Source organism: Glaesserella australis (genome assembly GCF_003260095.1).
GTDB lineage: Bacteria > Pseudomonadota > Gammaproteobacteria > Enterobacterales > Pasteurellaceae > Glaesserella > Glaesserella australis.
This window is the reverse complement of the sequence record NZ_PTPX01000013.1, coordinates 1-199,169: the sequence shown is the minus strand read 5'-3', so window position 1 is coordinate 199,169 and position 199,169 is coordinate 1. Positions and strand designations below refer to the sequence as shown.

Sequence of the window (199,169 nt, the reverse complement as noted above, 5' to 3'; positions counted from 1 at the left end):
GCAAGTGTTGTAGATAACCAAGACGGCACACATACGATCACAGTCACAGATGGTAATGGTCAAACATCAACAACGACGGTACGTAATGGTGTGGATGGAAAAGATGGCGTAGCAGGTAAAGATGGTAAAGACGGTACATCAGCTACGGCGACGGTAACCAACAACAATGATGGTACCCATACAATCAGCGTAACAGATGCGACAGGCACAACGACCACAACAGTTCGTGACGGAGCGAAAGGTGAAAAAGGTGACATGGGTGCAAACGGTCGTGATGGTGTAGACGGTAAAGACGGTACATCAGCTACGGCGACAGTAACCAACAACAATGATGGTACCCATACAATCAGTGTAACGGATGCAACAGGCACAACCACTACAATCGTCCGTGATGGTAAAGATGGGGTAAATGGAAAAGATGGTGCTCCTGGTACACCAGGTGGTTCTCAGGATATTAAGATTATCCCAGGTACTTATGTAAATGATGTTGCAAGAGTAGAGTCAGCCGATGAAATCACGTTTACAGTTAATGTAAATGGTACTACCGTTGAAGCAGGTAAAAACATGGTAGTTAACTCTAAACAAGGTGAAGGTAATACTACGGTTTATACTGTTGAAACAGGAGATAGCATTGTTGTAGGCGAGCCTGGAAAAGATGGTAAAGATGGCAAAGACGGCTTTATTGGTGTAAATGGTAAAGATGGAGCGAGTGTTGCGATCAATGGAAAAGATGGTTCTATCGGTTTAACTGGTCCTAAAGGTGCTGATGGAAAAGATGGAGCAAGTGCAACCATTAACGTTAAAGACGGTCAACCTGGCGTTAACGGAAAAGATGGAGAAACATTAACTCGTATCGTTTATACACCTGTAGATCCTGATGGAAATCCAAAAACTCCAGAGGAAGTTGCAACTCTTAGCGATGGCTTGAAATTCGTAGGTAATGATACGGATAAAGTTATTGAGAAGAAACTTAACGAAACACTTCGTATTTTAGGTGGATTAGCACAGAGTGAAGGTGCATCAGAGAAAAATATCCGAGTTGATGTTGTTAACGGCGAATTGGTGATTAAGATCTCTGAAAAACCAAACTTTGAGCAAGTCACAACAGGAGATACATCGATTAGTAATGATGGACTTGTGATCAATAATGGTCCAAAAGTAACTAAAGATGGTGTTGATGCAGGTGACAAGCAGATTACTAATGTGAAAGATGGTGATATTACGGTAGATAGTAAAGATGCCGTTAATGGTAGCCAGCTCTATGAAACTAACCAAGGTTGGACTGTGACAACATCTGGAAACACAGATACCAAAGTGACAAGTAGAGTGAAACTAGGTAAATCTGCTACACAAGCTGAAAATACAGTGACGTTCGAAGGTGGTAAAAATATTAAGATCAACCAAGTTGGTAATAATATTTCTGTTGCAACCGTTGAGAATCCGACATTCACATCTGTGACTGTTGGCGGTGATAATGGTGTGAAAGTATCATCTAGCACAGCTAAAGATGGTGTGAAAGAGTTAAGCGTTGGTTCTAAAGGTGCTGAAACTCGTATTACTAATGTTGCCCCAGGTATAAAAGATACTGATGCAGTGAATGTAAGCCAATTAAAACAAGTACAAGGAGATATCAATAATGTTAACAATAAAGTTGATAAATTAGATAAACGTGTACGTGGCATTGGTGCAAGCTCAGCAGCTGCATCTTCACTCCCACAAGTAATGTCGGCAGGTAAATCTATGGTATCTGCTGCTGCAGGTGGATATGCTGGTGCTTCAGCTGTTGCTGTTGGTTATTCTAGAGCAAGTGATAATGGTAAAGTTGTCTTGAAACTTCAGGGTACAGCAAATAGCCAAGGTCACATCTCTGGTGGCGTTGGTGTTGGTTACCAATGGTAATATAAAAATCTATCTTTAAATCAAAGCCCCTTTTATGAAGGGGCTTTTTATTTGGTAAAGAAAGTCTTAGAAGTAAGACATGATCTTCTGTAAAAGATCAAAAAACTTAGTCGACTATCACTTATTTAGAAGTTTTTTCAATTGATATAGTGTTTCTAAGGCTTGTTTTGGGGTGAGTTCATCAGGATCAATGTTAGATACCATTTTCTCTAATTCTGAAGGCTCGGCAAGCGGTGGGGTTGTTTCAACCTTTTGCAAAGGTGCGGAAAAGAGCAGATCTTGCTGCGGATTTGCGTCTAACTGTGCCGTTTGTTGAGAAAGTTGCTCCAGTTGGGTCAATTTCTGTTTTGCCAACTGAATAACCTGTTTCGGCACGCCAGCCAACGCTGCCACTGCTAAACCATAACTTTTGCTCGCCGCCCCTTCCTGTACGCTGTGCATAAAGGCGATAGTATCGTTATGTTCCAACGCATCTAAATGCACATTCGCCATGCCTTTGAGCTGGTTTGGTAGGCTAGTGAGTTCAAAATAGTGGGTGGCAAACAGGGTGAGCGATTGCGTTTTTTTGGCAAGCCATTCGGCACACGCCCACGCTAGCGACAAGCCGTCATAAGTCGATGTGCCACGCCCGATTTCGTCCACCAACACTAAGCTGTTTTCGGTCGATTGATGCAAAATGTTCGCCATTTCGGTCATTTCTACCATAAAGGTCGAACGCCCCGAAGCCAAATCATCTGACGCACCGATACGGGTAAAAATACGGTCAATCGGTCCGATTTCCGCCGTTTGAGCTGGCACAGCACTTCCGATATACGCCATTAGCGTAATCAGAGCAATTTGTCGCATATAGGTACTTTTACCGCCCATATTCGGCCCCGTGACAATCAGCAAATGGCGTTGTGGGTTGAGCAACACAGGGTTGGCGATAAACGGTGTTTTCAGCACTTGTTCAACCACAGGGTGCCGACCGCCTTTGATATTGACACCACGTTGGTGGCTAAAGGTTGGCATTACATAGTTGAGACTTTCGGCTCGTTCGGCAAGGTTGGTCAGCACATCAAGCTCCGCCAACACCAAACTTGCCAACTGCAACTCACACAAACGTGGCATTAGTAAGTCAAACAGCTCGTCATACAGTTGTTTTTCAAGGGCAAGGGACGCACCTTTGGCTTTCAGCACCTTATCTTCGTAAGTTTTCAGCTCGGGAATGATGTAACGTTCCGCATTCTTCAAAGTTTGGCGGCGAACATAATGGATCGGGGCTTTGTGCGATTGCCCCTGACTGATTTGAATGTAGTAGCCGTGTACCGCATTAAAGCCGATTTTCAAGGTATCAATGCCCGTGTTGGCTTTCTCTCTCGCTTCCAGGTCATCAAGGAACTTAGTCGCCCCGTCCGCAAGGCTTCGCCACTCGTCTAGCTCCGCATTGTAGCCTTCGGCAATCACGCCGCCATCACGGATAAGCTGTGGCGGATTATCGATGATCGCTCGGCTTAATAGCTCGAAAATGTCGCTAAAATCGGCGATCTGTTGCAATGTTGCATCTAAACAAGCGGTAAGTTGTTGGGCGTTTTTTACAATCTCAGGGATCTGCTCTAACGCCGTGCGTAAACGGGTGAGATCACGTGGACGTGCGGTTCGCAATGCCACTCGAGCCAAAATTCGCTCCATATCACCGACTTGTTGCAACAACGGTTGAAGCGGTGCGATCCGCTCATTTTTTTGCAAAGCTAAAATAGTCTGCTGACGAGTGCCGAGCTTGGCGAGATCACGAATAGGCTGGTGGATCCAACGTTTCAGCAAACGACTGCCCATCGGCGTAACACATTTATCCAACACAGCAGCAAGGGTGTTTTCCGTACCGCCTGCAAGGTTGGTGGTCAGTTCTAAATTACGGCGAGTGGCGGCATCAAGCAAGATGGTGTCGCTATTTTGTGCCAAATGAATACTGTTGATATGGGGCAGAGCGGTGCGTTGGGTCTCTTGAGCATAGTGCAACACACAGCCTGCGGCACACAAGGCAACCACCGCTTTTTCAACCCCAAAGCCCGTCAGATTTTGCGTGCCAAATTGACGATTGAGCAACTGCACGGCGGTGACTAGCTCAAACTCCCACACAGGACGGCGGCGTAAACCTTTGTAGCCCTGCAGAATACCAGCGTCAGAAAAATCTTCAGGATAGAGAATTTCGGCAGGTTGCGTACGTTGCAACTCCGCTGCTAAGGCTTCTCGGCTTGGTAATTCGCTAATCAAAAAACGCCCCGAACTCATATCAAGGGTCGCAAGGGCAAAAGTGCCTTTTTCTTGATAAACTGCAGCGACCAAATTGTCTTGGCGCTCGGGCAACAAGGCTTCATCGCTCACTGTTCCAGGCGTCACAATCCGCACCACTTTCCGCTCAACAGGTCCTTTGGACGTGGCAGGATCGCCAATTTGCTCACAAATCGCCACACTTTCCCCCAACGCCACCAACTTCGCTAAATAGCCTTCAACAGCGTGATACGGCACGCCTGCCATCGGTATCGGCTCCCCTGCGGAATGCCCCCGTTTGGTCAGCGAAATATCCAACAACGCCGCCGCTTTTTTAGCGTCTTCATAAAACAGCTCGTAAAAATCCCCCATTCGATAGAACAGCAAAATGTCAGGATTTTGGGCTTTGAGTTGCAGATATTGTGCCATCATCGGCGTGTGGTTTGAGAAATCTTGAGTCATAGCATTGTTTGATTTAGAAAATTTGGGCTATTTTAACAGAAAAGCAAGCGGTGGGTTTAGCCTAAAAATTTGCAAATTTTTATACCAAACCCACCGCTTGTCACTTGATTAAAGAATAAACCGACTCAAATCTTCATTCTCAACCACGTCATTTAACGCATCAGAGACGTATTTTTCGTCAATCACAATCTTCTCGCCTGAGCGTTCGCTTGCATCAAAGGAAATGCCGTCCATTAAGCGTTCCAACACAGTGTGCAAACGTCTTGCTCCGATGTTTTCGGTTTTTTCGTTTACACGGAATGCCGACTCAGCGATACGGCTGATGCCATCTTTGGTGAACTCAATTTCTACCCCTTCGGTTTTCATTAACTCACGATATTGTAGCGTGAGAGATGCGTTCGGTTCGGTTAAGATACGCTCAAAATCTTCTTTATTGAGCGATTTGAGTTCTACACGAATTGGCAAACGACCTTGTAATTCAGGCAGTAAATCTGACGGACGAGCCACTTGGAATGCCCCAGAACAGATGAACAAAATGTGATCGGTTTTTACCATGCCGTGTTTGGTATTGACCGTTGAGCCTTCGATGATCGGCAGTAAATCACGTTGTACCCCTTCACGAGAGACATCGCCGCCACTGTATTCGCCTTTTTTACAGATTTTGTCGATCTCATCAATAAAGACGATACCATGTTGCTCCACCGCTTCAATCGCTTGCTGTTTCAGCTCTTCGGGATTGACTAGCTTCGCCGCTTCTTCATCAACCATTACTTTTAACGCATCTTTGATCTTCATTTTGCGTTTTTTGGTTTTGTTCGGCGACATTCCTTCAAACAGCGATTGCAGCTGTGAGGTCATCTCTTCCATACCCGGTGGGGTCATAATTTCAACGCTCACTTGCGTTGCCACATCAATCTCAATCTCTTTGTCATCGAGCTGACCTTCACGCAATTTTTTGCGGAAAATTTGGCGAGTCGAAGCATTATCACTCTCTTGCACATTGCCCCACTGGTCTTTCGCCGGTGGCAACAGCACATCTAAAATGCGATCTTCCGCTGCATCTTGTGCACGCATACGGTTTTTTTCGACCGCTTGCTGACGGACTAATTTCATCGACACATCGGCAAGATCACGAATAATCGAGTCCACTTCCTTACCCACATAGCCCACTTCAGTAAATTTTGTGGCTTCCACTTTGATAAACGGGGCATTGGCTAATTTAGCCAAACGGCGAGCAATTTCGGTTTTCCCTACGCCCGTTGGACCGATCATCAGGATATTTTTAGGGGTTACTTCTTGGCGGAGATCTTCAGGCAGTTGCATACGTCTCCAGCGGTTACGCAAAGCGATTGCCACCGCACGTTTAGCTTCATTTTGTCCGATAATATGTGCGTCTAATTCAGAGACGATTTCACGAGGGGTCATTGACATAGTAAGTCCTTATGTTGCCTAGGGCTACACGCCCTAGGTTATGTATAAATCAGCTCCTACGGAGCTGGTTATAAATTAAAGTATTCAGGTGAATATTCGATTTCTTGTTCAATCAGAAGTTGTTTAATCTCATCTTCAAAGCTGAAGATTTTATGATGTTCTTTCTGATTTTTTATGTAATTGATAATTTTCTGTTTTTCGCTGTTACTGTAAGTTAATGCACAGTAGCCAACCGACCACGCATAAAAAGTGGGAAATAAATGTTTATGATCATCAATAAACTTGTGAGAAGCATTTTTTAGCTCTCGAACAAAAGTCGCGACAGGATAAACCGCTGGTAATTCAACCAATAAATGTAGATGATCAGGCATTCCATTTATACGATGAAGTACACATTTTTTATCATTCGCAAAACGCCAAATATAACGATATAAATCCGCTTCGTTTTCCACGCAGATACTTGGCTCACTATATTTTGTGCGAAAAATAATATGATAGAGAAGTTTAGTGTAACTCATTTTGTCTTTTCCCAGCTCCGTAGGAGCTGATTTATGCGTAACCTAGGGAGAAAGCCCTAGGCTCTAGCTAAACTTCTTCAATCACGTGATTATGATTGCTGTAAATATCAATATCCCCAGCAATTTTCAGTGCTTCAGCAACGATTTCTTTTGCCGATAAATTATTTTCTGTGCGTAACAACGCTAGTGCGGCAGCTTTGGCATAATTTCCGCCAGAACCGATTGCTAACACGTCTTGTTCAGGCTCGATCACATCGCCACTGCCTGACACTAACAAAAACTCGCTTTCATTTGCCACGATCATCATCGCTTCCAAACGGCGTAAAGATCGCTCGGTTCGCCACTCTTTCGCCAATTCAACGGCGGATTTGACTAAATGCCCTTGATGTAATTCCAGTTTTTTCTCAAACAGATCACGCAAAATAAACGCATCAGCGGTGGAACCTGCAAAACCTGTTACCACTTTATCTTTATATAAACGGCGAACCTTACGCACTGTGCCTTTTTCAATGCAGTTGCCGAGAGTTGCCTGTCCGTCGCCGCCGATAGCGACTTTGCCATTTTTGCGGACACATACAATTGTTGTCATTTCAATTCCTATTTTTATCAAAAACTGTGTCGTTATTTGTGGGCAATCTTGATTGTTTCAAGTGCAAGCGGTGAGATTACGAAAAAATTTTGTAAAGTGAATAGAAAATAGCGTAATAAGGATTAAAATACGCACATCAATTTATCTTAAATTAAGGAGTGGAAATATGGTACAAATTTTAAAAAATCTTTTTGGTTGTGGAAAAACAGCGAAAGATAGCTCTCTTTCACCAGAAGAAATTGCGCCTAAAATTATTGATGCTTTAGGCAAAGCAGAAAATATTGAACATTTAGATTTTTGTTTGACTCGTTTAAGAGTTCAGCTGAAATCTAAAGAAAATATTAATCGTAATGAACTAAAAGCATTAGGTGCAGCGGAAGTCGTGACTATTCATGACAATCATGTTCATGTCATTTTTGGCAAAGTATCTGAAAGTTATGCGAATGCAATTAATGCTATTTTAGGAAAATAGATAACGTATTGTGTTAGTTGAAGATAAAAATCTCACTTGGATAACCAAGTGAGATTTTTATTTCATGATGGCTTATTTCCCTAACCCAATAATCTCCCAACGGTTGTGAGACAAGCCTTCAATCTTGCCTTGTTTCACGTTGGTGATGTAGTCGATAAGCATATTTTGGATCGTACCAGCTTCTTGCCCCATTGCGACTTTAGACTCCCAAATCACAGGAATTTGTTGCCCTGCAAAAATACCGCCTTTTTTGCTTAATTGTCCGAAACGGTAAGAGTTCATACCGACTTTGAGCTTCATCTCATCGGTTACTTTGCGTCCATCTGCAAGGGTTAAGTCCACAATTTTACTGCCGCTTGGGTTGCGTAAATCAATTTTATAGCTCACGCCACCGAACAGATCAAAGGTCACATATTTTGATTTTCCACGCACATCATTGTAGCGGTAGTTGGTATCGCCCGGTTGAATGGTATCGAAGTAGTCCGCTGACCATTCCATATATTGTTTGAGCTGTTTGCCAGTTAATTCATATACAGACACATCACCGCCTGCGTAGCGATAGTTATAGATGATGTCTTTTTTCTTGATGTCGCCTTTGTCTAAACGCACGGTTTCATAGTCGAAAGCAAAAGAGACCACATCAGCTTTACTGTAATGTTGTTGCACATCGTGAATGAGTGACGACATACCCGTGTCTTTTGAGAACGCAATGGAAACACCGTGATTTTTACCTTGCGGGATCATATCGTTTGCCACCTGACCGATCACCACGTTATTCAAACGGCGAAGTTCATCGTGATAAGGTTGATAGATTTCCACGATTTTCGGATCAGACGCTAGTTTGTTCACTGGTACGGTTTTTGCAGATTTTGAGAGCAATTTGACCGCTTGTTTGTCGTCCACATCAAAGGTTAAATCTACTTCCGACACGACTGTACCGTAACGGTGTGGCTCGGTAATCAGCGTATTTTTAATGGTTTCGCTCGGGATATTTTTGTGCATATGCCCTGCGATAATCACATCAATACCGTCCACCGCATTCACCAAATCCGCCACGCCTGTATCGGCAATGTTGTTTTCGTTCTCAATCCCCATATGAGCGATCACGATAATCGCATCAACCCCTTTCGCTTTTAAGTCCGCAATTTGTGCTTTGGTTTCTTCAATCGGTGATGTGAATTTCATCTGATCGAGATAGCCCGTGTCTTTCTCGAAAATCGCCGACATTGGCGTAGTTAAGCCGATAATCCCTAATTTCACGCCTTCTTTTTCGATGATCGTTGTTGGGTCAAGATAACGCTTGCCATCTTTGTGGTAGAAGTTAGCAGTGATTTTTTTCGCTTGAATATCTTCCAAAATCGCATCTAACGCTGGCATACCAAAGTTAAATTCGTGATTACCTAACACAAAAATATCGTAATTCATTGCGTTTAACACTTTCGGAACAGGGTTGTCTTTGGCATATTCAGGGGTTTTTGCAAATACTTCCACTTGATTGTCCTGAATAGCATCGCCCACTTCCACCAACAGTGTATTCGGGTGATTTTTACGCACTTCATTCACATAAGTCGCAATTTGAGCGTACGAACCCGAACGATCTTCCACGTCCGCTCCGTAGCTCCAAGGCACCACACGCCCGTGAACGTCTGATGTCCCTAAAATTTTAATGTTCACTTCTTTGGCAACGGCAACGCTGACCGCAGATAACATAAAGAGAGTACCTAGTAGTTTTTTCATCGTTTTATCCTTATAGGTTGGAAGTAAAATTTGGAAGCCAGTTTTCTGCTGTGCTGTCGTGGTCAAAATTATTCACCACGTCAATGCGTAGCGACTCACAGACCAATGTTGCCCCTTTCGCCGTCAATCCTTGCTCAACAAGGTTTACTGCATTACAAAAGGTATCATAATCCGAACTGCCTAAGCCAATCACACCAAATTTCATTTGGCTTAAATCCAAATCGCTGTCGGCAAGTTGTTGAAATAGGGGTTGAATGTTTTCAGGTAATTCCCCTGCGCCGTGCGTGGAAGTCACGACTAAAAGGGTAGATTGATGTTGAATATCGGCTAATTCCGCTTGGTTAAATAGCTCGACTTGATAGCCTTGTGAACCTAAAACATCGTTGATGTGATCGGCAACATATTCCGCACCGCCTAAGGTGCTACCTGTGATAATGCAAATAGATTGAGACATAAGTATTCTCGGGTTGTGAAAGATAGGCTAATTTTAGAAGATTTGATATAAAGAATAAATCAGTTTTACATCGGGAGGAAAGATGAGTAGGATTACCTTGATATTACCCAATAAATCACATCAGGTAGAAGTAATGGTATATCGCCAAGCCTGTTTAACCAAGGGCGACAAAATCCCCGGCTCTGCGATGTTGGATAAATTTGATGATTTTTAACAATGGTTGGAATATGTTGCCCTACCTGAAGGCTCGCCAACCTTATGGGGCTTTAACAAAGTGCAAGATACCACCTACCTTGCTTGGCACAACGAGTTAGACAGACTGATCGGCACTATCAACCTTCGCCACAATCTCAACGGCGACTTTATCCGCAAATATGGCGGACATATCGGCTATGCCATTCACCCTGACTTTTGGGGACAAGGCTACGGCTCAGAAATGCTCAAATTAGGCTTAGTCAAAGCAAAAGACATCGGCTTAGACCGTGTGCTGATTACCTGCGAAGAGAGCAATATTGCCTCTGAAAAAGTGATTTTAAATAACGGCGGAGTGTTTGAGACGTTGGTTGATGGGAAGATAAAGAGATTTTGGGTTGGGGGTGTAGGGGAGAATACAGTCTTAGAGCCTAGGGTTTCACCCTAGGTTATGCATAAAACTGCCCCGTTAGGGCAAGTTTTTTTATAGCTCAACTTTTCTATAGCCCAAAGCATCCCTGCGGGATGCTACTATGCTTAACCGTGGGTGAAACCCACGGCACACCCAACAAAAATAAACCGCCCTTTTGGGTGGTTTTTTTGTATAATGCCCCCATTTTACTGCTTACAAGCGGTCAGATTGAGCCAAAATTTTGCAAAAGAGAAAAGATTATGTTTGAGAACCTATCCGACAGACTATCCAAAACCCTGAAAAATATCACGGGTAAAGGGCGTTTAACTGAAGATAACATTAAAGATACCCTGCGTGAAGTGCGTATGGCGTTGCTTGAGGCAGACGTGGCGTTGCCTGTGGTGCGTGAGTTTATCAACAAGGTGAAAGAACGTGCGATTGGTGAGGAAGTCAATAAGAGCTTAACGCCGGGGCAAGAGTTCCTAAAAATCGTGCAAGCCGAGTTAGAAAAAGCGATGGGCGAGGCGAACGAGGGCTTGAACCTTGCGACACAACCACCTGCGGTAATTCTAATGGCAGGTTTGCAAGGGGCAGGTAAAACCACGTCTGTAGGCAAATTGGCGAAGTTTTTGAAAGAACGCCATAAGAAAAAAGTGCTTGTTGTGTCGGCGGACGTTTATCGTCCTGCGGCGATCAAACAGCTTCAAACCTTAGCGGAAGCGTTGAAAGTCGATTTCTTCCCAACGGAAACATCGCAAAAACCGGTTGAGATTGCCGAAGCAGCACTCAAACACGCTAAACTTAATTTCTTTGATGTGTTGATTGTCGATACCGCCGGTCGTTTACACGTGGACGGCGAGATGATGGAGGAGATCCAACAAATTCATTCGGTGTTGAACCCGATTGAAACGCTCTTCACCGTGGACGCAATGACGGGTCAAGATGCGGCAAATACTGCCAAAGCCTTTAACGAAGCTCTACCATTGACGGGGGTGATTTTAACCAAAGTCGATGGTGATGCCCGTGGCGGTGCGGCGTTGTCTATTCGCCAAATCACAGGCAAGCCGATTAAATTCTTAGGGGTTGGAGAGAAAACTGATGCGTTAGAGCCATTCCACCCAGACCGTATTGCTTCACGCATTTTGGGTATGGGCGATGTGCTGTCGTTGATCGAAGATTTACAGCGTTCGGTCGATCAGGAAAAAGCCGAGAAAATGGCGGCAAAATTCAAGAAAGGCGATGATTTCACCCTTGATGACTTCCGTGAGCAGTTGGTTGAAATGAAAAAAATGGGCGGAATGATGTCGATGCTTGAGAAATTGCCAGGGGCGAAAAACTTGCCTGATCACGTCAAAAACCAAGTAGATGACAAGATGTTCGTGAAAATGGAAGCGATCATCAACTCAATGACACTCAAAGAACGTGCGAACCCTGATATTATCAAAGGCTCACGCCGCCGCCGTATTGCACTTGGCTCTGGCACGCAGGTGCAAGATGTGAATAAATTGCTGAAACAGTTTGACGAAATGCAACGTATGATGAAAAAAATGCGTAAAGGCGGTATGGCGAAAATGATGCGTGGCATGAAAGGCATGATGGGCGGTCTAGGCGGTGGCTTAGGCGGACTTGGCGGAATGTTTGGGCGCAAATAATTTTTCATATTAGGTGGAGAAATCCACCTTTTCTCTTTTGACAAGCGGTAAGATATTCATCATTTTTTGCAATTTATGAAGACGACATCCTTAATCTTTTCTCGTGGTATTTTGAAATTACCTGCGCTACAAGCGTTTTTGCCCGAGCATAATCCTAAACTTGCCTCCTTTTTTCAGGCATCATCCGGTATTGATGCCGTAATTGGTTGGGGGATGCGTCCTACGACAAAAAAAGCACGTCAGTATGCCGCTCAGCATAAGTTACCTTATATTGCCTTGGAAGATGGATTTTTACGTTCGCTTGGATTGGGTGTTCAAGGATATGCGCCTTTTTCTTTAGTCTATGATGATATTGGGATCTATTATGATACCACCCGTCCTTCTCGGTTAGAGCAACTCATTTTAGCGAATCAGGTTGATGCAAACTTACTCGCAGATGCTGAAAAAGCCATTCAATTCATTAAGCAATATAAATTATCTAAATATAATCATGCACGCGATTTTCAGGAGACAGAACGTGAAAGAAAAGCACGAGTTTTAGTTGTCGATCAGACTTTCGGTGATATGGCGGTTAAATATGGTCAAGCAGATGAACAACATTTTAAACAAATGCTCAATGCTGCTATCGCTGAGAATCCCGATGCTGAAATTTGGGTAAAAACGCATCCTGATGTGTTAAGTGGTAAGAAAAAAGGTTATTTAACCGAGTTGAGTGCATATGGTGAACGTATTAAGCTCTTCACGCAAGATGTGAATCCCCCTTCTTTATTGGATGTTGTCGATAAAGTCTATTGTGTGACATCGCAATTAGGTTTTGAAGCATTACTCTTTAATAAAAAAGTCGTGACCTTTGGTGTACCTTGGTTTGCGGGATGGGGGGTGACTGATGATCGCCATCCGAATATCCAGTTACTTGGTGAGCGTCGTCAAACACGGAGTATATTGCAACTTTTTATCGCAAGTTATTTACAATATAGTCGTTATATTGATCCTAATACGCAAGAAGCAGGCTCTATTTTCGATGTCATTGATTATCTCCAACGTGCTAAATTACTTAATCAACGTTTAGCTGGTAATCTCTATTGTGTTGGTATGTCGTTATGGAAACAGGCTGTCATTAAACCCTTTTTTAAATTGCCTTTGTGTCATTTACATTTTGTCTCTTCGCAAAAAAAATTAGAAAACCAACCGCTTGCAGAGAATGCAAAATTACTTATTTGGGGTGCGGGGAAACCTGCATTACATGAATTTGCTCAGCAACATCATCTCCCTGTATTACGTATGGAAGATGGCTTTATTCGCTCTGTTGGGCTAGGGTCAAATTTGGTTGCGCCGCTCTCATTAGTGGTGGATGATTTGGGGATTTACTTTAATGTAGAGATACCTTCACGTTTAGAGTGGATTTTGCAAAATCAGCACTTTTCAAATTGGGATCTTACGCAAGCAGATATCATTAAGCAGCGTTTAGTGTCTGAAAATATTGGAAAATATAATGTCGGTAGTCAAGGCTTTAAGCTGGTGCAAACAGAAAAACGTACTATTCTGGTTCCAGGGCAAGTAGAAGATGATGCGTCTATCCGTTTAGGCTCCCCAAAAATTAAGAGAAATCTTGATTTATTACGTAAAGTTAGAGAATTGAATCCCGATGCCTATATTATCTATAAACCCCATCCAGATGTTGTAAGTGGTAATCGAATTGGTCATATTCCAATGGAAGAAGCGTTAAAATACGCTGATGAAATTGTAGAGACAGCAAATATTTTAGACTGTATTATGCAAGTAGATGAAGTACATACGATGACATCTCTTGCAGGGTTTGAAGCTCTGTTACGAGAAAAAGTAGTACACTGTTATGGGCTTCCGTTCTATGCAAATTGGGGTTTGACGCAAGATCAGCTACAATTAGAGAGAAGAACTCGCCGATTAAGTTTAAATGAACTAATCTCTGCGGTATTGGTCTATTATCCGTTTTATGTTGATCCGCAAAGAAAACAATTTATTAATGCACAAGGAGCAATCCATATTTTGCAGCAACAAAAATTACATCAAGGTAATGATGGTATTCGTCGCCCTTGGATTGCAAAACAGATCGGTAAGTTAAGACAACTTTATCAAACATTACAATAATAAGCGGGTGAAGTATGGTTCGCCATTATTTAGATGAGTTAGTGGATTCATCAAAGAATATTTTATTGCTACAAGGACCAATAGGTTCATTTTTTTATGAGTTTTCTCAGTGGTTACAATCTCAACATAAAACCGTATTTAAGATAAATTTAAATGCGGGGGATCAGCTTTTTTATCCACAAAGTGAGCCAAATACCTTTGCTTATCGAGAAAGTCTTAAGGATTTCTCGGGGTATTTGCATAAATTTTGTCAGGAACATCAAATAGATAGTATTGTTTGTTTTGGTGACAATCGAAAATATCATCGTATTACGAAAAAAGTGGCTGATCATCTTCATATTGATTTTTGGGCATTTGAAGAAGGTTACTTTCGACCACATTACATTACTCTTGAAAAAGGGGGCGTTAATGCGTTTTCCCCAATTCCAAGGGATGCTCATTTTTTTAAGCAATTTGAAGGTAAATTTCCTTCCATTTCTGCACCGAAAACCGTCGCAAAAGGGTTTATCCCAATGGCAAAATTGGCTATTCAGTACTACTTTAGTAGTTATTATTGTCGCCATAAATATCCAAAATATGAACACCATCGTATTTTAAACACCTTATATTACATCAAACTTTGGATCACATCGGGCATTAAAAGATTACATTATTATATTTATGACCACTCTTTTGCGAGAAATGTTGAGAAAGGGAAGTTTGGTGAGTTCTTTATTGTTCCATTACAAGTATATGATGATAGCCAAATTCTTGTGCATAGCGATTACAATAGTGTCGAAGACTTTTTAAGAGATGTGCTTGACTCTTTTGTTCAGGATGCGCCAACCCATTTAAACCTTATTGTGAAGCATCACCCTATGGATCGCGGTTTTATTGATTATGGCGTGGTCATTGATGAGTACTGCAAGAAATATCCACAATTATCAGGTCGTATTTTTTACATTCACGATGTTCCAATGCCCGTATTTTTACGCTATGGAAAAGGCATGGTGACATTAAATAGTACGAGTGGCTTATCTGCGCTATTACATAATATGCCTGTCAAAACCCTAGGTCGTGCCAATTATGATATAGAAGGGCTCACTTATCAGGGGGAACTCAAAACGTTTTGGTCTAACCCAATTCCGCCGAATGCAGAATTATTTGATGCCTATCATAAATTTCATTTAAGTAAGACGCATATTAATGGAAGTTTTTATAATAAAGTTATTCTTCGTTATCCATATAATTAATAGCTTATTTTATGAAACTTAAATGCTCTAATACCTGTTTCGGTAAAATCTTCTCCATGCCATTATTCGTCAAATAGATTTGCGCTTTGCCATAAGCGCCGATCAATTTAGGATTGGTGGCACCATATAAAATCACATTTGGCTTATCTAATGCAGCGGTTAAATGGCTTAATCCTGTATCGACGGAAACCACCGCTTTTGCCCCTGAAATATGTTGGGCAAGTTCTGCAAGAGTGAGTTTGGGTAAGACTTTTACCATCGGTGAAACTTGGGCTAAACGTTCTGCCCTTGCCCTTTCTTTATCATTCCCCCAAGGTAGATGGATTTCAATACCTTGTTCGGTAAGCTGTTGGAAGAGCGTTTTCCAATGTTCTTCCAACCAATGTTTATCTTCACGGGTTGTGGAATGAATCGCAACAAGATAAGGCTTACAAGCGGTCAGATTTGACGAATTTTTTGCAAAAGTTTGCGTAAGACCATAATCCCCCGTCTCTACAGGCAGTGAGTAGCCGAGCGATAATGCAAAAAGTTTACGGATACGTTCTACGGCGTGTTGCTGGTAGGCTATATCGAAAGTCTTATCGTAAAAACAGCTACTCAGTCCTTCTCTCGCACTCTGTTTATCGTAGCCATATTTATTGCCATGCGCTAATCGAGTGACTAAAAAAGCACTTTTGAGCAAGCCCTGCGCATCAATTATTGCATCATATTTTGTGGCTTGTAATTGATGTTTAAACGCTTTCCATTCACTCCATGTTTGTGCGGAAAGCAAGTTTTTCCGCCAACGGCGAATAGCAACAGGAATAACTTGATTTACCGCATGATGCCAACGGGGAATCTCCGCAAAGGTTTCTTCCACTACCCAGTCAAACTGAATATCAGGAATCGCTTTTTGTGCATCGGTTAAGGCGGGCAATGTGTGAATTACATCACCCATTGAGCTGGTTTTAACGATCAGAACTTTCATGCAGTAATTCGTCTAGTTTATCTAACACCATTTCAGGCTGAATATCGATCAAGCTTTGATGATAGCCATCTTGTCCTTCGCCTTTGCGGATCTTAATTAAACCGCCTTCAATCAAGCGGATAATCACCGCATTTTTTGACAGTGGTGGCGTATATTGCGGGCTTGTCGGTCCATAAAGTGCAACAAGCGGTCGGTTTAGGGCTGCGGCGATGTGCATTAAGCCCGAGTCATTGCTCACAATCGCTTTGCAGTCGGCGATTAAATCAACTGCTTGGTTTAAATTGGTTTGCCCAGCAAGGTTAATGCAGTAGCGTTGTAGTTGTTCTGGTAGGCTGTTGCGGATTTGTTCGCCAACTTCTTCATCTTTTTTTGAACCAAATAGGCGAATCGAATAGCCTTGCTCAATCAGTTTGTGTGCGAGCGTAGCGTAGTGGTAATGCGGATAACGTTTCGCAGGTCCAAATTCTGCACCCGGACAAAAGCCAATCGCTTGACGGTTTTCTGCATACTCAAACTGTTTAGCAAAATGCTGTTTAGTTTGAACGATTTGTTCAGTATCGACCTGCAAATAAGGATAAGCGATAGGTAAATGTTCTGCATTTGGAATTTTGCCTTGCTCAAAAGCTAACGCCACATAACGTTGCACCATCATCGGATAGTCATTTTTATTGTTGCGTAAATCATTGAGAAAGCCGTAACGCATTTCACCTTTCCAGCCACGACGTTGTGGGATTTTCGCAAACAAAGGGATAAACGCAGATTTGAGTGAGTTAGGCAGAACGATTGCCATATCGTACTGATTTCGCAAACTTTTACCTAAATCATACCGTTTGCAAAGGGCGAAGGAGCCATGTCCAATCGGCATTGAAATCGCTTTACGCACTTCAGGCATGCGAGAAAGTAACGGGCGACACCAATCAGGCGCCATCACATCAATGTGGCAATTTGGATAGTTCGCTTTGAGCTGTTGATAAAGGGCGTGGGACATCATCATATCCCCCACCCAAGAAGGTGAAATAACTAAAATATTCATTGAGAACTCTCTTTTTTCACACAATTTTCTGCCAGTACTTTATTGCGATTATCACGCAGTTTCCACTTTCCACTAAAGTCTTCCGACCATACCCAACGAATGTTGCTGTATTTTTGACTTTTTTTCGTGACGACCGAAGATAACGTATGGGTTGTTTGTGCAAAGGTTAGGTGAATCGCTTTTTTAGTATTATCTGGTTGAATAGTCACCGTTTTATTATTCTTGCATTGATATTCAGTAATGGAACACTCTTTTACTTTTACTACTGTATTACTTTGAGCCGATTCAGACAAAAATTGTTTTTTATCAACTTGGGCTACGGGAGACATACCTGGTAGAGTACAAGCAGAAAGGAGTATTCCACCGAGTGATATAAAAAGAATAGCTGTAGATTTCCCTATAATGTTCATTTTATTCTCCTTTTATCCTATTGAGAAAAAAGGCAACGTGCGTTGCGTTGCCTTCATTTTTATTTATCTAAAGATATAACTACCATCCGCTTGGCGAATATATTTTCCTGCGCCAATACTCATTTCTGCGACACGATTATTTTTATCTAATCTCACAGTGACTTTTTCGCCCACTTTTAGATTGCTCACCGCACTATTAACTTTGCTCATCGCATTAACATCTGAAATATTTAAATTGTTATCGCGGAACACTTGCATTAATGAGATGCCTTTAGGGACGGTTAATGTTTTTGTTGCAACAATACCATTTGCAACAGGTGTAGCTGTTTTTTGTGTTGTTGCGACTGCTTTTGTTTTTTCAGCAACTTGTGTGGTTACTTTTTCTGTTTTTACTTCCGCTTTTGGTTGCGGTGCTGGTTTGAGTTTTTCCACTTTTTTCTCAACGGCTGGTGCTTTTTCTGTTTCAGCTTGATAAATCACACTGCCAGTGGATGCTGGTTTTTTCGCTTCTTCAATCACAACCGGTTTGTTTACAACAGGTTTTACTGGCTCTGTTACAGCTGGCATCGCAGGTTTAACTGCAACTGCAGGCGTAGTTTCTGTTGTTTGCGCTACAGGTTGTTGTGTTGTTACGCTATCTGTTGCAACAGGCGCTGTCGGTGCTGTGGTTTCTGTTGCTGGTGTTGTTGATTGTTGTGTAGCCGTCGTTTCAGCCTGTTGGCTGTTCGCTGCTGCTTGAGCTTCTTGCATTGCTTTTGCTTCTTCTTCGGCACGTTTGGCTTCTGCTTCATCAACAGGGCGGAACTCAATCGGTAAACTATTACCTTGCTCTTGGAGCTGTTCTACCGTCTCAGGTGTACTCGGTTTGAGTAAAAAGAATACCAACAGAAGTGCTAAGGCTAATAAACCAACTAAAATAAGGCGACGATATTTTGATGGTACTTTATTCATCGCTGATGTTTTAGTTTCAGGCTGAGTTTGTGTTGGTATAACGCGTTCAATATTGTTTGTATTCATACTTGGTGGTACCACTGTTGTTGGTTTTTGTGTTTCGATGGCAGATTTTGTTTCTGCTTGCACGGCTTCTTTTGCTGTTTCCTGAGCCACTTTTTCTTCTGCAACTGGTGCGAAAGCAAACCCTGCATTTTTTGTTACTTGGGGTGCTACTGGTTTTGGTTGTTCAACAGCTTGTGCTTTTTGTTCTGCCTGTTCTTCCATTGAGGATAAGTTTTGAGATGTTTCAACAGGTCTTTTCATCACAGGTGTAAATGTATGTCCAGGTGATTTACTCGAATGAAGAGAAAATGCTAATTTTTGAGCATTTACTTTTTCTTTGTTAACTGTTTCTTGATGTTCGATATTTTCGGCTTCTACATTATTTTGTGTGGTAGAAGGTTGACCAAAAGTTGGCTCTTTACGCATATTTTGTTGGCTCATAATGATTCCAAGTAAGTATAATTAAGGACGAAAAAATATCTTTATTCTAAAGGATTTCTCTCTTATCAGCATTAAAAATTCTGCAACAAGCGGTGACTTTTATGCAAAAATTTGTAAAGAATATGCAAAATAAAAGATCTCGTTTTGTCCAATCCTTTTTTTATTTTTTCGATCTCTGTCGAGAAAATTATTTTTGTGCGTTGAATTAAAAAGCGCCACTTTGTAAGGTTAAGGCTCGTTTTAACCTAACAAGGAGCAATCTATGAAAAAACTTTCTCAATATACATTTAGTTTGTTATTTGGGCTTTTTACCGTGACGTCATTTGCGGAGCAAAAAGTACAAACCCCAACGGAGTCAACGCCTGTGGTTACAGAACAAGTTGCGACAACCAAAGCCGTCAATGTGAATGTGGTAAATATCAACACTGCAACCTCGGCGGAAATTCAGGATAAGCTAGTTGGTATTGGGGCTAAAAAAGCGCAAGCGATTGTGGAATATCGTGAAAAACATGGAAAATTTGTCACTGTGGAGCAGATTACTGAAGTATCAGGTATAGGTAAAGCGACACTGGAGAAAAATCGTGATCGCATTGTGATTGAGTAATTTGGGGGGCGAATGATTATTCGCCCCTTCTCCTATTTAGTTGTGTTATAATTTGCGCCCTTTAAGTGATTTATTATCGGATATCCAATGGAACTAAAATCTTATCCATCACCAAGTTATGCACAACGTGCCAAAATTGCTTTTCAATATATGATGCCACAGCTGTATTTAACACAAGCAGCCGGTTGGTTAGCAGAGCGTAAATGGGGCGTAGTCACTCATTTAATCATCAAATTATTTGCGAAAAAATATCAAGTTAATCTTTCTGAAGCAGAGAAAACAGCGGCTTCAGATTATGCTTCTTTTAATGAATTTTTTATTCGTCCATTAAAAGAGAATGCGCGTCCAATTAATCAAGATCCTCAAGCTCTTTGTTTGCCTGCAGACGGACGTGTAAGCGAATTAGGTTCTATTGAAGAGAACCAATTATTACAAGCAAAAGGCCATCAATTTAGCTTAGAAACTTTATTAGCAAATGATATGCCATTGGCTGAAAAATTCAAAAACGGGACTTTTATTACTACGTATTTATCGCCAAGAGATTATCACCGTGTCCATATGCCGTGTGATGCCACATTACGCAAAATGATTTATGTGCCAGGCGAACTCTTTTCGGTAAATCCTTTCTTAGCGGAACATGTACCAAATCTTTTTGCCCGTAACGAGCGTGTAATTTGTGAGTTTGAAACGGCATTTGGTCCTATGGTACAAATTTTAGTGGGGGCAACTATTACGGCAAGTATGAGTACCGTTTGGGCTGGTGTGGTCAATCCGCCGAGAGCGAAGGAAGTCACTGTTTACGAATATCTCACTACAGGTGAAACAGCCGTTCATTTGAAAAAAGGCGAAGAAATGGGGGCGTTCCGTTTAGGATCTACTGTGATTAACTTATTCCCGAAAGGCGCTGTTGAGTTGGAAGCTCATTTAAAAGCAGGTGAACCGACAAGAATGGGAGAGCGTTTGGGGAAAATTAATTTCTCATAGCCATTACATCGTAAGGAAACAACAAAATGAAAGCAAAACTACTGATTCCCCTGATTGTTTTTTTAGGCTTGATTATTACCTTCATGGTTCAATTACAACGCAATGCAAGCGGGGAAGATCCCAAAGCATTAGAGTCTGTTCTTGTGGGAAAAACGATTCCTGATTTTAAGCTCGAATCGTTACACGATGAAAAGCAGATTCTTGATAATGCTGTTGTAAAAACGGGTTCGCCACGTCTATTGAATATGTGGGCAACTTGGTGTCCAACTTGTTTTGCAGAGCATCAATTTTTAACCATCTTGGCTAAACAAGGGGTTGAAATTGTTGGGGTAGATTATAAAGATGAGCGAGTGAAAGCATTAAAGTTTTTACAAGACTATGGCGATCCTTATAAGGCAGTTATTTATGATCCTAAAGGCTCTTTAGGCTTAGATCTCGGTGTATATGGCGCGCCTGAAACCTTTATTATTGATGGAAGTGGTAAAATTCATTATCGCCATACTGGTGATGTAAATGCGAAAGTTTGGCATGAAGTATTAAAACCTATTTACGAAAAATTGAAATAATCGCTATGAAAAAATTTTTTGCACTTTTATGGCTGATTCCTACGCTCAGTATGGCTTCAGTTGAAATCCAACAATTTGATAATGCCAAGCAAGAAGCTGACTATCGTGCTTTAATTCAGGAACTACGTTGCCCACAATGTCAAAATAATAATATTGCGGATTCTAATGCAACGATTGCTACCGATATGCGCAATAAAACCCTTGAGCTATTAAAGCAAGGAAAAAATAAAGACGAAGTGGTCACTTACATGGTAGAGCGTTATGGGAATTTTGTGACCTATGATCCACCAATCACACCTGCTACGGTTTTATTATGGTTAATGCCATTGCTATTAATTGGTATTGGTTTAGGGATTTTATGGCGACGTAAAAAAGCACAACAAGCGGTGAGTTTTGAGCAAAAAAATGCAAATACGATCGATCACGCTCGTTTAAACCAAATTTTAAATGAAAAGGATAAAGAATGAATTTTTGGATTATCGTCACCTTAATTACATTAGCCATTGGTGTTGTGGCTTTTTATCCGTTATTGAAAAAACGTCCTAGTTTCAGCACTCAAAAACGAGATAATCTTAATAAAGCTTTCTATTTTGATCGTTTGAAAGAAGTTGAACGTGAAGAGAGTGTGGGTGTAATTGAAGATGCAGAGCAGACAAAATTGGAGTTACAGCAGAGTTTGCTTGATGATATTCCCGTTTCTCAGACACAAGTAGAAAGTACAAAACAATCCTTTGGAAAAGCATGGTTTGTCGCATTAATTCTTTTAGTTGGCAGTATAAGTGCAGGGATTTATTGGAATGTGGGTTCATGGTTTAGCGGAACAATGCTTGAGATGAGTCATAAAAAATTGAGCTATTTCTATGAACGGATTAAAACAGAAGAGACAGATCCACTTTCTGAGCAAGAACTTAATCAATTTGCGATGGCATTGCGAGTCGAACTTCAAAATAATCCGCAAGACGATAAAACATGGTTTATGTTAGGTCAGGTTGGAATGGCGTTAAATAATGGGCAGCTAGCGCTTGATAGTTTTATGAAAGCAAGCCAGTTAAAGCCAGAAAATACAGACTATAAATTGCGCCACGCTGAAATTCTCTTGTTTTCTGAAGATCCTAAAGATAAATCTCAAGGTGAAGCGTTATTAAATGATGTTATTAAGAAAGATCATACCAATACGAATGCACTAAGCTTATTAGCTTTCCGTGCGTTTGAAAGAGAAGATTATCAAATGGCAGCAGCAACATGGGGAATGATGTTGAAATTGATGCCTGAAAATGATCCCCGTCGTTCCATTGTAGAGCGTAGTATGCAGTCTGCGTTATCTATGATAAAAATAGAGAAAAAATAGACTCAAAAATAGATAGTAAAAGGGAGCATATTTAATTATGCTCCCTTTATTTTTATATAGATGTTGTTTCAGTAGTGGATGATAATCTTTTCGATGCGATATCAAAATAGGTTTCTGATAGCTCAACACCAATAAATTTTCTACCTAACATAACTGCAGCAACTCCCGTTGTACCACTTCCCATAAAAGGATCTAAAATAAGCTCGTTCTTATTCGTATGAATTTTTAGTATCTCCATAAATAATTTTAGGCTTTTTTGTGTTGGGTGTTCCGTGCGCTCTATCCCAGCAACTGTTGGTGTAGTAAAGGTTGAGCGTAGGTAAGGAACATCTTCGGGCTTATTAAAGGTCCATTTTGCACCTTTATTCACTGCCCAAACGGCAAATTCTGTGTCTTGAACATAACGTCTATGGATATTCCTAGGCATAGGATTTGTCTTTTTCCATTCAATAAAGTCTTTTACTTGTAATCCATTTTTTTCTAATTCGTCAACGATATAACTAATATTCCGATAAGAACAGAAGATGATCATTGATCCATTTTTAGCGAGTAATTTAGCGTATTTAGCAATCCACTGTGTTGGGTCAAAATCCTTATCCCAATTTCCGAAATCAATGCCTTTTCGTTTACTGGAAGACATGGTAGAAAAGTTATTTTCTTGGGAAATGACATAAGGTGGATCTGTGATGATATGATCAAAAACCACATTGTTTTCGACAAAATAGTTATAAACATAGTCCATATTACCATTAAAAATTTGGTAATTTGATGTCTCTATTTTACTATTGAAATAACTCATTTGGCGCTTAATTGATTTACCTAATGCCTTAGCTAATAAAGGTGGAACAGCATTACCAATTTGTTTACAAATTTCGGTTTTACTACCTAAAAATTGGTAATTATCAGGAAAACTTTGTAAACGAGCAGCTTCTCTTGGTGTGATAGCTCGATGTAAGTATGGGTGCGAGTTTTTACCATTAGATGGTGTATCAAATCTAGTATCGATTGTTGGGCTTGGTTTATCCCATTCAAGACGCGCCCAAGTTGTATTGAATTTTTGTTTACCATGGAGTGTTTCAGGTAAATATTCTTTTCCACATTCAGGTGGGATCATTTTTAATTTATCTAAAGCAATTTGGGCATGGTTAGTTGCTTTATGATTAAATAGCTGACCTGTTTTGTTACGCAGTTGCTCTTGGTATGCTGATTGTGGATCATTTAAATAGAGCGAGACATCGCTTCCTTCAGATGAATTTAAATAAGCCAAGTCAGAAATGGCATCTCTAACATTCACTTTAGCATATTCTTCTCGTTGTAAATCCTGAAAATCAAAAGCAAAATTCAAAGCGCCTATAATAATAGCTCTTTCTCGATTTTGTGGTACACCAAACTCTCGGGCATTTAAAACTCGATATTCGACTTGGTAACCTAGTTGAGTAAAAGTGTCTACAATTTCGTTAATGAAATAGCCATCAGCGCAAGAAATTAAATTTTTAACATTTTCAATAATAAAAATAGCTGGTTTGAGTCTTTGAACAACATCAATATATTCTAAAAAAAGAAAATTGCGTTGGTCTGCTAACCCTAGCTTTTTCCCTTTATTTGAAAATCCCTGACAGGGTGGGCCTCCTACAATCATATTAACACCCAGTAATTCAGCTTGATGGATGATTGCTTCTTTTGTGGTAGGATCAGAAATATCCCCCAAAATAGTGATAGCATTAGGATGGTTATGTTTAAATGTGTTTAAAGCATCATGATTAAAATCATTGGCAATGACAGTTTGGAATCCGTCAATTTGTTCTAGTCCGCAAGAGATTCCGCCAGCGCCAGCAAAAAGGTCTAATATTTTAAAATTCATCATTTTTTGAGGGTGATAAAAAATTACCCTCAATTCTAACATAGGTCTAGAATTTAGGATATGTTTGTGAATGGCAAACGCTCAAAAAGTAAGGAGTGATATGATGTTAAATGTCGATCAATTTATAGAGAATGCAACATTAGAAGGCTTAATCTCAGCTTTTTTCAATTTTTCTATTGATAGGGATGGTAATTTTGAAATTGTGTCGTCCTATCGATCTTCTAAATTTACTTCAATAGAACTAACCCAGGAAATATACCAAAGTAATAACAAATTATTGAGCGATTGGTCTGGTATTCCTTTTATTATTCAAGGTAGCCGACATATTTGTAAACTACAACGAAGTAAGCGTATCTATACACCATCTCAATTTATTACAACGTTATATAAAAAGATTCAGAGAAAAGGGACAGAACATTATACAGATTCAGAGTTTGAAAGAGTCTTGTTACTTGGACTGATGGGATTACGAGGTAGTGCTGATCCTAAAACAAATTTTTATGCGGTTGATGTGAACAGGGATATTCAAACGGATGAGTATCTAGATTATATTTTCAAATTATTAACAAATATCTCAGATGTTCGCCAATTAAATCTAAACTTTAGAGAGCTTCAACAGCAGTATAAGGAAAATATACATCGTAGAAATACTCAAATCAGAGTAAATTTAAAATGGTTTTCAGAATTAATTGATTATGATTTATCGAATGTTAATATTTATAAGCATGAAATTCTGCAGTGTTTAAAAGCTGAAATCTCTTTAAAAAGAGAAAAAGATGATACTGAAAATGGTTTTATGGAACGTTTGGTTATTTATCGGAATAAAATTCTTAACCAAATAGAAGAGAATGATCAAAACCAACTTAATCTTCAGGTTCAAGCGTTGCGTACCCAGCTAGGATTTGTCAATGCTTCAGATGATAATATGATACAAAATCGTTCATCAAGCATTGTTAATATTGCAAAGGGCTTGTATGAAGATGAATGTGTTTGCTGCAAAGATATTTATCCATTAGAAAGTAGAACTTTTAAATTACGCAATAGTGATAGATTTTATTTAGAAATTCACCATGTTATCTCATTTTCAAGTGATAGAAATGGCGATCAAATTGATAATCTTGTTAAAATTTGTCCATCTTGTCATAGAGCTCTAACAAAAAATAGAGCGGATGAAGAATATCAAAAGAGCCTTATTCGAAATATTTTGAAAAATTCACCAAGTGCAAAGGGATATGTTTCTAACTTTTTTGATGATCCGACAGATGAAAAATTAGTGAATTATATTTATGATAAATTGCGCTAAAAAATCGGTAGAGTAAATGGAAGATAGCTTAAAACCTTTTATAATAAGGCTTTAAGCTAATATTTAAACTATTTGGTCCTAGATGTTTTTTTTATCTAGAAATTAATTCTGATACCGGCAGTAACTACGTTATTACGTCCTTTATTACCAGAAAGTTTCAGGTCATAGTTAGAATATAAGGCAACATTTTTATTTACCTGTGTTAATACACCTACACCAACCCAAGTTTTGTTTCTCGCTAAAGAGATACCTTTTACATCAAATTTAGCATCTGATAAACCTGTATAGTTTGCTTTAAAGCTAAGATCTTGTTCTTTAAAGGCTCTCTGGTGATTCACGTAGCCTTGGATAGTTGTTTTCATTCCTTTCCAATCTACATCAAGTGATGTACGTAAACCAATTAAACCACTTGTTTGTTTATAAGTAGCTTTATCTGCTGTAAGACCAAATTGGCTATTTTGCTCACTAAATGCGCCTCGTCTAACAACATCATGATTTAAACCTACAAATGGAGTTAATGACACGTTATTCATTCTAAAATCATAGCCAGACTCTATATAAGCAGATAAAACTCGGTCTTTGTGATTGATTTTTGCAGTACTCACATTCGAATCATCTAAGATAATATTACGTTCGACATCTGAATCTACACGACCAAAACCTAAACGCCCTTGTAAATACCAAGGTGTTTTATGTTTATTGCCTAAACGAGCATATAAAGATGCACCGATACCATCAGCTTTTGAACTTCCACCATAACGATCGAATTCAACTTTTGCTTTCGAATAATTGAAAGCAGCTCCCAGAATAAAATCATCAAAGATTTTTTTATCAATACCTAGTTGTCCAGCATACGTATTAGTTTTTCCTTCACCAAAACCATTCTCTTTTAGTACACCATTACCATAAATTCCTGTTACCCATACGCCAGCATTATCTCCTAGATGATCTAATGCGCCGAGCATCACAAGACGGTTTGATAAATCTTTATTGACAGTTTCCGAATTCTCAAATGTTAAAGCTTGAGCTGAAGCATAGATTTGTCCTGATAAACTATCTAATACTGCACTTCTTGCATTCACATCGGTAATACTATTTTGTAAAACAGCTGCACTTTCTACAAAAGAATCATTAAGTCCGTTGCTATCATTTTCAAGTTTATTGTCTAAGACAGTGAAACTGTTTTCTAAAGCTGTAGCTACGTTTTCCCACATTTTCTCATTCGAAGATGTTTCATTTACGTAATCAACAACATTAGCACGACTTACTGTTGTACTAATTTCATTAGGATTACTTTGTACTGCTTTTACATTCAATAAGCCTACAGATTCAATCTTAGAAAAATTACCTGTTATGATACCATCAGCAATTAATGTTCTATTAGTTACACCTTTCGCAGTAACATATTCCGCTCTATCGCCCTTATTCGATGTTAAGGTTAATGTGGAATCATTTAGATCAACGTTTCCTTTTACATTAAGAGTAGAACCTAATGTTGATACTAATCTACTTGATTTTGCTGCTTCATAATCACTTTGAATAGTTGAGCTACCTTGATTTATCAAAGTACCTTGGTTACTCACTTTATTCTCTAAGGTTGTATTGTTAGTAACTAACGTACCATTTTCACCTACATTAATTTTAGAAGCATAGCTCTTGCCATTAATAGTGATTGCCCCTGCATGTAAAGTAGTATCACCAGTAAAGCTACTATCTCCAGCTAAGACTAGTTCTCCAGCACCATTTTTTATTAGTCCCGCATCACCATCAATATCATTTTCGAAAATATAGCTTCCACTTGGAATATTTACTGAAACATTATCTGCTTTTGTTAGGCGAGTATCAAAGCGAGCAGGTCCTTTGACTGCTTTTTCGACGTTAAGTAAGCCCCAACCATAAACATCATCAACACCTTGTTCACCGATATCAGTAGCAGTTGTTAAGATGGATTGTTTAATCAGATTACCATCCATCCAAGGGTATTTCTGTTTTACTAGAGCTGCTGTACCAGTTACCGCAGGAGAAGCAAATGATGAACCACTTGCAACCACATCTCGTTTATTTAGGTTAAAGGCATAATCACCCACAGCAGAAATAGTCCAGTTTTTTGCAACCCCGGCTTGTGAGTATGGTAATAAATTATTCCATTCGACATTACCTAGATCTGCATTTGTTTTTGTCGCTAAAGCAGCAACGGCAATCCATCCTTTTTCTAATTCAGGCTCATAATATGGTAATCCTGCTTGTAGAGTAGGATTTTTGTCTCCTCTCGTATTACCAGCTGCCCAAACAAATAAACCGCCCTGATCTACCTTTTCTTTATACCAATCTAGAAGAGAAGAATCCATCTGGTGAGCATAATAATAAATAGAATTCTTTCTATCATTAAAGTAAGTCAAAGGCTTAGGTATTCCATATGACTGATTATAAATTCGTGCACCACGATTCCATAAATCATTATATATAGATTTAGTAGCTAATAAGCCGGTACCACTTAAAGTAATTTTTGTAATATCCGATAATAATAGTGTTGCGCCAGGAGCTACGCCGTTAGTTGTATTACCGCCAACCATTTCAGCAACCATTACACCATGTGTAGCGCTAGATGGAGCTGTACGACCTGTTTCAAGAACAATGCCTCTATCGCCAAATTTTTTAGTGATATCATCAGCCATAGAGTTATTCTTAAAGCCACTATCCAAAATACCAACAATAACACCTTTACCGTCTAAATTAACGTTCTGTTTATTATTTGGATCTCTTAGATTGTACCCTCTTGTCACATCATTCCATTGAACACCTCTTACTGGTACATTCTCAGCAACAACTATTGGACGATTTATAATTGGGGTGCTAGGTTTAATAATGATTGGAGTTTCCACGACAGGTTTCGTTGGAGTCTCAACAACAGGTTTTGTATCTACCACTGGTTTCGTTGGAGTTTCAACGACAGGTTTTGTATCTACTACTGGTTTCGTTGGAGTTTCAACGACAGGTTTTGTATCTACGACTGGTTTCGTTGGAGTTTCAACGACAGGTTTTGTATCTACAATTGGTTTCGTTGGGGTTTCAACGACAGGTTTTGTATCTACGACTGGTTTCGTTGGGGTTTCAACGACAGGTTTTCTTGGATTGGTAACAATAGGCGTTCTAACTGTAGATGTAATTACTCTCACAGTTGTTCTGCCATTCACTGTTGTATAAATCTTAGTGGTTGTTACCCCATTTACTGTTGTTGTAACCGTTCTTGTTATTGGCTTAGAATAATATGAGTTATACCAGGAAGTATAGTTATTCCTATATATAGATGAATATTTGTAATAACTATTTGTGGCAGCAGGATAATATCTTGCTGTAGTTGATAGACTACTAGATGCTTGGTTAGCATTAGCATCTATAAAGAAAAGTGGCGCCATTGCTAATGCAATAACTAAATTTTTTTTCTTCATGATTTAAATTTCCTTCTAAAAAAACATAAAATATTCCTCACTACTCTTCTAATAAATGTTTATTAAAAAAATAATGAGGGCGAAGATTAGAGCAAAAAATTTTAGTGAATGCAATAAACTCTGGTTAAGAATAAAACAGTTGAATTTATTTAATTAAATAAAATTAATTATAATTGTTAAATTTCCTTGTGATTTTATTTCTATATTATAGTTGCACAAAACTTAAAAAATGCCCTATGTTATGCTGTATTTGTATGAGTACTACATAAACCGTTTTTTACAAAATAAACTCTTCTTTCAAGTCAATATATTCTTAATTTATCTAACGTCATAAAATATATGAAGCAATATATGCTATATAACAGCGCTAATATGTCAGTTGATGCAGGAGAATGTTTAGATATTAAATGGTGATTAATGAGAAAGATATTTCTAATACGTTGGAGTAATATAGTTGAATAAAAAGTCTAAAATTAGTTCGTTTCTTGATCAAATTACAAGCGGTAGGTTTAGTATAAAAATTTTAATCTTATGTGGTAGTTACACAAAAAATGCAATTATTCGGAGAGTCAGGTTAATTTTCAGTATATTACAGGTAATTGATAGAACTATATGACCTTTTATCCTGAATATATAGCAGAGAGAGCAAAATAATTGGCAACGCTAATTTAGAGCCTTGTAGTATAAGGCTCTAAGCTATGTTTTATCTAATCTTTTGTACTATTGTCTTATTTTAATGCATTCAACGCAGCGACATAGTTTGGCTCTTGTTTGATTTCAGGGACTAATTCGCTGTGTAGGACGTTGTTGTTTTCATCTAACACAATTACCGCACGGGCGGTTAAGCCTGCAAGTGGACCTGTAGCAATATCAACGCCAACAGCTTGGTGGAACGCTTTATTACGGAAAGTTGAAAGCGTTTGGGCGTTTTCAATGCCTTCTGCTCCACAGAAACGGGCCTGTGCGAATGGTAAGTCTGCAGAAATGCAAAGTACCACTGTGTTTGCCAATTCTGCTGCTTCTTTGTTGAAAACGCGCACAGAAGTGGCACAAATGCCGGTGTCAATGCTTGGGAAAATGTTTAAGACTTTGCGTTTGCCAGCAAAATCAGCAAGAGAAACGTCCGCTAAGCCGTTGCTCACAAGGGTAAAATTTGCCACAGAACTACCCACTTGTGGGAATTGTCCGGCGACTTCTATTGGATTTCCAGCTAAAGTAACTTGACTCATAATTGCTCCTAAATAGGTTGAAAAAGACCTACGCAATATAATGATTTCTGAGTTAAATGGAAATGAATTTTAGCAATAGTTTATGCTTATCTTTTTGGCAAATGAGCATATCTCGGCTATACTTTCTGTTGCTAGTAGGGTGGGCATCCTTGCCCACCATTCATAAATGATATTTAAACGGTGGGCAAGGATGCCCACCCTACATTAAGGTTTTGATTATGTTGAAAATTTTTCGTATTGTGAGTGTTGCAACCTTGGCAATGCTGATTAGTTTGGTCGGTACGATTTATGCGTTGTTCCGTTTACGCCATCCAAGCAGTGTTGGTGTGGTTGCTCGTATGTTCGGTTCCCTACATAAACTTCTGGGTGTTCAATTAATTACACGAAATTATGCGGGATTTGATAAACCAGCCATCTATATTGGAAACCATCAAAATAACTATGACATGGTAACGATTGCCGCGATGGTTCCACCAAAAACGGTGAGTATTGGAAAGCGTAGTTTGATTTGGATTCCTTTTTTTGGCTTAGTTTATTGGGCAACGGGGAATATTTTTATTCATCGTGAAAAACGTAGCAGTGCAATCAGTACAATGAATAAAGTGAGTGAAATTATTCGAGATAAACAGATTTCGATTTGGATGTTCCCTGAAGGTACTCGTAGCCGTGGGCGTGGGTTGTTGCCGTTTAAGACAGGGGCATTTCATACTGCCATTTCTGCAGGTATCCCGATTGTGCCTATCGTATGTTCTACCACTCACGATAAAATTGATTTAAATCGTTGGAATAATGGTGTTGTTATTTGTGAACAATTAGAACCTATTGATACATCAGGTTATGATCGTGATAATCTCAAAGAGCTCATCGAGAAATGTCATCAGGTGATGAAAGATAGAATTGAACAATTAGATCAAGAAGTCGCACAGTTAGAACGTAAATAGTATGAAACTTTCTCGTAGGCAATTTCTAAAACGTTCCGTTGTTACCGGGGCTTTAACAGTTGCTCCAACTCCTTTATTGGCTAAAGATCGCCCTTCTCTTGTCATTCCACCTATTATGGATGTGGGAAGGGGAAGACCCATTCGACTTGATTTTCGACCTGCTCAAACACAATTTGATTCAAAGAAATTAGTCGATGTTTGGGGGGCGAATGGACGCTATTTAGCACCAACGGTGAGAGTCAAATCAGGCGATTTTGTTAAACTGACTTATCTCAATAGTTTGCCTCAAGATCTTTCTATTAATATCCAAGGCTTACTTGCACCTACAGAGATGATTGGCTCCATTCACCGAAAAATAACCAAAAATAGCAGCTGGTCTCCAATTTTATCGGTCAATCAACCCGCTTGTACTGCGTGGTATTATGCCGATACGATGTTAAATTCCGCTTTTCAAGTCTATCGTGGTATCGTCGGTTTATGGTTTATCGAAGATAGCGAAAGCAAAAAAGCGGCGTTACCGAATAAATATGGCGTGAATGATATTCCACTCATCTTGCAAGATCAGCTGATTAATCATGAAGGTGTTCAGGTCTTAGATACCCAATCACCGCAATTTTTTGGTAAGCGTTTGTTTGTTAATGGTGTTGAATCGCCTTATGTGAATGTACCACGTGGCTGGGTTCGTTTACGCATCGTTAATGCTTCATTATCAAGACGTTATGAATTACGTTTAGATAACGATAAACCCCTTTATTTAATTGCAACGGGTGTCGGATTTTTATCTGAAATGGTAGAAATGACGCAGATTTCACTTGCACCATCAGAACGAATTGAAGTTTTGGTTGACCTAAATGAAGGTGAAACAGTTTCTTTGATCCACGGTGAAAAACGGAATTTCTTCTATGAAGTCAGCCAATTTTTTAAAGATAATGATGAATTAAAAGATAATGTTGTCGTCGAGTTACGCCCTGAAGGATTGCCTTCAGCATTAAATGTTTCTCCGACGTTACCTCATTTTAATCTCGATGACTTTAAATTAAGTATTGTGCAAGAGCGGAAATTGAGTTTACGTCCGTTAGATCGTTTGATTAATCAACAACGGTTTGATCCAAAACGAATAGACTTTGATGTGAAAAAAGGCACAGTGGAGCGTTGGTATTTAACCACGACTGATGCCGTCGGCTTTACCTTACAGGGTGCGAAATTTATTGTCGAAACACGAAATAAACAAGCTGAACCGTATAAACAATTAGCTTGGCGAGATACCGTATGGCTTAATCCTTCAGAAGAAGTCACGCTTTTAGTCCGTTTTGAGCATAGTGCGTCGCCACAGCTTCCACTTACCTTCGGGGCATCAGATCTCATGCTCAGAGATAGAGGCTGTATGGGGCAGTTTACTGTCAGTGAATAGCCACAAGCGGTCGGATCAGCGAGAAAATTTGCAAAAAAACGTGGAAATCTTACCGCTTATGTCACATTCACTGATAGAATACGGGCGTTTTTATTTCTGCCAAAACAGATAGGAAAAATTATGACCACAGAATACTTAGATTTTGAACTGCCGATTGCGGAGCTAGAAGCGAAAATTGAAGCCTTGCGTTCGGCGGTGGGTAACGATAACAAAATCAACCTTGATGATGAAATCGCTCGTTTACAGAAAAAGAGCGAAGAACTCACTAAAAAAACCTTTTCTGACTTAGATGCGTGGCAAATTTCACGAATGGCTCGCCACCCAAGTCGCCCTTATACGCTAGATTATATTGAGCGTATTTTCACCGAATTTGATGAACTGGCAGGCGACCGTGCTTTTGCTGACGATAAAGCGATTGTCGGCGGTATTGCTCGTTTAGACGGTCGTCCTGTGATGGTCATTGGTCATCAAAAAGGACGTACCGTGAAAGAGAAAGTCAAACGCAACTTTGGTATGCCAGCCCCTGAAGGCTATCGCAAAGCGTTGCGTTTAATGCAAATGGCTGAACGTTTTAATATGCCGATCATTACCTTTATTGACACACCGGGAGCTTATCCAGGCATTGGGGCAGAAGAGCGTGGTCAATCTGAAGCGATTGCTCGCAACTTGCGTGAAATGTCCACCTTAAAAGTGCCAGTGATTTGTACCGTAATCGGCGAAGGCGGTTCGGGCGGTGCGTTAGCGATTGGTGTGGGCGATAAAGTGAATATGTTGCAATACAGCACCTATTCCGTTATTTCCCCTGAAGGCTGTGCCTCTATTTTATGGAAAAGTGCCGAAAAAGCCTCAACCGCAGCGGAAGTAATGGGTTTAACCGCCCCACGTTTAAAAGAGCTTGAGCTGATCGACAACATCGTGCCAGAGCCGTTAGGCGGTGCACATCGTAACTTTGATGAAATGGCTGCGAACTTGAAAAAACGCTTGCTGGAAGATTTAGCGGATTTATCGCCGTTAGATGCGGAATCGTTGTTAGATCGTCGTTATCAACGTCTGATGAATTACGGTTACGTTTAATCATTTATCATGATCAAGCGGTAAGATGAAAGCAATATTTTGCAAATCTCTTACCGCTTTCTTTTTGCTGAAAATTGGAAATAGAGATAGCCAAAAGACTTTTCGAAAATGAATAAATTAAGAAATAGTAGAAAATGGTGCCGACTACCGGAATCGAACTGGTGACCTACTGATTACAAGTCAGTTGCTCTACCTACTGAGCTAAGTCGGCATTTGACGAGATGTCTTGAAAAGAGTGCGCATTTTAACGATTTTGAGTGTGATTGCAACTGTTTTTAATAAAAAAGCGTAATTATTATCGAAAGGAGTTTAATTTTATGAAAAATGTACTTTCTATTCAATCTCATGTAGTTTATGGCTATGCGGGTAATAAAGCAGCAACTTTTCCAATGCAACTTTTGGGGATTGATGTTTGGGCGTTAAATACAGTGCAATTTTCTAACCATACGCAATATGGTAAATGGAAAGGCATGGTGGTGCCGAAAGAGCAAATCGGTGAAATTACCCAGGGCATTGCGGAAATTGATGCATTACATGAATGTGATGCGGTGCTGTCAGGTTATATTGGTGCGGCAGAGCAAGGTGCTGAAATCTTAGCTTGTGTAGAGCGAGTAAAATCGGCTAATCCAGAAGCGATTTATTTTTGCGATCCAGTGATGGGGCATCCTGATAAAGGTTGTATTGTTGCACCTGGAGTAGCGGAATTTTTGCGCGATGAAGCGATGGTAAAAGCAGATATCATTGCACCTAATTTAGTCGAATTGAGAGAACTGACAGGCTTACCTGTAGAAAACTTTGCTCAGGCCTTAGAAGCGATTAAATTTATTCGTCAAAAAGGGGCAAAGCGTGTTTTAGTTAAACATTTAAGCAAAGTAGGACAAGATCCTGCTCAATTTGAAATGGTGTTAGCTAATGAAGAAGGTATTTGGCATATTAGCCGCCCGTTGCACCAATTTGTAGCAAAAGATCCTGTTGGTGTGGGTGATTTAACAAGCGGTCTGTTCTTGGCTAATTTACTCAATGGCAAGTCCGATTTAGAAGCGTTTGAACACACAGCAAATGCCGTAAATGATGTGATGAGTGTGACTCAACAAAGTGGTAAATATGAACTTCAAATTATTAAAGCTCGTGCATTCATTGTTGAGCCACAGAGTCAGTATAAAGCGGTGAAAATTGGCTAGGATCTGTTAATAATTCGTGAAGTGTCATATTTTAATGAAATAAAGTAGGGGCGCCACGCTTGGCGTCTACTGAATATCGCCTTTGCGTAAAGATTGGATTAAACGGACGCCAAGCGTGGCGTCCCTACAAGTAACTTTATCCGAATTATTAACAACTAATCCCTAACGAACCATTTGTAAAATCAGCATATAACTTGCAATACAGAGCAAGATAGCGCCTAACAATTTCTGCATCGTTTGTGGTTTAAGAATGCCTCGTAACTTCATTGAGAAAAAACTGGTGATGAAAGAGCAGGTCACGACAATTGCCACTACAGTAAAATTTACATAACCCACTTGCCATGAGTTTTCTAAATAGACAGGTGGGGTTTTACTTAGATAACCGTAGAGATTGCCTAGTCCACCAATGATCATCATGTAGTTGCTGTATGCGGCTATTTGATGTGGTTTAACGCTTGGTAATAGGCTGATAAGAGGTGCCATAATTGAACCGCCACCAATACCTGTAATTCCCGCCACACTGCCACCAAAAGCACACACTGAAATACCTTTGATATTCTCATTTAACTTGCTACAAGCGGTCGTATTTTCTGATTTTTTTACGAAGAAAATGCGTAGAGCTAGCACTAGTAGGGTTACTACGAATACCGTTACAATCAGCCAGTTAGGAATAAAGAAACTGAGTTCAAAACCTAGTTGTACCCCGATAATCATCCCTACCGACCAAAGTAGTAGTGATTTGATATTCACTGGAACACGTTGTTTATAAAAATAAATGAGATTGATAGTTGCTGTTCCCATCACGGTCATCAATGAAGTCGCTGCAACCATTTGTAAAGAAAATTCAGGAAAAAGGGTGTGTAAAATGGGTACCATCAGTACGCCACCACCAATACCAAAGAGTGCTGACATTAAGTTTGTTAGTATGCCGCAAACAACTAAAATTAAAATTGTGGTGATTGTCATTGTTGTCTCCCAAGGATAGGAAGTTTTTATGGCAACTATTATGAGAGAGATAGTTCGGAAAGTTTTATGATCATTCTCATATTTTTGGAGTGAAATTTCACTATTTTCAGAATTTGTGAGCTAGATCACTTTACATTTATGACAATTATCATACTTCGTTGACAGCTAACAGGATTATGCTAAAGCTGTTCTAAATTTCTAGAATGACATTTTTGTATCTCAATCGTAAAACTTAAGGAGGACTATATGTTGCTTACAATAGTCAGTTTTTTAGTCGTAACCGCCGCAGTTGGTTGGATCTCTTGGTATAAAACCAAAGATGATGATTTAAGCACATCAAAAGGCTATTTTTTGGCTGGGCGAGGATTGAGTGGCGTAGTTATCGGCTGCTCAATGGTATTAACATCCCTTTCGACAGAGCAATTAATCGGGATTAATGCAAACTCTTATGCGGGTAACTTCTCAATTATGGCATGGACAGTGCAATCGGTGATTCCTCTCTGTTTCCTTGCGTTATATCTATTACCAAAATATATCCGCAACGGTTACACCACCATTCCAGAGTTCTTTGAAGCACGTTTTGACCGTCAAACGCGTTTGATTATGTCAACACTCTTCTTGTTCTTCTATCTTTTCATCGCGATTCCAACTGCACTTTATACCGGTGCGATTGCGTTTAACAAAATCTTCAATCTTGAAGTCGTTTTCGGTATCAGCTATGGCGAAGCAATTACTTATACCGTTATTGCAACAGGGGTTGTTGGAGCGATTTATGCGATCTTCGGTGGTTTGAAAGCGGTTGCGGTATCCGATACGTGGAATGCGGTAATCTTAGTGATTGGTGCATTGCTTGTACCTTTCTTTGCATTGGCTTATTTAGGTAACGGCAGTATTTCAGAAGGTTTCCGTATCATTGGTACAACTCACGTAGAGAAATTCAATGCGATTGGTAGCGCAACAGATGCTGTACCGTGGCCTGCGATCTTCACCGGTATTTTGATCGTAAACTTCTTCTACTGGACCACTAACCAAGCGATCGTACAACGTGCATTAGGTGCAAGAGATTTAAAAGCGGGTCAAAAAGGGATTTTAATTGCAGCCTTGTTTTTATTACTTCTCCCGTTAATTCTTAACTTACCGGGCTTATTAAGTTTCCATATTCTTGGTGAAGGTTTAAAACCAATTGATGCATCATACCCAAGTTTAGTCAATAAAGTATTACCAACTTGGTTACAAGGTTTCTTTGTAGCAGCATTATTTGGTGCGATTTTAAGTACATTCAACTCGTTCTTAAACTCAGCAGCAACCATCTACTGTAACGACTTATTGCCAGCGATTACTAAAGTTAAACGTACTGATGAAGAACTCATTGCTTATGCGAAAAAAATTGGTACAGTAATGGCAGTAATCACTATGATTGTGGCACCATTATTGATGTTTGGCACAGACGGTATCTTCTTATTCACACGTCGTTTTGCAGGGTTCTTTAACATTCCTATTGTGGCACTCTTTGCTGTCGGTTTATTCAACCGTAACGTTTCAGGTTTAGCAGCTCGCATTACCTTATTAGTTCACGTTGTACTTTATTTCACATTGGTTTGGATTATCAATGTCAAAGTAAACTTTGTTTATGTTATGGGTGCATTATTCGTCTTTGACGTGGCGTTAATGTTGTTCTTAGGTCAATTCTTAAAACGTGCAACACCGTATGTGGATAACCATATCAACCATGCAAATGTGGATTTAACCCATTGGGAATATGCAAGAACGGCGGTGGCTTCATTAGTTTTAGGTTTAATTACCTTACACTTAGTCTTATCTCCGCTTGGTTTAGCTTCCCCAGAAGGTAATGCAACCATGATTATGGGAGTATGGGCAGTGCTACAAGTGCTAATTCTCATCTTCTTTGGTAAAAAGAAAGTCGTAGATAAAGCCTAATATCATCATTCGGGTTAGGGGGCAACAAGCGATTAGATTTCGATAGAAATTTGCATTCCCCCTTCCGCCTTCGGCACCTTCCCCCGTTTACGGGGGAAGGGAACCCCAAAGAGCAACAATGGAAAATACTATGAACAACATCGTTTATATTCTCTTAGACCAAGTCCGCAAAGATATGCTCGGTCCTTACGGACACCAAATCGTCAAAACCCCAAATTTAGACCGACTTGCCAAAGATGGTATTCGTTTTAATAATGCCTTTACCCCTGCTTCCGTTTGCGGTCCTGCTCGTACATCGCTGTTCACGGGCTTAATGCCGTCAAGTCACGGTATTATCAAAAACGGCGAAAAAGGCGGTACAGGCGAAATTAGCAAACAAGCTCCGAATATCTGTAACCTTGAAGGCTACAACTCTTATGTCGTGGGTAAATGGCACGTTGGTACTAAATCTGTACCGGAAGATTACGGCATCAAAGGACACAACTTTGACGGCTATGGCTATCCGGGCAGCCAAGTGTATAAAAACTTGGTCTTCAACCAACCGCCAACACATTCCAACCGCTACCGTGAATGGTTAGAAGAAAAAGGCTATGAAATCCCTGAAGTGAGCCGTGCTTACTTTGGCGACAACCCACACTTGCGTGTGCAAGAACTGTGCGGTTTACTCTCCGGCACCAAGGAAGAAACCATCGAATACTTCATCATTGACGAAGCGAAAAAATACATTCGCGAATCACTAGCTGAAGGCAAACCGTTCTTCACCTGGATCAACTTCTGGGGTCCGCACACTCCTTGTATCGTACCAGAGCCTTACTACTCCATGTACGATCCAAAAGATGTGGTGTTAGATGAAAGCTTCTTCAAACCGCTTGAAGGAAAACCGGGGCATTTCCGCACCATTTCAAAAATGTGGGGAATGTGGGAAGCCAGCGAAGAACGTTGGAAAGAAGTGATCACCAAATTCTGGGGCTACATCACCTTAATTGATGACGCTATCGGCGAATTATTCCAATTCCTTGAAGAAAACGGTTTATACGAAAACACCTTCTTAGTGGCAACCGCCGACCACGGCGACGCAATGGGTGCACACCGTATGATTGAAAAAGGTGAGTTTATGTTTGAAACCACCTACAACGTACCGCTTATCATCAAAGACCCGCAATCTAACCGAGTCAATGAAGTGGACGACAATCTCGTCTATCTCCACGACTTAACGTCCACCGTCTATGATGTAGCAGGGCAAGAAGTACCGTCCGCATTCCAAGGGGAAACCATTTTACCGATCACAAGGGAAAACAAAGAAAACGACCGCAAAGGCTTACTCTGCCAACTTGCCGGACACTTCGTTTACTTTGAACAACGAATGTGGCGACGCAAAGATTACAAACTGGTCTTCAACGCCACAGACTTGTGCGAACTCTACGATGTCCGCAAAGATCCTGAAGAAATGCACAATCTCTTCTATGATGACGCTTATAAAGAAATTAAAAAAGAGATGCTTGAGGAAATGCGAGCAGAGATGAAACGCCTAGGCGACCCGTTGGAAAACTGGGTGTATCGGATTATTGATGAGATCTAGCTTTCAATTTGTAAAAAACGTGAAAGATCAACCCGCTTGTCGCGGGTTGATTTGCTTTTTGAACCATTGTATACAATCTGATCCCCATCATAGAGCGAAGCGCATTTCTATGTTAGGATAAAGCCGAACCACAAATATGCTATGCAGGAAGCCGTTATGTCAGTAAATTCTTTTTACCCCACCGATTTAAAACAGTGCCAGCTTACCCATTTACATTCATTCGCTAAAGGTATGACGGTTTACAAGCAGGGCGAGACGGCGAAAGAGTTTTATTATGTCAATAATGGCTTGATCGGCTTGTATCATACGCTGGATAACGGCAAAGAGAGCCTTGTTCGGCTGTATCAAAAAGGCGACTATTTTGGCTATCGCACCCTGTTTGGCGATGACGGCTACCATTGCAACGCTAAAGTGTTGGTGGAAGCGGAGATCACCCGAATTAAACCAAAAGATATAGACACCTTTTTTGTGGAAAATCCGCAGATGAGCCAATTTTTGTTGCAGTCGCTTGCCAATGAACTGCGTGAAGCGGAGCAACGCTTGGCGAAAAGTGCCTATTTGCGAACCCTTGACCGTGTGATCGACAGCATCTATTTCTTGACGGAGAACTTCCCTTACTACAACTGGACGCACCGTGAAATTGCCGAATATGCAGGCTGTGAAACGGAAACGGCGATCCGCATTACCAAAGAGCTAAAACGCAACGGCTTGTTGCAAGATTGGCATAAGCAAAAATAGGGGAAACGATGTTTGAACATAGCCCGAAAGCCCATTTTCACTTAATGGCAAAGCCGAGTAGCTTTCAATGCAACATCAAATGCGAATACTGCTTTTACCTTGAAAAAGAGCATACTATTGAGCAAGCGGTGCGTTTTATGGACGAAAATACCCTGCGAAATTATGTGCGAAACTACATTCAATCGAGTGCAGGGCAACGGGTGGAGTTTGCGTGGCAAGGGGGCGAGCCGACCTTATTGGGCTTGGATTTTTTCAAACAAGCGGTCAGATTTCAGCAAGAATTTGCAAATGGCAAAACGATCACCAACGCCTTTCAAACCAACGGCATTGCCTTAAATCGACAATGGGCGGAATTTTTCAAAGAAAATCAATTCCTTATCGGTATTTCCATTGACGGCTTGAGCGATGTGCATAACAAATATCGCATTTCGGTAAACGGTCAGCCGACATTTGAACGGGTAAAACGGGCGGTGGAATTACTGAAAGAGTACGGTGTGCAGTTCAATACGCTTACCGTAATTAACGATCAAAACTGGCAAAAAGGCAGGGAAACCTATCTCGCTTTAAAAGAGCTAGGTTCAACCTTTATGCAGTTTATCCCGATTGTCGAAACAGGCTGTGGTACAGAACCTTTTGCAAAAAATAGCGCAAAACCGACCGCTTTCTCCGTTGCGCCACAAGGCTTTGGGCATTTTTTGTTGGAAGTGTTTAAAGAGTGGGTGCAACACGATGTCGGCAAAATTTATGTGTTGGAATTTGATAACCTGCTCGGGCAATGGCTCGGCTATCCGTCCAGTAGCTGTGTTCATCAAGAAACCTGTGGCGAATCGCTGATTGTGGAAGCGAACGGCGATGTCTATTCCTGCGACCATTTCGTTTACCCAAGCTACAAAGTCGGCAATTTAAACCAACAACCGTTGGGTGAAATCGCCCTTTCTGAACCACAACAAAACTTTGGGCAGAGCAAGAAAACCGCTCTCACTTCCCACTGTTTAGCCTGTGATGTACGATCTTTCTGTCACGGCGGTTGCCCGAAACATCGGATTGTTAGCTTGCCGAATGAAGTACATCAACATAACTATCTCTGCCAATCCTACCAACTCTTTTTCCGCAAAACTGCCCCATTTATGCGGAAAATGCGAGATATTATTCGCAGTGGCGGATCAGCTCAGGATATTGTGCAGTTTGTGAGACCTTAAATAACGATATGGGCGAACATATTTGTTCGCCCGCACAGAAAAATAAAAGAGAATCAGTATTCCAACTTAGATTGGATCAATTTGACCATCGCTTGCAACGCTTCTGTCGGTGCTGTTTCCTGATTCATAAACCAACGAAATAGTTCAGGATCGGTATAACCAAGCATTTCCACAAAGGTTTGTTGTTCCGTTTCAGTGAGATTATCAAAATGAGCCTGATAAAACGGCATAATCATTTTATCTAACTCACGCATACCACGGCGGCATTCCCATTCAATTTTAAAGCGGTTCATTATTGCACCTCCGTAATTCGTAATTCTCTTGGTACTTCAAATACCGTATTTTCTTCGCAGCCCTCAAGTTCTTCTACTTTGGTTACGCCTAATGTTTTCAGATGTTCAACAACGGATTGAACCAATACTTCAGGTGCAGAAGCGCCTGCAGTGATACCAATGGTTTGAACACCGTCTAACCATGTTGGGTCGATATCTTGCGGACCATCAATCAACTGCGATGGTGTTCCCATTCTTGTAGCTAATTCTGCAAGACGATTTGAGTTTGATGAATTTTTAGAACCAACAACCAAGACTAATTGCGCTAATTTTGCTAACTCTCTGACCGCTTGCTGACGGTTAGTTGTCGCATAGCAAATATCGTTTTTGCGTGGACCTTGAATTGCAGGGTACTTCTGCTTCAACGCCTCGATCACATCGCTCGTATCATCAATAGATAACGTGGTTTGTGTCATAAAAGTCAGATCTTCGTCATCTTTTAAGCCCAATTTCGCAATATCTTCCACATCTTCGACCAAGAAAATACCGCCTTTTTCGTTATCATATTGCCCCATAGTACCTACAACTTCAGGATGCCCTTCGTGACCGATCAAGATCGCTTTTGTACCTTTTTTACTCGCACGAGCTACTTGCATATGCACTTTAGTAACAAGCGGGCAGGTTGCGTCAAAAACTTTCAATTCACGGCGTTTTGCCTCGTGACGAACCGCTTGAGATACCCCATGAGCCGAGAAAATCACAATAGCACCATCTGGTACTTCATCCAACTCTTCGACAAAAATTGCCCCTTTCGCTTTTAAACCATCTACGACAAAACGGTTATGCACCACTTCGTGACGCACATAAATCGGTGCACCGTGAATTTCTAAAGCAAGTTCCACGATAGAAATTGCACGATCAACACCGGCACAAAAGCCTCTAGGATTGGCTAAAATAATGTTCATTTAATCACTCTTTTTACTTTTACGATGATCTAAAATGGATTCCAAAATTAACAATCCTGCTCCCATCACAATACTCACATCAGCGATGTTAAATACAGGATAGTGATAGATATCCCAATAAAAATCTAAAAAATCAATTACATAGCCGTTGTAAGCACGGTCTATTGCATTGCCTATTGCCCCACCGATGATTAAAGCATAACTGGCATTTTGTAGTTTAAGTTCAGTTTTATTTTTAGATAGCATGATGACCAAAGCAATAGAAATCACAATCGCTAGCCCTAAAAAGAAATACTTTTGCCAGCCTGAATGGTCAGCTAAAAAGCTAAACGCCGCCCCATAGTTTCTGACATAGGTTAAGTTGAAAATTGGTAATACATTGACACTTTCATATAGTTCAAAGCGTTGTACTACAATGTATTTAGTTAATAAATCAATGATTAATACTACCGCACTTAGCCATAACCAAGATAAACTTGTTTTTTTCATATTGTTCCTTATATCCCGAAGGTTATCACCCACGGTTATGAATAAAGTCATTTTGTAGGGGATTTACTATTTATCGTAACATATTGATTTTAATGTAAAATTAAACCTTAACCCTACAATGTTCAGTCCTATTAAATTATAGTTTTTCCTCAGTTTGAAGCGCCGTAGGAGCTTATTTATACCTAACCTAGGGCGTAAGCTCTAGATTAGCAATCAAATAGCCTCTTCGTTCTCTTCCCCTGTACGAATACGGATTACTCGTTCCACGTCGTACACGAAGATTTTACCATCGCCAATTTTGCCCGTTTGAGCGGTATCGATAATGGCTTCAATACATTCATCCACTTGCTCATCGGTGACAATAATTTCTAACTTTACTTTTGGTAAGAAATCAATCGCATATTCCGCCCCACGATACAGCTCTGTATGTCCTTTTTGGCGGCCAAAGCCTTTGACTTCCGTTACGGTCATTCCTTGAATACCAACATCCGTCAATGCTTCACGGACATCATCTAGTTTAAAAGGTTTAATAATAGCTTCGATCTTTTTCATCACATCATCCTATCTTCTCGCCGATTTCGGTCTAAAGCTCTCACAAATCTCTGGGTGAGTATCAATATAAATATCACTTAATAACTGCAAACAATAGGGAACTGCACTAAAAATACCACGAACGAGAACCTTTCCATCCAGATCTTTCACACCTTCTAGGGTTTCTTTAATGGCTTTTGGTTGTCCTGGTAAGTTTAAAATAAGTGAGCTGTGACGAATCACGCCAACTTGACGAGAAAGAATAGCAGTCGGGACAAAATGCAGACTTACCTGACGCATCTGTTCGCCAAAGCCAGGCATTTCGCGGTGGGCGATGGCAAGAGTTGCATCGGGAGTGACATCTCGTTTGGCAGGACCTGTTCCGCCTGTGGTGAGAACTAAATGGCAAGCATGTGTATCCACTAGTTCAATTAAGGTTTGCTCAATTACCGCTTGTTCATCGGGGATCAAGCGGGTTTCGATTTCAAAGGAAGTAGTTAAGGCAGATTGCAACCAAGCCTGTAATTCAGGAATACCTTGATCGGCATAAACGCCTGCGGAAGCTCGGTCTGATACGGAAACCAAGCCGATTTTGAGAGTTTCTTTGCTTAAACAAGCGGTCATTTTCTTTCTCTTTTTTGCAAATAGTGACAGCTTGCTATTTTACAGTGAGAGTTTAGTTTTCTCAAGTCTTTATCTTAAAGATAAAGTAATAATATTGAAATATAATGACAGTAATTAAAAAAAGTTTTCCTGCAATATGTGGAAGAGTGAAAAAAGCAAAAAGACAGAATGGGGCAGAAAAAGCTAAAATACTAACTTTTTGTTTTAAGGGCATAGCTCGTTTTTCATCATAATTTTTTAAATATTTTTGATAAAGTTTGGTTGTTATAAACCATCTTTGTAAGCGTACAGAACCCTTGCTAAAGCAATAAAGTGCAAGCAATAAGAAAGGTGTAGTTGGTAAACCTGGTATGATAATTCCAATAATGCCTAAGACGACACAGAGTAGTCCTAAAACGACATAAAAAGGTTTCATATTAAGTCCGTTCTAAAATTAATGGGTAGATACCAATATTATTCTTATTGAGATTTATTTTCAACAAATTAATCTGGTTACATATATTTTCTGTTACTGCATTTGCTTGAGCTATCTTTTCTTCTGTAATTTCTTCGTGTTTTTTATTAAATAAAATAGCATCAAGTAACCGCTCAGCATGCATCCCTTCGTGGCAATAATTTAATACTCCAGCTTCATTAAATGCGGTTGCCACATAGCTTATTTGAGTAGTAGCGATACCTAAAGCGCCATCTTCCCCGCCGAGTTCTCTAAAAAGTTGATGCTGTGGGAAACCACCACAAGCAAGAAAAAAGGCACGTCTAAAGACGACGTTACCACCACCAGTCATTTGCATATGTTGCCACGCATAGTCAAAATTGGGGTGTGAATGATAACGCTCGGCAATACCGACAGGTTTTAACGCAAGGCGAACTACCATTGCTTCAGGGCGAAAGTGGAAGATCGCTTCTGCCACTTGTAACGCCCCATTTTCATAGGCATCATCGGCATCAAGAAAAGCGACAAATTCTGCGTCACTTTGCAGGGCTCCCCAGTTACGAGCCTTTGCCACACCGCCGTTTTTGGGCATTTGTTCTACTTTGATTTTGGTCGGCACTTGGGCTTCAAACTGTTTCGCTAGTGCGAAACTGTTGTCCGTTGAACCGTCATCAACAATCCACAATGTACCGAGTTCTGCTTGATTTAAAGCACTTTGTACTGCTCTCTGTAAGGTACTTTCGGCGTTGTAGCAAGGGATAATCACATCAATCATTTAGCGTTCCTCATTAAATGCAAAACCTTGTGGCGAGACCGCTAAAATGGATGCGGTTTTGCCCCAATCGCCGAGAACAATACGGGTGAAGTTTTCCCCCCTTCCGCCTTCGGCACCTTCCCCCGCACGCGGGGGAAGAGACATTGTATGCACCGCTTGCCTGTGGGTATGTCCGTGAATAAGCCACTCTGCGTGGTAGTTATCCACAATTTGAGCAGTAAATTCAGGGTTTACGTCCATAATTTCTGCGGGTTTGCTTCGCTTATCGGCACGGCTTTTCGCTCGAATTTTTTGAGCAATATGAATACGTAACGCAAGGGGCAAGCGGAGAAAGAGCCATTGTCGCCAGCGTTGATGTACTTTTTTGCGGAATTGCTGATATTTCACATCATCAATACAGAGAGTATCGCCGTGACAGATTAAGGTTTTTTTGCCATATAAATCAATCAGTTGGTAATCAGGTAACAGTTGCATTCCTGTTTCATTAGCAAAGCGTTTGCCGATCAAAAAATCTCGATTACCGTGAATAAAATAACACGGCACACCTTGAGCGGTCACTTGGCAGATCGCCTGTTTGACACTGTAGATAAGTGCCGACTGTTCATCATCACCAATCCAAAAATCAAACAGATCGCCTAAGATATACACAGCGTCCGCAAGCGGTGCTTTTTCTGCCATAAATTGCAAAAACAGCTCGGTGAGTTCGGGTTGGTTGTCGTTAAGATGAAGATCGGCGATGAAGTAGGTGGTCATTACATTTTTATATTATCAGGGAACACATTCCCCTCCCCCGTTTACGGGGGAGGGTTAGGGTGGGGGGGATTTGTCCGAAGGACAAACAACAGGCAATTTGTGATAAAAAGGTTGCAAACTGCGTTTGCAATCCCCCCTTCCGCCTTCGGCACATTATTCGCTTCGCTCACCCTACGGGTCGTTGGCAAAGCCAACGCTCAAATGCTGTCGCATTTGTCCTCCCGTAAACGGGGGAAGGGAATAATTTGGGAGATTTATCTACTACTATCAAACCACCCACGAATAAACTGCACAGACAAGAAGAATGTCAAGGCGAAGAAAGCGTATAGAATATAGCTCACCCACGGTTTTGATACTGTTTCGCCTTCGGCAAGCGGTGTGATTGAGACGATATTTCTAAATTCGTTTAACCAGTTGATCCGCCAGCCGTAGTATTTGATCTGCACCATCTGTTTTTCATTCGCATAGGCTTGGGCTTTGGCTTGAATGTCCGCAGAGCCAAATTTGAAGTAGAGCGGTAAACCCCAGCCTGTGTCTTCATTGCGGTAAACCATTACCGCTTTTGTGTCAGGGTGTTCGGTGAATAGGAAGTAAACATCTCGCACTTCGCCGTCCGCAGGGTTGGATTTGCTAATCACGCCGTCTTTGTCCATACGGCGTACTTCCATTCCTGTCACCATTGTTTGTTCATAGCTTGGGAAAGCATAATTCACTCCGCCAACTAACACGATGTGTAGCGAGAGTGAGACCAAAATCAAAAAGTATTTAAACATTGCTCTCATAAAAATCCTTATCCGAACATTCGGAATATTGCCCTTAAATTTTAAACAATTTTCGCACGTTTTGCGTAGTAATGTTAGCAAATTCTTCAACAGAAACGCCTTTTAGGGTTGCCACATATTCGCACACTTCTCGCACATAGGCTGGCTGATTTGGCTTGCCACGATAAGGGATCGGGGCAAGGTATGGCGAATCGGTCTCAACGAGCAGGCGATCAAGCGGTACTTTTCGCACCACATCTCGCAATTCTTCGGCATTGCGGAACGTAATAATTCCTGAAATTGAGATATAAAAACCAATATCCAACGCCCGTTGTGCCATCGCCCAATCTTCCGTAAAACAGTGTAACACACCGCCACACTGTTCGGCGTTGCCTTTTTCTAAAAAATGCATCGTATCTTCACGAGCCGAGCGAGTATGAATAACCAACGGCTTATTGACCTGCTTCGCCACATCAATATGTTGTTCAAACAGCGACTGTTGCAACGCTTTTGTTTCAGGCGTGTAGTGATAATCCAACCCCGTTTCCCCCACAGCCACGACACGTGGATCTTGAACTAAGCGACAAAGTTTGTCGTAGTCAAATGGTTCATCTTCCACGTTCAAAGGGTGAACACCACAGGACAGCGCCACTTCGCTACGGTGAGCGGTGAGCTGTTTCATTGCGTCAAAACGTCCGAGTGTGGTGCAGATAGAAATCATCTGTTGCACCCCACGGGCTTTAGCGTTATCTATCACTTCGTCCACATTTTTGTGGCGAGTTTCATAGTCTAGCGAGTCTAGGTGACAGTGAGAGTCGATGATAAATAGGTTGTTCAAAGTTGATCCTTTTGTTATTAAAAAATGTAGGGACACACTGCGTGTGTCCGTTTTATCTTATTAAAAATTAATATCCCAATGGACACACGCAGTGTGTCCCTACAATTAGATACTACGTTTAGCTACGCCCTTTCCACCCCAAACGCCATCACTTGATCGATACGTTCGGCGTTCATTGCGATCATCATCAGGCGATCTACCCCTAAAGCGACCCCAGAGCAGTTCGGCATACCGGCTTTTAGAGCATCAAGGAAACGGTGGTCTAACGGCTGTGGCGGTAAGCCCATTGCTTCACGTTGAACGTTATCTTGCTCAAAACGGCGGATTTGCTCTTTGGCATCGCTTAATTCGTGAAAACCATTGGCAAGCTCTAAGCCTTTGTAATAGAACTCAAAACGTTCGGCGACACGGTGATCTTCGGTACTGATTTGAGCCAATGCCGCTTGTGTAGCAGGGAAGTGATAAACCGCTGTCGGACGCACTTTGCCGATATTTGCTTCGACCACTTCGCTAAATAAAAATTGCAACAAGGTATCACGTTGCTCATCTTCATCACATTGCAAGCCGTGTTCACGGGCTTTGGCGACAAGTTGAGCTTTAGTCGCAGAAAGGGGATCCAAGCCTACATAGGTTTGAAATACAAATTGATAGCTAAAACTTTCGGCAGGTTCACAATCCAAAATCTGTTGTAGTAAATCGTCCACTTCGTTAATCAAACGGTACATATCAAAATGGGGGCGATACCACTCCAACATCGTAAATTCAGGGTTGTGGCGTTTGCCTGCTTCTTCGTTGCGAAACACACGGCAGAGCTGAAAAATCGCTCCGCTACCGTTGGCAAGCAAGCGTTTCATATGATATTCAGGGCTGGTAATCAGGTGCAAGGTTTTCGCTTGATTTTCAAAAGGCGAAAGAAACTGCGTACTGAACGTAGAAAGATGAACGTCCGTCACCGAAAACTCGCTCATCGCTGGCGTTTCCACTTCCAACACGCCACGTTCGGTAAAAAATTGACGGATCTCCGCCATTATTTTGGCTCGTTTCAATAAGTTTTGAATGGTTGCTGATGGCTTCCAGTCAGGCTGTTCTTGCAAATTTTCCATTGAATTGTACCGCTTGTAATAAAAAACGGGACATTATAGCAAATGATTTGACTCGTGCGAAAAGCAGAGTACCATTTCGCTATCAGATGATTACAAGGATTTCCTGTGCAATTTTTTTCCATTATGCGTATTGTTGGCATCTTGGTGATGTGTTTTTCATTCACGATGTTGGTGCCAGCCTTTGTGGCGTTGATTTATGATGACGGCGGCGGTCGGGCGTTTTTAGAAGCTTTTGTGCTGAACTTAAGCGTTGGTACGGCGTTGTGGTGGTTTTGTCGAAAATATAAGCAAGAGCTACGTTCCCGTGAAGGTTTTTTGATTGTGGTACTGTTTTGGGTGGTGTTAGGTTCACTCGGGGCAGTGCCGTTTATTCTGTTGGAAAATCCCGATCTGAATTTCTCCGAATCCATTTTTGAGTCGTTTTCAGGACTAACGACCACAGGGGCAACGGTGATCACGGGCTTAGACAGCTTGCCGAAAGCAATTTTGTTCTATCGTCAGTTTTTGCAATGGCTCGGCGGAATGGGGATCATCGTGTTGGCGGTGGCGATTATTCCGTTGTTGGGTATTGGCGGAATGCAGCTGTACCGTGCGGAAATGCCTGGACCTCTGAAAGAGCAAAAAATGCGTCCACGCATTGCGGAAACGGCAAAGGCGTTGTGGCTGATTTATCTCTCTTTGACGGTGTTGTGTGCCTTTGCTTATTGGTTTGCAGGAATGAGCGGTTTTGATGCAATTTCTCACAGTTTTGCGACAGTGGCGATTGGCGGTTTTTCCACTCACGATGCCAGTATCGGCTACTTTAACAGCCCGATGATTGACTTGATTACGGTGCTGTTTTTGCTAATTTCGTCTTGTAATTTCGCCTTGCATTTTGCCGTGTTCGACCAGTTTAACGACCGCTACAAAGGCAACAACAAGTCGAATTTTCTCGGTTTGTATTGGAAAGATTACGAATTTCGCTTTTTTATTACAGTGCAGTTGGCGTTATTTGTGATCTGTTTTGTTGTGCTTTGGGCATATAACTACTTTGGTGATCATTCCTCCACCTTTATTCAAGCGCTGTTTCAGTCCGTCTCAATTTCGACCACCGCAGGTTTTACTACTAACGATTTCAGTCAATGGCCTTCATTTTTACCGTTGTTGTTAGTGTTGGCTTCGTTTATCGGCGGCTGTGCGGGTTCAACGGGGGGCGGGTTGAAGATGTTCCGTGTGTTGTTGCTTTATTTGCAAGGAAAACGGGAAATTCACCGCTTTATTCACCCGAATGTAATCCAGCCGATTAAACTTGGCAGACACGTTTTATCGGAACGAATTGTTGAAGGTGTGTGGGCGTTTTTCTCTGCTTATTTCTTTGTGTTTGTGGTCTGTTGGCTGGCAACCATTGCGTGCGGAATGGAAACCTTTGATGCGTTAAATGCGGTGATCGCCAGCCTGAATAATCTCGGTCCAGCCTTAGGTACAGTGAGCAGTAACTTTACTCAAATTCCCGATAGTGCTAAATGGGTTTTAACCTTTGCTATGGTGTGTGGACGTTTGGAAGTCTTTACCTTATTGGTGATTTTAAGCCCAAGTTTTTGGCGGGATTAACAAGCGGTTACATTCTTTAAGAATTCTGCAAATCACTATTAACAAGTTGTTAATTTTTTTGATCTAAATAAAATTTTTTCTTTTTTCAGCTATTTTCTCTTTGGAAATGTGAATCAGATCACAGCCAGAGAGAAAATAGCGTCATTATAATAAATACAGAAATTTCACTCATAATATTTGGTGAAGCCCAAAATGATGTTGAAGTTCACTGAATATTATCCGTGCTTTTTCAAATTTATCTTGATTATAAATTGAATAAATAAGGAGAAGATCATGATTATCGGTTGCCCAAAAGAAGTTAAAGTCCAAGAGTATCGTGTTGGTTTAACCCCTGCAAATGTACAATCTTATGTTGAAGCAGGTCATACCGTTTATATCGAACATGGAGCAGGTGCGGAAATCGGGTTCCCTGACGAAGCTTATCAAGCTGCAGGTGCAACACTCACCGACAAAGCAACCTTATTTGCGAAAAGTGATATGATCATTAAAGTGAAAGAGCCTATCGAATGTGAATATCACTACTTCCGCGAAAACCAAATTCTCTATACCTACCTTCACCTTGCCGCAGACAAACCACTTACCGAAATGTTACTTGAACGCAAAATTCAATCTGTGGCGTATGAAACCATTAAAACCCCAGCAGGCTTACCTTGCTTAGCACCGATGAGTGCGATTGCAGGTCGTTTAGCGACATTAGAGGGTGCGAAATATATCCAAAAAACCTTTGGCGGTGCAGGCGTATTATTAAGTGGTACGGCTGGTACACCAAAAGCGAAAGTGGTGATTTTAGGTGGTGGCGTCGTTGGCTTAAATGCAGCACAAATTGCAATGGGTATCGGGGCAGATGTGACTATCTTGGACATTAACGCCGCTCGTCTTGCTTATATCGACCAAATCTTCGATATGAAGATCAAAACGCTCACCAGCTCTCGTGGCAACATTTTAAGCTTATTACCAGATGCTGATGTAGTTATTGGTGCTGTCTTAATTCCGGGAGCGAAAGCACCGCATCTTCTTCGTCGTGAAGATCTCAAATTGATGAAAAAAGGTGCTGTGTTAGTAGACGTAGCGATTGACCAAGGCGGTTGCTTCGAAACTTCTCATCCAACTACACACAATGAGCCAATTTATGAAGTGGACGGCGTAATTCACTACTGTGTTGCTAATATGCCTGGCTGTGTGGCTCGTACTTCAACCTTAGGCTTAACCGACTCAACCTTAGAATTTGGCTTAAAACTTGCTGCTCTAGGCGTGAAAGAAGCGTGCTTGGCAGATCCAGCCTTATTACAAGGTCTCAACACTTACAACGGTAAATGTACATTCAAAGGCGTAAGTGATGCCTTTGGTATTGCGTATACCGATCCAAAAGACGCATTAAATTAATCAAGCTAAGCTGTATTGATCAAGAACACCCCCTGAGTAATCAGGGGGACACCATTTATCCATTTCAAATTAGCGGTTGTGTTCGCTTGACTAGCCTACTTTCTGCTATTTTTAAAAGAGGTATACTATGAGTGACAATAACAAACCTGAACGGCAGTCTTGGTCTAGTCAATTAACTTATATTTTAACAGTTGCAGGGGCAACTGTCGGCTTTGGTGCAACGTGGCGTTTCCCTTATCTTGTTGGGGAAAACGGTGGCGGTGCTTATGTATTTCTTTTCTGTTTAGCGATGATCGTGATCGGTATCCCGATGATCTTAGTTGAGAATGTGATCGGTCGTCGTATGCAAGTCAATTCCATTGATGCTTTTAGTGGCGAAGCGAATGGCAAAAAAATCCATGCTGCATGGAAATTTTTAGGTTATATGGGACTACTGGGTTCTTTTGGTATTTTAGCTTATTACATGGTACTGGGTGGTTGGGTACTGACTTACATTGGTAGCCTTGCGACAGGTGGCTTAGATCTTTCATCTCCAGTGACTATTGAAACAACATCCGCTTATTTTAAAGACCATATCCAAAATAGTCCTTCCACCGTTATTCTCTATACAGGGCTGTTTGTTGCGGTGAACTACTTTATTTTGATTCGGGGAATTAAAGAAGGGATTGAAAAGTCTGTTAAATTATTGATGCCGTTACTTTTTGTCTTCCTGATCATTATGATTATTCGTAATGTGACCTTGCCTGGTGCATCAGAGGGTATTGCATTCTACCTTATCCCTGATTTCTCAAAAATCACACCAAAACTCTTTGTGTTCGTGTTAGGGCAAGTGTTCTTCGCATTAAGTCTCGGTTTCGGGGTGCTTATCACTTTGTCCAGTTACTTGTCTAAACAAGAAAACTTGGTGAAAACCGCCACAATCACAGGGGTGATTAACACCTTAATTGCAGTAGCCGCAGGTTTTATGATCTTCCCATCGCTCTTTACCTTTAATGTTGCGCCAAATTCAGGTCCAACCTTGGTATTCCAAAGTTTACCGATCGTCTTCTCACATATGTGGGCGGGTACTATCTTTGCGATTATCTTCTTTGGATTATTGATTACTGCCGCACTGACAACGTCTATTACTATTTATGAAGTATTGATTACTGCTTTACAAGAAAAAACGAGCTTAAGTCGTAAACAAGCGATTACCTTGACTCTCGCAGGAATCTTTATTGTAGGAAATATCCCTTCAGTCTTAGGCGATAATGTTTGGAGCAGTGTGAAAATCGCAGGTATGAGTATCTTTGATGCCTTTGACTATATCAGTGGTAACATTCTCTTCGTATTAACGGCATTAGGTAGTGCTATTTTTGTGGGATATGTATTAAAAGATGAAGCGAAGAAAGAGTTAGGTGCAGGTGAAAAATTTACAAAGGTTTGGTTTAACTATGTACGTTTTGTTATCCCTGTTTTAATTATCGTCATTTTCGTGAATTCTCTCTAACTAAAAGAATGCAAGCGGTGAGTTTCGTCTGAAATTTTACAAAATTTCACGCGTATCTCACCGCTTGTCTTTTATGCTTTTAGTTTACCCGCACAGCTTTCAAGCTGTTCTGCTAACTTCATTTTTGCTTTTTGGATTTTATCCCCAAAACGTGCTTGAAGTTGAGCATTGAGTTGTTGCCATAACTTAGGTGTTCTAGACAAGGTATTTTGGCTTGTGCTCAATGTTTCTACCAATGCCTGTTGTGTAGAGAGTAATTGAGCTTTTCGCTCGTTCATCTGTTGATTCATACTCTCTTGTAAACGATGTTGAATCGTTTGGTTTAGCTCGTTTAAATCAACATTATCTTGAGTAAGTGATTGCTCGAATTCTTCAAGGATATCGTGAAATACTAAAGGCTGTTCAAGCATTGTCATTGTATCGTTAATTTGTGCAAGCTGATTTTGCAGACGCTCTTGCTCATTTTTAAGTAAAGTAAGGAAGCTCTCACTTTTTTCGATATCTTGTGCTAGCAGCCCCTTTAACTCTTGCTTTTTTTGCTCTGCGGTTGTATTTAATTCAGCAATACGCTGTTCAATCATTTGTTGAATATCTTGAGTTGTCATCATAGTTTCCTCTTGGTTTGTTTTTTATCATAAATGCGAAAGTCTGAGCTTTCGTCTTGGGGCATTACAACAAATAAAACTGAAGAAAAGCTTAAGAAGATCAAAAAAATGAATCTTTCATAAGAAAATGTTGAAAAGATCGTGGCAACGGGGGCAGAAAATGCTAGAATTGCACGCTTTAAAAATTGAACGTTCTCTTTTTTAATAAATTTTAGGTTGTCTATGGCTAAAGAAATTCAAACTACAAGCCCTGAGAAAGTAGAAAATAAGGGTGTAAAAAGTAAAGGCGTAAATAACGTATTATGGGTGCTTTCAATTGCACTACTCGCAGTTGCTGCTGTAGGTAATACGTATTTTGCAACACATTTTTCATTAATCGTGCGAGTTCTGCTCTTAGTTGTATTATGTGCAGGGGCATTAGGTTTAGCGGCGATTACTAACCAAGGTCAAAAAGCGATTGGTTTTATAAAAGACTCTCGTCAAGAGTTACGTAAAATTATTTGGCCAACACGCTCAGAAACTACACAAACTACATTAATCGTTGTCGCAATGTGTGTGGTTGTTGCCTTAGCATTATGGGGTATTGACTCTATTATCGTATTAATTATTGATTTCCTAACTAACTTGAGATTCTAAAATGAGCGAAATTGAAGTAATTGAACAAGAAAAAGATACCAGCAAAATGCGTTGGTATGTTTTACAAGCATTTTCTGGCTTTGAAGCTCGTGTTGCAATGACCTTACGCGAGTACATCAAATTGCATAAAATGGAAGATCAATTTGGTGAAGTTTTAGTTCCAACAGAAGAAGTCGTTGAAAATGTTGGCGGTCGTCGTCGTAAAACTGAACGTAAATTCTTCCCAGGCTACGTACTTGTACAGATGGAAATGAATGACGACACATGGCATTTAGTAAAAAGCGTACCACGTGTAATGGGCTTTATTGGTGGAACCGCAGATAAACCTGCGCCAATTTCAAGAGCAGAAGCGGATCGCATTCTTAATCGTGTACAAGAAACCGCAGATAAACCACGTCATAGAACCGAATTCCACCCAGGTGAAGAAGTGCGTGTTAAAGAAGGTCCATTTGCTGACTTTACCGGAACCGTTGAAGAAGTGGATTACGAAAAAGGACGTGTTAAAGTCTCTGTTTCAATCTTCGGTCGTGCAACGCCTGTTGAGCTTGAGTTTGGTCAAGTTGAAAAACAAAACGGTTAATTTGTAAAATTTTGCTTAAATCTAACCGCTTGTAATGTGATGTTACAAGCGGTTTTTTTACGACGACATAAGCTGTCGCAGTGGTTTTGTATAATGGTTTTCCCATTAGTTCGTACACAAAAGGAAAATTTATGTTAAATAACATTATCAAAATCGCAGCTGTTGGCTTAGTAGGTGTGGGCCTAAAGAAAATTTACGACAATTTTATTGAAGCCGAACAAGATAAAGACAATGAAAAAAACGATGAAAAACGCAATGAACAAAGCGTGGAACAATCTAAGGAGACTAAGATAACGTTAGAAACAGTTGTCCAAGCTCTCCATTTGGATAAATCAATTCCATTGTCGGCATATCATTTCCAAAAAGATGGTTATTCGCTAAGTGAGGCAGCAAAAGAAAAAGACCCAATGATGAAGTTGATGGCACTTGCTGGACGAGAATCTTTAGATCAAGAGCCGTTCTACCAATATCTCAAAATGCATTTGCCTGAGGCGTCTAAAAAATGGAGTGATGAGCAGAAAAATGAATTTGTTGGAAAGGTCTTGTCCACCTTTGAAGGGGCTTTTCGTTGGGATTATTATCACGCAGAACATCCAGCTAACATTCTTGATATGTGTAATGCTAAAGGCAAAATGAGAGATTGTTTGCGTTTTGTTGCCGAGCTTTTTCCTGATGTAGAGCAAGGAAAGCGATTGTCACTGATTCTTAAAGAAGTTGAGCGAATTCAGAACCGCTTGAAAAATCCAATTTACAATAAAAACCAAACACCAAGTGTGAAGTTCCAAGATATTCGACTGAAATTTGCCATAATTCAACAGTTAATGGCAACTGGAGAACTCAAACCCGCTTTTGACCATAAGCTGTTTGCCGAAGAATTTACCTATTTCTTGGAGCCTGCTTTTCCGAGTAGCGAAGCGGGAGACTATATGCTTAATTTGGATATTTCCCAATACCAACTTAATCAGATAAGTGAACTCTATTTGAATCATTATTCGGGTGATTTCTCGTTTTTGCATTTGCCAAGTAGTGTAACTGGGGATATGAGTATTCACTACTTCGACTACCGTAATCGTCCTGCGGATATTATGCCAATGACAACTAACGTTATCAAAGATTTGGCGTTGTTGCCGAATCTAAAATACCTTTATCTACCAAAAGATAAACCTTTTGAGATCATCGATATTGGCAAGTTTGGTCTTTGCAAATTATCTGACGGCACATACTCAACATCAGCACAAGGCATTAAAATAGACAATCTCACATTGCCAAAAGCTTTTATTAAAGCGCTCCATGAGAAAGGGATTACTGTCTATCACGGAGGAACGGAGCTTGATTTCGCAACCATTTTAAATAACAAAAATGCTTGAAATTCGATCTAAATTTCAAGTATAATCCGCACCTTATTGACGAGTTGGCTTGGCTGACTCGTCTTTTTATGTGGCACTTGTGTGCTTTGTACATCGGGGAGCTAGTTATCTAGCGTTATCACCCAATTTAGAGGAAACTTAAAAATGGCAAAAAAAGTCCAAGCCTACGTTAAACTGCAAGTTGCAGCGGGTATGGCTAACCCATCACCACCAGTTGGTCCAGCATTAGGTCAACAAGGTGTGAACATCATGGAATTCTGTAAAGCATTCAACGCTCGTACTGAGAGCTTAGAAAAAGGTTTACCAATTCCAGTGGTTATCACTGTTTATGCAGACCGTTCATTTACATTCGTAACCAAAACTCCACCAGCAGCAGTATTATTGAAAAAAGCTGTAGGTATCAAATCTGGTTCAGGTAAACCGAACAAAGATAAAGTGGGTACAGTGACTCAAGCACAATTACGTCAAATCGCTGAAACTAAAGCAGCGGATATGACTGGTGCAACTATCGAAACCAAAATGAAATCAATCGCTGGTACAGCTCGTTCAATGGGCTTAATCGTAGAGGAATAATACAATGGCTAAATTGACTAAAAAAATGAAAGCAATTAAAGCTGGCGTAGATTCTACTAAAGCTTATGAAATCAACGAAGCAATCGCAGTATTAAAACAATTCGCGACAGCTAAATTCGTTGAGAGCGTGGACGTTGCAGTAAACTTAGGTATCGACCCGCGTAAATCAGACCAAAACGTACGTGGTGCAACAGTATTACCACACGGTACAGGTCGTACAGCTCGCGTAGCAGTATTCACACAAGGTGCAAACGCAGAAGCAGCGAAAGCAGCTGGTGCAGACTTAGTGGGTATGGAAGATCTTGCAGAGCAAATCAAGAAAGGCGAAATGAACTTTGACGTTGTTATCGCTTCTCCAGATGCAATGCGTGTTGTAGGTCAATTAGGTCAAGTATTAGGTCCACGTGGCTTAATGCCAAACCCGAAAGTTGGTACTGTAACTCCAAACGTTGCTGAAGCAGTTAAAAATGCAAAATCAGGTCAGATCCGTTACCGTAACGACAAAAATGGTATTATCCATACCACAATCGGTAAAGCAGACTTCGCACCTGAGCAATTAAAAGAGAACCTTCAAGCGTTATTAGCGGCATTAGTTAAAGCGAAACCGACAACAGCAAAAGGTATCTTTATCAAGAAAGTAAGCATCTCTACCACAATGGGTGCTGGTGTAGCAGTTGATCAAGCTTCACTATAATTTGTTGATAAATTAAACTTTACAAGACCGTAGGTTATCTCTATAATCTACGGCTCTTTTTGGCTGAAAAGCCATGATGGTGCTTGCCTTATCTCAAGCCCCATCCAAGACCGTAGGTGAACCTGTGTGAACAGTTTCTTAATGAAAACAACCTACGTAGATGGTGAACAGACAGAATTATCTGCTTCTGTACACCTTGAGGCTCAAAAACGTCGCTCAAGCGGTTACTTTTTGAGATTTTTTGTAAATTCCACGTTTTATGTGGAGTGTATCAGGAGCTAAAACCAATGGCATTAAATCTTCAAGACAAACAAGCAATTGTTGCTGAAGTAAACGAAGCTGCCAAAGGTGCCCTTTCAGCTGTAGTTGCGGATTCTCGTGGCGTAACAGTTGATAAAATGACCGAGTTACGTAAATCTGCACGTGAAGCAGGTGTAACTATGCGCGTTGTACGTAATACTTTATTACGTCGTGCGGTAGAAGGCACTGAATTCGAGTGCTTAAAAGATACGTTTACTGGTCCAACTCTTATTGCATTCTCTAACGAACACCCAGGTGCAGCAGCACGTTTGTTCAAAGACTTTGCAAAAGCAAACAAAGAGTTTGAAGTTAAAGGTGCAGCCTTTGAAGGTAAAATCCAAGATGTTGAATTCTTGGCAACATTACCAACTTACGAAGAAGCAATTGCACGTTTAATGGGCACAATGAAAGAAGCTGCGGCAGGCAAACTTGTTCGCACTCTTGCGGCATTACGCGACAAATTACAAGAAGCGGCATAATTTTTATTCGCCGTATTCTCAACTCGTTTAACTTATTTACTTTAGGAATTGATTGTTATGTCATTAACTAACGAACAAATCATTGAAGCGATTGCTTCTAAATCAGTATCAGAAATCGTTGAATTAATCACTGCGATGGAAGAAAAATTCGGTGTATCAGCAGCGGCAGCAGCAGTTGCAGTAGCAGCAGGTCCAGCAGAAGCAGCAGAAGAGAAAACTGAATTCGATGTTATCCTTGCAGACGCAGGTGCTAACAAAGTAGCAGTAATCAAAGCAGTACGTGGTGCAACTGGTTTAGGCTTAAAAGAAGCTAAAGACTTAGTTGAATCTGCTCCAGCAGCATTAAAAGAAGGCATCTCTAAAGGTGAAGCTGAAGCACTTAAGAAAGAATTAGAAGAAGCTGGCGCGAAAGTAGAAATCAAATAATTTTGATTTTAGCTCAACTTTTCGAAGTTCAGAAAACCCCGATGGAAACATCGGGGTTTTTGTTTTTTATACTTCTTACGAATTAATATAATAGAGTGATTTATCCCACCTAGTACTAATAGAAATTCTATTTTTGGGAAAGTTAGTAGGAATCTTTATGTAAGAATTTTATTTTCCAATCATTGCTTTTACGGAGAAAAGTGATGAGTATATATTTCAATGTTATTGCGAAAATGTACTTTAAATTGAGTTGATAAAAATCCACCAATCTGCTAAAATTCCCAATCCGAATTTCGCATATATGGCTAGATGAATTTTCGTCTAGCCTTTTGTGCTTGAATAAAGTTGGCTTGATTTGCGTCGTTTTAATTAAGCTAACATATTCATTTATAAGATGTTGTGTAAATTTATAGATCGACATTACAAGCGGTTTGTTTTAAGCAAAAATTTGCAAAACCGTTCCTCCCCAAGCGAGCCTCTGCGGTAGTGATTTTTGACCCTTTGTGTGAACTTGGAAAACGACACCTCGTATCATTTTTATAATGCCACTTCCTGCCAGTCTTTAGGCGGATTGTGAAAACTCAACCAACAAAACTCAGAGGCTATATTTAAATGGCATACTCATATTCCGAGAAAAAGCGTATCCGTAAGAGCTTTGGTAAACGTCCACAAGTTCTGAACGTACCTTATCTATTAACCATTCAGCTTGACTCTTTCGATAAATTTATCCAAAGAGATCCTGAAGGACTTCAAGGTTTAGAAGCGGCATTCCGTTCAGTGTTCCCGATTGTGAGCAGCAACGGTGCTACTGAATTACAATACGTTTCTTACGAATTAGGCGAGCCAGTATTTGATGTGCGTGAATGCCAAATTCGTGGTACAACCTACGCCGCTCCATTGCGTGTAAAACTTCGTCTTGTGACCTTTGACCGTGAAGCTGCAGCAGGCACAGTCAAAGACATTAAAGAGCAAAACGTTTATATGGGCGAAATCCCGTTGATGACCGACAACGGTACATTCGTGATCAACGGTACTGAGCGTGTTATCGTGTCTCAGTTACATCGTAGCCCGGGCGTGTTCTTCGATTCTGACAAAGGTAAAACCCACGCTTCAGGTAAAGTGCTTTATAACGCACGTATCATTCCTTACCGTGGTTCTTGGTTAGACTTCGAGTTCGACCCGAAAGATAACTTATATGCACGTATCGACCGCCGCCGTAAATTACCGGCAACCATTATTTTGCGTGCTTTAGGTTACACCACCGAAGAAATTCTGAATATGTTCTTTGAAACGGTTACTTTCCGTGTTCAAGACAACAAATTATTAATGACCCTTGTGCCAGAGCGTCTGCGTGGTGAAACCGCTGCGTTTGATATTGAAGCAAACGGCAAAGTGTATGTAGAAAGCGGCCGCCGTATCACTGCACGCCACATTCGTGCGTTAGAAAAAGATGATGTTACGCACATTGAAGTGCCAACAGAATATATTGTTGGACGTGTAACCGCTAAAGATTATGTTGATCTTTCTACAGGTGAAATTGTTTGCCCTGCGAACAGCGAAATTAGCTTAGAAACCCTTGCAGCCCTTGCTCAAGCAGGTTACAGCGAAATCGAAGTGTTATTCACCAACGATTTAGACTACGGCCCTTATATTTCTGAAACTTTACGTATTGACCCAACTTACGACCGTTTATCTGCGTTAGTCGAAATCTACCGTATGATGCGTCCAGGTGAGCCACCGACAAAAGAAGCGGCAGAAGCGTTATTTGACAATATGTTCTTCTCAACCGACCGCTATGATTTATCGGCAGTAGGTCGTATGAAGTTCAACCGTTCATTAGAAATTCCTGAAGGCGTTGGCACGGGCATTTTAAGCAACGATGACATCATCGGCGTAATGAAAAAATTGATCGAAATCCGTAATGGTCGTGGCGAAGTGGACGATATTGACCACTTAGGCAACCGCCGTATTCGTTCAGTGGGTGAAATGGCGGAAAACCAATTCCGTATCGGCTTAGTGCGTGTTGAGCGTGCGGTACGTGAGCGTCTCTCTTTAGGCGACTTAGACAACGTTGCTCCACAAGATTTAATCAATGCGAAACCGATTTCTGCGGCAGTAAAAGAGTTCTTCGGCTCATCACAACTTTCGCAATTTATGGATCAAAACAACCCGCTTTCAGAAGTGACCCACAAACGCCGTATTTCTGCGTTAGGTCCGGGCGGTTTAACCCGTGAGCGTGCTGGCTTTGAAGTGCGTGACGTACACACCACACACTACGGTCGTTTATGTCCGATTGAAACCCCTGAGGGTCCAAACATCGGTTTGATCAACTCACTTTCTGTGTATGCTCGTACCAATAACTACGGCTTCTTAGAAACGCCATTCCGTAAAGTTGTGAATGGTCAAGTAACCGAAGAAATCGAGTACTTATCAGCGATTGAAGAGGGCGGTTTTGTTATCGCTCAGGCGAACTCAAACTTAGATGATAACTTCCACTTTACCGACACTTATGTAACCTGTCGTAAACACGGCGAGTCAGGCTTATACAAACCTGAAGAGATTGACTATATGGACATCTCTACACAACAAGTAGTTTCGGTTGCGGCGGCGTTAATTCCGTTCCTTGAGCACGACGATGCGAACCGTGCGTTAATGGGTGCAAACATGCAACGTCAAGCAGTACCAACCTTGCGTGCAGACAAGCCGTTAGTCGGTACAGGTATGGAAAAACCGATTGCTCTTGACTCTGGTGTAGCGGTTGTGGCGAAACGTGGTGGTACAATCCAGTACGTTGATGCGTCTCGTATCGTGGTGAAAGTCAATGAAGATGAAACCGTTGCAGGTGAAGCTGGTATTGATATTTATAACTTAATCAAATATACCCGTTCAAACCAAAACACCTGTATCAACCAAATTCCTTGTGTGAAATTAGGTGAGCCAGTTGGTCGTGGTGAAATCTTAGCAGACGGCCCTTCAACAGACTTAGGTGAGTTGGCGTTGGGTCAAAATATCCGTGTGGCATTTATGCCTTGGAACGGCTATAACTTCGAAGACTCAATGTTAGTCTCTGAGCGTGTGGTACAAGAAGATCGCTTCACCACAATCCACATTCAAGAGTTATCTTGTGTGGCTCGTGATACCAAATTAGGTGCAGAAGAGATCACCGCAGATATTCCAAATGTGGGTGAGTCGGCATTAAGCAAACTTGACGAGTCAGGTATCGTGTATATCGGTGCGGAAGTGAAAGGCGGCGATATTCTCGTGGGTAAAGTGACACCAAAAGGTGAAACCCAATTAACTCCAGAAGAGAAATTATTGCGTGCGATCTTTGGTGAAAAAGCGTCTGATGTAAAAGATAGCTCACTGCGTGTACCAAACGGCACATCAGGTACGGTTATTGATGTTCAAGTCTTTACCCGTGATGGCGTAGAGAAAGACAAACGAGCGAAAGACATCGAAGAAATTCAGTTGCGTGAAGCGAAAAAAGACTTAACCGAAGAGTTAGAGATCTTAGAAGCAGGCCTATTCACTCGTGTTCGCAACTTGTTGATCGAAGGCGGTGTTGCTGAAGCAACCTTAGACAACCTTGCTCGTGAAAAATGGTTAGAACAAACCTTAGATGACGAAGCGAAACAAAATCAGCTTGAGCAACTTGCAGAACAGCACGAAGAGTTACGCAAAGAGTTTGAACGTAAACTTGAGATCAAACGCAACAAGATCATTCAAGGGGACGATTTAGCACCAGGCGTGTTGAAAGTGGTGAAAGTTTACCTTGCGGTGAAACGCCAAATTCAACCAGGCGATAAAATGGCAGGTCGTCACGGTAACAAAGGGGTTATCTCGAAAATCAACCCTGTGGAAGATATGCCGTATGACGAAAACGGTCAGCCAGTGGAAATCGTGTTGAACCCGTTGGGTGTTCCGTCTCGTATGAACATCGGTCAGATTTTGGAAACCCACTTAGGCTTAGCGGCTCGTGGTATCGGTGATCAAATCGACAAGATGATCAAACAACAGCAAGAAATTGCGAAATTGCGTGAATATATCCAAAAAGCCTACGATTTAGGTCACGGTGCACAAAGCGTAGATTTAAGCACCTTCTCTGATGAAGAAGTCATGCGTTTAGCACAAAACTTACGCAAAGGCTTACCGCTTGCGACACCAGTATTTGACGGTGCGCACGAAAGCGAAATCAAAGGCTTGTTAGAGTTAGGTGGCTTGCCGACATCAGGTCAAATTACCTTATATGATGGTCGTACTGGTGAGAAATTCGAGCGTCCTGTAACCGTAGGTTATATGTATATGCTCAAATTGAACCACTTAGTTGATGACAAAATGCACGCACGTTCAACAGGTTCTTATAGTCTTGTTACTCAACAACCACTGGGCGGTAAAGCACAATTCGGTGGTCAGCGTTTCGGTGAGATGGAGGTTTGGGCATTAGAAGCATACGGTGCCGCTTACACCTTACAAGAGATGCTCACGGTGAAATCGGACGACGTAAACGGTCGTACGAAGATGTACAAAAACATCGTGGACGGTACACACTATATGGAACCGGGAATGCCAGAGTCCTTTAACGTTATTACCAAAGAGATCCGTGCATTAGCGATTGATATGGAGTTGGACGAAGCGTAATACACTTCCTCTCCCCCGCAGGCGGGGGAGAGACAGCTCAAAATTGCGTAAGGCAATTTTGAGCAGAGAGAGGGGAATAGCGAACTTCGCAAAGCCCTCTCCCTGAAAAATTGCTGAACGCAATTTTTCTGTCCCTCTCCCGCAAGCGGGAGAGGGGAAATGTAAAACAAGCGGTCAAATCTCGCAAAAATTTTGCAAAAACCAACCGCTTGCAACCAAAGATTTTCATTTGAAGTGGTTATTTATCGGTAGCCATTTCAAGAACAAAAACCTCAAATCAGGGGCAAAAAAGTGAAAGACTTAGTGAAGTTTTTAAAAGCACAATCAAAATCAAACGATGATTTCGATGTGATTAAAATCGGTTTAGCTTCGCCAGATAAGATCCGTTCGTGGTCTTTCGGTGAAGTAAAAAAACCAGAAACCATCAACTACCGTACATTCAAACCTGAGCGTGACGGTCTTTTCTGTGCGCGTATTTTCGGGCCTGTGAAAGATTACGAATGTCTTTGTGGTAAATATAAACGCTTAAAACACCGTGGTGTGATTTGTGAAAAATGTGGCGTTGAAGTCACGCAAACCAAAGTTCGCCGTGACCGTATGGGTCATATCGAATTGGCTTGCCCTGTGGCACACATTTGGTTCTTAAAATCGCTTCCGTCCCGTATCGGCTTAATTCTTGATATGCCGTTGCGTGATATTGAACGTGTGCTTTATTTTGAAAGCTATGTGGTGATCGAGCCGGGTATGACTGATTTAGAGAAGAATCAGTTATTAACCGAAGAGCAGTTCTTAGACGCAGAAGAGCGTTGGGGCGATGAGTTTGAAGCGAAAATGGGTGCAGAAGGTATCCAAGCGTTACTCAAAGACTTAGATTTAGAACATCAATGTGAAATGTTGCGTGAAGAGTTACAAGAGACCAACTCTGAAACCAAACGCAAAAAAATCACTAAACGCTTGAAATTACTTGAAGCATTCATTCAATCAGGCAACAAACCTGAATGGATGGTGATGACCGTATTACCAGTGCTTCCGCCAGATCTTCGTCCGTTAGTACCGCTTGATGGTGGTCGTTTTGCGACTTCAGATCTGAACGATTTATATCGCCGTGTGATCAACCGTAACAACCGTTTAAAACGTCTTTTAGACTTAATCGCACCAGATATTATCGTGCGTAACGAAAAACGTATGTTACAAGAGTCGGTCGATGCGTTATTAGATAACGGTCGCCGTGGTCGTGCAATTACGGGTTCTAACAAACGTCCATTAAAATCTTTGGCAGATATGATCAAAGGTAAACAAGGTCGTTTTCGTCAGAACTTGTTAGGTAAACGTGTTGATTATTCAGGTCGTTCGGTAATCACCGTAGGTCCATACTTACGCCTACATCAATGTGGTTTGCCGAAGAAAATGGCGTTGGAATTATTCCGTCCGTTTATCTACTCAAAATTAGAGAGCCGTGGCATTGCTTCAACCATTAAAGCAGCGAAGAAAATGGTTGAGCGTGAAGATCCGATTGTATGGGATATTCTTGCAGAAGTTATCCGTGAACACCCGATCCTGCTTAACCGTGCGCCAACACTTCACCGTTTGGGTATCCAAGCGTTTGAACCGTTGTTGATTGAAGGTAAAGCGATCCAGTTACACCCACTTGTGTGTGCGGCGTTCAACGCGGACTTCGATGGTGACCAAATGGCGGTGCACGTTCCATTAACGTTAGAAGCGCAATTAGAAGCCCGTGCGTTAATGATGTCCACCAACAACGTACTTTCACCAGCGAACGGCGATCCGATTATCGTACCAAGCCAAGACGTTGTTCTCGGTCTTTACTATATGACCCGTGAGAAAGTAAACGGCAAAGGCGAAGGCATGTACTTCCTTGACCCACGTGAAGCGGAAAAAGCATACCGCACAGGTCAAGCGGAATTACACTCTCGTGTCAAAGTGCGTATTACCGAATATGAGAAAAACGCAAGCGGTGAGTTTGAAGCGACAACCAGCTTAGTGGATACCACGATTGGTCGTGCGATCTTATGGATGATTTCACCAAAAGGTATGCCGTTCAAACTGTTCAACCAAACCTTAGGCAAAAAAGCGATTTCAAAATTAATCAACGAAAGCTATCGCCGTTTAGGGTTGAAAGAATCGGTTGTGTTTGCTGACCAAATTATGTACACCGGTTTTGCTTATGCGGCACGTTCTGGTTCATCGGTTGGTATTGACGATATGGTGATCCCAGCTCAGAAATATGACATTATTTCAGCGGCGGAAGAAGAAGTTGCAGAGATCCAAGAGCAGTTTAACTCAGGTCTTGTTACCGCTGGTGAGCGTTATAACAAAGTGATCGATATTTGGGCGGCAGCGAATGAGCGTGTTGCCAAAGCGATGATGGAAAACTTATCGACAGAAGAAGTGTTAAACCGTGAAGGTCAGCCAGAGAAACAAGCATCATTCAACAGCATCTTTATGATGGCGGACTCAGGGGCTCGTGGTTCTGCAGCACAGATTCGTCAGTTAGCGGGTATGCGTGGTTTGATGGCTCGTCCAGACGGCTCGATCATCGAAACGCCAATCACGGCAAACTTCCGTGAGGGCTTGAACGTTCTTCAGTACTTTATTTCAACCCACGGTGCGCGTAAAGGTCTTGCGGATACGGCGTTGAAAACAGCGAACTCTGGTTACTTGACCCGCCGTTTAGTTGATGTGGCACAAGACTTAGTGATCATCGAAGACGACTGTGGCACTCACGAAGGTATCGTGATGACTCCACTTATCGAAGGTGGCGATGTGAAAGAAGCCTTGCGTGATCGTGTGTTAGGTCGTGTGGTAGCGGAAGATGTGTTAAAACCAGGTTCAGAAGAAGTGTTAATCCCACGCAACACCTTAATCGATGAGAAATGGTGTGATGTGATCGACCGTGAATCTGTTGATGTGATTAAAGTGCGTTCAGTGGTAACCTGTAACACAGACTTTGGTGTCTGTGCGAAATGTTACGGACGTGATTTGGCGCGTGGTCACTTAATCAACCAAGGTGAAGCTATCGGTGTTATTGCGGCACAGTCAATCGGTGAGCCGGGTACACAGCTAACGATGCGTACGTTCCATATCGGTGGTGCGGCATCTGCGGCAGCCAAAGAGTCTAGCATTCAAGTGAAAAATGCGGGTACGATTAAATTAACCAACGCTAAAGCGGTGACGAATAAAGACGGCAAATTAGTACTCACGTCTCGTAACACCGAATTAACGGTGGTGGACGCATTCGGTCGTACCAAAGAAAACTATAAAGTGCCTTACGGCGCAGTACTTTCAAAAGTCGATGGTGCTGATGTAAACGCAGGTGAAGTGGTTGCGAACTGGGATCCGCATACAATGCCGATCATCTCGGAAGTAAGCGGTTTCATCAAGTTTAGCGACATCGTGGACGGCTTAACCGTTACTCGTCAAACGGACGAACTCACAGGTTTATCATCTGTGGTAGTTCAAGACGTGGGTGAACGTGCGACAGCAGGTAAAGATTTACGTCCAGCATTAAAATTAGTTGATGCACAAGGTAACGACATCTTAATTGCAGGCACAGACGTAGCGGCACAATACTTCCTACCAGGTAAAGCGATTGTGACCTTAAATGACGGTGCAGAAATCTCTGTGGGTGAAGCGTTAGCACGTATTCCACAAGAATCAACGGCAACCAAAGATATTACCGGTGGTCTTCCACGCGTAGCAGACTTATTTGAAGCTCGTAAACCGAAAGAGCCAGCGATCCTTGCGGAAATTTCAGGTATCGTTTCATTTGGTAAAGAAACCAAAGGAAAACGCCGCTTGTTAATTACCCCAGCGGAAGGCGAGACACACGAAGAGATGATTCCAAAATGGCGTCAGCTCAACGTATTTGAAGGCGAAATGGTACAACGTGGTGATGTGATTTCCGATGGTGCAGAAACACCACACGACATCTTACGCTTACGTGGCGTTCACGCCGTAACTGACTACATCGTAAACGAAGTGCAAGAAGTTTACCGCTTACAAGGGGTAAAAATTAATGACAAGCACATCGAAGTTATCGTACGTCAAATGTTGCGTAAAGCGGTTATCACCAACGCTTACGACTCAGAGTTCTTAGAAGGCGAACAAGTTGAAGTGGCACGTGTGAAAATTGCCAACCGCAAACGTGTTGCCGAAGGTAAACCAGAAGTGGAATTTGAACGTGAATTGCTCGGTATCACCAAAGCATCACTTGCAACAGAGTCATTTATCTCTGCCGCATCGTTCCAAGAAACCACCCGTGTGCTTACCGAAGCTGCCGTTGCAGGTAAACGTGACGAATTACGTGGCTTAAAAGAGAACGTCATCGTGGGTCGCTTAATCCCAGCAGGTACTGGTTTTGCTTACCACAAAGAGCGTGCAAAACGCCGTATCTCTGACGAAGAGATCAACATCGCACAAGCGGCAGTTTCCGCTTCTTCTTTTGCAACCGCAGAAGAGATCGAAGCCGAAACCCAAAGCTTCGTAAACGATGAAGCTACTCAAAATCTTGCGGCATTATTAAACGCAGGTTTTGACGCTGAAGACGAAGAGTAAATCGTAGGGTGGGCCCCCTTGCCCACCGTTGAATGAAAAAGCCCCAAGCTATGAGAAGTTTGGGGCTTTTTGTATTTTTAAAACGCGTAAGTTTATTTTATTTTTGAAACATAAGTTTTACGCTTAATCTAGCGATTGCGCATAAATCTTGATGCTCATTTCTTATCTCAACTTGCCACACTTGGCTCTCTTTGCCTAAATGTAATGGCGTGGCTTTGCCTGTTGCTTTGCCACTTTTAACAGCTTTCAAATGGCTGATATTCAGCTCTGTTCCTACGGGGATTTGATTTTCTTCGCAACAGAGTAATGCTGCTGCCGATCCGAGTGTTTCAGCCAACGTTGCTGAAATGCCGCCGTGCAATAAGCCAAAAGGTTGGGTTGTGCGGTGATCAACAGGTACCGTAGCTTCTAGGCTGTCGCTATGTTTAACGGTAAATTCAATGCCTAAATGAGAGATCGCTGAGTGCTGGCAAAGTTGGTTGAGCTGTTCAATGGTGGTTGATTTTTTCCAAATCATAATGCAAATTCCTGTATAATAGTAAAACAAAAGCCTGTTCAAACAAACAGGCTTTGTGTATAATTTTGCTCAATGTTTGACTGTGTAATACAGCTAAACAGAGGCGGATCTGCTAGACAGTCCGCCAGTTCGCACCTGATGGGCTGTTAAAGTAGATCCTAAGTTTATTCAACATAGGATAAAAACTATGAAGAAGTTATATTTATTTTTCATCGTTATTCTGCTTTGCTTGTTGCTCAAAGGTGACACAGCTGGAATGATGTAGCAGAAAACGCTGGCAAAGGGCGAAGGCAATCGCCCTTTGTTTTTTATTTTATGCCTATTTTTTAGCTAGGTCAATAAATCACTTCCAACAACGCTTGCACAGGGTGTTTAAGGATTTTGTGTTCCATTCGTTTTACTTGGCTGCGGCAGGAGTAGCCTGTGGCGAGGCAACGGTTGAGATCTTTGCCTTGCAGTTTGACTTGCCACGACTGAGCGTAAATACCTTTCGACATCGCAATGTGCTTGGTTTCGTGTCCGAATGTGCCAGCCATTCCGCAGCAGCCGATATTTTCTGCCACCAATTTCTCGCCAAAATGGGCAAAAATCTGTTGCCACTCTTTCAGGCTGTTTGGCAATGCGGTGCTTTCGGTGCAGTGGGCGAACAAGTGCCACGGCAAGCGGTCGGTTTCGAGCGTTTTTTTGCAATGTTCGAGTGAGCCGTTTTTCAGTTGAGCCAATAGCCATTCGTGAGCCAACAACACCTTAAATTCGCCACGTTCGCCTTTTAAAATTTGGCGATATTCATCACGATAAATCAAGGTTAAAGCAGGATCGACCCCAACCATTGTAATGCCAAGTTTCGCCACACGGTTTAGCAATTCCGCTTGATTGCGAGCGGTTTTGGCGAATTTGTGCAAAAAGCCTTTGATATGTTGAGCCTTACCCGTTGGGTTGAACGGTAGCACTATCGGCTTAAAGCCAAGTTGTTGAGCAAGTTGCACGAAGTCGGCAACCACTTTGGCATCGTAATAAGACGTAAACGGATCTTGCACCACAATCACATAGTTGCAAATTTCCGCCCCAATTTGACCGCTTGCAACAAGCTGTTCTAACTCTTCTAGGGTTTTGCCTTGATAGCCGATTTCGACCAACTGCTGTTGTAAATTCGGCACGGATAACGCAGGCAGATCAACCATTCCAATGGTTCGGCTTGAGACACTTTCCGCCAACTTGTTGGCGCTGAAAAAGTTAAACAGTTTCGGTTGTTTTGCCATTAGCGGTGCGACAAATTCGAGATTTGCCACCACATAATCTTTCAGCGGACGCAAATAGCGGCGGTGATACAGTTCGTTAAATTGTGAGCGGAAAGTCGGCACATCAATTTTAATCGGACACTGGCTGGCACAGGCTTTACAGGCAAGGCAGGTATCCATTGCCGCTTTCACTTCGTGAGAAAAATCATATTCTTGATCTTTTCGCCACTGATAGCGGATTTTCTTGGCAAAATCGACCAATTTCGCCGATCTTTGCTGTTTTTCAAAAATCAGTTCATCAGGGGAAACATTTTGCTCTGCCAACAGTCGCAACCATTCACGGATCAACGCCGCACGCCCTTTCGGTGAGAACAGGCGATTACCCGAAATTTTCATTGACGGACACATTGTACTGTGTACATCAAAATTGAAGCACAAACCGTTGCCGTTGCAGTTCATCGCCCCTTTGAATGCTTCACGCACTTGGATCGGAATTTGGCGGTCGAGATCGGCTCGCATTTGCGAGTCAATCGGGTAGAGCGTCCCTTGACTGTTGAGCGGTGTACAGATTTTGCCCGGATTTAAGCGATTTTGCGGATCGAACAGCTGTTTGATGTAGCGAAGCTCTTGCCACAAGGTTTCGCCGAAGAAGCGTTCGCCGTAGGCAGAACGCATTCCCTTGCCGTGTTCGCCCCAAATCAAGCCGCCGTATTTGGCGGTGAGTTCCACCACTTGATCGGAAATCGCTTTGAATTTGGCGACTTGCTCTCGGTCGCACAAATCAAGGGTGGGGCGGACGTGCAACACGCCTGCATCAACGTGTCCGAACATTCCATAGGCTAAGCCGTGTTGGTCAAGCAGTTGGCGAAATTCGGCGATATAGTCGGCGAGATGCTCGGGCGGCACGCAGGTATCTTCCACGAAAGCGATCGGTTTTGCCCAACCTTTTGCGTTGCCGAGCAAGCCGACTGCCTTTTTCCGCATTGCATAAATTTTTTCGATAGAAGCAAGATCGTGGCAAATTTGATAGCCGATGATACCGCTTGTGCTGTCCTGAATTTTTTCATCTAACGCTTGGCACAAGGCGGCAATTCGCTCATCATTTTGAGCCTTATCGTTAGAGGCATATTCCACAATGTTAATCCCTAAAATCGGATTATCTTCGTCTTCCGTCAGCAAATCCGACACCGAATGCCACACAATATCTTGTTTGGCAAGGTTCAGTACTTTGGAGTCCACCGTTTCCACCGATAAAGCGTTGGCTTGCAACATAAAAGGAGCGGAACGCAAGGCAGCATCAAACGAGTTGTATTTGATGTTAATCAGGGTACGAAATTCGGGAATCGGCAATAGATTGAGCTTGGCTTCACAAATAAAGGCGAGAGAGCCTTCGGAACCCGTTAAAATTCGAGTGAGATTAAATTCCGACAGATCGTCATTGAACACGTTTTTTAGATCGTAACCCGTCAAAAAGCGGTTGAGCTGCGGCAGTTCTTTTAACACCGTTGGGCGTAACGCTTGGCAACGTTGGAAAATCTCTTTGTGAAGATGTTTGCCGTTGGCAGACAGATTGAGTTGGTCTAAATTTGCAGAAAAATCGTTTGTTTTGACCGCTTGTGTGTCCAAAATTTCGCCGTTCATCAACACCGCTTTAATCGCCAAAATATGATCGGAGGTTTTGCCATACTGCAACGAGCCTTGCCCCGATGCGTCTGTGTTGATCATACCGCCTAAAGTCGCACGGTTGCTGGTCGAAAGTTCAGGCGAAAAAAACAAGCCGTGCGGTTTGAGAAATTGATTGAGCTGATCCTTAACCACGCCAGCCTGCACTCGCACCCAACGTTCTTGCACATTCAGCTCAAGAATTTGAGTTAAATGACGAGAGAGATCGACAATGATATTGTTATTCAGCGACTGCCCGTTAGTACCCGTCCCTGCACCACGCGGGGTAAAAGTCAAAGCGTGGAACGCTGGCTTTTGGGCAAGTCTGGTTAAAATCACCACATCGGCAACGGATTTCGGAAATAAAATCGCTTGCGGAAGTTGCTGATAAACACTGTTATCGGTGGCAAGCGAGAGACGGTCGGCATAATTTGAGGCAATATCACCGCTAAAATGTTGCTGTTTCAGTTCCGCTAAGTATTGTTGAACAAGCGGATTCAGCTGGGGTATGTTGGCAAGACGTGGGATCATATTCATGTTATTCGATTATTAAAAGCGTTAACTAAATATTAGCAAGATTTTCAATGAATGAAATATATTCAACTTTATTTGACAAAAAACTTAAAAAACATGATTTTTGTAGTAAATATTTACAAATAATTACGATTTTAGTTGAACTTATGATTGATTTTAGCAAATTTTATAAGGATAATTCAGAAATTCTTGGCTTTAGGGGGTATGTAGCTTAAAGACTAGAATATAGCATTTATGCTATGACAGAATTTTTAGATAAAAGTTCTCTTGTTTTTAGGATTTTTCCTAGTAGAATATATCCCGAAATTCGCACCTATTTTTAGGTAGAACATTAAGGCCTAATTATCTAATTTTTTAGATATTAGGATGTTTATTTTAATCTCGATGACGATTATATAGAGGATCATCAAATGAAAAAATCAGTAATCGCTTTAGCTGTTTCAGGCTTAGCATTAGCATCAGTTGCAAACGCAGCTCCACAAGCTAACACTTTCTACGTGGGTGCTAAAGCAGGTTGGGCAACTTTCCACAATGATATCAATCAAATTGACTCTAAATACGCTAACGATGCACGTTATGATGCTACTAACACCAAATACGGTATCAATCGTAACTCTGTAACTTACGGTGTATTCGGTGGTTATCAAATCATTGATAACTTAGCTGTTGAGTTAGGTTATGACTACTTCGGTCGCGTTCGTGGTAACGAAGGTGATTTCCGTGCAATGAAACACTCTGCGCATGGTACACACTTAAGCTTAAAACCAAGCTATGAAGTAGCTAACGGTTTAGATGTGTACGGTAAAGTTGGTGCAGCATTAATTCGTAATGACTATAAAGTATATAGTCAAACAGCAGCAACTGAAAAAGCTCACAACTTAAAAACTTCTTTATTATTAGGTGCTGGTGTTGAGTATGCAATTCTTCCAGAATTAGCATTCCGCGTAGAATATCAATGGTTAAGCCGTGTTGGTAACTACACAAAAGCTGCTGCAAAAGCTAATTGGAATGACAACGGTACTTATAGCCCAGATGCACACTCAGTATCTGCAGGTTTAACTTACCGCTTCGGTCAAGGTGCAGCACCAGTAGCAGCACCAGAAGTTGTAACTAAAAACTTCGCATTCAGCTCAGATGTATTATTTGACTTCGGTAAAGCAAGCTTAAAACCAGCAGCAGCACAAGCATTAGATGCAGCGCACACTGAAATCAATGGTTTAGGTTTAGCGAACCCAGCGGTACAAGTAAATGGTTACACAGACCGCATTGGTAAAGAAGCTTCAAACTTAAAACTTTCACAACGTCGTGCAGAAACAGTAGCTAACTACATCGTATCTAAAGGTGTAAACCCAGCGAACGTAACAGCAGTAGGTTACGGTGAAGCAAACCCAGTAACTGGCAACACATGTGACGCAGTTAAAGGTCGTAAAGCATTAATTGCTTGCTTAGCACCAGACCGTCGTGTTGAAATCCAAGTTCAAGGTTCAAAAGAAGTTTCTATGTAATAACTTCTTAAGCTGAAAAGCTCAAAAATTGCTCGCTTTTGCGAGCAATTTTCTTTTATAGAACAAATAATTATTTTTTTTAAATAATTTTATTGGTATAATTTATATACTTATTGTGAGATTCTTTCTCTTCAAAAGAGAGTAAGTATGTATGCGTAACGTTAATATGTTTACGTAACTTTTTATTTTAGACGTTTAGATGAGGATCATCAAAATGAAAAAATCTGTAATTGCATTAGCCGTATCTGGTTTAGCATTGGCTTCTGTAGCTAATGCAGCACCGCAACAAAACACTTTTTATGCAGGTGCTAACGTGGGTTGGTCATCATTCCATGATGGTATTAAACAATTAGACGCTAAAGATGGCGGGAAATATGGTATTAACCGTAATGGCGTAACTTATGGCGTATTCGCAGGCTATCAAATTCTTAATCAAGCGAATGTTGGTTTAGCTGCAGAAGTTGGTTATGAGCGTTTTGGTCGTGTTCGTGGTCACCAAGATACAGCTACAGGTAACGAAAAACAAACTTTTAAACATTCAGCTCATGGTACAGTGATTAGCTTAAAACCAAGCTATGAAGTCGCGCCTAATTTAGATGTTTTTGGTCGTGTTGGTATTGCGTTAGTAAATAACCGTTACAAAACTGTAGATATTAACACTTATATTCCTACTAAAACAACACGTTTCCAAAGCTCATTATTATTAGGTGCTGGTATTGAGTATGCAATTCTTCCAGAGTTAGCTGTAAATGTTGAATACCAATGGTTAAATAACGTAGGTAAAGCAAGTCAAGCGACCCTTAATCGTATGGGCGCAACAGACTATCGTCCAGATTTAAGTTCTGTTAAAGCAGGTATTGTATACCGCTTTGGTCAAGGTGCAGCACCAGTTGCTCCAGAAGTTGTAACTAAAAACTTTGCATTCAGCTCAGATGTATTATTTGACTTCGGTAAAGCAAACTTAAAACCAGCAGCAGCGCAAGCATTAGATGCAGCTCACACTGAAATCAGTGGTTTAGGTTTAGCGAACCCAGCGGTACAAGTAAATGGTTACACAGACCGTATCGGTAAAGAAGCTTCAAACTTAAAACTTTCACAACGTCGTGCAGAAACAGTAGCTAACTACATCGTATCTAAAGGTGTAAACCCAGCGAACGTAACAGCAGTAGGTTACGGTGAAGCAAACCCAGTAACTGGCAACACATGTGATGCAGTTAAAGGTCGTAAAGCATTAATTGCTTGCTTAGCACCAGACCGTCGTGTTGAAATCCAAGTTCAAGGTTCAAAAGAAGTTTCTATGTAATAACTTCTTAAGCCGAAAAGCTTAAAAGAATGCCCACTGATGTGGGCATTTTTATTTGCAAAAAATCAATAAGAAAAGACCGCTTGTAAGATAAACAAGCGGTCTCTTTTTATTTAAGAAGTGCTTTTAGATTTTCTTTCATCTTATCGACTTGCTCTGTATAGATTTGTTTTTTTTCTAACTCATCAAGTAAATAGTGAATGGTTTCGGAAAGTGTAAGTTCTAGTTGATTAGCTTGCTTTGAAAGCCTTTGCCAACTCGCATATTCTAAATCAATAGATTTTTTACGGGTTGATTGCTTTTCGGCGTTGAAAAAACGCTTGCGTCTTGCCCGAATGGATTGACGCATTTTTTTGCGTTGCTCTGCGGTCATCTCCGCTTTTATCCATTGCTCAATCTCCTCAGGCGAGTTTTGCAAGGTAGTCAGTAGTTGCACTTTCAGCTCAATCAGGCTCTGCTCATCGTATTTAGTAATATTTTCGCCTTCACGATATTTTTTCAGCAAGTATTTCCATTTCCAGCTCGCTTCTTGAATTTCAAGTTTTTGGTATCGCATTTTGCCTCCGAATTATTTGTGAAGTATAGCGTAATTATGGGTATAATGAAGCAAATTTCTATTATTTGACAACGAGACAACTAGTGCAACAATCTCAGCTACCCAAATTAGCCCCATTGCCTTTGCAATCTTTGACGATCCGCTATCCGTTTAAACAGACGGATCAAGCGGTCAGATTTTTAGATTTTCAACCCGATACTCAACAAGCAATGCAACAATTTGCCTTGAGTGAATTTGGTTCGGCGTTAATTTTAAAAACGGAACTATTTCCTGAATTTTTAACGGAAATTAGCGATTATTTTGCAACAAAACAGTGTAAAACCTTATTAAAAACCGAATTTAATCGCCAAAGTTTATTTGGTTATAGCCTTTATTTAGATAAAGAAAATCAAATTAAAACAGTTTTAGGAGCAATAGAACAAGCCGATCAACATATTCTTATTTTAAATATCAGTGCATTATTATTAGATATCGTACAATGGGATAAATTAAAACAAGCGTTATTATTTGGTCAATTTGAGCCGATTGTGACAGGTAAATTACCCGAACCGATAAAGCCTATTCAATCTCAATTCAAACTATTATTAGTCGGCAGTCGAGATGATATTGCAACACTACAAAATTATGATGAAGATCTCTATCAATTCTGTCAATATGCGGAAATTTCATCTTATTTTAATCTTGATGAAGAAAATAGCGATCAATGGGGAAGCTATATTCAATCATCGGCAAAAAAATATCTAAATAGAACTTTTACCCAAACAGGTTTAAATCAATTATTACAATATTACGTGCGTGAAAGTGAAAACCAATATTTAATTTCGATTTCACCAACTTTATTAAAAAAACATTTATTAGGTTTACACCATTTTTATCCTGAACAGACGCAGTTTAATTATATTCAAGATTATTTTGATTATATTGAAAAACAGTCGGGCGTGTTAAATAAATTTGTCTTAAATGATATTTTAAATCAGCAACTTTATATTGAAACGGACGATGAAACTATTGGGCAAATTAACGGTTTATCTGTCGTTGAATTTGACGGTGTTCCCCACAGCTTTGGCGAACCGTTACGCATTAGCTGTAACGTGCAATATGGTGACGGCGAAATTCACGACATTGAACGCAAGGTCGAACTGGGCGGAAACATTCATTCCAAAGGGATTATCATTGCTCAATCTTGTTTGGCAAACTTGCTCGAACTGCCGACACAGCTGCCATTTTCAGCGTCCGTTGCCTTTGAACAATCCTATGGCGAAATTGATGGCGACAGCTCATCGCTGGCGATTTTCTGCGTCTTAATCAGCGCCTTAACCAAACTGCCGTTGCCACAATCCATTGCGGTAACAGGGGCTATCGACCAGTTCGGTAATGTGTTGAGCGTTGGTGGTGTAAACCAAAAAATCGAAGGCTTCTTCAATGTTTGCGAAGCAAGGGAATTAACGGGCAAGCAAGGGGTGATTATCCCTGCGGTTTGCGTCTCCCATTTGAGCTTAAAACCAGCGGTATTAGAAGCGGTTAAAGCAGGCAAATTTCATATTTGGGCGGTGGAAGATCTCTTTGACGCAATCCAAATTTTGTTACAACACCCATTTTATGATGAAGATCTGCCTGAAAACAGCGAGAAAAAATCGATCTTTGCCCTTGTTCATCAAGGCATTGAGCAGAATGAAAATGATGAAGCAAGCGGTTCGTTGTTGCAAAAACTTCGCAAATGGTTAAAGGCACACTGATCCGACAAGTCAGCTTACAACTGTTCGCTATTTTAAAAGTCTGTTAAGATCTGTTTATCCATTAAACAGCATTCACACAGACTTTTTTAATTTTCTTACAGGAAAAAAGAATGAACACTTGTACACCCAACATCAAACCAAGCTACGACTACAACGATCTTCTTGCATCAGGACGAGGTGAACTCTTTGGCAGCGAAGGGCCGCAACTACCTGCTCCGTCAATGTTAATGATGGACAGAATTACCAAAATCACCGACAAAGATGGCTTGTTCGAGAAAGGCTATATCGAAGCAGAGCTAGACATCAACCAAAATTTACCTTTCTTTGGCTGCCATTTTATCGGCGACCCTGTGATGCCGGGCTGTTTGGGCTTAGATGCAATGTGGCAGTTAGTCGGCTTCTATTTAGGCTGGGTTGGCGGCAAAGGCAAAGGCAGAGCCTTAGGCGTGGGTGAAGTGAAATTCACGGGGCAAATTCTGCCAACGGCAAAAAAAGTGATTTATCGCATCAATATGAAGCGTGTGATTAATCGTAAACTCGTTATGGGGCTTGCGGACGGCGAAGTCGAAGTCGATGGCAGAATTATCTATACTGCCACAGATTTAAAAGTAGGGCTATTCCAAGACACCACTTCTTTCTAATTTTTCGATCTATGTCGAAAAAATAAAATTTGCTGGTTTACAGCGTTTTTCTGACGGTTAATATCTCTTTTATTTTTTGCATAATAAAAGAGATATGATTTTCCGTGCCATTACCTTTATTGAAACCCTATTTGCTATTACTATTCTTGCCATAGCACTCTATTTTATTTCCCCAACCATTTTCCGCCTACAAGATCATATTTTATTAAATAACGAAATAGATCAAATCAAAGCCTTTATTTATCAAATTCAAACCAAAGCCCGTTATCAAAAACAGAATTATTCTATTTCTATTAGTCAAAATATCACTGAAAAGAAATGGTGTATGATTGCCGTTGAAAAAATTAGCGATAAACAGATCCCTTGTAATTGCCTAAATATCCAAAGTTGCCCTATTCAAAAAAGTTATTATTTATATGAAACGAAAAATAGCGTTGTTAAAAATAACAGTTTATATCCTAAAGTCTTTGTGAATGTTGATGGAAAATCAGGCAGACTAGAAGCAAAATGTTTAAGGGTAACGGTAAATAAAATCTACGATATTCTACAAATTGAACAAAATGGAGTGATTAATGTTATTCAAAAGGGAAAACGGACAACCTGTTAAAATATATAAAGCCTTTAGTTTTATTGAAATTTTACTAGCATTAACCTTAGGCTCGATTATTTTATTTGCTTTTGCCACTTTTTATAGTGATATTTATCGCAATCAAATCAAACAACGGGAGTTATTAAATCTACAAAAACATACACATCAACTGTTAGATTATTTTCAACAACATATTCAGCATATTAATTATCAAGGGGAAAACCGAAAAGAGAGCAATTATTCTATTTTTGCGGATAATCATCATAATTATGCGTTAAATAATCCACATTGCTTAATGTTCTTTTATGATTTAAGCGGTGATGGCTGTGTGGGAAATCGCAATAAAACACAAGCCTGTGAAAATAATGGGGTAAATAAAACAAAAGATGTTAGCCAAGAATTTTTCGGCTTTAAATTTGAGAAAAAAGCGATTTTTATTTATGAAGATAGCCAAATTCAGTATTGTGCCGAACCTTTATGCAAACAACTTTTAACAAATTGCCAAGCAGGAAATTGGCGAAAAATGTCAGATATGTCTGATTATAATGTAGAAAATTTACAGTTTGAATGGCTTGAACAAGATAAGTTATTGAAAATAGCATTAGCTTTATCATCAACAAAAAATAATAAAATTCAATATCAAGCTACCGCTTACAGTTATATTTTAAATAGTAGGGACAAATGAGAAAAATCGTTTCCGCAAGTGTATTACTCACCACATTAATTTTAGCAAGCGGTCTGTTTGCCATTATTTTTCTCAATAAAGATTTTTTATTGAAGCAGGAAACAATCAGTTTAGGCTATTATCAACAATACCTTAATGATAAATATAAGCTGATTGATCAGATCAGCATAGATACTGAAAGTGAATGTGCCAAACAAAAAAGCTCATCGGTAACAATAGAATTTAAAGTAATAAAATACCGCTTCCATTGCCGATTTTCATCACTCTTTGATCCCTTTAAACCAACCAAAGAAAAATATATTCAGATCGATCAAATTGAAAATTGGCTAAATTTAGCACCTTATCAAAAGGATATTTACTATATTCATCATCTTGCTGAATTACCCGACAGTAGCATTGATAACCCGAAAATTATCATTGCCTTACAAGATATTAATGAAAAATTAGAAAAAGATTTTTACGGTATCGTGATTACCAATCATTTATTTGATTTAACAGGCAGTAAACGAATGTACGGTACTTTATATTCCCGTTACGATAATTTAAGAGAAGAACGAAATTTAAGTTATAAAAAAGAAGTTATTCAACATTTAGAACAAAAATACTCACAATGGCACTATTTACCTTATTCAAGGAATATCTTAGCAAATGAATAGAATAATCAAAGCCGAAAGTTTTATTTCAATAATGGTCGTCATGTTACTTTTTGCCATTATTTATTTAAGTTACAGCCGCTGGCAAGGCGACCAAAATAAACAAACCGCCTTTATTTTCCAACAGCAACAATCATTACAACTTGCCGAAAATCAAATTGCATTAATAATGGCAAATAAACCTTGTGAGAACGAAATTCGCCAAAATAATCTCACCTTTAAAATCGAATGTCGCTCCAATGAGCTTAAAGTCCGCTTTGCAAGCGGTGAGATTGTACTTAAAAAAGACTTGTAGGGTGAGTCTTGACCAACCAATAAAATCAAGATGTCACTTCCGCTCCCCCTGCTTGCGGGGGGGAGCTGCCGAAGGCTGAGAGGGGGATTTGCCCGAAGGGCAAAGTCCAAGCGGTTAAATATTACTAACATTCTGCAAACTTCGTTTGCAATCCCCCTTCCGCCCTTCGGGCACCTTCCCCCGTAAACGGGGGAAGGGAGTGTACCCACTACGAAGTTTGTTTATCATTCCCCCCAAACTCGCTAAAATAGCTCTCTTACAAAGGGAAGCAAGGGGAAATCACTATGTTCAACGTCTATTATTCAAACCAAATCACCGAGCAGAAAAACTTACTCACTGCTATTTTAGCAAGGGATCCGAACCCCGATCCGTTTAGTAAAGAGACGGTGCTGGTGCAGAGTTTGGGTATGGCACAGTGGTTGCAAATGCAGATCGCAAGCGAAATTGGCGTGTCGGGCAATGTTGAATTTCCTTATCCGACAAGCTTTTTGTGGCAGCAATATCGGGTGCTTTTCCCCGATTTGCCGAAAGAAAATCCCTTTGCTCGTTCCGCAATGCAGTGGCGTTTGATGCGACTTATTCCGCAGTTTCTTGACCAGCCGAATTTTGATGCCCTTGCTCACTATTTGCACACTAACGACCAACTCAGGTTATATCAACTAGCGGAAAAAATTGCCGATCTGTTTGACCAATATCTCGTTTATCGTCCGCAGTGGTTGGTGCAATGGGAACAGGGCAGAACACAGGCGGTGGTTGATGAGATTGTGCAAGCGGTTTCATTTAAGCAAAAAAATGCAGATGACATTGCGGTGAATGTGGCGTGGCAAAGCCGCCTTTGGAATGAGTTGGTTGCTGACATCAAGCAAGACAGCGATGAGATGATTTTCAACACGTCTCACCGTGCTTATTTGCAACAACGTTATTTTGACAAGCTCGACAATCTCACCAACGCCGAAAAAGCCCGTTTGCCGAAGCGGATTTTTGTGTTTGGCATTTCATCTCTTCCCCATTCTCAACTTGCGGTGTTGAAAAAATTCAGTGAGCACTGCGATATTCATCTCTTTTTTACCAATCCAAGTCTGGCATTTTGGGCAAATGATCGGGAAGATAAAATTCTCGAAAAATTAGCCTTAAAACAACAATTATCTGAAGCGGAATTAGCCGATTTATTTGCCGAACAAGGCAATCCATTATTAACAACGTGGGGAAAACAGGCAAAAGAGTTTTTAAATTTATTAATTGAAGAAGGTATTCAAGATATTTCGCTTTATGATGAATTTGAAGATGAAAATTTGCCATTATTAACCCAAATCAAAAAAGCAATTTTATATTCAGAACATCAATCCGATTTTAATTTTATTGAGCAAGATAACTCTATTCAAATTCACGCTTGCCATAGCAAAATGCGAGAAGTGGAAGTATTGCATAATCAACTGTTATGGTTATTTGAAAATAATCCTGATTTATCGCCAAAAGATATTATTGTAATGTCAGCAGATATTGACAGTTACGCCCCTTATATTAATGCGGTGTTTTCTCGTTATGAACGAAATGATCCGAGATCAATTCCCTTTACCTTATCCGATCAAAAAATCAGTTATATTGATCCGATTATTGCGAGTTTTTTACAACTATTAACCATTAAAGAAAATAAATTTTCAGCGGAAGAAATTTTAGATTTATTTGATATTTCAGCTATTCGGGAAAATTATCAATTTAGCGAGCAAGATATTCAAACGTTACGAGAATGGATTAAATCATCGGGTATTCGAGTAGGTTTGAATATCGAAAACCCTGAATGGAAAAATTATAATTCGTGGGAAAACGGATTAAACCGTTTATTATTAGGCACGAGTTTAAAAGCGGAAAATAATGTTTGGCAAAATGTGTTGGCGTTTGATGAATGTTATGGTTTAGCGTCAGAGTTGGCAGGAAATTTAGCAAAATTTATCGATCATCTTACCGCTTGGCATCGCTTTATTTGCCAACCGCAAACGCTTTCCCACTGGAAAGAGAAACTAGACGAACTTATCACTCAACTTTACCACGAAGATGAGCAGAGCATTGATGCCATTTTCACGTTAAAACAAGCGGTTAGCACCCTTGTGGAGCAAATTGAACAGAGCCATTTTGAGCAGGCGATTAACATTGATGTGATTGCCGAATGTCTTGCCGCACAACTTAGTGAACAGCGGAGCAACTTAAATTTCCTTGTGGGCAAGGTTAATTTCTGTACGCTGTTGCCGATGCGAGCCATTCCTTTCAAAGTGGTTTGCCTGTTGGGAATGAACGAGGGCGAATTTCCACGCCAGCAGACCGTCAATAGCTTCGACCTAATGCAATACGCTAGTCAAAAAGGCGACCGAGCTAGACGAGACGATGACCGCTATCTTTTCCTTGAAGCTCTGCTTTCCGCCCAGCAGATACTCTATATCAGCTATATCGGGCAGTCGCTCACAAGCAGTCAAGAGAAGTTGCCGTCCGTATTGGTATCGCAATTTGTCGATTATTTGACAGCGAATTTGCCTGAAGTCCAACATTCGAAATTAATCATAAAACATCCGATGACCGTCTTTAGCCCAAATAATTTTATTAACGGCAAGGTAGCGTATGATAAAGAGTGGTTAGAGATGAAAAATAATCAAGCGACCTCTCAAAGTTTTTTACAAAAATTAACCCGAGATGAAAATGAGATCGCCACAGAAATTCCACTTCATCAATTTATTGCTTATTTACAAGAGCCATTAAAGTATTTTTTCCAACAACAATTAGGCGTTCGTTTTGAAAAAAATGAAGATAAAATTGAAGAAACGGAAATTTTTCAATTATCAGGTTTAGAAAAATACAATTTACTTGATGATTTAATTCAAGTAGAAGATGAACAAATTGCCCTATTTTTTGAAAATGAAAAATTAAAAGGCAATCTGCCCGCTTGTTATTTTGCAGAAATAAATAAACAGCAGTTAATTGAACACATTCAATTATTAAGAGAAGCACTGTCAGATTATTTATCGCAAGAAAAAACCGTTGAAGATATTGATTATTCCTTTATTTTAGCCGAGAAAAAATATCAATTAATCGGTAACATTCCACATCGTTTTGATAATGAGATTATATTATGGCGAGTAGGCGGATTACGAGATAAAGATATTATTCAAGCGTGGGTTTATTATTTGTTATTAAAAGCGAAAAATAGCCCGATAAATTCATTATGTTTTTATTATCGTGAAGCGGAAAAGGTAAAGTATTTAAGTTTTAATGGTATTAGCGAAGAACAAGCTAAAGAGATACTCAACGGCTATTTACAGGATTATTTAGCCAGTCAAATAGAATTAAAATGGGCGATTACTCACGATATTCAAAGCTATTTCAAAGCGTTAAAAAATTCAGAAAATCTAGAAACTAATGCAACAGATCTCTGTCGAAATACTATCGAATTAAGTAAAGATCCTTATATACAACGTGTTCTTTCTCAAACGGAACTTATTAATTCAGGAGAAATCTCTAACCGTACAGAAACATGGTTCAGAGTGATGTTAGATAGTATGGAATAAAAGGGTGAGAATATGCTCTCTCCCTATAATAAAAAGTAAGCTTGGACGATTACATTATTTTTATATTCAAGAAAAAGGAGACGTAATGAAAAAATCACTATTAAGTTACACTTTGTCGCTTATTTTAGGCTTAGGAGCGGTCGCTTCTGTGCCTGTTTTTGCAAATTCTGCGGAGAAACCGAACGCTAGTACAGCGGCTGTAACCCAAGCCCAGCAAGGCTTTGAGCTGATTAAAACAACGATCAATAAAAGCCCTACAGATAAAGCGATTTATCAGGGGATCCGTTTAGCAAATGGCATGGAAGTGTTACTTATTTCTGATGAAAAAGCGAATAAGTCGCTGATGTCTGTAGGCTTACCTGTTGGATCAATGGAAGATCCCGTGCAACAACAGGGCTTAGCTCATTATTTGGAACATATGATTTTAATGGGTTCGAAAGCTTTTCCTGAAACCAATAGTTTAGATGGCTTTTTAACCAAGAATGGTGGTTATAATAACGCTTACACGGCTCCAGATCGCACAATTTATTATCTCGAAGTGAATAATAATGCCTTTGACGAAGCAGTAGCTCGCCTTGCAGATGCTTTTGCTCAACCATTATTATCCGAAACCAATGCAAAGAAAGAAGTCAATGCGGTGAATGCCGAAATGGTGAGAGCCAAATCCAGCGACAGTTTTTTAATGCATGATGTCAATCTCGCTACCGCTAATCCGAACCATCCAATAACCAAATTTGCGGTTGGTAATAACGTTACTTTATCTGATAAAGCGGACAGCAAATTGCAAGATGAATTGCTCAAATTTTATCAGCAATATTATTCAGCAAATCTGATGAAAGCGGTGTTGTATGCCAATCAGCCGATAGAAAAATTGGCGAAACTTGCCGAGCAGACGTTGGGAAAAGTGACGAATAAACAGTTACAAGCTCCAACGGTCGATATGCCGTTTTTCCGTGCGGAAGACAAGGCGGTGATGATCCATTACAAACCAGTTAAGTCGAATAAGATGTTGGCAATTTCCTTTGATATGCCTGAAGATAAAGCTCAGTTTAAGCATAAAACAGGGGCATATTTGGCGTATGTGTTCAACAATAACACGGACGGTACTTTGTCCGATTATTTGATTAAGCAGGGATTATCTGACAGTGGTATTGAGGCTGCGCCAAATGATGATGTGAGCCGTAATCGTGGCGATTTTACTTTTTATATTGATTTGACGGATAAAGGGCTTGCAGAGAAAGATAAAATTATCTCGCTCGTTTTTCAACAGATTGATGCCGTGAAAAAAGCAGGGGCTCAGCCAAGTTATTTCAAAGAGATGAAAGAGAGCTTGAGCCAAGATTTTCAGCATTTGCAGACCGAAAAAAGTGGCGATTATGTGGCGGAACTTGTGAGCCAAATGATCAGCTATCCCCTTGAGCATATTATCGATCAGCCTTATGTGGTCGAAGAAATGGATGAGCAGGCGGTAAATGCCAAGTTGGACGCAATGACGCTAGATAATGCACGTATTTTGTTAGTCGATAGTCAAGCTCAAACGGATAAAAAAACTAAATATTTTGAAGCCCCTTATTCTGTTCATAAAATCAGCGATGAGCAAAAGGCAAAATGGCTTGATTTTAGCCAAAATCCAACGCTCAAATTGCCAGCGTTAAACCCTTATTTTGCAACGGATTTCAGCTTAAATGAGGGGGATAAATCACGCTTGAAACCGAAGCTGATTGCAGAGGGGAAAGGGACGCAAATTTATGCGATGCCAAGCCACTATTTTGGTAGTGAGCCGAAAGTGGCAATGGTGATTGGGTTGAAAGTCAGCCCTGAAATCATCGATCTCAAACAAGGGATCAGTGCGGCACTGCTCGGCTATATGGCAGATCTTGCTCAAACCAAGCTGGCGTTCCAAGCGTCTGTGGCTGGGATTTCCGCAGGAAGTATGATTGGTGAAAATGGAGCGGTTTTAACTGTAGAGGGCTATACGCAACATTTGCCGAGATTTATTCAGGATTTTCTGACAAATTTCCGTCAATTTGAACTGACTGAGCCGATGTTAGCCCAAGCGAAACAGCGTTATCTTGAAGCCCTAGATCGTGCTGAAAAAGAGAATGCCTTGCGTCAAGCCAGTGCGGTGTTACGCAATTTTGCTAGCCATCCTTATTTTGAGCCGCAGCATAAACGTAAAATGGTGGAGCAGATCACCCTTGCTGACTTGGAGCAAATTCGTACCAAACTCTTAACTCAAGCAACATCGCTGCGAGCGTTATCGGTGGGGAATTTCAACGATACGCAGGTGAAATCAGTAGTACAAGCGGTTGAAAGCCTGTTTAAAAATGCAAATCAGGAGCTTGATTTCGGGCGTTATCTCGATATCAGTCAAAGCCAGCGTAAACTCAACCATATCAAATCCATTTCGCATCAAGATAACGCCTTGACGGTAGCATATTTCCCGAATGGCTATGGCGATTTAGATGGAGCAAGTCGCGTTAGTTTGCTGAAAGACATTCTCTCTCGTTGGTATTTTGACGATTTGCGTACCGACAAACAGTTAGGCTATGCAGTTCATGCATCCAGTAATCGTATCGGAAAAACATCAGGGTTACAATTCTCGGTACAAAGCCCAACGGCTTCACCACAAGAGATAATGCAACACAACGAACGTTTCTTTAACGAGAGTTGGGCAAAATTGAAGGCAATGAGTAGTGATGAGTTTGAAAAATATCGCGCTAGCTTGCTTGAATTATTGCAACACAAACCTGAGTCGCTTGGTCAAGAATTCAGTGAGTTTTTGAGTGACTTTAGCTTAGGTAACAGCCAGTTTGACCGTAAAGCTAACATAATTGAGATTGTTAAACAGCTTACTAAACAAGATATTCTCGATTTCTATCAACAAGCGATTATTGACCAAAAAGGTTTTGTTTTCGCAAGCCAAGCAATTGGTACGAATCCTAAAATCAGCCAACCAGCTGTGTTAAAAGGGTTTGAGAAAGTAGAAAGTATAGAAGCGTTGCAGAAATCTTTTGAGATTAAGCGCTACTAACTTGAGATGATAAAGCGGTGAGATCTTGTAAATTATTTTCAAGATCTCACCGCTTGTATTTAGATGCTATTTTCTATTTTGTGATTTCAGTTGGAGATTGGGTGAATACTTTTAGTAAGTAATAACCCAAGACAGCAGAAATCCCCGACCCAATTAAGATTCCTAAACGAGCAAGAGAAATAAATCTTCCATCTGCTTCATCTCCACCAAAGGCAAGTCCGGCTAAGAACATTGACATCGTAAAGCCGATTCCACAGAGAACAGAAACCGCAAAGATCTGTTTGAAATTAATACCTTCAGAAAGTTGCGCAATGCCTAATTTGACCGCAATAAAGCTAAAGCTGAATACGCCTAAAGTTTTTCCTACTAATAAGCCTAGTGCAACGCCCATAGTGAGTGGTGAAAATAATGTACTAAAGCTCATGCCTGATAAAGAAACGCCTGCATTTGAGAAAGCAAATAGCGGCAAAATAACAAAGGCGCACCATGGTGCAAGAATGTGTTCAAAGTGGGCGAGAGGCTCTTCACCATTTTTTCCTTTTAATGGTACGCAGAAACCGATAATCACACCCGCTAATGTCGCATGAACACCCGATTTTAATACTGATGCCCATAAAATTAAGCCGACAACCATATAAGCACAGATAGCTGTCACGCGCATACGGTTCATGATAATTAATGTGGCAATAGCGGCTGCAGCAGAAATAAGAGCTGTAGTACTTAGATCGTGTGAGAAGAAAATCGCGATAACGACGATTGCGCCTAAGTCATCAATAATAGCAAGTGCGAGTAGGAATATTTTTAGAGCGAAAGGCACTCGTTTACCTAATAAGCCTAATACACCAACGGCAAAGGCAATATCGGTTGCCATTGGAATTGCCCAACCTTGTTGGAACTCTGGAGAATGAGTGTTTATTAAGGTGAATACTAATGCAGGTACAACCATTCCACCAAGTGCGCCAATGGCAGGGAAGATGGCTTTTTGATAACTAGAAATAGCACCAACCATCATTTCTCGTTTCACTTCTAAGCCAACGAGAACAAAGAACACCGCCATAGAACCATCATTAACCCACATTAAAAGAGGTTTATGAATGCTAAATAAACCAATTTGGATACTGACTGGCATCCCTAAGAAGTCGAAGTAGAGATCCCGCAGTGGGGTGTTTGCAAATATCATTGCTAACATAGCGAAAGCAAGAAGTAAAATACCACTTGCCGATTCAAGTTGTAAAAATTTTTTAATTTGTTGAATCATTTGTTACCTTCCTGTCAAATTCGTAAAGAATTATATTGAAACCTTCTTTTAACAAAATTGAAAGAAGATCGCAAGGTAAACTCGCCTTTGTTTTATGGTAAAATTGTAGAAATTTGATCCAACACAGAAAGTAATATATGTCACAAGAATGGCTTTATTGGGCATTAGCGTCCGCATTATTTGCTTCTTTAACGGCAATTTTTGCTAAAGTGGGTCTACAAGGTGTCGACTCTGATTTTGCCACTTTTATTCGTACCGTTGTTATTATCATTGCATTAATAGCCTTTCTCACGTATGCGGGAAAATGGCAACCTTTTGGTAGCTTAACGGGGAAAAACTGGACATTTTTAATTTTATCTGGTTTGGCAACAGGCGCTTCATGGCTTGCTTATTTTAAAGCATTGCAAATAGGTAATGCGTCGCAAGTTGCACCGATCGATAAACTGAGCATCGTCTTAGTGACGCTCTTTGCCGTACTCTTTTTAGGCGAGCGTCCAAGTGGACAAGATTGGTTAGGTATTGGGTTAATTACTGCGGGTGTTCTGTTTTTAGCAATAAAGAGATAGTAAATTCACCTTGATCTTTTTAATGTTTATCGCTAAAATCGCCACTCTTTTTTATGATCCTCATTTGGCTTATAGTCAATTTTTAATTTTTTAGGTAGATAACAATGAAACGTACATTTCAACCATCTGTATTAAAACGTTCTCGTACACACGGTTTCCGTGCGCGTATGGCAACTAAAAACGGTCGTCAAGTATTAGCACGTCGTCGTGCTAAAGGTCGTAAAAGCTTATCTGCATAATGACAGATAAGTCAGCAAAAACACCTAAAGACTTTAGTGTGAATAAGCTAACTTTTTCTCGGGAGCTACGTCTGTTAGCTCCCGTTCAATTTAAAGCTGTCTTTGAGCAGCCTCTCCGTGCTAGCACACCGCAATTAACCCTTTTATCTCGTCAGAATCAGCTTGGATTCGCTCGTATTGGCTTAACTGTTGCCAAAAAGCATCTAAAAAGAGCCCATGATCGCAATCGCATTAAACGTATTGTGCGAGAAAGTTTTCGATTAAAACAACATCAACTGCCTAATTATGATTTTGTCTTTGTCGCTAAAGGCGGAATTGGTAAACTGAGCAACCAAGAACTGTTTGAAACCTTGGAAAAATTATGGCAACGCCACATTCGTCTTGCTCAAAAAGCACAACAAGAGAATCTCGAGAACGTTTAAGCCCTTTGGCTTATACCATACTCGCCCTTGTTCATTTCTATCGCTATGTGATTAGCCCTTTACTTGGCCCTCGCTGTCGTTTTTATCCGACGTGTTCGACCTATGCTCTCGAAGCAATAAAAATTCACGGCGGCTTAAAAGGTGGTTGGCTTGCCCTAAAACGTATTTCTCGCTGTCATCCATTGAGTGAAGGGGGCGAAGATCCTGTACCGCCAAAATGTGATTGTGGAAAGAAACACTAACCCTGTTTTATCAGAAGGAGTTTTCCTGCAAAGCGTTGGGTGAGTTCCTGCTGAAACGTTTCTACTTGTGTTGGGTTGATGGCTAACGTTAATTCGATTTTGTCAGTAAATTGTTGCTCAATCGGCTCAATATCTCGCTCTGCAATCAAATGTTGAAGGGTATTAAATTGCTCATATTCACACTGCAAGCGGTAGGATTTGCGTAAAACTTTGCGAATTTTTTCTACTTGTAATAACGCTTGTTGAACGCCGTTGCCATAGGCTTTTACCAATCCACCTGTGCCAAGTAAAATGCCACCATAGTAACGCACCACGACTACACTGATTTCCCCTAAGCCTGAGCCCAAAAGGTAATTGAGCATTGGTTTACCTGCAGTGCCTGAAGGTTCGCCATCGTCTGAAAAACCATATTGCTGTGAATCATTCGGCTGTCCTGCAACGGCTGCCCAACAGTGATGGCGAGCTTGTGGGTGTAATGCTCGAATCTCAGCCCAAAAGGCTTTGGCTTGTTCTATGCCTTCAGTATGGCGAAGATAGGTAATAAAGCGGCTCTTTTTGATCTCTTCTTCAAAAAGAACATCTGCCTTGGGGATAAAATATTCCATCACATTCCTTTATTCCATGGCATCTTAGCGAGCAATCTTGCCATGCCACAAAATCCTGTTACCCCAGCAAAAATTAAACCTGCGCCAACAAATGCAGAGAGCAAGTAAAATCCTGATGAAACAGTACTGCCTAGTATGACGCCTAAAAGCGTTAAAGAGCCCGCTGCAATCTGTACTTGACGCATGAGTTCTAAAGGTTGTTTCTTATCCAAGCGGGTAGATAACCCTGCTTTTTTCCAACCGTCAATACCTCCTTCAAGGATAAAAATCTGCTTACCTGTTTGGGCAAATTGCTCAAATAGTGGCGTGGCGTTTTTGGTTCTCATACCTGATTTACAATGAAAAATTAAAGTTTGAGTTTGAGCAAACTGTTCAGGCAAACCTGAGCTTTTTAGCTGATCGAGTGGAACTAAATGTGCCTGCTCAATGTGTTCTCTGCGATATTCATCTACTTGGCGAATATCAATGAGAATCGCACCATCTTTAAGTAAATTAGCAACTTTTTCTACAGAAATGGTCGAAATTACATTCATCATATTTTCTCTCTTAACAATATTATTACGATACCGAAATCTTACTTCTTGTTCTTACGGAACTATTCAAACGGATTAAACAACTTCACCCCAGTACGTGCAAAATCGGCTGAATTGCGTGTGACTAAGGTCAAATTATGCTGAATCGCGCTGGCAGCAATCCACGCATCATTTTCAGGGGCATGATCGGGAATATGCAACTTAGCACAGATTTGTGCCGTTCTTTCATCAAGTTTAAGGATTTTGCCGTTAAATGTCGGTAAAACCACATTATTAAACCACGTTCGCAAAACAGCACCTTGTAGAAAATCTTTATGTTCTTTTGCCAAAATCCCACGCTCAACTTCCATTAACACAATCGCATTGATAAAAATATCTTTTTCTGAAATGGTCGAAAACCACTCCACAAAATGAGGATTTGCCTTGCCTATCTTGATTTTTCGCACTTCGCTCACGACGTTTGTATCTAATAAATACATAAATACCCCTAGTCTTCTAAATCAACAGGGCGACGTTGCCCACGACTGCGTGGTTGCAATTCTAATTCCACATCGTCATCATCAATCGGCAGCAACGCTTCTAACGCTGAACGGAACGGCTTCGCCTGTTGCACTTTTTCATACTCACGATATGTCATCAGCACAAAAGCAGGCGTACCACGATTTGTAATAATCACAGGTTCCACCATTGCGGCTTTTTGAGCTTGGCTAGAATGTTGGTTAAATTCACGGCTGGTCATAATCGGCATATTGTATCCCCTTAATGTAGATAAGTAGATACAATATACTGCAATTTAATGGGAAAGAGCAAGAGTGAAATTTTGTCTCAACTCTTATCCCATTTTTACGCTACAATAATGCCATTCATCAGAATGGCATTTTTTATTGATTATATGAAAAAACTCAACATTATTTTTGCGGGTACGCCGGAGTTTGCGGCGACCCATTTGCAAGCGTTATTGGGCTCTGAACATAACGTGATTGCTGTTTATACACAGCCTGATAAACCTGCGGGGCGAGGTAAGAAGTTGCAGGCAAGTCCTGTGAAGCAGTTGGCGGAGGCACATCAAATCCCCGTTTATCAGCCGAAATCGTTACGCAAGGAAGATGCTCAAGCGGAGTTGCAGGCACTCAATGCCGATGTAATGGTTGTGGTGGCGTATGGGTTGATTTTGCCTGAAGCGGTGTTGAATGCACCGAAATATGGTTGTTTGAACGTACACGGTTCGTTGTTACCACGTTGGCGCGGGGCGGCACCGATCCAGCGGTCGATTTGGGCGGGCGATACGGAAACGGGCGTGACCATTATGCAAATGGATATCGGCTTGGACACGGGCGATATGTTGCACAAAGTCACTACGCCGATTTTGCCAAAGGAAACGTCAGCAACCCTTTACGCTAAACTTGCCGAGCTTGCTCCGCCTGCCTTGTTGGAGATGTTGAACGGTTTGACAAGCGGTCAGTTTAAGCCTGAAAAACAGCAAGATGAACTTGCCAACTATGCAGAAAAATTAAGCAAGGAAGAAGCAAAATTAGACTGGCAACTCACCGCTTGTCAGCTTGAACGCAATATCCGAGCGTTCAACCCTGCCCCAATGGCGTATTTGACGCTGACGGTGAACGATGTGGAAGAGCGGATTAAGGTTTATCAAGCCGATGTGTTGCCACATCAAGCGAAAACCGCTGGCACGGTGTTGGCGGTGGATAAAAACGGTATCCAGATTGCAACCCAACAGGGCGTGTTGAACATTACGCAACTTCAGCCTGCAGGCAAAAAGCCGATGTCGGTGCAAGATTTCTTAAACGGACGTGGCGACTGGTTTAAGGTAGGAACGGTTCTCTAATGAAAAAAGGTTCAGCCCGTGCGGTTGCCGCACAGATCATTTTGCAAGTGTTGGATCAGGGCAAATCCCTTGCCACGCTTATTCCTGAGGCTCAATCGCAGGTTGAAGCGAAAGACTTGCCGTTGGTGCAAGAGATTACCTTTGGCGTGTGTCGTGTGTTGCCCCGTTTGGAAGCGATTATTAAATTGTTGGTCGAGAAGCAGTTAAAAGGCAAAACTCGCCCTGTGCATTGTTTGTTGTTGGTCGGGTTGTATCAGTTGCTCTATATGCGAGTACCGCCCCACGCCGCTGTGGATGAGGTGGTCAATGCGACTAAGTGTTTGAAATTAGATAGTTTTAGGGCATTAACTAATGGCGTGTTACGCCGTTTTTTGCGTGAGCAAGAGGCGATTTTGGCGAAAGTGGATAAGCACTGGCAGACGTTGCACCCAGAATGGTTGGTGAACAAGCTGAAAAAAGCCTACCCAAACTGGCGAGAAATTGTTGAAGCAAATAACCAAAAACCGCCGATGTGGATTAGGGTTAATCAGCAACATAGCCGCCGTGCTGATTATGAAGTGTTGTTGGGCGATCTTGCAAAAAATCGAGAAAATCTGACCGCTTGCGTACCTGGTTGTGCCATTTCGTTAGCTAAAGCGGTGTCGGTCAGCCAACTGCCGAACTTTGAGCAAGGTTGGGCAACGGTGCAAGATGCACACGCACAGTGGTCGGCAGAGTTGTTGGACGCACAAAACGGCGAACGAATTTTAGACGCTTGTGCCGCACCAGGTGGAAAGACTACACATATTTTGGAAAAAGCTCCGAAAGCGAGTGTGGTGGCGTTGGATATTGAACAGAGCCGTTTGCAACGCGTGAAAGAAAATCTCGCCCGTTTAAATCAGACCGCAACGGTAATCTGTGGCGATGCCAGTCAGCCTGAACAGTGGCTTGCAAGCGGTGAGATGTTCGACCGTATTTTGCTAGATGCCCCTTGTTCCGCCACAGGCGTTATTCGCCGCCACCCCGATATTAAATGGCTACGCCAAGAAGCTGATATTGCCGAACTTGCTGATTTACAAGGGAAAATTTTAAAGGCTTTATGGGCAAGACTAAAACCAAACGGCGTATTGCTTTATGCCACCTGTTCGGTTCTTCCTGAAGAAAATAGCCAGCAAATTCAACAATTTATTGCCAATACGCCTGACGCTAAATTAGTCGAAATGGATTTTGGCGGTGAAAAAGTGTTAGAAAAACAGTTCTTGCCACAGGTTGATGGCGGCGATGGCTTTTTCTATGCAAAATTAATGAAACAAGTGAATTAAGATGAAAATCATCATTTTAGGCGCTGGGCAGGTCGGCGCAACATTAGCAGAAAATTTAGCAAATCATGACAACGATATTACTATTATCGATCATGATCAGAGTCGTTTAGTGCCTTTACAAGATAAACACGATCTACGTGTGATTACAGGAAATGTCGCCTCACCACGAATTTTGCGTGAGGCAGGGGCGAGTGATGCGGATCTGCTTGTGGCGGTAACTAACAATGATGAAAGCAACATGATTGCTTGTCAGATTGGTTATACGTTGTTTCATATTCCTACCAAAATTGCCCGTATTCGTAATGCTGACTATGTACGTGAGCGTGAAGCGCTGTTTAATGATGATGTGTTGCCGATTGACCATATTATTGCGCCTGAATTGCTAGTGACAGAGGAAATCTTACGGCTGGTCTATTATCCTGGTGCCTTGCAAATTGCCCATTTTGCTGATGACTTGATTAGTTTGGTGAGCTTAAAAGCCTATTATGGTGGTCCTTTGGTTGGTTATCCCGTTTCAGCGTTGAGCGATCACTTACCCCATATCGAAGCCCGTATTGTCTCTATTTTTCGTCATGAAAAAGCCTTTATTCCTCAAGGTTCAACTATTATTGAAGCGGGCGATGAGGTCTTTTTTGTCTGTGCGACACAGCATATCAAAGCCGTCATGGCGGAGTTACAGCGCCTAGAAAAACCACATAAACGTGTGATGATTATTGGTGGTGGAAATATTGGTACTGCCTTAGCAAAAGCGTTAGAAGATAAATGTAGCGTGAAACTGATTGAGCGTAATAAAGAGCGGGCAGAGAAGTTGGCGGCAAAATTGTCTAAAACACTAGTGCTATGTGGAGATGCATCGGATGAAGAATTGCTGTTTGAAGAGCATATTGAGAATATCGATCTTTTCTTAGCCTTAACAAGTGATGATGAAGCCAATATTATGTCTTCTCTTTTGGCAAAACGGCTTGGTGCCAAAAAAGCGATCGTGCTAGTCCAGCGAATGGCGTATCTGCACCTAATTCAAGGCGGCACGATTGATATTGCTCTTTCACCACAGCAGGCGACGATTTCAGCATTATCAAGCCATGTCAGAAAAGGGGATATTGTGCATGTGGCATCACTCAAACAGGGCTTGGTAGAAGGCATTGAGATTATCGCCCATGGCGATCAAGATTCTTCTAAAGTCGTTGGACGAAAAATCCGCGATCTGAAATTACCACAAGGGGCAATTATTGGCGCTATTATGCGTAATCAGGATGTATTAATTGCCCACAAATCAACGGTAATTGAAGAAGGTGATCATGTCATTGTGTTTGTGAATGATAAAAAACAATCGGTTGAAGTGGAAAAACTCTTCCAACTGGGCGCATTCTTCCTATAAATGACAAGCGGTGAGTTCTTGCAAAAAATTAGCAGAAACTGACCGCTTGTTTTATTGATTAAACCTTCGCCAACTCAGCTCTCATTTGGTCAATGACTGCCTTATAATCAGGTTGATCAAAAATCGCAGAACCTGCGACAAACATATCTGCACCTGCTTCAGCAATATCAGCGATATTATTGACTTTCACACCGCCATCGACTTCCAAACGAATATTAAAACCGCTTGCATCAATGCGACGACGTACTTCACGTAATTTATTCAAAGTTGATGGAATAAAGGCTTGTCCGCCAAAACCTGGGTTTACCGACATCAACAAAATCACATCGACTTTATCCATCACATAATCTAAATAGCTTAATGGTGTGGCTGGATTAAATACCAAACCTGATTTACAGCCATGATCACGGATAAGTTGTAGAGAACGGTCGATATGTTCCGTGGCTTCAGGGTGGAAAGTAATGATGTTTGCTCCCGCTTTAGCGAAATCAGGAATTAAGCGATCAACCGGTTTTGCCATTAAATGCACATCAATTGGGCAGGTAATGCCGTAATCACGCAGGGCTTTGCAGATAGCAGGTCCAAAGGTCAAATTAGGTACATAGTGATTATCCATGACATCAAAATGAATGAGATCCGCCCCTGCCTTTAGCACGTCGGCAACATCGTCGCCCAAGCGAGCGAGATCGGCTGATAAAATAGATGGAGCGATAAGATAAGGTTGTTTTGCCATTGTGAAATCTCCTTCTCGAAAAGTAGCTTAGACTAGCATATTTTACAGTGTAAAACCTCGATCTAGTTCGCAATTTCATAATTTCATTTCACTTAGGTCGAAAAAAACATCAAAAAACCATAAAAAAATTATAGCTTTTTTATTTTATTTCAGGCAAAATTATTTCCATATTTAATTTATGGTTATAAAACCCAGTATTTATCTAGGAGAATTTATGAAAAAAGGGATTCACCCTGAAAATTATCGTGAAGTGTTATTCTATGACGGTAGTGTACAACAAGGTTGGATTATTCGTTCTTGTGCAGCAACCAACAAAACAATGGTTTGGGAAGATGGCAAAGAGTATCCGTTCTATCCGTTAGATACATCATCTGCATCACACCCTGTTTACACAGGTAAACGCCGTGAAGCGAATACAGAAGGTCGTGCAAGCAAATTTAACGAACGCTTTAAAGGCATTTCAAGCCTCACTAAAAAATAAGAGATAAAAGGAGACAAAATGAAAATTTTAAATTCGCTTAAATCAGCGAAATCACGCCACCCAGATTGCCAGGTGGTACGTCGTAAAGGCAAACTTTATGTGATTTGCAAAACCAATCCACGTTTTAAAGCTCGTCAACGATAATCACAAAATCCTTATAAAATCAACTATATAGCGGTGAAAATAACAACATTTTTGCCGCTTTTTATTGATTATTATCAAATAAAGTTCATAAGATGTATTTTATTTGCATTTTTTATGTTTTATAAATGTTACAATGATACTTATGAATAACCTACTTATTTAGTAAACTATTTTTTTGACTAATATTACTGAAACAACTCTTCCCCGTCGTAGCTTTTTGCGTGGGCATTTTTTGAAATCACTTCAGGATGAAAAAGTGGCTCAGCAAGGGCATCAAGCCATTCGAGCACCTTGGACAGATCTTGCAAATTTTTTTAATCAATGTACCGCTTGTAATAAGTGTATTTCTGCTTGTGAAACGCACCTTTTAGTGAAAGGTGCAGGCGGTTATCCAGAAGTCGATTTTATGCAAGGGCGTGGGGAATGTACGTTTTGTCAGGCTTGCGTAAAGGCGTGTGAAGCAAAGGTTTTTCGTTCTACTGATGAAGAGCCTTGGCAGCATAAAGTGGAAATTCAACAGAGTTGTATGGCATTTAGTGGAGTGGAATGCCGTAGTTGTGAAGATAGTTGTGAAAGTCGAGCAATTCGATTTAAACGTGAAATTGGCGCAATCGCCAAACCTTTTCTCAATTTAGAGAGTTGTAATGGATGCGGTGCTTGTATTTCAAGCTGCCCTACATCCATGATTCGAGTGATGTATTAATAATATGAGTGATAACAACGTAGTTGGTGTTGAAGATGTATCGACTTGGCACGTATGTGGCTTAGTGGTACAGGCAGAATTGGCTAAAATTGAGCAGGTCAAACAAGCTCTATTAGCCATTGAGCAAACGGAAATTCCAATGATTGAAGAAACAAAAGGCAAGTTAGTTGTGGTGATGCAGTCTGAAGATCAACAGCAACTGCTTGATAATATGGAAAAAGCTCGTGATTTAGAAGGCGTTTTAGATCTTTCTTTAATTTATCACGAGCAAGATGCGTAAGTTACGAACTAAACTGAGTTCAATTTAATCCTTAAACTGTGGGGACAATTTTATGAGTTTAAATGTAAGTCGTCGCGACTTTATGAAAGCGAATGCTGTAGCAGCTGCTGCGGTTGCCGCTGGTATGACGATTCCTGTCAAAAATGTCGAGGCATCAGATAACACAATCAAATGGGATAAAACCATTTGCCGTTTCTGCGGTACAGGTTGTGGTGTTTTAGTGGGAACAAAAGATGGTCGTGTTGTGGCATCACAAGGCGACCCAGAAGCATTTGTAAACCGTGGTTTAAACTGTATCAAAGGCTACTTCTTACCAAAAATTATGTATGGTAAAGACCGTATGTTAAGCCCGATGTTGCGTATGAAAGACGGTAAATATGACAAGAACGGCGAATTTACGCCTGTTTCTTGGGATGTTGCATTCAAAACCATGGCTGAAAAATTTAAAGAAGCGATGGCTAAAAACGGAAAAAATGCGATTGGTATGTATAGTTCAGGACAAACCACCATTTTTGAAGGCTATGCTAAAGTGAAATTATGGAAAGCAGGTTTCCGTTCTAACAACATCGATCCGAATGCTCGTCACTGTATGGCTTCTGCTGCCGTTGCCTTTATGCGTACCTTTGGTATGGATGAGCCAATGGGCTGTTATGATGACTTTGAACAAGCTGAAACCTTTATCCTTTGGGGTTCAAATATGGCGGAGATGCACCCAATTCTTTGGTCGCGTCTATCAGATCGTCGTTTATCGAACCCAAATACCAAAGTTATCGTGCTTTCTACTTATGAACATCGTTCTTTTGAGTTAGCCGATGTACCTATTATTTTCAAACCAAATACCGATTTAGCGATTTTCAACTATGTATTAAATTACTTAGTGCAAAATGATGCGATTAATTGGGATTTTGTGAACAAACACACTAAATTCAAACGTGCAGAAACGGATATCGGTTACGGCTTACGCCCAGAACATCCGTTACAAAAAGCGGCGAAAAATGTAAAAACTGCAGGCAAAATGCACGATTCTTCTTTTGAAGAGTTTAAAGAATTAGTTAAACCTTATACAGCGGAATATGTTTCTGAGCTTTCAGGTGTACCTGTTCATCAGTTAGAAGCGATCGCAAAAGAGTTTGCGAATAAAGATCGTAAAGTGATGTCGCTCTGGACAATGGGTATTAACCAACATACGCGTGGTGTATGGGCAAACCACTTAATTTATAACTTGCACTTACTCACAGGTAAAATTTCTTTACCAGGTTGTGGACCATTCTCATTAACAGGTCAGCCGTCTGCTTGTGGTACAGCGCGTGAAGTTGGCTGTTTCCCACACCGTTTACCTGCGGATATGGTGATCACCAATCCTAAACACCGTGAAACTGCAGAAAAAATCTGGAAAGTACCCGCTGGTATCGTTTCTGATGTGATGGGATATGACACTATTGCCCAAGACCGTGCATTACATGACGGTAAAATGAATGTACTTTGGACTATGTGTACCAACAACATTCAGGCTGGTCCGAACGTAAATCAAGAGCGTTTACCAGGTTGGCGTAAAGAGGGTAACTTCATTGTTGTTTCAGACCCATATCCAACCGCTTCTGCACTTTCAGCAGACTTAATTCTGCCAACAGCAATGTGGGTAGAAAAAGAAGGTGCTTATGGTAATGCAGAACGCCGTACACAATTCTGGCGTCAGCAGGTAAAAGCTCCAGGTGAATCAAAATCAGACGTATGGCAACTTGTTGAGTTTTCTAAATACTTTACAACAGATGAGATGTGGCCAGCCGAGATTTTAGCGGCAAACCCTGAATATAAAGGCAAAACATTATATGAAGTGCTTTATAAAAACGGTCAAGTCGATAAATTCCCATTAAGTGATTTGGCGGAAGGTCAGCTTAACGATGAATCTCATCATTTCGGCTTCTACTTACATAAAGGCTTATTTGAAGAGTATGCAGAATTCGGTCGTGGTCACGGTCACGATTTAGGTCCATTCGATCTTTATCACAACTCTCGTGGTTTACGTTGGCCAGTTGTAGATGGCAAAGAGACCTTATGGCGTTACCGTGAGGGTTACGACCCGTATGTCAAAGCAGGCGAGGGCGTTCGCTTCTATGGTAATCCAGATGGTAAAGCAGTCATTCTAGCTGCACCTTATGAGCCACCTGCAGAATCACCAGATTCAGAGTTTGATTTATGGCTCTGTACTGGTCGTATTTTAGAGCATTGGCATACAGGTTCTATGACTCGCCGTGTGCCTGAATTACACCGTTCATTCCCGAACAACGTGGTTTGGATGCACCCAACAGATGCTCAAAAACGTGGTTTACGTCACGGTGATAAGATCAAGATCTCATCTCGTCGTGGTGAAATGATTTCACATATTGATACTCGTGGACGTAATAAAGTCCCTGAGGGCTTAGTATATACGACATTCTTTGATGCAGGTCAGATGGCGAATATGCTCACCTTAGATGCAACAGACCCTATTTCAAAAGAAACCGACTTCAAAAAATGTGCGGTTAAAGTGGAAAAGGCAGCGTAAGTTTGTCTAGTGTTTCCCCTTATTTATTAAGGGGAACAATTCAAAAGATCTGACAAGCGGTCAGATTCCACGAAAATTTTGCAAAAGGGGCGTTATGAAAATCGATCAAAATCGTCGCCAATTTTTTAAAAATGCGACCAGAACTGCAGCGGGTGTCTGTGGCGTTGGTTTAATTTTGGGTTTACAGCAAAAGCAGAGCCTAGCTCGTGAAGGGGTGGCAGTCCGCCCACCTTTCGCTATAGCGAATGAAGAAGACTTTGCAGCAGCTTGTATTCGCTGTGGACAATGTGTACAAGCTTGTCCACACGATATGTTGCATTTAGCTTCACTTATTTCGCCAATAGAAGCTGGAACACCTTATTTTGTTGCACGTGATAAGCCTTGTGAAATGTGTCCTGATATTCCTTGTGCCAAAGCCTGCCCAAGTGGTGCTTTGGACGCAACACAAGATGATATTAATGATGCACGAATGGGATTAGCCGTGTTACTCGATCACGAAACCTGCTTGAACTGGCAAGGGCTTCGTTGTGATGTTTGTTATCGTGTTTGTCCATTAATAGACAAGGCAATCACCCTTGAGAGACACCAAAACGAGCGTACAAAATTGCATACTGTCTTTATCCCAACGGTACATTCAGATGCGTGTACGGGCTGTGGAAAATGTGAACAAGCTTGTGTACTTGAAGAAGCGGCAATCAAGGTGTTACCAATGTCACTGGCAAAAGGTATGGTTGGACAACATTACCGCTTCGGCTGGCAAGAAGCTGAAAAAGCAGGTAAATCTCTTGCTCCAGAAGGTTTAATCACCTTACCAACACGTAGACCGGAGGGCAACTAATGGCAAATTCACCGAAATATGCGGGTAAAGAAGCCCGTGAAAAATGGGGCTTTTGGTATGCAAACCGTTTTCTGTTTTGGCGACGTGTCAGCCAACTGGCTATTTTGCTAATGTTTTGGTCTGGACCTTATTGGGGATACTGGATTTTAAAAGGCAACTATTCGGGTAGCCTATTATTTGACGTGATCCCAATGTCCGATCCACTCATTGTGGCAGAGAGTTTAGCAACAGGCTATTTACCTGAAATCACTACATTAATTGGCGCATTAGTTATTGTTGGTATTTATGCTCTCTTAGGCAGCAAGGTGTTTTGTGGCTGGGTATGTCCGCTAAATGTGGTGACAGATAGTGCTGCGTGGTTAAGACGAAAACTCGGTATTCGTCAAAGTGCTAAAATATCTCGTAATTTACGTTACGGAATTTTAGCGATGATCCTTGTCGGCAGTGCTGTCAGTGGCTCACTATTATGGGAGTGGATTAATCCTGTTGCAGCATTAGGTCGGGCATTAATTTATGGCTTAGGTGCAACACTTTGGCTCGTGATTGTGGTATTTCTATTTGATCTCGTCATTGCCGAACACGGTTGGTGTGGACATCTTTGCCCAGTGGGTGCAACCTACGGCATCATCGGTGCAAAAGGGATATTACGAATCAAAGTAAAAGATCGTAGCCTTTGTGATAACTGTATGGACTGCTATAACGTTTGTCCAGAACCCCAAGTATTGCGCGCCCCTTTGCACGGAAAGAATAATGAAAGCCTACTTGTGCTTTCTAAAGATTGTATTAGCTGCGGACGTTGTATTGATGTTTGTGCAGAAAAAGTATTTACCTTTACTCACCGCTTTAAACAGGACATTCCTGTGAAGTCGGTGAATTAATTTGTTGGAGTGAACCAAATGAAAAAAGCACTATTTATTTTGGCTGCTTGTTTTGCAGCATCAGCGATAGCAAATCAGCCTGTGGGGAATAATTTTCAAGCGGCAGCAGAAAATATTACACCTGAGTTCCATAAAGAGCCAAAAGAGAGTGAATTAGCTGCACTAAGTTATGTAAACCAACCACCAATGATTCCCCATTCGGTTGCAGGTTATCAAGTCACTAAAAATGTGAACCAATGCTTAAACTGTCATAGCGTTGAAGCATCACGTGTAACAGGTGCAACACGTATCAGTCCAACGCACTTTACCGATCGTGACGGTAATGTTGTGGCGGGAGCAACCGCACCACGCCGTTACTTCTGCTTATCTTGCCACGTGCCTATGGCAGATGTGAAACCTATCGTACCAAATGAATTCCAGCCGATGAAAGGCTACGGTAATAACTAGGAGTAACCATGATTAAGTTGATTAAAAAATTTTGGACATGGTTTAAAACACCAAGCAAGATTGGTATTGGTTTCTTAATTGCTGTGTCAGCGCTTGGTGGTATTTTATTTTGGGGCGGATTTAATGTTGCCTTAGAACATACCAATACTGAAGAGTTCTGCTCAAGTTGCCATATGAACGATGTTGTACCGGAATATCGTGCTTCTGTTCACTACTCAAACCGTAGTGGTGTAAAAGCAGACTGTGCTGACTGTCACTTACCCCACGAGTTTATTCCAAAATGGACTCGTAAAATTGTGGCTTCTCGTGAAGTTTTTGCACACTTAACGGGTAAAGTGGACACCAAGGAAAAATTCGAAGCTCATCGTTTAGAAATGGCTCAACGTGAATGGGAACGAATGAAAGCAAACAATTCACAAGAGTGTCGTAACTGCCACAACTTCAGTGATATGGACTTTACTCAGCAAAAAACAGTTGCAGCGAAAATGCATGCTATGGCTGAAAAAGAAGGCAAAACCTGTATTGATTGCCATAAAGGTATCGCTCACCAATTGCCAAGTATGCATGGTGTAAAATCGGGATTTGTTTCAGAGAAGTAATATGAGATAAGCGGTCGGTTTTGGTTGAAATTTTGCAAATTTTTATCCGTAACCGACCGCTTGTTTTATCGATATCTCGCAATAAACTTCTTCTGATGTCGTTCCATGACTTCTTCAATTGAAATGCCATATTTGTCTGCCAAAATAAATAGGTTATCAAAAACATCGCCTAATTCTTCGACTAAGTTTTCTTTTTTCTGCAATAAATCTTGCTCAATTTCATCAGGACGTTCTCGTCCGATTTCAATGGCACGTACCGCACAAGCGACTTCGCCGACTTCTTCCGTTAAATAAGCTAAACGACGAAAGACATCACGTTCATACCAATTTTGTTGTTGGTAAAATTCCCTGACCCATTGTTGATATTCTGCAAAGTGCATTCTGTTCTCTCCGATTCTTTGTTACTATTTGCACACTTTAACAAAATAGGAAGAAAATGGAATGAAAATTACCGTGTATTGTGGGGCAAGTCTTGGCAATAATCTTGCTCATCAACAAGCGACGATGGCTTTAGGTAAGTGGATTGCACAGCAACAGCACACTTTAGTTTATGGTGGGGGAAATGCAGGCTTGATGGGCTTATTGGCTAATACGGTTCTAGAAAATGGGGGTGAAGTAATCGGTATTATGCCGACCTTTTTACAAGAACGAGAGTTAGCCCACAAAGGTTTAACCCAAATGATAACCGTAGATTCAATGCCTGAACGTAAAAGTAAAATGATTGAACTAGGTGATGCCTATATTGCGTTAGCGGGTGGTCCGGGGACGTTGGAAGAAATTATCGAAGTGATTTCATGGGCTAGAATCGGGCAGAATAATAACCCTTGTATTTTATTCAATAGTGACGGCTATTATAATGATTTAAAAGCCTTTTTTGATAATATGGTCAGACAGGGCTTTTTAACTCAAGCGGATCGAGAGAAAACCCTATTTTCAGATGATCTGATAGAAATCGATCATTTCATCAAAAGTTACACACCGCCTGAAGTGAGAAAGTATTAGTTTTTGTAAAATTTTGTCTCAATCTCACCGCTTTTATCAGGTACAATAGTGCCATTTTTCTTAACTTAACTCCTTATAATGAAAGAAACCATTGTTGCACAAGCCACGCCGATTGGACGTGGCGGAATCGGTATATTACGTGTCTCAGGTCCATTGGCGACGGATGTGGCCCAAGCCGTGTTGGGCAAATGCCCTAAACCACGCATGGCGGATTATTTGCCGTTTAAAGATGAAGACGGTACTGTGTTAGATCAAGGTATCGCTCTCTTTTTCAAAGCGCCCAACTCATTTACAGGCGAAGATGTCCTTGAATTACAAGGGCATGGCGGTCAGGTCATTTTAGATCTGTTGCTCAATCGTATTTTGAAAGTCAAAGGCGTACGCATTGCACGAGCGGGCGAATTTTCTGAACAGGCGTTCTTAAATGATAAGCTCGATCTTGCTCAAGCAGAAGCCATTGCGGATTTGATTGATGCGACATCTGAACAAGCAGCACGTTCTGCCTTGAAATCTCTACAGGGTGAATTTTCACATAAAATCAATGAGTTAGTAGATTCTGTGATTTATCTGCGTACCTATGTAGAAGCGGCGATAGATTTCCCCGATGAAGAAATTGATTTCCTTGCTGATGGCAAAATTGAAGCAAAACTCAATGAAATCATTGCTCAACTTGCCAGCGTTCGCCAAGAAGCGAAGCAAGGCACGATTTTGCGTGAAGGGATGAAAGTTGTGATTGCAGGCAAGCCAAATGCAGGTAAATCCAGCTTGCTGAATGCTTTGGCAGGCAGAGAAGCGGCGATTGTAACCGATATCGCAGGGACAACCCGTGATGTGTTGCGTGAGCATATTCATATCGACGGTATGCCACTGCATATTATTGATACGGCGGGCTTGCGTGAAGCGAGCGATGAAGTGGAAAAAATCGGGATCAAACGGGCTTGGGACGAAATTGAACAGGCAGATCATGTGTTGTTGATGATCGATAGCCACGAATCGCAAGCGGATAATTTCCAACAAGAATGGGCGGAATTTTTAAGTAAACTACCGAAAAATATCCCTGTTACTGTGATTCGCAATAAAGTGGATTTAACGGGCGAAACGGAAAGTTTGGTTCAAGTCGATCATTTCACCGTCATTCGCTTATCGGCACAAACCAAAGTCGGCGTGGATTTACTGCGTGAACACCTTAAAAAATCCATGGGTTATCAAAGCTCAACGGAAGGCGGCTTTATCGCTCGCCGCCGTCACTTAGTGGCTCTTGAAACAGCGGCGGAACATCTAGCGCGTGGGCATATTCAACTGACCCAATTCTATGCAGGCGAATTGTTAGCCGAAGAGCTGCGTATGGTGCAAAATGCGTTAAGTGAAATCACGGGGCAATTTACCTCAGACGATCTACTCGGCAATATCTTTAGTTCGTTCTGTATCGGCAAATAATACAAGCGGTCTGTTCGTTGCAATATTTTGCAAAAACAGACCGCTTGTTACATAAGGAGACAGCTGTGACACATTTAATCATTTACGCTCACCCAAACCCAAACAGTTTTAATCACGCTATTTTAGAAGAAGTGATTAAGGCAAGTGGCGATCATCACGTCATTGTGCGAGATCTCTATCAACTTAATTTCAACCCAATACTGGAATGGCAAGAGTTCCGCAACACGATTCAACATCAATATGCGGAAGATATTGCCGAAGAGCATCGCTATTTTCAGCAAGCTGAGGTGATTACGCTTATTTATCCGCTTTGGTGGATGGGCTTTCCTGCAATTCTTAAGGGCTATCTTGATCGGGTGATTGCCTATGGCTTTGCTTATAAAGATGGCACAGAGAAAAGTATTGGCTTACTGGGCGACAAGCGGGTACAACAATTTGTGACCCTTGGAAATGCGGTAGAAGAGTATCGCCAAAAAGGTTATCTACAAGCCTTTGAGCATACGCTTGGATATGGATTATTTAATTTCTGTGGTATTGAAAAAGTTGATATGCATTACTTTGGCGAAGTTGGCTTATCGACAACAGATTATCAGGGGATTTTGAATAAAATTAAACACATCACTCAAGAGATCTTTTTATCATAAACAGGCTAGATGTAAAGATTATAAGAATAAGATACATTGTTCTACAAGTAAGCGGTCTGTTATGGAATAAAATTTGCAAATGACTATTCCAAACTGACCGCTTGCTCATTTCTATAACTACCTAATTCTTACTATCTGGCTTTTGCATATTATTTGGTGCGCCTTTTTGCACAGGGAAGTTAGAATCCATCTGCCACGCATTCCAACCGCCGTCATAGACGTAGGTATCTTTCCAGCCTGCTAATTGGGTCATAAACCAAGAAACCCCTGCACGCCAGCCTGTACCGCAATAGAAAGCTAATTGATCGCCTTGATTGATGTTTTGCCCTTTCCATAACGCAAAAATTTCATTCGGGTTACGCAATGTGCCGTCTAGATCGTAGTAGTCCGCCATATTAGACGAATCCGTACCCGCAAAGCCCCAAATTGCCCCTTGTGGTTCGCCTTTGCCTGGTATATAGCTGTAACCGCTGATTTTACCTGTGTACTCATCCCACGCTCGGTTACTGATAAGCTTCAAGCCTTGCTGTTGGCGAGCCATTGCGTCTGCTGGCATTGAGATGTTGATTTGTGGATTAACAGGAATTACCGCCCCAAATTTGCTCACTGGCGTTGGCGTATTGACGGTTGTTTCCGCTGGGAAACCTGCTTTTGTCCAAGTAGCGAAGTTGCCGTTTAACACACGCACATCTTCCACGCCCGCCCATTTCAATGCCCAGAAAATACGGTAGGCGGCGAGTTGATTGTCAGAATAGAGAATGATCGTTTTGTTTTTGTTGATCCCAGCTTTGAGCAAGTTTTGTTCGATCACTTTCGGATCGGACAAGTTCCAAACGGGATCGTTTTCCACCCAGTCTGTGTTGAAGTGGAACGCACCTGGAATATGTTGCTTATAACTCTCCGCTTTCTCTACTGGGCCCCAACCCACGTGGAACACCATAAAATCGTTGTTGGCGTAGGTTTCAGGTTTTTCGCCTTTGATCACCGCATTCACCCATTCAGGTGATACGCTGTATTGGAAATTTGGGAACGCATCAAGCGGTTTGTCGCTGTTGGCATACTCTTTGAACGCTTTAAATTCACGCACTTTGTAGCCTTTATCAGCAAATTTTTTGCTTAAACAGCTCAGCTGTTCTGCGTTGGTATCGTAAATCACCACTGTTTTCTCTTTGCTGATCCCTTTGTTTTTTGCAAAGGTGTCAAATTTATCATCGGTAATCTGTGGCAACCAGTCGCAACGAAACTGCACCGCCCCTTTGATATGTCCGCCACGTTGAGCATCGCCGTCTTTAAAGCCGTTGTACAAGCTGTCTTGACGACCATCGACCACCACAAATTCAGGGTTATCAAGGTTTTTCACCAGCTCATCAATGCCGATCTCTTTGACCGATTTGTCGTTACAAGCGGTCAGAACCGCTAATGATGTTGCAAGTAAGGTAAGTTTTAGTTTCATAGGGTTTCCTTTTGTTTCAATTTAGTGAGATACCGTTTGCTCCCCCTGCTTGCGGGGGGAGCTGCCGAAGGCTGAGGGGGGGATTGCAAACGAAGTTTGCAACATTTTTGCGATTTTTCACCGCTTGTACTTTGCCCTTCGGGCAAATCCTCCCTTCCGCCTTCGGCACCTTCCCCCGTAAACGGGGGAAGGGAAATGAATTTCTAGCTCCTACACGACAATCCTTTTTTCAACATTCTGCCAGCATCATTTTTGGCATCAGGTTTGAACACGCCTTGCGGAACGCCTTTTTGCACAGGTAATGTCGTCATTTGCCACGCATTCCAACCGCCGTCATAAACTGCCGTATGTTGCCAGCCGAGCAACTGGGTCATAAACCACGGCACAGACGCACGCCAGCCCGTGCCGCAATAAAAGGCGAGCTGATCGCCTTGTTGGATCTGTTGCCCCTGCCATAACGCCACGATCTCTTTCGGGTTGCGTAAGGTGTCGTCAGGATCGTAAAAATCGGCGACATTAGACGGAGCCGATCCTGAAAAGCCCCAAATCGCCCCTTGCGGTTCGCCTGTGGCTTGAATATGTTCATCGCCACTCACATTGCCGATAAATTCGTCCCACGCCCTTGTGCTGACAAGCTTCAAACCTTGTTGCTGGCGAGCGTAAGCCTGTTCAGGTTGGCTGATGTTGATCTGCGGATTGGCAGGAATAGTTGTGCCGAACGCCGTTTCAGACTGCGGCAAATTAACTTTGGTTTCTGTCGGGAAACCTGCGTCCATCCACGTAGCCAGATTGCCGTTTAACACTCGCACGTCGTCCACGCCAGCCCATTTCAACGCCCAAAAGACACGGTACGCTGCAAGGGGATTGTCCGAATACAGCACAATCGTTTTGTCTTTGGTAATGCCATGTTGCAACAGGTTTTGTTCGATTTTTTGCGGATCAACCAGATTGTAAATCGGGGCTTCGCCTTCGACCCAGTCGGTATCAAAGTGATGAGCTCCAACGATATGTTGCGTATAGGCTTTGGCTTTTTCAAGCGTTCCCCACGACACTTCAAACAGCATAAATTGGTCGTTGTGGTAAGTTTCAGGCTTTTCCCCTTGCATTAAGGCGTACAACCATTCGGGCGACACGCTGTATTGGAAATTCGGTAAATGCTCAAGGGGATAATTGGCGTTGGCATAACTGATAAAGTCGCTAAAAGTACGAACTTTGTAGCCTTTTGCATTAAACTCCGCCGAAATGCAAGCTAACTCGTCAGGGTTGCTGTCATAAATCACAAGGGTTTTCTGTTTGGTGATCCCTTTGGCTGCGGCGAAACTTTCAAATTTGTCGGCTTCAATCTGTTCAAACCAGTTGCAACGAAACTGGATCGCCCCTTTGATATGTCCGCCACGGCTGGTGTGTTTGTCTTTAAAGCCGTTGTAAAGGCTGTCATTACGGCTATCAATCACCACATAGTCAGGATTTTCAAGGTTCGCCAGTAGTTCGTCCGTGTCGATTTTTTTGACCACGTTGTCGTTACAAGCGGTCAGAAAGAGTGAAAAAATTGCAAAAAGTGCGGTGCGTTTCATTGCCGTTCCTTAAATTCGACACTGTGTCGGTTTAATAAAATAGGTCGCTGTCCAACAACCTAGCATAATCATCAGGGTTGCGAGCCAGCCTTGCCACGAAAAATAAGCGGTGGAAACCAGCGAGTTGGTAATGGTACAACCACCTGCCAAACTTGCTCCAATTCCCATTACAAAACCGCCTAGCATACGTTGAACAATGGCTTTCGGCTCTGGCACACGGATTTCAAATTCACCGCTCAACTTCGCCGCAATAAAGGAGCCGAGCAGAATGCCGAGAACGAAATAGGTTCCCCAGTTAAGATAGCGTTGTTGCCCGATCACAAGGTATTGCACCACATTCGCTGTCGGCACGGCTACGCCATAGCCGTAAGCTCTGCCGTACTGCTCGCTCACGACCCAAGCCACCACGCCCAACACGCCGATACAGACCGCTGCAGTAAACGGGTGCCAGTTTTTTGTAAAAAGACGGTGGGAAATCACCGCTTGCGTTGGCTCTTTGGGGAATTGATAGCGTGGGTGTTTGATCTGATACACAATCATTGCCGCCGTTATTGCAAGCAAAAGAGCGACTAAAATCCACGGCGAAAGGTTGAAAGTGCGGTGGATATTATCAAGAGACGTGGTTTGCAACAGCAACGGATTGATCAGCTGTTTTAACGCTCCCGTTTGCGTTGCCGCCATTGTCAAAGCAAAGCAGACCAACGCAATCCAGCTGCCCACCGCCCCTTCGCCCGTGCGGAACCAACCGCCACTGGCACAACAGTTCGCCAAAATCATACCGATACCGAACACAAAACCGCCAAGAATGGTGGCAAGTAACGGCATTGGCGTATTTGGAAGCGTAATAAGCCCTAACTCACTTAAACTGAAAAAGCCGACAGATTGAATAGAAACCGCAATCAGCAAGGCGGTAAAAAAACGGAAGTTTCGCTGGGTATAAATGTTGCGAAAACCAGACACGAAGCAAAATTGCCCACGTTGTAAGAAAAAGCCGAGAAGTATCCCGATAAAAAGACCACTGAACATTGATTAAACCTTAATACGAATGTTACGGAAATGTTGATTTGCGTATTAGAACATAATTCAGACAAAAAATAAATGCTAAATTATTTGTAAATTTTTCCTAAAATCTACCCGCTTGTATTTCTAAGCAAGCAAAAAGGCTCACCTTCCGATGAGCCTTTCTATTTAAGCTATTTTAAGCTTTGTAAGCGGTTAGCTTTTCAAACAATTTTTCAATATCGGGTAGCCAGATTGCATTACTGCAACCTAGCCCCCTAAGAACTGTACAAGCAAATTTCTCTGCATACAGCTCAAGCCTTTCTATTAACTACATTGTAGTCGGCTTCACCACTTTCAAATTTAAAGCGTGAATTTTCGTATGACACGTTGGGTGTACCAAACATCGGTTGCTCAAACTATCTGAACCACCTAGTACTTTATAGGTAATGTGATGGTCGTGCCACCCTGTTTCTTTGGTAATCATACCTTGACATAACGCACATTTTCCTTTCTGTTCTTTGAATAAAGCTCGCCATTGTTGTCTATGAGATTGCTCTTCATAAAGTCTGCGTTGGTTTAAAACTTCTTTATACAATTCCCATTCAGGTAAAAACGGATTGTAATCTGTCTTTATTTTCTTATGTCGTTTTATCTTAGTATCACTACAATAAAGCAGGTCAAGCGGATATTGCTCGCCTTTTTCATTGATGTCTACTGTGCCAAACACCCAATTCCGAGTTGCCGTAGTACAAAAGTATTTCTCTTTTATCCAACGCGTCCCTTTATTTGAATGACGACGGCGACACCATTTCCATAAGACTTGCCAAATCAACATATCCATTCGATTATAGGTCGCTTTTGCTACACTATGTCTATGGTAGTTTGCCCACCCCTTGAGCATTGGGTTTAATACTTTAATCACATCGGACTGCTTGGCAGTACGCATTTCGGTCAATACTTTTTTCACTTTTCGGTAAAATGTTTCCACATTTTTCTTACTTGGTTTGATAAGTACTTTCCGCTTAAACCGTCGCACTGTCCAGCCTAAAAAGTCAAACCCTTGCTCAATGTGTACGATGTGAGTTTTTGTTTCTGATAGCGTTAAACCACGCTCTGCCAAGAAACCTTTAACTAATGGGATAACCTTCTCTTCCAGTATTTCTTGCGAACTTCCCGAAATAATAAAATCATCCGCATATCGCACCATATAGGTTTTGTTACGGATTATCTGTCTGCTTTGCTTTTTACCAAAATGCTCGGCAAGCAAAGTTTCCAATCCATCTAGTGCCATATTCGCTAAAGTTGGCGAAATGATTCCCCCTTGCGGAGTCCCTTCTTTCGTTGCCTTTAACTGTCCAAACTCAACCACGCCTGATTTTAGCCACTTCCGCAATATCCGTTTGTTCATTGGGATATGCTGAATAAGCCAATCGTGGCTTATGTGGTCAAAGCATCCCTGTATATCTGCATCAAGTACCCATTCTGCTGATTTCTTTTCTCCCCTTAAAGAGAAAATGCTGTGTATATGGTTAATCGCATCAGCTGTTGAACGGCTTATTCGAAATCCATAAGAGCTTTTATCAGCCAAGGTTTCTGCAACAGGTTGCAATCCCAACAGGTGCAAAGCTTGCATAGCTCTATCTTTCATCGTCGGAATACCCAGTGGGCGTTTCTTTCCATTTGCTTTGGGTATAAACACTCGCTTTAATGGGCTTGGCTTATACTTTTTGCCTGAAAGTTCACTAATTGCTTGCCATTTCAATTTGGGGGTATCCCAAATTGTTTTATCAACACCTGCGGTTCGTTTGCCTTTATTTTCAGTTACTCGTCGTACTGCTAATGCCTTCGCATAAAACGAGTGGGTCAGCATTCGTTGTAGGTTTTTAACCCTACGCCAATCGCCTTCCTGTGTTGCCTTCGCAATCCGCACCTGCATCCCTTTCACATACCTATTTACCTTATACCAGTCGATATAATGCCATTGTGATATGTGTGAGATCGTTGGAGCTGGACTGCCTACTAATTTCTTAGTATGATGAGTTTGCTCTTTCATACCTATCTCCATAAAGAGATAAGTCTTCTTGGTAATAGAATAGCTTCTCTAGCAGTTTGTAGACGTACAAGAGTTGCTATTGCGACCAATAGACTTACACTCTTGTTATCTGTGTGAGATAAAGAGTGCTTGCGTTGGTTTATTTGATTATTGCTAATCAGCAAGCCAACGCTCGCTTTCTTCTTCTCGGTTAAAACGGCTAAGGAATTGTCAGACATCTTGCGATGAAAGACCAGTTAGAAGTCTGCACCCTTTCGGGTTAGGTCATCTCTCATACCCTATTTGCACCATTACAGCACAACATTCGCTTTCTCTAACCTCTTCTACCTACATTCCCAACAGTATCACTTACGCTTTACCTGCCTTTTCAGGCGAAAATATAGGCTTACCAAGTTCCATTATTACCACACGAGTGGGGAAGATACAGTCTGTTCTCCGACAGTGTTACGGTAACGTATTCCCACAAATAAAAGGAATAACCCACTGCATACCTTTTGGTTAGAGCCAATAACTACCGTAGGCTCTTCAAATCTAACGAAGTTTATCAACTGTTCACTTTACATTTATCTTTCCACTCAACCTAGCCACTCAACATTATGTAGTTTAATGCTTTCTTATTGTCTTCTCACGATTTCAATAACCCTTGCGGGGTGTACATTGTCAGGAAGCTCTGTACACTACCGTTGCCAGTAATGCACTATCCCTAGGTTACTGCTAGTTACATAACAGGTTACACTCATCAATGTTGTTGTACTGCCTATATCTTCAACGCTATTGATTGTAACAATGGTAATAACAGCTTACGCATACTTACTAAGTTGTAATAAATAAGCCCTTACTGTTGCTTTAAAACTTAGCTTTTGTCATTAAGAATAACATTGTAAATCGACCACTTTTCATTAGATAGATCAAACCTATGCTACTGTATGTAGACATTCTGTCTATTTATCACATAGCGAAGTAAGATGAGTCAATGAAAGTTTAGGTAAATTTGAACCGAACAACAGCCGTGCTGTTACCGCAAGCCATTCACGGGTGGTTATTATTCTCAAACCACAATGGGTGCTTCCTATTCGGAACGTCCCTTTGTTAAGATAAGTCGTAAAGGATACATTCAATCATAAGAAATTCCACTTTCTTATGGTCGGTTTTTCTCAGAATGCCGAAAACCTTTGGGATTTTATTTATAGTAGGTTGGATAACTAGTCTTTATGGACGATATGACATTTAGGAACTGACCCAAGCCACTCTACATAATGCAGGAGACTAACGGTAGTCATATCTTTCGATAACGGGTCTTGCTTTCTTACTCTTCTTAGCTTCTGACGAGAGAAATTAAGTACATCAGAGTGCAGACCATACCTTATTACCGCATAAAGTTGGACATTATCTTTCCCAACTTAGAACCAAGTCTTGAGCAACGCTCCGTTCTTGGTCTGCCTACCCATCAAGCTCACAGAGCTATCAGAATAGTCGAAAGCAAGTGGTACGAAGACCACTTGCTTTCAACAATAACCCCTTGATATATAAGGAGTTATTGCCATAAGCACGACAACTTGTCGCACTATTTGATGATTTTCGCTACAACGCCCGCACCTACAGTACGACCACCTTCACGAATCGCGAAACGAAGACCTTCGTCCATTGCGATAGGGTGAATTAAGCTAACAGTCATTTTGATGTTATCGCCAGGCATAACCATTTCTACGCCTTCTGGTAACTCAATAGTACCAGTTACGTCAGTAGTACGGAAGTAGAACTGTGGACGGTAGCCTTTGAAGAATGGAGTATGACGACCACCTTCTTCTTTTGATAATACGTAAACTTCTGATTCGAAGTCAGTGTGTGGAGTAATTGAACCTGGTTTAGCAAGAACTTGACCACGTTCGATTTCTTCACGTTTAGTACCACGTAATAATGCACCAACGTTTTCACCAGCACGACCTTCGTCTAATAATTTACGGAACATTTCAACACCAGTTACAGTTGTTTTAGTCGTTGCTTTGATACCAACGATTTCAACTTCTTCACCTGATTTGATGATACCACGCTCAACACGGCCTGTTACTACAGTACCACGACCAGAGATTGAGAATACGTCTTCGATTGGTAATAGGAATGGTTTATCAATCGCACGCTCTGGCTCTGGGATGTAGTTGTCTAAGTGACCTGCTAATTCAAGGATTTTCTCTTCCCACTCTGGTACGCCGTTTAATGCTTGTAATGCAGAACCACGAACGATTGGCGTGTCATCACCTGGGAAGTCGTATTGTGAAAGAAGTTCACGAACTTCCATCTCAACTAATTCTAATAACTCTTCGTCGTCAACCATGTCGCATTTGTTTAAGAATACGATGATGTATGGAACACCAACTTGGCGACCTAAAAGGATATGCTCACGAGTTTGTGGCATAGGACCGTCAGTTGCAGCAACAACTAAGATAGCGCCGTCCATTTGAGCAGCACCAGTAATCATGTTTTTAACATAGTCCGCGTGTCCTGGGCAGTCAACGTGAGCATAGTGACGTGATTCAGTGTTATATTCAACGTGTGAAGTATTGATGGTAATACCACGCGCTTTTTCTTCAGGTGCGTTGTCGATTTGGTCGAACGCACGAGCAGCACCACCGAATTTTTTCGCAAGAACGGTAGTGATAGCTGCAGTTAAGGTTGTTTTACCGTGGTCAACGTGACCGATAGTACCTACGTTTACGTGGACTTTATCGCCACGATTAAATTGTTCTTTAGCCATTGTAAAGTTTCCTTTGTTGATGAAATCCCATAGCACACAATGTGCCACAGGGTTTTAAATTAAAACCTATGTATTATACAACTATTTATTACATTTATGAACACTTCTAGACCTCTAGATTTAAAATGTTCACATAAGCAAATAAGGTCAATGATATTTTATCACATTAACCGAATATAAAAATCATTAATTAATCTGGAAAAGAAGAAGATAGAATAGGAATAAGTGGTGCTGATAGGCGGATTTGAACCGCCGACCTCACCCTTACCAAGGGTGCGCTCTACCAACTGAGCTATATCAGCGCTTGGAGCGGGCAGCGGGAATCGAACCCGCATCATTAGCTTGGAAGGCTAAGGTAATAGCCATTATACGATGCCCGCTGTTCTAAATTCGTCTGTCCCATCAGGATTCAATTAAAGAAATGGTGGAGGGAGAAGGATTCGAACCTTCGAAGGCTGAGCCAACAGATTTACAGTCTGCCCCCTTTGGCCGCTCGGGAATCCCTCCACGATAATTGAATACTTGTTTACTCTGAGCTAGAATGGTGCCGACTACCGGAATCGAACTGGTGACCTACTGATTACAAGTCAGTTGCTCTACCTACTGAGCTAAGTCGGCGTTGCGTCGTAAGCAAGTGATGCGCATTATAGGGATTTCAAAAAACCTTGCAAGCATTTTTTTCAAAAAAATTAAAAATTAGGTTTTTTCGACGACAAAATACGCAAAATGCTGATTTTTTAGATGTTTTTATCGATTTTCATTAGATAACTGCCCAATAGAAGCCATTTATATTGTATATTTCACACTATGAGAGCCGTATCAATGGGCACTTTTGATATATAAATGAATAAAAAATAGAGAATTTGGCAATGAGCCTGACAAAACCTACAAAAATTACGCCTTTTTTGAAATTTGATAGAACACAATGGGCAGAGCTTCGTAAAGCAGTACCATTAAAGCTTACAGAACAAGATTTAAAACCTTTATTGGGCTTTAATGAAGAACTTTCGTTAGAAGAAGTCAGTACTATTTATCTTCCACTGGCACGTTTGATCAACTATTACATTGATGAAAATCTCAAACGACAAGAAGTGCTACATAAATTCTTAGATGTGGAAGCACCTAAAGTGCCTTATATTATTAGCTTAACGGGCAGTGTTTCAGTAGGAAAAAGTACTTCAGCGCGTATTTTGCAAGCATTATTATCAGAATGGCCAGAAAAACGTAAAGTTGATCTCATTACAACGGACGGTTTTTTATATCCATTAAAAACACTCCAAGAGCGTAATTTGATGAAAAAGAAAGGATTTCCTGAATCCTATGATATTCATCGTTTAATTGAATTTGTATCCGATATTAAATCAGGCAAACGTCATGTCAAAGCACCGATTTACTCTCATCTGACTTATGACATCATTCCTGATAAATTTAACGAAGTTGATCAGCCTGACATCGTCATTTTAGAAGGGCTGAATATGTTACAAAGTGGAATGAATTATCCGCACAGTCCACACAGCGTTTTTGTTTCCGACTTTGTGGATTTTTCGATTTATGTTGATGCGGAAGAAACGTTACTCAAAGAGTGGTATATCCACCGCTTTTTAAAGTTCCGCCGTAGTGCATTTACGAACCCAGATTCTTATTTCCATCACTATTCTAAATTAACGGAAGAGGAAGCCATTCAAACAGCTAGCACAATTTGGGACGAAATCAACGGGTTAAATTTGCGTCAAAATATTTTACCTAGCCGTGAACGTGCGAATTTAATTTTAGTGAAAGGTGAAGATCACGCCATCGAAACTGTAAAACTTCGAAAATAGTTATGAGCGGTTTTCAATTTAAACAATTTTTTATTGCACACGATCGCTGTGCAATGAAAGTCAATACCGATGGTATTTTGCTTGGTGCCTTGGTGGATATAAACCATGCTCACAATATTCTTGATCTTGGTACAGGCACAGGCTTGATTGCTATTATGTTGGCACAACGTGCTGACTATGCCCAAATTACTGCTCTCGAACTTGAGCAAAATGCCTTCCAACAAGCCAATGAAAATGCTCTGCATTGTCCTTGGTTTGAACGAATTGAAATGATACAAGCGGATGTTTTGCAGTGGAAATCTGCAAAATGTTACGATTTGATTGTCTCAAACCCACCTTATTTTGAGCATAGCCTTGCTAGTCGCAATGCAGAGCGAGATCTTGCAAGAAGCGCGACATCAAGCCATTTCGCTTGGTTAATACAAGCAAAAAATTGGCTCAGTGAGAAAGGAAAAATCTGTTTTATCCTACCGTTTGAAAGTGGGGAAAAGCTCGTGTCTCAAGCGGAACAAATAGGACTTTACTGTATTGAACATTGGAAGATCAAAACGAAGCCAACGAGTTCTTACAAGCGGTCTGTTTTGACCTTTTCTTTGCAAAAACAACAAACTCAAGAAAAAACATTGATGATTTATAACGAACATCATCAATACAGCGATGAATTTAAGCAACTCACGAAAGATTTTTATCTTTACTTTTAAATGAAAAACGGACACCGAAGTGTCCGTATATGCTTTATCAATTTGCCTATTCAGCAATTTCATCAGCTAAATCCAACAACTCTGGCGATAGCACAATTCCCGTCAGATCCGCATAAACATAATCTTCAGGTAAGAAAGTTACTCCGCCGAAATTGACTGGCGTATCAACTTCGCCAATGGTTGAATCTTCTGCACCAACAGGAATCGGGGCAAGGGCTTGAATACCAATGTCAAGACTTTCAAGTACATCTAATTGACGCACCGCACCATTGACGATAATCCCTTCCCAGCCGTTATCGACAGCAAGTTGAGCTAATTCCGCATCAATTAATGCTCGACGCACCGCTCCACCACCATCGACTAGCAATACCCGTCCTTGACCTTCTTCTTCCAACACTTCCGCAATTAAGCCATTGCTTTCAAAGCATTTTACCGTGGTGATTTTGCCGTAGAACGATGAGCGTCCGCCAAAACTAGAAAAAATTGGCTCGACCACATCGACTTGATCGGAATAAATATCACAAAGTTCAGAAGTATCAATACGCATAATCTGCTCCTATTTTTAAATTTGTTGGCAAGAGTATAACCCTTTGCAAAAGTTTGTTCAAATCTAACCGCTTGTCGTATCTGCTTTGTGCTCCCGATGAATCCGCCACAACATTCGTGCATCAATGTTTGATGAAGAAATCATCGTTAGAAAAACCGCTGCCCCGAAGTAAAACGCCGCTTCGCCTACGGAAAAGCTGATAATCTGCCCACGCTCTACAAGCGACATCATTAGTGCCAACACAAACAGATCGAGCATTGACCAGCGTCCGACAAAGTGAACATAGTGCAATAGCTTCATCTGCCAGTGAATAGGGTGTTTCCAACGGTAGTGAATGGCTAACAGTAGATAGAAAATCACGGCGACCTTGCTAAACGGCACGGCGATACTGGCGATAAAAATAATGGCGGCGATCAGATAACTGCCCATTTCCATAAAGAGAAACACACCGCCGATCAGCGAGTCGGCGGACGTTGAACCAGCAAACTCCGTTGATGAAATCGGCAAGAGATTAGCAGGAATCATCATCACCACCCCAGCAATCAGCGTTGCCCACACTCGTTGTAATTTCGTGCTGTCAGATACATCCAAATTGCTTTCGCAACGGGGGCAACGATGTCGCCCTTTTTTATCGACAATGTTTTCGTCAAAAGTATATTCGCAACTCGGGCAAAGTGTCGGTTGGCAAGGGTGATCGACAGGCAAGCTGTGATATTCAGGGTAGAACCGCTCCCACCAACGTTTTGGGTCGATTTTGATAAAAAGTAACGTGGTCAAAATAGCGGTCATTATGAATGCGGTGATGTAGTAATCGAACTCCAGTTTGGCATACTCTCGCACCTTAAACGCCGCCACAGCGATTGCCACCAAATAGACATCTAACATCACCCACTGTTTCGCTTTGCTCAATAAAATCAAAGTGTAACGGGGGCGATGATGAATAAGGCGTTGCACGAAAATCAACAACACCAAGCCAGCAAAGGCAAAAGGCATTACCACCGAACAGAGCAAAATCATAAAGGCAGTGTAAGGGAAGCCTTCCGTTGCCATTTTCCACACACCGCCCCAAACTGACGCATAAATCGGCACGCCGAGCAGGTCGATATTCATCAACGGTAGCCACAAGCCAAAGGGCAGTAAAATCAAAATCGATAAGGCGATAATGGCACAGCGGTGCAAGCTCCAACGGCTCCCCGATTGCAACACTTCATCACAATTCGGGCAACAAGCGGTCTGATTAGGCAAATTTTTTGCCACTTCGACTAGGCTGTCGCACTCAAGGCATCGCTGTAAATAAATCTCGTCTTTTTTCATTTGGCTCTATTTGGCTAATCGTTTGGCAACAGGGGCAAAACTTTTGCGGTGAAACGGCGTTGCTCCGAACTGTTCCAACTTCTCAAAATGTAGCTTGGTTGGATAGCCTTTATGTTGAGCAAAGGCATATTCAGGGTACTGTTTGTCTAGCTCTAGCATTTCTTGATCTCGGGCGACTTTTGCCAAAATGGACGCCGCACTGATTTCCGCCACCAAACTATCGCCTTTCACCACCGCTTGTGCTGGCATTGGCAAGGTTGGGATACGATTACCGTCCACCAACACAAAATCAGGCTGAACCGCCAGCCCTGCCACTGCCCGTTGCATTGCCAACATCGTGGCGTGCAAGATGTTCAGCTCATCAATTTCATCAGGCTCGGCACGCCCCAACGACCAACATAACGCTTTGGCTTTGATCTCTTCCGCAAGGGCAAGACGGCGTTTTTCCGACAGCTTTTTTGAGTCCGCCAGACCGTCAATTTTGTTATTCGGATCAAGGATCACCGCCGCCGTTACCACCGCCCCGACCAAAGGCCCACGCCCGACTTCATCAACCCCTGCGATAAGCGTTGCATTAGGATATTCAAACATCAATTCTCTTCCAAACGATAAGGTAAATCGAACAGCTGTAGGGCAATCTCGCCCACGCGGAAGTTGGCTTCAGGCTCTAACTCTTTGTTCAGCACCACCTGCAACCACAACTGCTGTTGATACGGTTGCACCGCCAAAATCGTCCCTGTACTTTTCCAGTTGTCGCCCAACTGCATCTCAATACTTGATGCAACTTCAGGCAGAGCCACATCGCCGTCTATCTTGCCGACAAAGGTAAACATCGCCCTTTTGTTCGCCCCACGATATTTCGCCCGAGCCACCGTTTCCTGCCCGATGTAACAACCTTTGGTAAACGAAATCGCCTTATCTAACAACTGCAAATTGGTCGCCTGCGGAATAAGCTCAAACTGGTTCGCCTTAAACAGCAACGGCACACCCTGCTGAATATCAATCAGATCCCACAAACTGCTCTCGCCATTGGTTTGTACCGCCACATCACCCCAAAAGATCGTCCGTTTCGGATCTTCATCAATGCAACAAGCGGTAACTTGATCGCCAAAATTTGCCACTAACTCACAGCTTGTCGTGCCGTAAAGTTGGGTATCAAGTTCGGTAAAAGTGACTTTGGAAAAGACCGCATATTTTTTCAGTTGCACTAAGGCTTCAGGCAACAGATCTTGTTGAATAATAACGAAAAACTGCTCCGCCCCAGCCCGATACAAACGGAACAAGGCACTCATTTTCCCTTTCGGATCGCAATGGCAAGTAATGGTTTGCTCACCTTCCGCAAGTTTAGCCACATCACAGGTCAGCTGCCCCTGCAAATACTTCTCCGCGTCCACACCTGCCACTTCAATTAAACGATATTGGGTTAAAGCCACACAGAGATCAGGCTGTTGATGTGTTACTTTTTGACATTCACATTTCATCTTTTTATCTCAAAATAGGTTGGAATGGGCGGATCATACACGATTTGTGGGGTGGGATAAATGAGTTTGAAAAAGGAACAAGTTACTCATTTACACCTTCAAACACTCTACCAACGCTTTAAACAGCGGTGAGTTTTGGCGACGGTTGGGGTAGTAAAGGTGATGACCTTCGTAGCTGATCGCCCATTCGTTTAAAACTTCCATTAACTCGCCACGAGCAAGCTGTTCTGCTACGCGATCTTGGGCGATCCAAATCAAGCCGAAACCTGATGTACAGGCTTTTTGATAAAGGCTGGCGTTATTCACCACAAGGCGACCTTGTGGGCTGAATTTGATGGTTTTTTGCGTTTCGGGCGAGCGAAATTCCCACGCAATCACACTTTCGGTGTTCGGCGTTTTTAGGCAAATACATTGATGTTGCTTGAGATCGTCAAGGATTTGCGGCGTGCCGTGTTGCGACAAATAATCGGGCGTTGCATATTCTCTAACATTCTTTTTATCCTATTATTGAATTTTATTCACAAGCCTATTAAAAATTCCCTAGCTAATCACAACAATCTTATTCTCATTTTGGAAGTTAATTTCCAATTTTAACATAATTAACCTAAATTGGAAATTAACTTCCATTTATGCTAAATTATCTCTAATTTAGAACTCAACTTCCAATTGTTATGATTTCCCGTGACCAATATCTCCAACAGCTTATTCAATTCAAAGACACCGATTTTATCAAAGTAATTACTGGCGTACGCCGCTGTGGCAAGTCTGTGTTGCTGATGCAATATCGGGACTATCTGCGGACGCAAGGCGTTGATGCAGAACGCATCATTTATATCAATTTTGAAAGTTTTGAATATCAATGGGTGAAAAATGCTGATGATTTTCAGCAACTGATTACTCAGATTTTGCCGAACACAAAAGAAAAAATCTATTTTCTGATTGATGAAATTCAATTTGTGGATGGCTGGCAAAAAACACTCAATGCGGTGCGTGTCAGTTTTAATACAGACATTGTTATTACAGGCTCGAACGCCAATCTGCTTTCGGGCGAACTGGCAACGCTATTGAGCGGGCGTTATGTTGAAATTAAGCTGTATCCACTTTCTTTTAAGGAATTTCTGCAAGCCAAAAACATCGAACCGCAATCACGCTTGGTTGATCAGGCATATATTGAATATGAAAAATATGGTGCTTTTCCAAGTGTTGTGCTTTCTGATGAAATGTTAAAAGACACGATTTTATCGGGCATTTTTGATTCGATTGTACTAAATGATATTGCCTATCGGGCAGGCGTGAAAGACACGCAAACGCTCAAGAGTGTGATTACGTTTTTAGCGGATAATGTTGGGCAGTTGGCGAATCCGAACAAAATTAGTAATACGCTTTCATCGGAACGTATGCCGACTACCAACCATACCATCAATAAATATTTGGAACTGCTGGAAAATGCATTCTTATTTTATAAGGCAAAACAATATGATATTCGTGGTAAAGGCTATCTGAAAACCAACGCTAAATATTTTATTGTAGATAATGGTTTACGTCGCTATGCTGTGGGTAAAAAAGACGCAAATTATTCTAATCGATTAGAAAATATTGTGTTTGTAGAATTACTTCGCCGTGGTTATACCGTTGATGTGGGTAAATTAGACAGCAAAGAAATTGACTTTATCGCCCGCAAAGCCGATGAAATTTTGTATGTACAAGTGGCGTATGATATACCCAATAACACACACGAAACCGATAATTTATTAAATATTAAGGACAATTACCGCAAGATTCTGATTACAGGACGTTACCAGCCAGAAAAAGAAATTGATGGCATGCCTGTGGTTTATGTGGTGGATTGGTTGGTGGGGGAATGTTGATGGGATTGGGTATTTACATGTGGGGAAGCTTTTGTTAGAGAATGTGTAGAATATAAATTTTGGCATAGTAAATAAATTTGGGGTAAAAAAATGAAATTACAGGCATTACGTCTTTCAAATTTCCATAGTTTCGGTAATGAACCAACTGAATTGAAATTAGATGAAATAACTTATTTAATCGGTCCCAATGGCTCTGGGAAAACAGCAATTTTACAGGCTCTTTGCCGTTTGTTTGCTTTTGATCAATCATTACGTCGAATTAAACGTTCTGATTTTCATATACCACAAAATGAATCAGAGATTCCTGAACAGCGAAAATTAATCATTGAAGCTGATTTTAATTTTCCTGAAACATTAAATGATTTAGATAATGCAACTGTTGCTCCATTCTTTAATCATATGCGGTTAAGTTCATCAAGTGGTCTTCCTATTGTGAGATTTCGCCTTACCGCAACTATGGATTTCACAGGTGAGATAGAAGAAACGTTTGAATATGTATTAGAGCCAGATTCACAGGGAAACGAGATTACTAAACTCGTTCCTAGAGCTGATAGAAATCAGATTCAAGTTCATTACTTACCAGCCCAAAGGGATCCGCTAGATCATATTGCATATAATGCCAATGCTCTTTTAGGTCGTTTGCTGAGAGCGGTTAATTGGGAAAATGAGAGAAAAAATATTAATGAATTGACCGAACAAATCAACAATACGCTAGAAAGTAATTCATCAATCAAAAATATCAGCGAAAAATTAAAACAAAGTTGGGAAAATTTGCACAAGGGAAGCTATTTTAAAGAGCCTAAAATTTCTTTTGCGCACTCTGAAATTGAAAATATTTTACGGCATATGTCAGTTTCGTTTACCCCTGGGCATGATGAAAATTTAGTAGATTTCTCACGTTTGAGTGATGGGCAAAAATCTATGCTCTATTTGTCATTAGTCTTGGCTTCGCAATCAATTAGCCATTCTGTTTTGAGTAATGGTAATAATTCTTTTGATATTGCAAAATTGCGCCCTCCTATATTTACCATTATTGCTTTAGAAGAACCTGAAAATAGCTTATCACCACATTATTTAGGGCGTATCGTTAATGCCTTAAAAACAGCAACTGAACATCAAGATGCTCAAGCCTTAATAGCAACACACGCACCGTCAATGTTGCGTAGAGTTTTTCCCGAACATATTCGTTATTTGCGTTTGAACTCAAGTCGAACATCGTCAGTGAAACATATTCAGTTGCCTGAAGAATCAGATGAAGCCTACAAATTTGTACGGGAAGCTGTTCAAGCTTTTCCTGAAATTTATTTCTCTCGAATGGTTGTATTAGGTGAAGGCGATAGTGAAGAAATTGTTTTACCAAGAATTTTTAATGCTAAAGGTATTCCAGTTGATGAATCAGCGATTACGATCGCACCTTTAGGTGGACGACATGTAAACCATTTTTGGCGATTACTATCTCAGTTAGAAATTCCTTATGTTACTTTATTGGATTTAGATGTCGGTAGATTTGGTGGAGGTTGGGGCAGAATTAAATACGCGAATGACAAGTTAGCTGAATTTTCACCAGACAAAACTCTTCCTGAAAATTATGGGATTCATGATTGGAACAATGATCAACACCTTATAGGAAAATATTTACATTATCTATCTGAATTAGAACAAAGAGATGTTTTTTATTCCTATCCAATGGATTTGGATTTCTCAATGCTTAAAGCCTATCCATCTCAATTTGAGTTAAAAGAGACAGAAGAATTGCCTGATGAAAAGTTAATCGTTTCTGTTTTGGGTAAAAATCATCATAAACCTGAACAATATAGTGAAAACGAGCAGAAACTTTTTGCCAGCTACCATAATTTATTCAAGGTAGGCAGTAAACCAGTAAATCATCTTCAAGCTCTTGCAAATTTAACTGATGAGGAATTATTGCGAGATATGCCTGAGGAATTATCTCGTCTTGCTGATAGCGTTAAAGCGAAATTACAGGAGATTCCTGAATGATTCCAGTAAAACAATGGCAGCCTGCAGATGGCTTGATTTTAGAACCTAATGCTATGAAAGCTGTTTTGGAGCAAGAGAAGTGCCTTGCTCTTACAGCTGGACCCGGAGCAGGGAAAACTGAAATGTTAGCGCAAAGAGCGGATTTTTTATTTCGTACAGGTACTTGCCGTTATCCTAAAAGAATTCTTGCTATTTCATTTAAGGTTGATGCCAGTACAAATTTAAAAGAGCGTGTCAAACGAAGATGTGGTAATGAATTAGCATCACGTTTTGATAGTTATACTTTCCATGCTTTTGCTAAACGCATTATTGATAAATTTAGGGTGGTATTAACAGGTCAAAATGCTTTGAAGTCGGGATATACCATAGGAGAACAACGAATTACAGGGGAGAAAATTACTTTTAATGAGTTAGTTCCTTTGGCGATTAAGATTTTGAAAAATTCAGAAATTGCTCGTAATGCTATTCGCCAAACCTATTCGGATGTATTTTTAGATGAATTTCAGGATTGCACAGATCTTCAATATGAATTAATTAAATTAGCATTTCAAGGCACTAATGCAAGATTAACCGCAGTGGGTGATACCAAACAGAAGATTATGGCTTGGGCGGGAGCGTTGGATGGTATCTTCCAAACATTTGCTCAAGATTTTTCAGCTGTGCCATTAAATATGTATCGCAATTTCCGATCTAAACCCGTTCTACTTAGATTGCAGAATAAAATTATACAAAGAATGGATCCCGATTCTGTTATGTCCGATGAACAGCTGATTGGTGATGAGGGAGAGATAATTCCTTGTGAATATAACAATAGCTCTGAGGAAGCAGGAGAGATAGCTGATTTTATTCAGAAATGGTCAAATGAAGAGAATCTGCCATTATCCGAAATTGCAATTTTAATTTCAAAGCAAGCTGATTTATATGGTCAGCTTATTATGAAAGAATTGGATAAAAGGCAAATTCCTTATCGAAATGAACAGCAGTTACAAGATATTTCTGCTGAACCAATCGCTAAACTAATAGTTGATTATCTGCTTTGTTTATATGGAAAAAATGAAGCTAATGCTTGGATTCGTTTGGAAGAACAACTTATGCCCTTTGTTGATGATGAAGAACTAGAATTTAGCCAGCGTCTTTATTTCCAAGATTTTTTTAGTGAACAACAAAGAAAAGTCAAACAAGCGATACAGAGTGGAAATAAATATTCAGATTGGTGGGAAAGAGTCAAAGAGTTCTTAAAAAAGATAAGCCTTGAAGCTATTGTCGCATTATCACCAGAATATGAATCTAAACAGAGGTTAAGAGAACTTATCTGTGAAACAAACAAGCATATTAATGAATTACTAAAAAAAGAACCCGATCTAGTAAAGGCATTGAGATATTTTTCTGATGATCAAGCCGTTAGGATTTTGACAATTCATAAAAGTAAGGGGCTAGAATTTCATACTGTTATCTTATTAGCAGTGGAACAAGAAACTTTTTGGGGAAAAGCTGATGAGGAAAGATGTGCCTTTTTTGTTGGAGTGTCTCGTGCTAAACAGCGACTTTTAATAACATATTCTCAACAAAGGGAGAAACCTGAAGGAGATGCTAAACAATGGCGGGTAAATAAAACAAGACATGAGGAATATTGGGAGTATTTTAAAAATTAATAAGCTATTTTGAACTTCTGCATATATGCTGTCTGAAACTTCCAGACGGCATTCCACTCTCTTGTATATTAAAAATCGAGTAAACTAGCAACATAAAGTTCAACGTTATCCACAGCTTGAGCGTCCCTTGTATAAACTGTCATCGCTGACGGTGGACGAGCAGACACTAGAATAAAAGGCACGCCTTGCGCTAACACATTTTTAATTGCAAATTCTGTTTTGGGGGATATTTTGTGATCGCTTGTGATGAGCGTACCATCAATATCACTAAAAATAGCTTTGTATTGAGTTTGCATAGTTAGGCTCCTGATTAAGACGTTAATAATAGATAATATGCCATTTATAAAATGTGTTGCAATAAAAAAGCGACTTAGTTATCTAAGTCGCTTCAAAAGGTTAAAACATTTTATTCTTTTGTTTTTTCTGGTCTATGGAATAGCGTAAATGCAATAAACGCAAAGCCTAAGAAGCAAGATGCAATTAACGCATAGAAACCGCCGTCCCAGCCATACACATCCACTAATTTACCCATTACCCAACCTGCACTTGCAGAGCCAAGTAAGTAGCCAAATAAACCTGTTAAACCTGTTGCAGTACCTGTTGCAACGCGTGGCACTAAATCTGCTGCTTGTAAACCAATCATCATTACAGGACCGTAGATTAAGAAACCAATCGCCACTAAGCAGATGTTATCGACCAATGGGTTACCTGCTGGGTTTTTCCAGTAAACGATGATCGCAATTAATACCCCAACTAGGAATAATAACATTGGTGGTGCACGGTGACCTTTGAAAACTTTGTCACTTAAGTAACCGCTTGCAAGCATACCGAAGATACCTGCATATTCATAAAGGAAGTATGCCCAGCTTTGTTTATCTACGGTAAAGTGTTTGACTTCTTTTAAGTAAGTCGGTGCCCAGTCGATGATGCCGTAGCGAATGAAGTAGACAAACACGTTCGCAATCGCAATCGCCCATAGGAATTTGTTGTTAATGATATATTTGTAGAAAATATCTTTAGAAGAAAGAGTATGTGCAGATTCGACTTTCTCTAAGACTTTCTCGCCTTTCCATTCATCAACAGGTGGTAAACCTTGTGATTCAGGCGTATCACGCATCAAATAAAATACCACAAATGCTAATACAATCGCGATAAGTGCTGGTAAATAGAAAAGAGATTGCCACACACCGAAAATAGACAAGCCTAAAATCGCTAATGGACCAATTAATCCACCACCTAAGTTGTGGGAAACGTTCCACCAGCTCCACCACGCACCACGTTCAGAGCGAGAGAACCAGTTGGTCATTGTTTTCGCACCTGGTGGATATCCCATCCCTTGGAACCAACCGTTAAGGGCTGCTAGTAAGATCATTAATGGAATAGAAGAGAGAACGCCTGGTACTAAACCAAAGATCAAGCTAATAATTGCTGAGCCTAATAGCCCGATAGTAATAAAATATTTCGGATTTGAGCGATCTGAAACATTTCCCATAATAAATTTACTAAATCCATAAGCAAGAGATAATGCCACAGCAACAGTCCCTAAATCTGCTTTACTAAATCCGTATTCATCAATTAAATAAGGAATAGCAAGAGAAAAGTTCTTACGAATCAAATAGTAAGCGGCGTAGCCAATAAATACGCCGGCAAAAACTTGCCAACGTAATTTACGATATTCTGCATCTGTACGAGAACTTTCAATTCTCGGTGCAGGCGCAGATGCTTTTAAAAAAGAAAACATATAAGCTCCTTTATAACTTTTGTGATTTTAAAATTTTCGTTTTCAAACATTTAATGTTCTAATTAAATTATTTACCAAAATATCTTTACATAACAAATGAGATTTGTAAGTTTTATGATCTAAATCTAACTTTTTTAGCGCATTTGTTTATTAAAAGAGCTACTTATATAATGCAATCGTTTACTTAAATTTAATAATTGAAACAATAATCTCAAAAAAATAGGGAAATCTCACCGCTTGTGATTGACTAACCAAGGTGAACAGATACAATCATGCCATTTCTAAATTTTAGATAATAAAGGACAGTCTAATGAACTTATACAACATCAAACACCCTGAAGAACAAGTGAGTTTTGCCCAAGGCGTTCGCCAAGGGTTAGGCAAAGATCAGGGCTTATTTTTCCCTGAAGTATTGCCGAAATTTGACGATATTGACGCTTTGTTAGCTTTACCGCTCGTTGAACGTAGCCAAAAAATCTTATCGGCGATTATCGGTGATGAGTTACCGCAGGAAACCTTAAATGCGATGGTGAAAAATGCCTTTACCTTCCCAGCACCTTTGGCGAAAGTGAATGATGATATTTATGCGTTAGAACTGTTCCATGGTCCAACCTTGGCGTTTAAAGACTTCGGCGGTCGTTTTATGGCACAAGCGTTAAGTGCGGTGCGTGGTGAAGATAAAATTACCATTTTAACGGCGACATCGGGTGATACAGGGGCGGCGGTGGCTCACGCTTTCTATGGTTTAGAGAATATCAATGTGGTGATCCTTTACCCGAAAGGCAAAATCAGCCCACTGCAGGAAAAATTATTCTGTACCCTTGGCGGTAACATTCGCACGGTGGCGATTGAGTCAGATTTTGATGCCTGCCAAGCATTAGTCAAACAAGCCTTTGATGATGTTGAACTGCGTCAAGCTATCGGCTTAAACTCAGCAAACTCCATAAATATCAGCCGTTTACTTGCACAAGTTTGCTACTATTTTGAAGCCGTGGCACAGTTACCAAAAGAGAAACGTCGTGATGTGGTGGTTTCTGTACCAAGCGGTAACTTCGGTAACTTAACTGCTGGCTTAATTGCGAAAACCTTAGGCTTGCCGATTAAACGTTTTATCGCTTCAACCAACGCCAACGACACTGTGCCACGCTATCTTAAATCAGGTAAATGGGAACCAAATGCTACGGTTGCAACCCTTTCAAACGCAATGGACGTAAGTCGCCCGAACAACTGGCCACGTGTTGAAGAACTCTTTAAACGCAACGGTTGGAACTTGGCGGATTTAGGTTCAGATGCCTTAAATGATGAGCAAACAGAAACCGCATTAAAAGCACAATATGCGGAAGGCTATTTGTGTGAACCACACGGGGCGATTGCTTACCAAGTGTTAAAAGATCAGCTTCAAGCAGGCGAAACAGGGATTTTCCTCTGCACCGCTCACCCAGCGAAATTCAAAGAGAGCGTTGAGCATATTTTAGACATTGAGTTACCATTGCCTGAAGCGTTAGATAAACACAATAAGATGGAGTTATTGTCGGATACCATGGCGGCGGATTTTTCACTGTTAAAAGCTTATTTATTAAAATAATTCTAATCAGTTAGTGTAATTTTGAAGAAAAAAATGCTAGGAGTACATCCTAGCATTTTTGTTAGTTAGTAAGTTTCTCTGTCTCTAAGTAAATGTACATTCCCTTTGCGGCGTAAAAAGCCTGAACGGTCGAAATATTCGATCAGTTGCACGGTGACTTTGCGTCCATATTGGATTTCATCTCGCAGTTGGTTTACGGAAATCTCGCCGTGTTGTTCAATAAAGTCTTTGATTAATTGGGCAAATTCGGTGATCTGTTCGTGGAGCAAAAAGCGATCTTTGACAATCGGCACTAAATAGCCCAACTTGCCTGCTTTATAAAGCAAGTTTCGCATTTCGGTTTCATCAATGGAAAGCTCTGACGCAATATCTCGTACCCATAAGGCTTGATTGGTCCGCTCAAATAGCGGTCGGATTTCTGCCCAAAGTTGCAATTCGGCATCGGTAAACTCAATACGGTGCGTTGGGGTGTGGATCCAGCCTCGTGTTTGAGCGAGCTGACGTGTACTGATTAAATCATCAATTAACGCATACGCCAAAAGTTCGGACAGCTCCAACACGGCGATGCGGTGCAAACGGGCTTTGGTGACGCCAAGTTGATCGCTGTATTGTTGGTGATACTCTTCCAGTTTTGCGACAATTTTCTGTTGCACATTCTGTTTAAAGGCTTGATTAAACAGGTAATTTGAATTGAGATAGAAATTTTGCTGTTGAGCAAAGCTTTCTAAATTCCACAAAAAGATCTGCTCCGCCCAAAGTAACTGGGTGAGATTGACCGCTTTATGTTGCAGATAAAAGGCAATTCGCTCTGGATACTGTTTCAGCTGTGCCAGTGTCGCAAGGTAATTTAGACGCTCATCGCTCCGCTTGTAACGTTTTGGTGAGTGGATTTCAATCACTTCAGCACCAGCAAGGGTTTGGCTATCATCACCACTACGAATAATCAATTTATCTTGTAACGCAATATGCAATGGCGTATCCAAAATCAGCTCGGCTATCGCCTGTTCATCGGCATTGCATTGTGAACAACTCAACAAATTGAGCTTCGCCGTGATATGACTAGCAAAATGGTAGAGATGCACGGCGTTGTTCTCTTTCAAGGCTTGAGCGGCGGTCAGACGTACGGTAATGCGGTCGCTGGCAAATTGCGGTTCAAGCTGACTGATCCAGTCGCCCCGTTGCACTTGCTCTTTCTCCACATTGGCGATGTTCAGGGCTAAACGTTGCCCTGCCAGCCCGATTTGCGATGGGTGATTTTGAGCGTGAATGTTTTTTATGCGGACTTTCTGACCGCTTGAGAGATAAAATTCATCGCCGATTTGCACCCTACCAGCAACGGCAGTGCCTGTTACCACCAAGCCCGCCCCTTTGACGTTAAACACTCGGTCAATGGCATAGCGGAACGGTTTTTCCGTCAGTTCGCTTTGCTGATTAAGGCGGATTAAATGCTGTTTTAACACCTCAATGCCCTCACCTGTGTGAGCCGATGTGATGAAAAAATCAGCGGTAGCAAGGGACAAATAACGCTGTTTAAGCTGTTCAATCACCTTTTCGATTTGGTTTTCATCAACCCGATCTGCTTTGGTGATCACCACCATAATCTGTTTGAAATTCAATAACTTAAGAATGGCAAGATGTTCTTCCGTTTGTGGCTTAATTCCTTCTTCCGCCGAAACTACCAGCAAAGCGTGTTGAATACCGCCAAGCCCTGCAAGCATATTGGATAAGAATTTTTGATGACCCGGCACATCAATAAAGCCCAAAATATCATTCTCTATCGGCAAATAAGCGTAGCCGAGATCGATAGTCAGCCCCCGTTTTTTTTCCTCTGGCAAATGTGCCGTGTGAGTGCCTGTGAGAGCCTGTAAAAGTGATGTTTTGCCGTGATCGACGTGTCCTGCGGTGACGATGATCATAGTGTCTCCAACATAAAAATAAGGTTATTAAACTCCGCCACTGATCTCATATCTAGCCACATTTTTTGTTGAGCCAAACGGCAGATAATCGGGCAAGGGAAGTGTTTGAATTTGCGTTCTAAGTCGAGTAAATCGCTCTGTTTTTCGGCGGAAATAGTGACAGCAACAGACGGGATTTTTTCCGTTGGTAATGCTCCGCTGCCGATTTGGGCTTCGCTCGGTTCAATTTGCAATGTATAGCGTTGATCTAACCGCTTGCTCAATGTGGTTTTTAAGCGTTCTGCCTTGTGTTGCAAGCTATCAAGGGATTGAGTGAGCAAATGCAAAGTTGGCAACTCGGCGGTTAGGCGATCAGGGAAAAGGTAGTGGCGTAGGGTTGCTTCTAGGGCGGATAAAATCACTTTATCACAACGTAATACACGTTTGAGTGGGTGCTGTTGGAGTTGGTCGATAAAGGCTTTTTTGCCTACAATGATGCCTGCTTGTGGACCGCCGAGCAGTTTGTCGCACGAAAAGGAAACAAGATCAACCCCTGATGCGACTTTTTGTTGCACCATTGGCTCTTTAGGCAAGCCAAGTGCTTGCATATCGGTCAGTGAGCCACTGCCTAAGTCGCTGATAACAGGCAAGTTGAACGCTTTGCCTAACTCCACCAACTCTTCTTCGCTCACGTTTGATGTAAAGCCTTGAATTTGGTAGTTACTGGTGTGAACTTTCATTAAAAAGGCAGTATTTTCGTTGATTGCGTTGCGATAATCTTTTAAATGGGTGCGATTGGTCGTGCCAACTTCCACCAGCTTACAGCCAGCTTGAGCCATAATATCGGGAATGCGGAAAGCCCCGCCGATCTCAATTAATTCGCCACGAGAGATAATCACCTCCTTACCTTGAGCAAAGGTCGCCAACATCAGTAGCACTGCTGCAGCATTATTATTCACCACACAGGCAGCTTCAGCCCCCGTGAGCTGTTGCAGTAGTTCAGAAATGTAGAGATCTCGGTGGCTACGCTTACCTGCGTCAATATCAAACTCAAGGGCAACGTTATTTCGCATTGCGTTAGTCGCCGCGGTGATCGCCTGTTCCGACCACAAACCACGTCCTAAATTGGTATGCAACACCGTACCAGTCAGGTTAAACACCCGTTTCATCTGCACTTGAGCCAGCTGTTGCAAGCGGTCGGTTAGTTCATCAAAAATACCATTTTCGGTCTGCAAAAAATCGGGTAAAGCTTGATGTTGTTGAATATGTTGGCGAGCTTGTTCAATTAGCAAACGAGCTTGAGCCACCACTGTTTGATGTCCAAATTGAGCTGTTAGATCAATGCCTTGTGCTGTTTTCAGCACTTTATCAACGGCAGGAATGGAGCGAAATAACGATTGCATAGTAGAAATCCATCAGAAATTTTGCACAATTCTAATAAATTCAGTAGAATATCGCCACTTTTTCGGAGGTGTGTCGTATCCGGTGATGCGGCAGGACTTCAAATCCTGTTAAGGACGCCAGCGTTCTTGGGTGGGTTCAACTCCCATACGCCTCCGCCAATCTTTTATCACTTCAAATTTTCCCCTGAAATTTGCAAAACTTTTCATAAATCTGACCGCTTGTCGTGTGCATTTTTCTGCGGTTTACTTTTTCTATGCTATAATTCGCCACTTTTTGATAGGTGGAAATCAAGTATGACAATGAATCTTACACAGTTTTTAACAGAAACATTAGAAGGGCTGAAAGCCCAAGATATTCAAGCGATTGATGTACGTGGAAAATCAACCATTACCGATACGATGATTGTATGTACTGGAACATCAACTCGCCATGTGGCATCAACAGCAGATAATTTAATTCAAGAGAGCAAAAAAGCAGGCGTAGAAGTGTTTGCTCACGAAGGTAAAGCCGTTGCAGACTGGATTGTCGTGGATTTTGGGCAAGCGATTGTGCATATCTTGCAACAAGATAGCCGTGAAATGTATCAACTTGAGAAACTTTGGGTTTAAATGAAAATTCAGTTAGTGGCAGTGGGAACCAAAATGCCTGATTGGGTCACAAAAGGATTTGAGGAATATCAACGCCGTTTCCCTAAAGATATGCCGTTTGAGCTTGTTGAAATCCCCGCGGGTAAACGGGGCAAAAATGCTGATATTAAGCGTATTTTAGAGCAAGAAGGTAAGGCAATGTTAGCGGCTTGTGGTAAAGGGAAAATTGTTACCCTTGATATTCCTGGTAAACAATGGACAACAGAACAGCTCGCTCAGCAATTAGAAAGTTGGAAAAATGATGGGCGTGATGTCTGTTTATTGATTGGTGGACCAGAAGGGCTTTCACCTGAATGTAAAGCAGCTGCAGAGCAAAGTTGGTCGCTTTCGCCTTTGACGTTACCACATCCCTTAGTGCGAGTTGTGGTTGCAGAAAGTCTTTATCGAGCATGGTCGCTGACAACAAATCATCCTTATCATCGAGAATAATGACGCATGATTGGTAAATTAGGCAAACTCACAAAGCCAAAACATTATGAAAAAGTACGGAATGGGCAAGCAGAATTAAATCTGTTTGTTCGTCGTGCTGTTGTGGCTTTTATTGGCGTGCTTGTTTTAACTGGCGTATTGCTCACCAATCTTTATCATCTGCAAATTGTAGAATACGATTCTTATCAAACACGTTCAAATGGAAATCGGATTAAATTATTACCAGTTCCACCAACGCGAGGCGTTATTTACGATCGTAATGGCAACGTTTTGGCTGAAAATTTAACCTATTTTGGCTTGTATATTGTCCCTGAGAAAGTTGATAACCTTGACCAAACATTAGAAGAATTAAAACAGCTCATTGGGCTGAGTGACGAAGATATTGAGAATTTCCGTAAAGAGAAAAAACGAGCATCTCGTTATACGCCGATTCTATTAAAACCAGATTTAACGGAAGAACAAATGGCACGCTTTGCTGTGAATCAATACCGTTTTCCGAGTATGGACGTACATCCGTATTTTAAGCGTAATTACCCTTATGGCGAAGTCATGACTCACATTTTAGGTTATGTGGCGAAAATCAATGATAAAGATAAAAAACGCTTAGAAGACGCAGGAAAATACGGAAATTATGCGGGTACTTCGGATATCGGGAAATTAGGTATTGAGAAGTTTTATGAAGAACAGCTGCACGGTGTTACAGGATTTGAAGAAGTTGAAATTAATAACCGTGGAAAAGTGATTCGTAAATTACGAGATCAGGCGGCTATTCCTGGGGGAAGTATTCGTCTAACGATAGATATCGAACTTCAGCGTTTTGTGGCTAGTTTACTAGGTAATCAAAAAGGTGCTGTGGTGGTGATGGATCCTAAAGATAGTAGCATCTTAGCCATGGTAACTACGCCAAGTTATGACAATAACTTGTTTGTCGATGGTATTTCAGGCAAAGATTATAAGCAGTTATTAGAAGATCCTGATCGTCCATTGTATAGCCGAGCTACTCAAGGAACTTACCCGCCAGCCTCAACAATTAAACCTTTTATGGCAGTGGCAGGATTGACTGAAGGCAAAATTACACCAAGTACAACAATTTTTGACCCGGGCTTCTGGATTTTACCTGGTTCTACACAACGCTTCCGTGACTGGAAAAAAAGTGGGCATGGTAGAACGGATGTGAATAAAGCCATCGTTGAATCATCAGATACGTTCTTTTATCAACTTGCCTACGATATGGGCATAGATAACATGTCGGATTGGATGAAGAAATTCGGATTTGGTGTTAAAACAGGCATTGATTTAGCGGAAGAGTCCGTTGGAATTATGCCAAGCCGTGAATGGAAGCAGAAGCGCTATAAAAAACCTTGGTTACAAGGCGATACTATCTCTGTAGGCATCGGACAAGGCTATTGGATTTCGACACCATTGCAACTAGCAAAAGCAACAGCTGTCTTAATTAATAATGGTAAGGTTAATACGCCACATTTGATGAAAGAAGTCATGTCCACAGATATTACACCTTATAAAGATCCGTTGCTTTATGAAGATATTTCAGATGTGCCGAGTCGCTATTGGCAAATTGCTAAGCTAGGCATGTATAACGTAATTAATGCCCATAATGGAACAGGGCGTAAAGCTTTTGCTGGAGCAGCTTATCGAGCTGCAGGTAAAACAGGAACAGCTCAAGTTTTTAGCTTAAATGGACAAAATTATAATGCCAAAGGTCTGAAAAAAGATTTACATGACCACGGCTGGTTTATTGGCTATGCGCCTTATGATAATCCAAAAGTGATTGTTTCAATCATTTTAGAAAATGCAGGGGGTGGTGGCAGTACAGCAGCTCCAGCAGCAAGAAAAATTATGGACTATGCATTATTACATTTAGCAGCTCCTGATAATTTGCAAAATATAGCACCTAAGGCACCGCTTGCAACAGGTGCAGTAGAGGAATTACGTGAATAAATCATCATTTTTAGGGCGATTTTGGAAAATTTTCGCATTAGATATTTGGCTATTGATTGGCTTATTTGCGATCACTGGCTATGGTCTACTTGTTTTGTATAGTGCAAGTGGTGCTAGCGAGCGTATGTTTACCAATCGAGTTATTCAGGTTTGTCTAGGTTTGGGCGTAATGTTTGCTATGGCAATGTTTCCCCCTAGATTTTATGAAAAAGTAGCACCTTACTTATACATCGTTTGTATTATTTTATTAGTGTTAGTTGATCTTGTCGGTGAAACAAGTAAAGGTGCACAACGTTGGCTTAATCTTGGATTTATACGTTTTCAGCCTTCTGAAATTGCTAAATTATCTGTGCCATTAATGGTTGCTGCCTATTTAGGTAAACGTGCACTTCCTCCTGATTTCAGAGATACAGCGATTGCATTGGCGATGATTATTGTGCCTACATTATTAGTAGCCGCTCAGCCAGATTTAGGTACTTCTATCTTAGTGTGTGCTGCAGGTATCTTTGTTTTATTTCTAGCGGGGTTAAGCTGGAAACTTATTGGCGCTGGAGTAGTCTTTTTAGCAGGATTTATTCCCATCATGTGGTTTTATTTAATGCATGATTACCAAAAAACCCGTGTAATGACGCTAATTGATCCTGAAAAAGACCCGCTTGGTGCAGGTTACCATATTATTCAATCTAAAATAGCCATTGGCTCTGGCGGTATTGAAGGAAAAGGCTGGATGGAAGGGACACAGTCTCAATTAGAATTTTTACCTGAACCTCATACAGATTTTATCTTTGCTGTATTAAGTGAAGAACATGGCATGATTGGCGTTCTGATTTTATTAGCGATTTATCTATTTATTATTGCTCGTGGTTTAATTATCGGTGCAAAATCAGGTACAGCATTTGGACGAATTTTATCCGGTGGAACAGCATTGCTTTTCTTCGTTTATGTGTTTGTAAATATTGGTATGGTAAGTGGTATTTTACCTGTGGTAGGTGTGCCATTACCACTCTTTAGCTATGGGGGTACATCTTATGTTACCCTGATGGCTGCTTTCGGATTGATGATGTCGAGCTATGTTCATCGTGAACGTCGGGATCAAAATAATCCTTATACTAAATTATAGTCTTGTCAGATTATCTTGATAAAGAGGAATTACTATGAAACTAACCAAATTAGCAACATTTCTATTAGCTGCTATGGTTGCGTTAAGCCCGCTACAAACGGTTGCGGCACCCCAGACAAAAAAAGTGGCAACGGTCCAAAAAGTGCAGAAAAAAGTAGTTAAAAGTCCTAAAAAGAAAGCGGTGACTTCAACGAAAAAATCTGCAAAAAAAACAACCAATGAAACACAGAAACTGTATGGTGTTAAAGGAGCTACGCTTAGCCATGTAAAAGTTTCTAATAGTAAAAGTAGCTATAGAGAAAAAGGGGCAACACATAAAGTTATTGGTAAAGAAGCTTCTAAACAATATAGCCAAGTAGGTGTCGCCAGTTATTATGGCGGTATGTTCCATGGTCGCAAAACGGCAAATGGAGAGATTTTTAACAAAAATGCCTATACGGCAGCACATAAAACCTTGGCATTAGGTTCTTATGCCCTTGTAACGAACTTACGTAATGGTAAGAAGGTTATTGTACGTATTAACGATAGAGGTCCTTTTAGTAAAAACCGTATTATTGATTTATCAAAAGGTGCAGCTAAAGAGATTGGTATGATTCAGTCTGGTACAGCTCGGGTTAGAGTAGAAGCAATGCAAGTAGATAGCCAAGGTTATATTATTGGTAAAGGGGCTGAAGCACTTTACCATTTAGCTAAAAGAGAAGGCCTGAATTTAAAAGTAAAAAAGTCAGGTAATTCGTTGGCAATTAAAGCTGAGCCTGCGACAGTTGCAAATAAATCTAACGAGATATCAGCCGTTTCTCAGCCTAAATTTGCAGTGAAAGTATTGCAATTAAAAACGGAAAAAGAAGCCAAAAAAGTGGCAAATGCAGTTAAAGCAAAAAGCTATGTTGTGGCAAAAGGGAAAGGATTTGATGTTGTGTTTGATGTGACATCTGCTAGTGAGTCTGCAAAAGTAAAAAAACAGCTCAATCGTTTAGGTTATAGTGTGTTAAGTTATTCAGAAAAATAAAATAGGATTTTGATATGTTAAAAAATAAATTATGTAAAACAGCCCTTTGTTGTGCTATGGCGTTTTCAACCATAAATTTTGTTCACGCAGAAGATATTGATTATGGTATTCCTGCTCCACAGCTCAATGCTCAAACTTTTATTTTAATGGATTACAATTCTGGTGCTGTACTTGCAAGTCTTAATCCAGATCAGCGTCAATATCCTGCTAGCTTAACGAAAATGATGACGAGTTATGTCGTAGGCGATGCATTAAAATCAGGAAAAATTAAAAATAGTGATTTGGTTACTATTACAGAAAGTTCATGGGGACAAAAATTTCCTGGCTCATCAAAAATGTTTTTAAATTTGAACCAACAAGTTTCGGTTGAAGATTTAAATCGTGGCATTATTGTGGTGTCTGGGAATGATGCATCAGTGGCAATAGCAGAACATATTTCAGGTTCTCAGCAAGCCTTTATTGATACCATGAATAAGTATGTTCAACAATTTGGTTTGAAGAACACTCATTTTATGACAGTACATGGGCTTGATCACCCAGAACAATATTCATCTGCTCGAGATATGGCGATTATCGGCGCACATATCATTCGTGATTTACCTGAAGAGTACAAAATCTACGCTGAAAAAGAGTTTACGTTCAATAAAATCAAACAACCAAATCGCAACGGTTTATTATGGGATAAATCCATCAATGTGGATGGTTTAAAAACAGGTCATACCGATAAAGCAGGCTATAATTTAGTCGCATCTGCTTACAACAGCAATACTCGCTTGATTTCCGTTGTTATGGGTGTGGATACAATGAAAGGGCGTGAAGTAGAGAGTAAAAAATTACTCCAATGGGGCTTTGCTAACTTTGAAACCGTTAAGCCATTATCTGCGGGTCAACAAGTGTTGGAGCAGTCGGTGTATTATGGTGATGTAGGTAATGTGAAACTCGGTACATTGCAAGATAGCTATATTACTGTTCCTAAAGGTAAAACTGCTGAATTAAAAGCACGTTATACTTTAGATAAAAAGAATCTTGAAGCGCCTTTAGCAAAAGGACAATCTGTAGGCAAAGTGATTTACCAACTTAACGGCAAAGATGTGGCAACGGTCGATCTTCAAGTAATGCACGATGTTCAAGAAGCCAGCATTTTCGGCAAAGCGTGGGACTGGATTGTCCTGACGATCAAAGGGTTGTTTGACTGATTTATACCGTAATGCCTAGTACGCTACTGCGTACTAGGTTAAGCATAAGTGAGTAGCTCCGCTACTCTTACTCTACAGCTCTAGAGAAGCTGACTTATGACCAACCTAGTACGGCTATGCCGTGCTAGGATATTTCAAACAAGCGGTGCGATCTTGCAAAAATGTTGCAAAATCGCACCGCTCAATACATTTCATAAGGATACAAAATGACAGAAACAAAAAGCGTAAATTTAGCCGATATTCCACAACAAAAACTGAAAGATTTACTTGAATTTCCGTGTTCATTCACCTTTAAAGTGGTGGGCGCCGCCCGTGATGGCTTAATGGACGATGTAGTAAACGAAGTACAAAAAGTGGTTAAAGGCGACTATAATCCAAGTTTAAAAGAGAGTGGCAAAGGCACTTATCACTCTGTTTCCATTACCATTCAAGCCGAAAACATCGACCAAGTCGAAACCCTTTATGCTGATTTAGCGAAGATTCAGGGCGTGAGAATGGTGTTGTAATCTATGACCCAACTTATCATTCGCCAACTTGGTATTCAAGATTACCAAGAGATTTGGCACAAAATGCAGGATTTTACTGACAATCGCAATGAACAAACCCCTGATGAAATCTGGCTAGTTCAGCACCCGTCGGTATTTACGCAAGGCTCTGCAGGTAAGCCTGAACATCTACTCAATCCGACAAATATCCCTGTGGTACAGTCGGATCGGGGCGGTCAGATTACCTATCACGGCTTGGGGCAGCAGATTATGTATGTGCTGATTGACATCAAACGCCACAAAGCAAATGGTAACGATTTGAGCGTGAGAGATTTGGTGACTGCCCTTGAGCAATCGGTGGTAAAAACCTTGGCGGATTACGGCATTGATGCTTATCCCAAGCCTGATGCGCCGGGTGTTTATGTTGATGGCAAGAAAATCTGTTCGCTCGGCTTACGCATTCGTAAAGGCTGTTCGTTTCACGGTTTAGCCTTGAACATCAACATGGATCTTAGCCCGTTTCATAATATCAACCCGTGTGGCTATGCAGGGTTAGAAATGTGTCAATTAGCGGATTTTGTTGATAAGATTGAAGCCGATTGCGATAAAGTCTCGCCGAAATTGATCCATTACTTTAGCCAAATTCTCGGCTATAATAAGCAACAAATTATTAACAAATAGGATAATCTCGAATGGGTACACCTTTTAAAATGGAACGTGGCGTGAAGTATCGTGATGCCGCAAAAACGTCCATTATCCCTGTGAAAAATATCGATCCGAATCAAGAATTATTGAAAAAGCCTGAGTGGATGAAGATCAAACTGCCAGCCAACTCAGCCAAAATTGAAAGTATCAAAAACGGTATGCGTCGTCACGGCTTGCATTCTGTCTGTGAAGAAGCTTCTTGCCCAAACTTGCACGAATGTTTTAATCACGGCACGGCAACCTTTATGATTATGGGGGCAATCTGTACTCGTCGTTGTCCGTTTTGTGATGTGGCTCACGGTAAACCATTACCGCTCGATCAAGATGAACCGAAAAAACTCGCCGAAACCATTCAGGATATGAAACTGAAGTATGTGGTGATTACCTCGGTGGATAGAGACGATCTGCCTGATCGTGGGGCTGGGCATTTTGCAGAATGTGTCAAAGAGATCCGTGCGTTAAATCCGGGGATCAAAATCGAGATTTTAGTGCCTGATTTCCGTGGACGTATTGAACAAGCGATTGAAATCTTAAAAGAAAATCCGCCTGATGTGTTTAACCATAACCTTGAGAATGTGCCACGCCTGTACAAAGAAATTCGACCGGGTGCGGACTATGAATGGTCGCTCAAATTGCTCAAAGCGTTTAAAGAAGTGTTCCCCGATATTCCAACCAAATCGGGCATTATGGTCGGCTTAGGCGAAACTAACGACGAGATTTTAGAAGTGATGCAAGACTTGCGTGATCATGGGGTAACTATGCTCACTTTAGGGCAGTATCTACAACCAAGTCGCCACCACTTGCCTGTGGCTCGTTATGTTCACCCGACGGAATTTGATATGTTCCGTCAAAAAGCTAATGAAATGGGCTTTGAACACGCAGCCTGTGGACCTTTCGTTCGTTCATCTTACCATGCTGATTTACAAGCAAGCGGTGGGATTGTGAAATAGCTTGGTAATTTAGAAACAAAAATATGAGAGTTTTCTTCTTGCTCAGATTATTCTGATACGCGAATAAGAAAACTCTCATTTTTTATACGATTTATAAAGTAGCTTTTATATTTTATTAAGCCACAAATCCTACTTTCTTATACACTTCCGCTAAAGTTTCTTTCGCTTTGGCACGGGCTTTTTCAGCACCTTCACGATAGATTTTTTCAAGTAATGCTTCATCATTACGGAAATGGTGATAACGCTCTTGAAGTTGGCTTAACATCGCAGATACTTCTTCTGCCACCGCTCCTTTTAAATGCCCGTACATTTTGCCTTCAAATTCCGCTTCAAGTGCTGGGATTGTTTTACCTGTAACACTTGCCAAAATATCGAGTAAGTTTGACACGCCAGGTTTGTTTTGCACATCGTAGCGAACGACAGGTGGCTCATCGCCGTCGGTCATTGCACGTTTAATTTTCTTCTCAACCGATTTCGGATCTTCTAATAAGCCGATCACGTTATTGCGGTTGTCGTCTGATTTTGACATCTTTTTGGTCGGCTCTAATAACGACATAATTCTTGCCCCTGTTTTCGCAATAAAGACTTCAGGCACAGCAAAAATTGGTTCAATCACATTGCCTTCAGCATCTTTTTTACCGTATAACGCGTTGAAACGGTTAGCAATATCACGAGTGATTTCAAGGTGTTGTTTTTGGTCGTCACCCACAGGTACTTGGTTTGCTTGGTAAAGCAGAATATCTGCTGCCATTAACACAGGATAGGTAAATAAGCCGACATTCACATTATCTTCATGACGAGCAGATTTATCTTTAAATTGGGTCATACGTCCCATTTCGCCGAAGTAGGTGTAGCAGTTCAAAATCCACGCTAATTGGCTATGTTCAGGGACGTGGGATTGAATGAAGATCGTACTTTTTTCAGGATCGATACCGCAAGCAAGGTAAATGGCTAAGGTATCTAACGTCGCTTTGCGTAACGCTTCAGGATCTTGACGCACGGTGATCGCATGCAGATCAACAATGCAGAATAAACATTCATATTCATCTTGCATTTTAACCCAGTTGCGTAACGCCCCGAGATAGTTTCCTAAACTTAATTCACCTGAAGGCTGTACGCCACTAAAAACAATCGGTTTTGACATAATCTTTTCTCTTTAATAAATAATGACAAGCGGTGCGATTTTGGCAGAATTTTGCAAAAAATGCCAAGTATTCGACCGCTTGTAAGAGATTTATTTTGTAAATTTGATATTTAATGTTCGCTTTTGCACCTTAAACGTGTTCTAATGCGTCTCAAGCTAATTGCGATTTACCTAAGTTCGTTATTTATTGCACTTCCTGTTCTACAAGTTTTAAATTTGTTCTTGAAAGTTCTACCAATATCTACCTTAATTAAGTTCTAGCCCTTAGCGTTACCGCTTGTTTCAAGCACACAAATTTAAATTTCTTAAGAAGGAAGACACTATGTCTAAATTAAACGGTTCAGTAAAATGGTTCAACTCTGATAAAGGTTTCGGCTTCATCACCCCTGAAAACGGCGGTAAAGATGTGTTCGTACACTTTTCAGGTATCGCAAGCGAAGGTTTTCGTTCATTAAAAGAAGGCGACCGTGTTGAATTTAACATTCAAGATTCACAACGTGGTCCTGCTGCAGTAGATGTTGTTGTGGTTCGCTAATTAGCACCATAAACTGAATTGAAGCGCCGAGATACAATGTCTCGGCGTTTTTTATTGCGTAAAATTTTCCTTTTTGAAGATTTTTTTATCTTTTCCCCTTGAAGAGTTCAATTTTATCCCTATTTATTGTTCCGTCTGAGCGGGAACGTAGCACAACTTCCCGTTTCTTTTTTGAAAAATGTGTTGAGTTACCCTTGAAATGTGGCGAAAAAGCACAATCTTGTAGCTAACTTGAACAAATTAACCAAATTTATATTAGAGGAATCAAATTATGGGAAAAATCATTGGTATTGACTTAGGTACAACCAACTCTTGTGTAGCAGTAATGGATGGCGACAAACCACGTGTGATTGAAAACGCAGAGGGTGCAAGAACAACTCCGTCAATCATTGCTTATACTGATAAAGAAACATTAGTGGGGCAACCAGCGAAACGTCAAGCGATCACCAACCCGAAAAACACGTTATTTGCAATCAAACGTTTAATCGGTCGCCGTTTTACTGACTCTGAAGTTCAACGTGATATTGAAATTATGCCGTTTGAAATCACCAAAGCGGACAACGGCGATGCGTGGGTATCGGTTAAAGGCGAAAAAATGGCTCCGCCACAAATCTCTGCTGAAGTATTGAAAAAAATGAAGAAAACAGCGGAAGATTTCTTAGGTGAGCCAGTAACTGAAGCGGTAATTACCGTGCCAGCATACTTCAATGACGCACAACGTCAAGCAACCAAAGACGCAGGTCGTATCGCAGGTTTAGAAGTTAAACGTATCATCAACGAACCAACAGCAGCGGCGTTAGCTTACGGTTTAGACTCTAAAAAAGAGAATCAAATCGTTGCAGTTTACGACTTAGGGGGCGGTACATTCGACTTGTCAATCATTGAGATCGACAACTTAGACGGCGAGCAAACCTTTGAAGTGCGTGCAACTAACGGCGATACGCACTTAGGTGGTGAAGACTTCGACAACCGTTTAATCAACTACCTTGTTGAAGAGTTCCAAAAAGAGCAAGGTGTGGATTTACGCAACGACTCTATGGCAATGCAACGTGTGAAAGAAGCGGCAGAAAAAGCAAAAATCGAACTTTCATCTGCTCAATCAACAGAAGTGAACTTGCCATACATTACGGCAGACGCAACAGGTCCAAAACACTTAGTGCTAACCGTAACTCGAGCGAAATTAGAAGCATTAGTGGAAGATTTAGTAAACCGTTCATTAGAGCCAGTCAAAGTGGCATTAGCAGACGCAGGTTTAAGTGTGTCTGAAATCAACGATGTGATTTTAGTCGGCGGTCAAACCCGTATGCCATTAGTACAGAAGAAAGTGGCGGACTTCTTCGGCAAAGAGCCACGTAAAGACGTGAACCCAGATGAAGCGGTGGCAATTGGTGCTGCGGTACAAGGCGGTGTGTTGGCAGGTGATGTGACAGACGTATTATTGTTAGACGTAACACCATTATCATTAGGTATCGAAACAATGGGCGGCGTGATGACAACCTTAATTGAGAAAAATACCACGATCCCAACCAAAAAATCGCAAGTGTTCTCAACAGCGGAAGATAACCAAAGTGCTGTAACCATTCACGTGTTACAAGGTGAACGTAAACGTGCAAGCGATAACAAATCGCTCGGTCAGTTCAACCTTGAAGGGATCAACCCAGCACCACGTGGTATGCCACAAATCGAAGTCACATTCGACATTGATGCAAACGGTATTATCCACGTTTCTGCGAAAGATAAGAACACAGGTAAAGAGCAACAAATTAAGATCCAAGCGTCTTCAGGCTTAAGTGATGCGGAAATCGAGCAAATGGTGCGTGATGCGGAAGCGAATGCCGAAGCAGACCGCAAATTTGAAGAGTTAGTCCAAACTCGCAACCAAGCTGATGCGATTGCTCACTCAACTCGCAAGCAAATCACTGAAGCAGGCGACAAGTTAAGTGCAGATGACAAAGCGAAGATCGAAGCAGCCGTTGCAGACTTAGAAAAAGCCGCGAAAGGTGAAGATAAAGCGGACATTGAAGCGAAAATCGAAGCCTTAGTAAAAGCGTCTGAGCCGTTAATCCAAGCAGGTCAAGCACAGGCTCAAGCAGGTCAGCAACAAGCACAACAAAGCCAAAAAGATGACGGCGTAGTAGATGCTGAGTTTGAAGAAGTGAAGGATAATAAATAATGGATATGGCTCATTTGAAATTCCTAGTAGAGAATAATGCTAATTTAGTTCTTTCTTATGATGAGAAGAATTATCAGAAATTAAGCAAATTGGCTGAGTTTTGTTATGAGAGAGGGGTGACTCTAACTCTAAAAGTGAGTGTTAATGATTTTAAAAAATCTCCGAGTAACATTAAAAGCCATTTAGCAGATATTGCATCAAAAGGTCATAAATTTGTTACCATTGATATTTCTGAATAGATAAAGGGGGCGTGGCAACACGCCCTTTTGGTATATTTATCTATCGACAATGCTCTCTACCTAGCACGGCATAGCCGTACTAGGTTACGCATAGTTCAGCCTCGCTGGGGCTGTAAAAGAAGAGCTGCAGAGCAGCTCACTCAGCCGAAGGCTGATCGTAACCACGTACGGCTTGCCGTGCGTGGATGAAGCTTACAAGCGGTCAAATTTCCGTAAAATTTTACAAACAAAATACTATGGCAAAAAAAGATTACTACGAAGTCCTAGGTTTACAAAAAGGGGCGAGTGAGCAAGAGATCAAACGTGCCTATAAACGTTTGGCGGCAAAACATCACCCCGATAAAAACCAAGGCAGTAAAGACGCAGAAGAAAAATTTAAAGAGATCAAAGAAGCCTACGAAGTGTTAGGCGACAGCGAAAAACGGGCGATGTACGATCAGTACGGTCATCAAGCCTTTGAGCAAGGGGGCGGTGCTGGTGGCTTCGGCGGATTTGGCGGTGGCGGTTTCGGTGGATTTGAAGATATTTTCAGCGAAATGTTCGGCGGTGGATTTGGCGGAGGCGGTCGCCGTCAGCGTGTGGTGCGTGGCGATGATTTACGCTACGACTTAGAAATCACCCTTGAAGAAGCCGTGAAAGGCGTGAAAAAAGACATTCGTATTCGTACACTAGTACAATGTGATACTTGTCACGGTTCAGGTGCGGAAGCGGGTAGTAAAGTTGAAACCTGTCCGCACTGCCACGGTTCAGGGCGAATTCGCCGTCAGCAAGGCTTCTTTATGACCGAAACCGTCTGCCCAAGCTGTCACGGTACAGGTAAGAAAATCGAAAAACCGTGTAAATCGTGCCACGGCGATGGACGTGTGGAGAAAACCAAAAACCTCTCCGTCACCATTCCGGCAGGCGTGGATACGGGCAACCAACTTCGTTTATCCGGCGAAGGCGCAGCAGGCGAAAACGGCGCACCGGCAGGGGATTTATATGTAGTTATTCACGTGAAAGATCATGATATTTTCGTGCGTGATGGTTCAAATCTCTACTGTGAAGTGCCAATCAGCTTCACTATGGCGGCACTTGGTGGCGAAATTGAAGTGCCGACTTTAGACGGACGAGTGAAACTCAAAGTCCCAGCCGAAACGCAAACGGGCAAGCTATTCCGCGTGCGTGGCAAAGGCGTTGCTAGTGCGAGAGGCGGATATGCGGGTGATTTAATCTGCAAAGTGATTATCGAAACCCCAGTTTCGCTAAATGAAGAGCAGAAAGAGTTATTACGCAAACTGGAAGAAAGTTTAGAAGGTAAAGGGCAACATCGTCCGAAACATGAAGGCTTCTTCCAAGGTGTGAAAAATTTCTTTGATAATTTAGGGAAATAAAGTGAATAAAAATAGCCTAGTTTAGTACTAGGCTATTTTTTAGAAATATAAACGATAGTTTTATAGGGGGAATAATATTGGTACCAAAAAGACTGATAGCAACATAACTAAAATCGTAAATGGTAATCCGACTTTCACAAAATCCATAAAACTGTAGCCACCTGGTGCAAGAACCATGGTATTTACTGGCGATGAGACTGGTGTAATAAATGCAGCGGATGAAGCAATTGCCACAATCATGGCAAAAGGTGCAGCCGAGAAATTGAGTTGATGGGCAATTGCAATTGCAATAGGCATAACTAAAATCGCTGTTGCTGTATTTGAAATAAACGCGCCTATGATGGCAGTAAATACAAAGAGAACGATCAACACAAAGTGAATCCCCAATCCTTGCATAATCTCGGTGAGCATTTTTACAACAATATCAATCCCGCCCGTTTTTTGTAACGCGATTGAAAATGGCATCATTCCTACAATTAAAACAATACTTGGCCAGTGAATAGATTCGTAAGCACTTTTCATATCAACACAGCGGAATTTTCCTAACATCAAACAGGCAATGAGTGCAGCAATGACATTTGGTACAAGCCCTGTGATCATTAAGAAAACCATCGTAACAATAGAAAAGATCGCATGAGGCGCTTGGCTTATCGCGGGGGCAACACGCTTACTTTCTTCTGGTGCATTAAGTAAAAAGAAATCTCGGTTCGCTTTGTCCATTTTGAGTAAGTTATTCCACACCCCCATGACAAGCAACGTATCCCCAAATCGTAATGGCGTATGAATAATATCTCCATCAAGAATTTCGCCATCACGTTTGAGACCAACCACACTTAGCCCATAAGTTGAACGGAATTTCAATTCACTAATACTTTTTCCAATACTGCCCGTTTCTGGCATGATAGAAAACTCAGCCATACCAACCGATTTAGCATGTTCAGAAAAATAATCGCCTTTTAATTCAACACTTTTTAACCCAAACTCTTCGCAACGTTGTGCAAATGTTTCGGCATCAATACTAATATCCATAAGAAGAATATCTTTTTCTTGCAATGTTGCTGTTCCATAGGCTGCAATAGAAAGCACTCTAAAACGTTTTACACGCTGAATAGCAACAATATTTAGTCCATATTCGCTACGTAAATTGAGTTCATTGATTGTTTTACCAATTAAGAAAGAATTAGATGTAATCACTGCCATTTTGGCTCGACCAGAGAGATGGTATTCTTCAATAAATTGGTACATCGAAGAACTTTTCTTATTTTCTGTATTGATATTTTCACCATTATCAAGCCAATTCCGAGCAAAAAGCATGTAGATAATGCCTAATGCTAGCACCGCTACACCAATCGGTGTAAAACTAAAAAAGCCAAAGCCTTCATGTCCAGCTTTAACGAGTTCAGAATGAGCAACAAGATTTGGCGGAGTTGCAATTAATGTCATCATGCCACTAATTAATCCCGCAACACTCAAGGGCATCATCAGCCGTTTAGGTGAAATGCCCATGCCAGAACAAATTGCCAATACGACGGGAATAAAGATTGCCACAATCCCTGTTGAACTCATAAAAGCGCCAAGGCCTGCAATAGAGAGCATTAATAAGACGAGAACACGAACCTCACTCGCACCAGCAACACGCATCAGCCATTCACTCACTTGGTAAGCAATACCTGTTCTAACCAAGCCTTCACCCACAATAAAGAGTAAGGCAATCAGCACGACATTCGGATCACTCAAACCAGCGAATACTTCATTTACCGTTAAAATACCTGTTAAGCTAAAAAAGGCAATTACAAGTAATGCCACAATATCCATACGCAATTTATTTTGAATAAATTGCCAAATAGAAAAAACAAGTAACGTGAGTACCCAAAAAAGTGGATGAAACAGGAAATCAGGGAGAAAAGAATTTAAGAATTGCATAACCAGACTCGGGTGAGTGAATCAATGAATTGATTATACTGATTTTAGGAAAAATCGCAGTGTCTTTAATCAATTTTAGCTAAAAAACAATCACTATTTTGTCGATGATTATGTATATCTGCTAAAGCTTTAAGTGCTGAATTTTTCCTTCAGTAACCCACATTGCCTGTTTACATCGTTTAAACATCGGTAGGTCCGTTAAACTATCAGAATAGCCGATTTCAAATTGAATAGGTGGCTGGATACGTTTATCAAGCATCTTTACTTTATTCTCTGCAAGGCAACGTTCTTTCAACAAAATTGCCCCATAACGATGTTCCAAACTTGAGCCAATCAAATGCACATTCGGCAGTTGCAGTAAATCCGCATAGAAATGTGAAATCAACTCAACGGGGCTACCTGAAATAATCCAAATCTGATCTTGAGCAGTAAGATGTTGTTGCAACGCCTGTTGAACTTGTGGCAATGGGGTAAGGGTGAATTGCTGTTTAAAATCCGTGAAATAGTGTTCCATTTTAACTTTAGAGCAGCCAACGCTAATCATAAAGTTGAGAAGGTTTAAACTCCATTTTTCTGTTGGGAAAAACTTATAAACAATTAATACAAGCGGGTAGATAGGCAGAAAAATTAGCACATTGAGTGGTCGCTTTTTCAACAAATATCGAATAAAGGCAAATTCAATATCCTCTTTATGTAGCGTGCCGTCGAGATCGAAAAAGATGTGTTTCATAGGAGATTTTCCCTAGGGTAGCAAGCTACCCTAGGTTAAGCAAAGCTATCCCTTTGGGGTAGCGGTGAAAATAAACCTGCATTCTGAAGGAATGCTTTGATACTTAACCGTGGGTTTTACCCACGGTAACAGAAGCAAAATTACTCTTCAATCGAGCGCAATAAATCGTTAATACCCACTTTACCACGGGTTTTTTCGTCTACTTTTTTCACGATGACCGCACAGTAAAGGTTGTATTTGCCATCTTTTGACGGAAGGCTACCAGATACCACCACAGAGCCAGCCGGTACACGTCCGTAGTGAATTTCTCCTGTTTCACGGTCATAAATTTTGGTCGATTGACCGATAAATACACCCATTGAGATCACACAGCCGTCTTCAACAATCACGCCTTCCACGATTTCAGAACGCGCACCAATAAAGCAGTTGTCGCCGATAATGGTTGGGTTAGCTTGTAACGGCTCTAATACGCCACCGATACCCACTCCGCCTGATAAATGTACGTTTTTACCGATTTGTGCACAAGAACCAACCGTTACCCAAGTATCAACCATCGTGCCTTCGCCAACATAAGCACCGATATTAACAAATGACGGCATTAACACCACGTTTTTCTCAATGTGTGAACCTTGACGTACCACTGCGCCTGGTACAGCACGGATACCGTCTGCTTTGAATTGTTCTTCAGTATATTTACCGTATTTGGTTGGCACTTTGTCGTAGTATTTGGTTTCTGCGCCGTCAATAATTTCGTTGTCGTTGATACGGAATGAGAGTAAAACTGCTTTTTTCACCCATTGATTCACGACCCATTCGCCGTCTACTTTTTCCGCTACACGTAATGAACCGTTATCTAAGCCTTTGATCACTTCTTCAACAGCTGCACGAGTTTCTGCATCAACAGTTTTTGGGGTAATTTCAGCACGACGCTCAAACGCCGCTTCAATAATTGCTTGTAAAGACATTTGCATTTCCTTCTTGTGAATAAAATTAAAATCGGCGGACTTTTTAACATATAAGCGGGGGGATTGCTACTAAATTCACAAAAATATCTTCGTAGATTTTGATGGGTGTTGTTCAATATTCAGAAGTATGAAACAATCAACTATTTTAATAATAGGTTCAAGCAATATTTGATAAAATGGTTATACGGTTATTCAAAACAATCTGCCTGATCTGTATGGTTTATGCATTAGGTGCTTGTAGCTCTGCTCCTTCAGTTCAGCAATTACCTATACAATCTACTGAAAATCTTTTATTTAAAGTTGAGCAGCAATCTCCAAAATCTGAAGCAAGTTTACTTGCTATTCAGTTTACCCCACACCAATGGCGCTGGGTTCAAACTGATCCGCTTGGTGCGCCGATTGCTCGTCTTATTTTGGAAAAGAATGGATGGAAAAACGATGGATTTGTCATGCCAAATCAACAAGCTCAGCATCTTTATTCCGCTTTAGCAACAGCACTCAACCCAACACAACCTTTGTTTGATTTTAGCGGAATTGAGCAAACAACAAGCGGTCAGATTTATCAAATAAATGGCAAAGAAGTATGGCGTATCTTACAGCAAAAAAATCAATTTCAGATTACACTTGCTGATGGTAGCCGATGGCACATTGAATTATTAGAATAGTAGAGGACAGTGTGAGTAGTTTCTTTTTAACACAACCTGCCATAGTCAGTAGCTTAGGTGAAGGCATTGAGACACATTTAGCCCAACTTTTAACAGGGGCAGACTCCCCATTGCTGCAATCTGATAAAGTATTTCGTGAACATCAAATTCAAGGTAAAAAAGGTGTTTTTGGTGAATGTAATATGCCTTTACGCCCTTTTCATGATGATCTCGATAAAGTACACCATAGCCGTAATAATCAACTTCTTTGGCATGCTCTTGCTCAAATTGAGCCACAAATTTATGCAACGATAAAACGGTTTGGCAAACAGCGTATTGCGGTTGTGATCGGAACATCAACAACAGGTGTGGACGAAAATATCCCTGTGTTTAAACAAGGCGCATTGCATAACGATTGGTCAGGGGCAGAGTTTTATCAACAGCAACAAATTTTTTCTGCACCTGCTGATTTTGTTGCAGAAGTCTATGGTTTAGAAGGTTTAACTTACGGTATTTCAACCGCTTGTACTTCAGGGGCGAGAGCGTTAATCAGTGCGGCTCGTTTACTAAAAAATAATCTGTGTGATGCAGTGATCTGTGGTGGTGTAGATACGCTTTCACCTTTAACTGTCAGTGGTTTCGGTTCACTTTCTGTGTTATCAGAACAACGTACAAATCCATTCTCGGCTAACCGTAATGGCATTAATATTGGTGAAGGTGCAGCGGTATTTATCATGAGTAAGGAACCGCTTGATGAACATCGTATTCAACTATTTGGCTACGGATCAAGCAGTGATGCTTACCATATGTCTTCGCCACATCCCGAAGGCGAAGGGGCTATTTCAGCATTCCAAAATGCGTTGAACTTGGCACAAATTTTTGCAGATAAGATAGGTTGGATTAACCTGCACGGTACAGGGACGATACATAACGATCAAATGGAAAGCCTTGCAGTTGCAAAAATTTTTGGAAATCAGACCGCTTGTACGACGACAAAACCTTATACGGGGCATACACTGGGCGCCGCTGGTGCCGTTGAAGCGGCGATTTTATGGGCGGTAATTAGCCGTCAATATAACACAAAAGGTAAATTACCTCCGCAACTTTGGGATAAACAACGTGATGAATCTCTACCACCGATTTTAATCACGGATGAACAGAGTTATTGGCTAGAAGGTCAGCGAATTGGCGCAAGTAGCTCTTTTGCCTTTGGTGGTAATAATGCGGTATTAATTTTAGGAGAAACTGATGGCTAGTTTAGTTTGTCCGATTGAGCAAGTGGCTCCGCTTTTACCGCACAGTGGAGAAATGGTACTACTTGATTGCATTACGGATTTTGGTGATGATTTTTTGATTGCCGAAATGGAAGTAAGAGCAAATAACCCTTTGATCAAACATGGAAAATTAGCAACCTTTGCAGGTATTGAGATTATGGCACAAGGTGTAGCTGCGTGGTCAGGGTGTTTGGCTGTACTGGCTGATGAACCTATTCGTTTGGGATATTTACTTGGTACGAGAAAATTACATATTCATACAGATGAAATTCCTGTAGGAAGTCGGTTGCAAATTAAAATTAAAATGTCGATTCAAGATAGCACAGGCTTCGGTGTGTTCGATAGTCAGCTGATTGATCTTGCTACAGGCAAGGTAATTTTAGAAGGGGCGTTAAATGTATTTAGCCCGAAGGAGAAACAACAATGACAAATACGGTATTAATCACAGGTTCAAGCCGTGGTATCGGCAAAGCGATTGCCTTAACTCTTGCTCAGCAAGGCTATAATATTGTCGTCCATTGTCGTAGCCGTATTGAAGAGGCTGAAGAAGTTGCACAAGCGGTTAGAAAGCTTGGACAAAATGCAAGGGTGTTACAGTTTGATGTAAGCCAACGTGAGCAAGCAAAAGCGATTCTTGAAGCGGATATAGAAGCTAATGGCGCATATTATGGTGTGGTGCTAAATGCGGGACTGACGCGCGATAATGCATTCCCGGCATTAACTGATGAAGATTGGGATGTGGTATTACGCACCAATTTAGATGGTTTCTATAATGTGTTACACCCAATTATGATGCCGATGATTCGTCGTCGTAAAGCAGGTAGAGTTGTCTGTATCACATCCGTATCAGGTTTAATTGGCAATCGTGGACAAGTGAATTATAGTGCTTCAAAAGCAGGTATTATTGGCGCTGCAAAAGCCCTTGCCATTGAACTAGCAAAACGTAAGATCACGGTAAACTGCGTTGCTCCAGGGCTTATTGATACCGATATTTTAGATGAAAATGTGCCAATTGATGAGATTCTCAAAATGATCCCTGCTCAACGTATGGGAAATCCAGAAGAAGTGGCTCACGCTGTCCAGTTTTTAATGGACGAGAAGGCTGGCTATATCACCCGCCAAGTGATTGCAGTGAATGGCGGACTTTGTTAGGAATAAAACTATGCAAACAAAACGTGTTGTGGTAACAGGTATTGGCGGTATTACCGCATTTGGAAACAGCTGGGCGGAAATTAAGGCTGCCTTTCAACGCAAACAAAATGCCGTGCAAGCAAAAACAGATTGGGTGGAACGTTATCCTGAATTGGAAGCGCGTTTAGGGGCGGAAATTCCTGATTATCAACCGCCAAAACATTGGAACCGTAAACAGCTCCGTAGTCTTGGAAGAGTGTCGCAACTTGCTGTCGATGCCAGTGAAAGAGCTTTAGCCAATGCAGGTTTGCTTGATGAAAATGGCGTGATTTTAAACTATCTCAAAGATGGACGAATGGGCGTGGCGTGCGGATCTTCCACAGGCTCCACCAACGACATTAAAGATGCCGCTGAGCTGTTGATGACCGGCAAATCCGACGGTTTTAACGCCAATACCTATGTGCGAATGATGCCCCACACCACAGCGGCGAATATCGGCATTTTTTTCGGCTTAACCGGGCGAATTATCCCTACTTCCAGTGCTTGTTCATCGGGATCGCAAGGGATCGGCTATGCCTATGAAGCCATTAAATACGGAATGATCCCAATGATGTTAGCCGGCGGCAGCGAAGAATTTTGTCCGTCGGAAGTTTATGTGTTCGACAGCCTGTATGCCGCAAGTCGCAACAACGACAACCCAAAACAAACGCCACGCCCTTACGAGCAAAACCGTGATGGCTTGGTCATCGGCGAGGGAGCAGGCATTTTTGTATTGGAAGAGTTGGAACACGCTTTGGCTCGTGGAGCCAATATCATTGCAGAAGTGGTGGGCTACGGTGCAAACAGCGACGGCAGCCACGTTACTCGCCCACAAAAAGAGACAATGCAACGCTGTATGGAATTAGCTCTTAAAGATGCTCAACTTTCGCCGACGCAAATCGGTTATGTAAACGGTCACGGCACGGCAACGGAACAGGGCGATATTGCCGAAACCCTTGCCACAGAAGCTGTCTTTGGCAAAATTCCGTTGAGTTCGCAAAAAAGCTATCTCGGCCACACACTCGGTGCGTGCGGTGCGTTGGAAAGTTGGTTCAGCATTGAAATGATGCGAGACGGCTGGTTCGCCCCAACGCTCAACCTTGAAACCGTGGACGAACGCTGCGGCAAATTGGACTATATTCAAGGCGATGGACGAGAAATTCAAACAGATTACGTTATGAACAATAATTTCGCCTTTGGCGGCGTAAATACGTCGTTGATTTTCAAACGCTGGACAGGAAAATAATGAAAAAACTCTCCTTGTTTCTTATTCACAAACAGGGCAATTGACACGCCTTGTGGAAAGTTTTATTTCGCTCCTGCAAACCAGCATCTTTTACTTTAAACTACTACTGATTTCGGTACTTTATTCATTACCTAAGTAACCGATTTTAATTAGCTTCATGAATACTAAATGGATAATATACTGGACAAGAGAGCTTTGGCGGGTAGTTCAGAAAAGCAATATGTTTGGTTATAATGTAAATTTCATGTAAACTAAAATAGTCTTGCATTCTGTTTTTAGTCATGCGATTTTCGATGGTATAAATTGAGTAATTAAACCACTATTAGTTATAGTATAAATACTTCTGACTCGGATCACCGGGCTTTAAAAATTATTGAAAATGAATAATAAAATTTGTGAATTTTCTTTCAATCTTACTGCTTGGAACATTGTTTGTAATAAAGTACTAACAGAAGAAGATTGGAAATTAGACGAAGACCATTGGCAACAAAATAGTGAAGATTGGGAAGATTTTTCACCTAAACTTGCTTTTCTTTCTCCACTTAAACGTCGTCGCTTGAGTGATTCAGCTCGTCTGTTTTTTGAAGCAGCTTGGGAATTAACCGCGCAAGACGAAAACTTGCCTGTTGTTTATGCGTCCTCTAATAGTGAGATCAACCGTAGCTTTGCCTTATGGCAAACATTGTTGCAAGAAGGTGATGTGTCGCCAACCTCTTTTAGTCTCTCAGTCCATAATGCGTTGGTCGGTCAATGGTCGGAAATGCGTCAAGTTAAAACGGAAACGACAGCAATTACAGCACGAAAAGATAATTTAGAAACAGCGCTATTGGAAGCAAATTTGCTCTTAAATGATAGCTATGACAAAGTCTTGGTGGTTGTTTGTGAGTCGCCACTTTATGCAGAATATAATGCACAGCCAGTACAACGTCAGCCGTTTGCTTATGCGCTTGCCATGATTGTGGAAAAAGGCGAACAATATCATTTAAGTTTGCATTCACAAGCGGTGAGAAAGGAAGAATTTTTTGCAAATAATATGGATAACGCTTTACATTGGGTGAAACAACAACACCTTGCTCAATCGCAATGGCAAACGCCAAGTAGTCGAGAGGGATATTGGCAATGGCAGAAAAATTAGATTGGATTAGACGTTTTTTCGGGACATTATTCGGCTTTGTGCTGTTTGGTGTCGTCGGTGTATTATTTAAAATTGTGCTTTATCGCTATGCTAAAAATTACCCTAACAATGATTTGGCAACACAAATGAAAGGGCGAGAAATTGTCGGAAAAACGTGGCGATTTTTCGTGAATTATCTGAAATGGGCGGGGATCTTAGAAGTAAAGTATCACGGTTTTGAACGTTTAGGACGACCTGGGCAGTTGGTCTTAGCTAATCATCCATCATTACTCGATGTTGTGTTAATTTTTAGCCAAGAATCTCGTTTTAACTGCATTGTAAAAAAAGATTTGTTAGAAAACCCGTCGATGAGTAGCCCGATTCGGGCTTGTGGCTTTATTCCAAATACAGAATCGGAAGAACTACTAGAACAGAGCCATGAAATTTTACAGCATCAAGCACTATTGCTTTTCCCTGAAGGTACCCGAACGGATTGGGATGGTACTGTAAAATTACATCGTGGCGCAGTATCAATAGGCTTACGTAGTGCCAAGGTGATTACACCGATTGTGATTAAAATGAACCCATTAAATTTCAAAAAGGGACAACCTTGGTATAAAATCCCAAATCGTAAAATTTGCTATGAATTAACGGTAGGAGAAGATATTGATCCGCAACGGTGGCTAGCCGAAAAGCCATTACCGATCGCTTCTCGTCGTTTAAATGATTATTTAGAAAACTACTTTAATACTTATTCAAAGGACTAAAAATGGAACTCGAACAACAACTTAAACAATTGATTATTGATAGCCTTGCTCTTGAAGATATTGCCATTGAAGATATTGAAACAGATGCACCACTTTTCGGTGATGATGGTCTAGGGTTAGATTCTGTTGATGCGTTAGAATTGGGGTTAGCGGTACAAAAAACCTTTGGTTTGAAGTTAGATAGTGAACAACAAAACTTGCGTGAACATTTTGAAAGTGTCGCAACATTGGCAAGTTTTATCCGTGTACAAAAAGGCTAAGGAGTAAGCAATGACTGAACAAGAAATTCAAAAAGTTCTTACAGAAGCATTAGTATCTCTGTTTGAAGTTGAGAAAGAAAAAATTACCTTAGAAACCAATCTTTATGAAGATCTAGAAATTGATAGTATTGATGCGATTGATTTGATTGATTACATTAAACGTCAAACAGGTTATAAGCTTCAAGCAGAAGATTTCCGTAATGTTCGTACTGTTAGCGATGTGATTGAAGCAGTAAAAAAAATCAGTACCAATTAATTGAATAAGAATAGATGGGCAAACATTATTTTGCCCATTGCCCTAAAATAAAGGCAATATTCTCTCTACCCATTTATGAAAAATTGTTACTTACCTGAAAGTGCCGTTGCACATTTTCCAACTTGGACTTACTCAGATTTTGAGCAGAGAGCTTTACAAATTTCTGCTTATTTACAACAACAAGGCACTAAAGCGATTGCTGTTTGGTTAGAAGATGGAGCTAATTTGGCTTGTACACTGCTTGCCTGTTGGCATGCCAATGTGAAAGTATTGTTTCCACTGAATGATACGCCTGAAAGTGTTGAATGGGCGCATCAATATGCAGATTTTTGGCTAGTAGACAGCGAGAATCCAAATCCTGCATATCAGCTTTTTTCTCAGTTAGCCCTTGATTTCCCCCTACAAAAAATTGACCGAAACCGACCGCTTGTTGATCTCCATAATCAAACAGAGCTGTGGTTCAACGCATCAGATAGTACAGGAGAAACGAACATCATTGTTAAGACTGCTGAAGAGATGTGGCTAAGTGCCGAAGTATTGGCAAATGAATTGTCTTTCCCTGCAAGCAATGAGATTACGGCTATTAGTAGTGTTAGCATTCAGCATCTTTATGGCTTAACGGTTCATATTATGATGTCGTTGATTCAAGGTTGGGTAATCGGACGTAAGCAACTCCTTTCCCCTGAATGTATTATGGCAGAAAGCCAGAAATCAACGAAAATAGTATTAGTCAGTAGCCCTGCCATGTTGAGTTGTATGGATTGGCAAAGCATATCTTTACCGAAAGTCGCAGGTATTATTTCATCGGGTAGTGCATTAGATCCAGATATATCCTACACAATTTACCAGCAGGCTGATGCCGTTGAAATTTATCCAAATGGTTTTGAGCTATTAGGGCGAATTGACCGTATTGTTAAAATTGGCGACAAACGTACGTCTTTAGTGAGCGTTGAGCAAGCATTGGTAAAACACGAATGGATCGATGATTGCTATATCGGCAAACACCCTGAACAGCAACGCTTAGCCGCTTGGGTAGGGGTAAACTCGTTAGGGATTCAAGCTTTTCGGGATCAAGGTCGAAAATATGTGGTGGAGCAATTAAAATCGCATTTAGCACAAAGCCAAGAAAAAACAGCAATTCCACGCTTTTGGCGATTTACCGATAAATTGCCACGCAACAGTCAATCGAAAATCAGCCGTTTGGAATTTGATAAAATTTGTGTGACTGAGGTTCTCGATCCAATTTGGTCATCTCGTGAAATCCAAGAGAATTTGCAAATTTTGCGTGGAAAAGTACCGCTTGATCTGCACTTTTTTAAAGGGCACTTTGCGAATTTCCCATTAGTGCCAGGCGTTATTGAACTGCAATGGACGCAAGACCAAATCACGCACTTTTTTGGCAAAGAGAAAGCGATTTTGCGCATTGATAATCTTAAATACCAAAAATTTCTCCGCCCGAATGACGAATTTGAGCTGATTTTAAAATGGGAAGCTACAAAAAACCGAATGGGCTTTCAGTTAAAAACTGACGGAGAAATGTGCGGTAGCGGATTGTTTATATTTCATGATGAATAGTTTACGGCTTATTACCAACGTTCTACTTACAGGGGTAAGTGTGGCTTACCCGCTTATTTGGTTATTTGCGGAACAACATGAGCGATCTATCTTATTTGTTTTACCCTATCTTATGGCATTACTTTGGGGGATAAAAGCATTGCAAGCGGTCGGTTCTCAACGTTTTTTTGCAATAACGATGACATTGATTTTAGCAACGGTCGGCATTACCCGCTCCATTGACACAATGTATTGGTATCCTGTAGTGATTAGCTTAATGATGTTAGTTCTGTTTGGTGGTAGTCTATTGAGCGAGCAATCGCTCATTGAACGTTTAGCCCGTTTGCAACATCCAAACTTACCGTCACAAGCCATCATTTATACCCGCAAGGTAACGCAGATATGGTGTCTTTTTTTTATTGTGAATATATCAATAACAGTCAGCTTTATTCTATTGGAAAAGTTTGATTACTGGGCAATCTACACAGGCGTGATTTCTTATATATTGATAGGATTATTGATGGTAGGTGAATGGCTTGTACGCCAAAGGGTAATGAAAAAGGTATAGGGATAATTATTATGGAAAATCTACAATTTATATCTCAAACAAACTCCTTTTCCCAAAAACTCCAACAAGACAACATCCAAGCGGTTGCTTTATGGTTGGAAGATGCAAATCAATTTGCTTGTGTATTGTTGTCTTGCCTAAATGCAAAAGTACGGGTGTTATTACCGCCTAACTTATTGCCTGAAAATTTGCAATGGGTCAAAGAGAATGCTGATCTTTTTATCACCGCTGAAACGTTATCAACATTAATCGACAGTCACAATTTGCAAAAAATTGAGGAAATCTTACCGCTTGTAGATAAACAAAATTCGACAGAAATTTGGCTGAAAACATCGGGCAGTAGCGGTGAAGCAAAAATTATCAAAAAGACTGCTTGCCAAATGTGGCAAGAAGCCAAAGCTTTAAGCTTTGTGTTGCCCTTTGAACGTGGTACGGATATTCATTTAATCGGCAGTGTCAGCGTTCAACATATGTACGGCTTAACGTTCCGAATTTTTCTTCCCTTAGAAATGAACTGGACGCTTGGCAATACGCAACTGCAATACCCTGAATACTTAATCGCAGAAAGTCGTCATCATCGCTGTATTTGGGTCAGTAGCCCTGCGCTGTTATCTCACCTTAATTTAGCCAATGAAGAACTAAAACAGAGCAAGATTGAAGGGATTATTTCATCGGGTGGCAGTCTGCCTGCCCCTGTTGGAAAAGCATTGCGACAAACTCTAACCTGCCCTGTGGTAGAAATTTATGGCAGTACTGAAACAGGCGTGATTGCTCGCCGTCTTGATGAATCATTATGGCTCCCCATGCCTAATAGTCAGATTGGACTTAATGAGCAAGGGGCATTATGGGTAGAGTCGCCTTGGATCACCAGCCGTGAGCAGACCGCTGATGCCGTTGAAATTTGCGAACAAGGTTTTAGCCTTTTGGGGCGAATTGATCGCATTGTAAAATTGGGCGATAAGCGGGTTTCCCTAGTCAGTATTGAGCAACAGTTATTAACACACCATTGGGTGAGCGATTGCTATATTGCGTTACATATTCAGCAACCACGTCCGTTGGCTTGGGTTGCTTTGTCGGATGAGGGCTTAAATCAGCTTAAACAACAAGGGCGAAAAGCGATCATTCAGCAATTAAAACAGACATTAATGGCAAACCAAGAGAAATTTGCTTTGCCACGTTTTTGGCGTTTTTGTGATAAATTACCCCGTAATAGTCAGTCCAAGATTAGCCGAGCAGATTTTGAAAAGATCTGCCTTCATGCTGAAGATGAGGTGCGTTAATGCAAGCAGAATTTAAGCCCGTGGTCATGATCCCACATTACAACCATTCCAACACCATTAAAAATGTAGTCAAGCAGATTTTATCTCATCAATTACCTGTGTTAATTGTTGATGATGGTTCTACAGCAGAACATCATACTATTTTGCATCAACTTGCTGAGAAAGAGCGAGTATCTGTCGTGTTCTGTCACGAAAATGGCGGGAAAGGGGCTGCAGTAAAAGTCGGTTTTAAACAAGCCTTTGAGCAAGGCTATTCACATATGGTACAAGTGGATGCGGATGGACAACACCAACTCTCTGATGTGCTGAAAATGGTGGAGTTAGCAAAACAAAACCCAGAAGCAATGATCTGTGGTAAGCCTATCTATAGTGATGATGCCCCTAAAGCTCGTTTATATGGACGGAAAATCACGAATTTTTGGATTGCAATCAATACACTTTCTCTTGATATTCCTGATGGTATGTGTGGTTTTCGGCTATATCCGTTAATTTCAACACTCCCTATTATACAACAGGATCACATTGGGGATCGTATGGATTTTGATGTGGAAATTTTAGTGCGTTGTCACTGGCGGAAAATTCCGATGATTTGGATTGATACCCCTGTGAAGTATGAACAAGGAGGCATTTCTCATTTTCGTGGCTGGGCAGATAATTGGCTTATCAGCAAAATGCACACTCGTCTCTTTTTCGGTATGCTCGGACGTATATTCACAGGAAAAAGCGTATGAGTAAACAGCACTGGGCAAAACAAAATGAGCGAGGAAATCGCTTCTTTTTAGCTCTCACTCGCTTAATCGTCAAGCATTTTCCCCTTGGTGGCATTCGCTTTGTGACATTTTGGGTGGTGTTTTACTTTTTTCTTACCTCTAAAAAGATGCGTGGTTATATTCAGCGTTATCAAGAGCATTTACAAGCGGTATTCCCTGAAACTGTATTGCCACGCTATGCTGTCTTTCAGCAATTCTTAGCATTTGGTGAAGCCATCACAGATCGTTTTGCAGTATGGCAGCGCAAAATTCGTTATTCAGATTTGATTGTCGATGATGCAGATAACCTTTATGCAGATATGGATAATCCGACAGGGCGTGGGCAGATTTTAGTCTGCTCGCATTTTGGTAACATTGAAATTTGCCGGGCTTTAGTCGGTAGCGGTCACCACCCTAACTTTCACTTAAATGTACTGGTACATAATCGTCATGCTGAAGAGTTCAATAAAGCTTTAGTTGAAGCTGGGGCTGATGAGTTGTCGCTTATTCAAGTAGAAGATTTAGATGCACAAAAAATGTTGGAATTAGCCGAACGAATTGAACGTGGTGAGTGGATTGCTATTGCAGCAGACCGAATCCCAATTCGAGGAGATAAAACACAAGCGGTTGAATTTTTAGGAAAATTTGCAAATTTCCCCCAAGGTGCTTGGTTACTCGCTTCTCTACTAAAAGCCCCAATTAATACCGTATTTTGCATAAAAGAGCAGGGAAAATACCGCTTGCAACTTCGTCGTTTCTCTATTGGAATTCAAGGTAGGGGAAAAATCCGTGAACAGAATATTCAAGATGCTATGCAAAAATATGCGGATTTACTTGCAAAAGAGTGTGCAAGAAATCCATTATTGTGGTTTAATTTTTATAATTTTTGGGATGAATAGTTCTAAATTATTTCTTACTACATAGGAGTTCTTATGAGACTAACAAAAACCTTAACCGTCGCTTTAGCAACATTAGCTGTTGTAGCTTGTGCCCCGCGCAATACTACACATTATCTTTCTATTGATGAAGCATTAAATTCATCTCAAGCTAAAGAAGTTTTAGATCCAAAAATTAAGCTTTATTTTGGTAAGCCTGCACCAGGTAAAACTCTTGTAAAAGGAGCTATTACCAATCCAAAAACTAATGCATTAAATAAAACAGATCTAGAGGCTTGCCAATGGGCATTTCTATCTGCTGTGAAACGTTTCCAAGAACGTGCTCAAAAAGAGGGCGGTACGAAAGTAGGTAACTTGGTTAGCTATTACAAGAAGAAAGAGTATAGCAGTACCACAAAATATGAGTGCCACGCAGGTCGTAGCATTGCAGGTGTTGCTTTAAAAGGCGATATTGTTAAATAACTTAGGTGGGTGAATGCCCACCTTTAATTTATTAATCGATGAGAATAAAAAAACATATTTACGCAACCCATTGTTCTGATTACGAAATTCAGTTTTTCGATGTGGATTCAATGAACATTATGTGGCATGGGCATTATGTCAAATATCTTGAGATGGCTCGCTGTGCTTTTCTAGAAGAAATTCATTACACCTATGATGTAATGCGACAGTTCGGGTTCAGCTACCCTATTGTGCAACTTAACCTAAAATATGTAAAACCTGCACTTTTTCGTCAGAAAATTCGGGTGAATTTGGCGTTGGTGGAATATGAAAGCTGTATCCGCATTGACTACAGCATTGTAGATAGCCAAACCAACCAAAAACTCACCGCAGGTAGCACTACCCAAGTCGCCGTCGATCTCACCACAGGCGAAATGCAACTCCAGACACCACAATCGTGGCGTGAGGCAGTGGAGAGGTATCACAGTTTCAATCCTGTATCATTACAAATAAAATAACAGTGTAACAAACGATGAAAAAATTTTTATTTCTAATTTTAACGCTATTTTCAGTACAAGTTCTTGCATTTTCCCAGCAAGATCTTATTACACAGTTGCAAAAACCAAATCGTTTTCAAGGGGATTTTACCCAGCAACGCTATTTAAAGGCGATGAGTAAACCCATTACGAGTACTGGGAAATTTGTGTTAATCAAAAATCAGGGCTTGCTGTGGCATATGCAAAAACCTTTTACCAGCCAGCTACGAGTGAAAAAAGAAGGTATTAGCCAATGGAACGGTTCGCAGTGGGTGGAAAGCCAAAAACTAGGCCAGTCGCAACAAATTAGCCTATTTTTAGGACTACTTTCAGGAGATATTTCCGCACTTTCAAGCCAGTTTGATTTGGCAATATCAGGCAATGCAAAAGATTGGCAACTCACGCTCACACCAAGCAGTTTGTTGATGAAACAAATTTTTAATCAAATTGTGATTGGTGGAGATGAGATGGTGAAACGCATTGAGTTGAATGAAACACAAGGCGACCGAACGCTGATTCAATTTGAAAATACTCAACAAAATCAACCGCTTTCAGATAATGTGCGTCAGGCACTCCAATAGGAATTGGTAAAAATGCGTCTGAATCTGACCGCTTGTCGCTGGCTATTGTCGCTATTTTTAGTTGGCATTGTGCTGTTATTTGGTGTGCAATTGCGGTCTGGGCAGTGGTTGCAGACAAATTTGCAATCATTACTTCCACAAGAACAACATTGGTCTGCGGCACAAATGGCGGCAGATCAGATTCAAGAACAACAATTAAATCAACAAATTATCGGGCTTGTTGGGCATACGGATGCGCATCGAGCCTTTGTGCTTGCTCAACACATCGGCGAAAAATGGCAAAAAAGCCAATTGTTTCAACAGGTCGATGTTCAAACGCAACCTGATTTAACTCAACTTCGCCACGAGATTCAGCAGTTAAGTTTCGCCACACTTCCCCTTGCCGTTCGTACGCAACTTATTGAAAAACCAGTGGATTATTTCCAACAGTACGCCGAACAAATCGTCAATCCCTTTAATCAGACGAATTTATTGCCATTGGAGCAAGATTGGCTCGGCTTTGGACGTTTTGTGTTGCCACAATCACAACAGCAAAGCGCAGTGCAATGGAATGCTGAAAATGGAATGCTGTATGTGTCGCAAGGGGACAAAACGTGGGTACTGCTACGTGGCGTGTTGGCACAGAGCGATCTGATTAACCCTACAGCAGAACTTAGTTTGTTGATTGCAGAAAGTCAGCAGTTAGCTCAAGCAGCACAGGCAGAGTGGCTTGCCACAGGCTCTGCCTTATTCGCCGCTGTATCCAAACAACAAGCAGAGCAAGAAAGCACCTTGATGAGCGTATTGGGCGTGAGTTTAACTTTGCTGTTGTTACTGGCGGTGTTTAGAACTATCAGGGTGTTGTGGCTCTTTTTACCGATTGGGCTGGGAATGTTGTCGGGCATTGTGGCAACCGTGTGGGGCTTTGGGCAGATTCATATTTTGACGCTGGTGATTGGCACGAGTTTGATTGGCGTGTTGATTGATTTCCCTTTGCATTGGCTTTCATCGTCGCTGTTTGCAGACAAATGGCAGGGCGAACAGGCAATGGCAAAATTGCGATTCACTTTTGTAATTAGCCTAATGGTAACGCTATTAGGCTACGGCTTGCTTGGCTTTACGTTTCTCCCTGTGCTAAAACAGACTGCACTTTTCTCTAGTATTGCCTTATTGGTAGCAATTTTGGTGACAGCTCTTTTTCTACCACCACTTTTTCATCATTATCAGCCACGCAAGCGGTCAGATTGGGGGAAAAATTTGCAAATCCGCTTGCCGAAACGGCTTGAACAGGTTTTATGGGGATTGTTCACTGTTGCTATTGTAGTAGGCATAGCAAAAAGTGAATGGAAAGATGATATTCGCCAATGGGTGGCAATGCCGACTGAAATGCTATCTCAAGCGAAACAAATTGGGGAAATCACAGGGATCGATTTAGGAAGCCAATACTTTTTAATCACCGCTGAAAATGATGAAAAATTGCTCAGTATAGATAAAAATTTGACCAAACACCTAGCAGAATTGGTGGAACAAGGTAAACTCGCCAAATTTCAATCCTTGAGCCAATGGATAATGTCAGAAACGGAGCAAAAGCAGTTTGCAACACAGCTTGCTACCCAGTTGAAGCCGACGGATTATGCCATTTTACAAGAGATCGGCTTACCGCTAGAAGCCATTGAGCAATCTCAAAAAATGATCGCAAACCGACCGCTTGTAAGCCTTCAGCAAGCGTTGCAAACTACGTTAGGACAAGGCTGGAAAACTTTGTATCTAGGGAAACTAGCGGAAAATCAAGTAGGGGCATTAATTAAGGTATCTGGCGTGGCAGATCTTTCAGCACTAACTTCATTGGCAGATAACCAACGGATTTTTTGGCAAGATAAACGTTCACATTTAAACCAAGCCTTTGAGCAAACCCGAGATCAAGCCGCGTGGTTAAAACTGCTCTCTTTTGCGCTCGCTGGCTTGCTATTGTGGCGATATTTCGGCTTAAAACAGTCAGGCAAAATGTTGTTGATTCCTCTGTTTGCCATTGTCGCTACTGTTGCCGTCTTCGGTTGGCTAACCATTCCGATTAGCCTATTTGCAATGTTTGGCTTATTGCTTGTCTCCGCCATTGGCATTGACTATACAGCCTATATGCAAACTGCCCCTGAGCCGTTACACAGCAAGCGAATCGCCATTTTATTAGCCGCAACGACGACATTGATTTCGTTCTTGCTATTAAGTCTTAGCTCAACCCCTGCAGTTGCATCATTTGGAATGAGTGTGAGCATCGGGATTTTATTCAGTCTTTTAGGAACATTTAAACTTTTACGTTAAATATTGGGAGAAAAATAATGAGTCAATTTGACGTTGTGATTATTGGTGCAGGTCCATCAGGATCAGTTTCAGCATCGCTACTCAAAAAACAAGGATTAAATATCTGCGTGTTAGAAAAACAGCATTTTCCACGTTTTGTGATTGGTGAGAGCTTATTGCCATATTGTATGGATATTTTAACGGAAGCTGAATTGGTGGATGCTGTTCACGCAGAACCAAGCTTCCAATTCAAAAACGGTGCAGCATTTACTTGGGGAAATCGCAATACCTTCTTTGATTTCACCGATAAATTTACCGCAGGCCCTGGCACGACTTACCAAGTTCGTCGTGGTATTTTCGATAAAATTTTAATCGATGAAACAGCAAAAAAAGGCGTAGAAGTTCGTTTTGGTCACGAAGTGTTAGCACTCGATAATTCAGGGGAGCAAGCGGTATTAAGTGTCCGTACGGAACAAGGTGAAGAGTACCAACTTACCGCAAAATTTGTGTTAGATGCCAGTGGCTATGGACGTGTTTTACCACGTTTATTAGATTTAGAAACTCCATCGCATTTACCTGCACGTATCGCTCATTTTACGCATATTGATGATAATATCACCGATCCTGATTTTGATCGCAATAAGATCTTAATCACCACTCACCCTGAACATCGTGACGTATGGCTTTGGACAATCCCATTTGCTGATAACCGTTGTTCTATTGGTGTCGTTGGCTTGCCTGAAACGTTGGCAGGAGATAGCGAAACCGTCTTGAAGAAATTTGCACTAGAATGTCCGATGTTAAAACGTATTTTAGTGAACGCAAATTGGGATAACGAGTTCCCATATCGTAACATTCAAGGCTATTCTGCAAACGTAAAAGCCTTACACGGTAAGCATTTTGCGTTACTAGGCAATGCCGCAGAGTTTTTGGATCCCGTGTTCTCATCAGGCGTGACCATTGCGTTACATTCAGCTCGTTTAGCGAGTCGCTTAATTCCACGTCAATTAAATGGTGAACAAGTGGATTGGCAGAAAGAATTTGCAGAGCCGTTAATGGTGGGGGTAAATGCGTTCCGTACCTATGTAAACGGTTGGTACAGCACGATTTTCCAAGATGTGATTTATGCAAGAAATCCACAACCTGAAATTCGCCAAATGCTTTCGTCTATCTTGGCAGGTTATGCGTGGGATGAACAGAATCCATTTGTGGCAAAATCAGATGCTCGCTTAAAAGCCTTAGCAGAATTATGCGGCGTTGCGACACAAGATGCATAAAATCGGATTTTCTCTTTGACTAGTTGTCTTAAAATCTGTAATATTCGCACCCTATGCAAAAGGTAAAACTACCCCTAACTATTGACCCATACAAAGAGGCACAGCGTCGAATGGACTACGAAGGATACATTTCTGTAAGCCTACTTAGTCGCTTGGGTGAATCTGTTAGTAACGTGCTAGGCGATGCACAAGTTACTTTATCGTTATATGTTGATCCACAAAAACTCACTGTGATTAAAGGCACAGCCAAAGTTGATGTGGAGCTTGACTGCCAACGTTGTGGTAACCCTTATACGCAAACACTCGACTGTGCGTTTAGTTTCAGTCCTGTGAAAAATTTGGATCTGGCGGACGATTTGCCCGAAATTTATGAACCGATTGAAGTTAACGCCTTCGGCGAAATAAATTTGCTAGAGATGATTGAAGATGAATTTATTCTTTCGTTGCCTTTAGTCCCGATGCATGAAAGTGAACACTGTGAAGTGTCCGAAAGTGAACAGGTTTTTGGCGAGTTACCAGAAGAACTGGCAAATAAACCTAACCCGTTTGCAATATTAGCTAATTTAAAGAAAAACTAGATCTAGTAGGAGTATAGCCAATGGCTGTTCAACAAAATAAAAAATCTCGCTCACGTCGTGATATGCGTCGTTCACACGATGCTTTAACCACTGCTGCTGTATCAGTAGATGCTCGTGGCGAAACCCACTTACGTCACCACGTAACTGCTGACGGTTACTACCGTGGTCGTAAAATCAAATAATCAATTTTATCTCTTCGAGGTTTAAATTGACTCATCTAACACTTGCGTTAGATGCGATGGGCGGGGACTTTGGTCCCCGTATTACTATCCCTGCATTATCCCAGGCGTTGGCACAACATCCAATGTTTGACTGCATTGTTTTTGGCGACCAAGCTAGCATTTCCCCTTATCTGCATAAACTTTCTCACGATTTTCAACAACGTATTGAATTCGTTCATACAGCTAAAACAATCGATGATGATTTGCCTTTTTTACAAGCCATTCGCCAAAGCAAAGGTAGTTCAATGCGATTAGCCATTGAAGCGGTCGCAAACGGCAAAGCACAAGGTTGTGTCAGTGGCGGTAATACGGGCGTTTTAATGGGATTGGCAAAACAGCTGATTGAACCCTTGCCGAATATCGACCGCCCTGCTTTAACGTCGCTGATTCCGACCATTAACGGCAATTCTAGCGTGATGTTAGATCTCGGGGCGAATGTCGAGACGGATAGCCAGCAGTTATTGCAATTTGCGGAAATGGGCAACATTTTTGCTGAAGTGATGTTGGATTTAGTTTATCCACGTTTAGCCTTGCTCAATATCGGCACAGAAGAACACAAAGGCAATCCACAAATTCGAGAAGCACATCAACAGCTCAAACAGCGTAACCATTTGAATTACATTGGTTTTTTAGAAGGTGATAAGCTGATGAACCATCTTGCTGATGTGATTGTTTGCGATGGTTTTAGTGGCAATATCGCCCTAAAAACCCTTGAAGGAGCGGCGAAAAATATCTTATCACTATTTAAAAAGCCGACGGCTGATTCTCATCTTTGTCGCCATACCAAACGCTACTTGCTACGTTTGATCTTTTATCGTTACTACAAAAAACTACAACAGATCAACCCCGATCGACATAACGGTGCAACCCTGTTGGGCTTATCTTCTGTAGTAGTGAAAAGTCACGGCGGAGCTAGTGAGAAAGCGTTTTTCTATGCGATGGATTATGCTGTACAGCAAATTGCCGAGCAAATACCACAAAAAATTTCAAAACGATTACAAAAATAGCAAACCCTATTGTACAAGCGGTCATTTGCAAAACATTTTTTACAAATGACCGCTTGTCTTTTTATTGCTATTAGTTGGTGGAATAAGGGTTTATCGGTATAATATCCCCCATTTCAGAAAATGAGAAAAAGATATGTATAGTAAAATTTTAGCGACAGGTAGTTATATGCCTGCCCAAATCCGTACGAATGCGGATTTAGAAAAAATGGTTGATACCTCTGATGAATGGATCGTCACCCGCTCTGGCATGAGAGAGCGTCGTATTGCAGCTGCCCATGAAACATCAGCGACGATGGGCTATGAAGCGGCAAAAAAATGTTTTGAACAGGTTAATCTCGATCCGCAAGAGATCGATTTAATTGTAGTTGGCACAACCAGTGGCTCTCACGCTTATCCAAGTTCAGCTTGCCAAATTCAAGGTATGTTAGGTATTGAAGATGCCATTTCTTTTGATGTTGCCGCCGCTTGTACGGGGTTTGTTTATGCCTTAAGTGTTGCCGACCAATTTGTGCGTACAGGTAAAGTGAAAAAAGCGTTGGTGATCGGCTCTGATCTTAACTCTCGCCGTTTAGATGAAACAGATCGTAGCACAGTGGTGCTATTTGGCGATGGTGCAGGAGCGGTCATTTTAGAAGCCAGTGAAGAACAAGGCATTATTTCTACCCATTTACATGCATCGGCTGATACCAAAGATTCCCTTGTATTGCCTAATGTTGAACGTGGTAACGATCGTTCTGGTTTTATTGCGATGCAAGGCAATGCCACATTCAAACTTGCGGTAAAAGAGCTTTCTAATGTAGTCGAAGAGACGTTGGCGGCAAATAATTTAGATAAAAGTGAATTAGATTGGCTTGTGCCACACCAAGCAAACTTACGTATTATCAGTGCAACGGCAGAAAAATTAGAAATGTCGATGGATCAAGTGGTGGTCACCGTTGATCGTTATGGCAATACGAGTGCTGCAACCATTCCTGTTGCTCTTGATGAAGCGGTGCGTGATGGACGTATCAAACGTGGTCAGTTATTGCTACTTGAAGCCTTTGGTGGCGGTTGGACTTGGGGTTCTGCCCTTGTTAGATTTTAATTGGTAAGTGTAAAGATGTCTGAAAAAATTACTTTTGCCGATAAAAAACGTAAAACCGTAGAAAGAGCAGAGTTTACCGAAGATGGTCGCTATTTACGCAAAGTGCGTAGTTTTGTGTTGCGTACAGGGCGTTTAAGCGATTATCAACGGGATATGATGAACAATAACTGGGAAAATCTCGGCTTAGATTATCAAAATACGCCTTTTGATTTTGAAGCAATTTTTGGTAACAATAATCCTGTTGTATTGGAAATTGGCTTCGGCATGGGGCGTTCGCTAGTTGAAATGGCAGAACAAAATCCTGATCGTAACTATATCGGGATTGAAGTGCATACCCCGGGCGTTGGGGCTTGTATTGCCTATGCTCTTGAAAAAGGCGTGAAAAATTTGCGTGTGATTTGCCATGATGCCACGGAAATTTTGCGTGATAGTGTGGCTGATGGCTCTCTTGGCGGTTTACAGCTTTATTTCCCAGACCCATGGCAAAAAGCAAAACACCATAAACGCCGTATTGTACAACCTGAATTTATCACCCGTGTGTTAACTAAATTGTCGCCAACAGGTTTTATCCACTTTGCGACGGATTGGGAAAATTATGCGGAACATATGCTAGAAGTGCTACGTCAGTTTGAACAAGAACTACAGAATACTTCTGAAACAAACGACTTTATCCCTCGCCCGAATTTCCGTCCTTTAACTAAGTTTGAAGAACGTGGGCATAAGCTCGGACACGGCGTATGGGATTTATATTTTATTAAGAAATGATGTCACTCAATAGGAGAAAGAAAATGAGTCAACCAATTCGTAATCGTAGACAACGTAAAAAAATGCATTTAGCAGAGTTCCAAGAACTCGGTTTTTTAGTGAAATTCCAATTTGCTGAAGGAACAGGTATCGATCAAATTGATGCAACGGTAGATCGTTTTATTGATGAAGTGATTCGCCCGAACGGTTTAGCCTATGAAGGTAGTGGCTATTTACACTGGGAAGGTTTAATTTGCTTAGAAAAAGTGGGCAAATGTGATGAATCTCACCGTCAATTAGTCCAAAAATGGTTAGAAGCAAACGGCTTAGTTGAAATTGAAGTAAGCAGTTTATTCGACATTTGGTGGGATTTACCGATTAGTGAATAACCCATTTCACTGTTAAGACGGAACAGCTTCGTTAAAATTCCAGTAGGGACACACTGCGTGTGTCATATTATTGACAAAGCTCTTCGTAGGGTGGGTCTTGACCCACCATTTATCGTAACATATTGATTTTATTGGTGGGTTAAAACCCACCCTACATTTTTGCTTAAGTGATAGAGAGATAAAATGGAATTCCTAGCCCCTTTTATTCAAATTGTCGTTGGTTTATTTAGCTTTTTATTGGTACTTCGTACTTGGCTACAATTTTGCCGAGTCGATCCTTATATGCCGATTTCGCAAACCTTAATGCGTTTAACCAATCCAATTTTAATCCCATTAAGTAAAGTAATTCCGACGGTAAAAGGGATTAACTTTGCAGCACTCTTATTGGCGGCTGCGATTGTGGCATTACAATTTGTAGTGTTTGGGGTAGATTTACCAAGTGCAGTACTGATAGGTGTATTAAGTGTCGTAAAAACCTTTGGGCAGATTCTCTTTTTTACCACCTTAATCCGAGCCTTAATGAGCTGGGTAACACAAGGCAATCACCCACTAGATTATACGGTTGCTCAAATCACGGAACCTGTGTTGGGGATTATCCGTAAAATTTTACCAAAAACGGGCATGTTAGACTTTTCAGTGATGGTACTTGGTTTTGCTTTGCTGTTTATTAATAGCTTCTTTTACCAAGTCTTCGGAAAACTATGGGCGGTTGCATGATGCAAGCGGTCGAATTTTGTGAAAATCCGCAAGGTATCCGCTTGCGGATTTTTTTACAGCCAAAGGCAAGCCGAGATCAAATTGTCGGTTTGCATGATAATGAACTAAAAATTGCGATTACTGCTCCGCCTATTGAAGGGCAAGCCAATGCTCACTTACTCAAATTTTTAAGTAAACTGTTCAAAGTTCCTAAAAGTAGCATTGTGTTAGAGAAAGGCGAATTGCAACGACACAAACAGATTTTTGTGCCAGAGCCAAAACAAATTCCTACTGAAATTCAAATATTGTTAGATAAATAGAAAAATTTGACCTTTTCCGTAGAAAAACAGGGATAAAACTGCTAATTTATACCCTATTGAAAATTATTCTTAACTAGAGAGAAATGGATATGTTATTTGCGGTATTAACGATCATCGCTTATCTCGGTGCATTATTGTGGATTATGCCAACACTTGCCCATATTGATTCTGAGCAAAAACCGAACATCAAGGCAGTATTTATGCTTGGGTGTATTGCGATTATTTTTCATATTATCAGTATTTCTCAACATCTAGTGGTCACGGGTGGGGAAAATTATACCATTGCCAACGTGGCATCATTAATTAGTGTGATCATAAGTGGTATTGCCACATTTGCATTAACTCGCTGGAAAACGATTTGGTTTCCCCTTTCAGTCATTTATGCGATTGGGATTGTCACTGTCGCACTTTCTACTTTTGTTGAAGGTAGTTTTATTAAACAGCTCTCTGAAAATCTAGGTTTAATGTTTCACCTTGGCATTGCGATTACTTCTTATAGTTTATTCTTTATTGCACTACTTTATGCCATGCAATTGAAATGGCTAGATAATAATCTCAAAAGCAAAAAAATGGCATTCTCTCCCGTTGTGCCGCCATTGATGACCGTTGAACGCCATTTCTTTACTTTAACCCTTGTGGCACAAGGCTTACTTACTATCGCCTTAGTCACGGGCATGATTTATTTACATAACTTCTTTGCCCCTGAACATATTCACAAAGCGATTTTCTCTTTTATTGCGTGGATTGTGTATAACATTTTATTGCTTGGGCAATGGAAATTACGCTGGCGTGGAAATCGGGTGCTAATTTACTCTATTTCAGGTATGATGTTGCTCTCGTTTGCCTATTTTGGCAGCCGAATGGTGTAATACCATATTGGATAGCGGTCAGATTTTTCTAAAAATTTGCAAAATTTTAGTGTTTTTTGACCGCTTGTGATTTACGAACATAGGACTTTCATTTTGGACAGTATCCCCCTGAGTAGTTTATTTATCTCTTTAGCTATTCTTCTGATTCTTTCAGCTTTCTTTTCTAGCTCTGAAACAGGGCTGATGTCATTAAACCGCTACCGTATGCGCCACCTTGTAGAAAAAGGGCATAAAGGCGCGAAGCTTGCCGAAAAACTGCTATCTCGTACAGATGTGTTACTAAGCTTGATCTTAATCTGTAATAACTTAGTTAATATTGCCGCATCAGCTATTGCAACTATGATTGGTATGCAACTTTCAGGCGAAGCGGGGGTTGCGATTGCAACGGGGTTGTTGACCTTTGTCATGCTCGTTTTCTCTGAAATTTTGCCAAAAACGATTGCAGCCCTTTACCCTGAAAAAGTGGGTTTTACGGTCAGTTATCTGTTAATGCCATTACAAAAACTGCTCATGCCATTGGTGTTCTTTATGAACTTAATCATTAATGGTTTGATGAAGTTACTCCGTATTCGCAAATCAGAAAAATCAGGGTTGAGTAGTGAAGAACTACGCAGTGTCGTGCTTGAAGCGGGTAAATTTATTCCAACGGCTCACCAAGAGATGCTTGTGTCCATTTTAGACATGGAAAAAGTAACGGTAGATGACATTATGGTTCCCCGTAATGACATTGGCGGTATCGATATTGAAGATGACTGGAAATCGATCATGCGCCAGCTCACAGGAGCCGCTCACAACCGTGTGGTGATTTATAAAGGCAACATGGATAAAAATATTCTCGGTATGCTACGTGTTCGAGAAGCGTTCCGTCTAATGCTTGAACGTAATGAATTTACCAAAGAACAATTAGTGCGTGCGGTAGATGAGGTTTATTTTATCCCTGAAGGTACACCATTAAATACCCAGTTGATGAATTTCAAAAATAACAAAGAGCGTATTGGCTTGGTTGTAGATGAATATGGCGACATTAAAGGTTTAATTACTCTTGAAGATATTTTGGAAGAAATCGTGGGTGAATTTACCACTTCCACAGCGCCATCTTTAGAAGAAGAAGTGAAACCACAGTCAGATGGCTCCGTTTTAATTGAAGGTTCTGCAAATTTAAGAGACCTAAATAAACTCTTTGATTGGAACTTGCCGATTAATGAAGTGCGTACATTCAATGGGCTCATTTTGGAACATCTTGAGAAAATCCCAGATGAAGATACGGAATTTACGCTATTGAATCTTAAAGTCACTATACTAGAAGTGTCGGATAATATGGTCAAACTAGCGAGAGTTGAACCTATTAAACAAGATGAATCATAGAAAAGGCTGGGCATTTATGCCCACCTAATCTTTTAAAATCCCATCAATTTTCTCTATTTTTCCGTTTTCTAATCGGAATAGCTCACATTTTACATTCTTTGTTTTGATAGAACCTTGTCATTAAGGTAAAATCTCATCTTATTTTGTAACCAAAAGATAACGATAATGACAACGCAACTTTCCTTAGAGCAGATTTTAACGCTAACTAAAGCCGATATGCAGGCGGTTGATCAAGCCATTCTGAATGAACTCAACTCTCAAGTGGTGCTGATTAATCAGCTTGGGCATTACATTATCAGCGGTGGCGGTAAACGCATTCGTCCGTTGATTGCGGTATTAACGGCAAATGCTTTGAATTATCAAGGCAAAGAGCATATCACCTGTGCCGCTTTTGTGGAGTTTATCCATACGGCAACGTTGCTACACGATGATGTGGTGGACGAGTCGGATATGCGTCGTGGGCGTGAAACGGCAAATGCTCGTTTTGGCAATGCAGCAAGCGTGTTGGTCGGTGATTTTATTTATACCCGAGCTTTTCAGATGATGGCAAGTTTGCGTTCCCTTGATGTGTTGCAGGTAATGTCTGATGCAACCAACGTGATTGCGGAAGGGGAAGTTCAGCAGTTGATGAATGTAAACGACCCTGAAACGACTGAAGCGAACTATATGCAGGTCATTTACAGCAAAACTGCCCGCTTGTTTGAAGCGGCAAGTCAATGTTCAGCAATCGTATCAGGGGCGGATCAAGCGACAGTTCTTGCAATGCGTGATTACGGGCGTTATCTCGGCACGGCATTCCAGTTAGTCGATGATATTTTGGATTACAGTGCTAATGCAGAACAATTAGGTAAAAATATCGGCGATGATTTAGCCGAAGGCAAACCGACCTTACCACTGTTACACGCAATGCGTAGCGGTAATGCCGAACAAGCGGCGTTAATTCGTGAAGCGATTGAACAGGGCGGAAAACGTGAAGCATTAGATGAGATCTTGGCAATTATGGCAGAGCATAAGTCGTTGGATTACACAATGGCACGAGTCAAACAAGAAGCCCAAAAAGCCGTTGATGCGGTGGCGATTTTGCCTGAAAGCGACTATAAACAAGCGTTGATCTCACTGGCGTATTTGTCAGTGGATCGTTCTTATTAATTTAAATAGATATATTGTAGGGACGCCACGCTGGCGTCCGTTGAATATCGCTTTTGCGTAAAGGTTAGATTAGATGGACGCCAGCGTGGCGTCCCTACTTATTTATGTGGAAAGAATGACAGAACAAACCCAACAACCCAAAGACCATATTGAAAGCGTGCGAGCTCGCCGCCGTGCACAAAATCAGAAAAAAGACCCAAACGCCCCTTTTGTGCGTGAAAAACTAGAACTGCCAAACGGACACAACAAGCTGCTGTTACACTCTTGCTGTGCCCCTTGTTCAGGCGAAGTGATGGAAGCGATCCACGCATCAGGGATCGAATTTGCGATCTACTTCTACAACCCAAACATTCACCCACTCAAAGAATATTTGCTACGCAAAGAAGAGAACATTCGCTTTGCGGAAAAACACGGCATTCCGTTTATTGATGTTGATGACGACTACGAAAATGACCGCAAAGAGTGGTTTAAAAAAGCAGAAGGAATGGAGTGGGAGCCAGAGCGTGGCATTCGTTGCACAATGTGCTTTGATATGCGTTTTGAGAAAACCGCCAAATATGCTCACGATAACGGTTACCCTGTTTTCACCAGCTGTTTAGGCATTTCCCGTTGGAAAGATATGAACCAAATCAACAGCTGCGGACACCGTGCGGCAGCGGCTTATGACGATGTGGTTTATTGGGATTATAACTGGCGTAAAAACGGCGGTTCACAACGTATGATCGAAATCAGCAAACGTGAGCGTTTCTATCAGCAAGAGTACTGTGGCTGTGTTTATTCGTTGCGTGATAGCAATAAATGGCGATTAGAAACAGGTCGCCAGCGGATTGAGATCGGGAAATTGTATTATTCGCCTGATTAGTAGGGTGGGTCTTGACCCACCACTAACGAATGCGATTTTTTTATGGTGGGTCAAGACCCACCCTACAAGTTTTACAAGCGGTGCATTTTCGTAAATTTTTTACATTTTGATATTGAGACGAGGAATAAATAATGGACTTTTGGCACGGTTTTCTGATTATTACAGGGATCCACATTTTAGCGGCGATTTCCCCCGGTCCAGATTTTATCTTTGTCTCACAGCAAACCTTAAGCCGTGGGCGAATGGCAGGGATTATTTGCGCCTTAGGTGTAGGTTTAGGTTTCGGCGTACATATTTTGTACTCGGTGCTCGGTTTGGCGGCGGTGATTGCCAATGCGGCGTGGCTGCTTACGGCGATTAAAATTATCGGCGGTGCTTATTTGGTTTACTTGGGCTATCACGGTTTACGTGCGAAAGCCAAAAACGAAGTGGTTGAAATTAAACAAGAAACTGTTGCCCCTGAAAGCCTTTGGAAAACCTTATGGAAAGGCTTTTTATGTAACGTGTTAAACCCAAAAGCGCCCGTTTACTTGGTGTCGGTGTTTACCGTAGTACTTTCGCCTGAAATGCCGTTGTGGCAATTAAGCATTTACGGTGGTTGGATGATGTTCTTACTGTTTGCGTGGTTTGCAACAGTCGCCTTTTTGCTCTCCATTCCGTCTGTAAACCGCCAATTCCAAAAAGCAGGACACTGGATTGACCGAGTACTCGGAGCAGTAATGATGGGACTTGGTGTTAAAGTAGTGGCGAGTTAAGCGGTCAGTTTTTTATATTATTTTACAAATCCAAAAGAGGAATAAAAATGTCTAAATTTGCAATGGTTTTCCCAGGACAAGGTTCACAAGCGGTTGGAATGTTAGCCGATCTTGCACCGGTTTACCCTGTGGTAGAACAAACATTCAAGCAAGCCAGCGATGTGCTTGGCTATGATTTATGGGATTTAGTCCAAAACGGCACGGCGGAAGATTTGGGTAAAACCGAACGTACGCAACCCGCGTTGTTAGCAGCGTCGGTGGCCCTTTTCCGTATTTGGCAAGAAAAATTCCCAGAGCAGAAACCGGCGGTTATGGCAGGGCATAGCTTGGGCGAATATTCAGCGTTGGTTTGTGCTGGCGTGTTGGATTTCCAAGATGCGATCAAGTTAGTGGAACTGCGTGGTCAAGCAATGCAAAGTGCTGTACCAGCGGGAACTGGTGCGATGTTTGCGATTATCGGCTTGGATAATGAAGCGATCATCAAAGCGTGCGAACAAGCAGCGAGCGAAATTGGCGAAGTGGTTTCAGCAGTAAACTTCAACTCACCAGGGCAAGTGGTGATTGCGGGTACGAAAGCGGCGGCAGAGCGTGCAGGTGAATTATGTAAAGAAGCAGGGGCAAAACGTGCTTTACCATTAGCGGTGAGCGTGCCTTCACACTGTGCCTTAATGAAACCTGCGGCAGAAAAATTAGCGGCAGCATTGCAAAATATTCAGCTAAACGCACCGCTTGTTCCAGTAATTAACAACGTGGATGTGGCGGTTGAGACTGATGCGGATAAAATCCGTGATGCATTGGTACGTCAGCTTTACAGCCCAGTGCGTTGGACAGAAACGGTCGAAAAAATGGCACAAGATGGCGTAACGACCTTGTTTGAAATCGGTCCGAACAAAGTTTTAACGGGTTTAACCAGCCGTATCGTTAAAGAATTAACGGCGAAAGCGGTGAATGATGTGGCGTCATTTGATTCGGTAGAATTTTAATTATCAATTAAAAAATGATTGTAGGGGCGGGATTTATCCCCGCCCGAAACCATATCGATATTTTAACGGGTGGGGATAAACCCCACCCCTACGAAATTTACAAAAGGAATAAACAATGCAAAACAAAATCGCATTAGTGACGGGAGCAACCCGTGGTATTGGGCGAGCAATCGCAGAAGAATTAGTGGCAAAAGGGGCGTTTGTAATTGGTACAGCAACTTCTGAAAAAGGCGCAGAGTCCATTTCGGCATACCTTGGCGACAAAGGCAAAGGCTTGGTGTTAAACGTGGCAGATGCTGAATCAATTGAGCAAGTGCTTGCACAAATCAAAGAACAGTTCGGCGACATCGATATTTTAGTCAATAACGCAGGTATTACTCGTGATGGCTTATTGATGCGTATGAAAGAAGACGATTGGTTCGACATCATTCAAACCAACTTAACTTCAATCTACCGTTTATCTAAAGCAGTGTTACGTCCGATGATGAAAAAAGGCGGACGTATTATCTCTATCGGTTCGGTGGTTGGCTCAATGGGTAATCCAGGGCAAACAAACTACTGTGCGGCAAAAGCTGGTCTAGTTGGTTTCTCTAAATCATTGGCGAAAGAAGTCGCTTCTCGTGGTGTAACGGTAAACGTGGTTGCACCAGGCTTTATCGCAACGGATATGACAGATGAACTCACCGAAGATCAAAAAAATGCGATCTTAAGCCAAATCCCAGCGGGCAAACTTGGCTCTGCTCAGGATATTGCCAAAGCGGTAGCGTTTTTAGCATCTGATGATGCGGCTTATATTAACGGTGAAACCATTCACGTGAATGGTGGCTTATATATGAGCTAATCGCTTACAAGCGGTCTGTTTTTAACCGAATTTTGCAAAGGGTAAGATTCGGTTTTTCTTTTATTTTTTTATTTGGATAGTGTCTTTTGAAGGAGAGATAACGTATGAACAAAAATCTTTTTGTGATTGGCTTTATGTTATTTGCCGTCTTTTTTGGCGCAGGTAACCTTATTTTCCCACCTAAATTAGGATTTGATAGTGGGGCAGATTTCTGGACAGCAATTATTGGGTTTACATTAACAGGTGTTGGCTTACCATTGATTACAACGATTGTCGCCGCTTATTATGAGGGTGGTTATAAGAAGGCTCTTGAAAATATTAGTCCGATTATTTCTATTTTATTATTATCAGCCATCTATTTAACTATCGGTCCATTTTTTGCAATTCCTCGCACAGGGGCTACTGCCTATGATATGGCAATTGTCCCTTTTTTAGATGAACCTAGTGCAAGTTCTTTATTTATTTTTACAACGATTTATTTTGGTTTAGCATTATGGTTGAGTTTAAATCCAACAAAAATGGTAGATCGCATTGGTGCAATTTTAACGCCTGCATTATTAATTACCATTATTGCATTAGTGATTCGTGCAGTAATGCTTTTTTCAGGGGTTGAGACTACTGAATCAAAAAGCCTTGATATGCCACTTGCTACAGGATTATTAGATGGCTATCAAACAATGGATGCTTTAGCCGCTTTTGCGTTTTCAGTATTAGTAATTAATGCGATTAAAGCTAAAACAGTAGGGGCAACAAAACAAGAACTGATTAAACAGACGATTTATGCAAGTTTGATTGCGGCTATTTCACTTGCTGTTATCTATATTTCAATTGGTTGGATCGGTTATAAGATTCCACTTTCTGCAGAAACAGTCTCTATGGTAAATTCGAAGGGGCAAAATCTTGGAGTCTTTATTTTAAATGATACGGCAACACAAGCTTTTGGTGAGTTAGGTCGTACATTATTGGGCGTTATTGTTACCTTAGCTTGTTTAACTACGGCAATTGGTTTGATTGTAGCTACATCGTCTTACTTTAATAGCATTTTTCCAAAGGTCTCTTACAAAGTGTATGCAGTTATCTTTACTTTAATTGGTTTCGGCTTAGCAAATCAAGGTTTGAATGCGGTAATTAGTAAATCTATCCCAGTTCTTCTTGTGCTATTCCCAATTTCGATGACGACATTATTGGTCTTGTTAGTGAATTTATTTTTCCCATTACCTGCATTAGCACAGCGTCTAGCGATTATTTTTGCTACAGTTATTGCTATCTTATCTGTAGCAGGCGTAGAATTTACAAACAATCTCCCGCTTAAAGAATATTCAATGGAATGGCTATTATTTGCCTTCATAGGTTGTTTAGCTGGGTATTTTGGTTCGAAACTGTCTCGCTCAAATTAATTAAATAACGTGATATTGGGCATGAATGCCCGATTTGTATATATCCGTGGATCATATCCACGGATTTTTTATAGGAGTCTTTATGCCAGAATTACCTGAAGTTGAAACCAGCGTGAGAGGCGTTTCGCCTTATTTAGTGGGGCAGACCATTAAACAAATTATTGTTCGCCAACCCAAATTACGTTGGGAGATAAGCCCAGAGCTTTCTGAAATGCAAGGAGCAAGAATCCAAGAAATTGTGCGTCGTGCTAAGTATCTGATTCTACGTACAGATAAGGGCGATATTTTGGTTCATCTTGGTATGTCGGGGTCCTTAGGGATTTTGTCCGTAGATGATAAAAGTTTGGCAGGCAAGCATGATCATGTTGATTTAGTCACTGAAAATGGCGTCATTCTACGCTATAACGATCCTCGCAAATTTGGCGCTTGGCTTTGGACCGATAAGGCAGAAAATTCCACATTACTGATGAACTTAGGCCCAGAGCCACTTTCAGATGCTTTTACAAGCGGTCACTTATTTGAAAAAAGTCGCAAGAAAACAGTAGCGGTTAAAAACTTCATCATGAACAATGCAATTGTTGTCGGCGTTGGCAATATTTATGCTTGTGAGTCCCTTTTTATGGCGGGTATCCACCCTGAACTTGCTGCACAGAATTTGACTCGCCAACAGTGTGAGCGATTAGTGAATGTGATCAAGGATGTTCTAACTAAAGCGATTATTCAAGGCGGAACGACTCTGAAAGATTTTATTCAACCAGATGGAAAACCTGGCTATTTTGCTCAAGTATTACAAGTTTATGGACGTAAGGGTGAAGAATGTAATGACTGTGGCACGATTATTGAAGCAAAGGTAATTGGGCAACGAAATAGTTATTTTTGTCCTAAATGTCAGAGATTGCCGAGATGATGCTTCTCAGGGTATTGTTCTAAATTTCTTTGAACCGAACCTAGAGTAAAGTAAGAAAAAGTAGCAGTGTTGTTATTGTATAGTTAATTATTTTATAAAAATAAAAAAATAAGATGAAAATTAGAGCATATAGAGACATAAAATGAGATGTAGATCACGTTTTTGTGTAAATTATGTTGCCCTAATATCCCCTTTCCTTAGAATTCACTCCGAAATGATGTTTATTGATAATAAATTTATCCAATTTTATAAATTCCTCACATTAAGGAGAAACCAATGAGTATTGCTATTATCATAGCTACCCACGGTGTCGCCGCTGAGCAACTTCTCAAAACCACTGAGATGTTGATCGGTGAGCAAAGCGATGTGGCAACCATCGACTTTGTGCCAGGCGAAAATGCCGAAACGATTATGGGTAAATATCAAGAGAAATTAGCGAACGAACTCGCCCATTGCGATCAAGTGCTATTTCTTGTCGATACTTGGGGCGGTAGTCCGTTTAATGCGGCAAACCGTGTGTCTGAAGGCAAAGAGAATATGGACATTGTTACGGGCGTGAACGTGCCAATGTTAGTTGAAACCTTTATGGCTCGTGATGATGGCCCTTCGTTAGAAGAGCTAGTGGAAGTCGCACTTGAAACGGGTCGTTTAGGTGTGCGTGCTTTACGCTATCAGGAAAAAGAAGACGCTCCAGCACAGCCTGCACCAGCTGCTCAAGCACCTGCTCAACCACAAGTCGCTCAGGTTAATCAAGAAGGTAACTTGGTGATTGGTCTTGCTCGTATTGACGACCGCTTAATTCACGGTCAAGTGGCAACTCGTTGGACGAAAGAGAGCCGAGTAACACGAATCGTGGTGGTAAACGATGATGTGGCAAAAGATTCTGTCCGCTCAACCATGCTGAAAAGCGTTGCACCACCAGGGGTAACGGCACACGTTGTGCCTGTGGATAAGATGATCCGCGTTTACAACAACCCTGAATATGCGAATGAACGTATGATGTTATTGTTCACGAATCCAACGGATGTTGTGCGTTTAATGGAAGCAGGCGTTGAGTTTAAATCAATCAATATCGGCGGTATGGCATATCGTGATGGTAAGAAAATGATCACCAGTGCGGTGGCGGTAGATGATAAAGATATTGAAGCCTTTAAAGCCCTTGATGCAAAAGGCATTGAGCTTGATGTGCGTAAAGTATCAAATGATAGCCGTCAATATATGATGGATTTACTCAAGAAAAATAACTTAATCTAAGGAAATTATTATGGAAATTTCTACTTTACAAATCGTATTAGTCTTTCTTGTCGCCTGTATTTCAGGGATGGGATCGATCCTTGATGAATGGCAAACTCACCGTCCGTTAATCGCTTGTACCTTAGTTGGTATCGTGTTAGGCGATATGAAAACGGGGATTATTGTTGGCGGTTCATTAGAATTATTAGCTTTAGGCTGGATGAATATCGGTGCGGCACTTGCACCTGATGCAGCACTCGCTTCTGTGGTTTCAACCATTTTAGTGATTGTCGGCGGTCAAGATATTCCAACTGCAATTGCTTTAGCGATTCCACTTGCAGCAGCAGGTCAGGTTTTAACTTATGTAGTGCGTGCAATTACCGTCGGTTTCCAACACGCAGCAGACAAAGCCGTTGAAACAGGGGATTTAAACAAACTAGATTGGATCCACCGTTCTGCGTTATTACTCCAAGCAATGCGTATTGCCATTCCTGCTTTAATCGTGGCGATGACCGCAGGTACAGATACCGTTCAATCATTATTAGCGGCTATTCCACTAGTAGTGACCACGGGTCTTAAAATTGCAGGGGGCTTTATTGCTGTCGTGGGTTATGCAATGGTTATCAATATGATGCGTGCAGGTCACTTAATGCCATTCTTCTATGCGGGTTTTGTGATTGCTGCATTTACCGACTTCAACCTTGTTGCATTAGGGGTATTAGGTACCATCATTGCTATCGTTTATATCCAGCTTCACCCGAAATACAACCAAAGTAAACAAGTGGTGCAAGTAGTAAACCAATCAAACAACGACCTTGACAACAGATTAGACTAAGGAAGTACGACTATGACAACTGAAATCAAAAAAGTAACACAGAGCGATTTAAATGCGGTGGTACGCCGTTCTAATCTCTTCCAAGGTTCTTGGAACTTCGAGCGTATGCAGGCATTAGGTTTTGCTTATTCAATGGTCCCTGTGATCAAACGCTTATACCCAGATCCAAATTCACAAGAACGTAAAGACGCCATCAAACGCCACCTTGAGTTCTTCAACACCCAACCATTCGTTGCCGCACCGGTTTTAGGTGTAACCATTGCGATGGAAGAAGAGCGTGCTAACGGTAAACCGATTGATGATGCCGCAATCAACGGGATCAAAGTCGGCTTAATGGGACCATTAGCCGGCGTGGGCGACCCAATTTATTGGGGGACAGCACGTCCCGTATTCGCTGCATTAGGGGCTGGTGTGGCTTTGACTGGCAGCTTATTAGGTCCATTGCTTTTCTTTGTGTTGTTTAACCTTGTGCGTTTAGCAACCCGTTACTACGGCGTGGTTTATGGCTACAAAAAAGGCTTGAACGTAGTGCAAGATATGAGCGGCGGTTTATTACAAAAATTAACCGAAGGTGCGTCAATCCTTGGCTTGTTCATTATGGGGGCTTTAGTTCAGAAATGGACGAGCATTAACGTTCCGCTTGTGGTTTCTACCATTCAAAAACAAGACGGCACAACCGAAATCACCACGGTACAATCTATCTTAGATAGCTTAATGCCAGGTTTATTACCGTTACTCTTAACCTTTGCTTGTATGTGGTTATTGCGTAACCGTGTGAATGCACTTTGGATTATCATCGGCTTCTTCGTGATTGGTATCTTTGGTGCTTGGACAGGTATCCTTGCATAATAAAATAGATAAATAAAAGGCCTTGGATGTAATTTTATATTCAAGGCCTTTTTCTATATTTTTAAGAGTTGCTCGATTTAGTTCAGAGTCATGTATAGTTATAAAAAAACGCAATCATAAGATTGCGTTTTTTGTTTATTAACGAAGTGGCTGATTTAATGGAACTTCAGGGTCTGGCTGTTGAGTAATACGGTTACGTAAATCACGACGGATTACTTCGATTGTCCAGAACCAGAATATATGACCAACTAATTCAGAAATATGTTCATATAATGGCCATTCTGCAACAGGTGGTGTTAAACCTAACGCTGGGAATGTGATGTAGTGAACACAAATGTTTGCGATAATACCCGCACCGATACCTTGCCAGAATTTAATTTTCGGGAAGATTTCAGCCACGATACAGTAACCAATGGCGAACACTAATGAGAAAATCATATGGGTTACACCAATTGAGTTAAATGGATGATCTGCAAACATAAATGCAACAGTTTGATAAGGGTCGATACCAATGTAGTCGCGTAAGAATACCGCAGGTGGGTTTAGTACCGCACGTGAACATTGTTCTAATGCGCCATTCATTGCTAATGCACCAGAATTTAATGCATCTAACACAGGTTGTGGACACGCAGCCGTGAATAAATCAATTGGACTACGTGGTGGGAATGGGTGCTCTGCACCCCATTTTACGAATGCAGAGATGATACCTGCAACGATACCAACGAATACCGCAACACCAAAACGGCGGCGAGATGGATCTGTTTGTTGAAATAAGCTCATAGTTGCTCTCCGATTGAAATTAATTTATTGCTTGAAATAATTATCAAGACAATTCCATTCTACAAAAACTTTATTGATTTTGAGTGAAAAATAACTCATTAATTGATGTATATCAAACCAAGCGAATAACAAGGGGTAAGATTTACAAGAATCTTACAATAAAAAATAATAATGAGAATGATTGACAATTTATTTTTAATGTGTAAACATTTTAAATGTTTCTTGTTGAGAATTGTTTTCAATAATAAATATGTGTGAGAAGTATTTATCTAAGGAAGAAAAGACATATGAAAAAATTCAAACTACTCCCTGTATCCGCTATGGTATTAGGTGCATTGTATGTAGGTTCAGCATTTGCAGAAAATAATGAGACAATGGCTCTTGATACTATTAATGTAACAGACCATCAAGGTTTAAAAGTTAAAAGTAATATTGTGACAACACAGAAAAAAGATGAGAGTGTTGAAACGGATTTACGTGGCTTACTTAAAGACGAACCGGCAATTGGTATGGGAGGTGGCAACGGAACTTCTCAATACCTATACATTCGTGGTATGGGACAAAACTCAATTGACGTGAAAGTGGATAACGCCTATTCAGACAGCCAAATTCACTACCACCAAGGTCGCCATATGTTAGATCCTGCGTTAGTGAAAGTAGTTTCTGTACAAAAAGGGGCTGGTAGTGCCTCTGCAGGTATCGGTCAAACCAATGGTGCGATTGTAGCGAAAACGTTAGATGCCGATGATTTATTAAAAAACAGTAGCCATAAAAATTTTGGTGCGAAAGTAAACGCAGGCTATAACAGCAATGATGGTTATAACTATGGCTTATCTACTTTCGGCAAAAATGACACATTCGACTTTGTCGCAGCGGTAAATGGTGTGAATGAAGACGATTATAAAGGCGGTAAACATTATAAAAACGGTTTAGATGGCTCAACTCGTGTGCCTTATAGTGCATTAGATAAATTAAGCTATTTATTCAAAGTTGGAGCAAACGTAGGAAACCATCGTTTTGTATTAAGCCATATGAAAGAGCAATATAAAGGCGATCGTACCGTTCGTGAAGAATTTACCGTAGATAATTCTCCAGGTAGTCGTTTAACTTCTGCTCGCCAAGCTCCAGCAGAACGTAAAATGACTGTAACCAACACTAACTTAGAATGGACAGGTAAAGAGTTAGGCTTTGCGAAAGAAGCAACTGCTAACGTTTATCACTTAGTACATGGTCGTTGGTCTGCGGATGATTCAGGTAATGGCTATGCTGGCGGTAAATCAAACCAAGGTTCTACCAAAACAAAAGTAGAAACCATCGGTGCAAACATTAACTTCGACTCAGAATTACATGAAAACGTGTTATTGAAATACGGTGTGAACTATCGTAATCAAGAAGTAAAACCAAACAAATTCTTCCGTGCAGGCGTGGTAAACCAAGAAAAACGTGATGTTGGCGTTTATGCAGAAGCAATTACTGCCATCAAAGATGTAATTTTAACCACAGGTTTACGTTACGATCACTTCCAATTTAAAGCAATGGACGGAAAAAAAGTTAGCGATGGTGCAGTAAACCCAAGTGTGGGCTTAGTTTATCAACCAGTTGAACACCTTACATTAAGTGCTAGCCACAACTACGCAACCCGTAGCCCACGTATGCATGATGCGTTAATGGCTCATGGTGCTCGTGGTGTAGTATCTATTGCAAATGGAACTAAAGCAGAAAAAGCACGTAATACCGAAATTGGCTTCAACTATGATAACGGTATTTGGGGCTTTGAGGGTAGCTACTTCTGGCAAAATATCAAAGATGCATTAGGTACTTCAACAGGTCGTAACAACCACTTATGTGATGGTACAAACCTTCAATGTGCATCTGACATCATCAACGCAGGTAAAATCAAAAATAGCGGTTATGAATTAGCAGCCTTTGTTAATTATAATGGTTTCTTTGGTCGTCTAGGCGTAGCGTATAGCAAACCACGTTTCTATGGCGAAAAATTAAGTGCAAACCCTGAATATGCAGCAGCGACAGGTAGAACTTGGACTGGTACTTTAGGTTATCGCTTTGAAAAACCGAACCTAGAAATTGCTGTACATCATCGCCAAGTTGAAGGTTTAGATGCGAAAGATAACTTCTTCTTAAGCAATGCAACCGTACAAGCTGCAACCAAAGGTAAATCTGGCTATGGTGTAACTGACTTAACCGCAAACTGGAAACCATTTGGCACAGATAAAATGAACGTAAACTTTGCGATCAATAACATCGGTAACAAAAACTACATTCCTCACTGGCAACGTAGCGAATTACCAGGTACTGGTCGTGAATATCGTGTAGCGGTAAATTACACGTTCTAATCATTTCACTAATGTTCACCTATCAATAACGCTCGATTTTCGGGCGTTATTTTTTTGTGCGTTAAATTAATCCCCATTTGATTCCCTTCCCCCGTTTACGGGGGAAGGGAAGCTGGTACACAATATATAGCAAACGTTTGCGTAATCCGTTATAATCTCGCCAACTTTCTTTTTCTACTTAACGGAACTGCTCAATGAACGTACAAACCTTTCGTGGCTCACCTGCCTTATCTGACTTTCGTTTAAACCAACTTCAGCAAAAATTCCAGCAAAATCAACTACCTGTAAAATCAGTCTATGCCGAATATTTGCATTTTGTGGAGCTAAACCGACCGCTTGTTGCCGATGAAACCCAAAAAATTCAAGAGCTGTTGCATTACGGACCAACCCTTGCGGAACACGAGCCTGTGGGCTTCTGTTTGATTGTTACGCCCCGTGTTGGCACGATTTCGTCTTGGTCGTCCAAGGCAACGGATATTGCTCACAACTGTGGTTTAGATGCGGTGAACCGTATCGAGCGTGGCTTAGCCTACTATTTTGAGTTTGAACAGGCGTTAAATGAAGAACAGCTCACGACACTCAAAGGCTTGTTGCACGACCGTATGTTAGAAACGGTTTTAACCGATGAAAGCCAAGCGAGCCAGCTGTTTGCTCAACACGAGCCGAAGCCGTTTACCACCGTTGATATTTTAAACGGCGGTCGCAAGGCGTTGGAAGTGGCGAACGTAGAATTAGGTTTGGCGTTGGCGGAAGATGAAATTGATTATTTGGTTGAGAATTTTACGGCGTTAAACCGCAATCCGCACGACATTGAGCTGTATATGTTCGCACAAGCGAACTCGGAGCATTGCCGCCATAAAATTTTCAATGCGGATTGGACAATTGACGGCGAAAAACAGGAAAAATCGCTGTTTAAGATGATCAAAAATACCTTTGAGAAAACCCCTGACTATGTGCTGTCTGCCTATAAAGACAATGCGGCGGTAATGGAAGGCTCAACGGTGGGGCGTTTCTTCCCTGATCAAGATGGGCAGTATCGCTATCATCAAGAAGACGCCCATATTTTAATGAAGGTCGAAACCCACAACCACCCGACCGCCATTTCGCCGTTCCCAGGGGCAGCGACAGGTTCGGGCGGTGAGATCCGTGATGAAGGGGCGACAGGGCGTGGAGCCAAACCGAAAGCTGGTTTAACAGGCTTTTCGGTATCGAACTTGGTGATCCCAAACTTTGAACAGCCGTGGGAAAATCCGCTTTCTAAGCCAAATCGTATCGCTTCGGCGTTGGATATTATGATCGAAGGCCCACTCGGCGGCGCGGCGTTTAACAATGAATTTGGTCGCCCTGCGTTGCTCGGCTATTTCCGTACCTATGAAGAAAAAGTAAACAGTTCTGGCGGAGAAGAAGTGCGTGGTTACCACAAGCCGATTATGCTCGCTGGCGGTATCGGCAACATTCGTGCTGAACACGTGCAAAAAGGCGAAATTCCAGTAGGAGCGAAGTTAATCGTGCTGGGTGGCCCTGCGATGAACATCGGCTTGGGCGGCGGTGCGGCTTCGTCAATGGCTTCAGGTAAATCAAAAGAAGATTTAGACTTTGCGTCAGTACAACGTGAAAATCCTGAAATGGAACGCCGTTGCCAAGAAGTGATCGACCGCTGCTGGCAGCTGGGCGATGAGAACCCGATTTTATTTATTCACGATGTCGGGGCGGGCGGTTTGTCGAACGCAATGCCAGAATTAGTCCACGATGGCAACCGTGGCGGTCAGTTTGATTTACGCAAAATTTTATGCGATGAAAAAGGAATGTCGCCACTCGAAATCTGGTGTAACGAATCGCAAGAGCGTTATGTGTTAGCGGTGGCAGCGGATAAATTGCCGTTGTTTGAAGCGCTTTGCAAACGTGAGCGAGCGCCCTATGCGGTCATCGGCGAAGCGACTGAAGAGAAACATTTAACCTTGGCTGACGACCATTTCGGCAATAATCCGATTGATTTACCGATGAATGTGTTACTCGGCAAAACCCCGAAAATGCACCGTCAAGTTTCGTCAAAAACCGTGCAAAACCCACCGCTTGTACAAGAGAACATTCAATTAAAAGAAGCGTTCCACCGTGTGTTACGCTTGCCTGTGGTGGCAGAAAAAACCTTCTTAATTACCATTGGCGACCGCTCGGTGACGGCGATGGTAGCTCGTGATCAAATGGTCGGCCCGTGGCAAATTCCTGTGGCGGATTGTGCGGTTACTACCGCTTCACTTGACAGCTATCACGGCGAAGCGATGTCAATGGGCGAACGTGCACCAGTGGCGTTGCTCGACTTCGGGGCTTCCGCTCGCTTAGCCGTGGCAGAAAGTATTACTAACATCGCCGCAACAAACATTGGCGACATTAAACGCATCAAACTCTCGGCAAACTGGATGTCGGCGGCAGGACACGCTGGCGAAGATGCAGGCTTATATGAAGCCGTGAAAGCCGTGGGCGAAGAGCTTTGCCCAACGCTCGGCATTACCATTCCTGTGGGTAAGGACTCGATGTCAATGCGTACCACCTGGGAAGAGAACGGTGAACAAAAAGCCGTGACCGCACCGCTTTCGCTAGTGATTTCAGCATTCGCCCGTGTGGAAGATGTGCGTAAAACCGTGACACCACAATTACGCACCGACAAAGGGGCAACTCGCTTGTTATTGTTGGATTTAGGCGAAGGCAAAAATCGCTTAGGGGCAACAGCGTTGGCTCAAGTCTATAAACAGCTTGGCGATAAACCGGCGGACGTGGTGAACGTGGAAACCTTGAAAAACTTCTTCAACGCAATGCAAGCCCTTGTTGCAGAAGAGAAATTACTTGCCTACCACGACCGTTCAGACGGCGGTTTAATCACCACCCTTGCGGAAATGGCGTTCGCAGGTAACTGTGGCGTATCGGCTCACATTACAGCATTGGGCGACAACGATTTAGCGGTGTTATTCAATGAAGAACTTGGTGTGGTTATCCAAATCAAAGAAAGCGACTTGAACGCCGTGCGTGATGTGTTGAAAGCCCACAACTTGCTCCACATTACCAAAGATATTGGCTCGGCAACGGAAGGCGACTTGTTTGAAATCACTAGTGGCACTCGCAAATTACTCAGCGAAAAACGCTCTGAATTGCGTGGTATTTGGGCAGAACTCACCCACCAAATGCAACGTTTACGTGATAACCCAGAGTGTGCCGACCAAGAATTTGAAACCAAAAAAGACCCAAATAACAAAGGCTTATCCGCATTTTTAACTTACGATGTAAACGAAGACATCGCGGCACCATTTATCAACAAAGGCGTGAAACCGACCATTGCGATCTTGCGTGAACAGGGCGTAAACAGCCACTATGAAATGGCGGCGGCTTTCGACCGTGCAGGCTTCAACGCCATTGACGTGCATATGAGCGACTTAATGGCAGGCAGACGCAACCTTGCCGACTTCAACGCTTTAGTGGCGTGTGGCGGTTTCTCTTACGGTGATGTGTTAGGTGCAGGCGGCGGCTGGGCGAAATCAATCTTGTTCAACCCAATGTTGCGTGATCAATTCAGCCAATTCTTCGCGAATCCAAACACATTGGCGTTAGGCGTGTGCAACGGTTGCCAAATGGTCTCAAACTTGGCGGAAATTATCCCCGGCACCGAAAACTGGCCACGCTTCGTGCGTAACAAATCTGAACGTTTTGAAGCCCGTGTTGGCTTGGTGAAAATCAACGACACCAACTCACTTTGGTTCAGCGGAATGGCAGGCAGCCATATGCCGATTGCAGTATCTCACGGCGAAGGACAGGTAGAGTTCAAGCGGTCAGATCAGCTTGAAAATTTGCAAAAACAGAACTTGGTGATCGCTCAATACATCGACAACAACGGCAACCCAACGGAAGTCTACCCAGCCAACCCGAACGGCTCAGTAAATGGCATTACCGCAATCTCAAACCTAGACGGACGAGTCGCCATTATGATGCCACACCCAGAACGTGTGTTCCGTGCCGTGAGCAACTCTTGGTATCCAGAAGATTGGAGCGAAGACGGGGCTTGGATGAGATTGTTTAGGAATGCGAGAGTAACACTTAAATAATTAGACGTAGATAAAGAAAAGGAGATTATCAAATTTTGCCTTTTATAATATTACCTTGTATGTTAAAAATCTAATGAACAAGATTCCAAAATGGAATATGATCTGAAATATAAGCGGACTATAGTAAAAATTATATTATGAGATATCAAGATTATAATCATCATACATTAAGTAGATTCTTTTATCCTATAGAAATTTCTTCATTTAATGGCCAATCAGATAAGAAAAAAATTATCATAGAAACTGCGATTAAGAATCTTTATGGAAAAGTAGAGGATAACTTCTATATAACGTTAATGAATAAAAAAGTTGTTTTTTATTCACATGATCTTTCGTTTAATATTTTGTACAGAAAAATAACAGGTGATTTATTGAAATTATATGAAAGTAGAACGCCTTCTAGAAATGAAATCATAAAAAGTTTATTATCTGTTCTTAGAGAAAGTTTTCCATATAAGTTATTTAAGCTAGACATTGCTAGTTTTTATGAAAGTTTTGATAAAGAAAAATTAATGTATGATATACATAATTTAAAAGAACTATCTACATTTAGTAAAAATTTTATTTTATTCACATTAAATACATGCAATAAAAAAGTGCAAGAAGATTATCCAGTGATATCTGTTTCATTACCTAGAGGTGTTAGTTTTAGTGGAACTATAGCAAATATTTTTATGAGTGACTTTGATAACTATGTAAAAAACAATAGTAATATTTTTTATTATTCTAGATTCGTTGATGATATTATTATTGTTTCCAACAAAGAAGTGGATGATAATCATTTACTAAATAAGCTTCAAGAAAAATTATATGACGGGTTAATATTCAATGAAAAGAAAAAATTTATAAGTGAGAGTACTAGTGATTTTACTTTTGATTATCTAGGATACAGCATTCATAAATCTACTAATCTTACAGATGTTGGCAATACATTTAAAAGTAAAAAGGAGTATTATAAGTTAGAGGTTACAATGTCATCTAAAAAGATAAATAAGATAAAAGGTAGAATATCTAGATGCTTATTAGAATATTTAAGAGATAGGAATGAAGAATTATTAATCGATAGACTTAGGTTTTTAGCATCAAATAAATATATAAGAGATAAAAAAACTTTGAAAAGAAGAATAAATGGCATAAGGTATAGCTATCCATTATTAACAAATGATTCTGCTCTTGATGAGCTAGATAAGTTTATGTTATTTTTATTATATTCAGGTAAGTCTAGGTTAAGTGTTTTAATAAAAAATAATTTGTCTGCAAAACTAAAGAAAAAAATAACACATGTATCATTCAAAAGATTTTATAATAACAATGTATTTTTTTCATTCTCACCATTAAAAATAATTAAGATACAGAGATGTTGGAAATATGAGTAAATATATACTAATAAACCACTTAGATTATCACAGAATAGTTTTAACTGAGACTATTCCATTTGAAACTCCTATTATTTTCTCTAATGAAGGATTTTATAGGTTATTTAAGAATAAAGACAGATTACCAGAAAGACATAAGAAAATGATCGATGTTTTCTGTTCACTAAACAAACCATCTAAGCCGTTCAAATATAAAATATATAAAAAGAATAATGAATTTAGAACACTGTCTTTAATTCATCCAGCATCTCAATTAAAATTAGCCATGATATATGAAAATTTCGATAACCTTATTTTATATTATTGTTCTAAAAGTAAGGCTTCTATACGTTTCCCTAAGAAAATTGCTTCTAAATATTATTGCCAGTATTTTCCAAATTTTAAGGATTTATATAAATATAAGGATGGCGTAATTTCAACTACATTAAATGAATTATATACCATACATGCCCCATCCTATTTTTCTTATGGGGGATTTGATCGATTATACAAGTTCTTTGATTCTAAATTATTTATTGATCTAGAGAAAAAATATAAGTGCTTAAAAGTAGTTGATATTTCTAAATGCTTTGAAAATATATATACACATAGCATTTCTTGGGCAGTAAAAAATAAAGAAACAATAAAAGCTAATTTAAAGGGAAAAAACTCTTCATTTGGAGATGAATTTGATAGTCTTATTCGAGATGGAAACCATAATGAAACGCATGGAATACCTATAGGACAAGAAATAAGTAGAATATTTGCAGAAATAATCCTGCAAAAGATTGACAATAATATTATAAATGATCTATCTACTGAAAACATAATTTATGGAAAAGATTATGTATTTAAGAGATATGTTGATGATTATTATATTTTTCACAACGGTATTAATGAAGATAAAATTTATCTTACAATTGTAAATAAATTATCAGATTATAATCTTCATGTAAATAAATCAAAAGTAAATGATTATGTTAGGCCATTTATTACAAACAAAACAAAATCAATTATTGAAATAAAAAATATAATTAATGACCTAATGTCTATGTTTTTTGATGATTATAAAAAAATAGCGGTCTTAAAAAAATATTTGATTATCATGCGGTTTTTAGAAATTTTATAAATAAAATAAAAGTATCAATGGACACAAATAAGGTGTCTTTTGATGAAATGAATGCTTTTATAGTAGCAGTGTTATCTAAAAGAATTAGAAAGATTATAGATGTTTACGACAATAGAATCCTACCAGAAAATAAAGGTAGTATCAAAGATATATTAATGTTGTTGTTGGAGATAATATTTTATTATTATTCAATTCAACCTAGCGCAAATAATTCATATTCTATATCTTCAAATATTATAATGTTAGTTTATTTTTTTAAGAAAAACTTATGTGAGTTTAGCTATGAATTAGAATTACATTATATAGATCTTGTTACATTATGTATAGAAGATATGAGTAAAAACAAAGAGTGTAGCGTTGAAGTGTTAAATCTATTACTGTCAACAAAAGTTATTTCTAATGAGTTACAATACTCTTCAGAATTTATTAAAAAAAACTTTGTAGATAAAAAAGAAATTAATTACTTTGGCTATATATCTTTATTAAGATATTGTGAAAATAAAGAATCTTATACAGAATTGAAATCATCAGTTATTGAGAGAATAATAGAAAGCTTTAAGGATAAAGAGTCTATATTAAAGGATTCAGAAAAAACACATTTATTTCTAGACTTTATTTTTTGCCCTTATGTAAATAGAGATGATAGGAGAAGAATTTATAATAGAATTATTGCGGGTAATGATACTATGTTACAATTAAGTCAATCCGATAATAACAGTCTAAATGAATTTTTTGATTTTATTGATAAAAATTTCTTTTTTACTAATTGGAGAGAGATAAATTTACACAACCTTTTGTTAAAAAGAGAGTTGAGAAAAGTATACTAACATGATATACTTACGAGGTATTTTACACTACTTAAACTTGGTAACAAGTTTTCTATTTATAGTTCATATATTCATACTATAGAATAATTTGCTATAGCTGTTCTACTGTATGATGTTATTGAGATAGTTATACTATATAGCTATCACACACTTAGTGTAAAATACACTGAAGGCACATAGACATATATCTATGTGCCTTTTTTATTAGCATAATAGACAAAATTGTTGCTAAAAAGTAGCTTAAAGCCTTATAGTACAAGGCTTTAAGCCTACTTTTTGAAATATGAATAAAAAAACTGCCCATTTTGCCAAAGTGCAAGAATAAAGAAACATGGTAAAGTAAATAATCTCCAGCGTTATTTTTGCCATCAATGCAATAAAACATTTACCTTCAAAAATAAATTAGATCCAATAAAAATTTGGACTGATTACACTTCTGGAAAACAAACCTATCAACAACTTTCAATAAAATATCAGTGTTCGGTGAGAACAATTCAACGTTATATTGATAAAGCTCCTAAAACGCTTTTAAAACTGCCTGAAAATCGATACCTGAATATCATTATGGATACGAGCTTTTTGGGGCGTTATTTTGGTATTTTAGTGATGATGGACTCAAAAACAGATAATGTCATTTGTTATTACTTTGTTAGTTCTGAAAAAGATGTTTATTACAAGCTCGCTTTTTCTCTTAGGCGATTAAGTGCTTTCTTGTAGTAAATATCTTTTTCTGTTTTCACGATTTGGTGATAGACCACTTTTGTTGAAGTGCTATCAATAAATACCATTACACCAAAATCGCGGTGAAAAAAGTGGTATCTATAATAAGGTTTAGATATTTATCTGCAGGCTGTTAGTGTGTTCGTTTTCCTTCAGGATAATCAAATTTGAATAGGATTTAATTTAGATTTAAGGGTAAATGTTTTATTACATTGAAGACATTTGTAACGCTGAACGTTATTTTGATGAGCATTTTTCTTAATCGTGAATTTATGGCAAAAAGGACAGTTTTTTATTCATATTTCAAAAATCGGGTTAAATTCTTGTACTATAAGGCTTTAACCAACTTTTCAGCAACTATTTTGTCCTATATGCCAATATTAGTAGCAATCCTGAAATTTTTAATAATATTGGTTCAGGCTCATTTTATAAAGAGTTTATTATCCCAACAAATGTAGAAATTGCTGTTAAGAATAATATAAATACACCACCACATATCTTTAAAGATGCTTATTCTGGAAAAACAACTATCAGCTATGGAAAATGTGGAACGAATAATCTCAAAGATGTAATTATCTTTAAAGCTGTAGCAGGAAAAGATTATGAAGTTATTCCATCACTATCTACTCAAGAATGTGGTGTACAGGTCATTGAGTTAAATTAAGGTTTGTATATCTTTTGGATATGAATAACTATTAAAAATGGCAGTATTATGTGCTTTTGCTAGAGTTCGAAAGAGTTTGTAGGGGTATTTTGCCCCTACACTGTTTTATGTAACCGATACATAATGCTGATCAATTTTTTATTTCTCTGAGTTAGATCAAAAGATTTCATTTTAGTCTCTTATCTTCTTATTTTGTTATAAGAGATAATAAAGCTATGCTTTATTAACTTTCCTAAGGAGATTCTATGAAATTGAAAAATTTAGCAGTACTATCGTTATTAAGTCTAGGTATTTCAACAAGTTATGCTACTGATTTACCTAATATTACTATTTTAGCAACTGGTGGCACAATTGCTGGCAGTGGTAAAAGTGCGGTAAATTCAGCTTATCAAGCTGGGCAATTAACGATTCAAACTTTAATTGAAGCTGTGCCGGAGATGAATAACTTGGCAAAAATTAAAGGTGATCAAGTTGTCAAGATTGGTTCACAAGATATGAGCGATGAAGTTTGGTTAAAATTAGCTAAAGCGATTAATGCCCAATGTAAAGAAACTGATGGTTTTGTGATTACTCATGGAACTGATACGATGGAAGAAACTGCTTACTTCTTAGATATGACTGTAAAATGTGAGAAACCTGTAGTTTTGGTAGGCGCAATGCGTCCAGCAACAGAGAAAAGTGCAGATGGTCCACTTAATCTATACAATGCAGTAGTTGTTGCTACAAGTAAAGCATCTGCTGGAAGAGGTGTACTTGTTGCAATGAATGGCAGTGTTCTAGGGGCAAGAGATGTAACAAAAACAAGTACAACGGCGGTTCAAACATTTACTTCACCTAATTTTGGGGCATTAGGCTACATTCATAATAGTAAGGTTGATTATGAGCGTTCTCCAGAAAGTAAACACACACTAAATACACCATTTAAAGTTGATAGTTTAAGTGAACTACCAAAAGTAGGGATTATATATGCTTATTCAAATATGCCTGTTGAGCCACTTCAAGCCTTACTTGATGCAGGCTATCAAGGTATTGTTGTAGCGGGAGTTGGTAATGGTAATATGAATGCAGCTAACCTTGCTTTATTAGAACAAGCAGCAAAACAAGGTGTTGCTATTGTACGTTCATCTCGTGTACCAACAGGTTATACAACACGTGATGCAGAAATTGATGATAGTAAATATGGCTTTATTGCTTCAGGAACATTGAATCCGCAAAAGGCTCGTGTATTGCTACAATTAGCATTGACGCAAACGACGAATCCAACACATATTCAGCAATATTTTGAAGATTTTTAATAATTGTATATGGTTATAGTTCCCTAATTATTTCGGTGATGCAAGAATTTATTCTCGCATCACCTTATGCCTTTTTGCAAATTTTCCCCAAATCTCACCGCTTGTTATTTGCTCATTTTTCATTAAATTTTCTTGCAATCGCCCCTAATTAGCCTACAATCCGCATCGCCTGAAAGGGTAAGTTTTTATGCGGTATTCGCCGATATAAAAGGACGATTTCTCTTTACATTTGGAGAGCACAATATGAAAAAATGGGCTGCGGTTTTATCTGCGGTAGCGTGTGCGGTGGCGAGCCATCAAGCAGTGGCAAAAGACGATACAGTTTATCTCTATACTTGGTCTGAGTATGTGCCAGAAGGCTTGCTTGATGATTTTACTAAGCAAACAGGGATTAAGGTGATCGTTTCTAGCCTTGAGTCGAATGAGACAATGTATGCGAAGCTGAAAACAATGGGTAACAACCAAAGTTATGATGTGATTGCTCCAACAAGCTATTTTGTCTCAAAAATGGCAAGGGAAGGCATGTTGAAAGAGTTGGATCACAGTAAATTGCCTGTGTTAAGCGAGCTAGATCCGCAAATGCTTGATCGTCCTTTTGATAAAGGCAATAAATACTCTGTACCACAACTCTTTGGTGCAACGGGGATTGCATACAATACGGAAACACAAGATCCTGCCAATTTTCAATCTTGGGCGGATTTGTGGAAGCCCGAGTTTAAAGACAAATTACAGCTGTTAGACGATCCACGTGAGGCCTTTAACATAGCATTGCTCAAAATGGGACAAGATCCGAATACGCAAGATCCTGCGATTTTAAAAGTGGCGTATGAGGAACTGTTGAAGTTACGTCCAAATGTGTTGGCATTTAACTCTGATAATCCGTCAAGTTCGTTTATTTCAGGTGAAGTTGAAGTGGGTACACTTTGGAACGGATCGGTGCGTATTGCGAAAAAAGAGGGAGCTAAAATTAATATGGTTTATCCAAAAGAGGGAACGCCACTTTGGATAGACAACCTTGCAATTCCTGCTACATCTCAAAATCCGGAAGGCGCATATAAGCTGATTAACTATATGCTGTCTGCGCCAGTTGCAGCGAAACTTACTGAAGCGATTGGTTATCCAACGGCAAATAAAGTGGCATTAGCACAGCTGCCAAAAGATCTTGTGGATGATCCTGCGGTATTTATTCGTCCTGAAGTGATTGAGAAAAGTCCGTGGCAAGTAGATGTAGGTGATGCGATTGAGCTTTACGAGAAATATTATCAAGAGCTAAAAACTGCGAAGTAAGGGTTTGTTAAAAGGCATAAATGTAATATTTATGCCTTTATCTTTTAATTGGCATAGTAGACAAAATTGTTGCTGAACCGTCAAAAACTATGCCATGTGGACAAAATTGTTGCTAATGTTTATTTTT

The 199,169-nt window shown here is 40.9% G+C and carries 183 protein-coding genes, 6 tRNA genes and 1 pseudogene; 129 read left to right on the top strand and 61 right to left on the bottom strand.

All coding sequences use genetic code 11. The features are described from left to right. A partial coding sequence (locus C5N92_RS06795; protein ID WP_181015877.1) for a YadA family autotransporter adhesin occupies window positions 1-1,899 on the top strand: 1,899 nt, incomplete at its 5' end. A gap of 117 nt (window positions 1,900-2,016) precedes the next feature. On the opposite strand, the gene mutS is transcribed toward C5N92_RS06795, so the two are convergent. From mutS to hslV, 4 genes are all read right to left on the bottom strand, one after another. Beyond that, window positions 2,017-4,611, bottom strand: coding sequence for a DNA mismatch repair protein MutS (gene mutS / locus C5N92_RS06790; RefSeq protein WP_111750083.1), 2,595 nt, complete (start codon window positions 4,609-4,611; stop codon window positions 2,017-2,019). A gap of 108 nt (window positions 4,612-4,719) precedes the next feature. Continuing rightward, window positions 4,720-6,042 carry an ATP-dependent protease ATPase subunit HslU gene (gene hslU / locus C5N92_RS06785; protein WP_111750082.1) on the bottom strand — a complete coding sequence of 441 codons (1,323 nt, stop codon included), beginning with the start codon at window positions 6,040-6,042 and terminating at the stop codon, window positions 4,720-4,722. Window positions 6,043-6,110: 68 nt separating this feature from the next. Beyond that, window positions 6,111-6,560, bottom strand: coding sequence for an IS200/IS605 family transposase (tnpA, locus tag C5N92_RS06780; RefSeq protein ID WP_111750081.1), 450 nt, complete (start codon window positions 6,558-6,560; stop codon window positions 6,111-6,113). 67 nt (window positions 6,561-6,627) lie between these two features. Next, on the bottom strand, window positions 6,628-7,149 hold the full coding sequence (gene hslV / locus C5N92_RS06775; RefSeq protein WP_111750080.1) for an ATP-dependent protease subunit HslV: 522 nt from the start codon (window positions 7,147-7,149) through the stop codon (window positions 6,628-6,630). Between the two features lie 166 nt (window positions 7,150-7,315). Between hslV and C5N92_RS06770 the strand changes: the two genes are divergently transcribed. Next, a complete protein-coding gene (locus C5N92_RS06770) occupies window positions 7,316-7,621 on the top strand; it encodes a PTS sugar transporter subunit IIB (protein ID WP_111750079.1) in 306 nt (101 codons plus the stop codon). A 72-nt stretch (window positions 7,622-7,693) separates the two neighbouring features. Here the strand turns inward: C5N92_RS06770 and C5N92_RS06765 are convergent, their stop codons facing one another. Together C5N92_RS06765 and mioC are read right to left on the bottom strand one after the other, a co-directional pair. Further along, window positions 7,694-9,358 (bottom strand): bifunctional metallophosphatase/5'-nucleotidase, encoded by a 1,665-nt coding sequence (locus C5N92_RS06765; RefSeq protein WP_111750078.1) that lies wholly within the window; start codon window positions 9,356-9,358, stop codon window positions 7,694-7,696. Window positions 9,359-9,368: 10 nt separating this feature from the next. Further along, on the bottom strand, window positions 9,369-9,812 hold the full coding sequence (mioC, locus tag C5N92_RS06760; RefSeq protein ID WP_111750077.1) for an FMN-binding protein MioC: 444 nt from the start codon (window positions 9,810-9,812) through the stop codon (window positions 9,369-9,371). Between the two features lie 82 nt (window positions 9,813-9,894). Between mioC and C5N92_RS11420 the strand changes: the two genes are divergently transcribed. The 5 genes from C5N92_RS11420 to C5N92_RS06740 all read left to right on the top strand — a co-directional run bounded on the left by C5N92_RS11420 (window position 9,895) and on the right by C5N92_RS06740 (window position 15,427). Then, on the top strand, window positions 9,895-10,026 hold the full coding sequence (locus tag C5N92_RS11420; protein WP_255409104.1) for a hypothetical protein: 132 nt from the start codon (window positions 9,895-9,897) through the stop codon (window positions 10,024-10,026). 6 nt (window positions 10,027-10,032) lie between these two features. Continuing rightward, window positions 10,033-10,452 (top strand): GNAT family N-acetyltransferase, encoded by a 420-nt coding sequence (locus C5N92_RS06755; protein ID WP_111750076.1) that lies wholly within the window; start codon window positions 10,033-10,035, stop codon window positions 10,450-10,452. Between the two features lie 224 nt (window positions 10,453-10,676). Further along, a complete protein-coding gene (gene ffh / locus C5N92_RS06750; protein ID WP_111750095.1) occupies window positions 10,677-12,068 on the top strand; it encodes a signal recognition particle protein in 1,392 nt (463 codons plus the stop codon). A 75-nt stretch (window positions 12,069-12,143) separates the two neighbouring features. Then, window positions 12,144-14,195, top strand: coding sequence for a capsular polysaccharide biosynthesis protein (locus C5N92_RS06745; RefSeq protein ID WP_111750075.1), 2,052 nt, complete (start codon window positions 12,144-12,146; stop codon window positions 14,193-14,195). Between the two features lie 14 nt (window positions 14,196-14,209). Beyond that, the gene (locus C5N92_RS06740) at window positions 14,210-15,427 is read left to right on the top strand and encodes a capsule biosynthesis protein (protein WP_111750074.1); all 1,218 of its coding nucleotides are present in this window, start codon (window positions 14,210-14,212) and stop codon (window positions 15,425-15,427) included. A 4-nt stretch (window positions 15,428-15,431) separates the two neighbouring features. Here the strand turns inward: C5N92_RS06740 and rfaC are convergent, their stop codons facing one another. The 4 genes from rfaC to C5N92_RS06720 form a co-directional block, all read right to left on the bottom strand. After that, window positions 15,432-16,394: a lipopolysaccharide heptosyltransferase RfaC gene (rfaC, locus tag C5N92_RS06735; protein WP_111750073.1), complete on the bottom strand. Its 963-nt coding sequence runs from the start codon at window positions 16,392-16,394 to the stop codon at window positions 15,432-15,434. Further along, the gene (gene waaF, locus C5N92_RS06730; RefSeq protein ID WP_111750072.1) at window positions 16,375-17,427 is read right to left on the bottom strand and encodes a lipopolysaccharide heptosyltransferase II; all 1,053 of its coding nucleotides are present in this window, start codon (window positions 17,425-17,427) and stop codon (window positions 16,375-16,377) included. Before waaF ends, rfaC begins: the two co-directional genes overlap by 20 nt. Beyond that, on the bottom strand, window positions 17,424-17,837 hold the full coding sequence (locus C5N92_RS06725; protein WP_111750071.1) for an MliC family protein: 414 nt from the start codon (window positions 17,835-17,837) through the stop codon (window positions 17,424-17,426). Before C5N92_RS06725 ends, waaF begins: the two co-directional genes overlap by 4 nt. Before the next feature lie 63 nt (window positions 17,838-17,900). Next, window positions 17,901-19,274 (bottom strand): LysM-like peptidoglycan-binding domain-containing protein, encoded by a 1,374-nt coding sequence (locus tag C5N92_RS06720; protein WP_111750070.1) that lies wholly within the window; start codon window positions 19,272-19,274, stop codon window positions 17,901-17,903. Window positions 19,275-19,536: 262 nt separating this feature from the next. Between C5N92_RS06720 and C5N92_RS06715 the strand changes: the two genes are divergently transcribed. The 5 genes from C5N92_RS06715 to ccmI all read left to right on the top strand — a co-directional run bounded on the left by C5N92_RS06715 (window position 19,537) and on the right by ccmI (window position 22,776). Further along, window positions 19,537-19,878, top strand: coding sequence for a ComEA family DNA-binding protein (locus tag C5N92_RS06715; protein ID WP_111750069.1), 342 nt, complete (start codon window positions 19,537-19,539; stop codon window positions 19,876-19,878). Between the two features lie 87 nt (window positions 19,879-19,965). Then, window positions 19,966-20,862, top strand: a complete 897-nt coding sequence (asd, locus tag C5N92_RS06710; RefSeq protein WP_111750068.1) for an archaetidylserine decarboxylase — start codon at window positions 19,966-19,968, stop codon at window positions 20,860-20,862. A gap of 26 nt (window positions 20,863-20,888) precedes the next feature. Next, complete coding sequence (locus tag C5N92_RS06705; RefSeq protein WP_111750067.1) at window positions 20,889-21,428, top strand: DsbE family thiol:disulfide interchange protein; 540 nt, start codon at window positions 20,889-20,891, stop codon at window positions 21,426-21,428. A 5-nt stretch (window positions 21,429-21,433) separates the two neighbouring features. Next, window positions 21,434-21,895: a cytochrome c-type biogenesis protein gene (locus tag C5N92_RS06700; RefSeq protein ID WP_111750066.1), complete on the top strand. Its 462-nt coding sequence runs from the start codon at window positions 21,434-21,436 to the stop codon at window positions 21,893-21,895. After that, window positions 21,892-22,776 (top strand): c-type cytochrome biogenesis protein CcmI, encoded by an 885-nt coding sequence (gene ccmI, locus C5N92_RS06695; RefSeq protein WP_111750065.1) that lies wholly within the window; start codon window positions 21,892-21,894, stop codon window positions 22,774-22,776. The genes C5N92_RS06700 and ccmI overlap by 4 nt, the downstream gene beginning before the upstream one ends. Before the next feature lie 52 nt (window positions 22,777-22,828). Here ccmI and C5N92_RS06690 read toward each other — a convergent pair whose 3' ends face one another. Beyond that, window positions 22,829-24,640 carry a DNA cytosine methyltransferase gene (locus C5N92_RS06690; protein ID WP_202820554.1) on the bottom strand — a complete coding sequence of 604 codons (1,812 nt, stop codon included), beginning with the start codon at window positions 24,638-24,640 and terminating at the stop codon, window positions 22,829-22,831. A gap of 67 nt (window positions 24,641-24,707) precedes the next feature. Here C5N92_RS06690 and C5N92_RS06685 point away from each other — a divergent pair, with 67 nt between their 5' ends. Further along, entirely contained in the window at window positions 24,708-25,940 is a 1,233-nt protein-coding gene (locus C5N92_RS06685; protein ID WP_111750064.1) for an HNH endonuclease signature motif containing protein, read from the top strand. Between the two features lie 95 nt (window positions 25,941-26,035). Here C5N92_RS06685 and C5N92_RS06680 read toward each other — a convergent pair whose 3' ends face one another. Together C5N92_RS06680 and tpx are read right to left on the bottom strand one after the other, a co-directional pair. Further along, complete coding sequence (locus C5N92_RS06680) at window positions 26,036-29,389, bottom strand: autotransporter outer membrane beta-barrel domain-containing protein (protein WP_111750063.1); 3,354 nt, start codon at window positions 29,387-29,389, stop codon at window positions 26,036-26,038. A 728-nt stretch (window positions 29,390-30,117) separates the two neighbouring features. Beyond that, entirely contained in the window at window positions 30,118-30,618 is a 501-nt protein-coding gene (gene tpx / locus C5N92_RS06675; protein ID WP_111750062.1) for a thiol peroxidase, read from the bottom strand. Window positions 30,619-30,836: 218 nt separating this feature from the next. Here tpx and C5N92_RS06670 point away from each other — a divergent pair, with 218 nt between their 5' ends. The 3 genes from C5N92_RS06670 (at window position 30,837) to accA (ending at window position 34,044) form a co-directional block, all read left to right on the top strand. Then, on the top strand, window positions 30,837-31,559 hold the full coding sequence (locus C5N92_RS06670) for a 1-acylglycerol-3-phosphate O-acyltransferase (RefSeq protein ID WP_111750061.1): 723 nt from the start codon (window positions 30,837-30,839) through the stop codon (window positions 31,557-31,559). A 1-nt stretch (window position 31,560) separates the two neighbouring features. After that, window positions 31,561-32,970, top strand: a complete 1,410-nt coding sequence (locus tag C5N92_RS06665; RefSeq protein ID WP_111750060.1) for a multicopper oxidase domain-containing protein — start codon at window positions 31,561-31,563, stop codon at window positions 32,968-32,970. Between the two features lie 120 nt (window positions 32,971-33,090). Next, the gene (gene accA / locus C5N92_RS06660) at window positions 33,091-34,044 is read left to right on the top strand and encodes an acetyl-CoA carboxylase carboxyl transferase subunit alpha (RefSeq protein WP_111750059.1); all 954 of its coding nucleotides are present in this window, start codon (window positions 33,091-33,093) and stop codon (window positions 34,042-34,044) included. Between the two features lie 135 nt (window positions 34,045-34,179). On the opposite strand, the gene C5N92_RS06655 is transcribed toward accA, so the two are convergent. Beyond that, window positions 34,180-34,255: transfer RNA gene (locus C5N92_RS06655), tRNA-Thr, on the bottom strand. 106 nt (window positions 34,256-34,361) lie between these two features. Between C5N92_RS06655 and pdxY the strand changes: the two genes are divergently transcribed. Further along, a complete protein-coding gene (pdxY, locus tag C5N92_RS06650; protein WP_111750058.1) occupies window positions 34,362-35,225 on the top strand; it encodes a pyridoxal kinase PdxY in 864 nt (287 codons plus the stop codon). A gap of 162 nt (window positions 35,226-35,387) precedes the next feature. Here the strand turns inward: pdxY and C5N92_RS06645 are convergent, their stop codons facing one another. Beyond that, complete coding sequence (locus C5N92_RS06645) at window positions 35,388-36,191, bottom strand: sulfite exporter TauE/SafE family protein (RefSeq protein ID WP_111750057.1); 804 nt, start codon at window positions 36,189-36,191, stop codon at window positions 35,388-35,390. A 246-nt stretch (window positions 36,192-36,437) separates the two neighbouring features. On the opposite strand from C5N92_RS06645, the gene C5N92_RS06640 reads away from it, so the two are divergent. From C5N92_RS06640 to C5N92_RS06625, 4 genes are all read left to right on the top strand, one after another. Beyond that, on the top strand, window positions 36,438-38,129 hold the full coding sequence (locus C5N92_RS06640; protein WP_111750056.1) for a solute:sodium symporter family transporter: 1,692 nt from the start codon (window positions 36,438-36,440) through the stop codon (window positions 38,127-38,129). Between the two features lie 130 nt (window positions 38,130-38,259). After that, window positions 38,260-39,708 carry a sulfatase family protein gene (locus tag C5N92_RS06635; RefSeq protein ID WP_111750093.1) on the top strand — a complete coding sequence of 483 codons (1,449 nt, stop codon included), beginning with the start codon at window positions 38,260-38,262 and terminating at the stop codon, window positions 39,706-39,708. Window positions 39,709-39,864: 156 nt separating this feature from the next. Then, window positions 39,865-40,446: a Crp/Fnr family transcriptional regulator gene (locus C5N92_RS06630; RefSeq protein ID WP_111750055.1), complete on the top strand. Its 582-nt coding sequence runs from the start codon at window positions 39,865-39,867 to the stop codon at window positions 40,444-40,446. 8 nt (window positions 40,447-40,454) lie between these two features. After that, a complete protein-coding gene (locus C5N92_RS06625) occupies window positions 40,455-41,645 on the top strand; it encodes an anaerobic sulfatase maturase (RefSeq protein WP_111750054.1) in 1,191 nt (396 codons plus the stop codon). A gap of 53 nt (window positions 41,646-41,698) precedes the next feature. On the opposite strand, the gene C5N92_RS06620 is transcribed toward C5N92_RS06625, so the two are convergent. From C5N92_RS06620 to epmA, 11 genes are all read right to left on the bottom strand, one after another. Beyond that, on the bottom strand, window positions 41,699-41,938 hold the full coding sequence (locus C5N92_RS06620) for an FAD assembly factor SdhE (RefSeq protein WP_111750053.1): 240 nt from the start codon (window positions 41,936-41,938) through the stop codon (window positions 41,699-41,701). After that, window positions 41,938-42,882 (bottom strand): 4-hydroxy-3-methylbut-2-enyl diphosphate reductase, encoded by a 945-nt coding sequence (gene ispH / locus C5N92_RS06615; RefSeq protein ID WP_111750052.1) that lies wholly within the window; start codon window positions 42,880-42,882, stop codon window positions 41,938-41,940. The genes C5N92_RS06620 and ispH overlap by 1 nt, the downstream gene beginning before the upstream one ends. Next, the gene (gene lspA, locus C5N92_RS06610) at window positions 42,883-43,371 is read right to left on the bottom strand and encodes a signal peptidase II (protein WP_111750051.1); all 489 of its coding nucleotides are present in this window, start codon (window positions 43,369-43,371) and stop codon (window positions 42,883-42,885) included. Between the two features lie 213 nt (window positions 43,372-43,584). Then, window positions 43,585-43,923, bottom strand: a complete 339-nt coding sequence (glnB, locus tag C5N92_RS06605) for a nitrogen regulatory protein P-II (protein WP_111750050.1) — start codon at window positions 43,921-43,923, stop codon at window positions 43,585-43,587. A gap of 9 nt (window positions 43,924-43,932) precedes the next feature. Then, window positions 43,933-44,526, bottom strand: coding sequence for a molybdopterin adenylyltransferase (mog, locus tag C5N92_RS06600; RefSeq protein ID WP_111750049.1), 594 nt, complete (start codon window positions 44,524-44,526; stop codon window positions 43,933-43,935). Window positions 44,527-44,587: 61 nt separating this feature from the next. After that, a complete protein-coding gene (locus tag C5N92_RS06595; RefSeq protein ID WP_111750048.1) occupies window positions 44,588-44,941 on the bottom strand; it encodes a YbaN family protein in 354 nt (117 codons plus the stop codon). A 1-nt stretch (window position 44,942) separates the two neighbouring features. Further along, entirely contained in the window at window positions 44,943-45,734 is a 792-nt protein-coding gene (locus C5N92_RS06590; protein WP_111750047.1) for a glycosyltransferase family 2 protein, read from the bottom strand. Then, the gene (gene lpxH, locus C5N92_RS06585) at window positions 45,735-46,487 is read right to left on the bottom strand and encodes a UDP-2,3-diacylglucosamine diphosphatase (RefSeq protein WP_111750046.1); all 753 of its coding nucleotides are present in this window, start codon (window positions 46,485-46,487) and stop codon (window positions 45,735-45,737) included. A 254-nt stretch (window positions 46,488-46,741) separates the two neighbouring features. Then, complete coding sequence (locus tag C5N92_RS06580; protein ID WP_111750045.1) at window positions 46,742-47,269, bottom strand: DUF1523 family protein; 528 nt, start codon at window positions 47,267-47,269, stop codon at window positions 46,742-46,744. 34 nt (window positions 47,270-47,303) lie between these two features. Beyond that, window positions 47,304-48,086 carry a TatD family hydrolase gene (locus C5N92_RS06575; RefSeq protein ID WP_111750044.1) on the bottom strand — a complete coding sequence of 261 codons (783 nt, stop codon included), beginning with the start codon at window positions 48,084-48,086 and terminating at the stop codon, window positions 47,304-47,306. Between the two features lie 122 nt (window positions 48,087-48,208). Then, window positions 48,209-49,189 (bottom strand): elongation factor P--(R)-beta-lysine ligase, encoded by a 981-nt coding sequence (gene epmA, locus C5N92_RS06570; protein ID WP_111750043.1) that lies wholly within the window; start codon window positions 49,187-49,189, stop codon window positions 48,209-48,211. Window positions 49,190-49,294: 105 nt separating this feature from the next. Between epmA and C5N92_RS06565 the strand changes: the two genes are divergently transcribed. The 3 genes from C5N92_RS06565 to C5N92_RS06555 all read left to right on the top strand — a co-directional run bounded on the left by C5N92_RS06565 (window position 49,295) and on the right by C5N92_RS06555 (window position 53,651). Next, complete coding sequence (locus tag C5N92_RS06565) at window positions 49,295-50,779, top strand: TrkH family potassium uptake protein (RefSeq protein WP_111750042.1); 1,485 nt, start codon at window positions 49,295-49,297, stop codon at window positions 50,777-50,779. A gap of 273 nt (window positions 50,780-51,052) precedes the next feature. Continuing rightward, complete coding sequence (gene ald / locus C5N92_RS06560; protein WP_111750041.1) at window positions 51,053-52,162, top strand: alanine dehydrogenase; 1,110 nt, start codon at window positions 51,053-51,055, stop codon at window positions 52,160-52,162. Between the two features lie 127 nt (window positions 52,163-52,289). Then, complete coding sequence (locus tag C5N92_RS06555; protein ID WP_111750040.1) at window positions 52,290-53,651, top strand: sodium-dependent transporter; 1,362 nt, start codon at window positions 52,290-52,292, stop codon at window positions 53,649-53,651. A 71-nt stretch (window positions 53,652-53,722) separates the two neighbouring features. Here the strand turns inward: C5N92_RS06555 and C5N92_RS06550 are convergent, their stop codons facing one another. After that, window positions 53,723-54,259: a hypothetical protein gene (locus C5N92_RS06550; protein ID WP_133254059.1), complete on the bottom strand. Its 537-nt coding sequence runs from the start codon at window positions 54,257-54,259 to the stop codon at window positions 53,723-53,725. A gap of 219 nt (window positions 54,260-54,478) precedes the next feature. Here C5N92_RS06550 and secE point away from each other — a divergent pair, with 219 nt between their 5' ends. The 9 genes from secE to rpoC all read left to right on the top strand — a co-directional run bounded on the left by secE (window position 54,479) and on the right by rpoC (window position 68,524). Next, complete coding sequence (gene secE, locus C5N92_RS06545; protein WP_111750038.1) at window positions 54,479-54,892, top strand: preprotein translocase subunit SecE; 414 nt, start codon at window positions 54,479-54,481, stop codon at window positions 54,890-54,892. A 1-nt stretch (window position 54,893) separates the two neighbouring features. Next, window positions 54,894-55,472, top strand: coding sequence for a transcription termination/antitermination protein NusG (gene nusG / locus C5N92_RS06540; RefSeq protein WP_111750037.1), 579 nt, complete (start codon window positions 54,894-54,896; stop codon window positions 55,470-55,472). 131 nt (window positions 55,473-55,603) lie between these two features. Continuing rightward, on the top strand, window positions 55,604-56,839 hold the full coding sequence (locus C5N92_RS06535) for a DUF6892 domain-containing protein (RefSeq protein ID WP_111750036.1): 1,236 nt from the start codon (window positions 55,604-55,606) through the stop codon (window positions 56,837-56,839). A 144-nt stretch (window positions 56,840-56,983) separates the two neighbouring features. Further along, on the top strand, window positions 56,984-57,412 hold the full coding sequence (gene rplK, locus C5N92_RS06530) for a 50S ribosomal protein L11 (protein ID WP_111750035.1): 429 nt from the start codon (window positions 56,984-56,986) through the stop codon (window positions 57,410-57,412). 4 nt (window positions 57,413-57,416) lie between these two features. Continuing rightward, entirely contained in the window at window positions 57,417-58,106 is a 690-nt protein-coding gene (gene rplA, locus C5N92_RS06525) for a 50S ribosomal protein L1 (protein ID WP_111750034.1), read from the top strand. Between the two features lie 287 nt (window positions 58,107-58,393). Next, complete coding sequence (rplJ, locus tag C5N92_RS06520; RefSeq protein ID WP_111750033.1) at window positions 58,394-58,885, top strand: 50S ribosomal protein L10; 492 nt, start codon at window positions 58,394-58,396, stop codon at window positions 58,883-58,885. A 57-nt stretch (window positions 58,886-58,942) separates the two neighbouring features. Next, entirely contained in the window at window positions 58,943-59,311 is a 369-nt protein-coding gene (gene rplL / locus C5N92_RS06515; protein WP_005714464.1) for a 50S ribosomal protein L7/L12, read from the top strand. A 612-nt stretch (window positions 59,312-59,923) separates the two neighbouring features. After that, entirely contained in the window at window positions 59,924-63,949 is a 4,026-nt protein-coding gene (gene rpoB / locus C5N92_RS06510; protein WP_111750032.1) for a DNA-directed RNA polymerase subunit beta, read from the top strand. A gap of 291 nt (window positions 63,950-64,240) precedes the next feature. Next, window positions 64,241-68,524, top strand: a complete 4,284-nt coding sequence (gene rpoC / locus C5N92_RS06505) for a DNA-directed RNA polymerase subunit beta' (protein WP_111750031.1) — start codon at window positions 64,241-64,243, stop codon at window positions 68,522-68,524. Window positions 68,525-68,621: 97 nt separating this feature from the next. Here the strand turns inward: rpoC and C5N92_RS06500 are convergent, their stop codons facing one another. Both C5N92_RS06500 and ydiJ read right to left on the bottom strand, forming a co-directional pair. After that, window positions 68,622-69,041, bottom strand: a complete 420-nt coding sequence (locus tag C5N92_RS06500) for a hotdog fold thioesterase (protein ID WP_111750030.1) — start codon at window positions 69,039-69,041, stop codon at window positions 68,622-68,624. A 335-nt stretch (window positions 69,042-69,376) separates the two neighbouring features. Continuing rightward, entirely contained in the window at window positions 69,377-72,472 is a 3,096-nt protein-coding gene (gene ydiJ, locus C5N92_RS06495) for a D-2-hydroxyglutarate dehydrogenase YdiJ (protein WP_111750092.1), read from the bottom strand. Window positions 72,473-72,885: 413 nt separating this feature from the next. Between ydiJ and ompA (C5N92_RS06490) the strand changes: the two genes are divergently transcribed. Beyond that, window positions 72,886-73,980 carry a porin OmpA gene (gene ompA / locus C5N92_RS06490; RefSeq protein WP_111750029.1) on the top strand — a complete coding sequence of 365 codons (1,095 nt, stop codon included), beginning with the start codon at window positions 72,886-72,888 and terminating at the stop codon, window positions 73,978-73,980. Window positions 73,981-74,194: 214 nt separating this feature from the next. Next, window positions 74,195-75,283 carry a porin OmpA gene (ompA, locus tag C5N92_RS06485; protein WP_111750028.1) on the top strand — a complete coding sequence of 363 codons (1,089 nt, stop codon included), beginning with the start codon at window positions 74,195-74,197 and terminating at the stop codon, window positions 75,281-75,283. Between the two features lie 109 nt (window positions 75,284-75,392). Here the strand turns inward: ompA (C5N92_RS06485) and matP are convergent, their stop codons facing one another. Beyond that, window positions 75,393-75,839 (bottom strand): macrodomain Ter protein MatP, encoded by a 447-nt coding sequence (gene matP, locus C5N92_RS06480; protein WP_111750027.1) that lies wholly within the window; start codon window positions 75,837-75,839, stop codon window positions 75,393-75,395. Window positions 75,840-75,922: 83 nt separating this feature from the next. Here matP and C5N92_RS06475 point away from each other — a divergent pair, with 83 nt between their 5' ends. The 8 genes from C5N92_RS06475 to ptrA all read left to right on the top strand — a co-directional run bounded on the left by C5N92_RS06475 (window position 75,923) and on the right by ptrA (window position 87,026). After that, entirely contained in the window at window positions 75,923-77,575 is a 1,653-nt protein-coding gene (locus C5N92_RS06475) for an AAA family ATPase (protein ID WP_111750026.1), read from the top strand. Window positions 77,576-77,685: 110 nt separating this feature from the next. Beyond that, a complete protein-coding gene (fabA, locus tag C5N92_RS06470) occupies window positions 77,686-78,216 on the top strand; it encodes a bifunctional 3-hydroxydecanoyl-ACP dehydratase/trans-2-decenoyl-ACP isomerase (protein WP_111750025.1) in 531 nt (176 codons plus the stop codon). A gap of 94 nt (window positions 78,217-78,310) precedes the next feature. Next, window positions 78,311-78,823 (top strand): pilus assembly FimT family protein, encoded by a 513-nt coding sequence (locus C5N92_RS06465; RefSeq protein WP_369828919.1) that lies wholly within the window; start codon window positions 78,311-78,313, stop codon window positions 78,821-78,823. After that, window positions 78,789-79,490: a hypothetical protein gene (locus C5N92_RS06460; RefSeq protein ID WP_111750024.1), complete on the top strand. Its 702-nt coding sequence runs from the start codon at window positions 78,789-78,791 to the stop codon at window positions 79,488-79,490. The genes C5N92_RS06465 and C5N92_RS06460 overlap by 35 nt, the downstream gene beginning before the upstream one ends. Then, window positions 79,487-80,146, top strand: a complete 660-nt coding sequence (locus tag C5N92_RS06455) for a DUF2572 family protein (RefSeq protein WP_111750023.1) — start codon at window positions 79,487-79,489, stop codon at window positions 80,144-80,146. The genes C5N92_RS06460 and C5N92_RS06455 overlap by 4 nt, the downstream gene beginning before the upstream one ends. Further along, entirely contained in the window at window positions 80,139-80,438 is a 300-nt protein-coding gene (locus C5N92_RS06450; RefSeq protein ID WP_111750022.1) for a DUF5374 domain-containing protein, read from the top strand. Before C5N92_RS06455 ends, C5N92_RS06450 begins: the two co-directional genes overlap by 8 nt. 284 nt (window positions 80,439-80,722) lie before the next feature. Further along, window positions 80,723-83,992: an exodeoxyribonuclease V subunit gamma gene (gene recC / locus C5N92_RS06445; RefSeq protein ID WP_111750021.1), complete on the top strand. Its 3,270-nt coding sequence runs from the start codon at window positions 80,723-80,725 to the stop codon at window positions 83,990-83,992. A gap of 85 nt (window positions 83,993-84,077) precedes the next feature. After that, on the top strand, window positions 84,078-87,026 hold the full coding sequence (gene ptrA / locus C5N92_RS06440; RefSeq protein WP_111750020.1) for a pitrilysin: 2,949 nt from the start codon (window positions 84,078-84,080) through the stop codon (window positions 87,024-87,026). A 73-nt stretch (window positions 87,027-87,099) separates the two neighbouring features. Here the strand turns inward: ptrA and nhaA are convergent, their stop codons facing one another. Beyond that, window positions 87,100-88,284 carry a Na+/H+ antiporter NhaA gene (nhaA, locus tag C5N92_RS06435; protein ID WP_111750019.1) on the bottom strand — a complete coding sequence of 395 codons (1,185 nt, stop codon included), beginning with the start codon at window positions 88,282-88,284 and terminating at the stop codon, window positions 87,100-87,102. 137 nt (window positions 88,285-88,421) lie between these two features. Here nhaA and C5N92_RS06430 point away from each other — a divergent pair, with 137 nt between their 5' ends. From C5N92_RS06430 to yidD, 4 genes are all read left to right on the top strand, one after another. After that, the gene (locus C5N92_RS06430) at window positions 88,422-88,850 is read left to right on the top strand and encodes an EamA family transporter (protein ID WP_111750018.1); all 429 of its coding nucleotides are present in this window, start codon (window positions 88,422-88,424) and stop codon (window positions 88,848-88,850) included. A 104-nt stretch (window positions 88,851-88,954) separates the two neighbouring features. Further along, complete coding sequence (gene rpmH / locus C5N92_RS06425) at window positions 88,955-89,089, top strand: 50S ribosomal protein L34 (protein WP_005539760.1); 135 nt, start codon at window positions 88,955-88,957, stop codon at window positions 89,087-89,089. A 38-nt stretch (window positions 89,090-89,127) separates the two neighbouring features. Further along, a complete protein-coding gene (gene rnpA / locus C5N92_RS06420) occupies window positions 89,128-89,511 on the top strand; it encodes a ribonuclease P protein component (protein WP_111750090.1) in 384 nt (127 codons plus the stop codon). After that, the gene (yidD, locus tag C5N92_RS06415; protein WP_111750017.1) at window positions 89,451-89,753 is read left to right on the top strand and encodes a membrane protein insertion efficiency factor YidD; all 303 of its coding nucleotides are present in this window, start codon (window positions 89,451-89,453) and stop codon (window positions 89,751-89,753) included. The genes rnpA and yidD overlap by 61 nt, the downstream gene beginning before the upstream one ends. Here yidD and C5N92_RS06410 read toward each other — a convergent pair. The 4 genes from C5N92_RS06410 to C5N92_RS06395 are packed head-to-tail and all read right to left on the bottom strand — an operon-like array spanning window position 89,750 to window position 91,639. Further along, a complete protein-coding gene (locus C5N92_RS06410) occupies window positions 89,750-90,358 on the bottom strand; it encodes a YigZ family protein (protein WP_111750016.1) in 609 nt (202 codons plus the stop codon). The two genes, yidD and C5N92_RS06410, sit on opposite strands and share 4 nt — an antisense overlap. After that, window positions 90,358-90,894, bottom strand: coding sequence for a rhodanese family protein (locus C5N92_RS06405; protein WP_342767558.1), 537 nt, complete (start codon window positions 90,892-90,894; stop codon window positions 90,358-90,360). The genes C5N92_RS06410 and C5N92_RS06405 overlap by 1 nt, the downstream gene beginning before the upstream one ends. 59 nt (window positions 90,895-90,953) lie before the next feature. Beyond that, complete coding sequence (locus tag C5N92_RS06400) at window positions 90,954-91,370, bottom strand: type II toxin-antitoxin system VapC family toxin (RefSeq protein WP_111750015.1); 417 nt, start codon at window positions 91,368-91,370, stop codon at window positions 90,954-90,956. 8 nt (window positions 91,371-91,378) lie between these two features. Beyond that, entirely contained in the window at window positions 91,379-91,639 is a 261-nt protein-coding gene (locus tag C5N92_RS06395) for a type II toxin-antitoxin system prevent-host-death family antitoxin (protein ID WP_111750014.1), read from the bottom strand. Window positions 91,640-91,783: 144 nt separating this feature from the next. Between C5N92_RS06395 and fmt the strand changes: the two genes are divergently transcribed. The 3 genes from fmt to trkA are packed head-to-tail and all read left to right on the top strand — an operon-like array spanning window position 91,784 to window position 95,413. After that, window positions 91,784-92,734 carry a methionyl-tRNA formyltransferase gene (gene fmt / locus C5N92_RS06390; RefSeq protein ID WP_111750088.1) on the top strand — a complete coding sequence of 317 codons (951 nt, stop codon included), beginning with the start codon at window positions 91,784-91,786 and terminating at the stop codon, window positions 92,732-92,734. Then, on the top strand, window positions 92,734-94,035 hold the full coding sequence (gene rsmB / locus C5N92_RS06385) for a 16S rRNA (cytosine(967)-C(5))-methyltransferase RsmB (RefSeq protein WP_111750013.1): 1,302 nt from the start codon (window positions 92,734-92,736) through the stop codon (window positions 94,033-94,035). Before fmt ends, rsmB begins: the two co-directional genes overlap by 1 nt. A 1-nt stretch (window position 94,036) precedes the next feature. Next, window positions 94,037-95,413 carry a Trk system potassium transporter TrkA gene (gene trkA, locus C5N92_RS06380; RefSeq protein ID WP_111750012.1) on the top strand — a complete coding sequence of 459 codons (1,377 nt, stop codon included), beginning with the start codon at window positions 94,037-94,039 and terminating at the stop codon, window positions 95,411-95,413. Between the two features lie 58 nt (window positions 95,414-95,471). Here trkA and rpe read toward each other — a convergent pair whose 3' ends face one another. Continuing rightward, window positions 95,472-96,146: a ribulose-phosphate 3-epimerase gene (gene rpe, locus C5N92_RS06375; RefSeq protein ID WP_111750011.1), complete on the bottom strand. Its 675-nt coding sequence runs from the start codon at window positions 96,144-96,146 to the stop codon at window positions 95,472-95,474. Between the two features lie 214 nt (window positions 96,147-96,360). On the opposite strand from rpe, the gene C5N92_RS06370 reads away from it, so the two are divergent. The 9 genes from C5N92_RS06370 (at window position 96,361) to C5N92_RS06330 (ending at window position 103,061) form a co-directional block, all read left to right on the top strand. Further along, on the top strand, window positions 96,361-96,627 hold the full coding sequence (locus tag C5N92_RS06370; RefSeq protein WP_111750010.1) for a type B 50S ribosomal protein L31: 267 nt from the start codon (window positions 96,361-96,363) through the stop codon (window positions 96,625-96,627). An 18-nt stretch (window positions 96,628-96,645) separates the two neighbouring features. Further along, complete coding sequence (gene ykgO, locus C5N92_RS06365; RefSeq protein ID WP_005713329.1) at window positions 96,646-96,771, top strand: type B 50S ribosomal protein L36; 126 nt, start codon at window positions 96,646-96,648, stop codon at window positions 96,769-96,771. Between the two features lie 175 nt (window positions 96,772-96,946). Beyond that, on the top strand, window positions 96,947-97,474 hold the full coding sequence (gene napF / locus C5N92_RS06360; protein ID WP_111750009.1) for a ferredoxin-type protein NapF: 528 nt from the start codon (window positions 96,947-96,949) through the stop codon (window positions 97,472-97,474). Window positions 97,475-97,478: 4 nt separating this feature from the next. After that, window positions 97,479-97,754 (top strand): chaperone NapD, encoded by a 276-nt coding sequence (locus C5N92_RS06355; RefSeq protein ID WP_111750008.1) that lies wholly within the window; start codon window positions 97,479-97,481, stop codon window positions 97,752-97,754. Window positions 97,755-97,806: 52 nt separating this feature from the next. Beyond that, window positions 97,807-100,299, top strand: coding sequence for a nitrate reductase catalytic subunit NapA (gene napA / locus C5N92_RS06350; protein ID WP_111750007.1), 2,493 nt, complete (start codon window positions 97,807-97,809; stop codon window positions 100,297-100,299). Window positions 100,300-100,393: 94 nt separating this feature from the next. Beyond that, the gene (gene napG / locus C5N92_RS06345) at window positions 100,394-101,137 is read left to right on the top strand and encodes a ferredoxin-type protein NapG (RefSeq protein WP_111750006.1); all 744 of its coding nucleotides are present in this window, start codon (window positions 100,394-100,396) and stop codon (window positions 101,135-101,137) included. After that, window positions 101,137-102,015, top strand: coding sequence for a quinol dehydrogenase ferredoxin subunit NapH (gene napH, locus C5N92_RS06340; RefSeq protein WP_111750005.1), 879 nt, complete (start codon window positions 101,137-101,139; stop codon window positions 102,013-102,015). The genes napG and napH overlap by 1 nt, the downstream gene beginning before the upstream one ends. 18 nt (window positions 102,016-102,033) lie before the next feature. Continuing rightward, window positions 102,034-102,462 (top strand): nitrate reductase cytochrome c-type subunit, encoded by a 429-nt coding sequence (locus C5N92_RS06335; protein ID WP_111750004.1) that lies wholly within the window; start codon window positions 102,034-102,036, stop codon window positions 102,460-102,462. Between the two features lie 17 nt (window positions 102,463-102,479). Then, window positions 102,480-103,061, top strand: coding sequence for a NapC/NirT family cytochrome c (locus tag C5N92_RS06330; RefSeq protein WP_111750087.1), 582 nt, complete (start codon window positions 102,480-102,482; stop codon window positions 103,059-103,061). Window positions 103,062-103,126: 65 nt separating this feature from the next. On the opposite strand, the gene C5N92_RS06325 is transcribed toward C5N92_RS06330, so the two are convergent. After that, window positions 103,127-103,441, bottom strand: a complete 315-nt coding sequence (locus C5N92_RS06325) for a MazG nucleotide pyrophosphohydrolase domain-containing protein (RefSeq protein ID WP_111750003.1) — start codon at window positions 103,439-103,441, stop codon at window positions 103,127-103,129. Window positions 103,442-103,502: 61 nt separating this feature from the next. Between C5N92_RS06325 and C5N92_RS06320 the strand changes: the two genes are divergently transcribed. The 3 genes from C5N92_RS06320 (at window position 103,503) to C5N92_RS06310 (ending at window position 106,144) form a co-directional block, all read left to right on the top strand. Continuing rightward, entirely contained in the window at window positions 103,503-104,063 is a 561-nt protein-coding gene (locus C5N92_RS06320) for an LOG family protein (RefSeq protein ID WP_111750002.1), read from the top strand. A 78-nt stretch (window positions 104,064-104,141) separates the two neighbouring features. Beyond that, window positions 104,142-105,500: a tRNA uridine-5-carboxymethylaminomethyl(34) synthesis GTPase MnmE gene (gene mnmE, locus C5N92_RS06315; RefSeq protein ID WP_111750001.1), complete on the top strand. Its 1,359-nt coding sequence runs from the start codon at window positions 104,142-104,144 to the stop codon at window positions 105,498-105,500. A gap of 65 nt (window positions 105,501-105,565) precedes the next feature. Beyond that, window positions 105,566-106,144, top strand: a complete 579-nt coding sequence (locus tag C5N92_RS06310; protein WP_111750000.1) for an NAD(P)H-dependent oxidoreductase — start codon at window positions 105,566-105,568, stop codon at window positions 106,142-106,144. A 121-nt stretch (window positions 106,145-106,265) separates the two neighbouring features. Here the strand turns inward: C5N92_RS06310 and C5N92_RS06305 are convergent, their stop codons facing one another. The 9 genes from C5N92_RS06305 to C5N92_RS06265 form a co-directional block, all read right to left on the bottom strand. Continuing rightward, window positions 106,266-107,597, bottom strand: coding sequence for a rhodanese-like domain-containing protein (locus C5N92_RS06305; RefSeq protein ID WP_111749999.1), 1,332 nt, complete (start codon window positions 107,595-107,597; stop codon window positions 106,266-106,268). A 203-nt stretch (window positions 107,598-107,800) separates the two neighbouring features. Then, complete coding sequence (locus tag C5N92_RS06300; RefSeq protein WP_111749998.1) at window positions 107,801-109,171, bottom strand: rhodanese-like domain-containing protein; 1,371 nt, start codon at window positions 109,169-109,171, stop codon at window positions 107,801-107,803. A gap of 9 nt (window positions 109,172-109,180) precedes the next feature. After that, entirely contained in the window at window positions 109,181-110,197 is a 1,017-nt protein-coding gene (locus tag C5N92_RS06295) for a YeeE/YedE family protein (RefSeq protein WP_111749997.1), read from the bottom strand. A 304-nt stretch (window positions 110,198-110,501) separates the two neighbouring features. Next, the gene (gene ltrA / locus C5N92_RS06290) at window positions 110,502-112,226 is read right to left on the bottom strand and encodes a group II intron reverse transcriptase/maturase (protein ID WP_108923275.1); all 1,725 of its coding nucleotides are present in this window, start codon (window positions 112,224-112,226) and stop codon (window positions 110,502-110,504) included. 1,564 nt (window positions 112,227-113,790) lie between these two features. Continuing rightward, entirely contained in the window at window positions 113,791-114,978 is a 1,188-nt protein-coding gene (gene tuf / locus C5N92_RS06285) for an elongation factor Tu (protein ID WP_111749996.1), read from the bottom strand. Window positions 114,979-115,204: 226 nt separating this feature from the next. Further along, window positions 115,205-115,280: transfer RNA gene (locus tag C5N92_RS06280), tRNA-Thr, on the bottom strand. A gap of 3 nt (window positions 115,281-115,283) precedes the next feature. Further along, window positions 115,284-115,358 (bottom strand) — tRNA-Gly (locus C5N92_RS06275). A 42-nt stretch (window positions 115,359-115,400) separates the two neighbouring features. After that, window positions 115,401-115,485, bottom strand: a tRNA-Tyr gene (locus C5N92_RS06270). 35 nt (window positions 115,486-115,520) lie between these two features. Continuing rightward, window positions 115,521-115,596 (bottom strand) — tRNA-Thr (locus tag C5N92_RS06265). Between the two features lie 251 nt (window positions 115,597-115,847). On the opposite strand from C5N92_RS06265, the gene coaA reads away from it, so the two are divergent. Both coaA and C5N92_RS06255 read left to right on the top strand, forming a co-directional pair. After that, entirely contained in the window at window positions 115,848-116,798 is a 951-nt protein-coding gene (coaA, locus tag C5N92_RS06260) for a type I pantothenate kinase (protein ID WP_111749995.1), read from the top strand. A 2-nt stretch (window positions 116,799-116,800) separates the two neighbouring features. Next, window positions 116,801-117,499, top strand: a complete 699-nt coding sequence (locus C5N92_RS06255) for a tRNA1(Val) (adenine(37)-N6)-methyltransferase (RefSeq protein WP_111749994.1) — start codon at window positions 116,801-116,803, stop codon at window positions 117,497-117,499. 46 nt (window positions 117,500-117,545) lie between these two features. Here C5N92_RS06255 and rraA read toward each other — a convergent pair whose 3' ends face one another. The 5 genes and pseudogenes from rraA to C5N92_RS06230 form a co-directional block, all read right to left on the bottom strand. Further along, window positions 117,546-118,046: a ribonuclease E activity regulator RraA gene (rraA, locus tag C5N92_RS06250; RefSeq protein ID WP_111749993.1), complete on the bottom strand. Its 501-nt coding sequence runs from the start codon at window positions 118,044-118,046 to the stop codon at window positions 117,546-117,548. A 63-nt stretch (window positions 118,047-118,109) separates the two neighbouring features. Then, on the bottom strand, window positions 118,110-119,360 hold the full coding sequence (locus C5N92_RS06245; RefSeq protein ID WP_111749992.1) for a paraquat-inducible protein A: 1,251 nt from the start codon (window positions 119,358-119,360) through the stop codon (window positions 118,110-118,112). A gap of 6 nt (window positions 119,361-119,366) precedes the next feature. Continuing rightward, on the bottom strand, window positions 119,367-119,951 hold the full coding sequence (gene rnhB, locus C5N92_RS06240; RefSeq protein WP_111749991.1) for a ribonuclease HII: 585 nt from the start codon (window positions 119,949-119,951) through the stop codon (window positions 119,367-119,369). Further along, on the bottom strand, window positions 119,951-120,841 hold the full coding sequence (gene ygfZ / locus C5N92_RS06235) for a CAF17-like 4Fe-4S cluster assembly/insertion protein YgfZ (protein WP_111749990.1): 891 nt from the start codon (window positions 120,839-120,841) through the stop codon (window positions 119,951-119,953). Before ygfZ ends, rnhB begins: the two co-directional genes overlap by 1 nt. Before the next feature lie 90 nt (window positions 120,842-120,931). Next, window positions 120,932-121,306 (bottom strand): annotated as a pseudogene (locus C5N92_RS06230) (LysR substrate-binding domain-containing protein); the annotation flags it as partial. A 206-nt stretch (window positions 121,307-121,512) separates the two neighbouring features. On the opposite strand from C5N92_RS06230, the gene C5N92_RS06225 reads away from it, so the two are divergent. The 3 genes from C5N92_RS06225 to C5N92_RS06215 all read left to right on the top strand — a co-directional run bounded on the left by C5N92_RS06225 (window position 121,513) and on the right by C5N92_RS06215 (window position 126,359). Next, window positions 121,513-122,709: an ATP-binding protein gene (locus tag C5N92_RS06225; protein WP_111749988.1), complete on the top strand. Its 1,197-nt coding sequence runs from the start codon at window positions 121,513-121,515 to the stop codon at window positions 122,707-122,709. A gap of 90 nt (window positions 122,710-122,799) precedes the next feature. Next, a complete protein-coding gene (locus C5N92_RS06220) occupies window positions 122,800-124,707 on the top strand; it encodes an ATP-dependent nuclease (protein ID WP_111749987.1) in 1,908 nt (635 codons plus the stop codon). Further along, a complete protein-coding gene (locus C5N92_RS06215) occupies window positions 124,704-126,359 on the top strand; it encodes a UvrD-helicase domain-containing protein (RefSeq protein ID WP_111749986.1) in 1,656 nt (551 codons plus the stop codon). Before C5N92_RS06220 ends, C5N92_RS06215 begins: the two co-directional genes overlap by 4 nt. 68 nt (window positions 126,360-126,427) lie before the next feature. On the opposite strand, the gene C5N92_RS06210 is transcribed toward C5N92_RS06215, so the two are convergent. Next, window positions 126,428-126,655, bottom strand: coding sequence for an HAD family hydrolase (locus C5N92_RS06210; RefSeq protein WP_238138401.1), 228 nt, complete (start codon window positions 126,653-126,655; stop codon window positions 126,428-126,430). A gap of 110 nt (window positions 126,656-126,765) precedes the next feature. Further along, complete coding sequence (gene pgtP, locus C5N92_RS06205) at window positions 126,766-128,100, bottom strand: phosphoglycerate transporter protein PgtP (RefSeq protein ID WP_111749985.1); 1,335 nt, start codon at window positions 128,098-128,100, stop codon at window positions 126,766-126,768. 310 nt (window positions 128,101-128,410) lie between these two features. On the opposite strand from pgtP, the gene thrC reads away from it, so the two are divergent. Further along, the gene (thrC, locus tag C5N92_RS06200) at window positions 128,411-129,685 is read left to right on the top strand and encodes a threonine synthase (RefSeq protein WP_111749984.1); all 1,275 of its coding nucleotides are present in this window, start codon (window positions 128,411-128,413) and stop codon (window positions 129,683-129,685) included. Between the two features lie 65 nt (window positions 129,686-129,750). On the opposite strand, the gene selB is transcribed toward thrC, so the two are convergent. After that, window positions 129,751-131,601, bottom strand: coding sequence for a selenocysteine-specific translation elongation factor (gene selB / locus C5N92_RS06195; protein WP_111749983.1), 1,851 nt, complete (start codon window positions 131,599-131,601; stop codon window positions 129,751-129,753). Continuing rightward, window positions 131,598-132,983 (bottom strand): L-seryl-tRNA(Sec) selenium transferase, encoded by a 1,386-nt coding sequence (selA, locus tag C5N92_RS06190; RefSeq protein WP_111749982.1) that lies wholly within the window; start codon window positions 132,981-132,983, stop codon window positions 131,598-131,600. Before selA ends, selB begins: the two co-directional genes overlap by 4 nt. A gap of 64 nt (window positions 132,984-133,047) precedes the next feature. Between selA and C5N92_RS06185 the strand changes: the two genes are divergently transcribed. From C5N92_RS06185 to lipA, 10 genes are all read left to right on the top strand, one after another. Next, a tRNA-Sec gene (locus tag C5N92_RS06185) sits at window positions 133,048-133,142 on the top strand. 135 nt (window positions 133,143-133,277) lie between these two features. Next, window positions 133,278-133,592 carry a ribosome silencing factor gene (rsfS, locus tag C5N92_RS06180; protein ID WP_111749981.1) on the top strand — a complete coding sequence of 105 codons (315 nt, stop codon included), beginning with the start codon at window positions 133,278-133,280 and terminating at the stop codon, window positions 133,590-133,592. Beyond that, window positions 133,593-134,060 (top strand): 23S rRNA (pseudouridine(1915)-N(3))-methyltransferase RlmH, encoded by a 468-nt coding sequence (gene rlmH / locus C5N92_RS06175; RefSeq protein ID WP_111749980.1) that lies wholly within the window; start codon window positions 133,593-133,595, stop codon window positions 134,058-134,060. Between the two features lie 6 nt (window positions 134,061-134,066). Then, window positions 134,067-136,019, top strand: a complete 1,953-nt coding sequence (mrdA, locus tag C5N92_RS06170; protein ID WP_111749979.1) for a penicillin-binding protein 2 — start codon at window positions 134,067-134,069, stop codon at window positions 136,017-136,019. Further along, entirely contained in the window at window positions 136,012-137,139 is a 1,128-nt protein-coding gene (gene rodA, locus C5N92_RS06165) for a rod shape-determining protein RodA (RefSeq protein ID WP_111749978.1), read from the top strand. Before mrdA ends, rodA begins: the two co-directional genes overlap by 8 nt. A gap of 34 nt (window positions 137,140-137,173) precedes the next feature. Continuing rightward, on the top strand, window positions 137,174-138,148 hold the full coding sequence (locus C5N92_RS11415; RefSeq protein WP_111749977.1) for a septal ring lytic transglycosylase RlpA family protein: 975 nt from the start codon (window positions 137,174-137,176) through the stop codon (window positions 138,146-138,148). Between the two features lie 56 nt (window positions 138,149-138,204). Then, window positions 138,205-139,344 carry a serine hydrolase gene (locus C5N92_RS06155; protein ID WP_238138461.1) on the top strand — a complete coding sequence of 380 codons (1,140 nt, stop codon included), beginning with the start codon at window positions 138,205-138,207 and terminating at the stop codon, window positions 139,342-139,344. Between the two features lie 206 nt (window positions 139,345-139,550). Further along, window positions 139,551-139,850, top strand: coding sequence for a DUF493 family protein YbeD (ybeD, locus tag C5N92_RS06150; protein ID WP_111749975.1), 300 nt, complete (start codon window positions 139,551-139,553; stop codon window positions 139,848-139,850). Window positions 139,851-139,853: 3 nt separating this feature from the next. Further along, on the top strand, window positions 139,854-140,510 hold the full coding sequence (gene lipB, locus C5N92_RS06145) for a lipoyl(octanoyl) transferase LipB (protein WP_111749974.1): 657 nt from the start codon (window positions 139,854-139,856) through the stop codon (window positions 140,508-140,510). An 11-nt stretch (window positions 140,511-140,521) separates the two neighbouring features. Beyond that, on the top strand, window positions 140,522-141,484 hold the full coding sequence (gene lipA / locus C5N92_RS06140; protein ID WP_111749973.1) for a lipoyl synthase: 963 nt from the start codon (window positions 140,522-140,524) through the stop codon (window positions 141,482-141,484). 115 nt (window positions 141,485-141,599) lie between these two features. Here the strand turns inward: lipA and trpS are convergent, their stop codons facing one another. Beyond that, complete coding sequence (trpS, locus tag C5N92_RS06135; RefSeq protein WP_111749972.1) at window positions 141,600-142,628, bottom strand: tryptophan--tRNA ligase; 1,029 nt, start codon at window positions 142,626-142,628, stop codon at window positions 141,600-141,602. 322 nt (window positions 142,629-142,950) lie between these two features. Between trpS and cspE the strand changes: the two genes are divergently transcribed. The 4 genes from cspE to dnaJ all read left to right on the top strand — a co-directional run bounded on the left by cspE (window position 142,951) and on the right by dnaJ (window position 146,948). Beyond that, window positions 142,951-143,163, top strand: a complete 213-nt coding sequence (gene cspE / locus C5N92_RS06130) for a transcription antiterminator/RNA stability regulator CspE (protein ID WP_111749971.1) — start codon at window positions 142,951-142,953, stop codon at window positions 143,161-143,163. 271 nt (window positions 143,164-143,434) lie between these two features. After that, window positions 143,435-145,336: a molecular chaperone DnaK gene (gene dnaK / locus C5N92_RS06125; protein ID WP_111749970.1), complete on the top strand. Its 1,902-nt coding sequence runs from the start codon at window positions 143,435-143,437 to the stop codon at window positions 145,334-145,336. Beyond that, window positions 145,336-145,575, top strand: a complete 240-nt coding sequence (locus tag C5N92_RS06120; RefSeq protein ID WP_111749969.1) for a hypothetical protein — start codon at window positions 145,336-145,338, stop codon at window positions 145,573-145,575. Before dnaK ends, C5N92_RS06120 begins: the two co-directional genes overlap by 1 nt. A 236-nt stretch (window positions 145,576-145,811) precedes the next feature. Then, window positions 145,812-146,948, top strand: coding sequence for a molecular chaperone DnaJ (gene dnaJ, locus C5N92_RS06115; protein WP_111750086.1), 1,137 nt, complete (start codon window positions 145,812-145,814; stop codon window positions 146,946-146,948). Window positions 146,949-147,008: 60 nt separating this feature from the next. On the opposite strand, the gene C5N92_RS06110 is transcribed toward dnaJ, so the two are convergent. From C5N92_RS06110 to dapD, 3 genes are all read right to left on the bottom strand, one after another. Continuing rightward, a complete protein-coding gene (locus C5N92_RS06110; protein WP_111749968.1) occupies window positions 147,009-148,871 on the bottom strand; it encodes an SLC13 family permease in 1,863 nt (620 codons plus the stop codon). Window positions 148,872-148,992: 121 nt separating this feature from the next. Then, window positions 148,993-149,601 (bottom strand): haloacid dehalogenase-like hydrolase, encoded by a 609-nt coding sequence (locus tag C5N92_RS06105; RefSeq protein WP_111749967.1) that lies wholly within the window; start codon window positions 149,599-149,601, stop codon window positions 148,993-148,995. Window positions 149,602-149,741: 140 nt separating this feature from the next. Next, window positions 149,742-150,566 carry a 2,3,4,5-tetrahydropyridine-2,6-dicarboxylate N-succinyltransferase gene (gene dapD, locus C5N92_RS06100; protein WP_111749966.1) on the bottom strand — a complete coding sequence of 275 codons (825 nt, stop codon included), beginning with the start codon at window positions 150,564-150,566 and terminating at the stop codon, window positions 149,742-149,744. 176 nt (window positions 150,567-150,742) lie between these two features. Between dapD and C5N92_RS06095 the strand changes: the two genes are divergently transcribed. The 39 genes from C5N92_RS06095 to C5N92_RS05905 all read left to right on the top strand — a co-directional run bounded on the left by C5N92_RS06095 (window position 150,743) and on the right by C5N92_RS05905 (window position 184,540). Beyond that, a complete protein-coding gene (locus C5N92_RS06095; protein WP_245898298.1) occupies window positions 150,743-151,231 on the top strand; it encodes a hypothetical protein in 489 nt (162 codons plus the stop codon). 11 nt (window positions 151,232-151,242) lie between these two features. Continuing rightward, a complete protein-coding gene (locus C5N92_RS06090) occupies window positions 151,243-152,466 on the top strand; it encodes a beta-ketoacyl-ACP synthase (protein WP_111749964.1) in 1,224 nt (407 codons plus the stop codon). After that, complete coding sequence (locus tag C5N92_RS06085; RefSeq protein WP_111749963.1) at window positions 152,459-152,911, top strand: hotdog family protein; 453 nt, start codon at window positions 152,459-152,461, stop codon at window positions 152,909-152,911. Before C5N92_RS06090 ends, C5N92_RS06085 begins: the two co-directional genes overlap by 8 nt. Continuing rightward, the gene (gene fabG, locus C5N92_RS06080; RefSeq protein WP_111749962.1) at window positions 152,908-153,636 is read left to right on the top strand and encodes a 3-oxoacyl-ACP reductase FabG; all 729 of its coding nucleotides are present in this window, start codon (window positions 152,908-152,910) and stop codon (window positions 153,634-153,636) included. The genes C5N92_RS06085 and fabG (C5N92_RS06080) overlap by 4 nt, the downstream gene beginning before the upstream one ends. Before the next feature lie 10 nt (window positions 153,637-153,646). After that, window positions 153,647-154,900 carry a beta-ketoacyl-ACP synthase gene (locus C5N92_RS06075; protein WP_111749961.1) on the top strand — a complete coding sequence of 418 codons (1,254 nt, stop codon included), beginning with the start codon at window positions 153,647-153,649 and terminating at the stop codon, window positions 154,898-154,900. Between the two features lie 379 nt (window positions 154,901-155,279). Beyond that, window positions 155,280-156,035, top strand: a complete 756-nt coding sequence (locus C5N92_RS06070) for a beta-ketoacyl synthase chain length factor (RefSeq protein WP_111749960.1) — start codon at window positions 155,280-155,282, stop codon at window positions 156,033-156,035. After that, entirely contained in the window at window positions 156,020-156,781 is a 762-nt protein-coding gene (locus C5N92_RS06065; protein ID WP_111749959.1) for a lysophospholipid acyltransferase family protein, read from the top strand. Before C5N92_RS06070 ends, C5N92_RS06065 begins: the two co-directional genes overlap by 16 nt. Window positions 156,782-156,783: 2 nt before the next feature. Further along, complete coding sequence (locus tag C5N92_RS06060; protein WP_111749958.1) at window positions 156,784-157,041, top strand: phosphopantetheine-binding protein; 258 nt, start codon at window positions 156,784-156,786, stop codon at window positions 157,039-157,041. A 10-nt stretch (window positions 157,042-157,051) separates the two neighbouring features. Continuing rightward, window positions 157,052-157,297 (top strand): acyl carrier protein, encoded by a 246-nt coding sequence (locus C5N92_RS06055; protein ID WP_111749957.1) that lies wholly within the window; start codon window positions 157,052-157,054, stop codon window positions 157,295-157,297. A 75-nt stretch (window positions 157,298-157,372) separates the two neighbouring features. Beyond that, on the top strand, window positions 157,373-158,872 hold the full coding sequence (locus C5N92_RS06050; RefSeq protein ID WP_111749956.1) for an ApeI family dehydratase: 1,500 nt from the start codon (window positions 157,373-157,375) through the stop codon (window positions 158,870-158,872). Next, window positions 158,865-159,419, top strand: a complete 555-nt coding sequence (locus tag C5N92_RS06045; protein ID WP_111749955.1) for a COG4648 family protein — start codon at window positions 158,865-158,867, stop codon at window positions 159,417-159,419. Before C5N92_RS06050 ends, C5N92_RS06045 begins: the two co-directional genes overlap by 8 nt. A gap of 11 nt (window positions 159,420-159,430) precedes the next feature. After that, window positions 159,431-160,699: an AMP-binding protein gene (locus C5N92_RS06040; protein ID WP_111749954.1), complete on the top strand. Its 1,269-nt coding sequence runs from the start codon at window positions 159,431-159,433 to the stop codon at window positions 160,697-160,699. Then, complete coding sequence (locus tag C5N92_RS06035; protein WP_111749953.1) at window positions 160,699-161,430, top strand: glycosyltransferase family 2 protein; 732 nt, start codon at window positions 160,699-160,701, stop codon at window positions 161,428-161,430. Before C5N92_RS06040 ends, C5N92_RS06035 begins: the two co-directional genes overlap by 1 nt. Next, window positions 161,427-162,347, top strand: coding sequence for a lysophospholipid acyltransferase family protein (locus C5N92_RS06030; protein WP_111749952.1), 921 nt, complete (start codon window positions 161,427-161,429; stop codon window positions 162,345-162,347). The genes C5N92_RS06035 and C5N92_RS06030 overlap by 4 nt, the downstream gene beginning before the upstream one ends. Window positions 162,348-162,380: 33 nt before the next feature. After that, window positions 162,381-162,806: an excinuclease ABC subunit A gene (locus C5N92_RS06025; protein WP_111749951.1), complete on the top strand. Its 426-nt coding sequence runs from the start codon at window positions 162,381-162,383 to the stop codon at window positions 162,804-162,806. 44 nt (window positions 162,807-162,850) lie between these two features. Beyond that, window positions 162,851-163,303 (top strand): acyl-CoA thioesterase, encoded by a 453-nt coding sequence (locus tag C5N92_RS06020; protein WP_181015878.1) that lies wholly within the window; start codon window positions 162,851-162,853, stop codon window positions 163,301-163,303. 14 nt (window positions 163,304-163,317) lie between these two features. Further along, window positions 163,318-163,902, top strand: a complete 585-nt coding sequence (locus tag C5N92_RS06015) for a LolA family protein (protein WP_111749949.1) — start codon at window positions 163,318-163,320, stop codon at window positions 163,900-163,902. 12 nt (window positions 163,903-163,914) lie between these two features. Beyond that, a complete protein-coding gene (locus C5N92_RS06010) occupies window positions 163,915-166,200 on the top strand; it encodes an MMPL family transporter (protein WP_111749948.1) in 2,286 nt (761 codons plus the stop codon). A gap of 17 nt (window positions 166,201-166,217) precedes the next feature. After that, window positions 166,218-167,456 carry an NAD(P)/FAD-dependent oxidoreductase gene (locus C5N92_RS06005; protein ID WP_111749947.1) on the top strand — a complete coding sequence of 413 codons (1,239 nt, stop codon included), beginning with the start codon at window positions 166,218-166,220 and terminating at the stop codon, window positions 167,454-167,456. Between the two features lie 53 nt (window positions 167,457-167,509). Further along, window positions 167,510-168,034: a 23S rRNA accumulation protein YceD gene (gene yceD / locus C5N92_RS06000; protein WP_111749946.1), complete on the top strand. Its 525-nt coding sequence runs from the start codon at window positions 167,510-167,512 to the stop codon at window positions 168,032-168,034. A gap of 20 nt (window positions 168,035-168,054) precedes the next feature. Next, window positions 168,055-168,216 (top strand): 50S ribosomal protein L32, encoded by a 162-nt coding sequence (rpmF, locus tag C5N92_RS05995; RefSeq protein WP_005711065.1) that lies wholly within the window; start codon window positions 168,055-168,057, stop codon window positions 168,214-168,216. A 26-nt stretch (window positions 168,217-168,242) separates the two neighbouring features. Then, on the top strand, window positions 168,243-169,262 hold the full coding sequence (gene plsX / locus C5N92_RS05990) for a phosphate acyltransferase PlsX (protein WP_111749945.1): 1,020 nt from the start codon (window positions 168,243-168,245) through the stop codon (window positions 169,260-169,262). Window positions 169,263-169,395: 133 nt separating this feature from the next. Then, a complete protein-coding gene (locus C5N92_RS05985; protein ID WP_111749944.1) occupies window positions 169,396-170,346 on the top strand; it encodes a beta-ketoacyl-ACP synthase III in 951 nt (316 codons plus the stop codon). 15 nt (window positions 170,347-170,361) lie between these two features. Further along, complete coding sequence (gene trmB / locus C5N92_RS05980; RefSeq protein WP_111749943.1) at window positions 170,362-171,111, top strand: tRNA (guanosine(46)-N7)-methyltransferase TrmB; 750 nt, start codon at window positions 170,362-170,364, stop codon at window positions 171,109-171,111. Between the two features lie 23 nt (window positions 171,112-171,134). Continuing rightward, the gene (locus tag C5N92_RS05975) at window positions 171,135-171,479 is read left to right on the top strand and encodes a YggL family protein (protein ID WP_111749942.1); all 345 of its coding nucleotides are present in this window, start codon (window positions 171,135-171,137) and stop codon (window positions 171,477-171,479) included. Between the two features lie 183 nt (window positions 171,480-171,662). Beyond that, window positions 171,663-172,196 (top strand): YggT family protein, encoded by a 534-nt coding sequence (locus tag C5N92_RS05970; RefSeq protein WP_111749941.1) that lies wholly within the window; start codon window positions 171,663-171,665, stop codon window positions 172,194-172,196. Further along, on the top strand, window positions 172,196-172,495 hold the full coding sequence (yggU, locus tag C5N92_RS05965) for a DUF167 family protein YggU (RefSeq protein ID WP_111750085.1): 300 nt from the start codon (window positions 172,196-172,198) through the stop codon (window positions 172,493-172,495). The genes C5N92_RS05970 and yggU overlap by 1 nt, the downstream gene beginning before the upstream one ends. A gap of 89 nt (window positions 172,496-172,584) precedes the next feature. Further along, the gene (locus tag C5N92_RS05960) at window positions 172,585-173,364 is read left to right on the top strand and encodes a cytochrome C assembly family protein (protein WP_111749940.1); all 780 of its coding nucleotides are present in this window, start codon (window positions 172,585-172,587) and stop codon (window positions 173,362-173,364) included. Window positions 173,365-173,457: 93 nt separating this feature from the next. Then, window positions 173,458-174,729: an HlyC/CorC family transporter gene (locus tag C5N92_RS05955; protein ID WP_111749939.1), complete on the top strand. Its 1,272-nt coding sequence runs from the start codon at window positions 173,458-173,460 to the stop codon at window positions 174,727-174,729. Between the two features lie 165 nt (window positions 174,730-174,894). After that, the gene (gene ispB, locus C5N92_RS05950; RefSeq protein WP_111749938.1) at window positions 174,895-175,878 is read left to right on the top strand and encodes an octaprenyl diphosphate synthase; all 984 of its coding nucleotides are present in this window, start codon (window positions 174,895-174,897) and stop codon (window positions 175,876-175,878) included. A 115-nt stretch (window positions 175,879-175,993) separates the two neighbouring features. Further along, window positions 175,994-176,740, top strand: coding sequence for an epoxyqueuosine reductase QueH (locus C5N92_RS05945; RefSeq protein ID WP_111750084.1), 747 nt, complete (start codon window positions 175,994-175,996; stop codon window positions 176,738-176,740). Between the two features lie 131 nt (window positions 176,741-176,871). Beyond that, complete coding sequence (locus C5N92_RS05940; RefSeq protein WP_111749937.1) at window positions 176,872-177,495, top strand: LysE family translocator; 624 nt, start codon at window positions 176,872-176,874, stop codon at window positions 177,493-177,495. Between the two features lie 47 nt (window positions 177,496-177,542). Beyond that, window positions 177,543-178,478: an ACP S-malonyltransferase gene (gene fabD / locus C5N92_RS05935; RefSeq protein WP_111749936.1), complete on the top strand. Its 936-nt coding sequence runs from the start codon at window positions 177,543-177,545 to the stop codon at window positions 178,476-178,478. Between the two features lie 115 nt (window positions 178,479-178,593). After that, entirely contained in the window at window positions 178,594-179,319 is a 726-nt protein-coding gene (gene fabG / locus C5N92_RS05930; protein WP_111749935.1) for a 3-oxoacyl-ACP reductase FabG, read from the top strand. A 104-nt stretch (window positions 179,320-179,423) separates the two neighbouring features. Then, window positions 179,424-180,716 carry a branched-chain amino acid transport system II carrier protein gene (gene brnQ / locus C5N92_RS05925; RefSeq protein WP_111749934.1) on the top strand — a complete coding sequence of 431 codons (1,293 nt, stop codon included), beginning with the start codon at window positions 179,424-179,426 and terminating at the stop codon, window positions 180,714-180,716. Between the two features lie 82 nt (window positions 180,717-180,798). Further along, complete coding sequence (gene mutM, locus C5N92_RS05920; RefSeq protein ID WP_111749933.1) at window positions 180,799-181,623, top strand: bifunctional DNA-formamidopyrimidine glycosylase/DNA-(apurinic or apyrimidinic site) lyase; 825 nt, start codon at window positions 180,799-180,801, stop codon at window positions 181,621-181,623. Between the two features lie 276 nt (window positions 181,624-181,899). After that, the gene (gene manX / locus C5N92_RS05915; RefSeq protein WP_111749932.1) at window positions 181,900-182,877 is read left to right on the top strand and encodes a PTS mannose transporter subunit IIAB; all 978 of its coding nucleotides are present in this window, start codon (window positions 181,900-181,902) and stop codon (window positions 182,875-182,877) included. A 10-nt stretch (window positions 182,878-182,887) separates the two neighbouring features. Further along, window positions 182,888-183,691, top strand: coding sequence for a PTS mannose/fructose/sorbose transporter subunit IIC (locus C5N92_RS05910; protein WP_111749931.1), 804 nt, complete (start codon window positions 182,888-182,890; stop codon window positions 183,689-183,691). Window positions 183,692-183,703: 12 nt separating this feature from the next. Continuing rightward, complete coding sequence (locus tag C5N92_RS05905; RefSeq protein WP_005825073.1) at window positions 183,704-184,540, top strand: PTS mannose transporter subunit IID; 837 nt, start codon at window positions 183,704-183,706, stop codon at window positions 184,538-184,540. A 138-nt stretch (window positions 184,541-184,678) separates the two neighbouring features. On the opposite strand, the gene C5N92_RS05900 is transcribed toward C5N92_RS05905, so the two are convergent. After that, window positions 184,679-185,320, bottom strand: a complete 642-nt coding sequence (locus C5N92_RS05900; protein ID WP_111749930.1) for a YagU family protein — start codon at window positions 185,318-185,320, stop codon at window positions 184,679-184,681. 287 nt (window positions 185,321-185,607) lie between these two features. On the opposite strand from C5N92_RS05900, the gene C5N92_RS05895 reads away from it, so the two are divergent. The 6 genes from C5N92_RS05895 to C5N92_RS11470 all read left to right on the top strand — a co-directional run bounded on the left by C5N92_RS05895 (window position 185,608) and on the right by C5N92_RS11470 (window position 195,793). Then, the gene (locus tag C5N92_RS05895; RefSeq protein ID WP_111749929.1) at window positions 185,608-187,674 is read left to right on the top strand and encodes a TonB-dependent receptor domain-containing protein; all 2,067 of its coding nucleotides are present in this window, start codon (window positions 185,608-185,610) and stop codon (window positions 187,672-187,674) included. A 194-nt stretch (window positions 187,675-187,868) separates the two neighbouring features. Continuing rightward, window positions 187,869-191,765 (top strand): phosphoribosylformylglycinamidine synthase, encoded by a 3,897-nt coding sequence (purL, locus tag C5N92_RS05890; protein WP_111749928.1) that lies wholly within the window; start codon window positions 187,869-187,871, stop codon window positions 191,763-191,765. A gap of 137 nt (window positions 191,766-191,902) precedes the next feature. After that, a complete protein-coding gene (drt3a, locus tag C5N92_RS05885) occupies window positions 191,903-193,141 on the top strand; it encodes an antiviral reverse transcriptase Drt3a (protein ID WP_111749927.1) in 1,239 nt (412 codons plus the stop codon). Beyond that, the gene (gene drt3b / locus C5N92_RS05880; RefSeq protein ID WP_111749926.1) at window positions 193,134-194,249 is read left to right on the top strand and encodes an antiviral reverse transcriptase Drt3b; all 1,116 of its coding nucleotides are present in this window, start codon (window positions 193,134-193,136) and stop codon (window positions 194,247-194,249) included. The genes drt3a and drt3b overlap by 8 nt, the downstream gene beginning before the upstream one ends. A 17-nt stretch (window positions 194,250-194,266) precedes the next feature. After that, window positions 194,267-195,076, top strand: a complete 810-nt coding sequence (locus tag C5N92_RS05875; protein WP_111749925.1) for a hypothetical protein — start codon at window positions 194,267-194,269, stop codon at window positions 195,074-195,076. Window positions 195,077-195,397: 321 nt separating this feature from the next. Continuing rightward, window positions 195,398-195,793, top strand: coding sequence for a transposase-like zinc-binding domain-containing protein (locus tag C5N92_RS11470; RefSeq protein ID WP_425454607.1), 396 nt, complete (start codon window positions 195,398-195,400; stop codon window positions 195,791-195,793). A 164-nt stretch (window positions 195,794-195,957) separates the two neighbouring features. Here C5N92_RS11470 and C5N92_RS11465 read toward each other — a convergent pair whose 3' ends face one another. Next, a complete protein-coding gene (locus C5N92_RS11465; protein ID WP_425454606.1) occupies window positions 195,958-196,092 on the bottom strand; it encodes an IS1/IS1595 family N-terminal zinc-binding domain-containing protein in 135 nt (44 codons plus the stop codon). A gap of 613 nt (window positions 196,093-196,705) precedes the next feature. On the opposite strand from C5N92_RS11465, the gene ansB reads away from it, so the two are divergent. Continuing rightward, complete coding sequence (gene ansB, locus C5N92_RS05860; protein WP_111749924.1) at window positions 196,706-197,755, top strand: L-asparaginase 2; 1,050 nt, start codon at window positions 196,706-196,708, stop codon at window positions 197,753-197,755. A gap of 243 nt (window positions 197,756-197,998) precedes the next feature. Continuing rightward, a complete protein-coding gene (locus C5N92_RS05855; RefSeq protein WP_111749923.1) occupies window positions 197,999-199,042 on the top strand; it encodes an extracellular solute-binding protein in 1,044 nt (347 codons plus the stop codon). The last annotated feature ends 127 nt before the right edge of the window (window positions 199,043-199,169 follow it).

Bases quoted from the DNA above. Each gene is read 5' to 3' on its own strand.
- ispH (WP_111750052.1), bottom strand. From the start codon at position 42,882: ATGAACATTATTTTAGCCAATCCTAGAGGCTTTTGTGCCGGTGTTGAT.
- pdxY (WP_111750058.1), top strand. From the start codon at position 34,362: ATGAAAAATGTACTTTCTATTCAATCTCATGTAGTTTATGGCTATGCG.
- trmB (WP_111749943.1), top strand. From the start codon at position 170,362: ATGTCTGAAAAAATTACTTTTGCCGATAAAAAACGTAAAACCGTAGAA.
- mutM (WP_111749933.1), top strand. From the start codon at position 180,799: ATGCCAGAATTACCTGAAGTTGAAACCAGCGTGAGAGGCGTTTCGCCT.
- C5N92_RS06155 (WP_238138461.1), top strand. From the start codon at position 138,205: ATGGCGTTTTCAACCATAAATTTTGTTCACGCAGAAGATATTGATTAT.
- asd (WP_111750068.1), top strand. From the start codon at position 19,966: ATGGAACTAAAATCTTATCCATCACCAAGTTATGCACAACGTGCCAAA.
- ald (WP_111750041.1), top strand. From the start codon at position 51,053: ATGATTATCGGTTGCCCAAAAGAAGTTAAAGTCCAAGAGTATCGTGTT.
- C5N92_RS06625 (WP_111750054.1), top strand. From the start codon at position 40,455: ATGTTTGAACATAGCCCGAAAGCCCATTTTCACTTAATGGCAAAGCCG.
- C5N92_RS06255 (WP_111749994.1), top strand. From the start codon at position 116,801: ATGAGCGGTTTTCAATTTAAACAATTTTTTATTGCACACGATCGCTGT.
- ygfZ (WP_111749990.1), bottom strand. From the start codon at position 120,841: ATGAAATGTGAATGTCAAAAAGTAACACATCAACAGCCTGATCTCTGT.
- C5N92_RS06010 (WP_111749948.1), top strand. From the start codon at position 163,915: ATGCGTCTGAATCTGACCGCTTGTCGCTGGCTATTGTCGCTATTTTTA.
- coaA (WP_111749995.1), top strand. From the start codon at position 115,848: ATGAGCCTGACAAAACCTACAAAAATTACGCCTTTTTTGAAATTTGAT.
- C5N92_RS06320 (WP_111750002.1), top strand. From the start codon at position 103,503: ATGAAAATTACCGTGTATTGTGGGGCAAGTCTTGGCAATAATCTTGCT.
- ykgO (WP_005713329.1), top strand. From the start codon at position 96,646: ATGAAAATTTTAAATTCGCTTAAATCAGCGAAATCACGCCACCCAGAT.
- C5N92_RS06040 (WP_111749954.1), top strand. From the start codon at position 159,431: ATGGAAAATCTACAATTTATATCTCAAACAAACTCCTTTTCCCAAAAA.
- C5N92_RS06210 (WP_238138401.1), bottom strand. From the start codon at position 126,655: ATGCAAACTCAATACAAAGCTATTTTTAGTGATATTGATGGTACGCTC.
- fabG (WP_111749962.1), top strand. From the start codon at position 152,908: ATGACAAATACGGTATTAATCACAGGTTCAAGCCGTGGTATCGGCAAA.
- tnpA (WP_111750081.1), bottom strand. From the start codon at position 6,560: ATGAGTTACACTAAACTTCTCTATCATATTATTTTTCGCACAAAATAT.
- C5N92_RS06045 (WP_111749955.1), top strand. From the start codon at position 158,865: ATGAATAGTTTACGGCTTATTACCAACGTTCTACTTACAGGGGTAAGT.
- C5N92_RS06765 (WP_111750078.1), bottom strand. From the start codon at position 9,358: ATGAAAAAACTACTAGGTACTCTCTTTATGTTATCTGCGGTCAGCGTT.
- C5N92_RS06705 (WP_111750067.1), top strand. From the start codon at position 20,889: ATGAAAGCAAAACTACTGATTCCCCTGATTGTTTTTTTAGGCTTGATT.
- C5N92_RS06370 (WP_111750010.1), top strand. From the start codon at position 96,361: ATGAAAAAAGGGATTCACCCTGAAAATTATCGTGAAGTGTTATTCTAT.
- C5N92_RS05940 (WP_111749937.1), top strand. From the start codon at position 176,872: ATGGACTTTTGGCACGGTTTTCTGATTATTACAGGGATCCACATTTTA.
- C5N92_RS06395 (WP_111750014.1), bottom strand. From the start codon at position 91,639: ATGCCGATTATGACCAGCCGTGAATTTAACCAACATTCTAGCCAAGCT.
- C5N92_RS06690 (WP_202820554.1), bottom strand. From the start codon at position 24,640: ATGATGAATTTTAAAATATTAGACCTTTTTGCTGGCGCTGGCGGAATC.
- C5N92_RS06590 (WP_111750047.1), bottom strand. From the start codon at position 45,734: ATGATTGATGTGATTATCCCTTGCTACAACGCCGAAAGTACCTTACAG.
- epmA (WP_111750043.1), bottom strand. From the start codon at position 49,189: ATGGAAAATTTGCAAGAACAGCCTGACTGGAAGCCATCAGCAACCATT.
- thrC (WP_111749984.1), top strand. From the start codon at position 128,411: ATGAACTTATACAACATCAAACACCCTGAAGAACAAGTGAGTTTTGCC.
- ydiJ (WP_111750092.1), bottom strand. From the start codon at position 72,472: ATGATCCCACGTCTTGCCAACATACCCCAGCTGAATCCGCTTGTTCAA.
- mnmE (WP_111750001.1), top strand. From the start codon at position 104,142: ATGAAAGAAACCATTGTTGCACAAGCCACGCCGATTGGACGTGGCGGA.
- yceD (WP_111749946.1), top strand. From the start codon at position 167,510: ATGCAAAAGGTAAAACTACCCCTAACTATTGACCCATACAAAGAGGCA.
- C5N92_RS06325 (WP_111750003.1), bottom strand. From the start codon at position 103,441: ATGCACTTTGCAGAATATCAACAATGGGTCAGGGAATTTTACCAACAA.
- C5N92_RS05905 (WP_005825073.1), top strand. From the start codon at position 183,704: ATGACAACTGAAATCAAAAAAGTAACACAGAGCGATTTAAATGCGGTG.
- C5N92_RS06725 (WP_111750071.1), bottom strand. From the start codon at position 17,837: ATGAACATTATAGGGAAATCTACAGCTATTCTTTTTATATCACTCGGT.
- ccmI (WP_111750065.1), top strand. From the start codon at position 21,892: ATGAATTTTTGGATTATCGTCACCTTAATTACATTAGCCATTGGTGTT.
- dnaK (WP_111749970.1), top strand. From the start codon at position 143,435: ATGGGAAAAATCATTGGTATTGACTTAGGTACAACCAACTCTTGTGTA.
- secE (WP_111750038.1), top strand. From the start codon at position 54,479: ATGGCTAAAGAAATTCAAACTACAAGCCCTGAGAAAGTAGAAAATAAG.
- C5N92_RS05985 (WP_111749944.1), top strand. From the start codon at position 169,396: ATGTATAGTAAAATTTTAGCGACAGGTAGTTATATGCCTGCCCAAATC.
- rpmF (WP_005711065.1), top strand. From the start codon at position 168,055: ATGGCTGTTCAACAAAATAAAAAATCTCGCTCACGTCGTGATATGCGT.
- C5N92_RS06105 (WP_111749967.1), bottom strand. From the start codon at position 149,601: ATGAAACACATCTTTTTCGATCTCGACGGCACGCTACATAAAGAGGAT.
- C5N92_RS06065 (WP_111749959.1), top strand. From the start codon at position 156,020: ATGGCAGAAAAATTAGATTGGATTAGACGTTTTTTCGGGACATTATTC.
- C5N92_RS06295 (WP_111749997.1), bottom strand. From the start codon at position 110,197: ATGTTCAGTGGTCTTTTTATCGGGATACTTCTCGGCTTTTTCTTACAA.
- ltrA (WP_108923275.1), bottom strand. From the start codon at position 112,226: ATGAAAGAGCAAACTCATCATACTAAGAAATTAGTAGGCAGTCCAGCT.
- C5N92_RS06410 (WP_111750016.1), bottom strand. From the start codon at position 90,358: ATGGAATATTTTATCCCCAAGGCAGATGTTCTTTTTGAAGAAGAGATC.
- waaF (WP_111750072.1), bottom strand. From the start codon at position 17,427: ATGAATATTTTAGTTATTTCACCTTCTTGGGTGGGGGATATGATGATG.
- C5N92_RS11415 (WP_111749977.1), top strand. From the start codon at position 137,174: ATGAAACTAACCAAATTAGCAACATTTCTATTAGCTGCTATGGTTGCG.
- ompA (WP_111750028.1), top strand. From the start codon at position 74,195: ATGAAAAAATCTGTAATTGCATTAGCCGTATCTGGTTTAGCATTGGCT.
- rnhB (WP_111749991.1), bottom strand. From the start codon at position 119,951: ATGTTTGAATATCCTAATGCAACGCTTATCGCAGGGGTTGATGAAGTC.
- manX (WP_111749932.1), top strand. From the start codon at position 181,900: ATGAGTATTGCTATTATCATAGCTACCCACGGTGTCGCCGCTGAGCAA.
- rlmH (WP_111749980.1), top strand. From the start codon at position 133,593: ATGAAAATTCAGTTAGTGGCAGTGGGAACCAAAATGCCTGATTGGGTC.
- C5N92_RS06680 (WP_111750063.1), bottom strand. From the start codon at position 29,389: ATGAAGAAAAAAAATTTAGTTATTGCATTAGCAATGGCGCCACTTTTC.
- lpxH (WP_111750046.1), bottom strand. From the start codon at position 46,487: ATGACCACCTACTTCATCGCCGATCTTCATCTTAACGACAACCAACCC.
- C5N92_RS05875 (WP_111749925.1), top strand. From the start codon at position 194,267: ATGGACACAAATAAGGTGTCTTTTGATGAAATGAATGCTTTTATAGTA.
- dapD (WP_111749966.1), bottom strand. From the start codon at position 150,566: ATGTCTTTACAAGCAATTATTGAAGCGGCGTTTGAGCGTCGTGCTGAA.
- selA (WP_111749982.1), bottom strand. From the start codon at position 132,983: ATGCAATCGTTATTTCGCTCCATTCCTGCCGTTGATAAAGTGCTGAAA.
- napH (WP_111750005.1), top strand. From the start codon at position 101,137: ATGGCAAATTCACCGAAATATGCGGGTAAAGAAGCCCGTGAAAAATGG.
- C5N92_RS06430 (WP_111750018.1), top strand. From the start codon at position 88,422: ATGTCACAAGAATGGCTTTATTGGGCATTAGCGTCCGCATTATTTGCT.
- rplK (WP_111750035.1), top strand. From the start codon at position 56,984: ATGGCAAAAAAAGTCCAAGCCTACGTTAAACTGCAAGTTGCAGCGGGT.
- C5N92_RS06300 (WP_111749998.1), bottom strand. From the start codon at position 109,171: ATGAAACGCACCGCACTTTTTGCAATTTTTTCACTCTTTCTGACCGCT.
- C5N92_RS06075 (WP_111749961.1), top strand. From the start codon at position 153,647: ATGCAAACAAAACGTGTTGTGGTAACAGGTATTGGCGGTATTACCGCA.
- C5N92_RS06070 (WP_111749960.1), top strand. From the start codon at position 155,280: ATGAATAATAAAATTTGTGAATTTTCTTTCAATCTTACTGCTTGGAAC.
- C5N92_RS06050 (WP_111749956.1), top strand. From the start codon at position 157,373: ATGAAAAATTGTTACTTACCTGAAAGTGCCGTTGCACATTTTCCAACT.
- C5N92_RS06025 (WP_111749951.1), top strand. From the start codon at position 162,381: ATGAGACTAACAAAAACCTTAACCGTCGCTTTAGCAACATTAGCTGTT.
- rsfS (WP_111749981.1), top strand. From the start codon at position 133,278: ATGACAATGAATCTTACACAGTTTTTAACAGAAACATTAGAAGGGCTG.
- C5N92_RS06455 (WP_111750023.1), top strand. From the start codon at position 79,487: ATGAGAAAAATCGTTTCCGCAAGTGTATTACTCACCACATTAATTTTA.
- C5N92_RS06095 (WP_245898298.1), top strand. From the start codon at position 150,743: ATGGTTATACGGTTATTCAAAACAATCTGCCTGATCTGTATGGTTTAT.
- lspA (WP_111750051.1), bottom strand. From the start codon at position 43,371: ATGAAAAAAACAAGTTTATCTTGGTTATGGCTAAGTGCGGTAGTATTA.
- ispB (WP_111749938.1), top strand. From the start codon at position 174,895: ATGACAACGCAACTTTCCTTAGAGCAGATTTTAACGCTAACTAAAGCC.
- C5N92_RS05960 (WP_111749940.1), top strand. From the start codon at position 172,585: ATGTTATTTGCGGTATTAACGATCATCGCTTATCTCGGTGCATTATTG.
- lipB (WP_111749974.1), top strand. From the start codon at position 139,854: ATGACCCAACTTATCATTCGCCAACTTGGTATTCAAGATTACCAAGAG.
- dnaJ (WP_111750086.1), top strand. From the start codon at position 145,812: ATGGCAAAAAAAGATTACTACGAAGTCCTAGGTTTACAAAAAGGGGCG.
- C5N92_RS06015 (WP_111749949.1), top strand. From the start codon at position 163,318: ATGAAAAAATTTTTATTTCTAATTTTAACGCTATTTTCAGTACAAGTT.
- C5N92_RS06645 (WP_111750057.1), bottom strand. From the start codon at position 36,191: ATGACAATCACCACAATTTTAATTTTAGTTGTTTGCGGCATACTAACA.
- C5N92_RS06450 (WP_111750022.1), top strand. From the start codon at position 80,139: ATGAATAGAATAATCAAAGCCGAAAGTTTTATTTCAATAATGGTCGTC.
- recC (WP_111750021.1), top strand. From the start codon at position 80,723: ATGTTCAACGTCTATTATTCAAACCAAATCACCGAGCAGAAAAACTTA.
- C5N92_RS06640 (WP_111750056.1), top strand. From the start codon at position 36,438: ATGTTGCTTACAATAGTCAGTTTTTTAGTCGTAACCGCCGCAGTTGGT.
- drt3b (WP_111749926.1), top strand. From the start codon at position 193,134: ATGAGTAAATATATACTAATAAACCACTTAGATTATCACAGAATAGTT.
- napA (WP_111750007.1), top strand. From the start codon at position 97,807: ATGAGTTTAAATGTAAGTCGTCGCGACTTTATGAAAGCGAATGCTGTA.
- C5N92_RS06770 (WP_111750079.1), top strand. From the start codon at position 7,316: ATGGTACAAATTTTAAAAAATCTTTTTGGTTGTGGAAAAACAGCGAAA.
- glnB (WP_111750050.1), bottom strand. From the start codon at position 43,923: ATGAAAAAGATCGAAGCTATTATTAAACCTTTTAAACTAGATGATGTC.
- drt3a (WP_111749927.1), top strand. From the start codon at position 191,903: ATGAGATATCAAGATTATAATCATCATACATTAAGTAGATTCTTTTAT.
- rpmH (WP_005539760.1), top strand. From the start codon at position 88,955: ATGAAACGTACATTTCAACCATCTGTATTAAAACGTTCTCGTACACAC.
- matP (WP_111750027.1), bottom strand. From the start codon at position 75,839: ATGCGATACCAAAAACTTGAAATTCAAGAAGCGAGCTGGAAATGGAAA.
- C5N92_RS06535 (WP_111750036.1), top strand. From the start codon at position 55,604: ATGTTAAATAACATTATCAAAATCGCAGCTGTTGGCTTAGTAGGTGTG.
- mrdA (WP_111749979.1), top strand. From the start codon at position 134,067: ATGATTGGTAAATTAGGCAAACTCACAAAGCCAAAACATTATGAAAAA.
- C5N92_RS06670 (WP_111750061.1), top strand. From the start codon at position 30,837: ATGTTGAAAATTTTTCGTATTGTGAGTGTTGCAACCTTGGCAATGCTG.
- C5N92_RS06245 (WP_111749992.1), bottom strand. From the start codon at position 119,360: ATGAAAAAAGACGAGATTTATTTACAGCGATGCCTTGAGTGCGACAGC.
- C5N92_RS05910 (WP_111749931.1), top strand. From the start codon at position 182,888: ATGGAAATTTCTACTTTACAAATCGTATTAGTCTTTCTTGTCGCCTGT.
- C5N92_RS05970 (WP_111749941.1), top strand. From the start codon at position 171,663: ATGGAATTCCTAGCCCCTTTTATTCAAATTGTCGTTGGTTTATTTAGC.
- rplA (WP_111750034.1), top strand. From the start codon at position 57,417: ATGGCTAAATTGACTAAAAAAATGAAAGCAATTAAAGCTGGCGTAGAT.
- C5N92_RS06335 (WP_111750004.1), top strand. From the start codon at position 102,034: ATGAAAAAAGCACTATTTATTTTGGCTGCTTGTTTTGCAGCATCAGCG.
- C5N92_RS06740 (WP_111750074.1), top strand. From the start codon at position 14,210: ATGGTTCGCCATTATTTAGATGAGTTAGTGGATTCATCAAAGAATATT.
- nhaA (WP_111750019.1), bottom strand. From the start codon at position 88,284: ATGATTCAACAAATTAAAAAATTTTTACAACTTGAATCGGCAAGTGGT.
- C5N92_RS06405 (WP_342767558.1), bottom strand. From the start codon at position 90,894: ATGATGAATGTAATTTCGACCATTTCTGTAGAAAAAGTTGCTAATTTA.
- pgtP (WP_111749985.1), bottom strand. From the start codon at position 128,100: ATGTTTTCTTTTTTAAAAGCATCTGCGCCTGCACCGAGAATTGAAAGT.
- fabD (WP_111749936.1), top strand. From the start codon at position 177,543: ATGTCTAAATTTGCAATGGTTTTCCCAGGACAAGGTTCACAAGCGGTT.
- C5N92_RS06460 (WP_111750024.1), top strand. From the start codon at position 78,789: ATGTTATTCAAAAGGGAAAACGGACAACCTGTTAAAATATATAAAGCC.
- C5N92_RS06745 (WP_111750075.1), top strand. From the start codon at position 12,144: ATGAAGACGACATCCTTAATCTTTTCTCGTGGTATTTTGAAATTACCT.
- C5N92_RS06035 (WP_111749953.1), top strand. From the start codon at position 160,699: ATGCAAGCAGAATTTAAGCCCGTGGTCATGATCCCACATTACAACCAT.
- ffh (WP_111750095.1), top strand. From the start codon at position 10,677: ATGTTTGAGAACCTATCCGACAGACTATCCAAAACCCTGAAAAATATC.
- C5N92_RS06500 (WP_111750030.1), bottom strand. From the start codon at position 69,041: ATGATTTGGAAAAAATCAACCACCATTGAACAGCTCAACCAACTTTGC.
- napG (WP_111750006.1), top strand. From the start codon at position 100,394: ATGAAAATCGATCAAAATCGTCGCCAATTTTTTAAAAATGCGACCAGA.
- accA (WP_111750059.1), top strand. From the start codon at position 33,091: ATGACCACAGAATACTTAGATTTTGAACTGCCGATTGCGGAGCTAGAA.
- C5N92_RS06055 (WP_111749957.1), top strand. From the start codon at position 157,052: ATGACTGAACAAGAAATTCAAAAAGTTCTTACAGAAGCATTAGTATCT.
- hslU (WP_111750082.1), bottom strand. From the start codon at position 6,042: ATGTCAATGACCCCTCGTGAAATCGTCTCTGAATTAGACGCACATATT.
- C5N92_RS06635 (WP_111750093.1), top strand. From the start codon at position 38,260: ATGAACAACATCGTTTATATTCTCTTAGACCAAGTCCGCAAAGATATG.
- C5N92_RS06120 (WP_111749969.1), top strand. From the start codon at position 145,336: ATGGATATGGCTCATTTGAAATTCCTAGTAGAGAATAATGCTAATTTA.
- brnQ (WP_111749934.1), top strand. From the start codon at position 179,424: ATGAACAAAAATCTTTTTGTGATTGGCTTTATGTTATTTGCCGTCTTT.
- rsmB (WP_111750013.1), top strand. From the start codon at position 92,734: ATGAAAAAAGGTTCAGCCCGTGCGGTTGCCGCACAGATCATTTTGCAA.
- C5N92_RS06700 (WP_111750066.1), top strand. From the start codon at position 21,434: ATGAAAAAATTTTTTGCACTTTTATGGCTGATTCCTACGCTCAGTATG.
- C5N92_RS06620 (WP_111750053.1), bottom strand. From the start codon at position 41,938: ATGAACCGCTTTAAAATTGAATGGGAATGCCGCCGTGGTATGCGTGAG.
- mog (WP_111750049.1), bottom strand. From the start codon at position 44,526: ATGACCGCTTGTTTAAGCAAAGAAACTCTCAAAATCGGCTTGGTTTCC.
- C5N92_RS06550 (WP_133254059.1), bottom strand. From the start codon at position 54,259: ATGATGACAACTCAAGATATTCAACAAATGATTGAACAGCGTATTGCT.
- trpS (WP_111749972.1), bottom strand. From the start codon at position 142,628: ATGTCAAAACCGATTGTTTTTAGTGGCGTACAGCCTTCAGGTGAATTA.
- C5N92_RS06110 (WP_111749968.1), bottom strand. From the start codon at position 148,871: ATGCAATTCTTAAATTCTTTTCTCCCTGATTTCCTGTTTCATCCACTT.
- hslV (WP_111750080.1), bottom strand. From the start codon at position 7,149: ATGACAACAATTGTATGTGTCCGCAAAAATGGCAAAGTCGCTATCGGC.
- C5N92_RS06355 (WP_111750008.1), top strand. From the start codon at position 97,479: ATGAGTGATAACAACGTAGTTGGTGTTGAAGATGTATCGACTTGGCAC.
- fmt (WP_111750088.1), top strand. From the start codon at position 91,784: ATGAAAAAACTCAACATTATTTTTGCGGGTACGCCGGAGTTTGCGGCG.
- rplJ (WP_111750033.1), top strand. From the start codon at position 58,394: ATGGCATTAAATCTTCAAGACAAACAAGCAATTGTTGCTGAAGTAAAC.
- C5N92_RS06595 (WP_111750048.1), bottom strand. From the start codon at position 44,941: ATGAAACCTTTTTATGTCGTTTTAGGACTACTCTGTGTCGTCTTAGGC.
- C5N92_RS06225 (WP_111749988.1), top strand. From the start codon at position 121,513: ATGATTTCCCGTGACCAATATCTCCAACAGCTTATTCAATTCAAAGAC.
- C5N92_RS06555 (WP_111750040.1), top strand. From the start codon at position 52,290: ATGAGTGACAATAACAAACCTGAACGGCAGTCTTGGTCTAGTCAATTA.
- C5N92_RS06665 (WP_111750060.1), top strand. From the start codon at position 31,561: ATGAAACTTTCTCGTAGGCAATTTCTAAAACGTTCCGTTGTTACCGGG.
- C5N92_RS06305 (WP_111749999.1), bottom strand. From the start codon at position 107,597: ATGAAACTAAAACTTACCTTACTTGCAACATCATTAGCGGTTCTGACC.
- ybeD (WP_111749975.1), top strand. From the start codon at position 139,551: ATGACAGAAACAAAAAGCGTAAATTTAGCCGATATTCCACAACAAAAA.
- mioC (WP_111750077.1), bottom strand. From the start codon at position 9,812: ATGTCTCAATCTATTTGCATTATCACAGGTAGCACCTTAGGCGGTGCG.
- nusG (WP_111750037.1), top strand. From the start codon at position 54,894: ATGAGCGAAATTGAAGTAATTGAACAAGAAAAAGATACCAGCAAAATG.
- rfaC (WP_111750073.1), bottom strand. From the start codon at position 16,394: ATGAAAGTTCTGATCGTTAAAACCAGCTCAATGGGTGATGTAATTCAC.
- yidD (WP_111750017.1), top strand. From the start codon at position 89,451: ATGGCAACGCCACATTCGTCTTGCTCAAAAAGCACAACAAGAGAATCT.
- lipA (WP_111749973.1), top strand. From the start codon at position 140,522: ATGGGTACACCTTTTAAAATGGAACGTGGCGTGAAGTATCGTGATGCC.
- C5N92_RS06465 (WP_369828919.1), top strand. From the start codon at position 78,311: ATGATTTTCCGTGCCATTACCTTTATTGAAACCCTATTTGCTATTACT.
- ompA (WP_111750029.1), top strand. From the start codon at position 72,886: ATGAAAAAATCAGTAATCGCTTTAGCTGTTTCAGGCTTAGCATTAGCA.
- tpx (WP_111750062.1), bottom strand. From the start codon at position 30,618: ATGAGTCAAGTTACTTTAGCTGGAAATCCAATAGAAGTCGCCGGACAA.
- C5N92_RS06685 (WP_111750064.1), top strand. From the start codon at position 24,708: ATGGCAAACGCTCAAAAAGTAAGGAGTGATATGATGTTAAATGTCGAT.
- C5N92_RS06715 (WP_111750069.1), top strand. From the start codon at position 19,537: ATGAAAAAACTTTCTCAATATACATTTAGTTTGTTATTTGGGCTTTTT.
- C5N92_RS05975 (WP_111749942.1), top strand. From the start codon at position 171,135: ATGAGTCAACCAATTCGTAATCGTAGACAACGTAAAAAAATGCATTTA.
- C5N92_RS06030 (WP_111749952.1), top strand. From the start codon at position 161,427: ATGAGTAAACAGCACTGGGCAAAACAAAATGAGCGAGGAAATCGCTTC.
- C5N92_RS05895 (WP_111749929.1), top strand. From the start codon at position 185,608: ATGAAAAAATTCAAACTACTCCCTGTATCCGCTATGGTATTAGGTGCA.
- selB (WP_111749983.1), bottom strand. From the start codon at position 131,601: ATGATCATCGTCACCGCAGGACACGTCGATCACGGCAAAACATCACTT.
- C5N92_RS06005 (WP_111749947.1), top strand. From the start codon at position 166,218: ATGAGTCAATTTGACGTTGTGATTATTGGTGCAGGTCCATCAGGATCA.
- cspE (WP_111749971.1), top strand. From the start codon at position 142,951: ATGTCTAAATTAAACGGTTCAGTAAAATGGTTCAACTCTGATAAAGGT.
- rpoB (WP_111750032.1), top strand. From the start codon at position 59,924: ATGGCATACTCATATTCCGAGAAAAAGCGTATCCGTAAGAGCTTTGGT.
- C5N92_RS05900 (WP_111749930.1), bottom strand. From the start codon at position 185,320: ATGAGCTTATTTCAACAAACAGATCCATCTCGCCGCCGTTTTGGTGTT.
- mutS (WP_111750083.1), bottom strand. From the start codon at position 4,611: ATGACTCAAGATTTCTCAAACCACACGCCGATGATGGCACAATATCTG.
- C5N92_RS06630 (WP_111750055.1), top strand. From the start codon at position 39,865: ATGTCAGTAAATTCTTTTTACCCCACCGATTTAAAACAGTGCCAGCTT.
- ansB (WP_111749924.1), top strand. From the start codon at position 196,706: ATGAAATTGAAAAATTTAGCAGTACTATCGTTATTAAGTCTAGGTATT.
- ptrA (WP_111750020.1), top strand. From the start codon at position 84,078: ATGAAAAAATCACTATTAAGTTACACTTTGTCGCTTATTTTAGGCTTA.
- C5N92_RS06580 (WP_111750045.1), bottom strand. From the start codon at position 47,269: ATGAGAGCAATGTTTAAATACTTTTTGATTTTGGTCTCACTCTCGCTA.
- C5N92_RS05945 (WP_111750084.1), top strand. From the start codon at position 175,994: ATGACAGAACAAACCCAACAACCCAAAGACCATATTGAAAGCGTGCGA.
- rraA (WP_111749993.1), bottom strand. From the start codon at position 118,046: ATGCGTATTGATACTTCTGAACTTTGTGATATTTATTCCGATCAAGTC.
- C5N92_RS06720 (WP_111750070.1), bottom strand. From the start codon at position 19,274: ATGAGCCAACAAAATATGCGTAAAGAGCCAACTTTTGGTCAACCTTCT.
- rpe (WP_111750011.1), bottom strand. From the start codon at position 96,146: ATGGCAAAACAACCTTATCTTATCGCTCCATCTATTTTATCAGCCGAT.
- C5N92_RS06220 (WP_111749987.1), top strand. From the start codon at position 122,800: ATGAAATTACAGGCATTACGTCTTTCAAATTTCCATAGTTTCGGTAAT.
- yggU (WP_111750085.1), top strand. From the start codon at position 172,196: ATGCAAGCGGTCGAATTTTGTGAAAATCCGCAAGGTATCCGCTTGCGG.
- C5N92_RS06215 (WP_111749986.1), top strand. From the start codon at position 124,704: ATGATTCCAGTAAAACAATGGCAGCCTGCAGATGGCTTGATTTTAGAA.
- C5N92_RS05855 (WP_111749923.1), top strand. From the start codon at position 197,999: ATGAAAAAATGGGCTGCGGTTTTATCTGCGGTAGCGTGTGCGGTGGCG.
- trkA (WP_111750012.1), top strand. From the start codon at position 94,037: ATGAAAATCATCATTTTAGGCGCTGGGCAGGTCGGCGCAACATTAGCA.
- C5N92_RS06060 (WP_111749958.1), top strand. From the start codon at position 156,784: ATGGAACTCGAACAACAACTTAAACAATTGATTATTGATAGCCTTGCT.
- C5N92_RS11420 (WP_255409104.1), top strand. From the start codon at position 9,895: ATGAGTAGGATTACCTTGATATTACCCAATAAATCACATCAGGTAGAA.
- C5N92_RS06400 (WP_111750015.1), bottom strand. From the start codon at position 91,370: ATGTATTTATTAGATACAAACGTCGTGAGCGAAGTGCGAAAAATCAAG.
- fabA (WP_111750025.1), top strand. From the start codon at position 77,686: ATGAACACTTGTACACCCAACATCAAACCAAGCTACGACTACAACGAT.
- purL (WP_111749928.1), top strand. From the start codon at position 187,869: ATGAACGTACAAACCTTTCGTGGCTCACCTGCCTTATCTGACTTTCGT.
- rplL (WP_005714464.1), top strand. From the start codon at position 58,943: ATGTCATTAACTAACGAACAAATCATTGAAGCGATTGCTTCTAAATCA.
- C5N92_RS06085 (WP_111749963.1), top strand. From the start codon at position 152,459: ATGGCTAGTTTAGTTTGTCCGATTGAGCAAGTGGCTCCGCTTTTACCG.
- fabG (WP_111749935.1), top strand. From the start codon at position 178,594: ATGCAAAACAAAATCGCATTAGTGACGGGAGCAACCCGTGGTATTGGG.
- tuf (WP_111749996.1), bottom strand. From the start codon at position 114,978: ATGGCTAAAGAACAATTTAATCGTGGCGATAAAGTCCACGTAAACGTA.